207 protein-coding genes, 3 tRNA genes, 3 rRNA genes, 4 pseudogenes and 1 riboswitch (1 of these 218 running past the window's edge) are annotated in these 228551 nt (G+C 70.6%); of the genes and pseudogenes, 120 read left to right on the top strand and 97 right to left on the bottom strand.

Going from position 1 to position 228551, the window contains the following annotated elements; translation table 11 throughout:
- The 5 genes from OHB01_RS01075 to OHB01_RS01055 form a co-directional block, all read right to left on the bottom strand.
- Window positions 1-4251: the 5' portion of a HAMP domain-containing protein gene (locus tag OHB01_RS01075; protein WP_328854806.1), read on the bottom strand. 126 nt of this gene lie to the left of the window's left edge; the window shows 4251 of its 4377 coding nt (coding positions 1-4251); its start codon is at window positions 4249-4251; its stop codon lies off the left edge, out of view.
- Between the two features lie 604 nt (window positions 4252-4855).
- Window positions 4856-6244, bottom strand: coding sequence for a M1 family metallopeptidase (locus OHB01_RS01070; protein WP_142648610.1), 1389 nt, complete (start codon window positions 6242-6244; stop codon window positions 4856-4858).
- 96 nt (window positions 6245-6340) lie between these two features.
- Window positions 6341-7069 carry a BPL-N domain-containing protein gene (locus OHB01_RS01065; protein WP_328854805.1) on the bottom strand — a complete coding sequence of 243 codons (729 nt, stop codon included), beginning with the start codon at window positions 7067-7069 and terminating at the stop codon, window positions 6341-6343.
- A gap of 12 nt (window positions 7070-7081) precedes the next feature.
- Window positions 7082-11104 (bottom strand): Pls/PosA family non-ribosomal peptide synthetase, encoded by a 4023-nt coding sequence (locus tag OHB01_RS01060; protein ID WP_328854804.1) that lies wholly within the window; start codon window positions 11102-11104, stop codon window positions 7082-7084.
- A 235-nt stretch (window positions 11105-11339) separates the two neighbouring features.
- Entirely contained in the window at window positions 11340-11981 is a 642-nt protein-coding gene (locus OHB01_RS01055) for a helix-turn-helix domain-containing protein (RefSeq protein ID WP_147944316.1), read from the bottom strand.
- Window positions 11982-12093: 112 nt separating this feature from the next.
- On the opposite strand from OHB01_RS01055, the gene OHB01_RS01050 reads away from it, so the two are divergent.
- From OHB01_RS01050 to OHB01_RS01040, 3 genes are all read left to right on the top strand, one after another.
- On the top strand, window positions 12094-13332 hold the full coding sequence (locus OHB01_RS01050) for an acyl-CoA dehydrogenase family protein (protein ID WP_147944315.1): 1239 nt from the start codon (window positions 12094-12096) through the stop codon (window positions 13330-13332).
- The gene (locus OHB01_RS01045) at window positions 13329-14072 is read left to right on the top strand and encodes an SDR family oxidoreductase (RefSeq protein WP_185948992.1); all 744 of its coding nucleotides are present in this window, start codon (window positions 13329-13331) and stop codon (window positions 14070-14072) included. Before OHB01_RS01050 ends, OHB01_RS01045 begins: the two co-directional genes overlap by 4 nt.
- Before the next feature lie 194 nt (window positions 14073-14266).
- A complete protein-coding gene (locus tag OHB01_RS01040; RefSeq protein ID WP_142648616.1) occupies window positions 14267-15424 on the top strand; it encodes a lactate 2-monooxygenase in 1158 nt (385 codons plus the stop codon).
- Window positions 15425-15520: 96 nt separating this feature from the next.
- Here the strand turns inward: OHB01_RS01040 and OHB01_RS01035 are convergent, their stop codons facing one another.
- The 3 genes from OHB01_RS01035 to OHB01_RS01025 all read right to left on the bottom strand — a co-directional run bounded on the left by OHB01_RS01035 (window position 15521) and on the right by OHB01_RS01025 (window position 18415).
- Window positions 15521-16798 carry an MFS transporter gene (locus tag OHB01_RS01035; protein ID WP_147944313.1) on the bottom strand — a complete coding sequence of 426 codons (1278 nt, stop codon included), beginning with the start codon at window positions 16796-16798 and terminating at the stop codon, window positions 15521-15523.
- Window positions 16799-16837: 39 nt separating this feature from the next.
- Entirely contained in the window at window positions 16838-17302 is a 465-nt protein-coding gene (locus OHB01_RS01030; RefSeq protein ID WP_205830425.1) for a MarR family winged helix-turn-helix transcriptional regulator, read from the bottom strand.
- Between the two features lie 195 nt (window positions 17303-17497).
- Window positions 17498-18415, bottom strand: coding sequence for an AraC family transcriptional regulator (locus tag OHB01_RS01025; protein WP_142648618.1), 918 nt, complete (start codon window positions 18413-18415; stop codon window positions 17498-17500).
- A 143-nt stretch (window positions 18416-18558) separates the two neighbouring features.
- Here OHB01_RS01025 and OHB01_RS01020 point away from each other — a divergent pair, with 143 nt between their 5' ends.
- Complete coding sequence (locus OHB01_RS01020; RefSeq protein WP_328709410.1) at window positions 18559-19572, top strand: aldo/keto reductase; 1014 nt, start codon at window positions 18559-18561, stop codon at window positions 19570-19572.
- 15 nt (window positions 19573-19587) lie between these two features.
- On the opposite strand, the gene OHB01_RS01015 is transcribed toward OHB01_RS01020, so the two are convergent.
- Complete coding sequence (locus OHB01_RS01015; RefSeq protein ID WP_328709411.1) at window positions 19588-20613, bottom strand: LacI family DNA-binding transcriptional regulator; 1026 nt, start codon at window positions 20611-20613, stop codon at window positions 19588-19590.
- 398 nt (window positions 20614-21011) lie between these two features.
- On the opposite strand from OHB01_RS01015, the gene OHB01_RS01010 reads away from it, so the two are divergent.
- Both OHB01_RS01010 and OHB01_RS01005 read left to right on the top strand, forming a co-directional pair.
- On the top strand, window positions 21012-22469 hold the full coding sequence (locus OHB01_RS01010; RefSeq protein ID WP_222709625.1) for a GH1 family beta-glucosidase: 1458 nt from the start codon (window positions 21012-21014) through the stop codon (window positions 22467-22469).
- Window positions 22470-22594: 125 nt separating this feature from the next.
- The gene (locus OHB01_RS01005; protein WP_205830428.1) at window positions 22595-23410 is read left to right on the top strand and encodes an SAM-dependent methyltransferase; all 816 of its coding nucleotides are present in this window, start codon (window positions 22595-22597) and stop codon (window positions 23408-23410) included.
- A 110-nt stretch (window positions 23411-23520) separates the two neighbouring features.
- On the opposite strand, the gene OHB01_RS01000 is transcribed toward OHB01_RS01005, so the two are convergent.
- Together OHB01_RS01000 and OHB01_RS00995 are read right to left on the bottom strand one after the other, a co-directional pair.
- Window positions 23521-24705, bottom strand: a complete 1185-nt coding sequence (locus OHB01_RS01000) for a globin domain-containing protein (RefSeq protein WP_328854803.1) — start codon at window positions 24703-24705, stop codon at window positions 23521-23523.
- A 73-nt stretch (window positions 24706-24778) separates the two neighbouring features.
- Window positions 24779-25207 (bottom strand): RrF2 family transcriptional regulator, encoded by a 429-nt coding sequence (locus tag OHB01_RS00995; RefSeq protein ID WP_142648622.1) that lies wholly within the window; start codon window positions 25205-25207, stop codon window positions 24779-24781.
- Window positions 25208-25329: 122 nt separating this feature from the next.
- Here OHB01_RS00995 and OHB01_RS00990 point away from each other — a divergent pair, with 122 nt between their 5' ends.
- Together OHB01_RS00990 and OHB01_RS00985 are read left to right on the top strand one after the other, a co-directional pair.
- Complete coding sequence (locus OHB01_RS00990; protein WP_147944311.1) at window positions 25330-25890, top strand: cysteine hydrolase family protein; 561 nt, start codon at window positions 25330-25332, stop codon at window positions 25888-25890.
- Window positions 25891-26116: 226 nt separating this feature from the next.
- Entirely contained in the window at window positions 26117-26764 is a 648-nt protein-coding gene (locus tag OHB01_RS00985) for a protein-L-isoaspartate(D-aspartate) O-methyltransferase (RefSeq protein ID WP_328709412.1), read from the top strand.
- Here OHB01_RS00985 and OHB01_RS00980 read toward each other — a convergent pair.
- Entirely contained in the window at window positions 26752-28353 is a 1602-nt protein-coding gene (locus OHB01_RS00980; RefSeq protein ID WP_142648714.1) for a fatty acyl-CoA synthetase, read from the bottom strand. The two genes, OHB01_RS00985 and OHB01_RS00980, sit on opposite strands and share 13 nt — an antisense overlap.
- A gap of 321 nt (window positions 28354-28674) precedes the next feature.
- On the opposite strand from OHB01_RS00980, the gene OHB01_RS00975 reads away from it, so the two are divergent.
- The gene (locus tag OHB01_RS00975; RefSeq protein ID WP_328854802.1) at window positions 28675-29631 is read left to right on the top strand and encodes an inositol monophosphatase family protein; all 957 of its coding nucleotides are present in this window, start codon (window positions 28675-28677) and stop codon (window positions 29629-29631) included.
- A gap of 13 nt (window positions 29632-29644) precedes the next feature.
- On the opposite strand, the gene OHB01_RS00970 is transcribed toward OHB01_RS00975, so the two are convergent.
- Together OHB01_RS00970 and OHB01_RS00965 are read right to left on the bottom strand one after the other, a co-directional pair.
- Complete coding sequence (locus OHB01_RS00970; protein ID WP_168066047.1) at window positions 29645-29788, bottom strand: hypothetical protein; 144 nt, start codon at window positions 29786-29788, stop codon at window positions 29645-29647.
- Between the two features lie 106 nt (window positions 29789-29894).
- Window positions 29895-30767, bottom strand: a complete 873-nt coding sequence (locus OHB01_RS00965; protein WP_328854801.1) for a LysR family transcriptional regulator — start codon at window positions 30765-30767, stop codon at window positions 29895-29897.
- Between the two features lie 116 nt (window positions 30768-30883).
- On the opposite strand from OHB01_RS00965, the gene OHB01_RS00960 reads away from it, so the two are divergent.
- Entirely contained in the window at window positions 30884-31747 is an 864-nt protein-coding gene (locus tag OHB01_RS00960) for an aldo/keto reductase (protein ID WP_328854800.1), read from the top strand.
- Window positions 31748-31979: 232 nt separating this feature from the next.
- Here the strand turns inward: OHB01_RS00960 and OHB01_RS00955 are convergent, their stop codons facing one another.
- Window positions 31980-32822 (bottom strand): hypothetical protein, encoded by an 843-nt coding sequence (locus tag OHB01_RS00955; protein WP_168066049.1) that lies wholly within the window; start codon window positions 32820-32822, stop codon window positions 31980-31982.
- A 218-nt stretch (window positions 32823-33040) separates the two neighbouring features.
- Here OHB01_RS00955 and OHB01_RS00950 point away from each other — a divergent pair, with 218 nt between their 5' ends.
- Window positions 33041-33865, top strand: a complete 825-nt coding sequence (locus OHB01_RS00950) for an SAM-dependent methyltransferase (RefSeq protein WP_142648628.1) — start codon at window positions 33041-33043, stop codon at window positions 33863-33865.
- A gap of 389 nt (window positions 33866-34254) precedes the next feature.
- Here the strand turns inward: OHB01_RS00950 and OHB01_RS00945 are convergent, their stop codons facing one another.
- From OHB01_RS00945 to ligD, 7 genes are all read right to left on the bottom strand, one after another.
- On the bottom strand, window positions 34255-35058 hold the full coding sequence (locus OHB01_RS00945) for an ABC transporter permease (protein WP_142648629.1): 804 nt from the start codon (window positions 35056-35058) through the stop codon (window positions 34255-34257).
- Window positions 35055-36029 (bottom strand): ATP-binding cassette domain-containing protein, encoded by a 975-nt coding sequence (locus OHB01_RS00940; protein WP_328854799.1) that lies wholly within the window; start codon window positions 36027-36029, stop codon window positions 35055-35057. Before OHB01_RS00940 ends, OHB01_RS00945 begins: the two co-directional genes overlap by 4 nt.
- Before the next feature lie 29 nt (window positions 36030-36058).
- Window positions 36059-36904 carry a DUF4097 family beta strand repeat-containing protein gene (locus OHB01_RS00935; RefSeq protein ID WP_142648631.1) on the bottom strand — a complete coding sequence of 282 codons (846 nt, stop codon included), beginning with the start codon at window positions 36902-36904 and terminating at the stop codon, window positions 36059-36061.
- Between the two features lie 89 nt (window positions 36905-36993).
- Window positions 36994-37539, bottom strand: coding sequence for a toxin-antitoxin system HicB family antitoxin (locus tag OHB01_RS00930; RefSeq protein ID WP_147944308.1), 546 nt, complete (start codon window positions 37537-37539; stop codon window positions 36994-36996).
- A 349-nt stretch (window positions 37540-37888) separates the two neighbouring features.
- On the bottom strand, window positions 37889-38590 hold the full coding sequence (locus OHB01_RS00925) for a TetR/AcrR family transcriptional regulator (RefSeq protein ID WP_240971565.1): 702 nt from the start codon (window positions 38588-38590) through the stop codon (window positions 37889-37891).
- Between the two features lie 17 nt (window positions 38591-38607).
- Window positions 38608-40224 carry an MFS transporter gene (locus OHB01_RS00920; protein WP_142648633.1) on the bottom strand — a complete coding sequence of 539 codons (1617 nt, stop codon included), beginning with the start codon at window positions 40222-40224 and terminating at the stop codon, window positions 38608-38610.
- A 35-nt stretch (window positions 40225-40259) separates the two neighbouring features.
- The gene (gene ligD / locus OHB01_RS00915) at window positions 40260-41207 is read right to left on the bottom strand and encodes a non-homologous end-joining DNA ligase (RefSeq protein WP_142648634.1); all 948 of its coding nucleotides are present in this window, start codon (window positions 41205-41207) and stop codon (window positions 40260-40262) included.
- A 234-nt stretch (window positions 41208-41441) separates the two neighbouring features.
- On the opposite strand from ligD, the gene OHB01_RS00910 reads away from it, so the two are divergent.
- From OHB01_RS00910 to OHB01_RS00900, 3 genes are all read left to right on the top strand, one after another.
- Entirely contained in the window at window positions 41442-42254 is an 813-nt protein-coding gene (locus OHB01_RS00910; RefSeq protein WP_328709416.1) for a methyltransferase domain-containing protein, read from the top strand.
- Between the two features lie 142 nt (window positions 42255-42396).
- Window positions 42397-43521, top strand: a complete 1125-nt coding sequence (locus OHB01_RS00905) for a CapA family protein (protein ID WP_328854798.1) — start codon at window positions 42397-42399, stop codon at window positions 43519-43521.
- Between the two features lie 12 nt (window positions 43522-43533).
- Complete coding sequence (locus OHB01_RS00900; RefSeq protein ID WP_142648637.1) at window positions 43534-44139, top strand: CBS domain-containing protein; 606 nt, start codon at window positions 43534-43536, stop codon at window positions 44137-44139.
- Window positions 44140-44416: 277 nt separating this feature from the next.
- Here the strand turns inward: OHB01_RS00900 and OHB01_RS00895 are convergent, their stop codons facing one another.
- The gene (locus OHB01_RS00895) at window positions 44417-44869 is read right to left on the bottom strand and encodes a MarR family winged helix-turn-helix transcriptional regulator (protein ID WP_142648638.1); all 453 of its coding nucleotides are present in this window, start codon (window positions 44867-44869) and stop codon (window positions 44417-44419) included.
- A 97-nt stretch (window positions 44870-44966) separates the two neighbouring features.
- Here OHB01_RS00895 and OHB01_RS00890 point away from each other — a divergent pair, with 97 nt between their 5' ends.
- From OHB01_RS00890 to OHB01_RS00880, 3 genes are all read left to right on the top strand, one after another.
- Window positions 44967-45737 carry a pirin family protein gene (locus tag OHB01_RS00890; protein ID WP_142648639.1) on the top strand — a complete coding sequence of 257 codons (771 nt, stop codon included), beginning with the start codon at window positions 44967-44969 and terminating at the stop codon, window positions 45735-45737.
- 185 nt (window positions 45738-45922) lie between these two features.
- Complete coding sequence (locus OHB01_RS00885) at window positions 45923-46258, top strand: GNAT family N-acetyltransferase (protein WP_147944331.1); 336 nt, start codon at window positions 45923-45925, stop codon at window positions 46256-46258.
- Window positions 46255-47217: a pirin family protein gene (locus tag OHB01_RS00880; RefSeq protein WP_328854797.1), complete on the top strand. Its 963-nt coding sequence runs from the start codon at window positions 46255-46257 to the stop codon at window positions 47215-47217. The genes OHB01_RS00885 and OHB01_RS00880 overlap by 4 nt, the downstream gene beginning before the upstream one ends.
- On the opposite strand, the gene OHB01_RS00875 is transcribed toward OHB01_RS00880, so the two are convergent.
- Window positions 47210-48673 carry an MFS transporter gene (locus OHB01_RS00875; RefSeq protein ID WP_328854796.1) on the bottom strand — a complete coding sequence of 488 codons (1464 nt, stop codon included), beginning with the start codon at window positions 48671-48673 and terminating at the stop codon, window positions 47210-47212. The two genes, OHB01_RS00880 and OHB01_RS00875, sit on opposite strands and share 8 nt — an antisense overlap.
- 118 nt (window positions 48674-48791) lie before the next feature.
- On the opposite strand from OHB01_RS00875, the gene OHB01_RS00870 reads away from it, so the two are divergent.
- Window positions 48792-49715, top strand: coding sequence for an SDR family oxidoreductase (locus OHB01_RS00870; RefSeq protein ID WP_142648641.1), 924 nt, complete (start codon window positions 48792-48794; stop codon window positions 49713-49715).
- A gap of 1 nt (window position 49716) precedes the next feature.
- Window positions 49717-50556 (top strand): MaoC/PaaZ C-terminal domain-containing protein, encoded by an 840-nt coding sequence (locus OHB01_RS00865; protein WP_142648642.1) that lies wholly within the window; start codon window positions 49717-49719, stop codon window positions 50554-50556.
- 196 nt (window positions 50557-50752) lie between these two features.
- Here the strand turns inward: OHB01_RS00865 and OHB01_RS00860 are convergent, their stop codons facing one another.
- Entirely contained in the window at window positions 50753-51451 is a 699-nt protein-coding gene (locus OHB01_RS00860) for a helix-turn-helix domain-containing protein (protein WP_328854795.1), read from the bottom strand.
- Window positions 51452-51626: 175 nt separating this feature from the next.
- Between OHB01_RS00860 and OHB01_RS00855 the strand changes: the two genes are divergently transcribed.
- From OHB01_RS00855 to OHB01_RS00845, 3 genes are all read left to right on the top strand, one after another.
- On the top strand, window positions 51627-52796 hold the full coding sequence (locus tag OHB01_RS00855) for an acyl-CoA dehydrogenase family protein (RefSeq protein WP_142648644.1): 1170 nt from the start codon (window positions 51627-51629) through the stop codon (window positions 52794-52796).
- Entirely contained in the window at window positions 52793-54910 is a 2118-nt protein-coding gene (locus OHB01_RS00850; RefSeq protein WP_240971566.1) for an acetate--CoA ligase family protein, read from the top strand. Before OHB01_RS00855 ends, OHB01_RS00850 begins: the two co-directional genes overlap by 4 nt.
- Before the next feature lie 422 nt (window positions 54911-55332).
- Complete coding sequence (locus OHB01_RS00845) at window positions 55333-55716, top strand: cellulose binding domain-containing protein (RefSeq protein WP_328854794.1); 384 nt, start codon at window positions 55333-55335, stop codon at window positions 55714-55716.
- Between the two features lie 33 nt (window positions 55717-55749).
- On the opposite strand, the gene OHB01_RS00840 is transcribed toward OHB01_RS00845, so the two are convergent.
- Both OHB01_RS00840 and OHB01_RS00835 read right to left on the bottom strand, forming a co-directional pair.
- The gene (locus OHB01_RS00840; RefSeq protein WP_328854793.1) at window positions 55750-56676 is read right to left on the bottom strand and encodes a hypothetical protein; all 927 of its coding nucleotides are present in this window, start codon (window positions 56674-56676) and stop codon (window positions 55750-55752) included.
- Window positions 56677-57021: 345 nt separating this feature from the next.
- Entirely contained in the window at window positions 57022-57714 is a 693-nt protein-coding gene (locus tag OHB01_RS00835; protein ID WP_328709421.1) for an alpha/beta fold hydrolase, read from the bottom strand.
- A gap of 202 nt (window positions 57715-57916) precedes the next feature.
- Between OHB01_RS00835 and OHB01_RS00830 the strand changes: the two genes are divergently transcribed.
- Both OHB01_RS00830 and OHB01_RS00825 read left to right on the top strand, forming a co-directional pair.
- Window positions 57917-58687, top strand: coding sequence for a helix-turn-helix transcriptional regulator (locus tag OHB01_RS00830; protein WP_222709624.1), 771 nt, complete (start codon window positions 57917-57919; stop codon window positions 58685-58687).
- A 153-nt stretch (window positions 58688-58840) separates the two neighbouring features.
- Window positions 58841-59266 carry a cellulose binding domain-containing protein gene (locus tag OHB01_RS00825; protein WP_142648649.1) on the top strand — a complete coding sequence of 142 codons (426 nt, stop codon included), beginning with the start codon at window positions 58841-58843 and terminating at the stop codon, window positions 59264-59266.
- A gap of 36 nt (window positions 59267-59302) precedes the next feature.
- On the opposite strand, the gene OHB01_RS00820 is transcribed toward OHB01_RS00825, so the two are convergent.
- Window positions 59303-59752: a winged helix-turn-helix transcriptional regulator gene (locus OHB01_RS00820; RefSeq protein WP_142648650.1), complete on the bottom strand. Its 450-nt coding sequence runs from the start codon at window positions 59750-59752 to the stop codon at window positions 59303-59305.
- 86 nt (window positions 59753-59838) lie between these two features.
- On the opposite strand from OHB01_RS00820, the gene OHB01_RS00815 reads away from it, so the two are divergent.
- Window positions 59839-60282 (top strand): VOC family protein, encoded by a 444-nt coding sequence (locus OHB01_RS00815; RefSeq protein ID WP_142648651.1) that lies wholly within the window; start codon window positions 59839-59841, stop codon window positions 60280-60282.
- 9 nt (window positions 60283-60291) lie between these two features.
- Window positions 60292-60630: a hypothetical protein gene (locus OHB01_RS00810; protein WP_142648652.1), complete on the top strand. Its 339-nt coding sequence runs from the start codon at window positions 60292-60294 to the stop codon at window positions 60628-60630.
- A gap of 18 nt (window positions 60631-60648) precedes the next feature.
- Here the strand turns inward: OHB01_RS00810 and OHB01_RS00805 are convergent, their stop codons facing one another.
- Window positions 60649-61275, bottom strand: a complete 627-nt coding sequence (locus tag OHB01_RS00805; protein WP_328854792.1) for a Uma2 family endonuclease — start codon at window positions 61273-61275, stop codon at window positions 60649-60651.
- 78 nt (window positions 61276-61353) lie between these two features.
- Window positions 61354-61839, bottom strand: coding sequence for a hypothetical protein (locus OHB01_RS00800; RefSeq protein ID WP_328854791.1), 486 nt, complete (start codon window positions 61837-61839; stop codon window positions 61354-61356).
- A 171-nt stretch (window positions 61840-62010) separates the two neighbouring features.
- Between OHB01_RS00800 and OHB01_RS00795 the strand changes: the two are divergent.
- Window positions 62011-62841, top strand: a pseudogene (locus OHB01_RS00795) (IS256 family transposase); the annotation flags it as partial.
- Window positions 62842-62847: 6 nt separating this feature from the next.
- Here the strand turns inward: OHB01_RS00795 and OHB01_RS00790 are convergent.
- The gene (locus OHB01_RS00790; protein WP_142625397.1) at window positions 62848-64953 is read right to left on the bottom strand and encodes an ISAzo13 family transposase; all 2106 of its coding nucleotides are present in this window, start codon (window positions 64951-64953) and stop codon (window positions 62848-62850) included.
- 50 nt (window positions 64954-65003) lie between these two features.
- On the opposite strand from OHB01_RS00790, the pseudogene OHB01_RS00785 reads away from it, so the two are divergent.
- Window positions 65004-65546 (top strand): annotated as a pseudogene (locus OHB01_RS00785) (transposase); the annotation flags it as partial.
- Window positions 65547-65836: 290 nt separating this feature from the next.
- Here OHB01_RS00785 and OHB01_RS00780 read toward each other — a convergent pair.
- From OHB01_RS00780 to OHB01_RS00770, 3 genes are all read right to left on the bottom strand, one after another.
- Entirely contained in the window at window positions 65837-66964 is a 1128-nt protein-coding gene (locus OHB01_RS00780; protein WP_142648656.1) for a thiolase C-terminal domain-containing protein, read from the bottom strand.
- Window positions 66961-67419 (bottom strand): Zn-ribbon domain-containing OB-fold protein, encoded by a 459-nt coding sequence (locus OHB01_RS00775; RefSeq protein WP_142648657.1) that lies wholly within the window; start codon window positions 67417-67419, stop codon window positions 66961-66963. The genes OHB01_RS00780 and OHB01_RS00775 overlap by 4 nt, the downstream gene beginning before the upstream one ends.
- Before the next feature lie 75 nt (window positions 67420-67494).
- A complete protein-coding gene (locus tag OHB01_RS00770) occupies window positions 67495-68007 on the bottom strand; it encodes a VOC family protein (protein WP_168066053.1) in 513 nt (170 codons plus the stop codon).
- A 177-nt stretch (window positions 68008-68184) separates the two neighbouring features.
- Between OHB01_RS00770 and OHB01_RS00765 the strand changes: the two genes are divergently transcribed.
- Entirely contained in the window at window positions 68185-69504 is a 1320-nt protein-coding gene (locus OHB01_RS00765; RefSeq protein ID WP_142648659.1) for an MFS transporter, read from the top strand.
- 3 nt (window positions 69505-69507) lie between these two features.
- Here the strand turns inward: OHB01_RS00765 and OHB01_RS00760 are convergent, their stop codons facing one another.
- Window positions 69508-70143: a TetR/AcrR family transcriptional regulator gene (locus OHB01_RS00760; protein ID WP_142648661.1), complete on the bottom strand. Its 636-nt coding sequence runs from the start codon at window positions 70141-70143 to the stop codon at window positions 69508-69510.
- A 76-nt stretch (window positions 70144-70219) separates the two neighbouring features.
- Between OHB01_RS00760 and OHB01_RS00755 the strand changes: the two genes are divergently transcribed.
- The 6 genes from OHB01_RS00755 (at window position 70220) to OHB01_RS00730 (ending at window position 78585) form a co-directional block, all read left to right on the top strand.
- Complete coding sequence (locus OHB01_RS00755; protein ID WP_142648663.1) at window positions 70220-71206, top strand: ATP-binding cassette domain-containing protein; 987 nt, start codon at window positions 70220-70222, stop codon at window positions 71204-71206.
- Entirely contained in the window at window positions 71203-72057 is an 855-nt protein-coding gene (locus tag OHB01_RS00750; protein WP_142648664.1) for an ABC transporter permease, read from the top strand. The genes OHB01_RS00755 and OHB01_RS00750 overlap by 4 nt, the downstream gene beginning before the upstream one ends.
- A 210-nt stretch (window positions 72058-72267) precedes the next feature.
- Entirely contained in the window at window positions 72268-73380 is a 1113-nt protein-coding gene (locus OHB01_RS00745) for a polyprenyl synthetase family protein (protein ID WP_147945120.1), read from the top strand.
- A gap of 311 nt (window positions 73381-73691) precedes the next feature.
- Window positions 73692-75065 carry a family 2B encapsulin nanocompartment shell protein gene (locus tag OHB01_RS00740; RefSeq protein ID WP_142648719.1) on the top strand — a complete coding sequence of 458 codons (1374 nt, stop codon included), beginning with the start codon at window positions 73692-73694 and terminating at the stop codon, window positions 75063-75065.
- A complete protein-coding gene (locus OHB01_RS00735; RefSeq protein ID WP_142648666.1) occupies window positions 75065-77257 on the top strand; it encodes a terpene synthase family protein in 2193 nt (730 codons plus the stop codon). The genes OHB01_RS00740 and OHB01_RS00735 overlap by 1 nt, the downstream gene beginning before the upstream one ends.
- The gene (locus tag OHB01_RS00730) at window positions 77254-78585 is read left to right on the top strand and encodes a family 2B encapsulin nanocompartment shell protein (RefSeq protein WP_328854790.1); all 1332 of its coding nucleotides are present in this window, start codon (window positions 77254-77256) and stop codon (window positions 78583-78585) included. The genes OHB01_RS00735 and OHB01_RS00730 overlap by 4 nt, the downstream gene beginning before the upstream one ends.
- A gap of 81 nt (window positions 78586-78666) precedes the next feature.
- On the opposite strand, the gene OHB01_RS00725 is transcribed toward OHB01_RS00730, so the two are convergent.
- The gene (locus tag OHB01_RS00725; RefSeq protein ID WP_142648669.1) at window positions 78667-79431 is read right to left on the bottom strand and encodes an SDR family NAD(P)-dependent oxidoreductase; all 765 of its coding nucleotides are present in this window, start codon (window positions 79429-79431) and stop codon (window positions 78667-78669) included.
- Between the two features lie 53 nt (window positions 79432-79484).
- Here OHB01_RS00725 and OHB01_RS00720 point away from each other — a divergent pair, with 53 nt between their 5' ends.
- From OHB01_RS00720 to OHB01_RS00705, 4 genes are all read left to right on the top strand, one after another.
- Window positions 79485-79829 carry an ArsR/SmtB family transcription factor gene (locus OHB01_RS00720; protein ID WP_142648671.1) on the top strand — a complete coding sequence of 115 codons (345 nt, stop codon included), beginning with the start codon at window positions 79485-79487 and terminating at the stop codon, window positions 79827-79829.
- 82 nt (window positions 79830-79911) lie between these two features.
- A complete protein-coding gene (locus OHB01_RS00715; protein WP_168066055.1) occupies window positions 79912-80709 on the top strand; it encodes an IclR family transcriptional regulator in 798 nt (265 codons plus the stop codon).
- Window positions 80710-80919: 210 nt separating this feature from the next.
- Window positions 80920-81480, top strand: coding sequence for a hypothetical protein (locus OHB01_RS00710; protein WP_328854789.1), 561 nt, complete (start codon window positions 80920-80922; stop codon window positions 81478-81480).
- A 112-nt stretch (window positions 81481-81592) separates the two neighbouring features.
- A complete protein-coding gene (locus OHB01_RS00705; protein ID WP_328854788.1) occupies window positions 81593-82351 on the top strand; it encodes a sulfotransferase in 759 nt (252 codons plus the stop codon).
- 7 nt (window positions 82352-82358) lie between these two features.
- Here OHB01_RS00705 and OHB01_RS00700 read toward each other — a convergent pair whose 3' ends face one another.
- Window positions 82359-82556 carry a hypothetical protein gene (locus OHB01_RS00700; protein ID WP_328854787.1) on the bottom strand — a complete coding sequence of 66 codons (198 nt, stop codon included), beginning with the start codon at window positions 82554-82556 and terminating at the stop codon, window positions 82359-82361.
- An 80-nt stretch (window positions 82557-82636) separates the two neighbouring features.
- On the opposite strand from OHB01_RS00700, the gene OHB01_RS00695 reads away from it, so the two are divergent.
- Both OHB01_RS00695 and OHB01_RS00690 read left to right on the top strand, forming a co-directional pair.
- Entirely contained in the window at window positions 82637-83269 is a 633-nt protein-coding gene (locus OHB01_RS00695; protein WP_168066057.1) for a LysE family translocator, read from the top strand.
- Window positions 83270-83297: 28 nt separating this feature from the next.
- Window positions 83298-84359, top strand: a complete 1062-nt coding sequence (locus OHB01_RS00690) for a DUF6461 domain-containing protein (protein ID WP_328854786.1) — start codon at window positions 83298-83300, stop codon at window positions 84357-84359.
- On the opposite strand, the gene OHB01_RS00685 is transcribed toward OHB01_RS00690, so the two are convergent.
- Window positions 84356-85735 carry a condensation domain-containing protein gene (locus tag OHB01_RS00685; RefSeq protein WP_142648682.1) on the bottom strand — a complete coding sequence of 460 codons (1380 nt, stop codon included), beginning with the start codon at window positions 85733-85735 and terminating at the stop codon, window positions 84356-84358. The two genes, OHB01_RS00690 and OHB01_RS00685, sit on opposite strands and share 4 nt — an antisense overlap.
- Window positions 85736-86098: 363 nt before the next feature.
- Here OHB01_RS00685 and OHB01_RS00680 point away from each other — a divergent pair, with 363 nt between their 5' ends.
- From OHB01_RS00680 to OHB01_RS00660, 5 genes are all read left to right on the top strand, one after another.
- A complete protein-coding gene (locus OHB01_RS00680; RefSeq protein ID WP_328854785.1) occupies window positions 86099-87001 on the top strand; it encodes a hypothetical protein in 903 nt (300 codons plus the stop codon).
- Between the two features lie 107 nt (window positions 87002-87108).
- Window positions 87109-87600: a VOC family protein gene (locus OHB01_RS00675; protein WP_147945117.1), complete on the top strand. Its 492-nt coding sequence runs from the start codon at window positions 87109-87111 to the stop codon at window positions 87598-87600.
- A gap of 59 nt (window positions 87601-87659) precedes the next feature.
- Window positions 87660-88043, top strand: coding sequence for a MerR family transcriptional regulator (locus tag OHB01_RS00670; RefSeq protein WP_328709431.1), 384 nt, complete (start codon window positions 87660-87662; stop codon window positions 88041-88043).
- 201 nt (window positions 88044-88244) lie between these two features.
- The gene (locus OHB01_RS00665) at window positions 88245-88685 is read left to right on the top strand and encodes a cupin domain-containing protein (RefSeq protein ID WP_328854784.1); all 441 of its coding nucleotides are present in this window, start codon (window positions 88245-88247) and stop codon (window positions 88683-88685) included.
- Complete coding sequence (locus OHB01_RS00660; protein ID WP_147945115.1) at window positions 88682-89002, top strand: LuxR family transcriptional regulator; 321 nt, start codon at window positions 88682-88684, stop codon at window positions 89000-89002. The genes OHB01_RS00665 and OHB01_RS00660 overlap by 4 nt, the downstream gene beginning before the upstream one ends.
- A gap of 377 nt (window positions 89003-89379) precedes the next feature.
- Here the strand turns inward: OHB01_RS00660 and OHB01_RS00655 are convergent, their stop codons facing one another.
- On the bottom strand, window positions 89380-89799 hold the full coding sequence (locus OHB01_RS00655; protein WP_240971587.1) for a hypothetical protein: 420 nt from the start codon (window positions 89797-89799) through the stop codon (window positions 89380-89382).
- On the opposite strand from OHB01_RS00655, the pseudogene OHB01_RS00650 reads away from it, so the two are divergent.
- Both OHB01_RS00650 and OHB01_RS00645 read left to right on the top strand, forming a co-directional pair.
- Window positions 89707-89895 (top strand): annotated as a pseudogene (locus OHB01_RS00650) (cytochrome P450); the annotation flags it as partial. The gene OHB01_RS00655 and the pseudogene OHB01_RS00650 sit on opposite strands and share 93 nt — an antisense overlap.
- 202 nt (window positions 89896-90097) lie before the next feature.
- Complete coding sequence (locus OHB01_RS00645) at window positions 90098-90277, top strand: hypothetical protein (RefSeq protein WP_185948993.1); 180 nt, start codon at window positions 90098-90100, stop codon at window positions 90275-90277.
- 10 nt (window positions 90278-90287) lie between these two features.
- On the opposite strand, the gene OHB01_RS00640 is transcribed toward OHB01_RS00645, so the two are convergent.
- The 5 genes from OHB01_RS00640 to OHB01_RS00620 form a co-directional block, all read right to left on the bottom strand.
- Window positions 90288-90533, bottom strand: a complete 246-nt coding sequence (locus OHB01_RS00640) for a hypothetical protein (RefSeq protein WP_168066039.1) — start codon at window positions 90531-90533, stop codon at window positions 90288-90290.
- 188 nt (window positions 90534-90721) lie between these two features.
- On the bottom strand, window positions 90722-91477 hold the full coding sequence (locus OHB01_RS00635; protein WP_142648692.1) for an SDR family oxidoreductase: 756 nt from the start codon (window positions 91475-91477) through the stop codon (window positions 90722-90724).
- 94 nt (window positions 91478-91571) lie between these two features.
- Window positions 91572-92816 (bottom strand): low temperature requirement protein A, encoded by a 1245-nt coding sequence (locus tag OHB01_RS00630; RefSeq protein ID WP_328854783.1) that lies wholly within the window; start codon window positions 92814-92816, stop codon window positions 91572-91574.
- 82 nt (window positions 92817-92898) lie between these two features.
- Complete coding sequence (locus OHB01_RS00625; RefSeq protein WP_260617328.1) at window positions 92899-93660, bottom strand: SDR family oxidoreductase; 762 nt, start codon at window positions 93658-93660, stop codon at window positions 92899-92901.
- A 115-nt stretch (window positions 93661-93775) separates the two neighbouring features.
- Window positions 93776-94531, bottom strand: a complete 756-nt coding sequence (locus OHB01_RS00620) for an RDD family protein (RefSeq protein ID WP_328854782.1) — start codon at window positions 94529-94531, stop codon at window positions 93776-93778.
- 514 nt (window positions 94532-95045) lie between these two features.
- Between OHB01_RS00620 and OHB01_RS00615 the strand changes: the two genes are divergently transcribed.
- The 10 genes from OHB01_RS00615 (at window position 95046) to OHB01_RS00570 (ending at window position 103931) form a co-directional block, all read left to right on the top strand.
- The gene (locus OHB01_RS00615; protein WP_260617329.1) at window positions 95046-95972 is read left to right on the top strand and encodes an ABC transporter substrate-binding protein; all 927 of its coding nucleotides are present in this window, start codon (window positions 95046-95048) and stop codon (window positions 95970-95972) included.
- 6 nt (window positions 95973-95978) lie between these two features.
- Complete coding sequence (locus OHB01_RS00610) at window positions 95979-96863, top strand: ABC transporter permease (RefSeq protein WP_147945112.1); 885 nt, start codon at window positions 95979-95981, stop codon at window positions 96861-96863.
- 19 nt (window positions 96864-96882) lie between these two features.
- Window positions 96883-97623 (top strand): ABC transporter ATP-binding protein, encoded by a 741-nt coding sequence (locus OHB01_RS00605; RefSeq protein ID WP_142648699.1) that lies wholly within the window; start codon window positions 96883-96885, stop codon window positions 97621-97623.
- Window positions 97624-97695: 72 nt separating this feature from the next.
- A complete protein-coding gene (locus OHB01_RS00600; protein WP_142648700.1) occupies window positions 97696-98766 on the top strand; it encodes an ABC transporter substrate-binding protein in 1071 nt (356 codons plus the stop codon).
- Window positions 98763-99824: an LLM class flavin-dependent oxidoreductase gene (locus tag OHB01_RS00595; RefSeq protein WP_328854781.1), complete on the top strand. Its 1062-nt coding sequence runs from the start codon at window positions 98763-98765 to the stop codon at window positions 99822-99824. Before OHB01_RS00600 ends, OHB01_RS00595 begins: the two co-directional genes overlap by 4 nt.
- The gene (locus OHB01_RS00590) at window positions 99814-100992 is read left to right on the top strand and encodes an LLM class flavin-dependent oxidoreductase (RefSeq protein ID WP_142648702.1); all 1179 of its coding nucleotides are present in this window, start codon (window positions 99814-99816) and stop codon (window positions 100990-100992) included. The genes OHB01_RS00595 and OHB01_RS00590 overlap by 11 nt, the downstream gene beginning before the upstream one ends.
- Entirely contained in the window at window positions 100992-101909 is a 918-nt protein-coding gene (locus OHB01_RS00585) for an ABC transporter substrate-binding protein (RefSeq protein ID WP_328854780.1), read from the top strand. Before OHB01_RS00590 ends, OHB01_RS00585 begins: the two co-directional genes overlap by 1 nt.
- A 411-nt stretch (window positions 101910-102320) precedes the next feature.
- A complete protein-coding gene (locus tag OHB01_RS00580) occupies window positions 102321-102932 on the top strand; it encodes a helix-turn-helix domain-containing protein (protein ID WP_187280808.1) in 612 nt (203 codons plus the stop codon).
- A gap of 331 nt (window positions 102933-103263) precedes the next feature.
- A complete protein-coding gene (locus OHB01_RS00575) occupies window positions 103264-103509 on the top strand; it encodes a hypothetical protein (RefSeq protein WP_142652755.1) in 246 nt (81 codons plus the stop codon).
- Window positions 103506-103931, top strand: coding sequence for a type II toxin-antitoxin system VapC family toxin (locus OHB01_RS00570; RefSeq protein WP_142652756.1), 426 nt, complete (start codon window positions 103506-103508; stop codon window positions 103929-103931). The genes OHB01_RS00575 and OHB01_RS00570 overlap by 4 nt, the downstream gene beginning before the upstream one ends.
- On the opposite strand, the gene OHB01_RS39795 is transcribed toward OHB01_RS00570, so the two are convergent.
- The 3 genes from OHB01_RS39795 to OHB01_RS00560 all read right to left on the bottom strand — a co-directional run bounded on the left by OHB01_RS39795 (window position 103903) and on the right by OHB01_RS00560 (window position 105673).
- Entirely contained in the window at window positions 103903-104289 is a 387-nt protein-coding gene (locus tag OHB01_RS39795) for a CPCC family cysteine-rich protein (protein ID WP_419197581.1), read from the bottom strand. The two genes, OHB01_RS00570 and OHB01_RS39795, sit on opposite strands and share 29 nt — an antisense overlap.
- A 422-nt stretch (window positions 104290-104711) precedes the next feature.
- On the bottom strand, window positions 104712-105425 hold the full coding sequence (locus OHB01_RS00565) for a hypothetical protein (protein WP_328854779.1): 714 nt from the start codon (window positions 105423-105425) through the stop codon (window positions 104712-104714).
- 174 nt (window positions 105426-105599) lie between these two features.
- Window positions 105600-105673 (bottom strand) — tRNA-Arg (locus tag OHB01_RS00560).
- A 306-nt stretch (window positions 105674-105979) separates the two neighbouring features.
- Between OHB01_RS00560 and OHB01_RS00555 the strand changes: the two genes are divergently transcribed.
- The 8 genes from OHB01_RS00555 (at window position 105980) to OHB01_RS00520 (ending at window position 112352) form a co-directional block, all read left to right on the top strand.
- On the top strand, window positions 105980-106795 hold the full coding sequence (locus OHB01_RS00555; protein WP_328854778.1) for an aminoglycoside phosphotransferase family protein: 816 nt from the start codon (window positions 105980-105982) through the stop codon (window positions 106793-106795).
- A 29-nt stretch (window positions 106796-106824) separates the two neighbouring features.
- The gene (locus tag OHB01_RS00550) at window positions 106825-107874 is read left to right on the top strand and encodes a cobalamin biosynthesis protein (RefSeq protein ID WP_419197563.1); all 1050 of its coding nucleotides are present in this window, start codon (window positions 106825-106827) and stop codon (window positions 107872-107874) included.
- On the top strand, window positions 107871-108017 hold the full coding sequence (locus tag OHB01_RS00545; protein ID WP_187280663.1) for a hypothetical protein: 147 nt from the start codon (window positions 107871-107873) through the stop codon (window positions 108015-108017). Before OHB01_RS00550 ends, OHB01_RS00545 begins: the two co-directional genes overlap by 4 nt.
- Window positions 108018-108027: 10 nt before the next feature.
- Entirely contained in the window at window positions 108028-108411 is a 384-nt protein-coding gene (locus tag OHB01_RS00540) for a thiol-disulfide oxidoreductase DCC family protein (RefSeq protein WP_147943685.1), read from the top strand.
- A gap of 101 nt (window positions 108412-108512) precedes the next feature.
- The gene (locus OHB01_RS00535) at window positions 108513-109421 is read left to right on the top strand and encodes an ABC transporter ATP-binding protein (RefSeq protein ID WP_142650089.1); all 909 of its coding nucleotides are present in this window, start codon (window positions 108513-108515) and stop codon (window positions 109419-109421) included.
- Entirely contained in the window at window positions 109402-110202 is an 801-nt protein-coding gene (locus OHB01_RS00530; RefSeq protein WP_328854777.1) for an ABC transporter permease subunit, read from the top strand. The genes OHB01_RS00535 and OHB01_RS00530 overlap by 20 nt, the downstream gene beginning before the upstream one ends.
- Window positions 110202-111254, top strand: a complete 1053-nt coding sequence (locus tag OHB01_RS00525; protein WP_328854776.1) for a PucR family transcriptional regulator — start codon at window positions 110202-110204, stop codon at window positions 111252-111254. Before OHB01_RS00530 ends, OHB01_RS00525 begins: the two co-directional genes overlap by 1 nt.
- A gap of 531 nt (window positions 111255-111785) precedes the next feature.
- Window positions 111786-112352, top strand: a complete 567-nt coding sequence (locus tag OHB01_RS00520) for a glycosyltransferase (RefSeq protein WP_147943682.1) — start codon at window positions 111786-111788, stop codon at window positions 112350-112352.
- 18 nt (window positions 112353-112370) lie between these two features.
- Here OHB01_RS00520 and OHB01_RS00515 read toward each other — a convergent pair whose 3' ends face one another.
- The 8 genes from OHB01_RS00515 to OHB01_RS00480 all read right to left on the bottom strand — a co-directional run bounded on the left by OHB01_RS00515 (window position 112371) and on the right by OHB01_RS00480 (window position 119674).
- Window positions 112371-113333, bottom strand: a complete 963-nt coding sequence (locus tag OHB01_RS00515; protein ID WP_142650092.1) for a quinone oxidoreductase family protein — start codon at window positions 113331-113333, stop codon at window positions 112371-112373.
- 86 nt (window positions 113334-113419) lie between these two features.
- The gene (locus tag OHB01_RS00510; protein ID WP_142650093.1) at window positions 113420-114454 is read right to left on the bottom strand and encodes a zinc-binding alcohol dehydrogenase family protein; all 1035 of its coding nucleotides are present in this window, start codon (window positions 114452-114454) and stop codon (window positions 113420-113422) included.
- 253 nt (window positions 114455-114707) lie between these two features.
- A complete protein-coding gene (locus tag OHB01_RS00505; RefSeq protein WP_142650094.1) occupies window positions 114708-115067 on the bottom strand; it encodes a winged helix-turn-helix transcriptional regulator in 360 nt (119 codons plus the stop codon).
- A 56-nt stretch (window positions 115068-115123) separates the two neighbouring features.
- Entirely contained in the window at window positions 115124-115786 is a 663-nt protein-coding gene (locus tag OHB01_RS00500; RefSeq protein WP_142650095.1) for an HAD family hydrolase, read from the bottom strand.
- Complete coding sequence (locus OHB01_RS00495) at window positions 115776-116861, bottom strand: ABC transporter ATP-binding protein (protein ID WP_142650096.1); 1086 nt, start codon at window positions 116859-116861, stop codon at window positions 115776-115778. The genes OHB01_RS00500 and OHB01_RS00495 overlap by 11 nt, the downstream gene beginning before the upstream one ends.
- Window positions 116858-117745: an ABC transporter permease gene (locus OHB01_RS00490; protein ID WP_142650097.1), complete on the bottom strand. Its 888-nt coding sequence runs from the start codon at window positions 117743-117745 to the stop codon at window positions 116858-116860. Before OHB01_RS00490 ends, OHB01_RS00495 begins: the two co-directional genes overlap by 4 nt.
- Entirely contained in the window at window positions 117733-118569 is an 837-nt protein-coding gene (locus OHB01_RS00485) for an ABC transporter permease (RefSeq protein WP_260617405.1), read from the bottom strand. The genes OHB01_RS00490 and OHB01_RS00485 overlap by 13 nt, the downstream gene beginning before the upstream one ends.
- Before the next feature lie 4 nt (window positions 118570-118573).
- The gene (locus OHB01_RS00480) at window positions 118574-119674 is read right to left on the bottom strand and encodes an ABC transporter substrate-binding protein (RefSeq protein ID WP_328709438.1); all 1101 of its coding nucleotides are present in this window, start codon (window positions 119672-119674) and stop codon (window positions 118574-118576) included.
- A 163-nt stretch (window positions 119675-119837) separates the two neighbouring features.
- On the opposite strand from OHB01_RS00480, the gene OHB01_RS00475 reads away from it, so the two are divergent.
- A complete protein-coding gene (locus tag OHB01_RS00475) occupies window positions 119838-120575 on the top strand; it encodes a GntR family transcriptional regulator (RefSeq protein WP_328854775.1) in 738 nt (245 codons plus the stop codon).
- A gap of 66 nt (window positions 120576-120641) precedes the next feature.
- Here OHB01_RS00475 and OHB01_RS00470 read toward each other — a convergent pair whose 3' ends face one another.
- From OHB01_RS00470 to OHB01_RS00455, 4 genes are all read right to left on the bottom strand, one after another.
- Window positions 120642-121553: a biotin-dependent carboxyltransferase family protein gene (locus OHB01_RS00470; protein ID WP_328854774.1), complete on the bottom strand. Its 912-nt coding sequence runs from the start codon at window positions 121551-121553 to the stop codon at window positions 120642-120644.
- Between the two features lie 105 nt (window positions 121554-121658).
- Window positions 121659-122270, bottom strand: a complete 612-nt coding sequence (locus tag OHB01_RS00465; RefSeq protein WP_142650101.1) for a 5-oxoprolinase subunit B family protein — start codon at window positions 122268-122270, stop codon at window positions 121659-121661.
- Window positions 122267-123085: a LamB/YcsF family protein gene (locus OHB01_RS00460; protein WP_147943688.1), complete on the bottom strand. Its 819-nt coding sequence runs from the start codon at window positions 123083-123085 to the stop codon at window positions 122267-122269. The genes OHB01_RS00465 and OHB01_RS00460 overlap by 4 nt, the downstream gene beginning before the upstream one ends.
- Before the next feature lie 16 nt (window positions 123086-123101).
- Entirely contained in the window at window positions 123102-124343 is a 1242-nt protein-coding gene (locus tag OHB01_RS00455; RefSeq protein WP_142650102.1) for an NRAMP family divalent metal transporter, read from the bottom strand.
- 190 nt (window positions 124344-124533) lie between these two features.
- On the opposite strand from OHB01_RS00455, the gene OHB01_RS00450 reads away from it, so the two are divergent.
- A complete protein-coding gene (locus OHB01_RS00450; protein WP_142650103.1) occupies window positions 124534-125232 on the top strand; it encodes a GntR family transcriptional regulator in 699 nt (232 codons plus the stop codon).
- A 76-nt stretch (window positions 125233-125308) separates the two neighbouring features.
- Here the strand turns inward: OHB01_RS00450 and OHB01_RS00445 are convergent, their stop codons facing one another.
- The 3 genes from OHB01_RS00445 to OHB01_RS00435 all read right to left on the bottom strand — a co-directional run bounded on the left by OHB01_RS00445 (window position 125309) and on the right by OHB01_RS00435 (window position 128541).
- Complete coding sequence (locus tag OHB01_RS00445; protein WP_142650104.1) at window positions 125309-126430, bottom strand: glycosyltransferase family 4 protein; 1122 nt, start codon at window positions 126428-126430, stop codon at window positions 125309-125311.
- A gap of 247 nt (window positions 126431-126677) precedes the next feature.
- Window positions 126678-127241, bottom strand: coding sequence for a hypothetical protein (locus OHB01_RS00440; RefSeq protein WP_142650105.1), 564 nt, complete (start codon window positions 127239-127241; stop codon window positions 126678-126680).
- A gap of 106 nt (window positions 127242-127347) precedes the next feature.
- Window positions 127348-128541, bottom strand: coding sequence for an AAA family ATPase (locus tag OHB01_RS00435; RefSeq protein ID WP_142650106.1), 1194 nt, complete (start codon window positions 128539-128541; stop codon window positions 127348-127350).
- A 140-nt stretch (window positions 128542-128681) separates the two neighbouring features.
- On the opposite strand from OHB01_RS00435, the gene OHB01_RS00430 reads away from it, so the two are divergent.
- Entirely contained in the window at window positions 128682-129464 is a 783-nt protein-coding gene (locus tag OHB01_RS00430) for a transposase family protein (RefSeq protein WP_142652781.1), read from the top strand.
- A 101-nt stretch (window positions 129465-129565) separates the two neighbouring features.
- On the opposite strand, the gene OHB01_RS00425 is transcribed toward OHB01_RS00430, so the two are convergent.
- Window positions 129566-130810 (bottom strand): IS110 family transposase, encoded by a 1245-nt coding sequence (locus tag OHB01_RS00425; protein WP_328854139.1) that lies wholly within the window; start codon window positions 130808-130810, stop codon window positions 129566-129568.
- Window positions 130811-131356: 546 nt separating this feature from the next.
- Between OHB01_RS00425 and OHB01_RS00420 the strand changes: the two genes are divergently transcribed.
- Window positions 131357-131623, top strand: coding sequence for a DUF6504 family protein (locus OHB01_RS00420; protein ID WP_142650107.1), 267 nt, complete (start codon window positions 131357-131359; stop codon window positions 131621-131623).
- 73 nt (window positions 131624-131696) lie between these two features.
- A complete protein-coding gene (locus tag OHB01_RS00415) occupies window positions 131697-135305 on the top strand; it encodes a DNA polymerase III subunit alpha (protein ID WP_328854773.1) in 3609 nt (1202 codons plus the stop codon).
- Between the two features lie 926 nt (window positions 135306-136231).
- On the opposite strand, the gene OHB01_RS00410 is transcribed toward OHB01_RS00415, so the two are convergent.
- Window positions 136232-139081 carry a helix-turn-helix transcriptional regulator gene (locus OHB01_RS00410; RefSeq protein WP_328854772.1) on the bottom strand — a complete coding sequence of 950 codons (2850 nt, stop codon included), beginning with the start codon at window positions 139079-139081 and terminating at the stop codon, window positions 136232-136234.
- A 307-nt stretch (window positions 139082-139388) separates the two neighbouring features.
- On the opposite strand from OHB01_RS00410, the gene OHB01_RS00405 reads away from it, so the two are divergent.
- Both OHB01_RS00405 and OHB01_RS00400 read left to right on the top strand, forming a co-directional pair.
- Window positions 139389-139535 carry a hypothetical protein gene (locus OHB01_RS00405; protein WP_205830732.1) on the top strand — a complete coding sequence of 49 codons (147 nt, stop codon included), beginning with the start codon at window positions 139389-139391 and terminating at the stop codon, window positions 139533-139535.
- A gap of 13 nt (window positions 139536-139548) precedes the next feature.
- On the top strand, window positions 139549-139866 hold the full coding sequence (locus OHB01_RS00400) for a hypothetical protein (RefSeq protein ID WP_205830733.1): 318 nt from the start codon (window positions 139549-139551) through the stop codon (window positions 139864-139866).
- Here OHB01_RS00400 and OHB01_RS00395 read toward each other — a convergent pair.
- Window positions 139856-140698 carry a LysR family transcriptional regulator gene (locus OHB01_RS00395; RefSeq protein ID WP_147943672.1) on the bottom strand — a complete coding sequence of 281 codons (843 nt, stop codon included), beginning with the start codon at window positions 140696-140698 and terminating at the stop codon, window positions 139856-139858. The genes OHB01_RS00400 and OHB01_RS00395 overlap by 11 nt on opposite strands.
- 75 nt (window positions 140699-140773) lie before the next feature.
- Between OHB01_RS00395 and OHB01_RS00390 the strand changes: the two genes are divergently transcribed.
- Window positions 140774-141484: a glutamine amidotransferase-related protein gene (locus tag OHB01_RS00390; RefSeq protein WP_328854771.1), complete on the top strand. Its 711-nt coding sequence runs from the start codon at window positions 140774-140776 to the stop codon at window positions 141482-141484.
- Here OHB01_RS00390 and OHB01_RS00385 read toward each other — a convergent pair.
- The gene (locus OHB01_RS00385; RefSeq protein WP_142650113.1) at window positions 141453-142466 is read right to left on the bottom strand and encodes an LLM class F420-dependent oxidoreductase; all 1014 of its coding nucleotides are present in this window, start codon (window positions 142464-142466) and stop codon (window positions 141453-141455) included. The two genes, OHB01_RS00390 and OHB01_RS00385, sit on opposite strands and share 32 nt — an antisense overlap.
- A gap of 20 nt (window positions 142467-142486) precedes the next feature.
- Window positions 142487-143269, bottom strand: coding sequence for a FadR/GntR family transcriptional regulator (locus tag OHB01_RS00380; RefSeq protein WP_147943670.1), 783 nt, complete (start codon window positions 143267-143269; stop codon window positions 142487-142489).
- Between the two features lie 91 nt (window positions 143270-143360).
- On the opposite strand from OHB01_RS00380, the gene OHB01_RS00375 reads away from it, so the two are divergent.
- From OHB01_RS00375 to OHB01_RS00365, 3 genes are read left to right on the top strand one after another with little or no spacing between them, the layout of a single operon-like run.
- Window positions 143361-144098 carry a (Fe-S)-binding protein gene (locus OHB01_RS00375; RefSeq protein ID WP_328854770.1) on the top strand — a complete coding sequence of 246 codons (738 nt, stop codon included), beginning with the start codon at window positions 143361-143363 and terminating at the stop codon, window positions 144096-144098.
- Entirely contained in the window at window positions 144095-145510 is a 1416-nt protein-coding gene (locus OHB01_RS00370) for a lactate utilization protein B (RefSeq protein WP_328854769.1), read from the top strand. Before OHB01_RS00375 ends, OHB01_RS00370 begins: the two co-directional genes overlap by 4 nt.
- Window positions 145507-146118, top strand: a complete 612-nt coding sequence (locus OHB01_RS00365) for a LutC/YkgG family protein (RefSeq protein WP_328854768.1) — start codon at window positions 145507-145509, stop codon at window positions 146116-146118. The genes OHB01_RS00370 and OHB01_RS00365 overlap by 4 nt, the downstream gene beginning before the upstream one ends.
- Window positions 146119-146270: 152 nt before the next feature.
- Here OHB01_RS00365 and OHB01_RS00360 read toward each other — a convergent pair whose 3' ends face one another.
- On the bottom strand, window positions 146271-147344 hold the full coding sequence (locus OHB01_RS00360) for a Vms1/Ankzf1 family peptidyl-tRNA hydrolase (RefSeq protein ID WP_142650118.1): 1074 nt from the start codon (window positions 147342-147344) through the stop codon (window positions 146271-146273).
- 9 nt (window positions 147345-147353) lie between these two features.
- Window positions 147354-147773: a DUF2795 domain-containing protein gene (locus OHB01_RS00355; protein WP_142650119.1), complete on the bottom strand. Its 420-nt coding sequence runs from the start codon at window positions 147771-147773 to the stop codon at window positions 147354-147356.
- A gap of 134 nt (window positions 147774-147907) precedes the next feature.
- Between OHB01_RS00355 and OHB01_RS00350 the strand changes: the two genes are divergently transcribed.
- From OHB01_RS00350 to OHB01_RS00290, 13 genes are all read left to right on the top strand, one after another.
- Window positions 147908-148996 carry a GNAT family N-acetyltransferase gene (locus OHB01_RS00350; RefSeq protein ID WP_240971840.1) on the top strand — a complete coding sequence of 363 codons (1089 nt, stop codon included), beginning with the start codon at window positions 147908-147910 and terminating at the stop codon, window positions 148994-148996.
- A 217-nt stretch (window positions 148997-149213) separates the two neighbouring features.
- Window positions 149214-150359 (top strand): sirohydrochlorin chelatase, encoded by a 1146-nt coding sequence (locus OHB01_RS00345; RefSeq protein WP_205830735.1) that lies wholly within the window; start codon window positions 149214-149216, stop codon window positions 150357-150359.
- 64 nt (window positions 150360-150423) lie between these two features.
- The gene (gene cobT / locus OHB01_RS00340) at window positions 150424-151512 is read left to right on the top strand and encodes a nicotinate-nucleotide--dimethylbenzimidazole phosphoribosyltransferase (protein ID WP_142650121.1); all 1089 of its coding nucleotides are present in this window, start codon (window positions 150424-150426) and stop codon (window positions 151510-151512) included.
- A 161-nt stretch (window positions 151513-151673) separates the two neighbouring features.
- The gene (gene cobA / locus OHB01_RS00335; RefSeq protein ID WP_142650122.1) at window positions 151674-152906 is read left to right on the top strand and encodes a uroporphyrinogen-III C-methyltransferase; all 1233 of its coding nucleotides are present in this window, start codon (window positions 151674-151676) and stop codon (window positions 152904-152906) included.
- Window positions 152903-155029 carry a dynamin family protein gene (locus OHB01_RS00330; RefSeq protein WP_328854767.1) on the top strand — a complete coding sequence of 709 codons (2127 nt, stop codon included), beginning with the start codon at window positions 152903-152905 and terminating at the stop codon, window positions 155027-155029. The genes cobA and OHB01_RS00330 overlap by 4 nt, the downstream gene beginning before the upstream one ends.
- Before the next feature lie 61 nt (window positions 155030-155090).
- A complete protein-coding gene (locus tag OHB01_RS00325) occupies window positions 155091-156722 on the top strand; it encodes a GTPase (protein WP_142650123.1) in 1632 nt (543 codons plus the stop codon).
- 268 nt (window positions 156723-156990) lie between these two features.
- Window positions 156991-157797, top strand: a complete 807-nt coding sequence (locus tag OHB01_RS00320; RefSeq protein ID WP_328854766.1) for a single-stranded DNA-binding protein — start codon at window positions 156991-156993, stop codon at window positions 157795-157797.
- A gap of 514 nt (window positions 157798-158311) precedes the next feature.
- A complete protein-coding gene (locus OHB01_RS00315) occupies window positions 158312-159364 on the top strand; it encodes a maleylacetate reductase (RefSeq protein WP_328854765.1) in 1053 nt (350 codons plus the stop codon).
- A complete protein-coding gene (locus tag OHB01_RS00310) occupies window positions 159361-160299 on the top strand; it encodes a dioxygenase (RefSeq protein WP_328854764.1) in 939 nt (312 codons plus the stop codon). Before OHB01_RS00315 ends, OHB01_RS00310 begins: the two co-directional genes overlap by 4 nt.
- A gap of 78 nt (window positions 160300-160377) precedes the next feature.
- Entirely contained in the window at window positions 160378-160644 is a 267-nt protein-coding gene (locus tag OHB01_RS00305; protein ID WP_205830736.1) for a hypothetical protein, read from the top strand.
- A 198-nt stretch (window positions 160645-160842) separates the two neighbouring features.
- The gene (locus OHB01_RS00300) at window positions 160843-162144 is read left to right on the top strand and encodes a GGDEF domain-containing protein (protein WP_142650127.1); all 1302 of its coding nucleotides are present in this window, start codon (window positions 160843-160845) and stop codon (window positions 162142-162144) included.
- A gap of 10 nt (window positions 162145-162154) precedes the next feature.
- Window positions 162155-163819 (top strand): energy-dependent translational throttle protein EttA, encoded by a 1665-nt coding sequence (ettA, locus tag OHB01_RS00295; protein WP_142650128.1) that lies wholly within the window; start codon window positions 162155-162157, stop codon window positions 163817-163819.
- 75 nt (window positions 163820-163894) lie between these two features.
- Window positions 163895-164332 carry an acyl-CoA thioesterase gene (locus OHB01_RS00290; RefSeq protein ID WP_142650129.1) on the top strand — a complete coding sequence of 146 codons (438 nt, stop codon included), beginning with the start codon at window positions 163895-163897 and terminating at the stop codon, window positions 164330-164332.
- 61 nt (window positions 164333-164393) lie between these two features.
- Here the strand turns inward: OHB01_RS00290 and OHB01_RS00285 are convergent, their stop codons facing one another.
- The 4 genes and pseudogenes from OHB01_RS00285 to OHB01_RS00270 all read right to left on the bottom strand — a co-directional run bounded on the left by OHB01_RS00285 (window position 164394) and on the right by OHB01_RS00270 (window position 168138).
- Entirely contained in the window at window positions 164394-165944 is a 1551-nt protein-coding gene (locus OHB01_RS00285; protein ID WP_142650130.1) for an alpha-amylase family glycosyl hydrolase, read from the bottom strand.
- A gap of 36 nt (window positions 165945-165980) precedes the next feature.
- A pseudogene (locus OHB01_RS00280) lies at window positions 165981-166340 on the bottom strand (globin); the annotation flags it as partial.
- 52 nt (window positions 166341-166392) lie between these two features.
- On the bottom strand, window positions 166393-167388 hold the full coding sequence (locus OHB01_RS00275) for a mechanosensitive ion channel family protein (protein WP_328854763.1): 996 nt from the start codon (window positions 167386-167388) through the stop codon (window positions 166393-166395).
- 489 nt (window positions 167389-167877) lie between these two features.
- Window positions 167878-168138, bottom strand: a complete 261-nt coding sequence (locus tag OHB01_RS00270; protein WP_142650133.1) for a hypothetical protein — start codon at window positions 168136-168138, stop codon at window positions 167878-167880.
- Window positions 168139-168473: 335 nt separating this feature from the next.
- Between OHB01_RS00270 and OHB01_RS00265 the strand changes: the two genes are divergently transcribed.
- The 4 genes from OHB01_RS00265 to purU all read left to right on the top strand — a co-directional run bounded on the left by OHB01_RS00265 (window position 168474) and on the right by purU (window position 174028).
- Window positions 168474-170063: a tetratricopeptide repeat protein gene (locus tag OHB01_RS00265; protein WP_142650134.1), complete on the top strand. Its 1590-nt coding sequence runs from the start codon at window positions 168474-168476 to the stop codon at window positions 170061-170063.
- 21 nt (window positions 170064-170084) lie between these two features.
- Entirely contained in the window at window positions 170085-170651 is a 567-nt protein-coding gene (locus tag OHB01_RS00260; RefSeq protein WP_260617409.1) for a GNAT family N-acetyltransferase, read from the top strand.
- A gap of 205 nt (window positions 170652-170856) precedes the next feature.
- Window positions 170857-172848: a tetratricopeptide repeat protein gene (locus OHB01_RS00255; protein ID WP_328854762.1), complete on the top strand. Its 1992-nt coding sequence runs from the start codon at window positions 170857-170859 to the stop codon at window positions 172846-172848.
- A 331-nt stretch (window positions 172849-173179) separates the two neighbouring features.
- Window positions 173180-174028, top strand: coding sequence for a formyltetrahydrofolate deformylase (gene purU, locus OHB01_RS00250; RefSeq protein WP_147943659.1), 849 nt, complete (start codon window positions 173180-173182; stop codon window positions 174026-174028).
- A gap of 10 nt (window positions 174029-174038) precedes the next feature.
- Here the strand turns inward: purU and OHB01_RS00245 are convergent, their stop codons facing one another.
- A complete protein-coding gene (locus OHB01_RS00245) occupies window positions 174039-176102 on the bottom strand; it encodes a prolyl oligopeptidase family serine peptidase (RefSeq protein WP_147943658.1) in 2064 nt (687 codons plus the stop codon).
- Window positions 176103-176401: 299 nt separating this feature from the next.
- Here OHB01_RS00245 and OHB01_RS00240 point away from each other — a divergent pair, with 299 nt between their 5' ends.
- The 3 genes from OHB01_RS00240 (at window position 176402) to OHB01_RS00230 (ending at window position 178235) form a co-directional block, all read left to right on the top strand.
- On the top strand, window positions 176402-176911 hold the full coding sequence (locus OHB01_RS00240; RefSeq protein ID WP_142650137.1) for an HNH endonuclease: 510 nt from the start codon (window positions 176402-176404) through the stop codon (window positions 176909-176911).
- A gap of 25 nt (window positions 176912-176936) precedes the next feature.
- Window positions 176937-177752 carry a GNAT family N-acetyltransferase gene (locus OHB01_RS00235; protein ID WP_147943657.1) on the top strand — a complete coding sequence of 272 codons (816 nt, stop codon included), beginning with the start codon at window positions 176937-176939 and terminating at the stop codon, window positions 177750-177752.
- 258 nt (window positions 177753-178010) lie between these two features.
- The gene (locus OHB01_RS00230) at window positions 178011-178235 is read left to right on the top strand and encodes an FmdB family zinc ribbon protein (protein ID WP_030509608.1); all 225 of its coding nucleotides are present in this window, start codon (window positions 178011-178013) and stop codon (window positions 178233-178235) included.
- Window positions 178236-178373: 138 nt separating this feature from the next.
- Here the strand turns inward: OHB01_RS00230 and OHB01_RS00225 are convergent, their stop codons facing one another.
- Complete coding sequence (locus OHB01_RS00225) at window positions 178374-178868, bottom strand: helix-turn-helix transcriptional regulator (protein ID WP_142650139.1); 495 nt, start codon at window positions 178866-178868, stop codon at window positions 178374-178376.
- Between the two features lie 441 nt (window positions 178869-179309).
- On the opposite strand from OHB01_RS00225, the gene OHB01_RS00220 reads away from it, so the two are divergent.
- The 3 genes from OHB01_RS00220 (at window position 179310) to OHB01_RS00210 (ending at window position 181893) form a co-directional block, all read left to right on the top strand.
- Window positions 179310-180839, top strand: a complete 1530-nt coding sequence (locus OHB01_RS00220; protein WP_419197557.1) for an IS1634 family transposase — start codon at window positions 179310-179312, stop codon at window positions 180837-180839.
- A gap of 1 nt (window position 180840) precedes the next feature.
- Entirely contained in the window at window positions 180841-181134 is a 294-nt protein-coding gene (locus OHB01_RS00215) for a hypothetical protein (RefSeq protein WP_328854761.1), read from the top strand.
- A 306-nt stretch (window positions 181135-181440) separates the two neighbouring features.
- A complete protein-coding gene (locus OHB01_RS00210; RefSeq protein ID WP_142650140.1) occupies window positions 181441-181893 on the top strand; it encodes a hypothetical protein in 453 nt (150 codons plus the stop codon).
- A 55-nt stretch (window positions 181894-181948) separates the two neighbouring features.
- Here OHB01_RS00210 and ilvD read toward each other — a convergent pair whose 3' ends face one another.
- Together ilvD and OHB01_RS00200 are read right to left on the bottom strand one after the other, a co-directional pair.
- Complete coding sequence (gene ilvD / locus OHB01_RS00205; protein ID WP_142650141.1) at window positions 181949-183787, bottom strand: dihydroxy-acid dehydratase; 1839 nt, start codon at window positions 183785-183787, stop codon at window positions 181949-181951.
- 208 nt (window positions 183788-183995) lie between these two features.
- Window positions 183996-184775 (bottom strand): nuclease-related domain-containing protein, encoded by a 780-nt coding sequence (locus tag OHB01_RS00200; RefSeq protein ID WP_260617411.1) that lies wholly within the window; start codon window positions 184773-184775, stop codon window positions 183996-183998.
- Window positions 184776-184970: 195 nt separating this feature from the next.
- On the opposite strand from OHB01_RS00200, the gene OHB01_RS00195 reads away from it, so the two are divergent.
- The gene (locus tag OHB01_RS00195; protein WP_328854760.1) at window positions 184971-186398 is read left to right on the top strand and encodes an amidase; all 1428 of its coding nucleotides are present in this window, start codon (window positions 184971-184973) and stop codon (window positions 186396-186398) included.
- A 5-nt stretch (window positions 186399-186403) separates the two neighbouring features.
- Here the strand turns inward: OHB01_RS00195 and OHB01_RS00190 are convergent, their stop codons facing one another.
- From OHB01_RS00190 to pepN, 4 genes are all read right to left on the bottom strand, one after another.
- Window positions 186404-187375: a hypothetical protein gene (locus tag OHB01_RS00190; RefSeq protein ID WP_328854759.1), complete on the bottom strand. Its 972-nt coding sequence runs from the start codon at window positions 187373-187375 to the stop codon at window positions 186404-186406.
- Between the two features lie 9 nt (window positions 187376-187384).
- Window positions 187385-188854, bottom strand: coding sequence for a DUF2207 family protein (locus tag OHB01_RS00185; RefSeq protein ID WP_142650145.1), 1470 nt, complete (start codon window positions 188852-188854; stop codon window positions 187385-187387).
- 2 nt (window positions 188855-188856) lie between these two features.
- Window positions 188857-189408 carry a LemA family protein gene (locus OHB01_RS00180; RefSeq protein WP_142650146.1) on the bottom strand — a complete coding sequence of 184 codons (552 nt, stop codon included), beginning with the start codon at window positions 189406-189408 and terminating at the stop codon, window positions 188857-188859.
- A gap of 642 nt (window positions 189409-190050) precedes the next feature.
- Window positions 190051-192627 carry an aminopeptidase N gene (gene pepN / locus OHB01_RS00175; RefSeq protein ID WP_142650147.1) on the bottom strand — a complete coding sequence of 859 codons (2577 nt, stop codon included), beginning with the start codon at window positions 192625-192627 and terminating at the stop codon, window positions 190051-190053.
- Between the two features lie 182 nt (window positions 192628-192809).
- Here pepN and OHB01_RS00170 point away from each other — a divergent pair, with 182 nt between their 5' ends.
- Both OHB01_RS00170 and OHB01_RS00165 read left to right on the top strand, forming a co-directional pair.
- A complete protein-coding gene (locus tag OHB01_RS00170; protein WP_147943654.1) occupies window positions 192810-193418 on the top strand; it encodes a DsbA family protein in 609 nt (202 codons plus the stop codon).
- A gap of 95 nt (window positions 193419-193513) precedes the next feature.
- Window positions 193514-194920: an aldehyde dehydrogenase family protein gene (locus OHB01_RS00165; protein ID WP_328855824.1), complete on the top strand. Its 1407-nt coding sequence runs from the start codon at window positions 193514-193516 to the stop codon at window positions 194918-194920.
- A gap of 4 nt (window positions 194921-194924) precedes the next feature.
- Here the strand turns inward: OHB01_RS00165 and def are convergent, their stop codons facing one another.
- On the bottom strand, window positions 194925-195413 hold the full coding sequence (gene def / locus OHB01_RS00160; RefSeq protein ID WP_142650149.1) for a peptide deformylase: 489 nt from the start codon (window positions 195411-195413) through the stop codon (window positions 194925-194927).
- A gap of 108 nt (window positions 195414-195521) precedes the next feature.
- Here def and OHB01_RS00155 point away from each other — a divergent pair, with 108 nt between their 5' ends.
- On the top strand, window positions 195522-195992 hold the full coding sequence (locus tag OHB01_RS00155) for a ribose-5-phosphate isomerase (protein ID WP_142650150.1): 471 nt from the start codon (window positions 195522-195524) through the stop codon (window positions 195990-195992).
- Between the two features lie 20 nt (window positions 195993-196012).
- On the opposite strand, the gene OHB01_RS00150 is transcribed toward OHB01_RS00155, so the two are convergent.
- Both OHB01_RS00150 and OHB01_RS00145 read right to left on the bottom strand, forming a co-directional pair.
- Window positions 196013-196174: a hypothetical protein gene (locus OHB01_RS00150; RefSeq protein ID WP_168066293.1), complete on the bottom strand. Its 162-nt coding sequence runs from the start codon at window positions 196172-196174 to the stop codon at window positions 196013-196015.
- A gap of 38 nt (window positions 196175-196212) precedes the next feature.
- Window positions 196213-197442, bottom strand: a complete 1230-nt coding sequence (locus tag OHB01_RS00145; protein ID WP_142650151.1) for a GNAT family N-acetyltransferase — start codon at window positions 197440-197442, stop codon at window positions 196213-196215.
- Window positions 197443-197559: 117 nt separating this feature from the next.
- Here OHB01_RS00145 and OHB01_RS00140 point away from each other — a divergent pair, with 117 nt between their 5' ends.
- The gene (locus OHB01_RS00140) at window positions 197560-198672 is read left to right on the top strand and encodes a PP2C family protein-serine/threonine phosphatase (RefSeq protein WP_142650152.1); all 1113 of its coding nucleotides are present in this window, start codon (window positions 197560-197562) and stop codon (window positions 198670-198672) included.
- Window positions 198673-198677: 5 nt separating this feature from the next.
- Here the strand turns inward: OHB01_RS00140 and OHB01_RS00135 are convergent, their stop codons facing one another.
- Complete coding sequence (locus OHB01_RS00135) at window positions 198678-199283, bottom strand: response regulator transcription factor (RefSeq protein ID WP_142650153.1); 606 nt, start codon at window positions 199281-199283, stop codon at window positions 198678-198680.
- Between the two features lie 190 nt (window positions 199284-199473).
- Between OHB01_RS00135 and OHB01_RS00130 the strand changes: the two genes are divergently transcribed.
- The gene (locus tag OHB01_RS00130; RefSeq protein ID WP_142650154.1) at window positions 199474-200778 is read left to right on the top strand and encodes a M50 family metallopeptidase; all 1305 of its coding nucleotides are present in this window, start codon (window positions 199474-199476) and stop codon (window positions 200776-200778) included.
- A gap of 23 nt (window positions 200779-200801) precedes the next feature.
- Here OHB01_RS00130 and OHB01_RS00125 read toward each other — a convergent pair whose 3' ends face one another.
- Window positions 200802-201314 carry a DinB family protein gene (locus OHB01_RS00125; RefSeq protein ID WP_142650155.1) on the bottom strand — a complete coding sequence of 171 codons (513 nt, stop codon included), beginning with the start codon at window positions 201312-201314 and terminating at the stop codon, window positions 200802-200804.
- Window positions 201315-201601: 287 nt separating this feature from the next.
- Between OHB01_RS00125 and OHB01_RS00120 the strand changes: the two genes are divergently transcribed.
- Complete coding sequence (locus OHB01_RS00120) at window positions 201602-202033, top strand: hypothetical protein (protein WP_142650156.1); 432 nt, start codon at window positions 201602-201604, stop codon at window positions 202031-202033.
- 65 nt (window positions 202034-202098) lie between these two features.
- Here OHB01_RS00120 and OHB01_RS00115 read toward each other — a convergent pair whose 3' ends face one another.
- From OHB01_RS00115 to OHB01_RS00105, 3 genes are all read right to left on the bottom strand, one after another.
- Window positions 202099-203010: a coiled-coil domain-containing protein gene (locus tag OHB01_RS00115; protein WP_260617412.1), complete on the bottom strand. Its 912-nt coding sequence runs from the start codon at window positions 203008-203010 to the stop codon at window positions 202099-202101.
- A 34-nt stretch (window positions 203011-203044) separates the two neighbouring features.
- Window positions 203045-203183: riboswitch (cyclic di-AMP (ydaO/yuaA leader) on the bottom strand.
- A 70-nt stretch (window positions 203184-203253) separates the two neighbouring features.
- Entirely contained in the window at window positions 203254-204312 is a 1059-nt protein-coding gene (gene galT / locus OHB01_RS00110; RefSeq protein ID WP_147943653.1) for a galactose-1-phosphate uridylyltransferase, read from the bottom strand.
- A gap of 178 nt (window positions 204313-204490) precedes the next feature.
- On the bottom strand, window positions 204491-205294 hold the full coding sequence (locus tag OHB01_RS00105; RefSeq protein ID WP_142650159.1) for a DeoR/GlpR family DNA-binding transcription regulator: 804 nt from the start codon (window positions 205292-205294) through the stop codon (window positions 204491-204493).
- Between the two features lie 136 nt (window positions 205295-205430).
- Here OHB01_RS00105 and OHB01_RS39790 point away from each other — a divergent pair, with 136 nt between their 5' ends.
- Window positions 205431-205508 carry a 50S ribosomal protein bL37 gene (locus OHB01_RS39790; protein WP_396685207.1) on the top strand — a complete coding sequence of 26 codons (78 nt, stop codon included), beginning with the start codon at window positions 205431-205433 and terminating at the stop codon, window positions 205506-205508.
- Between the two features lie 7 nt (window positions 205509-205515).
- Here OHB01_RS39790 and OHB01_RS00100 read toward each other — a convergent pair whose 3' ends face one another.
- From OHB01_RS00100 to OHB01_RS00085, 4 genes are all read right to left on the bottom strand, one after another.
- On the bottom strand, window positions 205516-206082 hold the full coding sequence (locus tag OHB01_RS00100) for a TIGR03086 family metal-binding protein (RefSeq protein WP_142650160.1): 567 nt from the start codon (window positions 206080-206082) through the stop codon (window positions 205516-205518).
- A gap of 87 nt (window positions 206083-206169) precedes the next feature.
- Window positions 206170-207903 carry an ATP-binding SpoIIE family protein phosphatase gene (locus OHB01_RS00095; RefSeq protein ID WP_142650161.1) on the bottom strand — a complete coding sequence of 578 codons (1734 nt, stop codon included), beginning with the start codon at window positions 207901-207903 and terminating at the stop codon, window positions 206170-206172.
- A gap of 162 nt (window positions 207904-208065) precedes the next feature.
- Window positions 208066-209424, bottom strand: coding sequence for a TrpB-like pyridoxal phosphate-dependent enzyme (locus OHB01_RS00090; RefSeq protein ID WP_147943650.1), 1359 nt, complete (start codon window positions 209422-209424; stop codon window positions 208066-208068).
- Between the two features lie 117 nt (window positions 209425-209541).
- Window positions 209542-210039 carry a DUF2087 domain-containing protein gene (locus OHB01_RS00085; protein WP_328709455.1) on the bottom strand — a complete coding sequence of 166 codons (498 nt, stop codon included), beginning with the start codon at window positions 210037-210039 and terminating at the stop codon, window positions 209542-209544.
- A gap of 50 nt (window positions 210040-210089) precedes the next feature.
- Between OHB01_RS00085 and OHB01_RS00080 the strand changes: the two genes are divergently transcribed.
- On the top strand, window positions 210090-210482 hold the full coding sequence (locus OHB01_RS00080; protein ID WP_142650164.1) for a VOC family protein: 393 nt from the start codon (window positions 210090-210092) through the stop codon (window positions 210480-210482).
- 4 nt (window positions 210483-210486) lie between these two features.
- Here OHB01_RS00080 and OHB01_RS00075 read toward each other — a convergent pair whose 3' ends face one another.
- The 3 genes from OHB01_RS00075 to OHB01_RS00065 form a co-directional block, all read right to left on the bottom strand.
- Entirely contained in the window at window positions 210487-211248 is a 762-nt protein-coding gene (locus tag OHB01_RS00075; protein WP_142650165.1) for an enoyl-CoA hydratase, read from the bottom strand.
- Between the two features lie 181 nt (window positions 211249-211429).
- Window positions 211430-212332 (bottom strand): DUF3626 domain-containing protein, encoded by a 903-nt coding sequence (locus tag OHB01_RS00070; RefSeq protein ID WP_328854758.1) that lies wholly within the window; start codon window positions 212330-212332, stop codon window positions 211430-211432.
- 150 nt (window positions 212333-212482) lie between these two features.
- Window positions 212483-212559 (bottom strand) — tRNA-Pro (locus OHB01_RS00065).
- A 90-nt stretch (window positions 212560-212649) separates the two neighbouring features.
- On the opposite strand from OHB01_RS00065, the gene OHB01_RS00060 reads away from it, so the two are divergent.
- Together OHB01_RS00060 and OHB01_RS00055 are read left to right on the top strand one after the other, a co-directional pair.
- Window positions 212650-212720 (top strand) — tRNA-Gly (locus OHB01_RS00060).
- Between the two features lie 103 nt (window positions 212721-212823).
- The gene (locus OHB01_RS00055) at window positions 212824-213288 is read left to right on the top strand and encodes a hypothetical protein (RefSeq protein WP_328854757.1); all 465 of its coding nucleotides are present in this window, start codon (window positions 212824-212826) and stop codon (window positions 213286-213288) included.
- Between the two features lie 84 nt (window positions 213289-213372).
- Here OHB01_RS00055 and OHB01_RS00050 read toward each other — a convergent pair whose 3' ends face one another.
- The gene (locus tag OHB01_RS00050) at window positions 213373-213852 is read right to left on the bottom strand and encodes an ATP-binding protein (RefSeq protein ID WP_328709459.1); all 480 of its coding nucleotides are present in this window, start codon (window positions 213850-213852) and stop codon (window positions 213373-213375) included.
- Window positions 213853-214128: 276 nt separating this feature from the next.
- On the opposite strand from OHB01_RS00050, the gene OHB01_RS00045 reads away from it, so the two are divergent.
- The 9 genes from OHB01_RS00045 to rrf all read left to right on the top strand — a co-directional run bounded on the left by OHB01_RS00045 (window position 214129) and on the right by rrf (window position 228330).
- Window positions 214129-214995, top strand: a complete 867-nt coding sequence (locus OHB01_RS00045; RefSeq protein WP_142650168.1) for a helix-turn-helix domain-containing protein — start codon at window positions 214129-214131, stop codon at window positions 214993-214995.
- A gap of 201 nt (window positions 214996-215196) precedes the next feature.
- Window positions 215197-216591: a trigger factor gene (tig, locus tag OHB01_RS00040; protein WP_142650169.1), complete on the top strand. Its 1395-nt coding sequence runs from the start codon at window positions 215197-215199 to the stop codon at window positions 216589-216591.
- A gap of 358 nt (window positions 216592-216949) precedes the next feature.
- Complete coding sequence (locus OHB01_RS00035; protein WP_260617414.1) at window positions 216950-217594, top strand: ClpP family protease; 645 nt, start codon at window positions 216950-216952, stop codon at window positions 217592-217594.
- A gap of 14 nt (window positions 217595-217608) precedes the next feature.
- A complete protein-coding gene (locus OHB01_RS00030; protein ID WP_079317758.1) occupies window positions 217609-218256 on the top strand; it encodes an ATP-dependent Clp protease proteolytic subunit in 648 nt (215 codons plus the stop codon).
- 234 nt (window positions 218257-218490) lie between these two features.
- Complete coding sequence (clpX, locus tag OHB01_RS00025; protein ID WP_079317756.1) at window positions 218491-219774, top strand: ATP-dependent Clp protease ATP-binding subunit ClpX; 1284 nt, start codon at window positions 218491-218493, stop codon at window positions 219772-219774.
- A gap of 73 nt (window positions 219775-219847) precedes the next feature.
- The gene (locus OHB01_RS00020; protein ID WP_419197562.1) at window positions 219848-222436 is read left to right on the top strand and encodes a valine--tRNA ligase; all 2589 of its coding nucleotides are present in this window, start codon (window positions 219848-219850) and stop codon (window positions 222434-222436) included.
- Between the two features lie 633 nt (window positions 222437-223069).
- A 16S ribosomal RNA gene (locus tag OHB01_RS00015) occupies window positions 223070-224590 on the top strand.
- Between the two features lie 452 nt (window positions 224591-225042).
- A 23S ribosomal RNA gene (locus OHB01_RS00010) occupies window positions 225043-228149 on the top strand.
- A gap of 64 nt (window positions 228150-228213) precedes the next feature.
- Window positions 228214-228330, top strand: a 5S ribosomal RNA gene (gene rrf / locus OHB01_RS00005).
- The 16S, 23S and 5S rRNA genes sit together here, the layout of an rRNA operon.
- The last annotated feature ends 221 nt before the right edge of the window (window positions 228331-228551 follow it).

Here is a 228551-nt window from a genome sequence, read left to right as displayed (position 1 = left end):
CATGGCCTTGGCGGTGACCACGATGATCGGGAGCTGGGCGAAGCGCGGCATCGACCGGATGGCCGCGGTGGCGGCGTAGCCGTCCATCTCCGGCATCATGATGTCCATCAGCACCAGGTCGACGTCGTCGTTGCGCGTCAGCATCTCGATGCCCTTGCGGCCGTTCTCCGCGTACAGCACCTCCATGCCGTGCAGTTCGAGGATCGTGGTGAGCGCGAAGACGTTGCGCACGTCGTCGTCCACGACCAGCACCTTGCGGCCCACGAGCGCGGTGTCGAGTTTTCCGGGCTCCCGCGCCCCCTCCTCCGAGGGCGGCTGCACGAGCGGCAGGACGCTGCCGGGCTCATCGGCGGACAGGTGCAGGGTGATCCGTTCGCGCAGCTCGTCGAGGCTGGGGAGGCGCTCCAGCGGCTGGTTGCGGGAACGCACCTGCAGCAGGTCCTCCTGCCGGCGCGACAGCGTACGCGAGTGATGCGCGAGCACCGGCAGCGCGCGCAGCGCGGGATCGGCGTCGAGCCCCTTGAGGAGGTCGGCCGTGGTGTCGTGCGGCAGGCCGAGGTCGAGCACCACACAGTGGACGCTCTCCTGCCGCAGCATCGACAGCGCCGACCGGGCGTCGCCCGCGGTCGACACCCGCACCGGTCCGTGGATGTCGTGCAGGTCGGCCGCGACCCTCTGGGCCAGCATGGACAGCAGGCCTCCGGGCTTGGCCTCGACGACCAGCAGGTGGCGCCTCGCCCTGCCGTTCCTGCCGTCCCGTCCGCCCTTGCCGTTCGTGCCGTACGGGGTCCGGGCCGCCGCGGGCGCGTCGTGCGTGACGGCGGAACCTCCATCGGCGGAGTGCCCGGCGGCGGAGTGCCCGGCGGCGGAGTACGCGGCGCTGGAGTGTGCGGTGGTGGAGTGCGGGGCGAACAGCGGCACTCCCTCCGCCCGCGTGGCGGGTTGCTCCCTGCGCGCGCCGCCGAAGTGGGCCAGCGGAAGATAGAGCGTGAACGTGCTGCCCTCGTCCGGCGTGCTGGTCGCGCGGATCTCGCCGCCGAGCAGGGTCGCGATCTCCCGGCTGATCGACAGGCCGAGGCCGGTGCCGCCGTACTTGCGGCTGGTGGTGCCGTCGGCCTGCTGGAACGCGTCGAAGATCTGCGAGAGGTTCTCCGCGGCGATGCCGATGCCGGTGTCCATCACGTGGAAGGCCAGGATCTCCTGGCCGGCGACGCCCGGCAGGTCCACGCCTGCCGCCCGTTCGATGCGCAGCTCCACCGAGCCCGACTCGGTGAACTTGACCGCGTTCGACAGCAGGTTGCGCAGCACCTGCCGCAGCCGCTGCTCGTCGGTGAGCAGCCGGGCCGGCACGTCGGAGGCCACGGTCATCTCGAACCGCAGCCCCTTCTGGCTGGTCAGCGGGCGGAAGTTGGCGTCCACGTAGTCGAGGAGCTGACGCAGGCTGACCGGCTCGGGCGTGACGTCCATCTTGCCGGCCTCGATCTTGGACAGGTCGAGGATGTCGTTGATGAGCTGGAGCAGGTCGGTGCCGGCCGAGTGGATGACGTTGGCATATTCCACCTGCTTGGCCGTGAGGTTGCGGGTGGGGTTCTGGGAGAGGAGCTGCGCCAGGATGAGCAGCGAGTTGAGCGGGGTGCGCAGCTCGTGGCTCATGTTGGCGAGGAACTCGCTCTTGTATTTGGACGCGAGCGCGAGCTGCTGGGCCCGGTCCTCCAGCTCCTGGCGGGCCTGCTCGATCTCGCTGTTCTTGGTCTCGATGTCGCGGTTCTGCTGGGCCAGCAGTTCCGCCTTCTCCTCCAGCTCGGCGTTCGAACGCTGAAGCTCCTCCTGCCGCACCTGGAGCTCGGTGGCGAGACGCTGCGACTCGGCCAGCAGCGCGTCGGTGCGGGCGTTGGCCACGATCGTGTTGACGTTGACGCCGATCGTCTCGACGAGCTGTTCGAGGAAGGCCCGGTGGATGCCGGCGAAGCGCCCCAGGCTGGCCAGCTCGATCACGCCGAGCACCTGGTCTTCGACCACGATCGGCAGCACGATGAGGTTGACCGGCCCGGCCTGGCCGAGACTGGACGACACGGTCAGATAGCCCGGCGGGATGTCCTCCACCAGGATCGTCCGCCTGGCCTGCGCGGCCTGCCCGACCAGCGACTCGCCGAACGCGAAGCGGCGCGTGGTGTCGCGGTGGCCGTAGCAGCCGACCACCCGCAGCTCCGCGCCGGCCGTGGTCTCCTCGGCCAGCAGGAACGTGCCGTGCTGCGCGTTGACCAGCGGGGCCAGCTCGTTCATGACCAGCTCGGCGACCGCCGACAGGTCGCGGTGGCCCTGCATCAGCCCGGAGAGGCGGGCGAGGTTGGTCTTGAGCCAGTCCTGCTCCTGGTTGGCCCTGGTCGACTCGCGCAGCGACTCCACCATGGAGTTGACGTTGTCCTTGAGGTCGGCCAGCTCGCCCTCGGCGTCCACGGTGATCGACCGGGTCAGGTCGCCGGAGGTGACCGCGCTGGTCACCTCGGCGATGGCACGCACCTGGCGGGTGAGGTTGCCGGCCAGCTCGTTGACGTTCTCGGTCAGCCGCTTCCAGGTGCCCGACACGCCCTCGACCTCGGCCTGGCCGCCCAGCCTGCCCTCGCTGCCCACCTCGCGGGCCACGCGGGTGACCTCGGCGGCGAACGACGACAGCTGGTCGACCATCGTGTTGATGGTCGTCTTCAGCGCGAGGATCTCGCCGCGGGCGACGACGTCGATCTTCCTGGTGAGGTCGCCCTCTGCGACGGCCGTGGTCACCTGGGCGATGGAGCGCACCTGGTTGGTGAGGTTGTCGGCCATGGAGTTGACGTTGTCGGTGAGGTCTTTCCAGGTGCCGGCGACGTTGGGCACGCGGGCCTGGCCGCCGAGCTGGCCTTCGGTGCCGACTTCGCGGGCGACGCGGGTGACCTCGTCGGCGAACGCGCTGAGGGTGTCGACCATGGTGTTGATGGTCTGGGCGAGCGCGGCGACCTCGCCCTTGGCCTCGACGGTGATCTTCTGGGAGAGGTCGCCCTTGGCGACCGCCGTGGCGACCTGGGCGATCGAACGCACCTGGCTGGTGAGGTTGGACGCCATCACGTTGACGGAGTCGGTGAGGTCCTTCCAGGTGCCCGACACGCCGCGTACGGTGGCCTGGCCGCCCAGCCCTCCCTCGGTGCCGACTTCGCGGGCGACGCGGGTGACCTCGTCGGCGAAGGAGGAGAGCTGGTCGACCATCGTGTTGATGGTCTCCTTCAGCTCCAGGATCTCGCCCCGGGCGTCGACGCGGATCTTCTGCGACAGGTCGCCCTTGGCGACGGCCGTGGTCACCTGGGCGATGGAGCGCACCTGGTTGGTGAGGTTGTCGGCCATGGAGTTGACGTTGTCGGTGAGGTCTTTCCAGGTGCCGGCGACGTTGGGCACGCGGGCCTGGCCGCCGAGCTGGCCTTCGGTGCCGACTTCGCGGGCGACGCGGGTGACCTCGTCGGCGAAGGAGGAGAGCTGGTCGACCATGGTGTTGACGGTGTTCTTGAGTTCGAGGATCTCGCCGCGGGCGTCGACGGTGATCTTCTGGGAGAGGTCGCCGCGCGCCACGGCCGTGGTCACCTGGGCGATGGAACGCACCTGGCTGGTGAGGTTGCCCGCCATGAAGTTGACGGAGTCGGTGAGGTCGCGCCAGGTGCCGGAGACGCCTTTGACGTCGGCCTGGCCGCCCAGTTGTCCTTCGGTGCCGACTTCGCGGGCGACGCGGGTGACCTCGTCGGCGAAGGAGGAGAGCTGGTCGACCATGGTGTTGACGGTGTTCTTGAGTTCGAGGATCTCGCCCTGGGCGTCGACGGTGATCTTCTGGGAGAGGTCGCCCTTGGCGACGGCGGTGGTGACCTCGGCGATGGAACGCACCTGGCTGGTGAGGTTGCCCGCCATCGCGTTCACCGAGTCGGTCAGGTCCTTCCAGGTGCCGGACACCGCCGGCACCTCGGCCTGACCGCCGAGCTGTCCCTCGGTGCCCACCTCCCGCGCCACGCGCGTCACCTCGGAGGTGAACAGGGAGAGCTGGTCGACCATCCCGTTGAAGACGGTCGCGATCTCCGTCAGCAGGCCGTCGTCTCCGTCCTCGGGAAGCCGGGTGCCGAAGTCGCCGTCCCGTACGGCGGTGAGGCCGGCCAGGAGCTGCCGCAGATCCCGTTCGGAGTCACCGCCGGTCGCGCGCGCTGATCGCGTCCGCTTCGTGGTGCCTGTCCTCTCGACCATGGTCCACCCTCGCGATCACCGTCATAACAGGAGAAAAAGCATATTAAGCACTAAGAACGTATCGGCCACCGTGACCGCGGGCGTGGACGCGGCGGGTTCACCGCCCTGCAAGGCTACCGAGCAGGCGATCTCCGCGGAGCGCCCCCGCAGGCGACGTGTCGGTGTCGATCACGGCGTCGGGATACATCGGTGGCGTGCATGTTCTGCTCGGCCGGTGGAGTCACGGCCTGCGTCGAACATCTTGTCGTAGTGCTCGCGCGCCTGCTCGGCCATCGAGTCGTCGAGCCACGCGACCGGCTCGGCCCGGTCGACCGAGCGGCTCGTGGTCGGGGCCGCGGCCCATGCCGACGCTCGGCCTGCCGGCGTCGGCGTCGGGGTCCTTGGAGTAGCGCAGATGCAGACCGGGCCGGTGCTCCACGAGCTTGGTCGGCTCGTCCGGGCTCTTGATGGTCGGCAGCCCGCTCACCTCGCCCCTTCCCTGTCGCGCCCCTCGCGTCTTGTGGTCACGCGGGGTGCGTGGGCGCTGTCCTCCCTCCCCATTCACCACCAGGGCAAACCTCCCGTTTCGTGCGCCCGGGGCCCGGCAGCGAAGATCGCGCCGGGATCAGACGCGGGGCTTGGCGGCCTGGTAGAGCCATGCGTCGAAGAACGGGCGGAGGTTCTGCCCGCTGAGCTTCTCGGCGAGGGAGACGAAGTCGGCCGTGGTGGCCGTGCCGTGCCTGTTCTGCTGCGCCCAGGTCTTCAGCAGCGGGAAGAACACCTTGTCGCCGATCTTCGTACGCAGGGCCTGGACGGTCATGGCGCCCCGGAGGTACACCGCGTTCTCGTCGAACATGTGCGCCTGGCCGGGATCGCCGGTCTTGAGGTGCCAGAAGCCGCCGGTCTTCCGGTAGTGCTCGTCGAAGATCTCCTTGGCGGACGGCCCGCCGTGCTGCTCCTGGTAGAGCCATTCGGCGTACGTCGCGAAGCCCTCGTTGAGCCAGATGTCGCGCCAGCTCCGCACGCCGACGCTGTCGCCGAACCACTGGTGCGCCAGCTCGTGCACGATCTCCAGGTCGTCGGACGGGCCGCCGCTGTAGACGGGCCTGCCCTGCGTCTCCAGCGCGGTCACCGAGCCGTCGCCGTCGGCGATGCCGCCCGTGGAGGAGAACGGGTAGGGGCCGAACAGGCCGGTCTCCCACGCGACCGCCTTCGCCGTGAAGTCGTGCAGGTCCTTCGACTCGTCCGCGAGCGACGGGTCGTAGGCGGTCACGTTGGGCATGCCGCCGACCGTGCCCTCGTTCACCACGAAGTGCCCGATCGCGAGCGTGGCGAGATAGGGCGCCATCGGCTGCTTCATCTCCCAGTGCACGGTGCGGTAGCCGTCGTCGTCCGCGCTGTCCGTGCCCGTGTGCTCGCCGTTGGCCAGCACGGCGAGATCCTCGGGCGCGGAGATCCGGAAGGAGAAGGTGGCCTTGTCCGCCGGGCTGTCGTTGGCCGGGAACCAGCTGCGCGCGCCGTCCGGCTGGGACGCCACGTACACGCCGTCCTCGGTCCTGAGCCATCCCTGCTCGCCGGTCGCGTCCGAGACCGCCTTCGGGGCGCCGGCGTAGGAGACCGCGACCGTGAAGGTGCTCCCCGACAGCAGGCCGTTCGGCGGGGTGATGACCAGCTCCTGGCCGTCGCGGTGGTAGGACGCCTGGGCGCCGTTCACCAGCACGCCGCTGATCTGCGGCCCGGAGAAGTCGAGATTGAACCGCGACAGGTTCTGTACGGCGGTCGCGGTGATGGTCGTGGTGGCGTCCACCGAGTGGTCGTCAGGGTCGAACCGCAGGCGCAGGTCGTAGTGTCCGACGTCGTAGCCGCCGTTGCCCTGGAGGGGATAGTAGGGGTCGCCCATTCCCTCCGATCCGGGGAGGAAGGTGACCGGCCCCGCGGCGGCGGGAGCGTTGGGAGCGGCCGAAGCGGCGATCAGGGTGAGGCCCACGGCGAGGGCGGCCAAGCTACGCACCATTCCCCCATCATGGGGATTTTTAGGTAAAAGCGGTAATTCGTCCATATTTGTCACTTAAATGGCGAATATTCTCATTGGGTACATGCGTCACGGCAGTCACCCGGCCATGACCGCGTCCACGAGGTCGAGGCCGAGATCCTGCGCGTGCCGCACCGGCAGACCGGCGTCGGTGAACCAGTCGTCGGTGGCCTCCGGATGCGGGCCGACCACGGCGACCCGGCCCGCGCCGTACGGTGTGACGAGAGCGGCGACGGCGCCGTTGGGATAGGTGGCGAGGACGCTGGCCCGGCTGCCCGGTTCGAGCAGGAAGCAGGGGCCGTCCTGGAAGAACACGGTCCTGTCCCGGCCGCGCCACCGCACGTCGACGAGCGTGTCCTCCTCGTCATCCACGGTCGCGCCCGGCGTGGCGATGTACTGGTCGGTGTCGCCCGGCAGCAGGGCGAACCCCGGGGTGGCTCCGGCGAGATAGCCGCCGAGGCAGAAGCCGAGATAGCGGCCGCCCCGGGCGACGAAGTCGCGGAGCAGGTCGCGATGCCGCTTGAGATGCCGATAGCCGCGGTCGAGGTCGCCCCCGCCGGGCTGGGCGTACACGGCGGCCCCGGCCAGCGCCTCCGCCGAGAGCGGGATCTCCTCGCGCGGGCCCGTGTAACGGACGTCGAAGCCCCAGCGGCTCCCCTCCAGCAGCCCGGCGACCGCCTCCGAGCAGCCGGGAAGCGAGGCCGGGCCCCGATAGACGAGCGCGAGCGGCCGTTCGGAGCGCGGAGGAAGGGGCTTCTCCTTGCGGAAGAGGCGGCGCAGGGCCCCGCGTACGCCGGTGGATCCCATGGTGTTCCTCTCTCAGGCGGTGGCGGCCTGCGCCGGGATGCCCCGCCAGCTCGTGCCCGGCGTGAGCCGCTCGCCCTTCATCAGCAGCGACAGCGCGCCGAGCGAGACGTCCTCGCCCACCACGGAGTCGTAGAGCACGACGGCACGCGGGCCGATGCTCGCGCCGGACCGCACGGTCACGGCGGACATCTTCATGACCCGGTCTTCGAAGAGGTGGGTCTGCAGGGACACCCCCGATCCGATCGCGACGTCGTCGCCGATCTCCACCAGGTCGAACTCGGTCATGTAGGTCGTCGCGATGCAGGTGCGCCTGCCGATGCGGGCCCCGAACCAGCGCAGCACGGGCGGCAGGAACGGGGTGCCGGACAGCAGCGCGACCCCGGCCGGGACCGCGGCGGCCTCGTACAGCCCGGTGACGAACTCCGTACGCCGGACGAACGTGCTCCACAGCGGCTCCACCCTCGGCCGGTAGACGCCGATGAGCAGCCGCTTGAGCCCGGCGCAGCAGCCGATCACCGTCAGCCCCGCCGCGCAGGCGGCGAGCGGCGAGGCGGCCACGACCGCGGGCAGGGGCAGGACGCGGGCGAGCGCGTGCACGCCCAGCAGGTAAAGGTAGAAGGCGGTGCCGAACAGCGTCGCCGGGAGCGTGGCGCGGAAGAACTCGACGCCCAGGCGGTGCAGCACCAGCCGGCGGGGCGGCCGGAACGTCTGCTCCTCGGAGAACGAGCCGCTGTCCTGCCGTACGGGCAGGTGCATCGGGGGAGAGCCGAGCCACGAGGTGCCCTCGGGCACGCCGTCGCGCGGCGGGATCGTGCTCACGCCCACCAGCGACCCCGGCCCCATCCGGGTGCCCGCCGGGATGACCGCGGCGTTGCCGACGAACGCCCGCCTGCCCACCTCGGTCGGCAGGAAGGCGACCCGGCCCCGGGCGAAGCCCGCGGCCCCCACGCTCGCCATGTCGGCGACGAAGCTCTCCTCCCGCAGCGTGAGGAGATCGGGGTCGAGCTGCGCGGCCGTGGACACCTCCGCGCGGCGGCCGACCCGCGCGCCGAGCAGCCGCAGCCACGGGGCGGTGTAGAGCGTGCCGTAGAGCGAGTTGGTCGACCGCAGGCTGAACTCCAGGAGCTTGTCCGCCACCCACTTGCGTACGCCGAGCCAGGAGCGCGCCGGGTGGACGCCGGCCGGCGCCTTCCGCAGGACCAGGCGCTTGCCCGCGGCCACCGCCGCGCAGACGACGGCGACGTACAGCGGGCCCGCCACCAGGACGGCGGCCGGGCCGGCCGCGATGCCCCAGGTGGCCACGGCCGCCCAGACGAGCAGGACGCTCGGCACGATCGAGGCCACCGCGACCGCCTCAAGGCAGCAGAGGCCGGCCACCGCCGCGGCCACGTGACGCGCCTTCCAACCCGGCGGGGCGGGGGCGCCCAGCATCGTCTCCACCACGGGCCCGAGCGACTCCACGGGGCTCGGCGGCGACCCGGCCCACCGCGCTCCGTCCGGCACCGTCTCGCCCTGCGTCAGCGCGGACTGGTCGCCGAGCCCGGCGTGGACGCCGACCCGCGTGCCCGGCCCGAGCACTGCGCCGTTCCCCACGAACGCGTGCGGGCCGATCTCCACGGGGGCGACGACCACCCATCCGTCCACCACCACCCACGCGTGCAGGGAGGAGCGATATCCCACCGAGGCGCCCGCGCCGATCCGCAGCAGCGCCGGGAGGTTGACGTCGGCCGTCGCGACGGCGGCGCCGGGCCCGACCCGCGCGCCGAGCAGCCGCAGGTAGGGCCCCATCATCGGGGAGCCGCTCAGCAGCGGCAGCGGGGAGACCGACAGCAGCAGGTGCAGCGCCCACAACCGCACGTAGGTGACGCCCCACAGCGGATATCGGCCGGGCCGCACGCCGGCCGTGAGCGGCCGGGCGAGCAGCACCGGCAGCAGCCAGTGCACGCAGACGTACGCGGTCAGCGCGGCCATCGCCAGCGAGGAGAGCAGCTCGGCGCCCTGACCGGGCAGCAGCAGCCACCCCTCGTCCGTCATCGGGACGCCGGGGGCCGGGCGGGGGTTGGCCCACCCGTACAACGTGACGGACAGCGGCAGTGTGATCACGAGCAGCAGCGCGTAGACGACCGCGCCCTGCGCGGCCCCGGCCAGCGCGATCCGGCGTCCGGTGTGCCGCAGGGGAGCCGGGCGGGGCGGGGCGGCCGGCTCCGGCCCGCCCGTACGGGAGCCCAGATGCGCGGCGAGGCGGCGCACGGTGGGGTTGGCGTAGAGGTCGCGTACGGCGAGGCCCGCGCCGATCTCGCCGGCGCGCAGCAGCGACACCACACGTGCCGCCAGCAGGGAGTGACCGCCGAGGTCGGTGAAGAAGTCCGCCTCGACCGACAGCGTCTCGGGGGCGACGCCGAACGCCTCGGCCCACACCGCGCGCAGGCGCGTCTCCAGCTCGCCCTCGGCGGGCGTCACCGGCCCGGAGCCCACGAGGCGGCGGCCGGTCGGCGGGGGCAGCCTCCGGCGGTCCACCTTGCCGCTCGGCATGGCCGGCAGCGCGGTCATGACGTCGAGGAACGAGGGCACCATGTAGGCCGGAAGCCTGCGGCGCAGCCGGTCGTGGAGCCGCCCGGCGAGGGCCGGGTCGCCGTCGCTCGCCGCGGGCACGACGTAGGCGGCGAGCTCCTCGGCGGAGGCGCCGGGCACGGGCATGAGGGCGGCCACGGCCTCGGCGACACCGGGGTCCTCCAGCAGCACGTTCTCGATCTCGCCGAGGTCCACCCGATGTCCCCGGATCTTCACCTCGGCGTCGGCGCGGCCCAGATATTCGATGTCCCCGGTCGCGGTCACCCGGCCGAGGTCGCCGGTGCGGTACAGCCTGCCACCGGGGGAGGCCAGCGGATGCTCGATGAAGCGGTCGGCGGTCAGGTCGGGGCGGCCGACGTAGCCGCGGGCGACGCCGGGCCCGCCGATGCAGATCTCGCCGATCTCGCCGTCCGGCACCGGCTCGCGCCGCTCGTCCAGCAGCACCACGGAGTAGGTCGGCAGCGGCCTGCCGATGGTGACCGGCCGTCCCGGCAGCAGCTCGGCGCAGGTCGCGGTGACGGTCGCCTCGGTGGGCCCGTACGTGTTGAGGATCCGGCGGCCCGGCCGGCTCCACCGCTCCACCAGGCGGGGCGGGCAGGGCTCGCCCCCGACGAGCACCGTGCGCAGGCGCGGCAGGTCGCGGGGGATCGTCGCGAGCAGCGTCGGCACGCAGTAGAGCATCGTGATCTCGCTGTGGTCCAGGAAGTCCGCGAGCTCCGCGCCGAACTGGGGTAAGCCCGCCGGGCCCGCGACGAGCGTGGCCCCGGCCGACCACGTCGGCCAGATCTCCTCGATGGAGAAGTCGAAGGAGATCGTCATGCCCTGGTAGACGCGGTCGTCCGGGCGCACGCCGTACAGGCCGGGCACGACGTCGAGGAAGTTGGTGATGCTCGACTGCGCCACCTCGACGCCCTTCGGCCGGCCGCTCGACCCGGAGGTGTACATGACGTACGCGACCGGGTCGTCGCCGGGCGCGCCGTCGAGCGGGCGGGTGGCCGGCGCGGCGGCGGCGAGAGCGGCGGATGCGTCGAGGTCGAGCACGCGGCGCCCCGGCGCGACGGCGGCGGGCGACCGGCCGGCCGTGGTGAGCACGAGGTCGACGCCGGCGTCGTCGAGGATGTAGCCGACCCGGTCCGGCGGCGACTGCGGGTCGATCGGCACGAACGCCGCGCCCGCCTTGCCGACCGCGAGCAGCGCCACGTAGGTGTGCACCGACCTCGGCAGCAGGATCGCGACGCGGGATCCGCAGCCGATCCCCATGCCCCGCAGCAGGTGCGCCAGCCGGTTCGCCCGGGCGTCCAGCGCGGCGTAGGTCAGCCGCACCGGCCCGCACTCCAGCGCAGTCGCCCCCGGCGTCAGGTCGCACCGCGCCTCGAAGACGTGGTGCAGCCGTCCGTGCGACCGCCTTAACGAGATCCGCGAGCCGTTCTCGGTCCGTGCTGTTCGCGATGCGTGACTCGGCATGATCACCCTTTGGCCGATCGCGTATGGCGTGAGCGGGTGCGGTCGATGCGCACGGAGAGCGTCCGTGCGACCCGCGGAAGGGACGCGGAATCAGGTCCGCCGCGGGATTCCCTGATGCCCGATGACACCGCCGCGCGGCGGTCGTCCTACCGAGTGTGTGCCCCCGATGCCGCCGCGCTTCGGCAGCGAATTCCCCGGACAGGGCAAAAGTACGGCGACGACACCCGGGCCGGTCTCAGGAGCGCTGCTCGCGTTCGGCGAGGAGCCGGGCGGTCTCGCCGGAGACTTCGCTGGCGAGGACCGCCGCGACCACGTCGATCAGATGGCTGGTGAACAGCCGGTCGTCCCGGGCAGGGGGACCGCCCGCGCGCCGGGCCAGCTCGACGTACGTCATGCGGATCGCCATGAAGCGCTGGTGCAGGCGTACGGCGGCCTCGGGCAGCAGGGGGGCGACGAGCTCCCGCCAGCGGCCGATGCTGCCGCCGCCGTCCTCGGGGAGGCTGGGCGGCACGCGGTGCACGAGCTGCTCCATCACGCGCAGGTAGTCGCGCCCGCCGTCGGGGTCGGCCAGCTTGGCGGCGGCCGGGCGGACGAGCGCGGCGGCGAGCGTGCGCAGCGCCTCGCCCGGCGGCAGCGGGCCGCGTGCCTCGTACTCGTCCAGGAGCTGGTGGCGCCGCGCCTCGATCTCGGGCCGGTGCTTGGCGAGCACCGCCTTCAGCAGCCCGGCGCGGTCGCCGAAGTGATACTGCAGCGCGGTGGAGTTGCGCTGCCCGGCGGCGGCGTTGATCTCGCGCAGCGAGACCGCGTCGATGCCGCGCTCGGCGAACAGGCGCTCGGCGGCGTCCACGAGCCTCCGGACCGTGGTCTCCGCCGGCATCACGCCTCCCTTGTCGCTCGTGCCTTGTCGCTCCTACGGCTGAAGGATACGGTATTTCAGGCGATCGCATTATTTCGTGATCCAGCCGCATTATCGTGCCCGAGGGAGGGCCATGGCCATCGACTTCACGCTCGCCCCCGAGCACGAGGAGATACGCGCGCGGGTGCGGGCGTTCATCCAGGAGACGGTGATCCCGGCGGTCAAACCGTTCGAGGACTCCGAGGAGAAGGCGCTCACCCGGGACGAATACCTGCGCACGATCTTCGGCCTGCGCCGCCGGGCCAAGGAGGAGGGGCTCTGGCTGCCGCACATGCCCAAGGAGTGGGGCGGCATGGGCCTCGGCCACGTCGAGCTGGCCATGGTGCAGGCCGAGGCGGCCAAGACCAGGCTCGGACCATGGGTGCTCAACTGCGCGGCCCCCGACGAGGGCAACATGCACACGCTCCTCCACTGGGGCACCGACGAGCAGAAGGAGCGCTACCTGCGGCCGCTGCTCGACGGCGTGAAGATGTCGTGCTTCGCGATGACCGAGCCCGAGGTGGCCGGCTCCGATCCCACGCTCATCCGTACGAGCGCCGTGCAGGACGGCGACGAATGGGTGATCAGCGGGCACAAGTGGTTCATCTCCAACGCACGGAGGGCGAGCTTCGCCATCCTGATCGCCAAGACCGAGTTCGACCTGCCGGAGGGCGCGCGGGGCGCCAACACCGCCTTCCTCGTGGACCTGCCGGCCGACGGCTGGAACGACGTACGCGAGATCGAGACCATGCACGGCTCGACCGGCCACAGCGAGATCGTCATCACCGACCTGCGCGTGCCCGGCTCCGCCGTGCTCGGCGGGCGGGGCAACGGCCACCGGCTGGGCCAGTATCGTCTCGGCCCGGCCCGGCTGGCGCACTGCATGCGCTGGATATCACAGGCGGAGACGGCCCTTGACATGATGGTGGGCAGGGCGCTCGACAGGTTCAGCCACGGGTCGCTGCTCGCCGACAAGCAGGGCGTGCAGTGGATGATCGCCGACTCGGCCATGGAGCTCTACCAGTGCAAGCTCATGGTCCTGCACGCCGCCTCGAAGATCGACAAGGGCGAGGACTTCCGTACGGAGGTCTCGATGGCCAAGCACTTCGTGGCGAACAGCCTCAACCGGATCGTCGACCGGGCCGTCCAGGTCCACGGCGCGCTCGGCTACTCGACCGACACCCCGCTGGCGCACATGTTCCAGCACGCCCGATGGGCGCGGTTCGCGGACGGCGCCGACGAGATCCACCAGATGCGCATCGCCGAACGCACCATCGACGCCTATCGGGCCACCGGCACGACCAGGGCCGCCACGGGAGGACTTCCGCTGTGAACACCGACGACATCTCCGGCAAGGTCGCGCTCGTCACCGGGGGCGCGAGCGGCATCGGCGCGGGTGTGGCCCGCCGCCTCGCGGCGTACGGCGCGCACGTGGTGCTGGCGGACGTCGACGCCGAGGCCGGGGCGCGCACCGCCGAGGAGATCGGCGCCGCGTTCGTGCGGACCGACGTGTCGCGGCTTGAGGACAACCAGGCCGCGGTGGCGCTCGCGGTCGAGCGGCACGGCGGGCTCGACCTCGCCTTCCTCAACGCGGGCGTCGCCTCGGGCTGCGGGCTCGGCGAGGACTTCGATCTCGACCGCTACCGGCGCGTGATGGGGATCAACCTCGACGGCGTCGTCTTCGGCGTGCACGCCGCGCTGCCGGCGATGCGGGCCGGGGGCGTGATCGTGGCGACCGCCAGCATGGCGGGGATCGTGGGCATTCCGCAGGACCCCGTCTACGCGGCCAACAAGCACGCGGTCGTCGGGCTCGTCCGCTCGCTCGGCCCGCAGCTCGAACCCCTCGGCATCCGGGTGCAGGGGCTGTGCCCGTCGTTCGCGGACACCGGGATCCTGAGCGGCGACATCAAGGAGCTGCTCGACGAGCTGAAGTTCCCCATCCTCGACGTCGAGACGGTCGTCGACGCGTTCTTCTCGCTGCTGGCGAGCGAGGGCACCGGCGAGTGCTGGTTCGTCGTGCCGGGCCGGGAGAGCCGGCCCTTCCTCTTCCGCCGCGCCCCCGGCCCCCGCTGATCGCCGTCCCCGGCCAGGAGCCGAACCCGCCCGGCGGCGCTGCTCCCACTCAGCGGACACGCTTATCGGCGATCAGCGCTGGTGCGCTCTGACCCCCACCTGGTGCACGGGGCCCGCTGACCGGTTCCCGATAATGTGTTCGCCGGAAGCCGCCGGGGCGACGGCCGGACGGAAGCGGAGCGAGGGCGAACGCGATGAGCTGGGCGGACTTCCAGTACGAGATCTACCTCAACGGCATGACCGGCGCCGTGCCCCGGCTGCCGACCGACCTGACCCGGCTGGAGGAGATGGCCGAGCGGCGGCTCGGGCCCGGCCCGTTCGGCTACGTCGCCGGCAGCGCGGGCAGCGGGCGCACCGAGCGCGCCAACCGCGAGGCGCTCGACCGCTGGCGGATCGTGCCGCGGATGCTCCGCGACGTGCGTGAACGCGACCTGTCGGTGACAGTGCTGGGCAGGAGGCTGCCCGCGCCGCTGGCGCTCGCGCCGATCGGCGTGCTGTCGATCATGCATCCGGAGGCCGAGCGGGCCGCCGCCCGCGCGGCCGCCGCGACGGGCGTGCCCTTCGTCCTGTCGTCGGCCTCCAGCACGCCGATGGAGGACGTCGCGGCGGCCATGGGCGACGGCGAGCGGTGGTTCCAGCTCTATTGGGGCAAGGACCGCGAGGTCACCCTCAGCTTCCTCGCCCGGGCCAAGGCGGCGGGGTTCACCGTGCTGGTCGTCACCCTCGACACGCCGCTGCTGGCCTGGCGGCCCCGCGACCTCGACCAGGCCTACCTGCCGTTCCTGCGCGGCGTCGGCACCGCCAACTACTTCACCGACCCGGCGTTCCAGGCCGGGCTCGCCCGGCCGGTGCACGAGGACCCGAACGCCGCCGTCCTGCACTTCGTGGGGATGTTCGGCGACCCGGGCAAGACCTGGCCGGACCTCGCGCTGCTGCGCGAGCACTGGGACGGCCCGATCGTGCTGAAGGGTGTGCTGCACCCCGACGACGCCCGTCTGGCGGCCGACGCGGGCATGGACGGCGTCGTCGTCTCCAACCACGGGGGACGCCAGGTCAACGGCTCGATCGGGGCGGCCGACGCCCTGCCTGCCGTCGCCGACGCCGTGGCCGACCGACTCACCGTGCTGTTCGACGGCGGCATCCGCACCGGCGACGACGTCGTCAAGGCGCTCGCCCTCGGCGCGCGGACCGTGCTGCTCGGCCGCCCGTACGCGTACGGGCTGGGCCTGGACGGGCAGGCGGGAGTGGAGCACGTGATCCGTTGCGTGCTGGCGGAGACCGACCTCACGCTGGCGCTTTCCGGCTGCCCTGGGGCCGCCGCGCTCACTCCCGACCTGGTCACGCGGATCTGACCCGGCCCCCAGAACCCCGGAACGTGCCGCCGATTCCGGGGCGGCGAGCCGCAGGGCAGGGCCGGGGGCCGCCGCGCCCGGCCCCCGGCGTCTCGATCAGGTGGCCGAGCCGAGGTCCTCGGCCAGGGCCGCTTCCTCCAGTTCCTCCCGCCGCGCGGCGGCCGGTGCGGCGGCGGCCGCCTCGGCCGCCTGGGCGCGCTCGGCCTCGCCGAGCTGCCGGTGCGCGGTGGCGAGGACGACCACGCTGAGGAGCACGGCCGTCGCCCCCATGTAGAACGGCGCGTGCTGGCTGTCGAAATACTCGGCGAGCTTGCCCGCGACGAAGGGTGCGAGGCCGCCGCCGATGAAGCGGATGAACCCGTAGGCCGCGGAGGCGACGGGCCGCTCCACGGGCGAGATGGTCATGACCGCCTGGGTGGTGACCGTGTTGTTGACGCCGATGAAGATCCCGGCGACGATCACGCCGCAGATCACGACGACCCGGTTGCCGGTGAACACCGCCATCACCAGGATGTCGAGGCTGAACAGGATGAGGTTGGCGTACAGCGTGCGGGCGATGCCGAAGCGGGCCTGCAGCCGCGGGGCGGCGAAGACCGAGAAGACCGCGACGAGGATGCCCCAGCCGGTGAAGACGAGGCCGAGCTGGTGCTCGTTCAGCTCCATCGGATAGGGGGCGTAGCCCAGCAGGGTGAAGAAGCCCCAGTTGTAGAGGAGCGCGGTCAGGCCCAGGACGAGCAGGCCGCGGTGGCGCAGCGCCTTGATCGGGGCCGCGACGCTCGTCTTCTTCGCCGGCGTGGGCGTGGGTCGCACCAGGGTGACGGTGGCGATCAGCGCGATCCCCATCAGGACCGCGACGCCGTAGAACGGGCCGCGCCAGCTGATGCCGCCGAGCACGCCGCCCAGCAGGGGCCCGACCGCGATGCCGACGCCGAGCGCGGTCTCGTACAGGATGATCGCCCCGGCGAAGCCGCCGCTGCTCGACGCGACGATGACGGCGAGCGAGGTGGCGATGAACAGGGCGTTGCCGAGGCCCCAGCCGGCGCGGAAACCGACGATGCCGCCGATGCTGCCGGACGTCCCGGCGAGGGCGGCGAACACCACGATCAGGGCGAGGCCCACGATGAGGGTGCGCTTGGCGCCGATGCGGCTGGAGACCCATCCGGTGACCAGCATCGCCACGGCGGTGACGACCAGGTAGCTCGTGAACAGCAGCGACACCTGGGCGGGCGTGGCGTGCAGCTTCACGCTGAGTGCGGGCAGGATCGGGTCCACCAGCCCGATCCCCATGAAGGAGATCACGCAGGCGAAGGCGACGGCCCAGACCGCCTTCGGCTGCTTGAAGGGGTTGGAGACGGGGGCATGAGCAGAGCTCACCGGACCTCCTGGGAGATAGCGAGGGGAGCGCCCTGATCCCTACTCGTCGGCGGTGCTCTCAAGCAGGCGCCGGAGCAGGGGGAGGAACTCGCCGGCGACCCGCGTCAGCTCGCGCAGCTCGCCGGGGGACAGCGTGCCGAGCATCTCGGCGAGCCGCTCTCTGCGCCGGCGGCGCCGCTCGGCCAGCAGCGCCCGGCCGGCGTCGGTCACGCTGACCCGCACCGCGCGGCCGTCGAGGTCGTCGGCCGTCCTGCGCACCAGGCCCTCACGCTCAAGGCGCTGCACGAGCTGGGTCATCGACGGCTGGGTGACGGACTGGCGGGCGGCCAGGACGCTCAGCCGCTCCGGGCCGTAGCGGTCCAGGTGCGACAGGGTCATGGTCGCCGTGAGGCTGAGATCGCTCTGCGTGGACAGCCGCCGTATGGCGAGCACCGCGAGGTCGTCCAGGACGGCCGCGACCGCCTGATGGTCCTCAGGGGTGTCGGCGCTCGGGGTGTCGGACACAGGAGTTCCTCCGGACGGAAGCAAAATTACATAGGAAGCTTATACAACCATCGGGAGCGCGGCGCATCGCCCCCTTGTCCGGGCTTCGGTCGAGCAGCGGCGGGGGGAACCAGTCCCCGACGCTCTTCGGTTCCTCGCCGCTCGGCTCGTACGCGAGATACGCCCTTTGTGTCGTACGACGTACCGGTGGCCGGATCAGGCGGGCTCGTCCATCAGCTCCGGCAGCCTCGGGGCGTCCGGCGCCATGGCGCTCAGCCGCGCGGCGTCCCGGCCGGGGGAGGCCCCGAACACCTTGCGATAGTCCCTGCTGAACTGCGACGCGCTCTCGTAACCGACGAAATAGCCGATCTCCGCCACGTTTCCCGAGCGGGTCATGAGCAGGGTGCGGGCCGCCTGGAGACGGATCTGCTTCTGGAACTGGACCGGTGTCATCGACGTCGCCGCGCGGAAGTGCCGGTGAAAGGACGACGGGCTCATGCCGCACAGCGCCGCCAGGTCCGTGACGGAGAACTGCTCCCGGTAGTGCTCGCGGATCCAGCGGATTCCCCGGGAGATGTGCGCGAGATTGCCGTCGACGAGGCCGATCTGCCGCACGAGCGCGCCCTGGTCGCCGTTGATCAGCCACCAGAGGATCTCGCGGCGATATCCGGGCGCGAGCACGCGCAGGTCGCCGGGCCGGTCCGTGATGCGCAGCAGACGTACGACAGGGTCCAGCAGCTCCGGAGTGGCCTCGCTCACCGCCATGCCGGTGAACGCCGGGGGCCTGCCGGCCGCGCCCGTCTCCAGCAGGAGCGGCGCGATGTCCGAGGGGCGCAAGGACATGCTGAAGACGACGAACGGCCTGTCCGGGGCGGCCTCCAGGGCCTGGCCGATAACCGGGAGGTCGACCGACACGACGAGGTACTGCCCGGCGCGGTAGTCGTACGGGACCCCGTTGAGCACCGTGCGTTTGACGCCCTGCGCGACGATCGCGAGGGACGGCGAGGAGAACGTGGCGATCGGCGACGTGGGCCGGTCGAGGGACGCGATGGTCACGCCGTCCGCGATCCCCCGCTGCAGGCCACCGGGGGTGAGGCGCGTGATCAGCCGGCGCATCTCGTCAAGGAGGTCCATGCGCGCCAGTCAACCACCCGGGCCGAGCCGCGAGATTGACAGGATCGTGCAAGGCGGCGCCAGGATCGGGCTCACGCCACGGCGGGCCGGCTTGGTGGGATGAGCAGGTCAGCAGCCCTGCGAATCCGGAAGGCACACACGACATGAAGCGCAGAACTCTCGGCGCCACCGGGATGTCCGTCAGCGAGCTCTCCCTCGGCGCGATGATGTTCGGGGCCATGGGCAACCGCGACCACGACGACGCGGTCCGCGTCATCCACCGCGCGCTCGACGCCGGCGTCAACGTCATCGACACCGCCGACGTCTACTCCCAGGGCGAGTGCGAGGAGATCGTCGCCAAGGCGATCAAGGGCCGCCGCGACGACCTCGTCATCGCCACGAAGTTCGGGCTGCCGATGGGGGAGGACCCCAACCGGCGGGGCGGTTCCCGGCGGTGGATCTTCCGTGCGGTCGAGGACAGCCTGCGCCGCCTGGACGTCGATCACATCGACCTCTACCAGATGCACCGCCCCGACCACGAGACGGACGTCGCCGAGACGCTGTCGGCCCTGACCGACCTCGTCCGCGCCGGGAAGATCCGGGCGTTCGGCTCCTCCATGTTCCCGGCGGAGCTGGTCGTGGAGGCGCAGTGGGCGGCGCAGCGCACGGGGAGCCACCGGTTCCTGACCGAGCAGTCCATGTACTCGGTGTTCACCCGCAGGCCGGAGGGCGCGGTGTTCCCGACCGCCCAGCGCCACGGGCTCGGCGTCCTCACCTTCAGCCCTCTCAACGGCGGCTGGCTCTCCGGCCGGGCCGACCTCACGACCGGCCACCGGGCCTCGTCGCGGCCCTCGCACTACGACCCGACGACGCCGACCGGCAAGCTCAAGACCGCCGCGCTCGCCGAGCTCGCCGCTCTGGCCGACGAGGCCGGGCTGACGCTGCCGCAGCTCGCGATCGCCTTCGCCCGCTCGCACCCGGCCGTCACGTCCGTGCTGATCGGGCCGCGCACCGCCGACCAGCTCGACGGGCTCCTGCCCGGCGCCGACGTGGACCTGACCGACGACATCCTCGACCGCATCGACGCCATCGTGCCGCCGGGAGTGGACCTCAATCCCGAGGACAACTACGCCGCCACGCCGCCCGCGCTGCAGGACGCCCGGCTTCGCCGCCGGTGAGCTCTTGGGCCTCCGTCAGAGCGGGGGCGTGCTGGAGCCGCGGACGACGAGCGTCGTCGGCAGGATCCGGGGCGGCGGGGTCTCCGCGCCGTTGATCATGGAGACCACCGCCTCCGCGGCGGCCGTGCCGAACCCGGCCTTGTCCTGGGCGATCGTCGTCAGGCCCGGCGGCACGAGCGCGGCCACCTCGATGTCGTCGAACCCGACCAGGGCGATGTCCTCGGGCACCTTCAGGCCGGCCTCGCCGATCGCGCGCAGCGCGCCGACGGCCATCTCGTCGCCCGCGACGAACACGGCGTCGGGCCGCTCGTCCGCCTCAAGCAGGCGGCGCATCGCGGCGTGGCCGCCCGACAGGTAGAAGTCACCCTCCACGACGAAATCGGGCCGCTGCGGCAACCCCAGCCGGGACAGCTCCTCCTGGTAGCCCCGCAGCCGCTCGGCGCCCGGCCGCGTGTGCGCCGGGCCGGTGATCGTGGCGATGGCCCGCCGTCCCTGCTCGTGCAGGTGCCGTACGGCCAGGCGGGCGCCGCCCGCGTTGTCCGAGGTCACATAGGTGGCGCGGGACCCCTCGACGGGACGGTCGAGGCTGACGCAGGGGACGCCCGATTCGGACAGCCGCCGCAGGGAGGGATCCCAGGTGCCGCTGTCGATCATCACGACGCCGTCGAGGTTGTGCCTGCGCACGGCGCGCACGTAGGCGTCCTCCGTCCGCTCCCCGCCCATGTCGCCGCTGGTGGCGAGCATGAGAAGGTGATATCCGCGCCCGCTGAGCGCCGTCTTCAGGCCGATGAGGATTTCCTGGAAGAACGGATGCCGCCAGCCGGGCCGGCGGTGGTCGGTGTCCCACACCAGGCCCACCATGAAGGATTTCTTGGTGGCCAGGGTGCGGGCGGACTCGTTGGGTAGATAGCCGATTTGGCGGGCCGTCCGCAGCACCTGCTCCCTGGTCTTCGCGTTCACCACCTCGGGGTTGTTGAACACGCGGGAGACGGTCGCGGGAGACACGCCGCACAGGCGCGCAAGCTCTCTGATCGTTGCCACGGACCAAACGCTATCGCATCTCGCTGTAACCGGTTTCATGCAACCGGTTTCCCCAAAAATAGGCAACCGAGGTGAGCGCGTCAACCAGTAAGCGGAATTTCCGCTCGTCACGATTTCGTGACTTGACAACCTCCCGCCTTCTTATGTTCTGATGGCGGACATCGGCCGGCTTTTTCGTTGCCACGGGTCCGGCCGCTTTCGCGTCTCGCAGCCGCTTCCCTATCTCCTGTGAGGGAGTTCAGGTGTCCGCTGCGGAACTCCGTCTGCCCGCGTATGTGCCCGCCGTACGGCTTGGCGGGTCCCGCGGCCTTCGGGGGAACGGTCCATTCGCCCGCACGGCAGACCGCCGTGCCCGGGCTGTTCACCGAAGCGGGCACGGAACCTGGAGCGAACAGGGAATGACGGCGACCGACGCACGCCTCGCCATGCCGCGGACCTTTCCCGCCGGCTTCGTGTGGGGCACGGCCACCGCGGCGTACCAGATAGAGGGGGCCGTCGACACCGACGGCCGGGGGCCTTCGATCTGGGACACCTTCTGCCGGGTGCCCGGCGCGGTGGCACGGGGCGAGTCGGGTGAGTTCGCCTGCGACCACTATCACCGCTGGCAAGAGGATGTCGATCTCATGAAAGATCTGGGGGCGGGGGCCTACCGATTCTCCGTCGCCTGGCCGCGCGTCCTGCCCGACGGCCGGGGACCGGTGAACCGGCGAGGGCTCGACTTCTACCGGCGGCTCGTCGACGCCCTTCGCGAGGGCGAGATCGAGCCGTATGTGACCCTCTACCACTGGGACCTGCCGCAGGCGCTGGAAGACCGCGGGGGCTGGCGGGTCCGCGACACCGCCGAACGCTTCGCCGACTACGCCGAGGTGATGTACGACGCGCTCGGCGACTCGGTCTCGAACTGGATCACGCTCAACGAGCCCTACTGCTCGTCCATCGTCGGCTACGGCGAGGGCCGGCACGCGCCGGGCGCCAAGGAGGGGCACGGCGCGCTGGCCGCGGCCCACCACCTGCTGCTCGGCCACGGCCTGGCGGTCGCGCGCCTGCGGGAGATGGCCAGGCCCGGTCAGCAGATCGGGGTGACGCTCAACATGTCGCCGACCGTCCCGGCGACCTCCTCGCCGCAGGACGTGCAGGCCGCGCGGCGGATGGACCTGCTGGTCAACCGGCAGTTCACCGAGCCGCTGTTCGGCGGGGCCTACGCCGCCGACATGGCGGAGACGTTCGGCCGGATCACCGACTTCTCCTTCCGCCGGGACGGCGACCTGGACGTCATCGGCACGCCGGTGGACTTCCTCGGCGTGAACTACTACTACCGGCTGCACGTGGAGGCCGCGCCGTACGCGGAGGCCGACCCCGCCAAGCGCTCGGTGTTCGACCTGGGCGTGCGCACCGTCACGCCGGAGGACGCGCGCACCAGCGGGCTCGGCTGGGTGGTCGAGCCCGAGGGGCTGTACGAGACCCTCGTGGGGCTGACCTCCCGTTATCCGGACCTGCCGCCCGTCTACATCACCGAGAACGGGTACGGCGACGACGGCGTGATCGACGACAGCGGGCGCATCGACTACCTGCGCGACCACCTGACCGCGACCCGCGACGCGATGGAGGCCGGCGCCGACGTGCGGGGCTACTTCTGCTGGTCGCTGATGGACAACTTCGAGTGGGCCCGGGGCTACTCCGCCAGGTTCGGCCTGGTGCACGTGGACTACGACACCCAGGTGCGCACGCCCAAGGCCAGCTTCCACTGGATGCGCGACTTCATCGCCGACCCGGTCGTCACCGGTCCCGTCATGACCAGTCCGGTCGACATCCTGGTCGCCGGAACCCCTGGGGGTGAGCGCCCGGCGGGGGACTGAGGGGGCCCGCCGTGCTGTGGGGGTTGACCGGCCGCGTCCGGGCGTGCCGGTCAACTCCTCTTTTGGCGCGCCTAATTCCGACGTATCGGATACCTTTGATCAACGTACGCGCATCAGGGGCAGGGATGAACATGGAGCAGGGCCCGCCGGGCATCGACGTGACCGTCCCCAGTGTCGCCCGGATCTACGACTACCTCCTCGGCGGCAAGGACAACTTCGCCGTCGACCGGGCGGCGGCCGAGAAGCTCATCGAGCTGACCCCGAACGCGCGCGAAGGGGTGCGGACCAACAGGCGCTTCATCCGCCGGGCCGTGACCCTCATGGCGCGGGAGGGCATCCGCCAGTTCCTCGACATCGGCGCCGGGCTGCCGACGCAGGAGAACGTCCACCAGGTCGCGCTCCGCGAGGCCCCCGACGCGCGGGTGGTCTACGTCGACAACGACCCGATCGTGCTCGCCCACGGCCGGGCCCTGCTGGCCGACAACGACCAGACGATCGTCGTGGACGGCGACCTGCGCGAGCCCGAGGCCATCCTCGGCGACCCCCGGATCAACGAGCACATCGACTTCGGCCGGCCGGTGGGCCTGCTCATGGTGGCCGTGCTGCACTTCGTCCCGGACAACGACGACGCCGAGCGCATCGTCGCCACGCTCCGCGACCGGCTCGCCCCCGGCAGTGCGATGGCCATCAGCCACCTGTCGTACGGGGACCTCGACGAGGAGAAGATCCGCGAGGGACGCGAGCTGTACAAGAACACCTCCGCCGGTGCGGTCACCCCGCGCACCCACGCCGAACTGCTGCGGTTCTTCGACGGGTTCGACCTGGCGGAGCCGGGCCTGGTCCTGACCGAGGAGTGGCGGCCCGAGCCCGACGAGCCGAAGCTGCCGAGGATCCCGGGCGTGGACGGCTACGCCGGCGTCGGCCTGCTGCGCTCCCGATAGGGCCCGGTGCGAGGGCCCAGTGCGAAGGTACGGTGCGAAGGTCCGGTGCGAGGGCCTGGTGCGAGGGCCGGTGAGAGGGCCCGCCGCGGCCGGGCGGCGGGCCGCCGGGGTCACGCGGCCGCGATCCACAGGTCGGGGCCGAACACCTCGTAGTGGATGCGGGAGGCGGGCACGCCCCGCTCGACCAGCTGCGCGCGTACGGCCCGCATGAACGGCAGCGGCCCGCACAGGCAGGCGACGACGTCGCCGGGCAGCTCGACCGCCGAAAGGTCGGCCAGTCCCGCCGCGACCGCCGGGTCGCCCACGTGGCCGTCCGGCAGCTCCTCGTACCACCGGTGGAGGGTGGCGCCGGGCAGGGCCGCGACCAGCTCCGCGAGCTCCTCGCGGTGGACGTGCGCGTCCGGCGAGCGGTCGGCGTGCACGACCAGCACCCGCCGCTCCGACCCGGTGGCGGCCAGGTGGTCGAGCATCGCCAGGATGGGCGTGACCCCGATCCCGGCCGAGGCGAGCAGCAGCGGGCCGTCGCCCTCGGGCAGGGTCAGGTCGCCGAAGGGCGCGGAGACCGAGAGCACGTCACCGGCCCGGATGTGTTCGTGCAGCCAGGAGGAGACCTCGCCCTCGGGCGTGCCCTCGCCGCGCACCCGCTTGACCGTGATCCGCCAGTCGCCGCGCTCCGGGGCGCTCGACAGGCTGTACTGCCGGATCTGCCGCGCGCCGTCGGGCAGCGTCACCCGGACGCTGACGTACTGGCCCGGCCGGAAGGACATGGGCAGGTCGGGGCGCAGGACGAAGGAGGCCGCGTCGGCCGTCTCGTCGCGCCGCTCGACCACCGTGGCGCGGGTCCAGCCCCGGCCCGCCTCGCGGTAGAGACCGCGCTCCAGACCGATCAGCGTCTCGGCCATGAGCCAGTAGACCTCGTCCCAGGCCTGCGCGACCTCGGGCGTCACGGTGTCGCCCAGCACCCCGACGATCGCGCCGAACAGGTACTTGTGCACCACGGCGTACTGCTCCTCGGTGACGCCGAGGGAGGCGTGCTTGTTGGCGATCCTCGACAGCATCGTGCGGGGCGGCTCTCCGGGATGCTCCACCAGCGCGGACGCGAACGCGGCGATCGAGCCCGCCAGCGCGACGCGCTGCTCGCCGTTGGCCTGGTTGCCGCGGTTGAACAGGTCGCGCAGCAGCTCGGGGTTGTCGGCGAACATCGTGTCGTAGAAACGGGCGGTGATGTCCTGGATCGCGCCCGCGATCACGGGCAGGGTGGCGCGGACGGTCGCGGCCGACTCCGGGGAGAGCATGACATCCTCCAAATTGGTATGACAGATGCAAATTTAACGCCATGAATCTGCACGCTCTTTGCGTTGACGCAGGTCAGGAGAGACTGAGCAGCACCGGCCTCGACGTGGAGGAGGCCAGCTGATCCACCGTGATGGGATCGAGGGAGGCGTAGAAGGCCTGCTGCGCCGCACGCAGCGCCCCGCGCAGGCTACAGGCGGCCCGCAGCGGACAGGGGGTCTCCCCCTCGCAGGTGACGACCTCCTCCTCTCCCTCCAGTTCGCGGACCAGCCAGCCGATCGAGGCCGTGTGGCCGAACTCGGTCAGCTCCAGGCCGCCCCCGCGTCCCCGGCGGGCCTCCACGACGCCGAGGTGCTGCAGGCGGGCGATGGCCTTGGCGGTGTGGTTGTAGGGGATGCGCATCGCGTCTGCCACCTGGCGGGTGGTGAGCGATGCCCCCGGTTCCAGGACGGCCAGGCGCATGGTCACGCGCAGGGCCAGGTCCGTGAACTTCGTCAACCTCACGCCTTCGACGCTAGCAAATCGGTATGTAGCACTCCAATTTGGGGTGCTTTGTACGCGGGCGGAATGTCGGTGGCCGGTTCTAGGGTGGGAGGCACGAGGTCCGAGACGAGACGGGAACCCCCATGACGACTCTTGCCGATCGCCCGAACACCGCGCTGCTGGTCATCGACGTGCAGAACGGCGTGGTGGCGGGCGCCCCCAACCGCGACACGGTGATCGCCAACATCGACACCCTCGTGGGCAAGGCACGCGCCGAGGACGTGCCGGTGATCTGGGTGCAGCACTCCAACGACCACGATCTCCAGCAGGGCAGCGACAACTGGCAGTATGTGCCCGAGCTGGTCCGCCGCGACGAGGAGCCGCTCGTCCACAAGAGGTACGGCGACTCGTTCGAGGACACCGGCCTTGAGGCGCTGCTCGCCGAGCGCGGGGTGGGCCGTGTCGTCGTCACGGGCGCCCAGACCGACGCGTGCATCCGCTCGACCCTCCACGGGGCGTTCGTCCGGGGATACGACGTGACGCTGGTCGGCGACGCGCACACCACCGAGGACCTCACCGCCTACGGCGCGCCGTCCACCGAGCAGGTGATCGCGCACACGAACCTCTACTGGCAGTGGCAGAGCGCCCCCGGCCGCCGCGCCGGGACGGTCCCCACGGCGGAGGTGACCTTCACCGCCGGCTGAGCCCGGGAGACCGGATCGGCCGCACACGGCCCCGATGCCGTCGAGGCGCGGGCCGTGCCGGCCTGACGCGGCCCGGGAGGGCATGGCGTTGCCGGTCGCGTCCGGTTCGCGGTCGTCGGCGTCCGGGCGTGCTTGGTGCCCTCGGATTCCGGCGCGGCTGAGGGGGCATCACCGGGGATGAGCGGGCCGCGGAGGAGGGTGCGGCTCATCGCCGAACGTGAGCGTGGTGGACGTGACCGCAACCGCCTGTCCCGAAGACCTCGTCCGGGCCGTCCGGGCGGTGGGCGTGCGCGACGAGCGCCTGCTCCAGGCCGTGCGCTCGACCCCGAGAGCCGGTTTCGTCCCCCCGGCATACGCCGCCCACGCGTACGAGGACGTGCCGATCCCCATCGCGCACGGGCAGGTGACCACCCAGCCATCGCTGTCGGCCACGATGATCGAGGGGCTCGCGCTCACCGGCCGGGAGCACGTGCTGGAGGTCGGCACCGGTCTCGGCTACCAGACCGCGCTGCTGGCCCGCATGGCCGCCGACGTGGTCAGCGTCGAGTTGTGGCCCGACCTCGTGCGCGCGGCGCGCCGAAACCTCGCCCGGCAGGGCATACGCAACGCGCAGGTGCTCGTCGGCGACGGCAGCAGGGGGGTGCCCGAGCACGCCCCGTACGACGCCGTCATCGTCTCGGCCGCCTTTCCCACGGTCCCCACGCCGCTGGTGGAGCAGTTGCGGCTCGGCGGACGCCTGGTGCAGCCCATCGGTTCGGGCGGCCGGGAGGAGGTCGTGCTGTTCGAGCGCACGGTCATCGGCCTCGAACCGCTGCGGGTGCTCACGCTGGCCCGCTTCGTCCGCCTCCACGGCCGTCACGGCTACCCTTCCTGACCGCCCGGAAGCCGCAGGCCGGGGATGCGGTCGGCGAGGGCGGCGTGGCGCTCCCTGAGCTCACGCTTGAGGATCTTGCCGCTCGGGTTCTTCGGCAGCGCGTCCACGAACGCGACGGCCTTGGGCACCTTGAACGCGGCCAGCCGCGCCCGGACGTGGGCCCGCAGCTCCTCCTCGGTGACGGTCACGCCCGGCTTGGTCACCACGATCGCGACGACCGCCTCGATCCAGCTCGGGTGGCGGACCCCGACTACGGCCACCTCGGCGACCGCCGGGTGCTCGTAGACGACCTCCTCGACCTCGCGGCTGGCGACGTTCTCCCCGCCGGTCTTGATCATGTCCTTGATCCGGTCGACGACCGTGAGGTAGCCCTCCTCGTCCATCACCCCGAGGTCGCCCGAGTGGAACCAGCCGCCGCGGAACGCCTCGGCGGTCTTCTCGGGGTCGTCCAGGTAGCCGAGGATCGCGTGCGGGCTGCGGTGCACGATCTCCCCGATCTCCCCGGGAGGGACGTCGTTGCCGTCGGCGTCCACGACCCGCGTCTCGACGTTCAGCGCGGCCTGGCCGGCCGAGCCCGCCTTGCGGATCTGGTCCTCCGGCTGGAGCATCACCGCGACCGGCGCCATCTCGGTCTGGCCGTAGAAGTTCCACAGGCGCACGTCCGGCAGCCGCTCGCCGATCTCCCGCAGCACCTCGACCGGCATGATCGCCGCGCCGTAGTAGCCCTTGCGCAGGGAGGACAGGTCGCGCCGGTCGAAGTCCGGGTGGCGCAGCAGCGAGATCCACACCGTGGGCGGCGCGAAGAACTTGGTCACGCCGTGGCGCTCGATCGCCTCCAGCACGGCGGCCGGATCGGCCCCGGGAAGGATGTGGCTGGACGCGCCGAGCTGGATGTCCGGCACCAGGAAGCAGTGCTGCTGGGCGCAGTGGAACAGCGGCATCGCGTGCAGTTCGACGTCGTCGCGGGTCATGCCGCCGTCGATGACGCAGCTCGCATACTGGGCGATCAGCGCGGCGTGGGACAGCACGGCGCCCTTCGGGCGCGACTCCGTGCCCGAGGTGTAGAGGATCTGCGCGGGGTCGTCGGGCCCGATCGGCACGACCGGCTCGGCCACATCTTCGGCGAGCAGCGCGTCGAACGGCTCCCAGCCCTCGTCCGGCGTGCCGTAGACCATGCGCAGGCGCAGCCCGTCGGCCTGCTTGGCCGCGTCTCGCGCCACCGGCAGCAGTGCGTCCTGCGCGATCAGCGCGACCGCGCCGGAGTGGGACAGGACGTAGGCGATCTCGTCGGCTCCCAGCATGAAGTTGACCGGCACGAGAACGGCCCCGGCGCGGGCCACGCCGAAGATGGTCCGCACGTAGTCCACGCTGTTGCGCGACAGCACCGCCACGCGGTCCCCGGGACGTACGCCCCGGGCGGTCAACGCGCCCGCCACCCGCGTCACGTCCTCGTCGAGCTCCGCGTACGTGCGCGCCTGGGCGGCGTCCGCCACGGCCAGCCGGGCGGGATGCCGCCGGGCGGAGCGCCGGAGCAGGTCCGCGAGCGACTGACGGCGGGCGAGGGCGACATCCGGCGAGGCGGGGGACATGAGCGGCTCCAGCACCAGAACAGAGGAAACTTCTGGATCAGCCTAGTGAGAACCATTCGCCTTGGGGAGATCCCCGCCCAGTGAGGGCGCGTCTGACGAATGCCGCCCGTCGCGAGCCGAGATTCGGGTAGACGCGTCCCAAGGCCGAGAAGGAGCCCATAGGCGGAGCCATGGACGATGACGCCCAGCCTACGGTCGTGACTGGTGAGAGGCGGCCCTGCCGTGTGACGGCGCTGGTCGGCGGCGCCGAGTCCCAGAGGCGTGGTCGGTGAGACGCCGCCCGTGCCGCAGGCCGGTGCCGGGAGTGGTAGTCCTGTCCTCGTGCCGATCACAGACGAGGAGCTGGCCCTGGCGGCGGCGCGAGCCGGAGCCGCCGTCGTGCGCGCCATGTGGGGGACGTCGCTGACGCGCTTCGCGAAATCGGCGGACGACTTCGCCACGGTCGCCGACATCGAAGCGGAGAAGGCCATCCTCGGCGTCATCCGCGCGGCTCGCCCGGACGACGCCGTGACGGGCGAGGAGAGCGGCCGCACCGGGCGGGACGGCGCGGAGCGCGAGTGGCTGGTCGATCCCCTGTGCGGCACGTTGAACTACGCCGCGCGCACCATGCTCGTCGCGGTGAACGTCGCCCTGCGGACGGGCTCCGCCGTCACGGCGGCGGCCTGCGCCGACCCCTTCGCCGGCGAGGTGTTCTGGACGGACGGCGCGCACGCGTACGTCCGCCGCGACGCCGGAGACACCCGCGACGCCCAGGACCCGAGGGGCGCCCGGGGCGTCAAGGACGCCGACGGCGCTTGGGATGGCGGAGATGGCGAGGTCGCGAGGGGCGCCCGGGACGGTGGCGACGGCGCGGATACCGGAGGCGCTGGGGAGGTCAGGGAGGCTCAGGGCACCGGGGATGAGCGGCTCGTGCCGTCGGCCGAGTCGCGGCTGGTGGACGTCAACCTCGACCCGCCGTTCCCGAACGCGCCGGCCTTCCGGGCCGCCGCGCTCCTCGCCGACCCGGGGTTCGCCGAGCGCTTCCGCCCGCGGGTCGTCTCCACCACTCTGGCGGTGGCGTGGGTCGCCGCCGGCCGGCGCGCCGCGTACGTCACCGACGGCCACCTGCGCGACAGCGTGCACTTCGCGGGCGGGATCGCGCTGTGCCAGGCCGCCGGTTGCGTGGTGACCGGCATCCACGGCGAGCCGCTGCACACCGGTGCGGGCGGGCTCGTCGTGGCGGCCGACCGGGAGACGCACCGCGCGTTGCTGGAGATCATCGCCCGCGCCGGGCGGTGAGCATGGTCAGGGGTCAGATGTTCTCGGGCTCGCCCTCGTCGACCTGGAAGAAGGTCTCCCAGGAGGCGCCGCAGTGGCAGCTTGTCCGCTCCAGTAGCTGACCGTCCTCGGTGACTGCGTAACCGTCGTTGAGGCGGACGTGGACGTGCACGCTCATGGGAGTCGCCTTCGTGGTCGTCGGCCGTTCGGGAGGAGCCTTGGGGCCGAACCCCGAAGGCTTAAGAGGTGTTATATACCAATTTGGGTGATTTTTGACGCAAAAGTCAACGTGAGGCGTGGTAGATCTCCTCGAGCAATGCCGCCCCCGCGGCGCCGCCGGGCGCTCCGCTCACCGCCACGGTCTCCCACATCGGAACGGGATCGGCGAGTTCCAGGAAGCGCACGCGGGTGGTCTTGAGGGAGAACGACCGGGGGACCAGGGCGACGCCGAGGCCGTTGCCCACGAGATCCAGCAGGGAGTGGACGTCGGTGACCTCCAGGGCCACGTGGCGCTCGACGCCGGCGGAGGCGAGCGCCTCGTCGGCCCGCGTACGGGTGCCCCAGTCGGGCGGGAAGTCCACGAACCGCTCGCCCCGCAGCGCCTCCAGCCGCACCTTCCCGGACGCGGCCAGCAGGTGCCCCGGCGCGCAGGCCAGCACGAGCGGCTCGGACGAGAGAGGGGCCACCACGAGGTCGTCGGGCTCGTGCGCCGGGCGGGACACCAGGGCGAGGTCGAGGCGGCCCTCGCGCACCTGCTCGACCAGCTCGCCCGAGCCGCCGTGGCGCAGCCGGATGTCGAGACCGGGATGCGACTGCACGAACCCGGCGAGCACGGCCGGCAGGTCCACCGCGTGCAGGCACTGCAGCGAGCCGATGGACAGCGATCCGCGCAGCAGCCCCTGGACGGCGGCGACGGCCTCACGTGCCGCGTCGCTCGCGGCGAGCGCCCGCCTGGCCTCCACCAGCAGCGCCCTGCCCTCGGGCGTGAGCCGCACCTGCCGGGTGCTGCGGCGGAACAGGTCGGCGCCCAGCTCCCGTTCGAGCGCGCGGATGGAGGCCGACAGACCGGACTGCGCGATGCGCAGACGATCGGCCGCCCGTGTGAAGTGGCTCTCCTCGGCGACCGCCACGAAGTATCTGAGCTGCCGTAACTCCACCGCTTATCACCCACGCTGCTCAATGCGATCGGAATCTTCTGTTGGACGGCTTAATGCCGAATCCGCAGGATAGGACACAGAACTCTGATCTGTGCCATTCGAAGGGGGATCTTCTTATGCGGACTCGCCGCATCGGCGACGTGCAGGTCGGCGCGATCGGTCTCGGGGGCATGCCGATGTCCATCGAGGGGCGGCCCGACGAGCAGCGCTCCATCGCGACCATCCACGCGGCACTGGACGCCGGGGTGACGCTCATCGACACGGCCGACGCCTATCACCTGCACGCGAACGAGGTGGGCCACAACGAGACGTTGATCGCCAAGGCTCTGGCGAGCTACGGCGGCGACACCTCGGACGTGCTGGTCGCCACCAAGGGCGGGCATCTGCGCCCCGGCGACGGCACCTGGACGCAGAACGGCTCGCCCGACTACCTCAAGCAGGCGTGCGACGCCTCGCTCAAGCGGCTGGGCGTCGACGCGATCGGCCTCTACCAGTTCCACCGGCCCGACCCGCAGGTGCCGTACGAGGACTCGGTCGGGGCGATCCGCGACCTGCTGGACGCGGGCAAGATCCGCTACGCCGGCATCTCGAACGCCGACCCCGACCAGATCCGCCAGGCCAACGACATCCTCGGTGGCCGTCTGGTCAGCGTGCAGAACCAGTTCTCCCCGGCCTTCCGCTCCAGCGAGCCGGAGCTGGAGCTGTGCGCGGAGCTCGAAATCGCGTTCCTGCCGTGGAGCCCGTTCGGCGGCATCACCAAGGCGGGCGAGCTGGGCTCGCGCTTCGCGCCGTTCGCGGAGGTGGCGCGGGAACGCAACGTGAGCCCCTACCAGGTGTGCCTGGCCTGGATGCTGGCCAAGGCGCCGGTGGTCATCCCGATCCCCGGCTCCTCGCGGCCGGAGACGATCCTCGACTCGGTCAAGGCCGTGGACCTGGAGCTGTCGTCGGAGGAGCTCAGCCGCCTCGACGTGGCGGGCTGAGGACCGGCACACCCGTCCGGACCGAGCGGACGTGTCCGGGCCGGGCTCACTTCTCCGGAGTCGTCTCGTCCAGGGCCGGACCGAGTCGTCCGGGCCGAGCTCACTTCTCCGGGGGAGCCGACCCGTCCAGGGGCGACTCCGGGGCCGGGCCGACTCCGGGGCCGGGCCGACTCCGGGGCCGGGCCGACTCCGGGGCCGGGCCGACTCCGTGCGAGCCGACTCGTACGGGGACTCACTCGTCCGCCCACTGACGGTGCCGGGCGGCCGCGGCCAGCGCGGCGGCCCGCGCCGCCTCGGTCGGCGTGAACGGCAGGTCCGGCCGCCGCGCCACCAATACGCCCCCGGTGGGCACGGGAATGGTCATCACGGTCGGTTCCTCCGCGGGGACCGGCTCGCCGGGGCCGTGCATGCCGATGTCGGCCGTCCGCAGCAGTTCGGTCATGGCCGCGACCAGCTCGCCCGGGTCGTCGCGTACGCGGCGGCCCAGCAGCAGCGCCTGGATGCCGGGGTCGATGAGGTCCCTGACCTGGGCGGGGACGATCACGGCGTCCGCCCCGCCGGCCCGGTCGACCGCCTGCCACAAGTCGTGGGGCGTCAGCGAGGCGGGGGCCTCGACGATGAACTCGTCCAGGGCGTCGCAGCCTCCCGGCAGCATCGACGCGCTTCCGGCGGGCGCGATCTGCAGGGCGAGGATGTTGCAGTGCAGCCGGGCGAACGCCCCGGCGAGCGCGGCGAGGCGGCCGGGCCGTTCGGCGACCCTGGCGCGCACCCGCCACAGGCTCGTGGACTGCTCCGCTCCGGCCCGTGCGCGTAGCCGTACGCCTCCCGGGGCCGACAGCCGCCGGTGCACGGCCGAGCCGAGGATCAGCGCCAGGCCGAGGCCGACGAGGATCACCGGGCCGGGGTCGCGGTGGCCGAGCAGGGTGGTCAGCACGTGGGCGAGGCCGACGGCGAGGAAGAGCGCGGCCAGTTCCGCGATCTCCCGCCGCCAGGACCGCCGGTGCTGCGGGTGCTGGTGATGCGGGCCGGGAGACGCGTGACCGCCCCCGTCGGCGGCATTTCTCGGTTCGCTCATACTCCGAAGTCTGACCGGGCGTTGTTACATGGTCACCGTCCGTGGAATGTCGCCCGCATTAATCCGTTTTCACACGCCCGTCGTTCTCGCCGCCAGATCATCAGGGCGCCGGTCAGCCTCGTTCTGACCACCGCCCCCGTTGCCCGTGAGCCAATCTCGGGAGATGATCATCATCGTACGGAATCCGTGGGAGCGGTCCCACCAGCGAGGAGCGACGTATGGACGACTTCGGACAGGCGCTCGCGGGCATCGATCCCAACGTGCCCAGCGTCGCCCGGATGTACGACTACTACCTGGGCGGAAAGGACAACTTCCCGGCCGACCGGGAGGCCGCCGAGAAGATGCTCGCCATCGGCCGCCAGATGGGCAACGACGGGCGGGAGATCGCCCGGGAGAACCGCGGCTTCCTCGGCCGTGCCGTACGGCACCTGGCCGAGTCGGGGATCACCCAGTTCATCGACATCGGCGCCGGGCTGCCCACGCAGGAGAACGTCCACCAGGTCGCGCAGCGGCACGCCCCGGGATCGCGCGTCGTCTACGTGGACAACGACCCCGTCGTCCTCGTCCACGCGCGGGCGCTGCTGGCCGACAACCCGGACACGATGGTCATGAACGGCGACCTGCATGATCCCGGCGCCATCTTCGACGACCCGGCGGTGCGGGCCCACATCGACTTCACCCGCCCGTTCGCCGTCCTCCTGGTCTCGGTGTTGCACTTCGTGACCGAGGACGAGACCGCCGCCCGCATCGTGGCGGAGGTGCGCGAACGGCTGATCCCGGGCGGCCACCTCGTGCTGTCGCACATCTACAAGGGCGACATCGAGGAGGAGGTCGTGGAGGCGAGCAAGCAGGTCTACTCGGCCACGTCCTCCGGCGGGCTGGCGGGCCGGTCGCTCGGGCAGATCACGTCGTTCTTCGACGGGCTCAAGATCCTGGAGCCCGGCGTGGTCCCCGTGCAGGCGTGGCGTCCCGACGTCCCCTGGGAGGTGCCGACGGACCCGGGCAACTCCGGCATTCTCGGAGCCGTCGGCCGCAAGCCCTGACCCCGGCGCCCTGTGCTCTGCCCCGGCGCCCTGTGTCCTGCCCCGGCGCCTTGTGCTCTGCCCCGGCGCCCTGTGTCCTGCCCCGGCGCCTTGTGCTCTGCCCCGGCGCCCTGTGTCCTGCCCCGGCGCCCTGTGCTCTGCCCCGGTGCCCGGTTCTGGGCACCGCGCGCCGCGCAGCGGGCATCCCGCACCAGCATCGCGCACCGCGCGCACCGCATCCTGCGCCCCGCATCCTGCGCCGGGCACCCACGCACCGCGCGTCGCATAGCCGGCAGCGGGCATCCCGCATCGCGCTGCGGGGGCGGCCGGACGAGCAGGCCGTACGACGGGGCGGCTCGCGGAAGCCCGCCACTGGTTCCGGTGGCGGGCTGTCGCGGCGGCGTGCGTGGTCAGGCGCTGACCGCCTTCTTGTAGAGCCGGGTCGCCAGCGGGACGAACACGACCAGCATGACGGCGATCCACAGCAGCGACGCCGGGACGGCGTGCTGCAGGGGCCAGGCGTCCGCGGTCTTCATCGCGGCGCTGGTGTTGCCGAAGAGCTCGCGCGCGCCCTGCGTGATGGTCGAGACAGGGTTCCACTCGGCGACGACGCGGAGCGGCGTGGGCAGCGCGGAGCTGTCGAGGAAGGCGTTGGAGATGAACATCAGCGGAAAGGAGAGCGTGGTGGCGACGTTGTTGAAGCTCTCCGGGGTGCGCAGGGCCAGCGCGACGGTCGCGGTGAACCAGGAGAACGCGTAGGCGAACAGCAGCAGCAGCCCGAAGCCGAGAACGACCTCGTGCGGCGAGGAGTGCACCCGCCAGCCGACGATCAGTCCCATCACCGCCATGACGACCAGGCTGGCGAGGTTCATCAGCAGGTCGCTGACGGTCTGGCCGATCAGCACCCCGGACGGGGCCATGGGCAGCGAGCGGAACCGGTCGAAGATCCCCTTCTGCAGGTCCAGGGTCAGCGTGTAGCCCGTGACCTGCGCGCTCACGAGCACGGCCTGGACGAAGATGCCGGGGATCAGGAACTCTCGATAGGACATCCCCGGGACGTGGATGACGCTGCCGAAGACGTAGGCGAACATCAGCACGAACACGATCGGGAACATGATCGCGGAGCCGAGCAGGTCGGGCGATCGCCTGATCTTGAGGGTGTTGCGCCTGGCGATGGTCCAGCCGTCGGCGATGGGCATGGTGAGCGCGTTCATCGAGCGGCCTCCCGGGCCTCGGAGTCGGTGCCGGACGCCTGGTGCCCGGTCAGCGTGAGGTAGACGTCGTCGAGGGTGGGCCGCCGCAGTCCGGCGTCGCGCACCCGGACCCCGGCGTCGGCGAGCAGGTCGAGGACCCGGCGCAGCGACTCGACTCCGTCGGTGACCGATACGGTGACCTGGAGCGATTCCGGCACGGTCCGCACGTCGCCCGCGGCGAACCGGGCGAGGGTCTGCCGGGCGGTCTCCAGCTCGGCGGCGTCGGTCACGGTCAGCTCGATGCGGCTGCCGCCGACCTGGTCCTTGAGCTCGTCGGCGGTGCCGCGGGCGATGGCGCGGCCGTGGTCGACCACCATGATCTGGTCGGCCAGGCGGTCGGCCTCCTCCATGTACTGCGTGGTGAGCAGCAGCGTGCTGCCGCCCGCGACGAGTTCGGAGATGGTGTCCCACAGCGCGGCCCGGGCGCGGGGGTCCAGGCCCGTGGTGGGCTCGTCGAGGAACAGCACCGGCGGGTCGGCGACCAGGGCGCCCGCGAGGTCGATGCGGCGGCGCATGCCGCCCGAGTAGCCCTTCACCGGACGGTCCGCCGCCTCGGTGAGGTCGAAGCGTTCGAGCAGCTCACGGGCGCGGGCCTTGCTGTGCCGTGCGCCCAGGTGGTAGAGCCGTCCGATCATCTCCAGGTTCTCGGCGCCGGTGAGGTGTTCGTCGACGGCGGCGTACTGGCCGGACAGCCCGATGGACGAGCGCAGCCGCCGGGCGTCGCCGACGACATCGCATCCGGCGACGGTGGCGCGGCCGCCGTCGGGCCGCAGCAGCGTGGTCAGGACCCGCACCGTCGTGGTCTTGCCGGCGCCGTTCGGGCCGAGCAGGGCGAGGACCGTCCCCTGCGGGACGGCGAAGCTCAGCCCGTCGAGAGCGGTCACCTCGCCGTATCTCTTGACCAGTCCTTCGGCCGTGATCGCGTCGCTCATAGGGGGTCTCCTTGCTGGGTGTGCGGAGGTCAGGACCGGTGGATGTCGATGTCGCCCCAGTTGGTGTTCGCGTGCACCTCGGCGACCCTGTCGGTGGTCCCGGGGCCTTCGGCGGGGTCGAGGGTGTTGCGCACCACGCCGTTCTTGGAGTGCACGTCGAGCCACGCGGACGTGCCCTCGGCGATGCCGACGCCGATCTTGCCGTAGCCGGTCTCCAGGTGGATGGTGCCGCTCGCCACCGCGTGCACCCGGATGCCGCCGTGTGCGGTCTTGGCGGTGAGGTCGGCCACCGCGCGGTCGACGGCGATGTCGCCGTGGGCGGTCTTCAGCTGCAGCGCACCGGTCGCCTCGCCGATGGCGATGCCGCCGGTGGAGGTTCGCAGCGTGCCGGGGCCGTCGATGGTCTCGATCCGGATCGCCCCGGTGGACGTGGTCACCTCGGCGGGGCCGATCACCCGGTCGACCGAGACGTCGCCGTACGACGCCCTGATCTCCAGCGGGCCGGTCTCGTCCAGGCGCAGGTCGCCGTACGAGCTGTGCAGGACGGCCTGGCCGAGCGGGCCGGTGGCGACGAGCCCCATGGCGCCCTGGGTCTCGACGCGGGAGCCGGCCGGCAGCTCGATGGTCACATCGATGGAGCCGCGCCACGGCAGCAGATATCGCAGGGCCTTCGGCTTGGGGTCCTTGACCAGCAGCCGTCCGCCGGAGAACTCGACGATGATCCGCTCGGCGACCTGCACGCTCGCCTCGCTGGAGGGGTCGCTGGGGCGCACCTCCACCACGGTGTCGGCGCGGTCGCTCGCGTGGACGCGGACCTGGCCGAGGTAGATCTGGATGTCGGCGGTGATCGGCTCGGGGGTGTCGAAAGCGGGCATGGCGGAGCCCTCCTCATGGGTCCGGTGGAACATCCCGGCCTCGGGGCCGGGCGAAGAGTGGTGGCGGGGTGACGAGACCGGGGGCGCCGCTAGCGCACCCAGCCGGTGTAGCTGCGCCCGCTCCGGGGCTGCTGCGGGCGGCCGGCGGGAGCACTCCCGGCGCCCGGCTCGAACGCGGCGGAGACGGCGCGGACCAGCCAGGCGTTGACCGAGACGCCCTGCCGGGCGGCCGCCTCTTCGACCCGCACCTTGAGGTGCTCGGGCAGGCGCAGGGTCACCCGCGCGGTGCCGCCCTCCTCGCCGTACGGCTGCGCGGCGGGCGGGGTGGCCTCTGCCGCCGTCGGCGGCGCGGTCTCCGTCACGGCGTCAGCGTCCTCCGGCGACGGTTCCGAGTGCGGTGGCGTCACCACGAACGCCGGGTCGCCACCGCGGAGCCGCACGTCGACCGAACCCGGGGCGAGATCTCGGGTGATCTCGTCCGCCGCCGCCGACAACGCCTCCAGCAGGGTGAGCCTGGTCGCGGATTCGAGAGCGCTCGTGAGGCGTTCGGCGAGCTCGCGAGCATCGGGACCGCCCGCTTCGGCGGCCACGGTGAGCTGACGGCGGAGGTTCTCGACGTACGGCATCAGATCCATGACCCAACTATGACGCCATTATGACGTCACGTCAATCGTTAATGACGTCACGCGGCATCATAGTGATGTCATATGAGGACGGCCGTCCAGAAAACGGCAGTACAGAGCGGATGCTAGGTGATGTCATGAATGCGCCACACGGCGGCGGGGAACGGCGGGTGGGTGCGGCAGCAGGGAAACGGTGCAGGTTGACGCCACGAGCGGCCTGACGCCGCCTTCGCGCGTCGGCCGGCTCACGCACTGCTCGATTAGACGCCGCCCGCGCGCATCGACCATCTCGTGGGTCAACCGGCCCGCGCTCCGGCCGGCTCGTGAGCCGGCCGGTGTCGTGTCCGCCGGTCGGCGGGGGTCAGCGCAGGGCGCGGGTGAGCACGTCGAGGGTGATCTCGATGATGTCGTCCGGGCCCGCGTCCGCCGCCGTGGGCTCCTGCTCGTGAGCCGCGGACTCCAGGCTGTGAGCCGCCGGATCCGGGTCGTGCGCCGCAGCGAGCTGCGGGTCGTGGGCCGCCGGCTCCCGGTGGTGTGCCGCGTCGGGCATGAGGCGGCGGGCGCCCGCCCGCAGCACGCCCCACGCCAGCTCGGCCCGCAGCGCCGGGTGGTCGGTCCCGGCCTCGCGTAGCGCGTCGGCGAGGGGTGCGATCAGCTCGCCGTGCAGCTCGTCCACCCGCACCCGGCACTCGCCCGGCAGCCCGATCGCCTGCAACGCGGGGATCAGCGCGTAGTCGGGGCTGCCGACGAAGTCGAGCGCGGCCCTGCCGTACGCGCGGATCCTGGCGGGCAGGGAGGCGTCCGGACCGGTGGGGGCGATGGCGGCGCGCAGGCGGGCCGACCAGCGGGGAAAGGCGTCCTCTACGAGCTGGGCCAGGATGTCGGCGGTGGAGGAGAAGTAGCGGTAGACGCTGGAGCGGGCGAGGCCGATGCGGGCGCCGACGGCCGCCGGGGTGAGCGCGTGCACGCCCTCGGAGACCAGGATCTCCCGCGCCGCCTCCAGCAGGGCGGCGTGCTGGTTGGCCCGGTGATCCGCGACGGTCGCCGCGCTGATCCTCGGCATTACCCCCTCCAGGGTCGCTACATGTCCAGGTCGCGACCTCCAGTATCCGGCCCGCCCGCGGCGACCGGCTCCGGCGACTCGTCCTTCGCGACCGGCGTGCGGGGGAGCAGGAGGGTGACGCCGACCCCGGCGAGCAGCGCCAGCGCCGTGATGAACGTGACCCTGCGGGTCGACTCGGCGGCGGCGTCGACCGCCACCGCGTGGATCACCGGGTCGCGGAGCGCGGGAATGGCGGCGCCGGCGCTTTCCTCGACCGCGCGCGCCGCGCTCGTGCGCACCTGTTCGGGCCGGTCGGCGAGCCCGCGTTCGACGGCCGAGCCGAGCCCGGACACCAGCACCCCGCCGAGGATCGCGACGCCCAGCGCCGCGCCGAGCTGGCGGACCGTGCTCTGCAGCGCGGACGCGCCGCCGGACAGCCGCGCGGGCACGTCGGCCATGAGGACGCCGGTGAGCTGCGCGGTCGCGAAGCCGATGCCCGCGCCGTAGACGAGCAGCCACGGCACGGGCCGCCAGGCGCCCATGTCCGCCGAGAGGGACAGGCCGATCCCGGCCGCGCCGACGGCCTCCAGGGCGAGGCCGATCCGCACGATGGTCCGCGGCGACCACCTCTTCGACAGCGGGGGGACCATCCCGCCCGCCAGGAAGGTGCCGAGGGCCAGCGCGGCGATGACGAGGCCTGCCCGGAAGGCGGTGTAGCCGAGCGCGGACTGCAGGAAGAGCGGCAGCACGAGGATCATGCCGAACTCGCCGAGCGCCACGATCACCGCCGCCATCGCGCCGTAGCGGAAACTCGGCAGCTCGAACAGGGTCAGGTCGACGAGCACCGCCAGGCCGGCGCGCCCGCGCCGCCGTTCGCGCACCACCAGAGCGACCAGCGCGACGATGCCGACGCCGAAGGCGAACGGCACGGGGGAGACGCTCTCGAACCGCAGGCCGAACACGTCCGCGATCCGGCGCGGCTCCCACCAGCCGTACTTCTGGCCCTCGATCAGGGCGAAGACGACGCCGGTCGTGCCGAGCACGGCGAGGACGAGCCCGAGCAGGTCACCGCCCGTCGCGTGGCCGTCCCGCGACTCGGGCACCCGCAGCGAGCCGAGCAGGAGCAGCGCGGCGATGGGCAGATTGATCCAGAACGCGGCCCGCCAGCCGTATTCGGTGACGAGCCAGCCTCCCGCCAGCGGGCCGACGGCGGCCATGCCGCCGATGATGGAGCCCCAGACCGCGAAGGCGATCACCCGCTGACGGCCGACGTAGACGCGGTTGATGATCGCGAGGGTCATCGGCACGGCCATCGCCGCCCCCACGCCCTGCACGGCCCGTACGCCGATGAGCATGGGCCCGTTAACCGACATCGCCGCCAGCACGCTCGCCAGCAGGAAGACCGCGACCCCCAGGGCGAACAGGCGGCGCCTGCCATAGCGGTCGCCCGCCCGGCCGAAGGGGATGAGCAGCGCCGCGAACATCAGCGAGTAGATCGAGTTGACCCACTCCACGTCGGTGGCGCCGAGGCCCAGGTCGGAGATGATCGCGGGCACCGCGACGTTCACGATCGTGGCGTCGATGACGACCATCGACACGCCCGTGGCGAGCACGATGAGGGGTATCCAGCTCTGGCGCGATGTTTGCGACGACATGTCGCGAACTATAGCAACACGCTGTCGCCAATCGCTCACGAGCGCCGGGCGCGGGCGCGGCGCTTGCCCTCGTGCATGGCCTGCACGCGGGCGACCGGGATCGTGTGGCCCTCCTCGATCAGGTCGCGGGGCAGCCGCTGGGGCTCCGGCATGAGCGCGGCCCAGGGGTCGTCGTCCCGCAGCAGCCCGGCTGCCGTGTGGACGGTGAAGTCGCCGGGGGCGATCCGGTCCAGGTCGTCCCATGCCACCGGGAACGACACGGGGACGCCGGGCCGTACGCGCGGGCTGTAGGCCGCCACCACGGTCGCCCCGCCGGATCGGGTCGAGTCGATGAACACCTTGTCTCCACGGTCCTCGCGGATGAACGCCGTCGTGGCGAGGGCCGGGTCGAGACGCTCGGCGCGTACGCCGAGCGCGCGGGTGGCCGCGGCGACGTCCACGGTCGCGTGCGCCTCCAGCGGCACGAACACGTGCAGGCCCTTGGCGCCGCTGGTCTTGACCGCGCCCGACAGGCCGGCGTCGGCCAGCGCCCGGCCGACCAGGCGGGCGGCGGCGACGGCCTGCGGGAACGCCTCGGCCGACGGCGGGTCGATGTCGAGCACGAGATGGGTGGGACGGTCCCACTCGCCGGCCCGGACGAGGGCCGGGTGATACTCCACCGCTCTCTGGTTGGCGAGCCACAGCAGGGTGCGCCGGTCGTCGCACAGCGCGTACGACACCCGCCGCTGCGACGACTCGGCCCAGACGGTGACCGTACGCACGAAGTCCGGGGCGTAGGAGGGCACGTTCTTCTGCATGAACGGCGCCTGGCCCTGCCGCACCCGCACCACCGACAGCGGCCGGTCGCGCAGCACCGGGATGATGCGGTCGCGGACGGCGTCCAGGTAGTCGACAAGGTCGCGTTTGGTCGCGCCCGCGTCGTCGAAGAGCGGCTGGTCGAGGTTGGTCAGCGTGACTCCGTCGCGCACCTCATCGCTGGTCATCCGATCACCATGCCCGCGCTCGGGCCGGGGAATCAACCGTCGAGCGGGGCCGGATAGCCGCGCAGCACCTTCTTCGGCTCGCGCGCCTCGGCCTTCCGCGGTGTCCGCTTCGGCCTGCCCGCCGATCGGGTGCCGACGTCCTCGGCGCCATTGCGCCGCCTGCGCAGGCGGCTGTCTGTCTCTGAATATGAGATGTAATTGCTCAAATAGCGAGACATATGGAAGGGTGTCCACATGGCACACGAAACGGCCGTTTACACCCACGGCTTTCACGAGTCCGTCCTGCGCTCCCACCGCTGGCGTACGGCCGCCAACTCGGCGGCGTACCTGCTGGGCGTGCTGAAGCCCCACATGCGGATCCTGGACGTCGGCTGCGGCCCGGGCACGATCACCGCGGACCTGGCCGGGCTGGTGCCGGAGGGCGAGGTGATCGGCCTCGACACCGGGCCCGAGATCCTGGAGCAGGCCCGCCGCGAGGCGGAGGGCCGCGGGCTGGGCAACGTGAGCTTCACGACCGGCGACGTGCACGCGCTCGACTACCCCGACGCCTCCTTCTGCGTGGTGCACGCCCACCAGGTGCTCCAGCATGTCGGCGACCCGGTGGGCGCGCTGCGCGAGATGCGGCGGGTGACCAAGCCGGGCGGGATCGTCGCGGTGCGCGACTCCGACTTCGCCGGCTTCGTCTGGTATCCGCAGATCCCGGCCATGGACGACTGGCTGGACCTCTACCGCCGGGTGGCCCGCGCCAACGGCGGCGAGCCCGACGCCGGCCGCCGCCTGCACGTCTGGGCCAGGGAGGCCGGATTCACCGACATCACCTCGTCGTCGTCCACCTGGTGCTACGCCACCCCGCAGGAACGGGAGTGGTGGGGCGGGCTGTGGGCCGAGCGCACGGTCCAGTCGTCGTACGCCGACCGTGCGGTCGAGAGCGGCCACGCGACGCGGGACGAGCTGCGGCGGATCGCCGACGGCTGGCGGGAGTGGGCCGCGAGCGAGGACGCCTGGTTCAGCGTCCTGCACGGCGAGATCCTCTGCCGCGTGACCTGAGCGCCCCGCTCGCGGCCATGCCGCCCGGTGCCTCCCGGTGCCTCCTGGCGGTCAGGGGGAAGGATGGAAGTGCGACGTCCATCGACGCGCACGGCCACTGGGCTGCTCCGCCCCGTTGAGCCCGTGCCGGAGGAGGGGTGCCATGCGGTCGGCGGCGGGGGACCCGGTGACGCTGTTCCTGTGCGGTGACGTCATGCTGGGCCGCGGCATCGACCAGATCCTTCCGCACCCCGGCGATCCCGTGCTCCAAGAGCCGTACGTCCGGGACGCCCGGGTGTACGTCGGGCTGGCGGAGGCGGTCAACGGCCCGGTCCCGCGGGAGGGCGGCTACTCCTGGCCCTGGGGCGACGCCCTGGAGGTGCTCGACGAGGTCGCCCCCGACGTACGCGTGCTCAACCTGGAGACGAGCATCACCCGCAGCGGCGACTTCGCCCCGGGCAAGCAGATCCACTATCGGATGAACCCGGCCAACATCCCCGCCCTGGCCGTGGCCCGGCCCGACGTGTGCGTGCTGGCCAACAACCACGTGCTCGACTTCGGCGTACGCGGGCTCGTCGAGACGCTGGACGTGCTGGAGGAGGCGGGGCTCGACCAGGCGGGCGCGGGACGGGACGAGGACGAGGCCCGGCGGCCCGCGATCGTGCCGCTCCCGGGCGGCGGGCGGGTCCTGGTGTTCGCGGTCGCGATGCCGTCCAGCGGCGTCCCCGCCGGATGGGCGGCCGCCCCCGGCCGGCCCGGGGTGGCCTTCCTGCCCGGGGCGACCCGCGACGCCGCGGCGGATATGGTCGCTCGGGTCCGGGAGGTCAAGCGGCCGGGGGACATCGCGGTCGTCTCCATCCATTGGGGTTCCAACTGGGGCTACGAGGTCGAGGACGACCAGGTCGAGTTCGCGCACGCGCTGGTCGACGGCGGCGTCGATCTCGTCCACGGCCACTCCTCGCACCATCCCCGCCCGATCGAGGTGCATCGGGACCGGCTGATCATCTACGGCTGCGGGGACTTCATCAACGACTACGAGGGCATCTCCGGATATGAGGCATACCGCGACGACCTGCGGCTGATGTACTTCGCGACGGCCGAAGCGGCCTCGGGGCGGCTGCTGGAGCTGCGGATGGCGCCGATGCGGGCCGTGCGGCTGCGGCTGCGGCACGCGCGCGGCGACGACCGCGAGTGGCTGCGGGCGACACTCGACCACGCCTGCCGGGATTTCGGCACCCGGGTCGTCCCGGCGCCCGGCGGCACGCTCGCCCTCGCGCCGCCCGGGTAGGAGGGGGTCACGATGCTGGTCCACGAGATCATGACGACGCCGGTGGTGACGGTCCCGCGCACGTGGACGATCAAGCAGGCCGTCCGCCTGCTGTACGAGAAGGACATCACGGCCGCGCCGGTCGTGGACGAGAACGGGCGGATGGTCGGGATCGTCAGCGAGATGGACCTGCTGCGCGGCGAGTACGGGGCCAACCCGCGGGCCTTCCTGCGTCCCGAGGCGCCGCCCACCAGCAGGCCGCCCGCGCTCGTCGAGGAGGTCATGACGCCGCACGTCCGCACCGTGGCGGAGGACGCCGACACCATGGAGGTGGTCGAACTGATGATCACGACAGGGGTGAAGAGCGTCCCCGTCGTGCACGACGGCGAGCTCGTGGGGATCGTCAGCCGCCGCGACCTGATGGGCCTGCTGGCCCACGGAGACGAGCGGATCCGCGAGGACGTGCTCGCGGCGCTGCGCGACTGCGCCGAGACGGCGTCCTTCGGCGCGGCCGTACGGGACGGCGTCGTCGAGCTGTACGGCCCGGGTGACGAGCGGTCGGCCCGCATCGCCGAGCTGGTGGCCAGGACCGTCCCCGGAGTGGTCGACGTCGTCTTCCCCGAAGGCACCGTCAGCTAGACCGGATGCGGTGCCGGTGTCAGGCGTCACGCCGTTGAGCACGACGGGGCGGCGAGCGCGGTGACCGACCAGCACCTGGTCATCCACGAGCAGCACTGTGATCAACGTCCGGCGTCCTCTCCGGCGTGGTGAGGCGCAGCCGCCTGATCACTCGCCATCGTCGTGCGGCCCGCCCCGACCAGCACGTTGATCACGGCGATGTGGTGAGCGACCACCGCTACCAGGCGGCACGGCCGCTGGAATGTCCCGATCGTGACGTCCCCGAGGAGATCGTCCGTCAGCCGAGCCGGTCGAGCACGTCGGTGGCGAGGCGTTCGAGCGCGGTGACCTGCTCGCGGGTGAGGCCGTCGAAGAACACGCTGCGCACGGTCTCCACGTGCCCGGGGGCCGCGGCGGTGATGGCCCGGCGGCCCTCCTCGGTGATCACGACGTACGCGCCGCGGCCGTCGTCGGCGCACTCCTCCCGCCGGACGAGCCCGCGGCGCTGCATCCGGGTGAGCTGGTGCGACAGCCGGCTCTGCTCCCATTGCAGGTCGCGCTGCAGCTCGTACGGCCGCAGCCGTCCCTCCTCGTGGTCGGTGAGATGCACGAGGACGTCGTAGTCCGCCAGGGACAGGCCCGAGTCGGCCTGCAGCTGCCGGTTGAGCCGGGCGGTCAGGCGGCCCTGCATGCGCAGGTACGCCCGCCAGGCGCGCTGCTCGTCCGCGTCGAGCCACCGGGGGCTGTTCATGCTCTCCAGGCTATCCGGAATCAATGACACGTCATGTATGTTGTCAGGCACCAGTAGATGACACATCATCTACATGGCGACGAGGAAAGGGCACCCCATGACCACGACCAGGCTGACCCCTCGTGTGGACGTCCGCCGGGCGGCCGAGCGTTTCGCGACCCGCATCTCCTGGCTGGATTCCAAGCACTCGTTCTCGTTCGGCGGCCACTACGACCCCGACAACACCCACCACGGGCTGCTGCTGGTCAACAACGACGACGTCGTCCACCCGGGCACCGGCTTCGAGACCCACCCGCACCGCGACATGGAGATCGTCACCTGGGTGCTCCAGGGCTCCCTGGTCCACCAGGACTCCGAGGGCCACTCCGGCGTCATCTACCCGGGCCTGGCCCAGCGCATGAGCGCCGGCACCGGCATCCTCCACTCGGAGAAGAACGACTCCTGGAGGCTGACCGGCGGCGACACGCACGACAAGCCGGTGCACTTCGTCCAGATGTGGGTGGTCCCCGACGAGCCCGGCATCACGCCCGGCTACGAGCAGCTGGAGATCGAGAACGAGCTGCTGGCCGGCGGCCTGGTGCCGGTCGCGAGCGGCATGGACAAGCACGCAGGCGAGGCGGCCATCCGGATCAAGAACCGGTACGCCGCGCTGTACGCCGCCCGTCTCCAGCCGGGCCAGAGCGTGGAGCTGCCCGAGGCGCCGTTCCTGCACCTGTTCGTACCCCGGGGGACCGTCACCCTGGAGGGTGCGGGCACTCTGGAGACCGGCGACGCCGTACGGTTCACCGCCACCGGCGGCCAGAAGGTCACCGCGACGGAGCCCGCCGAGATCCTCGTGTGGGAGATGCACGCGACGATCGCCGCCTGACGACGAGCCGGAACAGACGAGCCCGGAAAGACGATTCCGGAACACACGAGCCCGGAACAGACGAGCCCGGAACAGACGAGCCCGGAAAGACGATCTCGGAACAGACGAGTCGGGAACAGACGAGCCCGGAAAGACGATCTCGGAACAGACGAGTCGGGAACAGACGCCCGGAAGAAGGAGAACCGATGCAGCAGTCAGAACCGAAGGTCGCCGACAACCCGGAGGCGAGCCGCTTCGAGATCACCGTGGACGGCGCCCTCGCCGGTTTCGCCGAGTATCGGCTCAACGGGCCGAGGATCTCCTTCACCCACACCGAGATCGACCCGGCCTTCGGGGGCCGGGGCCTCGGCTCGACGCTGGTCAAGGCGGCGCTCGACGCCGCCAGGGACGCCGGGCTGTCGGTCCTGCCGTTCTGCCCGTTCGTGCAGCGCTACATCGAGCGCCACCCGGACTACCTCGACCTGGTGCCCGCCGACCAGCGGGCCAGGTTCTCCCTCGACGGAGGGGAGGGATCGAAGTGAGCCCGGCGGAGCCGGCGGTGTACGGCTGCACGGTCGCCGACGGCGCGAACGCCGAGAGCGTGCTCCTGCCCGGCCACGACGTGCCGCTCGGCCGCTACACGACCGTGCGCAGGCTGCTCCCGCAGCGCCCGCGCCGGATGGTCGGCGCGTGGTGCTTCGTCGACCACTTCGGGCCCGACGACGTGAGCGGCCGGCCGGGCATGCAGGTGCCGCCGCATCCGCACACCGGCCTGCAGACGGTCACGTGGCTCGCGGAGGGCGAGATCCTGCACCGCGACAGCCTCGGCAACGTCCAGTCGATCGTGCCCGGTCAGCTCAACCTGATGACCGCCGCCCACGGCATCGCCCACTCGGAGCAGTCGCCGCCGGAGCACCCGCCGGGCATGCACGGCCTGCAGCTGTGGGTCGCGCTGCCGGAGGAGGCCCGGCACGGCGAGGCGCGGTTCGAGCACCACGCCGCCCTGCCCGTGCTGCGCGACGGCGACGTCACGGTGACCGTCGTGGTGGGCGAGGCCGGGCCGCTGCGCTCGCCCGCCCTCGTGCACACCCCGCTGCTCGGGGCCGAAGTGCTGTTCGCGGGGCCGGGAGAGCACCGGCTGCCGGTGGACCCGGCCTTCGAGACGGCGGTGCTGGCCATGTCGGGCACGGCCGACGTGACCGGGGTCGCGCTCAGCCCCGGCTCGCTGCTCTATCTCGGCCAGGGCCGTACGGAGATCCCGATCGAGGCGGCCGGTCCGGCCCGGCTGTTCGTGCTGGGCGGCACGCCGTTCGAGGAACCGCTGGTGATGTGGTGGAACTTCGTCGGCCGTTCACACGAGGAGATCGCGCGGGCGCGCGACGACTGGATGCGGGGCGCCCGCTTCGGCGTCGTCCCGGGAGGGCAGGAGCCGCTGCCCGCCCCCGAGATGCCCACCGTGCGGCTGAAGGCCCGCGACCGCCACGGCCGCGTCCTCAGCTGACCGGCGAGCCCGCCCGCCTTCTGGTGAAACAGGTCAGCACGGCCAGCGCGGAGACGGCGGTCATGCAGGCCAGCGCCCAGCGATAGCCGGTCACGAGCTGCCCGACCGCCGTGGACGAGACGTGGGACAGCGTTCCCGCGAAGACGGCGTCGTGCAGCCCGGCCGGCAGCGGCACCGTGATGATCGACAGGACCAGCGCGGTGCCGACCACCACCCCGGTGTTCTGCAGCATCAGGCGCATGGCGTTGACGATCCCCAGCCGGTGTGACGGCACTCCGTCGAGGATCGCGGTGGTGTTGGACGGCAGGAACATGCCCGAGCCGACGCCGATCAGCACGAGCGCGGCCATGAGCGCCCCGGACGAGACGCCGGGGGAGATCAGGCACAGCAGGACGGCCAGGCCCGCCGTCGTCAGCGAGGTCGCCGCGACGGCCACCGTACGCGGGCCGAGGCGGCGCAGCACGAAGCCCGCCCCGACCGACGCCGCCATCGCCGCGATCGAGAGCGGCAGCACCTTCAGCGCCGCGCGCACCGGGTCCTCCCCGCGTACGGCCTGGTAGAACAGCGACACCAGGAGCACCACCCCGACCCGGGCGGCCGAGTTGAGGAACGACGCCAGCGTCCCGAGGGCGAAGGTGACGTCGCGGAACATCCGGATGTCCACCACGGGATGCCGGGCCCGCAGCTCCCGAACGACGAACAGCGGCAGCGTCACGGCGAACACGGCGAGCCCGGACACGACCATCGGATGTCCCCAGCCGAGCCGGGTCACCTCCGACAGCGCGAGCAGCAGGCCGCCGAGACAGGCGAGCACGAGCGCGTTGCCCGGCAGGTCGAGCCCCCGGTCGCGGCCCTGCGGCGGTCCTGGACGCAGCGCTACCGCGCCCCAGACCAGGCACGCGACGCCGAGGGGCACGTTGTACCAGAACACCCAGCGCCAGCCGAGATGTTCGGTGAACAGGCCGCCGAGCGACGGGCCCGCGAGCTGGGCGATGGAGAACGACGCGGTGTAGACGCCCATCCCCTCGCCGAGCCGCGACTTGGGGAAGGCGTCGGTCACCAGGGCGGCGCTGTTGGTCAGCAGCATGGCCCCGCCCGCCGCCTGCGCCACCCGCAGCCCGACGATGACCCAGGCGCTCGGCGCGAGCCCGGCCAGCAGGCTGGCGACGGTGTAGGTGGCCAGGCCGCCGAGATACATCGCCCGCCGCCCGAACAGGTCGGCGAGCCGGCCGAACACGACCATGAGCACGGTCGTCGTGAGCTGGAAGGCGAGCAGGATCCAGCTCGCGGCGTCCGCACTCGCGTGCGTCTGCCGTACGACCTGGGGGAGCGCCACGTTGAGCGCGCTGCCGCCGAGCGCGGTCAGGACGCTGGCCATGCTCACGACCGACAGCGTCCGCCAGGCGCGGCGCAGCCGCTCCCGCTCGCCGGGGTCCGCCGCGATGGTCCGCGGCACGGCCGTCATCGTACGGCGAGCTGGATCATGACCGGCTCCTCCCTACCGAATTCTAGATTCCATTACTAGAATCACGTTCATTCGGGGACGGGTCAAGGTCGAGTCAAGGGAGCTGCGCATGGGCGGAATCGTGGAAGGCCGGGTCGTGATCGTCACCGGCGCCGCGCGGGGCATCGGGCGGGGACACGCGCTGGAGTTCGCGCGCCAGGGCGCCAAGGTCGTCGTCAACGACCTCGGCGCGGAGGTCGACGGCACCGGCTCGTCCACCGGCGCCGCGGGCGAGGTGGTCGAGGAGATCAGGGCCATGGGCGGCGAGGCCGTGGTCGACGGCGAGGACGTCTCCGACTTCGACGGCGCGCAGCGCCTGGTCAGAAGGGCCGTGGAGACCTTCGGCGACCTGCATGTCCTGGTCAACAACGCGGGCATCCTGCGCGACCGGATGCTCGTCAACATGACCGCCGACGAGTGGGACGCGGTCATCCGGGTGCACCTGCGCGGCACCTTCGCCCCGCTGCGGCACGCCGCCGCCTACTGGCGGTCCAGGGCCAAGGCAGGGGAGCGGGTGGACGCCCGGGTGATCAACACCACCTCGTCGTCCGGCATCTACGGCAACCCGGGCCAGGGCAACTACGGCGCGGCCAAGGCGGGCATCGCGTCGCTGACGATCATCGCGGCCAAGGAACTGGCGCGTTATGGCGTGACGGTCAACGCGGTCGCGCCCGCCGCGCTCACCCGGATGACCGAGAACCTCATCCCGGGCGGCAGGCGGCCCGCCGAGGGCGGATTCGACCCGGCGGCCCCGGACAACATCGCGCCGCTGGTGGTGTGGCTGGCGAGCGCGCAGTCGCGGGGGATCACGGGCCGGGTCTTCAACGTGCGCGGCGGGCACATCAGCGTGGCCGAGGGCTGGCACGCCGGGCCGGGGGTCGACAAGGACGCCCGCTGGGATCCGGCCGAGCTGGGCGAGGTGATCCCCGCCCTGGTCGAGAAGGCCGCGCCGAACGCCCTGACCAGCGGCCGCATCCCCAACGGGGAGGACTGACATGCCGCTCGACCACAGCCTGATCGGGGTGGAGAGCGCGCCGCACGAGCGGTCGTGGACGTCCGCCGACACCCTGCTGTACGCGCTGGGCGTCGGGGCGGGCACCGACGAGCTCGCCTTCACCACGGAGAACTCGGCGGGCATCCGGCAGCGTGTTTTGCCGACGTTCGCGGTCCTGGCCGCCCAGGCCCCCACGGGCCGGCGGCTCGGCGACTTCGACCCGGCCATGCTCGTGCACGCCGAGCAGGCGTTCGAGCTGCACCGCGAGCTGCCGCCCGCCGGTCGCGTACGGACCACCTCGACGGTGACCGGCATCTACGACAAGGGCTCGGGGGCGCTGGTGGTGATCGAATCCAGGGCGGCCGACGCCGAGAGCGGCGAGGCGCTGATCACGAGCCGCAGCTCGGTGTTCATCCGGGGCGAGGGCGGTTTCGGCGGCGACCGGGGGCCCCGCGACGAGTGGGCCGAGCCCGGCAGGCCGCCGGACCACACCGTGACCTACGAGACCCGCCGGGACCAGGCATTGCTCTACCGCCTGTCCGGAGACCGCAACCCGCTGCACTCCGATCCCGTCTTCGCCGCCCGCGCCGGTTTCCCCCGGCCGATCCTGCACGGGCTGTGCACGTACGGGATCACCGGGCGGGCGCTGCTCCACACGGTGGCGGGGTCGGACCCGGCGCGCTTCGCGGCCATGTCGGGACGGTTCAGCAGGCCCGTCTTCCCGGGCGAGACGCTGACCGTGTCGATCTGGGTGGACGGCCTGACCGCGTCGTTCCGTACGGCGAAGGAGGACGGCACGGTCGTCATCGACCATGGCAGGGCCGCCTTCCGTCCCGCCTGACGCGCTGACGCGCCGGGCGCCGCAGAGGCCCGCCGGGGTGGCGGACGGGCCGGCCGAGGTTGGTGAGGGCCGGCGCGTCAGGGCGTCATCGAGTCGGCCGGGGTCAGCCCGCCGAGGTTAGTGCACCAAGGTCAGCTGAGGTCAGCGCGCCGCGGCAGCCGCTGCGGTCTGCCGAAGCCTGCTGGGTCGGCAGGGGTCAGCTCAGCGCGGCCTCGGCGTCGTCCGCCGCGACCATGACACCGGTGGCCGCGTCGGTGGCGGCGTCGGTGGCGGCGTCGTGGGTGGCCAGGGGGTTGCCGAAGCGGCGGATGAGCGCGATCGCCGCCTCGACGACCTCCTGGGCCTCCTCCTCGGTCTCGCTCATGGCCACCTCGCGGCCGGCCTCGCCGATCACGCTGGTGAGCACCGAGACCGTGAGGCGGTCGGTCGGGGTGTTCGCCGCGCCGAGCAGGACGGCGTTCTGCCTGACCCACTCCCGGCCGCGGGTGCGCCGCATCAGCTCGAACCCCGGCGGGCCGTCGCCGTCCATGAACAGCCGGGCCAGGTCGCGCCGCTGCCACGACCCTTCGAGGAACGCCCTGGCCCCGGCGATGAACAGCTCGACGGGGTCCTTCACGCCCGCCTGCTTGGCCGCGGCGACGCTGGCGGCGGCGGCCTCCTCGTGGGCGGCCTGGTGCTCCTCGTACAGCGCGAGGAACAGCTCGGTCTTGCCCCCGAAGTGGTGATAGAGGCTGCCGACGCTGGAGCCCGCGCGCGCGACGACGTCCGCGACGTTGGCGTCGGCGAAGCCGTGCTCGGAGAAGACCTCACGGGCGGCCTGAAGCATGCTCTTTCGCGTCTGGGCGGTGCGGCTCCACTCCCATGAGCCGCTCTTGCCGCCGGGCTTGCGTGCCATCTGGGGCTCCTTGTTTCCGGGGACGGCCTGTCCACGGTCGGCGCGTTTTCCAGGGACGAGGACATCGTAACCGGTCTAATTCTAGAAACTGATTCCAGACCTCTTGACACCCCTCCGGCGGAGAACCAGTCTGGAACCGATTCCTAGAGAGCAATTCTAGAAAAGAGTCGCGTCGATGGACTTCTCCCTGAGCCCAGAGGAACTGCAGATCCGTGACACCATCCGCACGTTCGTGGAGCGGGAGATCATGCCGCTCGAACCCGAGGTGCTGCGCAACGAGCGCGCCGGCGGCCCCGGGCTCGATCCCTCGGTCCTGCGCGACCTGCGGCTCAAGGCGAAGAGGATGGGCTTCTGGGGCATCAACACCCCCGAGGAGTACGGCGGAGCCGCCCTGGGCCCGGTCATGTCCGCGATCATCACCATGGAGATGGGACGCACGTTCGTGCCGTTCAGCTTCGGCGGGTCGGCCGACAACATTCTCTACGCCGGCACCGAGGAGCAGAAGCGCCGCTACCTCATCCCGACCATCGAGGGCGAGCGTCGTTCCTGCTTCGCCATCACCGAGCCGGGCGCGGGCTCGGACGCCCGCAACATCCGTACGCGTGCCGTCAAGGACGGCGGCGACTGGGTCATCAACGGCGAGAAGACCTTCATCACCGGCGGCAACGAGGCCGATTTCGTGATGGTGTTCGCGGTGACCGACCCCGACAAGGGCGCGAACGGCGGCGTCACCTGCTTCCTGGCCGACCGCGACATGGGCTGGAAGTCCGAGCCGATCCCGACGATGGGGCAGTGGGGCCCGGCCTCCCTGGTGTTCGAGGACGTCAGGGTGCCGGAGGAGAACATCCTCGGCGAGCTGGGCAGGGGCTTCGAGCTGGCGATGCAGTGGATCGGCCAGGGCCGCTACATGATCCCCGCACGGGCGATCGGCTCGGCCGAGCGCATGCTCCAGATGGCGATCGACTACGCCAAGGTCCGGGTGTCGATGGGCAAGCCGATCGCCGAATACCAGGCGATCCAGTGGATGATCGCCGACTCGCAGGTGGAGATCGAGGCGGCCAAGTGGCTCACGCTGTACGCCGCCTGGCGCGTGCAGCAGGGCATGGACGCCCGGCACGCCTCCTCGATCGCCAAGCTCAACGGCGCCGTCATGGCCAACCAGGTCGTCGACCGCGTGCTGCAGATCCACGGGGGCATGGGTTACACCAAGGAGCTGCCCATCGAGCGGTGGTATCGCGAGCTGCGCCTGTTGCGGATCTTCGAGGGCACCGACGAGATCCAGCGCCGGACGATCGCCCGCAACCTGCTCAGGGGCCACGCCCGCCTCGGCACGATCGGGGAATGAGGATGCCGGTAGGAGAGCTGTTCAACCCCCGGTCGATCGCCCTGGTCGGGGCGACGGACAAGTCCGGCTGGTCGATCAGCACGCTGACCAACCTCCGTACGCACGGCTTCCGCGGGCCCGTCCACCTGGTCAACCCGCGCGGCGGCGTCGTGCACGGCGAGCAGGCCCACCGCAGCCTGTCCGGCATCCCAGGCCAGGTCGACCTCGCGTATGTGATGGTGCCGACCACGGCCGTGCTGCCCGTGCTGCGCGAGGGGGCCAAGCTCGGCATCCGCCACTACGTGATCCTCACGGCGGGCTTCGGCGAGACCGGCCCGGAGGGCGCCGCCCTGGAGGCGGAGATCGTCGACTTCGCCCGGGAGAACGACCTCACCGTGCTCGGGCCCAACGGCAACGGCTTCATCAACGCCGCCGCCGACGTCACGCCGTACGGGCTGCCGATCCCGTCGCCGCTGCTGCGCGGGTCGGTGGGGGTGGTGCTGCAGAGTGGCGCGCTGGCCAGCTCGGTGCTCGGCTTCGCCCAGGCCCGCAACGTCGGGATCAGCCTGCTCACCTCGATGGGCAACGAGTCGCTCGTCACCGTCACCGACGTGATCGACTATCTGGTCGACGACCCGGCGACCAAGGCCATCGCGCTGTTCCTCGAATCGGTCCGCGACCCGGCGGCGTTCTCCCGCGCGGCGCGCCGGGCGCTGCTCGCGGGCAAGCCGATCGTCGCGCTGAAGATCGGCCGCAGCCGGCTCGCCTCCCGTACCGCCCAGGCCCACACCGGCGCGCTCGTGGGCGACGACAACGTCATCGACGCGGCGTTCCGGCAGCTCGGGGTGGTGCGCGTGCGGTCGCTTGAGGACCTCATCATCACCGCCGGCCTGCTCGCCGAGGTGGGCCCGCTGCCGGGCCCGCGCATCGGCGTCGTCACGCCCTCGGGCGGCGCGTCGGAGATCATCGCCGACCGGGCCGAGGACGAGGGGCTGGAGCTGCCGGCGTTCGCCCCGGAGACCGTCGCCCGGCTGCGGGAGATCGTGCCCGTCTTCGGCACCGTGCAGAACCCCCTCGACGTCACCGGCTACGTGCTCATCGACCGCACGCTGCTCGGCCGCGCGCTGGAGGCCGTCACCGCCGATCCCGGCGTGGACGCGGTCATGCTGCTGTCGGATCTCCCGCGCGTCGCGCCGCCCGACGCCGCGCCCGTGTACGCCACCTACTCGGCCAGCGCCAAGCGCATCGCCGAGGCGCCGATGCCGGTCGTCGTCGTGAGCAACGTGCTGACCGACGTCACCGAGTTCGGCCGCGACGTCCAGCGGCAGGCCGGGTTCCCGTACGTCGCGGGCGGCATCGAGCACGGCATGCACGCCATCGGCGCGGCCGTCCGGTGGGGTCGGGCCTACCACGCCGCCGTGGCGGCCGGCGACGCCGCCCCGGCGCGGGCGGTAGTAGAAGCCCCGGCGGTCGAGCGCGGGACAGGGGTGTGGGCCGAGCACCGGGCCGCCGCCCTGCTGGCGTCCGCCGGGATCCCGGTCGTGCCCGGCGAGCTGGTGCACGACGAGGAGTCGGCGGTGGCGGCGGCGGTCGGGTTCGGCTACCCGGTCGTCCTCAAGGCCGCCGCCGAAGGGCTGGGGCACAAGAGCGACATCGGCGGTGTCCGGCTGGGCCTGTCCGGCGCGCGGGACGTCGAGCGGGCCTACCGCGAGGTCGTGGCCGCGGCCTCGGCGGTCCCCGGCGCAGGCCGGGTGGGCGCGCTCGTCCAGCCGCAGCGCGGCGGCGGCGTGGAACTGCTGGTCGGCGTCGTACGGGACCCGGCGTGGGGGCTCACCCTGGCCGTCGGCCTGGGTGGGATCTGGGTCGAGGCGCTGCGTGACACGGCGCTGCGCGTCCTGCCGGTGGACGCGGCCGAGGTGCGGCATGCGCTCGGCGAGCTGCGCGGCGCCGCGCTGCTGCGGGGCGCCCGTGGCGCCGAGCCCGCCGACCTCGACGCCGTCGCCGACGTCGTGGCCCGCGTCGCCGCCCTCGCCGAGAGCCTCGGCGACGACCTGGAGTCGCTGGAGATCAACCCCCTGCTCGTGCGCGGCTCCCACGTGGAGGCGCTCGACGCGCTCATCACCTGGCGAGGGTGAGATCCGTCCGTCCGCGCCCGGCGCACCGCCGCCCGGCGCGGACGCCCGGCGCGGACGGACGGCGCGGACGGACGGCGCGGACGGACGGCGCGGACGGACGGCGCGGACGGACGGCGCGGACGGCAAAAGCATCCGGCGAAATTCCGGCGCGTCTGAAAAGTGTTATTTGCGGTGCCGGACAGCGCGTTTATCGGGCCTCGGCGAAGTAACCGGCCCGTGGCCGACGGTGAAATCCCCAGCTCCCATCACTCGCATTGTACGGCGCTACCGAGAAACCGGGAAATATGCCCAGGAGATTGTTTGACAGCGCATGCCTGGCGGCTCACGATCACTGTGAAATCGGTTTCACGGAACGCCGCTCCGAAGGGGGATCCATGCGTCTTTCACGGGCTTCATCGCGGATCGGTATCACGGGGATTCTCTTGACGGCGCTGGTGACGGCTCCCACCCGGGCGGCCCGCGCGGACGTGCCGGCCGGTTACGCCTGCACGGTGACCTACAGCACCGTGGCATGGGCCACCGGCTTCTACGCGATCCTGAACATCGCCAACACCGGCACCCGGACGTTCAGCCCCTGGATCCTGCAGTTCATCTTCCCCGGCGACCAGATCCTCTCCGCCGGCTGGAGCGGGACGTGGTCCACGACTCCGCCGAGCGTCCAGGTCACCAATCCGGTTTGGCGCGCGAGTATCGATCCCGGCACGAGCTACGAGCTCGGTTTCAACGCCAACGGGGCCGACGAGCACCCCTCCGGCTTCACACTGAACGGCGTCCCCTGCACCGTGACCTTCGCGTCGGCGAAGTGACGAGCGGCGCGAGCGCATCCTTGTGCCCGCGATTCAGGATCTCGTCCAGATCCACGCCTGGCTGTCCTCGTCGTACGAGGGGTTGCCGCCGACCGCGAACACCTGGTCCTGCCCGGGACTCGTGGCCAGGCCGAACACCACCGGATCGTTGTGGACCCGCGGGGCTTTCTCGTACGTCCAGGACCGGCCGTCGAAGTGCAGCAGAATGCGATGGTTGTCGTAGGAGTAGTTGGAGGCGCCCAGCCATACGCCGCCGTGGCCGTCGGATGCGACGGCGGTGAACGCGATCGCGCCGGCCGGCAGGGCGGGGGCCGGGTTCCACCGGTCGCCGTCCCAGCGCATCAACAGCGCGGCCTGGCTGCCGCCGGGCGGCAGGATCGACCCCGCGACCCAGACCTCCCGGTCCGACACCGCCGCCAGATCGCTGAGGTCGACCTTGGCGCCTGCCGGCCACGCGGGTGCGGACACGACCGTCCAGCGGCGTCCATCCCAGCGCTCCAGGGCGGGCCCGGTGTCCCCGTCACCGGTCAGGGCCCACAGGCCCCCGGAGGCGCTGACTCCGAAGCGACGGGTGCCCGGCGACGACACGATGGACCAGCCGGAAGGGGACCAGCGGGCGAGCAGTGGCCGCCGGCGCGGATCTCCGGCGACGTCCTCGTCCTGACCTCCGGCGACCCACACCTCCCCGGGCCCGGTGACCACGGCGTCCTCCAGGAGGACCGGGAGCTTCCAGGGTGGTCGTCCCCGGGCCGACCACCGCCGGCCGTCCCACTGCCATGCGTTCGCGTCGCCGTCGAAGATCCAGACGTTGCCGGGGGACGTCCCCGACACCACTCGGGGATAGCGCAGGCCCGGCGGCAGTGCCACGGACCGCCAGGTGCGGCCGTCCCAGCGCAGAACCGGGCCGCTCTCGTTCTCGCCGGGGTCGCCCACGGCCCAGGCATCGTCGTGCCCGGTCACGGCGACGCTCCCCATCACCGCGCCGGATTCGGCCGTTATGGTCTCCGTCCAGGTTCCGCCGGACAGAGACGGGATCACCCCGGGCCGGGTGGCCGCCGCCGGTGTGCCCCGCGTGGAGGCGGGGGAGTCACGTGCATCCGAGCCGCCATCCGAGCATCCGAACGCCGCGGCGCTCAACGCACCGATCACGGTGAGCCGTACGATCGCACGGATATCCGGTCGCATCGCCCAATGATCGGGGCAATGCGGTCAGATGTCTCCAAAATCGAGGAAGCGGCCATGCTCGAACCTGTCCGTGCGGGGGTGCTCCCACGTGGAGGCGCGCGACGCGCTCGCAACCAGGGATTATCGGGGCGATGTGTCCGCGGTGCGTTCGCCGAGCAGCAGCGCGGCGACCGCCTCCGGAGCCTCGCGCATCGCGTTGTGACCGGTCGGGAGGTCGTGGACCTGCCACTCGGGATCGGCGTCGAGCCGGGTGCGGAGTCCGGCGAACGGCGTCCGGTCCTCCCAGCCCGAGCAGTAGACGAACTCCCGGCGGGGCACCCGGGCGAGCGCGCCCGTGAGCCGGATCGTCTGCAGGAACGACGCGAGGGGATGGGGACGGCGGCGGGGATCGCCGCCGTCCGGCGGCCGGACGGCGTAGCCCGTGCTCGCGGCTCCGGCGGCGAACGCCTCCCGGTAGCGCTCGGTCGTCGACGACCAGCACGACTCGCCGTCGCGCGGCACGTAGGCGTCGAGATGCACCAGCCGTGAGACCCGGCCGCCGGCGCGATCGGCGGCGGCGGCGATCACCATCCCGCCATAGCTGTGGCCGACCAGCGTCGCGCCGGTGATGTGGGCGCGGTCGAGGAGCCGCAGCACGTCACCGGCGTGCGTGTCGAGGTTGGCGGTCGCGACCGTCGCGGCGTCGTCGTCCGGCCGCAGACCGGTCAGGGTCAGGGCATGCACGGCATGACCGGCGCGCTCCAGCAGCGGAACCACCGCCTCATACGACCAGGCGCCGTGCCAGCCGCCGGGCACGAGGACGAACGTCGCCATGTGTCTCTCCTTCTCTCGCTTCGCGGCATCGAGGCGCGCCGCATCGCCTTGAGGAAGTGTCACGAGGTCACGGCATGGCCGACCACCGATACGCTGCCAACCGATGCCCGTTCGCCGCCAACCTCCCCGGACCACCGGTGCGACCTCGCATATCTGGCCGTCCGGTGGGCGTCACCTGTGGCCGTCCGGTGAGGCGAGCGCAGTGCGGTCGCACGCGCGCGGACACCTGGTGTACGCGGCGAGCGGCGTCCTGGCGGTCCACACCGAGCGCGGCACGTCGATCGTTCCCGCCGACCGGGTCGCCTGGACCCCGGCCGGGTTCACGCACTACCACCGCGCCCACGGCGACACCGACATGCGGATCGTCTTTCTCGCGCCGTCCCTCGCCCGGCTCATCCCGGAGCGTCCCGCCGTGTTCCTGGCCTCCGGCCTCGCCCGCGAGGTCCTGCTCGCGCTGACCGGCCCCCGCAACTACGGCGACACCGCGCCTGCCTACAGCCGCTCCGCGCGCCTTCGCCTCCAACGCGTCCTGGTCGACGAACTCCGCGAGGCGCCCGAACAGCCACTGCACCTGCCGGAGCCGCGGGACGACCGGCTGCGGGCCATCGCCCGGATGCTGCGGGACAATCCGGCGGACAACGCCTCGCTGGCCCGGCTCGGGAAGACGATCGGAGCGAGCACGCGCACCCTCAGCCGGCTGTTCCGCAACGAACTCGGCATGACCTTCTACGAGTGGCGCACGCAGCTACGCGTCCATCACGCGCTCGTGCTCCTCGCCGACGGCCACGACGTCACCCGGATCGCGTACGCCTGCGGATGGGCCAACCCCAGCGGCTTCATCGCGGCGTTCACCGACATCGTCGGAACGACTCCGGGGCGTTATCGAACCGCTCACCAGATCACTATTCCGGCGCGCGTGAAAAGCGTGATCAGCGACGTCGAGCAATGTCCTTCGTCACGAGGCCGGCCGTGAAACTTTCAGCGCGGCCGGCCGAAGCGGCGAACGTACGTATGGCAGGGCCAAGGTGTTGCGAATATGTCCCGGGAATTGTTTGACAGCGCATTTCGAGCGGCTCACGATCACATCGAAATGGGTTGTCACGGAACGCCGCCCTGAGGGGGATCGATGCGTTTTCTGCGGGCTTCGTCGGGGATCGGTATCGCCGGGCTTCTCCTGGCCACGGTGTTGACGGGGCCCGCCCAGGCGGCGCCCACGGACGTGCCGGCCGGGTACGACTGTGCGGTGACCTACGCCAGCCTTGGATGGATCACCGGGTTCACGACCAGTGTGACGATCACCAATACCGGGACCCGGGCGTTCAGCCCCTGGATCCTGCAGTTCGTCTTCCCTGGAAGCCAGACGCTCATTCAGGGGTGGAACGCGACTTTCTCCCAGACTCCACCGAGCGTTCAGGCCGCTTCGAGCTGGCAGCCGAGCATCGATCCCGGCACGAGCTTCTATATCGGTTTCAACGCCTACGGGGCCGACGAACACCCCAGCGGCTTCACGCTCAACGGCGTTCCCTGCGCGGTGACCTTCGAGCCCTACTGAGGCGGCGCCGTCCCCCACCCAAGCGACCTTCGGCCGTCAGGCCGCACCAGGGCCGGGGAGGAGGTCGACGTCGCCGGCGTGCATCGGCTCTCCGCAGTGACTGCAGCGGGGGTCGACGTGGGCGATCTGCCCGCAGGCATGGTGACGGTAGAGGACGGGCGGCCCCGCCTCGCCGGCGAGCCAGCGGTCACCCCACCGGGCCATCACCATGAGCATCTCGACGAGCTCGGCGCCCTTGGCGGTGAGGTGATACTCGTAGCGGGGGCGGGCGTCGTAGGGCTGCCGTTCGAGCACGCCCTGTTCGACCAGGTGGTTGAGCCGCTCGGTGAGCACCTTGCGAGAGATTCCCAGGTCCGCCTGGATGTGGTCGAAGCGGCGTATCCCGGCCCACACGTCGCGCAGGATCAGTGGTGACCAGGGTTCGCCGATCACGTCCAAGGTGCGCGCGATGGAACACGCCATGTCCCCGAACTGCGTTCGCTGCATGGCGGCAGTCTATCAACCGGGGTTCCCTCAAGGAACTTAAGGTGTTACCTTTGGGGTCTCTTCAAGAAACCCTGAAAGGGAATCCCATGACCTTCGTCAGGCGCTTCGACCACGTCGGCATCACCGTCGCCGACCTCGATGCCGTGACGGCGTTCTTCGTCGGCCTCGGCCTGGAGGCCGATCCGAAGGTGGCCGTCGAAGGCGAGTTCCTCGACACGGTGATCGGCATGACCGGCGCCCGCACCGAGATCGTCATGCTGCGCGCCCCCGGCGGAGGCACGACGCTGGAGCTGTCCAGCTTCACGCGGCCGGACCACCTCCAGGGTTCGCCCGCCGCGCCGGCCAACGAGCTGGGCCTGCGCAACGTCGCCTTCGAGGTGCACGACCTCCACGCCGCGGTCGAGCACGCCGCCGCCGCGGGATACGGCCTGGTGGGAGGCGTCGGCGAATACGAAGGCGTGTGGCGGATGGCCTACGTCCGCGGGCCCGAAGGAATCATCGTCTCGCTGGCCGAGCGCATCGAGAAGTAGGGAGACATCATGAGCACGACCGTGACCGACGAACAGATCCGGGCTCTGGCCGCGACCGCGAAGCCCTACAGCCTGGCACTCCTCCAGTGGGGGCCGGAACGGACCATGGACGGCGCGGACGCCATCGAACTCGAACACCAGCGGCGCATGGTGTCGCTGCGCGCCGAGGGGGTGATCGCGATCCTGTGCCCGGTCGCCTCCGACACGGTGGCGGGCGTCGCGATCATGACCGTGCCGGCCGGGGAAGCCGCGGAGATCATGGCCGGGGACCCCTGTGTCCAAGCGGGAATGATGCGCTGCGAGGTCCACCCCTGCCACGGCTTCCCCGGAGACGCCCTCCCCATATGAGCCTGCCGCCGAACGGGTTCAGAACTGAAGCTCGGCCCAGTCGAGGGTGATGGGGATCGGGTTGCTCACGACGGGAGCCTCCCCAGGCTCGTCCTTCATGAGGGTGCCGATGTGCTTGTAGAGCATCGCCGCCCGGTCCAGCCGATAGCGTTCGATCGCCGATATGCCGGTGCCGTCGATACGGACGATCCAGTAGTGCGGGATGCCGGCCTTGGCATACTCACCGAGCTTGTCCGTCGTGTCCTGGGTCTCCGATCCCGGAGACACGATCTCCACGACAAGCAGCGCGTGCTCGGCGCGCAGACGCTCGCCCCGCTCTCGGTCGAGGCACCGGTAGAGCGCGACATCGGGCCTGCGGTTGAGCAACGGCACGTCCCTCAGGCGCAGATCCACGTCGTTGTTGACAGTGAGGCACTCATGCCCCTTGCTCATGGCGGCACGGGCATGTCGCTCCAGCAGGTTCGCCAGTCGCCTGCCGGCGGTCTGGTGATCAGGTGTGGGAGCCGCGCAGTAGACCACGTAACCGTCGACGATCTCGATGGCCTTGGCGATCTCCTCGGGGAGCGCGTCGTACTCCTCCGCCGTGACACGGGCGGGTTGAGGGCGAATGCTGAGAAGCCAACTGTCATCCGGCAGAGCTGCCATCCAGCTTCTCCTCGTCACTGTCCACTCGACGGAGCCAAGCCTACGGTCTGACGTGCCGAAGCGCCGCCGACGGAGCGGTCAGAGGGTCGGAGACGGCTGCACTCCGAAGGGGCCGTGCCACTCGGCCTCGTTGTCCCAGCTGTCCAGGCCCCAGGCCGAGCGTGCTTCGCTCGTCAGTCTCCACGCCAGCTCCGTGTTCGTGCCGAGGGCCGAGCGAGCGGACACCAGTATGTCGAACAGGCACTGCCCGTGTGAGTCGTCGGCGGCGGATCTCACCCGGTCCTCGTCGAGGCGTTCGTTGAACACGTCTTCCAACGTCATCGACAGACAGAGGAAGGCGATCAACTCGCGGCGCAGGAGGTCGGCTTCCTCGCCGGGTTTCCCGTGCACTTCCGGCGATGTGGCCCGGACGTCATGGAGCAGGTCGGACAGCTCCTTCTCGGCGTAATATCCGACCTTGACCCTGTGGAGCACGTGAAGCAGCGCGGTGTCATTCCTGATGGCCTCGATCTGGCTCAATGCTCCCGTCTTCCGCCGGACGTCGTCTCTGACCAGACGTCTCACGATCGAATCGAACTCGTCGGGCTTCCCGTGCTCCGTGGCCGATCGGATGACGTGCCGAGCCGAACGAATAAGGTCACGGACGGTCGCGTCCGGGATGCGGTGTAAAAGTGAACGAGCGTAGGTTGCCGTGCTGAACCGTCCAAAGTTCGCACAACGCAAGGACCTACGCTCGTGGCAGGCACACTACCGCCCGTTCAGGCCATCCGCGCCGAGATCGACGCCCTGTTCGCCGAGGGCCGTGACCTGGTCGAGGTCATCGAAGACGTCGCCCGTCTCGGTGCCCGCCTGATCATCCAGACCGCCGTCGAAGCCGAGGTGGACGCCTTCCTCGGCCGCGCCCGATACCAACGGGCCGCCGCCGCCGACGACGGCCGGCAGATCGTACGGCCCGGTCACCGCAACGGGCACTGCCCGACCACGATCAAGACCACCACCGGGCTGGTCACCATCGCGCGCCCGAAGTTGCGGGGCACCACCGAAAAGTTCGCCTCCCGCCTGTTCGGCACCGGCGTGACCCGCACCAACGCGCTGGAGACACTGGTCATCGCCTCGTTCGTGCGCGGCTTATCGGTACGCGACGTCGAGGGCGCCCTGGCCGACGCCCTCGGCCCGGAGGCCGCACTGTCCAAGTCGACGGTCTCAGCCATCTGCCAGGCCATCGTCACCGAGTACGACGCCTGGTGTCACCGCGACCTGCACGGCGTCGAGCTGGACTATCTCTTCTGCGACGCCTCGCACTTCAAGATGCACGACGGCAGCCGGGCCGAACCCATCCTGGCCGCCTGGGGCATCACCACCGACGGCAAACCTGTCTTCATCGGCCTGGCCCCGGCCGCCGCAGAATCCACCGACGCCTGGCATGACTTCCTCACCGGCCTGGCCGCACGCGGCTTGCGCCCGCCACTGCTGGTCATCTCCGACGGCGCACCGGGCCTCATTACCGCCGCCGAGCAGGTCTTCCCGGCCTCGCTGCGTCAGCGCTGCGTGATCCACAGAAGCCGTAAAAGATCAACTTGTCGGTGTGTCGCGGTCGTTTGGCACTGCGGCGAGCAGATTTGCTGCAGTGCGGTATCGGATTGGCGCGTCGGGGGGAATGTGGCCTGCTTGCTGGAGCAGGGGACGGGTTTCGCGGATGACGTTGCCGATGGACGATCTGCTGACATCGCCTAGAACGTCGGCCAGGACATCCATCGTGCAGAGTTTCCGCTGGTAGAGAATCGTGAGCACGACCCGTTCGCTGTTGCTGATCTTCTGGGGGAAGACGCCGGATCGGGTCCCGGGCTGGCGGTGCCCGCCCCGCCGCTGGTAGCCGAGGCGCTCGCCTTGAGCGACCTGTGCTGCGGCGAGGCGCTGGATGAGGAGACGGAGTTCGTCGCGGCTGATCCCGGTCAGAACCGGATGGGATAGTTGATCGATGATCACGGCTCGTGCGGGGCGCTGGCCGGTGTCCAAGAAGCCGAGGAGAGCGGCGGGTTTGGCGAAGCGGACCTGAGCGGCTCCGGCGTGGTGGCCGTGGTCTTCCAAGACTCTGCGGGTCTCCTTCACCAGGTCGGCGATGCAGACGTCGGTGACCTCCAGAAGGTCGGCCAGGACCTTCATGGAACAGACCTGCCGCTGGTAGAGGAGCGTGAGCAGGAGGCGGGCGGCGGCGTCGAACAAGGGCTTGGCGCGGAGGTTGCCGGTGGCGCGCCGAGCTCGGCCGCCGCGTTGCCGGCTGTGCCGTTCCTGGGTGCGGGCGGCCTGTGCAGGCGCGAGCGCGGTGGCCAGCTGGCGTAGTTGAGGGGTGCTCATGCCGGTCAGCCGCGGATCGGCCAGACGCAGCAGCATGGCCTGGCGCCGCTGCGCGGGTCCGTCGCCCTCGCTCACCGGCTGGGACGTGGCCGGGTCGTCGGCCATTACTGGGCGCAGGGTGTAGTTCCAGGTGCCGTGGGTGGCGTGTCGTTCCAGGGGCAGGGCGGCGAAGCGCTCCTTGCTGATCGCGACACCGGTCGGGTAGTCGCCGGTGTCCAAAACCGCCTCCACCCGCAGTCCGGTACTGGTCTGGGTGGAAGCGATGGTGTTGACCACTACGTCATGACTGGTCAGGGGCCTGCCGCGCCAGTTGAGGGTGATGTGGGAGAACAGCCGGTGCTCGATCTTGTTCCATTTGGAGGTGCCGGGCGGGAAGTGACAGACCGTGATCACCAGCCCGGTCTCGGCGGCCAACGCGGCCAGTTCGCTCTTCCAGACCCGATAACGGTAACCGTTGGAGCCGCCCGCGTCCGCAGTGATCAGTAGCCGTGAGGCGGACGGGTAGTCGTGGCGGCCGCGCGCTTTCCACCAGCGGCGGATGGACTCCACCGCGAACACCGAGGTGTCATGGTCGACACCGACGTTCACCCAGCCGGTGTTGGCCGTGATGTCGTAGATCCCGTACGGGATCGCCTGCTCGACGTCCGGACCGGAGAAGAAGAAGTGGTGGTCTTCGACCTCGATCGGCTCGCCCCTGGGGCGCCACTCGCGTCCGGTCATCGGGAGCCGGCCCAGCTGTTCCCGCTTCTTGGTGTCCACGCTGATCACCGGCTCGCCGTCAGCCTGATGGGCTTTGACCTGCTCGTTGATATAGCGGAACTGGGCGTCACGGTCGGGGTGCTGGGCGCCTTCGAGGGTCTTGACGTTGGCTTGCAGGCTGAACCCGGCCGTCTTCAGCAATCGTCCTACCGTGGGCGCCGATACACCGTGTCCTTGCCGGGTCAGCTCGGCGGCCAGGTGGCGTAGCGACTTGGTCGTCCACCGCAGCGGGGACTGCGGGTCGCCGCGCTCATCCGGCTCCACCAGCCCCAGCAGCGCCGTCAGGACGGCCGGATCGTCGTCTTCAACACGCTTGCGACCACCCCCGGATCGTCGGACACGACCTGCCGGAAGCGGCTTCCGGCCTTCTTCCAGCTCGAAGATGCCGTTACGGACGGTCGTCTCGCTGACCCCAGCGGCCTGAGCGACAGCCCGCACCCCACCGTGTCCCAGCAGCCGCGCCTCGGTCGCCAGCACCAGCCGATGCTGTCGTTCGTTCAGATGCGGGCGTAATGCCTCGAATTTCCGCGCGAGTTGGCCGCGGACCTCGCTGGAGATCGCCATACCATCTCAACGAGCCGAAGATCACGAAGCAACGCCTTATTTCTTGACGGCTTCACAAATGCCGCAACGTCCTATCGAAGGTCAGTGCCGGCGATCAGGCCGAGGTCAAGGCCGCCTTCTGGGACATCTTCGACACCAGCGGGCTGCAACAGGGCGATCAGGAGATTGAGCCGGGCCAGGACCTGGTCGCCTGGGTGCAGCGGCGCATCGACGCCTTCGCCGATACCTGGGGGGCTCGCTACCCGGCGGCGGTCAAGAGCCTGCTGGCCGACCGCGCCTCGCTGACGACCTATCTGCGCTTCCCGCTTGAGCATCACAAGCGCATCCGGCACTCCAACTTCATCGAGCGGACCTTCGGTGAGACCCGCCGCCGTGTCAAGGTCATCGGCCGCTTCCCGGGCGAGACCTCCTGCGTCAGCCTGGTGTGGGCGGTTCTCGACCGGGCAGCCCGCGGCTGGCGCGGCTTCACAATGACCTCCAAGGGCCTGCGCATCCTGCAGGACCTGCGTCGAGTCCTGCTTACCCCGCCTAGCCGGCTCCGCCCGGCAACCACCCCAGCCACCGACTCGACACCCGAAACGGCAGCTGCCTAAGATCAACCCACGGCACCTACCTCGTTGAGCTTTTACACCGCTCCGAGGACGCGACCGGTCACGGGCCAACCCGCCGGAGAGCGCATGGCACAGCGCCACGTACGGCTCCGACAGACCGATCACCCGCCTGTAGAGCATGCGCCGCGACTCCCGATAGCTGAGCAGCTCCACTCGCAGAATCTCGTCGAAAGAGTGTCGGTTCTTCGGCATGTAGTCGTCGGGCGGGCGTCGGCCATTACAGCGGCGTACGCCGCCGTCGGCCCTCCGGCGGGTCGCCGGAGGGCCGTGACTCAGGGACGGCGGTTCGACAGGACGAGGGTGGCGGCGGAGGCGAACATGCCGCCGTTGCCGAGGACGACGCCGACCTCGACGTCCGGCACCTGGGCGGCGGCCTCGCCGCGCAGTTGCCGTACGGACTCCTGGATGGCGAACATCCCGTACATGCCGGTGTGGGTGTAGGAGAGGCCGCCGCCGTTGGTGTTGAGCGGCAGGCGGCCGCCGGGGGAGGTGTGGCCCTCGGCGATGAACGGCCCCGCCTCGCCGCGCTTGACGAAGCCGAGGTCTTCCAGGCCGTAGATGGGCACGTGCGCGAAGGCGTCGTAGATCATCAGGTGGTCCACGTCGTCATGCGAGATGCCCGCCTCGGCGAAGGCGGCCTCGCCGGAGCGCCGGAAGGCGGCCGAGGTGGTGAAGTCCTCCATCTGGGAGATGATCGGCGACTCGGCCGACTCGCCAGAGCCGAGCAGGTGGACCGGCGACCTGCGGGCGCGCTCCTCGGTCGTCACGATCAGCGCGCCGCCGCCGTCGGTGACGAGGCAGCATTCCAGCAAATGGAAGGGGTAGGCGACCATCCGGGAGGCGAGCACGTCCTCGACGGTGATCAGGTCCTGATACATGGCCCGGGGGTTGCGGTGCGCCCACCGGCGCTGCGCGACCGCGACCTCCGCGAGCTGCTCGTGCGTGAGCCCGGTCTCCTTCATGTAGCGCAGCGCCGTCAGCGTGAACATGGTGGGCGGGCCGAGCACGCCGTACGGCAGCTCGAACTGGCCGATCAGCGAGTCGGGGCCGAGGGCAGGCCGGGCCGCGCCGACCCGCGACCGCCCGGACTCGCCGTGCGTGATGAGCACGGTGGTGCACAGCCCGGCCCGGATGGCCGCCGCGGCGTGCCGTACGTGGAAAAGGAAGGACGAGCCGCCCACCCCGGTGCCGTCGAGCCAGGCCGGGGCGATCCCGAGCGCGTGGGCGATCTGGATCGGGCCGGGCACGCCGACGGTGGCGACGCCGTCGATGTCGTCCTTGGTCATCCCGGCGTCGGCGAGCGCGTTGCGCGCGGCCTGGAGGTGGAGCTGCGTGGTGGACATGTGGGGCAGCTTGCCGAGCTCGTCGGTCTCGGCCGCGCCCGCGATGACGATGTTCATCGGACGGAACCTCCAGCGGGCTCTCCAGCGGGTTCTCCGGCCGGCTCTCCGGCGGGCTCGAAGAGGGGCACGTGCACGTCGCCGCGCTGCTCGAACACCACGCGCAGCTCCATGTCGAGGGGCAGGTTCTCCGGCGTGATCTCGACGCCCACGATGTTCGTCATCATCCGCACGCCCTCCTCCAGCTCCACGACCGCGATCGCGTACGGCCCGTCCTGCTCGAAGCCGGGAGCCGGGCGGTGGCTGATCACGTACGAGTAGAGGGTGGCCCTGCCGCCGGCCGTCACCCAGGTGACGTCGTCGGAGCCGCAGTGCGGGCAGGCGGGCCGTGGATAGAAGTAGTGCCGCGAGCAGGCGCGGCAGCGCTGGATCCGCAGCTCTCCCTCCGCCGTGCCGTCCCAGAACGGCTGGGTGTCCGGTGTCGGCTTCGGGACGGGTTTGTGCGATGCGGTCATCGTTCTCCTACGAGGCGGAGGAAGTCTTAGAGTCGAATTCTAGAACTCCAATCTAGAGATGGCGAGGGTCCGTTGTCACGGGCTGGGGACGCCGTTGCCGCGCCGGCCGCGACCGGCCAGCACGTCGGTGAGGGACGGCGTCGGCTCGGGCTTGCGCGGCCCCGGCTGGGCGAGCTGGACCAGGACGCCGTGCGCCTCCTTCGGGTGGAGGAAGACCTCGCGCCAGCGGGGTTCGGCGAGGTTGAGGCCGAACAGCCGATAGCCGCGCTCGCGCAGCGCCGCCACGGCGGCCTCGATGTCGGTGACGTGGAAGTTGAGGTGGTGCACCCCGCCTCTGCCGCGCGTGAGGCCGAAGAAGCTGTCGAAGAAGGTGGACCCGGCCAGCGGCTCCATCAGCTCGATCTTGCTCCCGTTGGCGTACCTGAGCTGGAGCGTCCGATAGCCGTTCACCAGGTTGTCGCTGCCGTCGAGGTATTCGCCTCCCAGCAGGTCGCGGTAGATCGGCAGCAGGTCCCTGATGCGCGGCGCGGCGACGGCCGTGTGGTCGAAGGTCGCGTCAAGCCCGGCCAGCTCCTCGGCGATGTCCACCCGTCCTCCTTCGATCGAAATCCTAGAATCCGATTCTAATCATCCGGTGCCGAAGAAACAGGTGCTCACAGCCCCTTGACTCCTGACGTGAGGAGGCGGAGCATTCGTGGAAATGAATTCTAGAGCTAGCTTCTAGAACTCATCGCCGGGACGGGGGCTGACGAGAAAGGCGTGTCAATGGGCCTGTCCTACGTACGCGAGCTCGACGAGTACCCCACAGGTGCGCGTCGCATGAAGATCCTCACGATGGCCGTGCTGGCCGTCCTCATCGGCTCCTATGAGGCGCAGATCGCCCCCGTGGTCCCGCTGCTCCTCAAGGACCTCGACATGTCACTCGCGACGTACGGCGCGGTGTCCGGGGCGGCGGCGGTCGCGGGAGCCGTCGCGTCGGCGCTCGGCGGCAGGCTCACCGACCGGCTCGGCCGGGTGCGCCTGCTGGTCCCGCTGATGCTGCTGACCGCCGTGTGCTGCTTCGTCATGACGCTCGTCCACAGCCCACGTGACCTGCTGATCGCCAGGATCGTGCTGGCCTTCGTCGACGGTGTGGCGATGGCGAGCACGGCTCCGCTGGTCCGCGACTTCTCGCCGCGCCTCGGCAGGGCCCAGGCGTTCGGCTTCTGGACCTGGGGCCCGGTGGGGGCCAACTTCCTCGCCGCCGCCGTCGCGGGCTGGACGCTGCCGATCTTCGATGACTCCTGGCGGTCGCAGTTCGTCATCATGGGCTGCTTCTCGCTGGTCATCTCGATCGTCATCGCCTTCAACATCGCCGACCTGTCGCCCGAGCTGCGCGCGCAGATCCAGCACACCGAGCGCCAGGCCAGGAGCGTCGTCGACCTGACCCGGCCGGCCAAGGTCTCTTCGCTGTTCGTACGGCCCAACATCTGGGCCCACGTGGTCGGCATCTCGCTGTGGCTGGTGCTCTACATCACGCTCACGCTCTTCGGGCAGACCATGCTGGTCGGCGCCCTGGGCATCACGGCCGCCGAGGCGTCCACGATCATGGCGTGCTTCTGGAGCCTCAACCTGATCACGCTGATCGTCGCCGGCCGCGTCTCCGACCGCACCCAGCTCCGCAAGCCGATCACGCTCGCCGGCACCGTCGCGGCCGTGCTGGTCACCGCCTACCTGGCGTACATCCTCGGCGGCGAAGGCGTCTCCAGCGGCGCGCTCATGATCGTCGGTGCGCTGCTCGGCGGCTCGCTCGGCGTCGCGTACGCCCCCTGGATGGCCAACTACTCCGAGGACGCCGAGGACGTCGACCCCCGGCTGCAGGGCACGGCGTGGGGCCTGTTCGGCTTCCTCACCAAGGCGATCGCCGTGGTCGGCCTGCTGGTCATCCCGCACGTGGTCGAGGCCACGAGCTGGCAGACCTGGCTGGTGGTCTCGCTGGTGTGCCTGGCGCTGTTCGCGCCCGCCGTCTTCCTGTTCCACGGCCCCTGGCGGCGGGAGCGCGGGGCGATGGACGGCCAGGAGGCCAGGGTCGCGGTGGCCGACTAGAGGTCAGGTCTGCGGGTAGCCGCCGAGTCCCTTGCCGAGCAGATCGAAGACCCGTTCGACGTCCGCGCGGTGGGCGCGCCCGATCTCCTCGTCGGGCCCGCCCTCGCGCACCCGCTGCCGCAGCCGCCGGTAGAGCGCCCGCTGCGCGGAGACCAGCGTCGAGGCGACGACGCGGGGCAGCGGGTCGCCGGGCTCCGCGCCCGCCTCGGCCGCCAGCGCGCCGGCGAGCACCTCGATGATCCGCTCGTTGACCTCGTGCATCTTCCGCTCCAAGGAGGGGTTGCCGCTGACGAGGTCGTAGAAGCTGCGCGGATGGACGAGGTCGCGCCGCATGCCCGGGATGAACCGGGTCTGCGCCAGGCACATCGCGCGGAAGGAGTCGAGGATCGAGAACCCGGCCGGGCGGTCGGTCACCGCCGCAAGCGACATGGCCTCCCGGTCCTCGGCCCGGTAGAAGACCAGGTCCTCCTTGGTCGGGAAGTGGTTGAACACCGTCTTCTTCGACACCTGGGCGGCCGCCGCGATCTCGTCCACGGTGACCTCGTCGAAGCCCCGGGCCCGGAAGAGCGCGTTCGCGGTGTCGGCGATGAGCTGCCGGGTCTGGTTCTTCTTCAGCTCCCGTAGTCCGCCCGCTCTCATGGGCACAGCGTATCGGCCTTTCCTTGGTTACACCTGGTGTACTGTTGCACCAAGTGTAAGTGATGGGGGAGGCGGGATGACGCATCCGGCGGTGGAAACCACCGGCCTGACCAAGAACTACGGCGACGTCGAGGCCGTACGCGGCATCGACCTGACCGTGCACAGAGGGGAGATCTTCGGCTTCCTCGGCCCGAACGGCGCGGGGAAGTCCACGACGATCAGCATGCTCTGCACCCTGACCACGCCCACGGGCGGCATGGCGCGCGTGGCCGGCCACGACGTGGTGCGCGAACGTGACAGCGTGCGGCGCTCGATCGGGCTGGTGTTCCAGGACCCGACGCTCGACGGCTATCTCACGGCCGAGCGCAACCTGCGCTTCCACGCCGAGCTGTACGGCGTGCCCCGCGCGGACATCGGTCCGCGGCTCCAGGGGGTGCTCGACATGGTGGGGCTGTGGGACAGGCGCGCGGCCAAGGTCGCGACATTCTCGGGCGGCATGAGGCGGCGACTGGAGATCGCCCGCGGCCTGCTGCACTCGCCACGGGTGCTGTTCCTCGACGAGCCCACCGTGGGCCTGGACCCGCAGACCAGGAGCTCCATCTGGTCCTACATCCGGGAGCTGAAGGAGGCCGAGGACATCACGGTCTTCCTGACCACCCACTACATGGACGAGGCCGAGCACTGCGACCGCATCGCCATCATGGACGGCGGCCGGATCATCGCGCTCGACACCCCCGCCGCGCTGAAGGCCGGCGTCGGCAAGGACCGCATCCAGATCCAGACCGACGACGGCCCGGCGGCCGTCGCCGCCCTGGACGAACGGTTCGGCATCAAGGCCGTCGCGTCCCGCGACGTCGTCGTCTTCCAGGTGGAGGAGGGAGAGCGGTTCGTGCCGGAGCTGTTCAGCCGGTCGGGGCTGCCGATCCGGTCCGTCAGCGTGGCCAGGCCCAGCCTGGACGACGTCTTCATGTCCTACACCGGCCGGTCGATCCGCGACTCGGAGTCGGCCGGCGCCGCGCGCGGTGCGGCCGCGCTCGCGGCGGCGCGAGGAGGCCGGCGATGACGCTGCCCGTCACGGCGGTCCGGGTGCCGGGGCGCAGCGCGATGAGCGAGCTGCGCGCGGTCAAGGTGGTCTGGCAGCGCGAGATCATCCGGTTCTTCAACGGCCCGCTGCGCATCCTCACCTCGCTCGTGCAGCCCTTCCTGTTCCTGTTCGTCCTCGGCACGGGCCTGTCCCAGCTCACCTCGGGCGGCACCGGCGGGCTCGGCCTGCGGACCTTCCTCTATCCGGGCATTCTCGCCATGGCCGTCCTCTTCACCGCCATGTCGTCGGCCGCCTCGATCGTGTGGGACCGGGAGTTCGGCTTCCTGCGCGAGATGCTGGTCGCGCCGGTGTCCCGGGGGTCCATCGTCCTCGGCAAGTGCCTGGGCGGGGCCACCGTCGCGGCCTTCCAGGGCCTCGTCGTCATCTGCATCGCCGGTCCCGTGGGCGTGCCGTACGCGCCGGGGCTGATGCTCGGCGTGTTCGGCATCCAGGTGCTGCTGGCCTTCACCATCACGGCCTTCGGCGTCGCGATGTCGGTGCGGGTCAGGCAGATGCAGTCGTTCATGGCGCTCAACCAGCTGCTGATCATGCCGCTGTACTTCATGTCGGGCGCGATGTTCCCCGCGTCGAACCTGCCCACGTGGCTGACCGTGCTCAACCGGATCGACCCCCTCTCGTACGCCGTGGACCCCATCAGGCGGCTCGTCTTCTCGCACCTCGACCTGGCGCCCGCCGTACAGGCCCGGCTCGCGCCGGGGCTGACGTGGGGCGGGTGGCACGTGCCCATCGCCGTCGAGGTGGCCGTGCTCGCGGCCCTCGGGCTCGCCCTGCTCGTCACCGCGATCGCACAGTTCGGCAAAGCCGACTAAGGAGCACAGTTCGGCAAAGCCGACTGATTGGCGCTGCTCGGCGAGGCCGGCTGAGGAGCGCCGTATCCTGCGCTCCTCCCGTGGCTTCCCGCGCGCCGCTCGTCCGGCTCGGCGAGAAGTTCCGACTATCGGAACGACCGGTTCTACTTTGCGTATTCATTAAGTAACTTTCCGCAAGGGAGATCGGCTCGCCGAGCGAGGAGGCCGTGCATGACCGCGGACACCGTGGACACGTCCATCAAGGGGATCACCGGCGTCGGTGACACCGGCGGCGTCGCCGCCGTCACCAGCGCCGTCCGGGGACGGGTCGACGAGCTGCTCGCCGGTTTCCTCGACGCCCGGCGCCCCCCGGTCGGAGATCCGGACGTCGCCGAGGGCTACCGGCTGCTGCGCGAGTTCGTCGTCGACGGCGGCAAGCGCATCCGGCCGCTGCTGTGCTACTGGGGCTGGCGGGGCGCGGGCGGCGAGGAGGCGCACGACGACCGGGCCGTCGTCACCGGCGCGGCGCTGGAGCTCTACCACGCGGGCCTGCTGATCCACGACGACGTCATGGACGGCAGCGAGCTGCGCCGCGGGCGCCCGACCATCCATAGGGGGCTGGCCGGGACTCCGCGGTGGACGGGGGCGGAGGCGTTCGGCCGGTCCGCGGCCATCCTGCTCGGCGTGCTCGCGCAGGCGTGGGCGGACGAACTGCTCGCGGACGCCGCCGGCGGCGACGTGCGGGGGCGGGCGGCGCGCGAGCTGTTCAACCGGATGCGCACCGAGGTCGTCACCGGGCAGTACCTCGACATCCTGGCGCACGCCCGCGCCGACGCGGACGTCGAACGGGCCCTGACGGTCATCCGCTACAAGACGGCCCGATACACCGTGGAGCGTCCGCTGCAGATCGGCGCGGCGCTCGCCGGGGCCCCGCCCGCCCTGCTGGAGGCGTACTCGCGGTTCGGCCTGCCGCTCGGGGAGGCGTTCCAGCTGCGCGACGACGTCCTCGGCGTCTTCGGCGACCCCGCCGTCACCGGCAAGCCGGTCCTCGACGACCTGCGCGAGGGAAAACGCACCGTGCTCATGGCGTACGCGTACGCGCGGGCGCGCGGGCCCGAACGCGACCTGCTGCGGACCTGGCACGGCGCGTCCGGCCTGGACGAACACCGGGCGGCCGAGCTGCGCCGGATCATCGTGGACACCGGCGCCCTCGGCGAGGTCGAGGACCTCATCGCCGTGCGGGCCGGGCAGGCGCTCGACGCGCTGCGCGAGTGCGCGATCGCCCCGGAGGCGGCCCAGGCGCTCACGATGCTCACCGAGCGGCTCACCCGCCGCGTCCGGTGAGGCGCGCGACCGGTACGCCCGCCTCTCTTCTGATTCCTGCCTTCTGCCCGGCTGCTGCCTTTCCTGCGACTCCCGTCGCCGGGGAACCGCTCCGGCCGCCTCCGCACGCCGCCTCCGCACGCCGCCTTCGCACGCGGCAGTACGGGCGCGGCCGTACGGACGGCCGGCGATGCGGTGCGGCCCCGTGCGGGCCGGTAGGACCCTGACTTTCTCCCTCCCCCTCCGCCGCTCGGCGACGAGCGTGACCAGTCACCGAACAACCGGCCGCCGTGCCGACCACAGATGGGTGATGTGCCGTGACAGAAAACACCATGCCGACCGACAACCGGTTGAGCCTCAGCACCAGGGCCGCGCGCAACCTGGCCACCACGACCAAGACCCCGCCGCAGATGCAGGAGATCACCTCCCGTCATCTGCTGCGCGTGCTGCCCTGGGTCGAGGCGGTGGGCGGCGCCTACCGGGTCAACCGGCGGCTGACCTACCAGATGGCCGACGGGCGGGTGACGTTCGTCTCGACCGGGGCGGACGTACGGGTCATCTCGGCCGAGCTGTGCGAGCTGCCCGCCCTGCACGGCTTCGGCGACGCCGAGGTGCTCGCCGCCATGGCCGACCTGTTCACCCAGCGGGAGTACGAGGCCGACCAGGTCATCGCACGGGCCGGCACCCCGATGGACGAGGTCCTGCTCCTCGCCCACGGCAAGGTCGACAGGATCGGCGAGGGCGCGTACGGCAACGAGACGCGCCTCGGGGTGCTGGCCGACGGCGAGTACGTCGGCGAGCAGATGCTGGTGAACGCGGACGCGCGGTGGGAATGGACGGTCAAGACCGTGACGCCGTGCACCGTGCTCGCGCTCGGCAGGGAGGAGTTCGAGCGGCTGCTCACCCTGTCGGACAGCCTGCGTGAGCACGTGCAGGCATACCGGGAGAACCCGCACCGGCCGGTGAACCGGTACGGGGAGGCGGAGATCACGCTGGCGGCGGGGCATGAGGGTGAGGCGACGCTGCCGGGGACGTTCGTGGATTACGAGCTGGGGCCGCGTGAGTACGAGCTGAGTGTGGCGCAGACGATTCTGCGGGTGCACTCGCGGGTGGCGGATCTGTACAACGAGCCGATGAACCAGACCGAGCAGCAGTTGCGGCTGACGATCGAGGCGTTGCGGGAGCGTCAGGAGCACGAGCTGGTCAACAACCGCGACTTCGGCCTGCTGCACAACGCCGACCTCAAGCACCGCATCCACACCCGTTCGGGCCCGCCCACCCCGGACGACCTCGACGAGCTGCTCGCCACGGTCTGGAAGAACCCGCACGTCATGTTCGCCCACCCGAAGGCGATCGCGGCCTTCGCCCGCCAGTGCAACGCCCGGGGCATCTATCCCCAGACCGTGGAGTTCAACGGCCAGAAGGCGCCGGCCTGGCGCGGGGTGCCGATGCTGCCGTGCAACAAGATCCCGGTCAACGACAAGGGCATCAGCTCGATCATGGTCATGCGGCTGGGGGAGAAGGAGCAGGGCGTCGTCGGCCTGCGCCGCACCGGGCTGGTGGACGAGTACGAGCCCGGCCTGTCGGTGCGCTTCATGGGCATCGACGACAAGGCGATCATCTCCTACCTGGTCACCACCTACTACTCGGCGGCCGTCCTGGTCCCCGACGCCCTCGCCATCCTGGAGAGCGTCGAGGTCCTCTGATGTCGTCCTACCGGCTGCCGGACTTCTATCTCCCCTATCCGCCCCGGCTGAACCCGCATGTGGAGACCGCCCGGGCGCACACGCGGGGGTGGGCGGCGGACATGGGCATGCTCGACGACCCGGACATCTGGACCGTGGAGTCGCTCGACGCGATGGACTACGGCCTGATGTGCGCCTACACCCATCCCGACTGCTCCGCCCCCGAACTCGACCTGGTCACGGACTGGTACGTGTGGGTCTTCTTCTTCGACGACCACTTCCTGGAGACGTTCAAACGCAGCAGGGACCTGAACGGCGCCCAGGACTACCTGGACCGGCTCGACGCGTTCATGACGGACGACCCGCCCGAGCCGTCCAACCCCGTCGAGCGCGGCCTGGCCGACCTGTGGCCCCGGACCGTGCCCGCCATGTCGGACGCGTGGCGGCGCCGGTTCGTACGGGTGACCCGCGACCTGCTGCAGGAGTCGATGTGGGAGCTGTTCCACATCGAGCGCGAGGCCGTCTCCAACCCGATCGAGTACATCGAGGAACGCAGGAAGGTCGGCGGAGCTCCGTGGTCGGCCGCGCTCGTGGAGCACGCGGCCGGTGCCGAGCTGCCGGCCCGGCTGGCGGGCTCCCGGCCGATCCGGGTGCTGACGGAGTCGTTCGCCGACGCCGTCCACCTGCGCAACGACCTGTTCTCCTACGAGCGGGAGGTGCTGCTGGAGGGCGAACTGTCCAACTGCGTGTTGGTCTGCGAGCGTTTCTTCGGCTGCGACACCGCGCGGGCCGTGGAGATCACCAACGACCTGCTCACCTCACGGCTGCACCAGTTCGAGCACACCGCGCTGACCGAGCTTCCGGCGCTGTTCGCCGACGACGGGGTGCTGCCGCCCGAGCAGGCGCTGGTCCTGAGCTACGTCAAGGGACTGCAGGACTGGCAGGCGGGAGGCCACGCCTGGCACACCGCCTCCAGCCGCTACACCAAGCTCGGAAGTCATTCCGGGTCCCTGGGCCTGAACGTGTCGCGCGCCCACCTCACCGGTGCCGGCGGGCTGCGCAACCACACCCACCGGCCCTTCTCGGAGGCGGCGGTGCGGCTGCCGCAGCCGTACATGCCGTTCGAGGTGCGCGACAACCCGCACCTCGACGCGGCGCGCGCGGCGGACGTCGAATGGTGTGCCGCGATGGGCTTCTTCGACGGCGTCCCCGGCCTCCCGGCGACCGCCGTGTGGAACGAGCCGCAACTCGTCGGCTTCGACCTCGCGTTGTGCGCGTCCGGCATCGACCCGGACGCCACGGCCGACGAACTGATCCTGGCAGTCAACTGGCTGGCCTGGGGGACGTACGGCGACGACTACTATCCCCGGGTCTACGGCGCGGCGCGCGACCTGGTCGGCGCGAAGCTCGGCAACCGGCGGCTCAAGGAGTTCATGCCGGTGGACCTCGTCCCGCGCCTGGCCCCGATGACGGGGCTGGAACGCGGGCTGGCCGACCTGTGGGCGCGCACCGCCGGGCCGCTGCCCGAGGATGCTCGCAGGGCGTTCCGCGTCGCCGTCGAGGAGATGATCGACAGCTGGGTGTGGGAGCTGGCCAACCAGGCCCAGCACCGCGTGCCCGATCCGGTCGACTACATCGAGATGCGGCGCAGGACGTTCGGCTCGCAGATGACGATGAGCCTGGCCAGGCTGACGCCCGGCCGGGTCATCCCCGCCGAGATCCATCGCACCCGCGAGTTCCTCGGCATGACCGACGCCGCGCAGGATTACGCGTGCCTGCTGAACGACCTGTTCTCCTGCCAGAAGGAGATCCAGTTCGAGGGGGAGCTGCACAACGCCGTCGTGGTGCTGGGCACCTTCCTCGACTGCGCCCCCGACGAGGCGGTGGGTGTGGTGGACGCGCTGATGACCAGCCGGATGCGGCAGTTCGAGCACATCACCACCGTCGACCTGCCCATCCTGCTCGACCGCATCGAGGCGGACGAGGCCGTACGGGAGTCGGTCGAGGGATACGCGTCCGACCTGCGCAACTGGATGGCCTCGATCCTGCGCTGGCACCAGCGGTCCCGGCGCTACGTCGAGGAGGAGCTGCGCAGGGGCCCGGCCGTCCGGTGGTCCCAGGGCCCGACCGGCCTCGGCACGGCCACCGCGCGCATCCTCTCCCTGGCGCCGCCGGCGCACGGCTCGCCCGCGCTCACGGTGGGGGCGCCATGACCGCGTCGCGACTGACTCTGAGCACGGCCGCCGCACGCAACCTGGCGACCACCACCAAGACGCCGCCGCAGATGCGGGAGATCACCCCCAGGCACCTGCTGCGGGTGCTCCCCTGGATGGAGGTCCAGGGCGGCGTCTACCGGGTCAACCGCCGGCTCACCTGCACGGTGGGGGACGGGCGGGTGAGCTTCGTCTCCACCGGCGCGCGGGTGCGGGTCGTCCCGGCCGAGCTGTGCGAGCTGCCCTCCCTGCACGGCTACGGCGACCTCGACACGCTCGGCGCGCTGGCGGACCGGTTCGTCCAGCACGAGCTGGGCCCGGGCGATCCGGTGCCTCGGGGACAGGTCGTGCTCGTCGCCCACGGCAAGATCGCCCGCGTCGGCCCCGGCCCGTACGGCGGGGAGGCGCTGCTCCAGGTGCTGGCCGACGGAGACCACCTGGGAGACCTCACCGGAGCGGGGGCCGCGCCCGCCAAGGCCCTCACCTCGTGCATCGTTCTCGTCCTCGACAGGTCGGCGCTGGACAACCTGGCAGCGCTCGCGGGCGGCCTGCGCGACCATCTCGCCCGTCCTCCCGTGGCACGGCCGGTGAACCGGTATGGGGAGGCGGAGATCGCGCTGGCGGCGGGGCATGAGGGTGAGGCGACGCTGCCGGGGACGTTCGTGGATTACGAGCTGGGGCCGCGTGAGTACGAGCTGAGTGTGGCGCAGACGATTCTGCGGGTGCATTCGCGGGTGGCGGATCTGTACAACGAGCCGATGAACCAGACCGAGCAGCAGTTGCGGCTGACGATCGAGGCGTTGCGGGAGCGTCAGGAGCACGAGCTGGTCAACAACCGCGACTTCGGCCTGCTGCACAACGCCGACCTCAAGCACCGCATCCACACCCTCTCGGGTCCGCCCACCCCGGACGACCTCGACGAGCTGCTCGCCCGCCGGCGCAGCTCGCACTACTTCCTCGCCCATCCCCGGGCCATCGCCGCCTTCGGACGGCAGTGCACCCGGCGTCGGCTCTACCCGGACGTCACCGAGGTGAACGGGGCGATGGTCATGGCGTGGCGTGGGGTGCCGATCCTGCCCTGCGACAAGATCCCGATCACCGAGGGAGGGCTCAGCTCGATCATCGTCATGCGCACCGGGACGGAGAAACAGGGCGTCGTCGGCCTGCGCCGCACCGGGCTGGCCGACGAGTACGAGCCGGGCCTGTCGGTGCGCTTCATGGGCATCGACGACAAGGCGATCATCTCCTACCTGCTGACCACCTACTATTCGGCGGCCGTCCTGGTCCCCGACGCCCTCGGCGTACTGGAGAGCGTCGAGGTGAGCTGAGGCACCGAGGCACCGAGGCACTGAGGCACGCCCGCGGCCGGGGGTTCCCCGAGAGCTCCTGGCCGCGGGCGGTTTCCCGCGTCAGGTGAGCTCAAGGCCGCCGTCGAGGGTGAGGACCTGGCCGGTGAGCCACGTGGCGCCGGGATCGGCGAGACGGAGGATCCACTCGGCGACCTCTCCGGGTGCGCCACGCCTGCCGAGGGGGATGCTGCGTGCCTCGTCCTGCTTCACCTGCTCGACGGCGGCGTCGGACAGCCCCGCGGAGGCGAGCGCCTCGCTCTCGGTCGGCCCGGGCGCGAGAGCGTTGACCCGGACGCCGTCCCCGGCGAGCTCCAGCGCCCAGCTCCGGGTGAGCTGCTCGATCGCGGCCTTCGACGCGGCGTAGTGCGCCGCGCCGGGCAGCGGCCGGTGCCCGTACGTGCTGGAGACGTTGACGATCGACCCGTGCGCCTGGCGAAGGTGGGGCAGCACCTCCCGGGCGAGGAGGCTGGGCGCGGTGACGTTGAGGGCGAACAGGTCGGTGACGCGCTCCGCCGTCGTCTCGGCCAGCGGCATGATCATGGTCGCTCCGGCGTTGTTGACCAGCACGTCCAGCCGGCCCCAGCGGTCGACGGCCGTACGGACGACCGTCTCGGGCGAATCGGCGGCGCGCAGGTCGGCGACGAGCACGGCGATGTCCGGGTGCTGCCGGGCGGTCTCCTCAAGCGCGTGTGCGCGGCGGCCCACCCCGAGGACCCGCGCTCCCGCCCGGGCGAAGGCGAGGGCGGCGGCGCGTCCGATGCCCGAGCCCGCACCGGTGACGACGACGACCCGGCCGGTGAAGCGGTCATCAGCGTGTCCGGTCAACGTGACTCCAATGTTCGATGTTCGATGAACAGCGAACAAGCTATCATGTGCCCATGAAGCAGGCGCACCACCCCGAACTGGACGAGATCTCGCTCACCGTGGTCATGGCGGCGCTGAGCGATCCGATCCGGGTCGGCCTGGTCCGGCTGCTGGCCGACGGGCGGGAGCGCGGGTGGGGCGAGCTGCGGGCCCCCGTCGCCAAGTCGACGCTCAGCCATCACTTACGGGTCCTGCGCGACGCCGGGATCACGCGCACCCGTCAAGAGGGCACCCGCTGCTTCGTCGTGCTCCGCCGGGACGACCTGGAGACCCGCTTTCCCGGCCTGCTCGCGCCCGTGCTGGCCGCCGCAGAGTGCGACGGAGTCGGCCGCCAGGTCGAGCTGGCGGCCTCGGCCTAGCAACCGCGTTCTCCCTTCATGCGCGGCGCGGCGCGGCTAAGGTGACCGCTGGCCGATCAAGATGTGCGTCGAGCGTCGCGGGGTGGGATTGTTCGTACCGTTGGATCGTGCCCGCCGAGCGGAGGCGGCCTCCGCCCTGGGCAGCCTGGAACGCGGGATAGAGATCCTCCTGTGCCTGGCCGTCGGCATGCGGCCGATGAACCTGACCCAGGTGCACCGGTCGACCGGGTTCTCCAAGACCACCACGCATCGCCTGCTCGGGACGCTGCAGCGGCGGGGCCTGGTCACGCGTACGGGCGGCGACTACATGGTCGGCGGACGCCTCGCCGACCTCGTGGCACCGCGCGGCTGGGCGGTGCAGGGCCGGCGGCTCCCCGGCTCGCGCAGGGTGGTCCTGCCGCACCTGCTCCAGCTCTACGAGGCGACCCGGCAGACGGTCAACCTGGCCGTGCCGGACGGATCCGAGGTCGTGTACGTCGAGCGGTTGTACGGGCACAACCGGGTCAGGTCGCCGTCGGACGGCGTCGACCGGGCGCCGCTGCACTGCACGGCCACGGGCAAGGTGCTGCTCGCCCACGACGCAGGGCTGCGCGCCGCGTTCCTCGCCGCCCCGGCCCTGCGGAGGGTGACCGGCCGTACGGTGACCGCGCCGGTCGCGCTGGAACGCGAGCTCGCGGCCATCCGCTGCGAGGGCGTCGGGTACGCGCGGGAGGAGTTCGCCGAGGGGGTGTGCTGCGTGGCCGCGCCCGTCTTCGGCCCGGACGGCGGGGTGTATATGGCCGTCGGGGTCGCCGCTCCGGTGGGGGCGGCGGCGCTGCCCCGCCTGGGCGCGGCCGTACGCAGGACCGCCCACCAGATCACCGGCGCCCTCCTCCTGTGACCCCAGATCAGGGGATTGGAGTCGCCGGGCTCGGGGAAGGCCTGATCGAGTCGAGCGGCAGGGCCTGTGCGTGTGCCTGTGTTCGGGCTTGGCCTGTGCTGTGTGCCTGGGCTTGAACTTGGGCCCGTGCCTTGGCTTGTGCTTGGGCCTGAGCCGCTCGGGCCGCCGGTGCGTCGGACCGGCGCAGCCGTCGTGGTCTCGGGGAGAGTCATGCGTCGAGGACCGTACGCGTCCCGCTTGATCGGCCGGGCGGGCCTCGTCGCCGTACCGGTGGCCGTGCTGCTCGCGGCGTGCGGGTCGCCCCAGCCGGAGACGCAGCCGCAGACGCCGGCGGGGTCGGTGGCCACGGGCGGCCCGGCGTCCACCCTGAACCCCGTCGCCGATCCGGCGGCCACCGTCTTCGCATCGCCCTCGCCCAGCCCGTCTGTCGTCTCGGCCTTCGACCATCCGGACGCGTGCCGGAACGCCGACTGCGAGGTGGCGGTCCGCCAGGGAGACCGGCTGCGGCTCGACCCGAAGACCGGCCTCGACGAGATCACGATCGTGGGGCTCGACCAGGGCGAGGTACGGCTGCGCTTCGAAGCGGGCGCGGGCGCCTTCCACGTCGAGGGCATGAACACCGGCGTCAGCCAGAGCTGCTTCAACGGCCGCTGCCACACGGAGGGCGGGCTGACGCTGGCCATGGGACGGCCCGGCAGGATCGGCGACATCCGCCTGCGGCTCGCGAGCGTGGCGCCCGACCACGCGGTCCTGGTCCTGTCGCCGGCATGACCCCGCCCGGCGCCTCCCCGGCCCGCGCGTCCAACGCCTTCCCGGCCCCGGCCCGGGCGCGGGCGTGACCCCGGCCGGCGCATCCAACGCGTTCCCTGGCCCACGCGCAGGTGTGACCCGGCCGCGCCCGCCTGCCGATCCCGCCGCCGACCGCCTGCTGCGCGCACCCGTTTTCGTGCTCTCGCCCGTCAGGTCGGGCTCCACGCTCCTGCGCGTGCTGCTGAACAGCCACAGCAGGATCCACGCGCCGCACGAGCTGCACGTCCGGCGGATCGCCGTGACCCTCACGACCGATCCCGTACGGCAGGCCATGGAGGCGGCCGGTCACCGCACGAGCGACATCGAGCACATCCTGTGGGACCGCCTGCTGCACCGGGAACTCGTCCGGAGGGGCAAGGAGGTCCTCGTGGACAAGACGCCCAGCAACGTCTTCGCCCACCGCCGCATCACGACGTGCTGGCCGGACGCCCGGTTCGTCTTCCTCCTGCGCCACCCCGCGTCGATCGCGAGGTCGTGGCACGAGGCGGATCCGCGGGCGCGGCCGATGGACGAGGCCGTACGGCACACGCTGCAGTACATGCGCCACCTGGAGGAGGCCAGACGCCGCCACGAGGGCATCGACGTCCGCTACGAGCGGCTCGTCGACGACACCGAAGGCGAGCTGCGGCGGCTGTGCGCCTGGCTCGGTGTGGAGTACGAGCCCGCGATGGTCCGCTATGGCGACAAGGAGCACGGCGACTTCGTCAAGGGCATCGGCGACTGGCGCGACAAGATCCGGAGCGGGCGGGTGCAGCCGGGCCGCCCGCTGCCCGCCCCCGGCGAGGTGCCCGAGGCGCTGCGCGAGATCGCGGTCGCCTGGGGCTACCTGTGATTTCCGATCACCAGTGGAACCAGTGAACGCGCCGGCAACTGCTGCGCACGAAGCAGGTGGCGTCGCGGTTGGCCCAGTCGAGATTCATGAACGTCGTGCCCGTGGTCTGGAGTTTCCACCGGCGCGTCTCGAACAGCTCGTTCTCGCAGGTGTCGCATTTCAGGGTGCGGCCGTTGGGGAGCGCGACCGGCTGTGGCTCGTCCATGACTTCGATGCCAGGCCGGTTTGATCGGATGCGGTCGTTCCGGTGATCGACCGGGTCGAACGGCCGCTACGGTGACCGTTGTGGATGTCTATGGCGCCATCGCCTCATTCGCCGCCATCGTGCTGCTGCTCACGCTCACGCCCGGTCTGGACACGGCGCTGATCCTGCGTACGTCGCTGCTCGCCGGCCGGAGGCCGGCCTGGGCCGTGGTGCTCGGCATCCAGCTCGGCACCCTGCTGTGGGGCCTGCTCACCGCCGCCGGCCTGTCGGCTCTCCTCACCGCCTCCCAGGTGGCGTACGAGGTGGTGCGGTGGGCGGGCGTCGCCTACCTGATCTGGATGGGCGGCAGGATGCTCTGGCACAGCCGTACGGGCGGGGCGGACGACGCCGCGCCGCCCGACCCGGCGGACACCGGGTGGGGGCGGGCGTTCCGGCGGGGCCTGCTGACCAACCTGCTCAACCCCAAGGTAGGCGCCTTCTACGTCGCGGTGCTGCCCCAGTTCATGCCGCAGGGGGTGTCGCACGCGGTGATGGGGGTGCTGCTCGCGGGCGTCCACGTCTGCGAGGGGCTGGTGTGGAGCGCCGTGCTCATCGGGTTCACCGGGATCCTGCGCGGCTGGCTGCGCAGGCCGTCGGTCAAGCGCGCCCTCGACCGGCTCACCGGCGTCATCGTCATCGGCTTCGGCCTGCGCCTGGCCGTCCAGCAGTCCTGACAATCGACCGCGAATCGGAAGGAGGCCGATGGCGGCCGACGAGATGCGTGCGCACTACCTGCGGTTCCTCGAATCCCACCAGTGGCTCGCGAACGCGCTGACCTGGACCGTCGTGCACCCCTGGGCCGAAACGCCACCACCGGTCGACGTGGTCGCGTCGAGGCTGACCGGTGGTGGCAGCCCCGAGATCGCCGAGCTGTGGATACGAGAAACGGATCTCTATCCCATGGAGGTCGTCTTCGCCGGCGCTTCGGGGCCGTCGATGATGCTGCTCGAAGCGAACGGGGCGTACACGAGCGGCCCGGACGTCATACGCAGGCTCAGCGTGGACGCTCGCGTATGGTCGCTGTCCTGGCACGTCAACGGCGGAGAGCGGCTGACGTGCGCGGCCGGTGGCGAGATCCTCGCAGTGGTTCCCGGGCTGGATCCCGCGCTGGTGACCGGACCGCGTCCCGAGGCCGTCGCGGACGCGATCGTCCCCCTCCGGGACGCGGTCGCGAGCCGCCCGGTGACGACCCGGGCGGAGGCATGGGCGCTCAAAACGGCCGCGATGGCCGTCATGGAGTCGTCCACCGGTGCCCGCCTGACCGCCGAATGGGTCGGCGACATGCGGCAGGCGATCCTCATCGACCCTCCGCTCAGCGCGCCGCTCGAACGGCGGGGGTTCGGGCACGTGGAGCCGGACCTCGACGCCCGGTTGCGGCACGCCCCCGAGGCCGTACGGCGGGCGGCGCTGCTCCTGCCGGCCCGGGACCTCACCGGGCGGTTCGGACTGGACGAGCCGCCGATCGAGGACGCGATCGACGTGGTCGCGGGCGGGGGAGCGCTCGGGGAGGAACTGCGGTGGGGTCTGCTGGAGACGCAACTGCAGCTTCACGACGGCTGGGTGCCCGTCATCCCCGAAGGGGACGACCCTGACCGTGCCGAGAGGCTGCGCGCGGCGGCCGTGGTCGCGGTCAGGCTCGCGTTGCTCGAAGCCGCCGGGCGCGCGGAGAATTTCGAGGCCCTCACCTGTGCCCGATGGGTCCTCGGGGACGAATGGCCGTCCCTCCGGTCGGCTGTGGAGGACCTGCTGACGGACGTCGGCTAATCCGGGCGTCCGGTGTAGTGGCCGATCCCGCACACCTCGGGGACGGCGCTCATCGGGACGTCCTCGGTGAGGGCGCGCACCAGCAGGGCCTCGACGCCGCGCAGCATCGACTCGGCGATGCCCGACGGCAGATAGGCGGTGTCGACGATGAGGCTGAGCTTCCCGGTGTCGGGCGCCGAGACGACCGTGAAGAACGCCTTGAACCGGACACCCGGCCAGGCGTTCGTCACGTACGTCCGGGTCTTCTCGGTGAGGGGCGCCACGTCCTCGTCGCGGCCGACGGGAGGCAGGCCCGGCCAGGTGCCGGAGGTCCGCCTGTCGTTGAAGAACGCGTCGAGGTCGGGCTCCCGGCCGCGGCGGCGGCCGATCTCCTCGCGCATGGCCTGCATCTCGAACGGGTCGTAGTGCGCGTTGCGATACGCCCTGAGCGCCCCGCGCTGCGCGGCCCGGCAGGTGGCGGCGAAGTCCGTGCCGGGCAGGTCGAGCACGAACAGGCCGTCCTGTTCCACGGTGCCGACCATCGCACGGGTCCGCGCGTCGCGGCGGTTGCTGTGCACGAGCTGCATGACGGCGCGCGGGCGGCCGCTCACGACGGCCAGCACGGTGGCGCAGGCGGCGAGCAGCACGTTGGTCGTCCGCATCGTCCAGCGTTCCGCCAGCCGCTCCGCCGCGACGGCGAGCGCCACCGACTCCATGCCGACCTCGATGAACCGCGGGTCCTCCGCCTCATGCGGCGGATGGTCGAACACGTCCAGCGGTCCGTCCGCCAGCACGGAGTGCCAGTAGCGGACGGACTTGGCCGAGCGGGCGGGGTAGGGCTCCTCGCGCTCGGCGGCGGCCTGGTCCATCGGCTGCCACTCGGCGGGCGGCAGCTTCTCGCCGCGCAGCAGGGCCTTCCACTCCTCCGACAGCGTGTTCAACGCCTGGAAGTCAACGGCCAGATGGGAGAAGGCGAGCGCCAGCGCCGTCGGGCGGCCGTTCTTGAGAACGACGGAGCAGCGCAGCGGCAGGTCGCGGTCGTGGACGAAGGCCGTGCGGCCCAGCTCGGCCGAGACCCGCTCGGCGACCCGCAGTGCCCGTTCCTCTCCCGCCTCCACCAGGTCGACGGTCAGCTCGCCGCCGCGGCCGACCCGCTGCACCGGCCCCTCCGGAGTGAGGGCGAAGGTCGTACGCAGGCTCTCGTGGCGTTCGAGCAGCACGCGCAGCGCGTCCAGGACGCTGCCGAGGTCGCGTCTGCCGTACACCGGGAGCACCCACGGGCAGCTCAGGAACGTCTGGCTGTCGCCCATCAGGTGGACCGCACGCCACATGAGCCGCTGTCCCCAGGTCAGCGGCGCCTCGCCCTCCCGCGTGCCGCTGAACGCCACCGTCACCATGCGCGCGTCGTCCCTCGGAAGGCCGGCCCGTCACCGAGGCGGATCTCCCCACTGTCACCGAAAGGTTTCGACACGATGCTCGCTCCATGATCGGCACAGGAATGCCAGTTGGTCCGGTTTTGGTCACGCCGGAAGGCCGCCGTGCAACGGAAGAATAGGCAACGAGAGTCGAAGGGGGACAGTGAAAGTCGAAAGTCCCATGTCGAAACTTTTCGACGCGCTTCGGGTGAAGCGTCGGTCTCCTCGTGTCCGTGAAGTGTAGGCGGGTCGGCCGTCCGCGTGTGCTTCGAGTGCCTCTGTTGCCGATGGTCCGGTCCGGCGCGCGAAGATCGTTTGTCGGTCCGGGCTCGTACGATGAGGCCCATGACCAGCCACGGTTTCACCATCACAGCGGAAGGCCCGTACGACTTCGGCGCCACGTTGCGCTTCGTCGAGGACTGGCCGGTCACCGGCGGGCTGCCCTCCGACGGGCGGGCGCTGCGCTTCGCCTACTGCGCGGAGTCCGACTGGCTGCCGATCGGCGTGACCGTGACCGCCGCACCCGACGGGGTCGCCGTCGCCACGACGCGGGCCGCCGGGCCGCACATCCGGGCCGAGGTGGCGCGCATCCTGTCCCTCGACGTGGACGGCTCCGGCTTCGCCGCGGCAGGCGAGGCCGACCCGGTGCTCGGCGACCTGCAACGGAAGAGTCCCGGCCTGCGCCCGCTCTGCTTCTGGAGCCCCTGGGAGGCGGCGTGCTGGGCGGTGATCGTGCAGCGGTCGTCGATGCTCGTCGCCGCCCGGATCAAACAGCGCATCGCGGAGCGATACGGCGCGAAGGTCATCGTGGACGGGGAACCCTACGCCGCCTTCCCTCCGCCCATGACGCTGCTGCGGGCCGGTGGTCTCGGCCTGCCCGCGCAGAAGGAGGAGTGGCTGCGCGGGCTGGCCCAGGCGGCGCTCGACGGCGTGCTCACCACCGAACACCTGCGCGCGCTCGACCCCCAGGAGGCGTTGGCGGAGCTCAGGGCGCTGCCCGGCGTGGGGCCGTTCTCCGCCGGCCTGATCCTGATCCGCGGCGCGGGCGCGCCGGACGCGTTCCCGGGCGACGAGCCGCGCCTGTTCGCGATCCTCCGCGAGGCGTACGGCCTGCCGGAGGACGCCTCGCCCGCCGTCTACCGGAAGGTGGCCGAGGCGTGGCGGCCCTACCGCTCCTGGGCCTCCTTCCTCTTCCGCGCCACCGGCTACGGAGCCGCCGACGAGGCCCGGACGGCGCGAGGCCGCTGAGCCCGCTGCGACGGGGGTAGCGCGCTGATCGGGCCGTCTCCGTGCCATGCCTGTCCGCGTCCGCACAGGCTTGACCCTCACGTTGCGGGAGGCTCGACGATCGGGGCATGAGCGAGTACATCAGTCCCGTTCCCATGCCCGCGCTCGACGCGACCGCCCCGGAGATCTACCGGGACTACTACGGCATGCCGATGTTCGTCACCATCCCCACCCGGGATCTCGCGGCGTCGACGGACTTCTGGACCCGCGGGCTCGGCTTCGTCGACCTGTTCACCGTGCCGGACCGCCTGGTCCATCTTCGCCGCTGGGCCTTCCAGGACGTCCTGCTCGTGCCCGCGGAACAGGTGAGCGAGGTCCCGGCGATGAGCGTCAGCTTCGCCTGCGTCCTCAGCCAGATCGACAAGATCGCCGCGGGGTGTGAGGAACTCGTGCCGGGATGCACCACCGGCCCGCGAGAGATGCCGTGGAACTCCATCGAGCTGACGGTGGTCACGCCCGAGAACGCCCGGGTCGTGATGACGGCCGCCCAGCCGCTCGACCCGCACAGTGCGCGGGCGGCCGGCCTGCGAGAGATCGGGATCGAGATCCCCGCCGAGTGACGACGCCGTACGCCGGTCTCAGACCGTGGGCCTCCGGCCCGATCGGCGATACTGGGCCGGTGACGAGCGCCCCCGAACGCGAACCGGCCGCCGCAGGGCCGGACGGCGCCGACGGCCTCACGGTCGGCCGGGCCGCCGCGCTCGTCGGCGTCAGCGTGAAGACGCTGCATCACTGGGACGCGATCGGCCTCGTGTGCCCGAGTGAGCGCACCTGGGCCGGATATCGGGTGTATTCGGGCGACGACGTCGCCCGGATCCACCGCGTCCTCGTCTACCGGGAGCTCGGGTTCCCGCTCGCCGAGATCGGCCGGATCCTCGACGACCCCCGGTTCGCCGCCCACTACGACGCGATGGAGCCGGGCCTGGCCGGCTGGCTGCGCGACACGATCTGGGCGAACGCCGAGGCGCACGGCGTCGACCCGGAGTCCGCCACCTGGCGGTAGCCCCTCGGGGCCGCTCCTCGCCGTCGCCGCGCGGGCGCCGCCGAGGGGCGCGAGGAGCGCCGTCGTGACGGCTGACCTGCGACGAAGATGAGGGTTCCGGAGGCCGCATCGTGTGCGGCGCTGTCACGCATCGGGACGCTGTCTTGTCTGAGCTGGTGTACGGCCGGATCGAGCCGGTCACCGTCTCGCGGAGGAAACCCGATGACCACCGATCACGCTCACATCCACTACCTGGAGAACCCCGTCAAGAGCGGCCCGCCACCGAAGATCGACGTCGTCGGGACCGTGCCGGAGGCCCCGCCCGCACCGGAGGGGGCCGAGGCGATGACGATCCTCGTCACGTTGCCGCCGAACAGCCCCGGCTCGCCTCCGCACCGGCACTCCGGACCCGCGTACGGGTACGTGATCAAAGGGGCCATCGACTTCGAGCTCGAAGGCGAGCCCGCGCGGGTCGTCCGGGCCGGTGAGACGTTCTGGGAGCCCGGCGGGGACGTGATCCACTACCAGGACGGCAACCACCTCGCCGACGAGGAGTCGGCGTTCGTCGTGACGATGTTCTGCGCACCCGGGCAGCCGATGCTGACCGTGGTCGGCCAGGAGGAACTGGAAGCCCGGAGAGACCGCCGGGCGCCGCGGTCATGACCAGGGTCTCGCTCGCCGCGCTCGCCCGTGATCTGCTCGCGCTCGCCCGTGCGGCGGACACCGGCCGCATCGCCACCACCGTGCACGGCGGCTACGACCGTTCGCTGCGGCAGACCCTCATGGCCCTGCGACAGGGCGAGCACGTCCACGAGCATCCCGGCGAGGTCACCGTCCACGTGCTGTACGGGCGGGTGCGGCTCGTCTCCGGGCGCGACTCGTGGGAAGGACGGCCCGGCGACCTGCTGGTCATGCCGGAACGCCGCCACCGCATGGAGGCCGTACAGGACTGCGCGTTCCTGTTCACCACGGCCCGGTGAGAGCGGGGGAGGGCGAGCCCAGGGAAAGGACGAGAGCGAAGAACGGCGAGAGCGAAGAAGGCGGGAACCGGCTCCGGTCCCCGCCTTCGGCCTGACCCGTTGACGGACCGTGTCACATTTCGTACGTTCCGCATAGTCCGCGCCCCGGGCGACCCGGACCGGAAGGGGTTGCAGTGACCGCCGAGCTGGATCCGAACGGGACCGAGCCGACCCCCGAGCCCGTCATAGGGCCGGATATCGTGCCGGGACCGCTGGGTACGCCATCACCGGAGTTCGCCCGCAGACGCGAATGCGGGCCGCTGGATCCGGCGACCATGCCCAGTGGCGACCAGGTCCCGATGGCCGCCCGATATGAGGACGTGCGGGTCCTGCTCGCCTCACCCACGTCCAGCCGCAATCTGCGCCTGCCCGGACTGCCGCGCTTCGTGAGCGGCGTCGGCATCGACGACGACCCGGACGCGCTGATCAATCAGGATCCGCCGGAGCACACGCGCTATCGACGGATCATGCAGGGCACCTTCACACCGCGCCAGACCGAGCGGTGGCGTCCGCGCATCGCGGCGATCGCCGCCGAACTCCTCGACGGCCTGGGTGACCGCTTCGAGCTGGTCGAGGAGTACGCGCTGCGCCTGCCGGCCCATGTCATCTGCGAGATGCTCGGTGTGCCGGTGGACGACTACGAGCGGTTCGTCCAGTGGACGGACATGTTCCTGACCACCTCGACGGCCACCGAGCAGGCGCGTCATGAGGGCTACAGCGACTTCATGGCCTACGCCGCCGAGCTGGTCGCCCAGCATCGCCGCTCGCCCGGCGACGACCTCATCGACCTGCTCATCCAGGCCAGGGACGCCGACGACCGGCTGTCGGAGGGTGAGCTGGTCAACACGGTCTTCTCGCTGATCACGGCCGGTTATGAGACGACCGCCTCGATGATCGCCCGTGGCGTGTTCCGGCTGTGTCCTCCGGCCGGTCGCCCTGCACGTCACCTCGGCGGCGGGCGACTGACCCAGCCGGGCCCGTACGCGCCGTTCATGGCGGCCCGGGCCAGGCTGCGCCTTCGATTATCTCTATCGCCGGATCTCCGAGATTCTCCACGTGGGCGAAGACCACGCGCGGCAACTCGTGCGACGCGCCCGCGACCACCTCGCCGCCGGCCGCCGCAACCCGGTGAGCACCACCGGGCACCGGCGCCTCGTACGGACGTTCCTCTCCGCCGCGCAGACCGGCGACCTCGCCGAGCTGGAAGAACGGCCGGCCGCCGGGGTCGCCCGATAGCCGGGGCCCGCTACGCGGCGGGGTCGCCGGGCGGGAGGTCGTCTTCCATCGGGAGGTCGTCCTCCAGCACCTCGACCGCGGCGAGCAGACCCCGCAGGCCGATCTCCTCGCGTTCGGCGTCCGCAGGGTCGAACAGCCACTCGGCGACCGGCAGGTCGGCGGCGTCCTCGGGACGGCTGAGCTCGACCTGGACCACCTCCGCCTCGACCTCGAGTTCGAGCTCGTGCAGGAATCCGTCGTCGCTCGGAGCTGTCATCGTTCCTCTTTCCGTGTCGTGAGGGGCGGCCCGGCCGGGGCGGGACGCGATGGCCGCGCCGACCCGCACGCCGCGGGCCCGTGGCGGGGGCCCGCGGTGGGAGCCCGCGGCGGGGCACTGCGCGGCGGTGCGAGGGGGGTGACGGTGGTCATCGCGTACGCGCCCGGGGAATGAACGGCCTCGCCTGCCTACTTGCCGGTGGCGGCGTCGCCGAGCCAGTCGAGGTAGTGAATGGTGCCGAGGGAGGCGTCGCCGATCGGAACGAGGGAGTGCTCGCTCAGCTCGCTGCCGAAGTAACGCGCGTGCGGGTCGACGACGACCTCGCGCGGGTCGCCCCACGCGGTCAGCGCCTTCTGGAAGAACTCGTCCATCCGGAACCGCTCGGGCCCGGCGATCTCGACCCGGCCGTTCAGCGGCGACCCCATCGCGGCCCGGCCGACCGCCTCGGCGACGTCCTCACCCGCGATGGGCTGGAAGAGCACGGGCGCCATGTGCACCTTGCCGTCCACCGTGGCGTCGTCCGCGATGCCGCGGGCGAACTCGAAAAACTGGGTCGAGTGCACGAGCGAGAACGGGATGCCCGACTTCTCGATGAGCTGCTCCTGGGCGATCTTCGCCGCGAAGTAGCCGTTCTCCGGCATCCGCTCGGTGCCCACGATCGACACCGCGACGTGGTGACCCACGCCCGCGTCGGCCTCGGCCGCGAGCAGGTTGCCCGTGGAGGTCTCGAAGAACTTCAGCACCGCGGTCCGCTCGAACGACGGCGAGTTCGACACGTCGACCACCACGTGCGCACCCTTCAGCACCTCGGCCAGGCCCTCGCCGGTCAGGGTGTTGACGCCGGTGTTCGGTGAGGCCGCCACCGCCTCGTGGCCGTGCTCGCCCAGCTTCTTCACCAGCTTCGACCCGATCAGGCCGGTGCCGCCGATAACGACGATCTTCATCGTGCTCTCTTTCTGTCCGCCGGGCGGTCTCGTCGCCGCCCGGTCGCCAGCTAAGACCGGACAGCCTCCGGGGTTGTGACGGCGGAGGCGAAGTTCACATCGGCTCGTCACCGGCGAGGTGACTCATGTCACGCGAGCGGGACCTGACGGCCGCCGTCCAGATCGTGACCGCGACCAGCAGAACGCAGACCGTCGCGATCGCCGCGACCGTGCCGGCCACACCGATCCAGGGCGTCGCGAGCGGCAGTGACAGGACGACGAGGACGCACGCCACGACCGCGGCGGGGGACATGACGGGCCTTCGGACGACGAGCACGTGCACCGCCCACAGCAGGGCGAGACAGACCCCAACCGGGACGGCGACCGCGTAACCGAGCGCCGATGACGACACGTCGTGCCCGTTCCGCTCCACCGCCACCTCAAGCCCGGCGCCGAGGGCCGCCAGGGCCGCGAATATCCCATAGTGGCCATATCCCCACAGGTAGGACCTATGGCGGCGGTCGGTGAGACCGTCCCCGGCAGGCCCGAGGAAGTACAGCCACCACAGAGCGAAGAGCAGGATGAGACCGGCGATGGAGATCACGACGAAGGAGCCGCCGACGGCGTCCGCCTCCAGAGCCCGTCCGACCCCTCTGCTCGCGGCCAGCACGCTCTCCCCGAGCAGGATGATCGTGAACAGGCCGTACCGCTCGGCGATGTGGTGCGGATGCCAGTTGGTGGCCCCGGCCCGCTCCGCCCACCACGGCACGGCGAGCTCCAGGACGGCGAGGCAGACGAAGTACGGCAGGCCGGAGGACGAGGGCAGCACTTCCGTCTCCACAAGAACGAGCCGCGACAGCCAGCCCAGCTGCAGGACGGCGATGCCGGCGGCGTAGCGGAACGCCGTACGCCGCCTCGCCGGGTCTTCGAAACCGGCCCGCAGCCACTGGGCGACGAGCCCGATCCTCATCACGAGGTAGCCCAGGGTGATGACTCCGTACTCGGAGCGGCTCGCCGCGGCGGGCACCCCGGCGGCGAGGACCAGCACGCCGGCCATCTGCACCATGGTGAGCACCCGGTAGGCGACGTCGTCGGTGTCGTAGGACGAGGCGAACCACGTGAAGTTCATCCACGCCCACCAGATCGCGAAGAACACCTGGAGGAACGGCACCAGCCCGGCCAGGCCGCGGCCCTCGGCGATGTCGTGCGCGAACTGCGCGGTGACGGCCGCGACCGCGACCACGAAGGTGAGGTCGAACAGCAGCTCCAACTGACTTGAGACGCGATGCGGCTCGTCGATGGCACGGGCGCTCATCCGGACCCGGATCCGGATCCGGATCGTGGTGCCTGCTGGTGGCAAGGTCCTGCTCCTGTCGCTGGGCAACGTACGGTCGCCTCGAAGACAGGGCAGGGCGTTCGATCTGTGACAGAGACGGCGGGCGTCAGCGTGCGAGCCACTCCCGATAGGTGGTTTCGGCGATGACGGCGCCGTCCTTGGCGACGAGGGCGCGGCCCGGCGCGGCGGCGTACATGCCCGCGCCGTCGTCGGTGACGACCGTACGGCGGTCGCCACGGGCGGCGAGGGTGATCCTGCCCAGCTCGTCGAGCGCGAAGACCTCAGGGCCCGCGATGTCGCGGGTGCCGCGCAGCGGGACGCCCACGCTGATGTCGGCCACGGCCCGGGCGACGTCGTCGGCCGCCATGGGCTGCATGAGAGTGGCGGGCAGGCGGACGGTGTGCTCGTCGGAGGTCCAGGACAGCACCGTGTCGATGAACTCGAAGAACTGCGTGGAACGCACGATCGAGTAGGGCACCGGGCCCGCCTTGAGCAGGTCCTCCTGCAGCACCTTGGCCTGGTAGTAGACCAGGCTCGGCACCAGGTCGGCGCCCACGATCGACAGGATGACCGCATGCCCGACGCCGGCCGCCGCCGCCTCGGTCAGCAGGTGGTTCATCGTCGTCCGGAAGAAGGCGGGCGAGGCGTCGTCGAAGCGCTGCGGTTTCGTCAGGTTGACGACCACGTCGGCGCCGGCCAGCGCCTCGGGCAGGCCGCGGCCGGTGAGCAGGTCCACACCGGTGGACCTCGAATGGGGCACCGCCTCGTGCCCGCGCGCGTTCAGAATCCTGACCAACCGGGATCCGATGAGGCCGGTCCCCCCGATGACGGCGATCTTCATGCCCTGGCCTTCCTGCTCCTCGGACACGACGGCCTTCCTGCTCCTCGGACACGACGATATGCACCGGCGACCGTACGCCCGCCACCCGGGACCGGAAAGCGCCCTGGCCCCCGATCCCGGTGTCACGGCTGTTCGGTGAGTCCTACGCCGCCAGCAGCGTGGTGATCAGTGCGAACGCGGCGGACGCGGCGAGGACGACCACGAGCCCGGTCAGGAACCCGGACGCCCCCGATGCCTTCGTGCCGGGGGCGGACACGTCCACGACGACGGTCCCGGCGACGATGTCGTGCAGGCAGCGCCGCCGGGGATCACCGAAGATCCACAGGGCGTCGACGAGGTAGAGAACCGATCCGAGATATGGAACCGCCGAGCCGAGGAGAGGGTGGACCAGCGTCCGGATCCCGATCTGGCGGCGGGCGGGCATCGCTCCCGTCGCGGCTGACACCACCTTCAGGCGATACAGCCGCTTACCGAGCGTCTGGCCCCACAGTGCGTGTTGCACCCAGAAGTAGGCGGCGCCCACGACGGTTATCGCGACCTGCAGCGGCCAGTCGGTGTCCGCGTACGGGTTGAGCAGCGTCGTGAGATAACCCGGCTCGTCGGTCCGGGGCTGGGCGGGCGGCTTCAGCATCAGCCCGATCAGAGCGTTGGCCACGAGAAGGATCAGGTTGTCGACCAGGAAAGCGGCGAAACGGTGGCGCCGTGCGGCGGTGGTCCATGTCGCCGCCTGGGGGGTGGTTGTCATGCCCGCAAGTGTGGCCCCCGCGGTCCGGTTGTGAGGAATGCCGGATTTGATGCCCTTGTGGAAGGCGAGCTGCCGCGCCTGCCCCACGGACTCCTGCTTCGCCGACTCGGCCTGCACCTGCGCGACGACGCCGTCGTCCACGTGGTCGAGCATGTCCCGCGCCGCCGCCCAGGGCCTGCGTGTGCGCGGCCTGACGAAACTCCAGCGCCCGTGTCGACGGACTACTCGTGCATCTCGCATCATGAGATGCCTTTGACCTATTTATTCCCTACCTGAAATAAAGGGTAATATGTCCAGTGTTGCCCTAACGTCCCGGCGCGCGATCGACTTCATGTACGTGGACGCCAGCCTCTGTAGGTGAACGCGGACCGCCTCGCGGGCGGTTGCGCCGGAGGCGTTCTCCGATCCTTCGCCCTTGATCAAGGGGTTCTCTGTCCCGTCCCGGTGGCCGCATGTGGTCGGCCTCGTCTAGTCGCTTTTCTCCCACTGTTAGGGGCTTGTCATCGCCATGTGGAAATCTCGATTGCACCGGTCCGATCGGCGATCTCGGCGGAGCGCGCACGTCGCGGTCCTCGCTGCGGTTGTGTCGCTCGCGGTCCTCACCGCCGCCTGCGGTTCGTCATCCTCGACCGCCGGCGGATCCCCGTCCTCGGGCGGGACCGGTGCGGTGCTCAAGCTGCAGGACCCCGGCAACGCCGGCCCGCTCGCCTACGCCAAACGCGAGGGCATCCTGGAAAAGCGGCTCAAGGCCGTCGGCGCCTCGGTGGAGTGGGGCGGTTCCTACGCCTCCTTCACCGCGACCATCGATGCGGTGCATTCGGGATCGGTGAACGTTATCCAGGGTGCCATCTCGCCCGCGGTCGGCTATCTCGCGAACAGTCCCGACATCAAGATCTTCTCCGTTACCGACCCGGTCACTGACCCGGCCGCGCCGGACACCGACGGGCTGGTCGTACGGCCCGACAGCCCGATCAAGTCGGTCAAGGACCTGGTCGGCAAGCAGGTGGCGGTGAACAAGGGCGGCAAGGGGGAGTACCTGCTCCTGCTCGCCCTGGAGAAGGCCGGAGTCCCGGTCGACCAGGTCAAGCGCGTATACCTCAACCCCGACCAGGGCGCCGCGGCCTTCGCGACCGGCAAGGTGGACGCCTGGTGGGCGATCGTCAAGGCCTACCCGGAGGCGGTGAACAAGGGCGCCCGGGTGATCGTGCATGGCCGGGAGCTCGATGACAAGGACCTGACCATCCTCGCCGCGCGCAACGAACTGCTCGAACAGCATCCCGAGGCGGTCCGCGTCTATCTCGAGGTGGTGCAGGAGCTGACAGAGGAGGCCAAGAAGACACCGGAGAAGTTCGAGAACGTGTTTCTCACGCAGGGCCCGACGGCTGTGAGCGGCGCGCGGCTGGCGCTGGACATCGAAACGGCCAAGCACGCCAACATCCCTCGCTACGTCACCCAGGACGACGGCGCCAACATCCAGCAGGTGGCCGATCTGTTCCGGAAGTACGGAGTGGTGCCCGGGCCTGTCGATCCGGCGAACGTGCTCTTCGATCTGAAGGCGGCAACCGGAGCTTCGTCGCCCGCCTCGGCCGGGTGACCTGCCATGACCGTGGAGAGAGTGCACACATCAAGTGACGTGGGCGTGCGGTCGGGCCCCGGCGTCCTGCCTGCCGCCGAGGTCTCCGATCTGGAGGCTCCGCAGTATCTCGGTGTCAGACGTCGCCCACCGGCGTTGTCGGGCGGCCTGCGGATCGGCGTACCGCTGCTGCTGCTCGTCTGCTGGTGGTACGGGTCGAGCAGCGGACGCATCCCGCCGGACGTGCTGGCCGCGCCGTCTTCCGTCTTCGACGCCCTACGCGAGCTGATCGCGACCGGCCAACTCGTCGACTATCTGCTCGCCTCGGCGCAGAGGGCAGGGCTCGGCGTGCTCGTCGGCGGCGGGATCGGGCTGGTGCTCGGAGTCGCCGCCGGCATCTCGGCACTGGGTGAGGAGCTGGTCGACCCGACCATGCAGATGATGCGGGCGGTGCCTTTCCTCGCACTGGTCCCGCTGTTCATCTCGTGGTTCGGTGTCGGCGAGACGTTCAAGATCGTGCTGATTGCGGTGTCGGCGGCGGTCCCTATGTACGCCTACACCTACCTCGGGGTCAGGAACGTCGACCGCAAGGTGGTCGAGGCGGCGCGCGGTTTCGGCCTGGGCGGTCACAGGCTGGCCATCGAAGTCATCATCCCGAGCGCGCTGCCCAACATCCTGATGGCGCTGCGCATCTGCCTGTCGGTCTCGCTCACCGGCCTGATCGCCGCCGAACAGATTGGTGCCATCGAGGGCATCGGTTATCTGGTCACTCTCGCCCAGCAGTACTTCCGTCCCGACTACATGGTGCTCTGCATCCTCATTTACGCCGTCCTCGGACTGGTCTTCGACGGCGTGATCCGGTTGCTCGAGCGCCTGGCCATGCCCTGGCGCCGGCACCTGGTCGCCCGATGAGCGCACGCGGGAGGACTCGATGACCGAGACGACGATCGGCGAAGAAGACGCCGCCACCGACGGCCTGGCCGTACGGATCAGCGGGCTACGCAAGGCATTCGGAGCCAAAACCGTACTGTCCGGAATCGATCTGGAGATTCGCAGGGGTGAGTTCTTCGCCCTCCTCGGCCCGAGCGGTACCGGGAAGACCACCCTGCTGCGCATCCTGGCGGGCCTGGAGCTCCCCGACGCCGGTACCGTGCTGGCGGCGCGCCGCCGTACGACCGTCTATCAGGAGCCGCGGCTGATCCCGGCCAGGCGGGTGCTGGCCAACGTCATCCTCGGTCTCCCGGCCGCCGCGCGGGAGGCGGGGCGCCGAGCATTGGCCGAGGTCGGGCTGGAGGGATACGGGCGGGCGTGGCCCGCGACCCTCTCCGGAGGAGAGGCGCAGCGGGTGGCCCTCGCCAGGGCCCTCGTGCGCGATCCCGAGGTGTTGCTGCTCGATGAGCCGTTCGCCGCGCTGGACGCGCTGACCCGCCTCCAGATGCAGGAACTGGTCGCGGAGCTCTGCGCGCGGCACCGTCCGGCGGTCGTCCTCGTCACGCACGACGTGGACGAGGCCGTACGGCTGGCGGACCGGGTCGTGGTGCTGCGAGAAGGGACGCTGGCCGTCGACCAGAGGATCGACCTGCCCCATCCCCGGGACCGCAACAGCGCCCCGTTCGCCGACTACCGACGGCTCTTCCTGAGCCACCTGGGTGTGGTTCCGGCCTCGCATTAGCTCACCCGCCCACCACCCGTCTGGGTGCGTCGGCCCCAATACGAGGCGGACGCAGACACACGTAGGAGTCACATGTCTTCCCTTGACAAGATCTGGTACACCCGGTGCCCCGTTCCCACCGCCAGCGGCCTCGCCCACAACCAGGGCTGGTTGAAAGAGGAGTTCCAGGTGGCGGGCCTGGACATCGGCATCCTTCAGGATGCGGGGCCTGAACTGGCCAAGCATCATTTCGATCATCAGCTTCTCGGGCTGTTCAGGGAGGGCGGCAACGTCCCCGCGCTGGCCGCCCGCTCGGCGGGTGCCCCGACCCGGCTGATCGGCCTGACCTGGATCGAGGAGTGGCAGTCCATCCTCGTCAGGGCCGACTCGGGCATCACCGGCGCCGCGGACCTGGCCGGTGCCCGGGTCGCCCTGCCCGCATGGGCTGAGACCCGGGCGAAGAGCTTCCCCCGGGCCATGGCTCTGCATGGAATCAAGGGCGCGTTGTCCCAGGGCGGACTGACCCTCGACGACGTCATCTTCGTCGAGGTGGCCGCCCAGTCCAGCCCGTCGGTCGGTCGGGACGCCGGTGACCGGGCGTTCTCCTGGCCGGGTATCGCCGAGTTGGCGCGAGGCGAGGTGGACGCGGTGTACGCCAAGGGGGCGCGGGCCGCCGAGCAGGCCAAGGAGATCGGTGCCGTGGTCGCCGTCGACCTCGACGCGCATCCCGACCGCCGTACCAGGGTCAACAACGGCACCCCGAGGCCGATCACGGTGCACGAGCGGCTCCTGGACGAGCATCCCGATCTGGTCGTCGGATTCCTCGCCCAGACGCTGCGCGCCGCCGACTGGGCGCCGGGCAATCTGAGCCGGGTGCGCGAGATCCTGGCGGGCGAGACGCGGTCTGGAGCGGATGCCGTGACCACCGCCTACCGAGGCGACTTCCACCACTCGCTCCACCCGGACCTCTCGCCCGAGCGGTTGGAACTCCTGCGGATTCAGAAGGACTTCCTGCTGATCCACGGATTCCTCGACGCCGACGTGGACATCGACGCGTGGGCGGCAACTGAGCCGCTCGAACTCGCCCGCAAGCGGCTCGACGCGCAGGCCGGGCGGAACGGCCTGCCGGGCGTGACGCAGACCGCCGAGGTGGTGGCGCGATGACGGACAGTCCGGACTTCCTGATCACAGTGCCGACCCGGGGAGACGGGCGTGACCCGCTGCGACGGGACCGGGGGGACTGGCAACCCGCCGCGCGGCGCCCGCTGCCCGCGTTCGTCACCGATCTACGGCCGGGCGCCTTCGGGCCGTTCGAACACCTCGCTCAGATTGGCAGGGCAGCGGAGATAGCCGGCCTCGGCGGGGCACTCGTGCCCTTCGACCCCGCCGGCGAGGAGTCCCTGGTCGTGGCCGCCGGCCTGCTGAGACAGAGCCGGCACCTTCGGGTCGTGGCCGGTTTTCATCCAGGGATCGCCACGCCCGTCTACGCGGCCAAGGTCTCAGCGTCCCTCCAGCGGTTCACCGACAACCGGCTCGGCTGGCAGATCGACATCGATCTCGACCCGGCCGTCGCCCGGTCGCAGGGGGACTTCCTGCAGGGGGCGGACCGGTACGCCCGGGCAGAGGAGTTTCTCACCGTGGCCAGAGGCGTGTGGAACGGGGAGGGCTACACCTACGAAGGCCGTTTCTACCAGGTGCTCGCAGGCGGATTCCAGCCGCCCAACTCGGGCCTGCCGTTCCCCCGCGTATACCTGACCGGCACCTCATCAGACGCGCTCGCAGTCTCGGCGCGGCATGCCGACGTGCACCTGTTCACCGGAGATCAGGACGTGGCGGCAGGCATCGCCGAGCTGGGTGCGCGGTCGGCGGAGGCAGGCCGCAAGCTCGAGTACGGTCTGCGGCTCCCCGTCCTGGCACGAGACGACGACGATGAGGCGTGGGACGAGGCACGGCGGCTGTGGAACATCATCGGCGGCGCAGAGGACGGCCTACCGGATCCCGACCCGCGGACCGGTCTGTGGCATGGATTCGCCCGCATCGCCGATTCCGCCACGCCCGGCCTGGTCGGGTCATACGAGACCGTCGCAGCCGGCATCCGCGGCTACCTCGACCAGAGGGTGACCACGTTCGTCCTGGAGGCACGGCCCCACATCGAGGAGACCTACCGGCTGGGCGAGCGGTTGCTGCCGCTGTTCGCTAAGGAGATCGAGCATGCCCATTGACATCTACTGGCGGATCGGGACTCACGGTGATCAGCCGTCGCTGCGGCGCCGGGTGTCCAGCCGGGGGGAGTGGGCGCCGGTGGTACCCGGCAGCCTGACCCCAGGGATCCGGGACGGCCGCCGCGACGGTTACTCGTACGTCGATCACATGGCCGACGTCGCCAGAGCCTCGGAGAGCTCTGGGTTCGTCGGCGGCCTGTTGCCGTCGTTCCCGTTTACTGACGACCCGTGGGCCACGGCCGCGGCACTGGCCCGCGAGACCACGACGTACCGTTTCATGATCGCCTATCAGCCGGGTTTCCTCCACCCGGTGCAGGCGGCCCGGATGTCGGCGAGCCTGCAGCGGGCGACCGGCGGACGAGTCGTCTACAACATCATCTCTGGTGGTGGCGGCCCTGCCCAGCTCTGGTGGGGGGACCGGGTCGACCACGACGATCGGTATGCCCGGACGTCGGAGTTCCTCGATGTGCTCAAGGGCGTGTGGAACGGTGGTCCGTTCGACTACGAGGGCCGGTTCTACCGGGTCGAGGGGGCGGGGCTGCCCGAGCCGCTCGCTCGGCAACCCTTCCCGGAGATCTACTTCTCCGGCTCGTCCAAGGCCGCCATCGAGGCGGCGGGCCGCCACGCCGACTACTACCTGTCGTGGCTGGAACCCTTCCCCGAGTTGGCGGCCAAGTTCGCCCAGGTCCGCGAGCACAGCGCCGCGCTCGGACGGGCTCCCAAGTTCGCCGTCCGCATCGACGTGCTCGCCCGTGAGACAGAGGAGGCGGCATGGGACGAGATCAGGCGCGGCTGGGCGCATGTCGACCCGGCGGCGCTACGCAGCGCGGACGGTGACTCCGTCGGCTGGCTGCGCAGCCAGTCGTTCATCTCCTGGCCGGTTCGCGATTACCGGGAGCTGGAGGTGTCGCCGAACGTCTGGGGCGGCTTCCACCTGCTCCGCGGCGGTCCCGCCTTCGGGCTCGTGGGGAGCTATGAACAGGTCGCCGAACGGCTCGACGAGCTGATCGGAATCGGCGTCGACGCCTTCATCCTCGCCGGCGTCCCCCACCTGGAGGAGGCCTACCGCGTCGGCGAGGAAGTACTTCCTCTGCTGCGTGGCCACGACATCCGCCAGACCTCCCCGCTGCACCCGCACACCCTGTCTATCGCGAAAGGAACCATCTGATGAGCGTCCGTGTCGGCTACTTCCCCAACAACAACTCACTGTGGGTACTGCGCCACCAGGGCATCCTGGAGCGCTCCCTGCCTGATGTCGAATGGGTGGATTTGCGCAGCCTCCCGCAGGGCGAGCGCCCCGATGCCACCAAGGCACTCCCCACTGTGCACGGCGACCACCTCTTCGACGGTGGGTACGACTTCATCGGCACCGGTTCCACGCCGCCGGTCACCGCGCAGGGCAAGGGACACGACATCGTGTACGTGGCGATCTCCGGGCCCCGTCACGAGAACGGCCGGCTGGTCGTGCACGAGGATTCGCCGATCAAATCCCTGGAGGACCTGAAGGGCAAGCGGGTCGCGCTCGGCCACGGCTCGTGGCAGACCACACTTCTGCTGTTCGCACTCGACCGGGCCGGGCTGACGTGGAAGGACATCGAGCCGGTCGACGCCTACACCGACGCCGCCCAGCTGTTCCTGGACCGTGAGGTGGACGCGTGGGTCGGCTCGTACCCTGCCCTCACCCGCGTCGAGCAGGAGGCCGCCATCCGAGAACTCGTCGCTACCGACGGATTGTTCAGCCACCGATCGCTCTGGTTCACCCGGCGCGACTTCGCCGAAGGGCACCGCGAGGAGCTCGCCGCCATCGTCGGCGCGCTTCAGGAGTCCGACGCGTGGATCCAGCAGAACTATCGTGCCGCGGCCGAACTGTTCGCCGCCGACGACCGTGGGAGCGTCGACGCCTGGGAGCACGCCCTGCGCACCCGCCCGTTCGGGCTGCAGCCCGTCACCGACGACTTCGTCGCGGAACAGCAGCGCGCGGCGGACCTCTTCCACGCCAGCGGCCTGATCGATCGGAAGATCACTGTGGCGGAGGCCGTACTGCCCGATATCGCACGGCTCGTGGAGGCCTCCCAGGCCCGGTAACGAGACCAGAAGTGCCGCAGGGCCGGACCCGGCCTCCGGGTTCGGCCCTGTGCCGTGTGATCAATGACGATCACCAGGGGACCCTCGGGGCTGATCACGCGCGGCTGCCAGACGGTGATCTTCCACGTCATGCATCGGCGCCGGCACCGCAGCATGACCTTCGCAACCGCGTACCTCCCGTGACTGGCGACAAGCGGCGGCTCTCGGCGGCGTTCGGCTGCGCGCGCCAGCATGGCACGATCAAGCCCAGAACAGAAGGCATCTGGGCTGGATGGGAGAGCGCGCCCTGAGGTGTTGTGGTTCAGGACATAAGAAACGGGTGTCTCAAGACATAGGAAACCCGGTAGGCGCATGTCTCCGGAGATAGGAAACACAGGCGGTTAGAGCCTGCGGGCGGTCGAGAGTCAGCCCGTGTCGAAGGCCAGACTCATCATCACGGCGGTCGTCGTCGAGGGCCGCTCACAGGCGGACGTCGCCCGCTCCTACGGCGTCTCCAAAGGCTGGGTGTCCAAGCTGGTCGCCCGCTACCGGGAGCAGGGCGAGACGGCGTTCGAGCCCCGATCCCGACGACCCACGACCTCACCGACCGCGATCGACGCCGAGATCGTCGATCTCATCATCCGCCTGCGTAAACAGCTGTCCGGCCAGGGCCTGGACGCCGGGCCGGACACCATCGCCTGGCACCTGCAGCAGCATCACCAGGTCATCGTGTCCCGGGCCACGATCAGCCGCTATCTGAACCGCGCCGGGCTGGTCACCCCCGAGCCGGGCAAACGACCACGATTCTCCTACATCCGTTTCCAAGCCGAGCAGCCGAACGAGACCTGGCAGGCCGACTTCACCCACTACCGCCTCGCCGACGGCACCGACGCCGAGATTCTCACCTGGCTGGACGACCACTCCCTACGCCCTGTCGGTGACCGCCCACCCTCGCGTCACCGGCCCGATCGTGCGCGACACCTTCCGCCTTGCCTGTGCCGCTCACGGCGTGCCCGCCTCCACCCTGACCGACATTCAAAGTAGGTGGTGCCCTTCCGGTGCTCGCCTCGTCCGGCCGGCGGCCGCAACGCCTTCGAAAGCGAACTACGCCGCCTGCACGTCACCCAGAAGAACTCCACCCCCAACCACCCCACCACCTGCGGAAAAGTCGAACGCTTCCAGCAGACCATGAAAAAATGGCTGCGCGCCCAGCCCGATCAGCCCACCACGATCACCGGCTTACAAACCCTCATCGACCGCGGTGGGGTCACCATGAGTCCCCGCGGCTCCCCGCTGCGTGCCAACCGAACGGGCACACATCGGGCACGCCAGCGTGTGCCTGCCGCTGGTGAGATCGCCAGCGTAGACTCAGAGCATGAGCGCCGGGCATGCGCATGAGGAGCTTCATCACCTGGTTGACCGGCTGTCGCCAGACCAGGCGGGTCGGCTGCTGCGGCTGGTCAAGACGGACCCGGAACTCGCTGAGGCCGCGAGCGAAGGTCCATCGGAACCGGTACGGCGTCGCCGCCTGTCGATCGCGGGGATCGGCGCATCCGGAGAGGGCGATCTGTCAGAACGGGTCGAAGATTTGCTGGCAGAGCGATTCAATCGGTCGGTGTGACCGCTACGCTCCTGGACACAGGTCCGCTGATCGCCGTTGTCGATCGCGATGACATGCACCATGCCTCGTGCGTGCGTCTCCTTGAGCAGTTGGAAGGGCCGTTGCTCCTTCCTTCGACCATCCTGATCGAGGCTGGTTGGACGATCAACAGGCATATGGGATCGGCCGTACATGCGAAGTTCCTTGATCTCGTCACGGAGGAGTTCGAGCTGGTCGAACTGCTCGCCGCTGACGTACGGCGTATGGCCGAACTTGTCCGGCTTTACAGAGACGCTCGTCTCGACCCTGCGGATGTGTCCGTGGTGGCGATCGCCGAGCGTCTGGGGATCACCCAGATCGCGACGATCGACCGGCGCGACTTCGGTCTGATCCGGCCGCAGCATGTGGCGGCGTTCAAGCTGCTGCCGGAGGTGCTCGCTTAGATTCCGGAGGGGCGACGGGAGTTGGACCTGCGCAAGACGATCGCGTGTCCGACCTGCGCGGGTCGCGGATAGGCGGCCCTGGCCCTGTGTCGGTGGGGAACTCCTCGCGTCTTGGAGGGCGTACTTTGTGGACGTATCGCTCCATGTAGGCACGGAACTGCCGGAAGTTGAGGCGGGCCTGGGTGAGGCTGAGTCCATAGTTGGGGCTGCCGCGCCGGATGTCGTCGGCATCGTGGTCGTCCTGCCCGTCGTCCTCCCAGAAGCAGACGGGGCAGATCTGGTACCAGCCGCGCGAGTCGAGAGTCAGATATCCGCAGCAGGGACAGGCGTGAGGGCCGCTTCCTTCCGGAGCGTGCATCGAGCGGTTGGTGGTGATTTCGACGTACTCCTTGAACACCTCGATCCCCCCGCTGGACTTCTTCGGGCGTCGGTTCACGTTGTCCACGAGCGGAGATGGCGCCTCCTGAGATTCTGATGCGAGCTGCAACCCTGGATGGGAGGCCACGTGGTCAAGATTGTTCCGGATATTTTCCGGGAGTGGCCGCCTGGGGCTGCATCTGGGGCGTCCGGCTGCACATAGCCCATGGCCCTGAGCTTGCCGGCCGGCCGGTCGTGAGTCACCGTGATTGCCCTCTCGTCACCCTGTCCAGTTGTACGGAATCAGCCGGCGACCTGGGGTTTCTAGCGCGATGCGCATACCTTTCCGTCCTGATCACCTCCGGCTCGTAGCTGGGTTTCTAGATGGGACGAATCCTTCCGGGGTTGGTAGCCGCTGCGACGTCAGAGCCGCTCGCGTTCCCAGGACGGCCCCGCAATGCTCGGCGGCGTAGTCACCCAGCCCTTGACGGAATGCCAAGTGGCTGGCCACTCCCGAGGAGGACGCGCCAGGATCTCGCAGACCTCGCGCGCCAGTTCGGCCGGGCTGCGGCCCTGCCAGGGAGCGGCGACGAAGACCTGGTAGCCATCCTCGACCCCCAAGCCAGACCTCGAACAGATCAGGATCTCGGGGACGGCTCTCTTGGCGCTGAGGCCGTAAGTCAGCAGTCGGGCATGGTCGATGCTCGTCAGGACCAGCCGCCCCGCGGTGCGCATCGGGGTCTCCCACGAATGATCCGCGGCGACCCGCGAGACCTCCAGCTCGTACTGAGTGGCCGCGAAGCAGGCGCTGCGGTCCATGGGCACCTCTCTCGACCATTCCCAGCGCACTAGGTCCCCATCACGGGTGATGATGACGTCCGTGCCCCCGCAGTCGTAGACGCCGCGTGCGCCGCAACGAGCGATCGCGACAGTGCGCGGCTGGGAATCGGCCAGCAGTCGATTAGCTGGGAGCAGGACGTTGTACGGATCCATCCCCAGCCCCGCCCCGGCGGAGGTCATCTCCGCTCCGTTGACGTAGACCTGCAGCTGGAATGCTTCGCTGCCTGGCCTGCAGGACGAGGGGGCGATCGCCAAACGGAGAAGGTCGACGCCCGATTCTCCGTCGTTCCCGTTCATGTCACCGATGATCCACGATCACGACGGCCCGACCGTCCGCTTTCCAACATCATCCCGCGTATATCCCGTGACTGGCGACAAGCGGCGGCTCTCGGTGGCGTACGGCTGCACGCGCGATCACGGCACGATCAAGTAGAAGCCCAGGTCAGGGGCCAAAGAGGCTGAGGAGAGGAGCGCGCCCTGAGGGATTCGAACCCCCGACCGTCGGATTAGAAGTCCGATGCTCTATCCAGCTGAGCTAAGGGCGCTCGTGCCTAATTCTGCATGATCCGGGGACCGGGTACACACCCGGTTTCCCGGACATGGGCCGGCGCATGCCTCGTGTGGGCCTGTGAGCCCGGTCACCGGGGCCGCTCGGCCTGCGTCGATGCCGCTCAGGCACGTGCTCGGGCCTCCTGCAGGGAAGGTCGATCCAGCACTGCTCACGCGCAGGAGGGTCACGATGCCGCCCGGCTTCTCGCCAGGTGGACATTCGTCCGCGTGGCGAGACGTTTTCCTGTTCTTCGTGCTTTCCGGCGGAAATGTGATCGCCTGCGGGGCTAAACTCCAGCGCCATGTCCGTACGCGAGATCCCGCTCCTCGGAGACGTCTCCGAAGGGGTCGTACGGGTGGGGGCGACGGTACGGCGGCCGATGCGTGCCACGTCGCCGTCGGTCCACGCGCTGCTGCGGCACCTGGAGGACGCCGGGTTCGACCGGGCGCCGCGGGTTCTCGGCACAGACGAGCGGGGCAGGGCCATCCTCACGTACGTCGAGGGCATGGTGCCGACGCATCCCCTGCCGGCGTACGCGGTGAGCGACGAGGCGCTGACCGCCCTTGCCCGGCTGCTGCGGCGCTTCCACGACGCGGCGGCCTCGTTCGTCCCGCCTCCCGGCGCCGTCTGGGAGAACGGCTCGGCGCCGGAGGGCCCCGCCGAGCTCGTGGGCCACTGCGACGTCACTCCGGCCAATGTCGTCTTCCGGAAGACAGGGCGGGATCTCCTGCCGTACGCGCTGATCGACTTCGACATGGCCAGGCCGACGACGCGGCTGTTCGATGTGGTCACCACGTTGCGGCACTGGGCCCCGCTGGCCGATCCCCTTGACCGCGACCCTGCGCAGCGCTCACTGGACGCGGCGGCCCGCGTGCGGGCGTTCTGCGACGCGTACGGCCTGCCGCTGCGTGACCGGCTCCGGCTGGTGGAGACGGCCAGGACGCGGTTCGGCCGCTCCTACGCGCTGATGCGCGACCGGGCCAGGACGCTCGGCGGCGGCTGGGCGCGCATGTGGGACGACGGCGCGGGCGGACGGATCAGGCGCGCCGCAGTCTGGCTCGACGCCAACGAGGACGCGATCCACAGTCGCCTCATCGGCTACGAGCCCATCTCATGACAAAGGGGCACGTACGGCAGAATGCCTGCGTGACCCGGATCCTGGACGGTGCCACGGCGGCGGGGCTGCTCGCCGGGGCCGTGATCGACGCGGCGGTGGGAGATCCCAGACGCGGCCATCCCGTCGCGGTGTTCGGCAGCCGGGCCGCCGCCCTCGAAAAGCGCATATATCGCGATTCGCGGTTAGCGGGCGTGGCCTACACCACCATCTGCGTCGGCGCGGCGACGGCGGCGGGGCTGCTCGCCGAGCGGGTGACCCGGTCGAGCCCGATCGCCCGCGCCGCGGTCACCGCCGCCGCCACATGGGCGGTGCTCGGCGGCACGACGCTGGGCAGGGAGGGCATGCTGATGGCCCGTTCGCTGGAGGAGGGCGATCTGGCCGCCGCCCGCGCCCGCCTGCCGCACCTGTGCGGACGCGACCCGTCCGGGCTGGACGCCGCGGAGCTGGCGCGGGGCACGGTCGAGTCCATCGCGGAGAACACCTCGGACGCCGTCGTGGCCCCGCTCGTGTGGGGCGCGATCTTCGGCGTGCCCGGCCTGCTCGGCTATCGCGCGGTGAACACGCTCGACGCGATGGTGGGCCACCGGTCGCCGCGCTACGCGAGGTTCGGCTGGGCCTCGGCCCGGCTGGACGACGTGGCCAACTATGTGCCGGCCCGGCTGACGGCCCTGCTCACGGCGGGCCTGGCCGGTCTGGCGGGCGGCTCTCCCCGCCGCGCGGCCGCCGTGTGGATCAGGGACGGGCACCGCCACCCCAGCCCCAACTCCGGACGCTGCGAGGCGGCCTTCGCCGGCGCCCTCGGCGTACGGCTCGGCGGGGCCAACGACTACGGCGGCAGGGTCGAGCACCGCCCGGAGCTGGGCGACGGCCCTCGCCCGGCCGTCGCCGACATCCCCAGGTCCGTACGGCTCGCGCGTGCGGTGTCGTACGCCTCGGTGGGCCTGGCCGTCGCCACACGCCTGGCGGTCGCCGCACGCCTGGCCCGTGGTCCAGCACTCCTGCTCCAAGGACGGGCGCGCCTGGCCCGGGGGTCGGCACGCCTGCTCCAAAGACGGGCACGCTGGACGGATCGGCGATGAGCGCGCTCATCCTGTTGCTGGTGGTCGCGGTCGTCTTCAGTTTCGCGGTCGCCGTGATCCTGGTCGTCGTCCTGGCCGCGCGCGCGTCACGGCGGCCCGCGCCACCACCACGCGACCGGAGTGATCCGTCCCAGGATCGGTAGGTTCGGCAGCATGGGCCAAGAAAACGCAGAGAACCGGGTCCTGCTGGTCTTCGACGGTGACTGCGCCTTCTGCCAGGCGTGTGTGGACGCCGGGCACCGGTTCCTGCCGTACATGCCCTTGGTGCGGGCGTGGCAGGGCCTCGACCTCCAGGCGGCGGGCCTGTCGCGCGACGAGGCCGAGACGTCCGTGCGGCTCCTCGGGCCGGGCGGGCTGCGCGCCCACGGCGCGCGTGCCGTGGCGCTGCTCCTCGCCCTGCAGCCGCACGCGGCCTGGCGCGCGGCCGGCCGGGTGCTGCTGACGCCGCCGGTGAGCTGGCTGGCGGAGGCGGGCTACCGGCTGGTGTCGCGCTACCGCCACCTGCTGCCCGGCTCCGCCGACTGCGGCACGCCGTGATGTGTCTTGATCGCGCTTTGCCGAAGGTGCGAACGAACACGATCGGCAAGTGTCCGGAAGCGGGCATACCCCGCGCCTGACGGGAGCGCCACCATTGCGGCATGACAGCAGTGGTGGAGACCGAAGGGCTGACGAAGTTCTACGGTGCGAGACGAGGTCTCGAAGACCTCACCCTCGAAATCCGGCCGGGCGAGGTCTTCGGCTATCTGGGCCCCAACGGCGCGGGCAAGACGACGACGATCCGGCTGCTTCTCGACGTGATCCGGCCGACGTCCGGCCGGGCGACCGTCTTCGGCGCGGACACGCGTGATCCGCGCGTACGCGCCCGGATCGGCTACCTCCCGGGCGAGCTGGCCCTGGAGGGCAGGGAGCGGGCCCGCGACTACCTGCAGTTCCTCGCCGACGTGCGCGGAGGGGTGAGCCGCGGCAGGATCGACGACCTGGCCGAGCGGCTCGACGCCGACCTGTCCGCCAGGATGGGGGAGCTGTCGAAGGGCAACAAGCAGAAGGTCGGGCTCATCCAGGCGTTCATGCACGAGCCCGACCTGCTCATCCTGGACGAGCCGACGGGCGGGCTCGACCCGCTGGTGCAGCAGGAGTTCCTGGCCATGGTCAGGGAGGCGCGCACGGCCGGTCGCACGATCCTCATGTCGTCGCATGTGCTCGCCGAGGTGGAGCACGTGGCCGACCGGGTGGGCATCGTGCGGGCGGGCCGCCTCGTCGCGGTGGAGGACATCGCCGCGCTGCGCGAGCGGGCCGTACGCCACGTGGAGCTCCACTTCGACGCGCCGGTCCCGGCAGAGTCGTTCCAGGGCCTCCCGGGCGTACGCGACGTGGTCGTGCAGGGGGCGAGCCTGCGCTGCACGATCGACGGCAGGCCCGACGCGCTGATCAAGGCGGCGGCCCGCTACACCGTGGTCCACATGGTCAGCGCGGAGCCGGACCTGGAGGAGATCTTCCTGACCTACTACAGCGAGGAGGAGGGCCGTCATGCCCACGCTGGTGCGTAAGAGCCTGGGGGAGTATCGCCGTGCCCTCATCGGGTGGACGGTCGGGCTGTGCGCGTTCCTCACGATGTACATCTCGATCTACGCGGGCTTCATGGACGACCCCGAGGCGTTCAGCGCGCAGGCCGTCGCCAAATATCCGGGCGCGTTCCGAGACCTGATGGGCGGCATGTCCGACATCGCGACCGGGCGCGGCTATCTGCAGGCGGTCGCCTACCAGCTCCTCGGCCCACTGCTGTTCACCATGTGCGCCGCGATCCTCGGCAACCGGGCCATCGCCGGCCCCGAGGAGAACAAGACGCTGGAGCTCACGCTGACGCTGCCGATCGACCGCAGGCGGCTGCTCCTGGAGCGCTGGGCCGCGCTGGCGCTCGGCCTGCTCATCGTGGCGCTCGTGACGCTGGCCGTCGCCACCGTGGCCGCGTCCGCCGCCGACATGAACGTGCCGTTCGGCAAGATCCTCGCCGCCCACACCGGGCTGTTCCTGCTCGTGCTGTTCTTCGGGACGCTGACGCTGTGCGTGGGCGCGGCGTCCGGGCGCAGGCAGGTGGCGCTCGCCGTGACCGGCGTGTGGGGCGTCGCCGGATACATCGTGGAGACGATGGGCCGGAACGTCGACGCGATCTCCTGGCTGCGCTGGATCTCGCCCAGCCACTATTACCTCGACGGCAGGCCGCTCTATGAGGGCTGGCCGTACGGTGACTACCTTGTGCTGCTGGGTGCGACGGCCGTGCTCCTCATGACGGCGCTGCTCGCCTTCGAACGGCGTGACGTAGGAGTCTGATGGACAGCGTTCTCGCTCGCGTGAGCGAGGCGACCGGAGTGCCCGCCGACTTACTCGGCGGGTTCCTGTCGGTTCTGGCCGCGTCGGCCGCCACCGGCAGGCTGCCCGCCCGCGCCGACATGGACGCCCTGCGCGAGTGCGGCGCCCTCGCCGCCGAACGCGGCATCCCGCTGCGGGTGCTCGCCGACGCCTGCCTGCACGCCGCCGAGATCACCGCCGGCGGGGCCTTCGGCGCCGTACGCCGCGGGATGGCCGCCTACATCGAGGGATACGAGGAGGCCCAGCGCGCCGCGCTCCGGCAGGAGGAGGAGGCCCGCCGCCTGTTCGTCGACGATCTGCTGCAGGGCAGAGCGGACGCCGAACGGGCCGAGCACTTCGGCCTGCGGCTCGCCGGGGCGTACGTCGTGACCGTGGCCAGGCCCGGCACCCCGATGGCGGCGGGCGACCCGCTGGCCGGGAGGATCGAGCAGGCGCTGGTGGCGAGGTTCGGCTCGCACAACATCCTGGTCGCCGTCCGCGACGGCCTGCTGGTGTGCGTGGCCCCGGGCGCGCTGACCGCCGCGAGCGGCGAGTTCACCCACCACGTACGCTCCGCGCTCACGGACTGGCGGGTGGGGGTGGGCCGCCCCCACAAGGGTCCCGGCGGGATCGTCACGTCCTATCGGGAAGCGGTCAACGCGATCGACCTCGGCGGGCGGCTCGGCCTGCGGGCCCAGGTGCTCAAGGCCGCAGACCTGCTGGTCTTCCCGGTGCTGCTGCGGGACAGGGACGCGATCGTGGACCTCGTCTCGACGGTGCTCGGGCCGCTGACCTCCGCCCGCGGCGGCCCCGAGCCGCTGCTGGAGACGCTGGAGGCGATCTTCGCCTCGCAGGGCAACCACACGGCGGCGGCGCGCAGGCTCGGCGTCAGCACCCGGGCGATCACCTACCGGCTGGAGCGGATCAGGAGGCTGACCGGCTTCTCGCCGAGCGATCCCACCCAGCGGTTCACGCTGGAGACGGCCGTGCTCGGGGCCCGCCTCCTGGAGTGGCCGGCCCACCCGCTCACCTGATCCGTACGGGGACCCCGCCACTTTCACCGTACAGGCGGCAGGGGGGCTTGCGGCAAGACCCCGGTCACGGCGGACAATCGGGGGCCGTGAGCCGGGCAGGCCCGCGACCCGCCACGCCACGCTGCGAGCCGGGCAGGCCCGCGACCCGCCACGCTGCGAGCCGGGCAGTTCACCGACCCGCCACACCGCGACCCGCCACACAGTGAGCCACACCATGACCAGGGGGTACATATGCGCGTGCTGCTGTCCACGATCGGGACGCGGGGCGACGTCCAGCCGATGGCGGCGCTGGCCGTGGCGCTGCGGGAGCTCGGGCTGGGGGCGGGCGCCGGTGGACGAGGCGGCCGGCAACCGCGCGCTGTGGGCCGAGGACGCGCGGCGCTGGAACGAGACGGTCGGCGCCGCGCTCAACGCCCACCGGGCCGCGGCCGGCCTGGCCCCCGTGGCGGACACCCGAGGGCACATGTTCACCGACCGGCCCTGGCCGGCCGCCGATCCCGCGCTGGGGCCCTGGCCCGGGCCCGACGCGTCGTGCAGACGGGTGCCTGGATCCTGCCGGACCCGCGTCCGCTGCCGCCGGACCTGGAGAAGTTCCTCGACGACGGCGAGCCGCCCGTCTGCGTCGGATTCGGCAGCGTCCGCGCTCCCCGGGACGTCGCGCGGGCGACGATCGGCGCGGCCCGCGCGCTCGGCCGCCGGGTGATCGTGCTGCGCGGCTGGGCCGGGCTGTCCCCGGCGGACGACGGCCCCGACTGCCTGATGATCGACGAGGCCGATCAGCGGGCACTGTTTCCCCGGGTCGCCGCCGTCGTCCACCACGGCGGCGCGGGCACCACGACCGCCGCGGCGCTGGCCGGGACGCCCCAGGTCGTCGTGCCGCAGCTCTACGACCAGCACTACTGGGCGCGGCGGGCCGCCGATCTCGGGATCTGGATCGCCCACCCGCCCGCCGCGCCGACCGCCGGGTCGCTGGCCGAGGCCCTCGGCCAGGCTCTCCACCCCGGCGTGGCGGCCCGCGCCGCGTCCCTCGCGGGCGAGATGCGCACCGACGGCGCCGTGGTGGCCGCGCAGCGCCTGATCGACCACATGGCCGCCTGAGGACGGCTCACCGGCAGGTCAGGGGATGAGCAGCAGCTTGCCGGTCGTCCGCCTGCCTTCCAGGTCGTCGTGGGCGCGCCGGGCCTCGGCGAGCGGGTAACGCTGCGAGATGTGCACCTTCACGGCGCCGGAGGCGACCCAGCCGAGCACGTCGTTCGCCCGCGACAGCAGCTCCTCGCGGGTGGCCGTGTAATGCGCCAGCGTGGGCCGGGTGAGGAACAGCGAGCCGCCCGCGTTGAGCCGCTGCGGGTCGAACGGCGGGACGGGACCGCTGGCCGCGCCGTACAGCGCCATCATGCCGCGCGGCCGCAGCGACGCGAGCGACCCGTCGAACGTGGCGGCGCCGACCCCGTCATAGACGACGTGCACCCCGGCGCCGTCGGTGATCTCCTTGACGGCCTCGGAGAAGCCCTCGTAGCCGACGACCTCGTCGGCCCCCGCCTGCCGGGCCAGCTTCTCCTTCTCGGCGCTGGAGACCGTGCCGATCACGCGGGCGCCGCGGAGCTTGGCCATCTGGACGAGCAGCAGGCCCATGCCCCCGGCCGCCGCGTGCACGAGCACGTCGTCGCCCGACCTGATCGCGTACGTGGAGTGGGTCAGGTAGTGGGCGGTCAGCCCCTGGAGCAGCACCGCCGCCGCCAGATCGGGCGACAGCCCGTCGGGCAGCCGGACCACCTTCTCCGCCGGGATGATCGCCTTGCTCGCGTACGCGCCGACCGCGGCGGCGGAGCCGACCCGGTCGCCGGGCACGATGTCGGTCACGCCGGGCCCGACGGCCGTGACGGTCCCGGCCGTCTCCGAGCCCGGGATCAGCGGAAGCGGCAGCGGATAGCGGCCCTCGCGGTGATAGACGTCGATGAAGTTGACGCCCGTCGCCGCGACGTCGACCAGCACCTCCCCGGGACCGGGAACGGGGTCGGGCCGTTCGGCGTACTCCAGCACGGAGGAATCACCGTAAGCGGGGACGACGATGGCATGCATGCGCGACTCCTGGTGTTCTTGGGCTCGGTTCCTCTCGTCCCCAACCGGCCGCGCCGCATCCGTTGTTCCCGGCGGAGAAGGGTTGTTCAGAAGCCCGTGAGGGTGATCTTGCCGATCGCGGTGCCCGATTCGACGATCCGGTGGGCCTCACGCAGGTTGGCGGCGTTGACCGGGCCGAGGTCGCGGGTGGCGGTGGTGGTGAGGACACCGGAGTCCACGAGCCGGGCGACCCGGTCGAGGATGCGGTGCTGGTTCACCTGATGCGGCGTCTTGAACAGCGAGTGGGTGAACATGAGCTCCCAGTGGAACGCGATGCTCTTCGGCTTGAGCACACCGATCTCGAGGGAGTCGTGGTCGTCGATCGCGACGATCGCGCCGAAGGGCACGAGCGCCTCGGCGTAGGCCGTGAGGTTGCGGTCGGTGCCGATCGTGCTGAAGACGTAGTCCACGCCGCCGGGCGCGACCTCGGCGAGCTGCTTCGCCAGCGGTGCCCGGTGGTCCACGATGTGGTGGGCGCCCATCCGGCGGGCGAACTCCACGGTCTCGGGCCGGGAGGCCGTGCCGATCACGGTGAGCCCGGTCAGGGCGCGGGCGAGCTGGACGGCGATGGAACCGACGCCGCCCGCGGCCGCGGTGATCAGCAGCGTTCCGGTCTGGTCGAGCGCGTCGCCGCGCAGGCCCAGCCGCTCGAACAGGCCCTCCCACGCCGTGAGCGAGGTCAGCGGCAGCGCGGCGGCCTCGGTGAAGGACAACGTGGCGGGCTTGCGGCCGACGATGCGCTCGTCCACCGCGTGGAAGCGGGAGTTCGCGCCGGGCCGGTCGAGCGCGCCGGCGTAGTAGACCTCGTCGCCGACCTCGAACAGCTCCACCTCGTCGCCCACGGCGACCACGGTGCCCGCGGCGTCCCAGCCGAGCACCCTGGGCTCGCCGCCCGGGTCGCTGTTGCGCCTGACCTTGTAGTCCACCGGGTTCACAGCGACGGCCTCCACCCGCACCAGCAGGTCGCGCGGCCCGGGTCGCGGCACCGGCAGCTCCACGTCGAGGAGGCTTTCCGGGTCGTCGATGGGCAGGCTGCGCCGGTAGGCGACGGCGGGCATGGTCCCGTTCAGGTTCTCGGTCATGTCTGTCCCTTGCGCGTTCGTCACGGGTCACGCGCCGAAGCCGGTCGTACGGCTCGGCGGCACGACCTGCACGGTAGCCACCGGTGCGTGGTTACCCGCAAGGGACACGAGTATCCATCGGGAACCATCCAGGTAAGGGGGATACTCGGGGCCGGTTACGCGGGGCCGGCTACGCGGGGCCGGTTACTCCCGGCCGACTGCTCCGGGCCGGCTGCTCCGGGCCGGCTACTCGGGGCCGGTTACCCAGGGTCGGTTACGCGGGGCCGGGGAAGCGGTCGATGTTGCGCTCCACCCACGTCCGCAGGTGGGCGAGCGGGACGTTGGCGTCGCGGCCGAGCGGCGTGAGGCTGTATTCCACGCGCAGCGGCACCTCGGGATACACGTCGCGGTGGACGAGGCCGTGGTCCTCCAGGCGGCGCAGGGTCTGGGTGAGCACCTTGGGGCTGACGCCCTGGAGCCGGGCACGCAGCGCGCCGAAACGCTGCGGCCCGTCCTCCAGCGCGCCCAGGGCCAGCGCGCTCCACTTGTTGGCCAGCAGGTCGAGCATGTTGCGGCACGGGCAGGCCGCCGAGTAGACGTCCTTGGGATCGTCGCAGGTGTTCATGACGTGCATGTTGCGACGATACCCAAAGGGAACTTAGGTCCGCGAAGTTACCAGGCTCACGGCGTTCACTGGCGGGAGACCAGCCGTCGCAGCAGCGGCAGGTCGATGCTCTCCAGTGTCGGCACCGCCGTCACCCCGTCCGCCCCGCTCAGGCCGCTCGTCGTACCGGGCGGGCCGACCACGATGACGGCGCAGCCGGCGGACCGGGCCGAGGCGACGCCGGTCGGGCTGTCCTCGACCGCCACGCACGCGGCCGGGTCGAAGCCGAGCCGCGCGGCGGCGGCCAGGTAGGGATCGGGCGCGGGCTTGTTCCTGGGGCTGTCCCCTGCGGCCACCGACAGCCGGAAGTGGTGACCGCCGACGGTTTCGAGCACCAGGTCCACGACCGGCCGGGGAGACGCGCTGACCAGCCCCGCCGGGATCCCCGCCGCGCGCAGGGTCTCCAGCAGCGCGACCGCGCCGGGAAGCGTGGTCACGCCGTTCTTCAGCCGGCCGGTGAACGCGTCCGTCAGCATGGTCTCCACGGCCGCCGCCCCCGGACCTCCGGTGATGTGCACGGCGGCGTCCTCGACCGACAGGCCGAACAACGCCTCACGGTCGGCCTCCCCGAGAGGGGAGTCCAGGCCGTCCGCCACCTCCACGCAGGCGTCCCACCACAGGTCCTCGGTGTCCACCAGCGTGCCGTCCATGTCGAACAGGACCGCCGCAGGGCACGCCCTAGACGACATCGGGTTCGGGGACCGCCGCCGCGGCTCCTCCGGTCTCCGAACGGGCCGACACGAGCACGGGCCGCTCGACCAGCCCGATCCGTACGGCGGTGCCGGGCGCGAAGCGCGCCGAGTCGTGGCCGGGGACATCGGCCAGCACCTCGGTGCCGTCGCCCAGGCGGATCCGCAGGCGGGCGGTGGAGCCGCGGAACGACGACACCATGACGATCCCGTCGCCCTCGGCGTCCGGAGTGACCAGCACGGCCTCGGGCCGCACCAGCACGTCCGCCTGCGCCGCGTCCGGAGCCTGGCCCTCCACGGGCAGCGTCTGCCCGAGCACGGTGACCCGGTCGCCCGACACCAGGCCGGGCAGGTGGTTCATCGCGCCGACGAACTCGGCGACGAACGCGGTCGCCGGCCGGTCGTACAGGGTGGCGGGGTCGGCGACCTGCTCCAGGCGGCCGTCGCGCAGCACGGCGACCCGGTCGGCCATCGACAGCGCCTCCTCCTGGTCGTGCGTCACGAAGATCGTCGTGATGCCGAGGGAGAGCTGCAGGCGGCGGATCTCCTCGCGCAGCGTGACGCGCACCTTGGCGTCGAGCGCCGACAGCGGCTCGTCCAGCAGCAGCACCCTGGGCTCCAGGGCGAGCGCGCGGGCCAGCGCCACGCGCTGCTGCTGACCGCCGGACAACTGGTGGGGATAGCGGTCGCCGACGGACGGCAGGCCGACCAGTTCGAGCAGCTCCTGCGCGCGGGCGTGCCGCTTGGCGGCGGGCACCTTGCGCACCCGCATGCCGAAGCTCACGTTGTCGCGGGCGTTGAGGTTGGGGAAAAGGCTGTAGGACTGGAAGACCATGCCGGCGTCGCGCCGGTTGGCCGGCACGCGCGTGATGTCGGCGCCGTCCACCAGCACCTCGCCCTCGTCGGGCTGCTCGAAGCCGGCGAGGCAGCGCAGCGCGGTGGTCTTGCCGCACCCCGACGGGCCGAGCAGCGCGATCAGCTCGCCGGGCTCCACCGTGAGATCGAGCCCGTCCAGCGCGACCGTGCTGCCGAACCGCCGCCGCAGGCCGCGGAACTCGACCCGGGCGCCGTTCATGATCCACTCCTTTGCCTCGCACCGGCGGACGACAGGGCGAGCAGCAGCAGCCAGGTGATCAGCAGGCTGAACACCGAGACGGCCACCGACACCTGCGCCTGAGAGCCGGAGATCCGGTAGATCCAGTTGGGGAAGGTCTCGAAGCTGAGCAGCCGGGCGATCGTGAACTCGCCGAGCACCAGCGCCAGCGTGAGGAACGACGCGCTCGCCATCGCCGACCGCATGTTGGGGATGATCACCCGCAGCAGCACGTGGGGCCACGACGCCCCGAGGTTCCTGGCCGCCTCCGACAGCGTGCGCACGTCGATCGCGCCCAGGCCCGCGTCGAGCGAGCGGTAGGCGAACGGCAGCGCCAGCACGACGTAGGCGAGCACCAGCACCACCGGGAAATCGGGGTTCTGCACCGCGATGATCGTCTGATAGAGGGGCGTGGTCGCCAGATAGTCGGGCCCCCACCGCAGCACGGTGCTGATCCCGGCCACGAACGTGATCGGGGGCACCACCAGCGGCAGCGTGCAGACCACTTCGAGCACCGGGCGCAGCCGCGGCGCGCCGAGCCGTACGGCCACCGCGGCGGGCAGCGTCAGCAGCAGCACGAGCACGATCGTGGCGACCCCGAGCCCGAGCGACAGCAGGAGGCTGCCGCCGAAGCCCTCGGCCGAGAAGATCTGGCCGTACGCGTCGAGCGAGAAGCCCTGGTCGGGCTCCTTCACCGTGAAGACGAACGACGCGATCAGCGGGACGAGGAAATAGACGGCGGCGAGCACGAGGACCACCCCGCGCCACACCCGCGGACGCCGCGGCCGGCCGCCGCGCGCGGGCGCCGTTCCGGCGGCGGCCTGCGTGGTCACCTGAGGGGTCACCTGCGGAGTCAGCGAAGCCATCGGGCGCTCCTTCGCTGCAGCGGGAGATAGACGGCCATGACCAGGCCCGCGACCACGATCATGTCGAGGCTGAGGGCCAGCGCGACGTTCTCGTGGCCGATCAGCACGTTGCCGGTGAGCGCGTCGGCGATCTTCAGCGTGACCAGCGGGACGGTGGACCCGACCATGGCCTGCGCCGTGGCGTAGGCCGAGAACGCGCCGCCGAACAGCAGCACGACCCCGCCGAGCAGCGAGGGGGTCAGCACCGGAATCCCGACGTACCGCCAGAACTGCCAGGTGCTCGCGCCGTTGTTCTGCGCGGCCTCACGCCACTGCGGGCGCAGCCCGTCGAGCGCGGGCACGACCGTGAGGACCTGCAGGGGGATGGAGAAGTACAGGTAGACCAGGGCGAGACCCCAGAAGTTGTACAGGCTCCATCCGTGCTCGCCGAGGCCGAGCGTGGTGGTGACGACGCCCGAGTTGCCGAGCGTGGCGATCCAGGCGAAGGCCAGCGGCACGCCGCCGAAGTTGGCCAGCACGCCGGAGGCGGTCAGCACCGCCTCGCGCAGCGCGCGGAACCTGGAGGTCACCACGGCCTGGGCGAGGAAGGTGCCGAGCACCCCGCCCAGCACCGCCACCAGCGCCGAGAGCTTGACGCTGCCGAACAGGGCGGTCAGATACGCGCCCTGGAGCGACTCGGTGAGGTTGGCGGTGCTGAACGTGCCCTCCTTGGTGAACGTGCCACCAAGGAGGACCAGCATCGGCACGCCGAAGACGATGACGACGAAGACCAGCAGCGGCGCGGCCGCCCACCGGCTCTTCGATCTCGTACGGCTGTCGCGCACGATCTCAGCCCGAGACCGCCGCGCCCCACCCGCTCGCCAGGACTTCCTTGGCCTTGTTGACCTGGTCCGGAGTGGGGAAGGAGGGGGTGCCCTCGACCTTGGGGAGCTGGTCGACCATGGCGGCGTCCGCGCTGCCGTCCTGCTGCATGGAGGGCAGCAGCACCGGGCGGGCGTAGCCCTTCAGCCACAGGTTCTGGCCCTCGGTGCTGTAGAGGAACTCCTGCCAGAGGCGGGCGGCGGCGGGGTGCGGCGCCCACTTGTTGATCGCCTGGGCGTAGAAGTTGGCGTACTGGCCGTCGCTGGGGATGGCGATCTGCCAGTCGACGCCCTTGGAGGAGAACTCCTTGGCGTAGCTGGCCTGCAGGTAGTCCCAGTCGAGGGTGATCGGGGTCTCGCCCTTCTCCACCGTGGCGGGGGTGGCCTCGACCGGGTTGAAGTTGCCGTTCTCCTTGAGCTTCTTGAAGAAGTCGATGCCCGGCTGGATGTCGTCGAACGAGCCCTGGTTGGCGAGCGAGGCGGCGTAGACGCCGGCGAAGGCGGCGCCGGCCTTGGTCGGGTCGCCGTTCAGCGCGACCATGCCCTTGTATTCGGGCTTGAGCAGGTCGGCGAAGGTCTGGGGGCAGGTCTTGACCCGCTTGGCGTCGCAGCCGATGGAGATGTAGCCGCCGTAGTCGTAGTACCAGGCGCCGCTCGCGTCCTTCTGGCCGTCGGGGATCTTGTCCCAGCTCTGCACCTTGTAGGGGGCGAACAGGCCCTCCTGGGCGCCGCTGAGCGCGAAGGCGCTGCCGAGGTCGAGCACGTCGGGGGCGCGGTCCTGGCCCTTCAGGGTCTTGACCGCGTTGATCTCGTCCTGGCTGGAGCCGTCGGGGTTGTCATTGGTGATCTTGATGCCGTACTTGGCCTCGAACGCCTTGATGACCTCGCCGTAGTTGGCCCAGTCGGGCGGCAGCGCGATGGTGTTGAGCTTGCCTTCCTTCTTGGCGGCCTCCACCAGCTTGTCCATCCCGCCGAAGTCCTGGACGGAGGTCGCGGAGGCGGCCTTGGAATCACCCGACCCCGAGCCGCCGCCGGCGGTCGTGGGGGCGGCGCCGCATGCCGCGATCACTGAGGTGGTTATCGTGAGCGCGGCAACAAGGCCGACGGTACGTGTGGACAACGGTCCCTCCCACTGTGGTGCGTGGATCGAACTTAGGCGAACTTGTACAAACAAGCCAGACCTAGTAAGTCGCATATCGATGTCAGTCGCGTGAACGGAAGGGCTCATCACGATGGCGCGCTATGAACAGATCGCAGGTGACCTGCGGGACGCCATCGTCAGAGGGGACTACGCGATAGGTGCCCAGCTTCCCTCCGAGGCTGAGCTGGCCATACGTTACTCGGCGGCGCGCGGCACCGTCCGCCAGGCCGTCGCCCTGCTGGCCGCCGAGGGGCTGGTGGGGTCGCGGCAGGGCGCGCGGCGCATCGTGCTCGGCAGCGAGCGCAGCCAGAGCTTCGCCGAGCTGCACAGTTTCGCCCAGTGGGCCCGGTCGATGGGCTACCGCGCCAGCGGCAGCGTGCTGTCCGCCCGCCGCCGTCCGTGCTCGCCCTCCGAGGCCGTACGGCTGTCGCTGGAGCTGGGGGAGGAGGTGCTCGACGTGCTGCGGCTGCGGCGGCTCGACGGCGAGCCGGTGCTGGTCGAGCGCACCGTCTACGCCGGCTGGATCGCTCCCGCCGTCGAGCGGCTCGACCCCGAGTGCGAGTCGGTGACCCAGGAGCTCTACGAGTCGGTCGGCCTCGTCTTCGCGTACGGCGAGCACCTGATCGACGCGGTGGCGGCCGGCAGCGAGGACGCCCGGCTGCTCGAGGTGCGGCGGGGCAGCCCCCTGCTGCGCCAGCGCCGCGTCACCACCACCCAGGAGGGCAGGCCGGTCGAGTGCTCCGACGACCGCTACCGCGCCGGCAGCGTGACCTTCAGCATTCGCAACTCGACCGCCGCCAACCCCCTCGTCCGCCGCGCCGGCGACTGATCCCGGCCGTCCTCGGAGCAGGCGCCGGTCGCCGCCGTGCGGCGTCGAGTTCAGGGCCTCCTCTGCTCAACGGGTGGCGCCGGCCACCCGGAAACGGACGTGCTGCCCGGGACGGGCCTGCGCCGCCCGGTCGACGTGGTGATCGCGGACCACCGCGATGACCGGATAGCCGCCGGTCACGGGGTGATCCGCGAGGAAGAGCGTCGGCTGTCCCGACGGCGGCACCTGCAGCGCGCCGGGCACCATGCCCTCGCTCGGCAGCTCGCCGTCGCGCGCGCGTTCGAGGCGCGGCCCGCGCAGCCGCATGCCCACCCGGTCGCTGTGCGGGGTCACCTCGTACGGCTCGGCGCACAGGGCCGCCAGCGCTCCGGGGGTGAACCAGTCGTGGCGTGGCCCCGGGATCACGTCGAGCACGAGGACGCCCGCCTCCGGCTCGGGCACCGGGGCGAAGTCGGTCACGGGGAACGCCGCGGGCGCCGGCCCGACGGGGAGCACCGATCCGGGCGCCGGGCGTTCCGGGCCGAGCCCGGAGAGCAGGTCGGTGGACCGCGACCCCAGCACCTCGGGCACGTCTATCCCGCCGCGGACCGCCAGGTAGGTCCGCAGCCCCCGGGGCGGCACGCCGAGCCGCAGCGTGGCCCCGTCGGGCAGGCGCTCGACCGACGCGTGCCCGGCGCCGCGCGTGCGTCCGTCGGGCAGGGTGACGGTGGCGGGGCACGGGGCGCCGGTGAGCGTCACGAGCAGGTCGCCGACGGCGCGGACCTTCAGCCCGCCCAGGGTGATCTCCAGGCAGGCGGCGTTCTCGGGATTGGCCAGCAGGCGGTTGGCCAGCCGCAGCGCGCTCCGGTCGGCCGCGCCGGAGCGCCCGACGCCGAGATGGCTGTGCCGGCGCCGCCCGAGGTCCTGCACCGTGGTGAGGGGACCGGGGGCCAGCACCACCAGCGCCCGCCGAGGCCCGCTCACCGCCTGCTCGCTCATGACCCTCCGCTCATCGCCGACCCGCTCACGGCCGTACCGCTCACCGCCGACCCGCCCGCCGTTTTCCCGCTCACCTCCGGCGTGCTCATGACGCCTCGCTCACGGCTACGCCTCCGCGAACCGCACCCGGACCCCCGGGCGCAGCAGGGCGGGCGGGTCGGCGGCGATGTCCCACACCACGGTCTCGGTGCGCCCGATGAGCTGCCAGCCGCCCGGCGACTCGCGCGGGTAGACCCCGCTGAACTCCCCGGCGAGCGCTACGGCGCCGGTCGGCACGCGTACGCGCGACTCCGGCCGCCGGGGCACGGCCAGCCGGGGATCGCCGCCGATCAGATAGCCGAAGCCGGGGGCGAAACCGCAGAAGGCGACCGTCCACGCCGTCCCGGTGTGCGCCGCCACGACCTCGCGTTCGGTGAGCCCGGTCAGCCGGGCCACGTCCGCGAGGTCGTCGCCGTCGTACACCACCGGGATCACCACCTCCTCGGTCGTCGCCAGGCGGCCCGCGGCCGGCCGTACGGACAGGACGGCGGACTCCACCTCGGAGTGACGTGCCGGCGGCTCGAACCGGACGAGCAGCGTACGCGCCGCGGGGACGAGGTCGACTATCCCCCGAGGAGGGTCGGCCGCGAGGGCATCGTAGAGGGCGACGACCTCCTCAAGGCGGTCGAGCTCGACCAGGACCGCGTGCTCGCCACAGCGGTGCAGCCGTGCGTTCACGCCCGCTCCTCCGCGAACGACGCCTTCGTGTCCATGAGCGGCTGCTCTTCCAACGGCTGCCCCGCGAACGGCACCAGGCCGATGCCGTTCGCCTTGAGCGCGTCACGAACCTCGATCGCCATGGCGACGGCGCCGGGGCTGTCGCCGTGCACGCAGATCGAGTCGGCCGTGATGGTGAGCGGCGTCCCGTCGACGGCCTCGATCGGCTCGCCCCTGGCCATGCGTACGCTGCGCGCGGCGACCTGGGCGGGGTCGTGCAGGACGGCGCCGGGCACGCCGCGCGGCACCAGCCTGCCCTCGCGGGTGTAGGCGCGGTCGGCGAAGCATTCGGCGACCGTGGTGAGGCCTGCCCTGGACGCCTGGCGCAGCCACGCCGAGCCGGGCAGGCCGAGCACCGGCAGGCCGGGGTCGTAGGCCCGCACGGCCGCGACGACCGCGGCGGCCTGCGCCTCGTGGTGCACGATCGCGTTGTAGAGCGCGCCGTGCGGCTTGACGTACCTGACCCTGGTGCCCGCCACCCGCGCGAAGGCGTCCAGCGCGCCGATCTGGTAGATGACGTCGTCGGCGAGCTCGACGGGCGGCACGTCGATGAAGCGCCGCCCGAAGCCCGCCAGGTCGCGATAGCCGACCTGGGCACCGATCACCACGCCGCGCGCGGCCGCGGTCTCGCAGGTGCGCCGCATGATGACCGGGTCTCCCGCGTGGAACCCGCAGGCGACGTTGGCGCTCGTGACGATCGACAACAGCGCGTCGTCGTCGCCGAGGGTCCACCGGCCGAAGCCCTCGCCCAGATCGGAGTTGAGGTCGATGCGCATGGTCGGGTATGACACGTCAGCTCCAGAGCGCGCTGATCCCGCTGAGGGAGTTCCAGCCGAGATAGATGGTCAGCGCCCAGGCGAGCACACCGATCCCGAGCAGCCAGACAGGGTAGCGGTATCCGCCCATGAGATCACGACGGCGTGCGGCGACCCAGAGGATCACGGCCAGGCCGACGGGCAGGATGAGGCCGTTGAGCGCTCCGGCGAGGATCAGCAGGTTGGCCGGAGCCTTGCCGAGGAGCAGGAAGACCGCCGTCGAGACCACGATGAAGGCCACCGTGATCCACGAGCGGTAGCGGTCCGTACGGGGCGAGAAGCTGGCGAGGAACGACACCGACGTGTACGAGGCGCCGATGACCGAGGTGATGGCCGCGGCCCACAGGACGACGCCGAACAGCCGCAGGCCCACCTCGCCCGCCGCGCTCGCGAAGATGTCGGCGGCCGGGTTGGTGGAGCCGGCGGCGAGCTTGAAGCCTCCGGCCACCACGCCGAGCGAGGCGAGGAAGAGGATCACGCGCATGACACCGGTGACGAGGATGCCGGTGATCGAGCCGCGGGAGATCTGACCGGCGTTGCGCGGTCCGGTCACGCCCGCGTCGATCAGCCGGTGCGCCCCCGCGTAGGTGATGTAGCCCCCGACCGTGCCGCCGATCAGCGTCGTGACGGCGAGGAAGTCGACCTTGTCCGGCAGCACCGTCTGCCGCAGGGCCTCGCCCACCGGCGGGTCCGAGACGACCGCCACGTACAGCGTCAGCGCCACCATCACGACGCCGAGGACGACGACGATCCGGTCGACGGCCACGCCGGCCTTCTTGCTGAGGAAGATGGCGACGGCGATCAGGGCGGACACCGTGCCGCCGATCTTGACGTCGATCCCCGCGAGGGCGTTCAGGCCGAGCGCCGCGCCGCCGACGTTGCCGATGTTGAACACCAGGCCGCCGAACGCCACGAGGGCGGCCAGGAAGTATCCCGAACCGGGCAGCACCCGGTTGCCTAGCGTCTGGGCGCGCATGCCGGAGACGCCGATCACCCGCCACACGTTCAGCTGGACGGCGATGTCGACGAGGATCGACGCGACGATAACGAACGCGAACGCCGCCCCGAGCTGCGCCGTGAACGTCGTCGTCTGGGTGATGAAGCCGGGGCCGATGGCGCTCGTGGCCATGAGGAACATCGCGCCGAGCAGCGCCGAGCGCCGTCCTCCGCTCGTGGTGCCCGCGGGCGAGGTCGTCTGGGTGCCGGGGGGTGGGTTCATACGGAAACTCCTTTGCTTCACCTCCCCTGGAAATTAGAGGATTGTTCAACGATTCATCAAGACTCTTGTAGGTTACTTCTGTGCCACAACTCCGTGTGATCATGCGAAATCCATTGGTGATCACCGAATCCGGCGGGCCTGCCGCGGCCTAAGCTGGGACTGATCCGGCGGTCGAAAAGGGGTTGCGGTGATGACGGCTATGGCGGACTGGGCGGCACGGTTGAGCGCGGCTCGGCCGGTGCTCGATAGGGCCAGTGCCGCGGAGCTGGTCGCCGACGTCCTGCGGGAGAACGTCATCGACGGCTCCCTGCCGCCGGGCACCCGCCTGTCGGAGGAGACGATCGGCAACCTCCTCGGCGTCTCCCGCAACACGCTCAGAGAGGCGTTCCGGCTGCTGTCGCACGAGAACCTGCTGGTGCACGAGCTGCACCGCGGGGTCTTCGTCCGCAAGCTCGCCGCGGCCGACGTGGCCGACATCTACGCCATGCGCCGCATCCTCGAAACGGCGGGCGTACGGGCGTCCGTCACGGCCCCGCGAGAGGCCGTGGAGGAGGTGCGGCGCCACGTCGAGAAGGGGCAGGCGGCGGCGGAGGTCGGCGACTGGGCGGCCGTCGGCACCGCCAACATGCGGTTCCACCGCGCGATCACCGCGCTGCTGGCCAGTCCCCGCGTGGACGAGACCATGGCGCGCCTGCTCGCCGAGCTTCGGCTGGCCTTCCACGTGATGGGCGAGCTCAGGACCTTCCACGAGCCCTACCTGGGAGACAACGCGCGAATCGCCACGCTGCTGATCGAGGGCGATCCAGAACGGGCCGAACGGGAGCTGCTCGCGTACTTCGACACCGCGGAGGCCCAGCTCCTGGCCGCGTACGCGGATCACGCGGGCTGAGCCACGGAGCCGGTCCGGCCCGCCCGCGGCGTCCCCGGCGGGGCGTGGCAAGGGCGCGGGCGGGCCGGCCGGCCGGTCAGCCGGCGAGAGCGGGGGCGGAAGCGGGGACGGCGGTGCGGTCGCGCAGCGCGGCCCCGGCGATCACCTGCCGATAGAGGCGCTCATATCCCTCTGCCATCACCGAGACGTCGAAGTGCCGCTCGACGTGGGCGCGGCAGGCGCGGGGATCCAGGTCGCCGGCCCGCTCGACCGCGTCCGGCAGCTCGTCCGGCGAGGTGCGCACGAAACCGGTGACGCCGTCCACCACGACCTCGGGGGCAGCGCCGCGGCGCAGGGTGACCACCGGCGTGCCGCACGCCATCGCCTCGATCATCACCAGCCCGAACGGCTCCTCCCACTGGATGGGGAACAGCAGGCAGCGGGCCCGCGACAGCAGGTCGCGCTTGCGGGCGGCGTCGGCCTCGCCCACGTATTCGGCGTCCGCGCCCAGACGGGGACGGACGAACCTGGAGAAGTAGTCGTGCTCGGACGGCTCGGTCAGCTTGCCCGCGAGGAGGATCCTGCGCCCGGCCGCGCGGGCGGCGTCGATGGCCAGGTGGGCGCCCTTGTCCGGGCTGAACCTGCCCAGCCACAGGAGCCAGTCTTCCTTGTCCGCCCGGTAGGGGAAGCTCGCGGCGTCAACGGCGTTGTGCACCACACCGGCCCAGTTCAGGTCGGAGGCCGACCCGCGCTGGGAGCCGGAGATGGCGGCCAGCGAGACCGTGCCGCCCAGCCTGCGGTAGAACTCGCCCAGGTCGTCGTCGATCGCGCCGTGCACGGTCACCAGCGTCGGGGCCGTACGGGAGGCCGCGGTGAGCGGGCCGGCCAGGGAGTGGTCGTGGACGATGTCGACGTCGAGGGAGGCCAGCGTGGCCGCGGCGGCCGCCGCGTGCACCACCTCGGGCAGCGGCTCTCCGATGCGCGACGAGGGGGCCTCGGGATAGGTGGCGACGTAGTCCGCCGGGGTGTCGGCGCGTCCCGCGCCGATGAGCGTCACCGTGTGACCACGGCGCACGAGGGCGGTGGTCAGATCGGACACCATGGCCTCGATGCCGCCGTACGCCCGGGGCGGCAGTTCGTACCAGGGCGGGGCGACCATCGCGATCCGCAGGCCACCGGAGCGGGACCGGGCGGGGTGAAGATCGCTCACTGAACGCATGACGAGTACACCTCCGATACGCATCCACGGTCTTCGGCGTAGGAATCACCGCCGCCGCGTACGCGTCGTAGTGCTCGGTCCCAGCGCCCGCGCCGGCGACGTCACTACTGTTAGCACTCTCCTGACCTGAGTGCCAAACAGGCCCTTCCTGTCCCGGGCGGAGACCGGTGGCGGGTTCGACTGAGTCGGTGAGGGTGAAATTCCCCAGGAGTGACGCGGTGCTGCCCGACAGCGGGAAGCAGCGGAACTATCGGTTCCCGAGGTGTTCCCCGCAGCAGCGCTCCACGCTGGCGCAGAGATCGCTCCATGATCGGTTCGAACCGGACAACTCTCTCAGGGAACCCAGGGAGACCGCCTTTTCCAGCACCCCGGGTGCATCCGACTCCCGGTAGCGGCGGGACGGGGTTCCGATCTCGTTCATGAGGACCTTCTTCGGGTCATGTATTTTCCCCGTGTCTCGTCCCAGGTATTTGCTCGGCACCTCCCAGGAGGACACGAACGCCTTCAACGCTTTCGGGAACAGGAACATCCACGCTTCCGTCTCCCACGCGGCCAGCCCGTAATGAGCCGAATTCATCTCCCTGTCGAGGGCGTCCTGCACCCGGTCGCGGATCCGGACGTACTCTTCGCCGTCGACGGCGTCGAGATCCTCATGGACGAAAAAGCAGGCGAGTTCGGCCTTCTCCCTGGCGGCCCGCGCGCGGCCAGTCTGGCGAGTTTGTTCACTCGATCGGTGAGTCTCTGACCGGTGGCCTGCCGTAAACGGACAGGCTCGTTGATCTCCACGAGCCTCCCTTTCATCTGCGGGCACAGGGCTTCCAACACGATGCGGAGGCAGCGCCGGTCGTTGCTGTCCTCGCCGGCGAGAACCACGACGGGCTTCTTCGTGGCACGCACACGAGTGCCGCCTCGCGGGGTCACAGATCGCCTCCCAGGGCGCCCGAGAACCACAGTTCGCCGAGAGGAAGCCCTTCGCTTCGCGTGACGATGTCACGGATCTGCTTATGGGAGATAGCGGGTATCGCGGAAGATCCGTCGTCTCGGCGTTCGCAGACGACCAGCTCGTCCGGGTGCAGCCTGTCGGCAAGGGCAGGGGAGTGCGTGGCGATGAGGAACTGCGTCCGTAGGCTGGCTTCGCGGAGCCGCTCCACGAGAAGTTCCAGAGCTTGGGGATGCAAGCCGTGATCGATCTCCTCGATGCACGTCAGGGCCGGGGGGCTGGGGTCGTAAAGCAGGGAAAGGAGACCGAGGAGGCGGATCGTTCCGTACGATGCGTCGGCGAGCTGCGTCCGTCTGCGAAGTCCTCGCTCGTGGAGGATGACGATGACCTCGCGCGCGGGACCAGAGGGAAATTCGAAATCAATTCCGGTGAGCTGTGGAAGCACCTCGATCGCGTCGGCCTCCAGCCTCTGGAACGCCTCCTCGTCACGGCTTCGCAGCGTCAGAAGAAACGCGGCCATGTTGGCGGCGTCGTCCTCCAAAGCATCCATCCCGTGTGGAAAGCGACTCGGCATGCGGGCGGATCCGACGTTCACATCGAAGACCCGGAAGGACGCGAGCCGCTGCGCCACCGTCGCCACCTCGGTCCCTCCCTCGTCATCTGTGAGCCGTGGAAGCGTGGAGAGGCCGCTGCTCAGCCGCTGGATTCCGATGGAGTGCGCAGGGGACTCGGCCCGGTCTTTACCGATTTGAACGACATTGACCTTCTGGCCGGAGATCGTGATTCGGCGGCCGCGTCCCTGCGTCCGTTTGAATTGGAATGTCTCCCGCCGGGAGAGGGATCTGCCGCTGCGCTGCTCGATCCGTAGTGAGTACTCGTCGGGTGCGTTCGGGCTGCTGTGAGTCGTCCAGTTCGCCTTCAGTTTGATCTGGATGGAGGTCGGTGGCTTGTCCCCACCCCAGAAGGCGACCTCGTCGAACCCGCCGCGAAGGTCGAGTGCCGGCTGCAGGTCGGTCCGGATCACGTCCGCGAGAAATCGGAACACTTCGAGGATATTGGTTTTTCCTGCGCCGTTCGCGCCGACGAGCACATTGAGCGGCCCCAGGGGAAGCGCCACTTTTCGCAGGCTGCGGAAGTTCTCCACCTCGAGCTCGATCAGCCGCTTCTCCATCAAGGAACGTTTTTCATCCGCCGGGCGGCTAAGCCGGTCACAGCATGATCGCGATGCTCGGGTTTTCCTCATGATGTGGCGAAGCTCCTGGTAGACGGGTTGATCACCACAACCATCACCGTCATCGCCAGGAGCTTCGGGTGCTGTTCTATCGTGCTGCCGTCGATTTGTCGCGTTCAACGCTGAACTACGTGGCCGGACTGATCCGCAGGCGGCGCAAGGCCATCGGATCGACGTGGCGGCGGCTCAACCCCGGGCAGCAGGCGCTCCTGGTGCTGGTCTATCTGCGCAAGGGCGAGACATTCGCCGAGGTCGGAGCGGGTTTCGGAGTGTCGGCGGCCACCGCGTGGCGGTATGTGGAGGAAACCGTCGCCCTGCTGTCGGCTCGATCACCGAAACTGGCGACGGCGCTGCGGAAGGCCACGAAGGACGGCCTGCACTACCTGGTCTTGGACGGCACGCTCATCCGCACCGACCGAGTGAAGGCCGACCGGCCCTACTACTCGGGCAAGCATCGCGTGCATGGGATGAACGTGCAGGTCATCGCGGGACCGGACGGGACCATCGTGTGGACCTCCGGTGCGCTGCCAGGCAAGACCCACGACCTGACCGCCGCCCGGATCTGGGGCATCCTGCGCGCGCTCGACCAAGCCGGGATCATCACCCTGGCCGACAAGGCCTATCAGGGCGCCGGGGCCGAGGTGCTGATCACGCCGTACAAGGGCAGGAACAAGCCCGAGTCTCAAAAGCAGGCCAACCGGTCACACGCCAAGCTCCGCGGGCCTGGTGAGCGCGCGAACGCCCAGCTCAAGAGTTGGCGCATCCTGCGCAAGCTGCGATGTAGCCCGAGCAAGACCGGCCACCTGGTCAAAGCCATCGCGGTCCTTCAGAACCATCGGGTAGCACACGCCTCCCGAGGATGAAATTGGCTCAAGCCACACTTTCCATGCCGGTCTGCGTTCCAATGGTCACTGTGCGGACCAGTGCGAGTCCCCGCCAGAGTACTGCTGTGATACTCCCTGTGTCAACCTCCCGCCGTGTTCGGGGTGAGGAGGGCTGCTGCAGCGCCGTGTTTGGCGGGGTCGTAGGCGATGCCGTCGTTCCAGCATCGCCAGATCACCCGGATCCAGGCGCGGGCCAGGATGCGGACGGCGTGCGGGTGGTCTTTGCCTTCGGCGCGGGCGCGTTCGTAGATGGAGGCGGCCCAGGGGCTGGCGCGGCGGCTGTTGTCGGCGAAGGTCGTGATGGCGCGGCGCAAGCGCTTGTTGCAGGCCCATCGGAAGTGCACGGCGCGGTGCTTGCCGGACTGTTTGGTGACCGGTGTGCAGCCGGCCAGGGCCGCGACGGAGTCGGGTCCGGCGTAGGCTGCTCGGCAGTCGCCCCACTCGGCGAGCATCTGGGCGGCGTTGATCTGACCCGACCTTGGCAGCGACGTGAAGATCGCTCCGTCCGGATGCTCCCCGAGGTGGGCGGCGATCGAGCGATCCAGATCCTTGATCGCCCCAATCAGGGCTTTGAGCACGCCGACCAGGGCGATGACCGCGTCCCGCAACGCTTCGGTGAGCGCCTCGGCCGCGATCCCGGCCGGGGCGTGACGCAGCCGGGCCAGCAGCTCGGCGGGAGAGCGGCGGCCGCTGTAGCCGTGCTTGACCAAGAACGCGGCCATGCGCTTTTCGCCCAGGTGCGCGGCCGAGGCGGGGGTCGGGTAACGGGTGAGGAAGTCCAGCGCGATCGGCGAGGCCAGGTCGGCGAAGACGGCCTTGGCGCCCGGCCAGGAGGCATCCAGCAGCGCGGCGAGCTGGTTAGTGGCCGCCACCCGGGCCTCAACCAGGTCATCGCGCGTGCGCACCAGGGTGCGTACCGCCTTTGTCTGGTCGCTGAAGGGGGCGGCGACCTGGAGCTTGTGAAGGCGCAGGCGCAGGTATTCGGCGATCACCGCGGCGTCGCCGGCATCGGACTTGGCGCCCGACAGCACCTCACCGTCGCGCCAGGTCTTGATCGCGTTCGGTTTGACCGGGACGACGGGGTATCCGGCCTCCAGCAGCAGGTCGACCAGCCTGCCGTTGGGACGTTCGATCGCGATCGGGACAGCGGCCGGATCACCGAGCTTGGCCAGCCGGCCGATCAGCGAGGCGATGCCATTGGTGCTGTGCGCGATGACGAATTCAGCGGTGATCTTCCCGCTGTCGTCCATCACGCACACCGCGTGACTTTCCATGGCCCAGTCGATCCCGACGAACCACCGCGCCGGGGGCAGCGCAAGCGACACCTGAACTCCTTTGCCTGGCAGCGACGACCCGGCGAGGAGGCTGGCTACCGGGCGATCACTAACCGGCGCTCTGCGGCGCTACTCCCTGTTGCCGGTCTACAGCCTCGGGGAAGCCGGGGGCGGCGGCATCACAGTGGCCCTTCACGGGCGATCAACACAGGCCGTCACCCCGGCTCCCGCCGAGTCCCCTTCACGAGCAGCTTGCCACTGCCCGCAAGAAAGAGGGTGCCCTAGTGATCACAGATGGAGACGGTCTCCTCTGAAGATCGCGTCTCGGGTGCGGGGCGAGGCTCAACGTCGTAGGAGCGACATCGTGGTCACGACTCACCTCGCAGCGGCGAAGCGTCCGCCCGGCGACCTTATGCGGTCGCCGGTGCCTGACGGCTCCGCCCGCGGGCGTGCTTCCTGGGATTTCGCACCCGGGAACGGGCCGTGCCGACTTGCGTTCACCGCCCTGGGAACGTATGTTCGAAGTAGCGGCGATTCTGCCCGAATCATCCGCCCGTCTTCCCCCGGGTGGCCACGAAGCCACAGGGAGAAGGAGTCTTGAGCAGACTTTACGGCGATCCGATCGAGGTGTGGGTCCGGGACGGGCGCCCTGCTCAGTTCGTCTGGCGTGACCGGCTCTACACCGTCCGCGAGGTCCAGGACCACTGGGTGGTCGCCAGAGAGTGGTGGAAGACCTCGGACGCCGATCCCGGCGAGCGGCGCTTCTGGCGAGTGGGTGCCGCGGCCGGCAAGGAGGTCGGGACCTATGAACTGCGCTTCGACACCGCCAGCGGCGGCTGGCTCCTGCTGAGGGCCTGGGACTGATGGGAACGCTCCAGCCACCCAACCGGGGGACGGGCCGCTGGAGGACGGACCGGGGACGGACGGGGGTGTGCCCGTGACGCGCGCCTTCGCCCACCTGCACGTGGCGTCCGCCTTCTCGCTGCGGTACGGCACCGCGTTCCCGGCCGCCCTCGTCCGGCGGGCCGCCGAGCACGGCATGGACACGCTCGCGCTGACCGACCGCGACGGCCTCTATGGCGCGATCAAGCACGTCATCGCGTGCCACGAGCAGGGCGTCCGCCCGGTCGTCGGGGTCGATCTCGCCCTCGACGGCGTCTCTTCCCTGCCCGGCTCTTCGGTGCCCGGTTCTTCCGTGCCGGACGACCTGTTCGAGGGCGGCCTGCCGTCCGGCCGCCGCACCGGTCACAGCCGCGGGCATGGGCACGGGCATGGGCACGGGCATGGCCGGGGGGCGGCGGCCGAGCCGGCGCGGGTCGTCGTGCTCGCGCGCACCGACGGCTGGGCCGCGCTATGCCGCCTGGTCACGGCCGCCCACCACGCGGGGGAGCGCGGCGCGCCGTACGTCACGCCGGGGATGGTGGCCGAGCACGCGACCGGCCCGGACGGGGAGCCCCGGCTGACCGTGCTGCTCGGGCCCCGCTCCGGCGTCGGCCGCGCGGTGACCGAGCGGCGCGACGACCAGGCCAGGACCCTGCTGGCCGCCTGGCGCGCGGTGGTCCCCGACCTGGTCGTCGAGGTGTCCGATCTGTACGGCTATCGCGACGCGAGCACCGCCGCCCGCATGATCGGGCTGGCCGACTCGATGGGCGTGCCGGTCGTGCTGACGAACGCGGTCCGCTATCTGGACGCCGCCGATCACCAGGTCGGCAACGTGCTCGACGCGGCGCGCAAGCTGGTGCCCCTCGACGGGCGGCACCTCGACGACCCCACGGCCCACGCGTCCCTGAAGGACGGCGCCGAGATGGCTCGGGTGGCCGCGCGGATCTGCGGCGGCGACACCGGCCGGGCCGCGCGGCTGCTGGCCGAGACGCGCCGCGTGGCCGACCTGTGCGTGCTCGACCCTGTCGAGATCGTGCCCCTGCTCGACCCCGAGCGGCCCCGGCTCCACCTGCCTGAGGTCGGCGAGGACCCGGTGCCCCTGCTGCGGCGGCGCTGCGAGGAAGGGCTGGCCCGGCGGGGCCTGGAGCGCTCGGCCGAGGCGCGCGACCGGCTCGCCGCCGAGCTCCACGTGATCGAGAAGAAGCGGCTGTCGGGCTACTTCACGTCCGTCGCCGGCATCACGGACATGATCCGGGCGATGGGCGTGCGCTGCGCGATCCGCGGCTCGGGGGCGAGCAGCCTGGTCAACTACCTGATCGGCATCGGCGAGGTGAACCCGCTCGAACACGGCCTGTTGATGGAGCGCTTCCTGTCGGAGGGCCGCAAGGGCCTGCCCGACATCGACATCGACGTGGAGTCGGCCCGCCGCCTCGACTGCTACCGCGCGATCCTCGACCGGTACGGCGAGGATCGGGTGGCCTGCGTGTCGATGATGGAGACCTACCGCGCCCGCAGCGCGATCAGGGACGTCGGCGCCGCCATGGGCCTGCCGCCGCACGAGATCGACGTCATCGCCAAGGCGTTCCCGCAGGTGCGGGCCAGGCAGATCAGGGCCGCGCTGTCCGACCTGCCGGAGCTGCGCGACAGCGGGCTGAACGACCGGTCGCTGGAGACGGTGTTCCGCCTGGCGGAGCGGCTCGACGGGCTGCCCCGGCACATCGCGCTGCACCCCTGCGGCGTTTTGATCGGCAACTCCACGTTGCGCGACCGCACCCCGGTCGAGCGCAGCATGCTGGACTTCCCGATGTCGCAGTTCGACAAGGACGACGTCGAGGAGGCGGGCCTGCTCAAGCTCGACGTGCTCGGCGTACGCATGCAGTCGGCGCTCGCCTACGCCCTCCAGGAGGTCGAACGGGTCGAGAACCGGAAGATCGACCTCGACGCCGTCCCGCGCGACGACCGGGAGACCTACGACATGATCCGCCTCAGCCGCACGATCGGCTGCTTCCAGATCGAGTCTCCGGGGCAGCGCGAACTCGTCGCCAAGCTGGAGCCGCGCACGATGCACGACCTGATCGTGGACATCTCGCTGTTCCGCCCGGGACCGGTCAACTCCGACATGGTCACCCCCTACCTGGAGACCCGGCACGGCTTCCGCGAGGCGCGCTACCCGCACGAGTCGCTGCGCGATGCGCTCAGGGAGACCAACGGGGTGGTCGTCTTCCACGAGCAGGTCATGAAGGTCATCGACGTCATGACCGGGGCGGGGCTGTCGGAGGCCGACCGGGCCCGCCGCGCGCTCGGCACGCCGGAGGGCCGCGAGGCCGTACGCGCCTGGTTCGTGCCGCTCGCCAAGGAGAACGGCTACGCCGACGACGTCGTCGAGCAGGCGTGGAAGGTGCTCGACGCGTTCGGCGGGTTCGGGTTCTGCAAGGCGCACGCGGCGGCGTTCGCGCTGCCCACCTATCAGTCGGCCTGGCTGAAACGGCACCACACGGCGGCGTTCCTCGCGGGCGTGCTCACCCACGACCCCGGCATGTATCCGAGCCGGGTCATCCTCGACGAGGCCCGCCAGTGCGGCGTGGACGTCCTGCCCCTCGACGTCAACCGGTCGGGGAAGACCTGGCTGGTCGAGCGTACGAGCCCGGCCGAGGGCGGGCCGGTGGAGGGCGGGCCGGTGGAGTTCGGCCGTGGATACGGCCTGCGGGTGCCGTTCTCGGCCGTACGGGGGGTGAGCGAGGCCGAGGTGGAGCGCATGGTCGCGGGCCGGCCCTACACCTCGCTGGCCGACTTCTGGGAGCGGGCCCGGCCCTCACGGCCGGTGGCCGAGCGGATCGTGGAGGTCGGCGGGTTCGACGCCCTGCACGGCCTGCGGCCGGGGGAGCCGCGCTGGCGGCCGGGCCGGCTGACCAGGCGCGACCTGATCGCCCAGGTCGGCGCGCTCGACCGCGGCTCTCCCGCGGGCGCGGAGGGGCAGCTCCCGATGGGATTCACCGAACACGTCATGCCCGGAGAACTGCCGGAGATGACCGAGGCCGAGGCCGTCGAGGCCGAGCTGGAGATCCTCGGCATGGACGTGAGCCACCACGTCATGGACTTCTACCGCGACCTGCTCGACGCGATCGGCGTGACGCGGGCCAGGGATCTGCTCCGGCAGCGCAACGGCGCGGAGATCCTGGTCGCGGGGGTGAAGGTCGCCACCCAGACGCCCGCCGTGCGGTCGGGGCAGCGGGTCATCTTCACCACCCTGGACGACTCCACAGGACCGATCGACCTGACGTTCTTCGAGTCGGTGCAGGCGCACACGGCCGCGACCGTGTTCGGGTCGTGGCTGCTGGCCGCCAGGGGAGTGGTGCGGCGCACCGGGGGCCGGGCGGTCTCGCTTCGCGCCGTCCACTGCTGGAACCTCGCCGACCTCGACCGCGTGTGGCGCACCGAGGGGCTCGACGCCGTACGCGCCCTGATCAGCGAGGTGCCCGTGCCCGGCGCGGGGGTGGGCGGACGGCCCATCGAGTATGGCAACGGCTTCCGGGTGTCGCCCTACTCCGACAACGGCGCCCCGCCCTCCGCACGCGAGGGGCGGTTCCTCGGCCATCCGTCCGCGCCCCAGCGGCGGCTCTGGCACGCCAGCTCCGGCAGCTCGGGACCGCCGCCCGGCCGGTGATCCTCCTCGCCGCCGTTTCCCGCGCGGCCGGAGGCCGTGGGGCCGGGCTCGGAGCGCGGGACATCCGATCCGCTCCCTTCCGGGCGGCCTCCCGCGGGTGCCGCCGGCCTGCCGGACGGCCGTTCGGCCTGGTCGAGCGTGCTGCCGAGGCGGACCTGCGGCCGGACGGCGGGCCGTGCCGTCCGCTTCCGGCCGGCGCCCGCGTGCCGGAGGGTGACCTCGCGGACGGCCGAGGCGCACAGGAGCGCCGCTACGGCGATCGCGGCGGCCTGGGCCGTGCCGAGGCCGGTCAGACCGTCCCGGGCCGGGCCGGCGAACACCAGGCCGAGCGCGGCCAGCCAGCTCATCCACCAGCAGGCGAGGACGACCAGCCACCGCGTCCGGTCTCCGGCGCCGTACGGCTCGCCCCGCGCGGGATCGCCGCTTCGCATGATGCCGCCGTTTCGCCGGGGTCGCCCCGCCGGGCCCTCGCGCCAGGCCAGGTCGGCGAGGAACGGCGGGACCACGAGGTTGACGCCGGGCACGAGGCACGCCGCCGCGAGCGCGACGGGCGGAGTGCCCGGGCGCACCAGCCGCAGCCAGCCCAGATAGGCGGCGGCGCACGCCACGGTGGCGCCGATCGCCAGCAGGACCAGCACGGCGAACGCCGTGGCCGCGCCGCTGACGGTCCGGGCGGCGGGAGAGGCGGGATCGCCGCCGAAGGCCGCGATCTGCGCGGCCAGACGCCTGCCTCTGGTCTCCTCGAACACGGCGAGCGCGGTCACAGACACGACCTGGGCGGCGAGGGCCGCGTACACGCCAGCGGCCGCCCGGTTCAGCGCTGACGATCTGGACCGCATCTGTTCTCCCCCGCGCCGGGTGTGTGACCTGCCTCACTCTTATCCCGTCCGCGATGGCGTTAATCCGGTCGGGGACCACCTCGCCGCCTAATCACTCTCGATGAGCTCAGGGCACTTTTCTGCGACGATGCGGGCCAGCTCGGTGCGAGATGCGATGTCGAGCTTGCCGAACATCCGGCGGAGGTGGGTGGACACCGTGTGCGGGGAGAGGAACATCCGCTGGGCGATCTGGCGATTGGTCATCCCCTTGGCGATCAGGCCGGCGACCGCCCGTTCAGTGTCGGTGAGGCTGTCCCAGCCAACGGTCGGCCGCTGTGATCGGCCCCAGTGGCGGCGCCGCACTCCGAGCGCCCGCAGCCGCGCTCGCAGGCGGGCCACGTCCCAGAGCGCACCGATGCGCTCGTAGCCGTCGAGCGCCTTGTCCAAGGCGTCGACGGCCTTCGCGGTGGTGCCGGGGCCGGACGCGGTGGCCAGCAGGACGCCGAGGTCTTCGGTGACCAAGGCGCGTGCCCACGGTTCGGGCTGGTCGACGGCGGCCGCCAGCGCGTCGGGGTCCTGGTGGAAAAGTCCCCAGGAGTGAACGAACGTGGTGGTGAAGATCGGGAAATCCGGGTTGTTCCGGGCCAGATACTCGGCCGTGTCAAGGACGGCCCGCGCGTACGGGCGGTTCCCCGCCGCCAGCGCCGCCCGGGTCATCCAGGCGGCCATGAGAGGCGTCGTGAGGAGTGCCCAGCGCCGTTTCTCCTCGTCGGTGTAGATGGCGTCGAGAATGTCGACCGCGCGCCCGGGATCACCTTGGGCTTCGGCCACCGCCGCCATCACCCACTTCTCCCACACCGATCCGAACAACATCTCGGGCGCGGCGGGGATGGACTGGAAGCGTTCGATGTGCCGGACCGCGGCGTCGATGTCGCCCTGCCGCAGGGCGATGACAGCGAGTATGGACAGCCCGACGCGGATGAACCCGTGGGTGCCGAGTTCTTCGGCGGTCATGCTCCCGGCCTGGGCCTCGGCGGCGGCGTCGTCGAGTCGGCCGGCGCCCAGATGCAGAACGGAGCGGAACAGCGCGGGTTCTGCGGCGAGCACGGTCAGCCCGAGGTCGTTGATCTCCTCCTCGGCGGCCCGGATGGCGATCTCGGCCGCGTCGAACTCGCGCATGGCCCTGTAGTAGAGGCTCAGTATCAGGCGCGTATACGGGCGCTGAATGGCTTCGGCGGCGCCGCGTTCGGTGATGCGCAAGGCTTCGCAAAGGTGCGCGTACGAGTCGGCGATCCGCCCGTCCACCATGGCGAACCGAGCGAGCAGCAGAAGTGCCCCGACGACGGCGGCATCGGTGTGCCGCTCGCGGCCGGCGAGAACGGTTTCCGCCCGGTGCCGTCCTTTGCGGAAGTCGTTCAGACAGGTAAGCCCCCAGAACATCGTCCATTCGGCGATGCCGCGAAGGTCATCGGGCAGGTCTTTGCGGGCGAGCAGGTTTTCGGTCTCGGACACCGCATCCGCCGGCCGGCCGCTCAGCAGCAGGATGTGCGCCAGCGCGCAGCGCAGGCGAGGCGCATGAAGAGGCGGGGCCCTGCCAAGCGCGGAACGGGCGAGATCCGCGGCCTCGGACAGCCGTCCGATGACCGTCAGCGCGTCGACGGCTGTGGCGGCGCGGCCGAACCAGGCAGGGTCGGCGGCGTCGCTGAGTTCCAGCGCCCGCATGGCGAGGTCCACGGCGGTCTGCGGTGAGGACCGCAGCACCTCCTGCGCCGCTCGGTCCAGCGCGAGCAGCGCGGAGGTATCACCGCGACCGGCACTGTGGATAAGGTGCGCGGCGGCGGGAACCGCCGATCCGCTTCGCTTGAGCAGCATCTTTCCCGCATCGTGGTGCATGGCCCGGCGTACGGAGTCGGGGATGGTCCCGATCACCGCCTGCCACAGCAGGTCGTGCCGGAAGGACAGTTCATCTCCGGCGGGTTCGATGATGCCCGCCGACATCGCCTCTTCCAGCATCGGCAACAGACCATTGGTCGATTCGCCGAGCATCTCGGCCAGATCCTTCACCGAGAACGACCGGCCGAGGATTCCGGCGCACTGAAGCAGATATCTGGTCGGCGCGGACAGCCCTTCCAGGCGTTCCTGCATGATCGCCTGAGTGCGCGGCGGGGACGCCGCCATCCGCGCGCGACCGTCGGCGATCTGGAAGACGCCCTCCCTTTTGGACTTCTCCAGCAGATCGACGAGCAGGAAGGGGTTGCCGTCCACGATGCCGGCCAGGGCCAGCACGTCCGGGTCGGGCTTCGCCCCGAGGACGTCGGCGACGACGTCCGCCACCGCTTCCTGGTCCAGCGCCTTCAGGGTGATCCGGGTCGCGCCGTCACGTTCCAGCAGGTCGAACAGGCAGTTGAGGCGGGGACAGTCGCCGCCGCCGGTCGTACGGCTCAGCACCCAGACGAGCGGATAGGAGGCGAGATCCCTGGTCATCGACCGCAGCGCCAGCAGAGTTATCGGATCAGCCCAGTGCAGGTCGTCCAACGCCAGGAGCGTCGGTTCCCGGGCCACCCGCTGCTCCAGCTGTCCCTGCAGGTGTTCCACCAGCAGCAGCCGCTGATCGGCGTGACTGTAGACGCTCATCTGAGCGGCCACGGGAAGCGCATAGCTCGATTCCCCGAGCGCCGAGGTGAGCGGGGCGAGGGGAATCAGCTGGGTCAGTTCGTCCGCCGCGCCCTGAGCGACTCCCAGCCCCGCCTCCGGCGCCGCGGCGGTCGTGATGCCGAGCAGGCGACTCTTCCCGACACCTGACCGGCCCTCGACCAGTAGGACCGCACCCCGGCCTACCCTGGCCTCCTGCAGCAATCCGGCGACAATGGTCCACTCGCGGGCGCGACCGCGCCAACCGGGCCACGATGATCGGCAGAAATCGGACCAATCATCAGTTCCGCGATCGGCATCGGTCAAATGCCCCATAAATCCATAAATCACCCATATGTCGGTCGTGTCAAGCGCGAGGCCGGAGGGGCCTGCGACGCCTCCGTCTTCGTGATATCCCCTTTGCCGGCACGCCGTCACCCACTCGCGAATGTAATGCCTCTACCTGGATTTATCCTCTTTGGTTCCGGACCAGCTGGGCCGGAAGCTGGGCGATCGCCTCGGATGGCTCGGTCGTCTATTTCCGGAAAACGGTCGGCAGGACCTTTCGGCGGGCGTCGAAACGACGCGGCCCTAGCCTGCACGGGCACATGCCCTCGCACCTTGGAGGCCGTTCATGACCGACGCCCCGCCGACCGACGACCGCGAGCCCGCGCGGGTCGTGGCCGAGATGATCGACCACGTGCTCCCGCCTGGCGGCGACCTGGACCGCCTGGGACGGCCTGCCGGTGCCCTCGGAAGATCGGATCTACACCCCGCATAAGGCGATCCGCCGGGTGGCCGACCATCTCGTGGACCATCTGGCGGAGATCGAGGACCGGCTGGCCGGCCGCGTGCCCCTGCCCGACCACTGGCATGCGTCGATGATCACCACTGCGGCCGACCTCGCTCCGTTCACCGAGCAGGATCTCGACGAGGCCCGCAGCAGGCTCACCCGGCTCGCCCGGATCTGGACGGCCCGTCTGGAGGTGCTGAGCCCGGAGCAGCTCGACCACTCGCCCGGGGCGGGCTGGACACTCCGCCAGGTCGCCTTCCACCTCGGCGGGTCGGTCTACTACGCCGACGCGGTGGGTGACCTGTCGCTCAGGAGGTGAGCGCGCGGACGACCTCGGCGGCGGGGCCTGGCGGAAGGGTCGCGTGCACCAGCTCGACCCGGTGGACGATCCTCGGCGCGGCCAGCGGCACCCGGACCCCGCACGGCGCGGCGGACGCGGGCAGCAGGGTCAGTCCGTGCCCGGCCGCGGCCAGGCGCGCTGCGACGGCCGGGTCGTGACCCTCATAACGGATGCCGGGCCGCAGCCCGTCCAGCCGTGCCACCGCGCGCAGGCGGTCGAGCGGCATCACCTCGGGGGCGTCCACCCACAGGGCATCGGCCAGGTCGTCCAGCCGCAGGCCGGACCGGCCCGCCAGCGGATGTCCTTCCGGCAGCACGACCACCAGCTCCTCCTCCCGTACGCCGACGGTGGTGAGCGGCCCCGCGTCGGGGAGGTTCAGCGGGTCGGAGGGCGCGGCCGGGCCGTCGGCCAGCGCGAGGTCGGCCTCGCCCGAGGCCACCAGCGCCACGGCCGCCGCCGCGCCCGCGATGCGCAGCGTCGTCACCCCGGCCAGCGCCGCCGCCGTGTCCGCCGTAAGGGCGAGGGGCCCGGCGGCGACGGTGAGGGTCCGCGGCTGGGCGGACAGCCGCGCCACGTCCGCCCGCGCGGCCCGCAGCCGCAGCAGCAGCGGACCCGCGTGCTCCAGCAGGCGCTCGCCCGCCCGGGTCGGCCGTACGGGGCGGCGGGTCAGCAGCGGCACCCCGAGGTCGGCCTCCAGCGCGGCGATCTGCTGGGACACCGCGGGCTGGGTGTAGCCGAGCCGGTCGGCCGCGGCCGAGAACGACCCCTCGGCGACCACGGTCACGAAGGTGCTCAGCAGATGAGGGTCCACGACATCAGCATCCCTTATACGAACACCGGAAATCATCATTTGTCATTAAGTTCGCACGTCGCCAGCATGGAGGTCATGAGACCCCGCATCGCGCTGGTGGGCGACCGGTCACCCACCGTCCGTTCCCACACCCGCATCCCGCTCATCCTCGACGCGCTACGCGAGCGTGAAGGGCTGGACCTCGACGCCTACTGGATCAGGACCGACGAGGTCGCGGATCTCGGCGGGTTCGACGGCGTCTGGATCCTGCCCGGCAGCCCCTACCGCAGCGAGCAGGGCGCGATCACGGCCGCGCGGACCGCCAGGGAGAACGCGATCCCGCTGCTCGGCACCTGCGCCGGTTTCCAGCACGCGCTGCTGGAGTATGCCCGCCACGTGTGCGGGCTGAGCGTGAGCCACGCGGAGAACGACCCGGCCGCCCCCGACCCGCTGATCAGGCAGCTCGCCTGCTCCCTCGCCGGTCACGAGGCGGCGGTCCGGCTCGTCCCCGGCTCGCTCGCCGAGCGGATCGTCGGCGCCGACCGGACCGTGGAGCGCTACTTCTGCTCCTACGGGCCCGATCCCGCCCATCTGGCGACGCTGGAGGCGCACGGCCTGCGCTTCACCGGGCACGACGACGAGGGCGAGGTGCGGGTCGCGGAGCTGCCCGGCCACCCTTTCTATCTCGTCACGCTGTTCCAGCCCGAGCTGGCCGAACGGCAGCCGCACCCGCTGGTGCGGGCCTTCGCCGCCGCTGCCGCCGCCCGGGCCGCGCTCACCCGAACACCAGATCCCGTACGGCTCTGAGCGTGGGCTCGTCACGGGGGCCCATGACGAGCAGCGTGGTGACCGGGCTGCGACGCCACAGTTCCAGCCGCTCCCGGATGCGGCCGAGCGGCCCGAGGAGCGCGATGCCGTCGGCCAGTTCGTCGGGGATGGCCGCGAACGCCTCGTCACGGCGGCCGGCCAGGTACAGCTCCTGGATGCGGCGGGCCTGCTCCGCGTAGCCCATGCGGCCGATGATGTCGGCGTGGAAGTTGCGGGTCTTGGCCCCCATGCCGCCGATGTAGAGCGTCAGCATCATCTTCACGCCGTCGAGCGCGGCCCTCAGGTCGCCGGTGACGACCACCATGACCATGGCGGCGATGTCGAACCCCGGTTTCGCGCCGGACAGGGCGTCGCCGTACATCGCCTCGATCTTCTCGGGGAAGGCGAACAGCGGCAGCCAGCCCTGCCCGATCTCGGCGGCGAGCGCGACGTTCTTCGGGCCCTCCGCGCCCAGGTAGACGGGGATCTCGGGCCGCAGCGGGTGGGTGATCAGCTTGAGCGGCTTGCCGAGGCCGCCGGGCAGCGGCAGCGGATAGTGCGGGCCCGGGCTGGTCACCGGCTCCTCCCGCCGCCAGACCTTCCGCATGATCTCGACGTACTCGCGGGTGCGGGCGAGCGGCGCGGCGAACGGCTGCCCATACCAGCCCTCCACGACCTGCGGGCCCGAGGCGCCGACGCCGAGCACCAGCCGGCCGCCGGTGAGGTGGTCGAGCGTCATCGCGGTCATCGCGGTCGTCACCGGGGGCCGGGCGGACAACTGGGCGACGCTCGTGCCGAGCTTGATGCGGCTGGTCCGCGCGCCATACCAGGCCAGCGGGGTGAACGCGTCGCTGCCGTACGCCTCGGCGGTCCACACCGACTCGTAGCCCAGCCGTTCGGCGGTCAGCACCACCTCGGTCGCGTCGTCGGCGTTCCGCTGCCAATACCCGAGGTTCAGCCCGAGTCTCAGATCATCGGCCACACGCGTGATTAGAACACGTTCTATGAATCCCGGCCAGACTCCGGATAGGCGCGGGCGAGGTGCTCGGCGACGGCGGCCGCGGCGGCCCCGGCGTCGCCGTCCTCGATCGCCCGATGGATGCGCCGGTGGTCGTCCTGCAGGCCGCCGGTGTCGCCGAGCCGTACGACCGCGTCCACGGCGTAGCGGCGCAGGGCGTCGCGCAGCGCGCGCATGACCGCCATGATCAGCCGGTTGCCCGCCGCCTCCGCGAGGGCGAGGTGGAACGCGATGTCGTGCTCCACGAACTCGGCGGGGTCGCGGGCGGCGTCCATGGCCGCGATCGCCTCCGCCATCCGTCCGGTCGCCGCCTGAGCAGAAGCCGCCTGCGCGGAAGCCGTCTGCACGGAAGCCGTCTGTGCGGGAGCCGTCTGTGCCGAAGCCGCGCGGGCCGAAGCCGCGCGGGCCGCGGCCCACTGCTCGATCATCAGCCGGGTGTCGATCACCTCGCGCATCGAGAGCGTGGCGAGGCCGAGATGCAGCCGGAGCAGGTCGGTGAGCGCCTCTCCCGGGCGGGAGGTGAGCACCGCCCCGGCGTCCGGGCCCCGGCCGGCCTGCGACGCGACCACCCCGAGGGTCTCCAGCACGCGCAGCGCCTCCCTGACCGACGACCGGCCCACGCCGAGCTGCTCGGCGAGCTGCCGTTCGCCCGGCAGCCGGTCGCCCACGGTCAGGCCGTCGGCCGCGATCCGCTCCTCGATGCGCGCGAGCACCTCCTCGAAGGCGCGCGGGCGGGCGTCCGTACGCCGGCGATCTCCGGGGGTCACCACTGCTCCTCCGATGCCTGGTGTCGCCGCATGCGCACCAGGATGTATGGTCTGACCATATTTGGTCTGACCATACACGTCAGGAGGGCATGTGCGGGTAGCCCTGTTCGTCACCTGCGTCAACGACACGCTCTTCCCGGACACCGGGCGTGCGGTCGTGCGCCTGCTGCGCCGCCTCGGCGTCGAGGTGGACTTCCCCCGCGCCCAGACCTGCTGCGGCCAGATGCACGCCAACACCGGCTATCGGGACGAGGCCGTACGGCTGGCCCGGCGCAGCGTGGCGGCGCTGCGCGGCTACGACGCGGTCGTCGTCCCCTCGGGTTCGTGCGCGGCCATGATCCGCGAGCAGTACCCCAAACTGGCCGGGTCGTCCGGGCCCTTCGCCGACGCGGTGGCGCAGGTCGTGCCGAAGACCTACGAGCTGACCGAGTTCCTGATCGACGTGCTGGGGACGACCGACGTGGGGGCCTACTTCCCCCACCGGGTCACCTACCACCCGACGTGCCACTCCCTGCGCGGCATCCACCTGGGCGACCGCCCGCTGACGCTGTTGCGCCAGGTCAAGGGGCTCGAACTGGTGCCGCTGCCGGGCGCGGAGGAGTGCTGCGGCTTCGGCGGCACCTTCGCGCTGAAGAACGCCGACGCGTCGGCGGCGATGTGCGCCGACAAGGTGCGCGCCGTCCTCGACACCGGCGCCGAGGTGCTGTGCGCGGCCGACAACTCCTGCCTCATGCACATCGGCGGCATGCTCGGCCGCCAGAAGTCCGGCGTGCGGGTGACGCACCTGGCCGAGATCCTCTGCTCGACCGAGACGGCGGGGGTGCGATGAGCGTCACCTTCCTCGGCATGCCGGCGGACCGTCCCTTCCCCCGCAACGCCGCGAGAGCCGTACGGGACTCGCAGCTGCGGTTCAACCTGCGCAAGGCGACCCGGACGATCAGGGCACGGCGGGCGAGCGTCGTCGCGGAGGCGCCCGACTGGGCCGAGCTGCGCGAGGCCGGCCGTGCGATCAAGGAGCACACGCTCCGCAACCTGGACGAATACCTGGTGCGGCTGGAGGAGTCCGTCACGGCGGCCGGGGGCCACGTGCACTGGGCCGCCGACGCCACCGAGGCCAACCGGATCGTCGCCGGCCTGGTGAAGGCCACGGGCGAGACCGAGGTCGTCAAGGTCAAGTCGATGGTCACCCAGGAGATCGGCCTCAACGAGGCGCTGCTCGAGCAGGGCATCACGGCGTACGAGACCGACCTGGCCGAGCTCATCGTGCAACTGGGCGACGACCGGCCCTCGCACATCCTCGTCCCGGCGATCCACCGCAACCGCGCGGAGATCCGCGAGATCTTCGCCGAGCACATGTCCGGCTGGGGGCGGCCCGCCCCCGAGGACCTGACCGACGAGCCCGCCGCGCTGGCCGAGGCGGCCCGGCTCCACCTGCGCGAGCGCTTCCTCAAGACCAAGGTCGCGATCTCCGGGGCCAACTTCGCGATCGCCGAGACCGGCACGCTGGTCGTGCTGGAGTCCGAGGGCAACGGCCGCATGTGCCTCACGCTGCCGCGCACCCTGATCAGCGTGGTCGGCATAGAGAAGGTGCTGCCGACCTGGCGCGACCTGGAGGTCTTCCTGCAACTGCTGCCCCGCAGCTCGACCGGGGAGCGGATGAACCCCTATACCTCCATGTGGACCGGCGCGGCCGAGGGCCAGGAGTTCCACCTCGTGCTGCTCGACAACGGCCGCACCGGCGTGCTCGCCGACGAGGTGGGGCGGCAGGCGCTGCGCTGCATCCGCTGCTCGGCCTGCCTCAACGTCTGCCCGGTGTACGAGCGGGTGGGCGGCCACTCGTACGGGTCGGTCTATCCCGGGCCGATCGGGGCGATCCTGACGCCGCAGCTTCGCGGCATGGGCTCCGAGCTGGACCGCTCGCTGCCGTACGCCTCCTCGCTGTGCGGCGCGTGCTACGAGGTCTGCCCGGTGGCCATCGACATCCCGTCCGTACTCGTGGACCTGCGTTCCCGGGCCCGCCACCCCTGGCCGGAGCGCGCCGGGATGGCGGCGGCCGGATGGGTGTTGGAGCGGTCGGGACGGCTCGCGCGCCTGCAGCGGGCCGGGGCACGGCTGCGTCGGCTCGTGCCCCGCAGGCTCCCCGGGCCGCTCGGCGGCTGGACCGACACCAGAGACCTCCCCGAGGTGCCGAAGGAGTCGTTCCGCGACTGGTGGGACCGCACGGACGGAGGACGCCGATGAGCTCCCGCGACCTGATCCTCGGCCGGGTCCGCCGCGCCCTGGCGGGCGTGCCCGACGTCGAGATCACCCGCGCCTACCGCGGGCCGTCGGACGAGCCGGGTGACATCCGCCTGTTCGAGGAGCGCGTCCGCGACTACCGCGCCGTGGTCCACCTCGTGGACGAGCCGGGCGTGGCGGAACGCGTCGCGCGGTCTCTCGCCGATCGCGGGGCGCGGCGGGTGGTCGTGCCCGCCGGGTTCCCCGCGCCGTGGCTCGCCGCCGCGGACGCGGAGGCGGTCGCCGACGACCCGCCGCTGAGCGCCGCCGAGCTCGACGCCGTGGACGGCGTGCTCACCACCTGCGCGGTCGCGATCGCGGAGACCGGCACGATCGTCCTCGACGCCGGGCCGGGCCAGGGCCGGCGGGCGCTCACGCTGGTGCCCGACTATCACCTGTGCGTGGTGCGGGCCGCAGAGATCGTCGCCAACGTGCCGGACGCCGTCGCCCGGCTCACCCCCACTCGGCCCCTGACCTGGATCAGCGGCCCCTCGGCGACCAGCGACATCGAGCTGAACCGGGTCGAGGGCGTGCACGGCCCCCGCACGCTCGAAGTGCTGATCGTGACCTGACCCCGGCGCGAGCACCCGGGCGCGAAGACCTGGGCGCGACAGCCCGGGCGTGCTGACCCGGGCGCGAAAGCCCCGGATCGCAAGCCGGCGGTCGCACGCCCTGGGTCGCACGCCTACACGTCACTAGCCGTTCCGGGTCATGAACCCGGGGGTCAGAAGCGCAGCAGCGCGCCGATCCCGTCGGGAGACTCCAGCCTCGGGACGAACCAGAGCTCGGCGTCGGTCGCGGCCACCGCCCGTGCGAGGGCGGCGTCCGCGCGTTCCCGCATGGGCTCCTCGACCCCCCAGGCGGCCAGCTCCGCAGGGTCGGTCGACAGATGCGTGGGCTCTGGGCCGATCCACATCATGGCCGTGGAGGACGGGTCGTCGTGCATCAGCAGCACGGCCACCCGCCGGTCGCGCAGCGCGCGTGCCGTCTCCGCCAGGCCCGCCACGGCGTTGCCCGACGCGTACGTGTTCAGCAGCTCCTCGCAGCGCCGCTCGATCCAGGCCCGGCAGGCCTCTTCGACCTCCCGCCGGAAGTGGTCCAGGTCGGCGCCCGGGGCCCGGCTGCCGTGCTCGGCCACCGTCAGCCGCCGTACGACGTCCTTGCCGAGGTGGTCGGTCACGAGCCCGCGGGCCTTGGGATCGCCGGCGAGCACCACGACCTCCGCGCCGATGCGGTGCGCCTCCTTCTCCACCACCTCGGCGAGGGCCACGGCGTTGCGGCGCCAGCCCTCCTCGACCTCCCGGTCGAAGTTGGCCTGCGACCAGCCGCCCTGGCCGGTCTTCTGGAGCGGCCGGGTCGGGTCGGCCACCTCCACCGTCAGCTCGCGCCGCCGCCCGTCGGCCACCACCGCGACGTCGCCTCCGGCCCGGTCGGCCAGCACCTCGATGTGCGGCACGTGCTCGCCGCGCTGCGCGAGCAGCGGCACCACGTGAGGCAGCGGCGACCAGCGTGCGGTCTGCCGGCGCGGACGGTGCCGGAGCGCCTCGGTGAACACGACCTCGCCCTCCACGGCGAAGACCGCGCGCCCGGGCGCGGCCCACGCCGGATCGGACATCAGCTCGCCGATGGGGTCGAGCGCGGAGGCGGGCGCTCCCTCCTCGGCGAGCCGTTCCCTGAGCTGCGCCCACCGGCGCTGGACGACGTTGGCCGTGCCCTCGGAGGACCGGTCGGTGTCGACGTATACCGAGGCGTACGGGCCACTGCGCTCGTACAGCCCGCGGATGAAGTCCAGTCTCACGGGCCCTCCCTACCAGCGCTGGCGTTCGACTCCGAGTCCAAGGGCCTTCGCGACCTCCGCGATGTTGTGGAACGTCATTTCGGGCAGCCGCCGTACGGCCTCGATCACGGCGTCGGGAGCGTTCTTGCGCCGGGCGTGGGCGATCAGCCTGGCCGGGTCGGCGGGGAACCCGGCGTCGCTGAGCCAGGTGGCGAGGTGACTGCGGCGTTCCACGTCGGCTGGGGTGATGCCGAGCGGCGTCCCGGGCTCGTGCCCGGGCGGGTGCCGGCGGGGCGGCGACATGTCGTCCTCGGGCTGCTGCGTCGGCTCGGGCTCGCGCCACTCCTCGACGCGGGTGGGTCCGGCGCCCTGCACGAGGCCTTGCGTCTCGTGCTTCTGCTCCTCGTCGAGCCGGCGGCCGTGTTTGTCGCTGCCGCGCTGGATACTCATGACCTCACCTCCCGATTAGGGTCACTGACGTGCCTCGTACCCGGACCGCCTGCCCCAAACATCGGGAGCGGTGCGGCCGTGTCCCACATAACCCCCGACGGGTGAAAAATCCTCTTCTGGGATGGAGCGACGTATTGTTCGACGAGCGGCTGACGATCAACACGGAACGGCTGATCCTGCGGCCGTTCGGTCCCGGGGACGCGGGCCAGGTGCGGGCCATCATCGAGGACGGCGCGCACACCACCGCGCTGCCCCCGGGCGCACCCGGGCACGCGTCCGGCATCGCGCAGTGGCTGTCGTACGGCGTGCACGAGCTGTGGCGCTCGGGCCAGGGCATCCACCTCGCGATGCACGCGCGGCACGGCGTGGTCGGGTCGATCACGGTCTTCAAGGCCCAGTGGGGCATGGGCACCGCCGAGGTGGGATACGGCGTGCATCCCGGCTACCGCCGCCGGGGATACGCGACCGAGGCGCTCCGCGGTCTCGTCGGCCGCCTGCTCGGGGAGGGTCCGCTGCGGCGGATCGAACTGCGGGCCAACGCCGACAACCTCGCGTCGATCAGGGTCGCGGAGAAGGCCGGCTTCATCCGTGAGGGACTGCTCCGCGGCGCGGGATTCGAGGACGACGGCCCGCACGACCTGGTGGTCTTCGGCAGGCTGCGCGGCGACGAGCGGTCGGTCCCGCGCCGCAGGATCGAGAGCGAGCGGCTGGTCCTGCGGCCGTTCGCCCGGCAGGACGCCTTCGACGTGGTCGACGCGGTCAAGGGCGACCCCGAGATCGCCCGATGGATGCCGTGGGCCGAGGGTTACACGCTGGAGCGGGCGCTGGAGTGGTGCACCCGGCTCGCGCACGCGAACGGCCCCGGCTATGGTGGCAACTTCGCGATCCAGCCGAAGGACGGGGAACGGCTCGCCGGAGCCATCGGCGTGCAACGTGAGGACCATGAACGCGGGGACGCCGAGCTCGGCTACTGGATCGCGCCGTGGGCCCGCCGCAGGGGGTACGCGGTGGAGGCCACGCGACTGGCGACGGCCTACCTGTTCGATCTCGGCTTCCATCGGGTCCACCTGCTGGTCGCGACGGGCAACCGCGCGAGCCAGGGGGTCGCGAGGAAGGCCGGGTTCATCGAGGAGGGCATCATGCGCCGGGCGCTGCCGGTCCCCGGGGGCTGGGCCGACGCCGTCCTGTTCGGCATGCTCAACGGGGAAATTTCATGGCAATAGGTAAAGAATCCCCCTAGCCCCTGTGCCCATCGGTCAAGTGGCCACCATGATTGGGGGCCGGAAGGCTATCCTCGCCAGCCGTGAGCCTCCCGCCGGCCGGTGAGCGCGCATCCAGATGCGGGAGATCCGTCCCGGCACGCGAACGGGGTGGCGCCGGCCCGGGCGGGGCGGGGGATTGTGAACGACACGCAGGTCAACTGCAGGGGAGATCAGCTAGATGAAACCGCCGCTGCTGCTCATCGGCCACGGCACCCATGATGAGACCGGCGTCGCCGAGTTCGGCAGGTTCGTTCACCGCCTCCGCTGCCGCCTTGACGGGCTTCCCGCCGAGGTGAGCGGCGGCTTCATCACGAACGCCCGCCCCCCGCTCGGCGACTCCATCGCCTCTCTCGTGGCCCGCGGACACCACCACCTGATCGCGGTGCCGCTCAGCCTCACCGGCGACCGGCGCGCGCTCGGGGACATCCCGGGCACCATGGCACTGGAGCAGGAGCGGCATCCCACGCTCGAATACGACCTCGGCCGCCCCCTCGGGCCCGACCCGCGCGTGCTCAGGCTCCTCGCGGAGCGGCTCGCGGACGCCCGCGCGGAGATGCCGCGGTTCGTGACCGACGAGCCGCCCGCCGAGATCGCCCCCAGCGAGACCGCGGTCGTCCTGGTCGGGCACGGCTCCACCGACCCCGCCGTCAACGCCGAGGTCCACCGGGTCTCGCGGCTGTTCTGGGAGACCCACGCCGCCGACCTGCTGACCGTGGAGACGGCGTACGTGTCGCACACCCGCCCCGGCGTGCCGGGCGGCCTGGAGCGCTGCCGCAGGCTCGGCGCCAAGCGCGTGATCGTCCTGCCGTACGTCCTGTTCGCCGGCGGAGTCCTCGAACGCATCTGGGCCCAGGCCCTGGCGTACGGCGCCAACCACGAGGGCCTCGACATCCGCTGCGCCGAGGTGATCGGCGACTGCGAGGGCCTCGCCGACGTGGTGATCGACAGGTATGAGGAGGCGCTCGCCGGAGGCGGTCAGTCCTCGGCGCCCGCCGCCCGCCGCCCGTCCCCCGGGCTGCCGGTGACCCGGCCGCCGTTCCCCCCGCGGCGTACGCCGGAGGCGGGCCCGGGCGCCGCGAAGGACGCTGGCCTCGTGACCGCCATCGCCCCGCGGCTGACCACGGCCGGGGAGACCGGCGGCGAGCCGCTCGACGCGGACGCCTTCCAGGGAGTCGACGGCGAGAGGCCGGAACCGGAAACGGCAGGCGCTGACGGGGCCGATAGCATGATCGGCGTGGCCGGCCGCGGCGACGCGGGGGAGGAGCCCCGCGGAGACGCCCCGGACGGGCCGCTCCCCCAGCCCGGAATCGCCAGCGTGGTGTAACCGGCCTGCCGTAGCCGACGCGCTACGTCAGGCGCCGTGTGGCCGCCGCGCAGAAGGAGAGAGCATGACGTCCCCCCTCGGCGAGACGATCGGCGCGATCCGCCCGGTCGAGCCCGGCCCCATGGCGGAGGCCAGGGCCCACCAGGACAGGCTCACCAAGCCGAGCGGCTCGCTCGGGGTGCTCGAAGACGTCGCGGTGCGGCTCGCCGGCATCGCAGGGACGTGCCCGCCGCCGCTCCCGGCCCCGGCCGCCCTCGCGATCTTCGCCGCCGACCACGGCGTGCACGCGCAGGGGGTCAGCCCCTGGCCGCAGGAGGTCACCGCGCAGATGGTGGCCAACTTCACGGCGGGAGGCGCGGTCGCCAACGCCTTCGCCGCCGAGGTGGGCGCGTCGGTGACCGTGGTCGACGTCGGCGTCGCGGCCGACCTGCCGCCCGCGCCCCGGCTGCTCGCCCGCAAGGTCGCGTACGGCACGGCCGACCTGTCGCAGGGGCCCGCCATGACGGAGGAGCAGGCCACGGCCGCCCTCACGGCCGGGATCGAGGTCGCCCGCGACCTGGTGGAGGCGGGCGCCCGTTGCCTGGTCACCGGAGACATGGGCATCGCGAACACCACCGCGTCGGCCGCCCTGATCTGCGCCTTCACCGGCAGGCCCGCCGCCGAGGTCACCGGCCGGGGGACCGGCGTCGACGACGCCACCTACGAGCGCAAGATCGAGATCGTACGGCGCGGCCTGCGGGTCAACGGCATCGCCGAGGCGGGAGCCGGACCCGAGGGGCCCGGCGAGGCGCTGCGCGTGCTCGCGGCGGTCGGCGGCCTGGAGCACGCGGCCATCGCCGGATTCGTGCTCGGCGCCGCGGCGGCCCGGGTGCCGGTCATCCTCGACGGCGTGATCGCCGGAGCCGCGGCCCTGGCGGCCGGCGGGCTCGCGCCCGACGCCATCGGCTACTGCCTGGCCGGGCACCGCTCGGCCGAGCCCGGCCACGCGGTGGCGCTGGCCCATCTCGGTCTCGACCCGCTCGTCGACCTGCGGCTGCGGCTGGGGGAGGGCACCGGCGGACTGCTCGCCCACCCTCTGGTCAGCGCGGCGGCGCGGGTCATGCACGAGGTCGCCACCTTCGACTCCGCGGGCGTGGCCGACAAGGCGGAGTGAGGCGGCGCGGCCCGCAGGCGGCAAGGGCGAGTGGAGGCGGCGCGGCCCGCGGCCGATCGCTCTGTGGACTCACAAGTCTCATCCTGTGAATGTCGCCCGAGCCCAGCGGGTAGGTTTGCCTCCTAACAATGCACACTTGACGCTCTAGGGAGACAGGGGTCATGGCGCCCTACCTGCTCGGCCTCCGCCTTGACGGGCGGCGGGTGCTCGTGGTCGGCGGGGGACGCGTCGCTCAGCGACGGGTTCCCGCACTGCTCGACGCCGGAGCCTCCGTCACCCTGGTTTCGCCCAGTGTCACCCCGGCGCTGGACGACCTCATCGCCACGGGCCGGGTGATCTGGGAGCGGCGGCCCTACCAGGTCGGCGACTGCGACGGCGCCTGGCTGGTGCACGCCTGCACCGACCACCGCGACGTCAACACCGCGGTCGCCGCCGAGGCCGAGGCCAAGCGCATCTGGTGCGTGCGCGCCGACGACAAGGACGCCTCCGCGGCTTGGACCCCCGCCAGCGGGCGGGTCGACGAGGTCGGCGTGGCGGTCACCGCGGGCGGCGATCCCCGCCGCGCGGCCGGCATCCGCGACGCGATCGTGGGCGCGCTGCGCGACGGCACCGTCGACGCCCGGCGGCACCGCACCAAGCCCGTCGGCGTCGCGCTGGTGGGCGGCGGTCCCGGCGACCCCGGCCTGATCACCGTGCGCGGACGCCAGCTCCTGGCCCAGGCCGACGTGGTCGTGGCCGACCGCCTCGCGCCGCGCGCGCTCCTGGACGAGCTGTCGCCCGACGTCGAGCTGATCGACGCGGCGAAGGTGCCGTACGGCCGGTCGCTGTCCCAGGAGAAGATCAACGAACTGCTCGTCGAGCACGCCCGCGCGGGCAGGTTCGTCGTGCGGCTGAAGGGCGGCGATCCCTTCGTCTTCGGCCGCGGCGGCGAGGAGATGATCGCCTGCGCCCGGGCGGGCATCCCGGTGACCGTGGTGCCCGGGATCACCAGCGCGGTCGCGGTCCCCGGAGCAGCCGGGGTTCCGGTCACCCATCGCGGGGTGAGCCAGGAGTTCCACGTCATCTCCGTGCACGTCCCGCCCGGCGACTCCAGGTCCACCGTCGACTGGCCCGGATTGGCGAGATCGAACGGAACTCTGATACTGCTCATGGCCGTCGAACGGATCAAGGAGATCGCCGAAACACTCGTTCGAGACGGACGTTCACCGGAAACTCCCGTGATGGTGGTACAGGACGGTACTCTTCCGACGCAACGAGCCGTTACCGCGACGCTGTCGACGGTGGCGGAACGGGTGACCGCGGCCGGGGTGCGGCCTCCGGCGATCGTCATCGTCGGCGAGGTCGTCAAGGTCGGCCAGGAGATCGAAATGGTGCGAGCGGAGCGGATCCCGTGAGATCGGCAGCCAGGAACACGCCCGACCACGGGACCGGTGCGGGTTCCGGTGACGCCGTGACCGAGGAGCGGGACGTCGCGGAGCGGGACGCCGGGGAGCGGGACAGCGGGGCGCACCCGGAGTCGCCGGGGGAGCGGACCGTCGCGTTCCGCGCCATCCGCGACGACGAGACAGCGGACCGCCCCGCCGCGCAGAGCGCCTCGCCTCCCTCGGGCCCCGGATCCGAGGGCGAGCCGGTGGTGGAGGCAGAGGACGCGCCGCAGAGCCGTGCGGACGACGCGGAGGGCGCCGAAGACGCGGAGCATGCCGAGGACACCGCCGATCATGCCGAGGTCGCCGAGGATGCCGCCGATGAGCCCGGCGAGACCCGGGAGCCCGGCGAGACCGAGGAGACAGAAGAGACCGACGAGTCCAATGACTCCGACGGCGATCGGGTCCGTTCGTTCCCGATGCCGGAGCCGGTCTCGGCGGCGCTGACCGAGGCGCTCAACCAGCTCCGTACGGCCGTGAAGGGCCTGCACTTCGGTCTCGACGTGCCGGGCTCCGAGGAGGCGCGCAAGGCGCAGGCCGCGGTCCTGGCGCAGCTCGACGACTACGTCATCCCGCGAGTGCACATGAGCACCGCGCCCGCGCTGATCGCCATCGCCGGTTCGACGGGAGCGGGCAAGTCCACCATCGTCAACTCGCTCGCCGGAGGGAAGGTCTCGGCCACGGGAGTGCGCCGCCCCACCACGGCGACGCCCGTGATCGTCTGTCACCCCGACGACCACGAGTGGTACGCGCAGGGCGACCTTCTGGGCGGCCTGCAGAGGCTTGAGGAGCCCACGCGGGACGCCCCGGCCGGCAGCGTGGTGCTGACGTCGAGCCCGTCCCTGTCCCGGGGAATCGCCCTGCTCGACACGCCCGACATCGACTCGGTCGTGGAGGAACACCACGAGATCGCGCACCGCATGCTGGACGCCGCCGACGTGTGGGTGTTCGTCACCACGGCGTCCCGGTACGCCGACGCGCCGTCCTGGGGCCTGCTGCGCCGGGCCAAGGAACGCGGGGCGCGCCTGGTCATCGTGCTGTCCCGGGTGCCGCCGAGATCCCGTGAGGTCGTCGTCAAGCACTTCGGCCGGATGCTGAACGAGTACGGCCTCGGCGAGGTCGAGTGCTTCGTCATCAACGAGACGTCCGTACAGGACGGGCGGCTGCCCGAGATCGAGATCGCGGATCTGCGCATCTGGTTGTCCGGGCTGTCGGCCGACGACGAGCGGCGCGAGGCGGCGGTCAAGACGACGCTGAACGGCGTGCTGAACAGCTTCCGCACCCGGCTGCCCGCGCTCGCCCGGCACCTCGAAACCCAGGTCGCCCTGCGCGCCGATCTGCGCTCCGACGTCGACGCGGCCTACATGGGCGCCCTGACGCGGATCGACGAGGCGACCAGGGACGGCTCGCTGCTGCGCGGGGAGGTGCTCGCGCGGTGGCAGGACTTCGCCGGCACGGGCGACCTCATGCGCACCCTTCACCTGCGCCGCGGCGGCGCCAAGAGCCACCAGCAGGGCCCGGAGCGGGTGCGCGGGCTGAAGACCGCCCTGCGGTCGGGCCTCGAAGCGCTGATCAACTCGGCCGTCCAGCAGGCCGCGGAGGAGGTCGTGACGCGCTGGCGGCAGCGGGCGGGCGCGGGCGACCGCCTGGCCGCGACGCCTGGGCTCGGCCGCCCGTCGGAGGAGATCGCGCGCAGGACCACCAGGACCGTCACGGCCTGGCAGGACCACGTCACCGAGCTGATCCGCACCGAGGGCGTGACCAAGCGCTCGGTGGCCAAGCTGATCTCCTTCGACGTGGAGTCGCTCTCGCTGATCTTCATGATCGGGCTGCTCGGCTACGGCGCCACGGACGCCCCGGCGGGTGCGGGCGCCGGCACGCTGCCCCAGCGGATGCTGCGCGGCCTGCTCGGTGCCGAGTCGCTGCGCAACATCACCGCCAAGGCCCGCAGCGATCTGCGCGCCCGCGTCGGCCTGCTCTTCGACGAGGAGACCCTCCGATACGTCGACGCGCTCGACAGCGCCGGAATCCCGGACGAGGCCGCGGCGACGCGGCTCTACCAGGCAACGTACAACCTCGAGGTCGCACGATGACGACGGAGCCGATCCGGCAGATCACGCGCGGGTACGTCTCCGGCACCACGGTGAGGAATCCATGACGGCTCTCAGCACCGCCGAAACCCGGCACGGGCTCGGCTCCAGGCTCGCCGCCCTGGCCAAGATCGTCGAGCTGGGACAGGGCCGGCTCGACCCGGCGCTGGTCACCGAGGCCGCCCAGCTCCTGCTGCGCGCCGGCGACCGGCTCAAACTGTCGTCCGACCACACGGTCGTCGCGCTCGCCGGTGGCACCGGCAGCGGCAAGTCGTCCTTGTTCAACGCCGTTTCCGGGCTGGAGCTTTCGCCCATCGGCGTACGCAGGCCGACCACGGCGCGCACCCACGCCTGCGTCTGGGGCATCGACGGCGCGGGCCCGCTGCTCGACTGGCTGCAGATCCAGTGGCGGCACCGGTTCGCCCGCGCCAGCGCCCTCGACAAGGGCGAGAGCCAGTTGCACGGGCTCATCCTGCTCGACCTGCCCGACCACGACTCGATCCGCGCGCTCACCGACCACGAGGCCCACCGCCTGATCCAGGTGGCCGATCTCATCGTGTGGGTGCTCGACCCGCAGAAGTACGCCGACGCCTCGGTGCACCGGCGCTACGTGACCGAGCTGAACCGGCACGACGCGGTGACGGTCTTCGTGCTGAACCAGTCCGACCGGCTCACCCCGGAGGAGCAGGCGGAGTGCGTGGCCGACCTGGAGGAGCTTCTCCGGCGTGAGGGCGTCACCCATCCCCGGGTGGTCGCGACGTCCGCCACCACCGGCAAGGGCGTCGACAGCCTGAAGGCCGTCCTGGCCGAGTCCGTTGCCGTCCGGCGCGCGGCCTACCAGCGCCTGGAGGCCGACCTCGACCGGCTGGTGCAGCGACTGGTCAAGCACGTGCCCGAGCTGCTGCGGGTGGAGCCCACGGTGGACGGCGCCCGGCGCGCCGGGCTGGTCGAGGCGCTGTGCGACGCGATCGGCGTCTCCGCTCTCGGCGAGGCCATGGAGAACGTGTACGCCGTCCGGTCGGACGACTGGGTCGGCTGGCCGTACGCGCGATGGGTGGCCCGGATGCGGCCCGACCCGCTCAAGAGCCTGCGCCTGGGGGCAGTGAAGGACGACATCCGCGGCCTCGTCGCGAGCTCGGTCACCGCGCAGCCCGCCGAGGTGGACAACGCGGTGCAGGCGCTCGCCGACGGTCTGACGGCCGGCATGCCGGAGGTGTGGCGCGACGGCGTGCGCGAGGCGGCCCGCTCGCGGGTGGACGATCTTCCCGAGGCGCTGTCGGGCGAGCTGTCGGAGGTGGCCCCGCCGCTCGACCGCGTGCCCGTCTGGTGGTGGCTGCTGAAGATCTGGCAGTACCTCCTGGTGCTCATGTTCGTCGCGAGCCTCGCCTGGGCGGGCGCGATCTTCGCGTACGGGGTCTTCAAGGTGGGCCGTCCGCCGTCCGAGGTCCTCGGCGACGTGGCCGTGCTGCCCTGGGTGGGGCTGATGATCCTCAGCGTCCTCGGGCTCGGCCTGTTCTCGGCCATGGCGAGCAGAAACTTCGTGGTCCTCGCCGCCGGCAAGGAACGCGACCGGCTAGAGCGCGACATGAGACGCCGGGTCGGCGCCCTGGCGCAGGAAATGGTCGTCCAGCCGCTCGAACGCGAGCTGCAGCGCTACAACGAGTTCTTTGGCGCGATGGCGGCCACCCGCCGCTGAACGGAACAGCCGCGCCCCGGGGATCCCCCCGCGCGGCGTTCTTGCTCCGTACGACGCCGTCGGACACACCGCCACTGGACCTCCCGCCCGAGACGTACCGCCACCAGGCCTGGACCTCCGGCCGCCCACCCGTCGGCAGGCCGGCCGGGAGAGCTGTCCACAGGCGTGGCTTCGTCCACAGAACGCGGTTCTGGCCTGTGAGGCGGTGCGACGCGCGGCCAGTGTGTCCCCCGAGCCCGGCGAGTGACCGGGCCGGGGAGGCACTCCGATGAACGACATCTACGTCACGCTGAGCGGGAACGTCACCGACGACCCCCGGCAGTACCAGTTCCGCGACGGCTCGCGTGTCACCTCGATGCGGATGGCCGTCAACAGGCGCGTCCTCGACCAGCAGACCAACACCTGGCAGACCAGGGACACCACCTACTACACCGTGCGCTGCTACCGCGGGCTGGCCGACAACGTGCAGCAGTCGATCCGCAGGGGACACCCTGTCGTGGTGTACGGCAAGCTGCGGATCAAGCAGTTCGAGCGCGACGGTGAGCAGCGGTTCTGGGCGGAGATCGAGGCGAGCTCGGTGGGCCATGACCTGAAGTGGGGCATCGCCACGTTCGAGAAGCCGATCCGGGCCTACGCGGCGGGCGCGCCGAGCGACGACGAGCGCCACGCGATGGAAGACGCGACGCGGGAATGGGAGCTGACCAGCCGCAGCGGCCCCAGCGGGTTCAGCGGCCTCGGCGGGCCCGGCGCGGCGTCCATCGCCGACGGAGACGACGACGAGGCGTTCGACGCCCTCGTCGGCGCGCGGGGCCAACACGACGCGGCGCCCCGAAGCAGCGGCAGCGGAGAGATCGGCACAGGGGGAATCGGCACGAGACTCGGCACGGCGGAGATCAGCGGAGAAAACGGTACGACGGACGCCGCGACGAACGGCACGATGGAAAGCGCGGCGGACGCATCGGACGAGACGACCGACAGGGCGACAGGCGATGTGACGGACGAGGTGACGGAGCCGGAGCGCGGCCTGGGCGACGGCGGCGAGGCCGCCTGGCTCCCGCCCGCGCTGGCGGCCTAAGGGCCTGTCGCGAAGCCTGGTGAGTCAGTCGTCTGGCGCGGTTATGTGGCGACGGCTTGGTAGCAGTGCCTTGTCAGGTGCTCAGATGGGCGCTGCGAGCAGGCCGGCGAGCGGCGGCCCAGGAGGTGGCGAGAAGCATCTGGAGTGCGGTGAGCGTTGGTGCGGCGTGCCGGAATTGACACCGGCCAGGGCCTGTCCGATGCGTGCCCGCGACGGTGATCGCCCAGCGGGCCGGCCGGCAGCGCGGGTAGTGATCGCGTCGACGGCGGCCGCGGCTGGGATGCCGCTGGAGACGGTGGCCGTGGGTCCTGGTCATGAGGTCGCCGATCTGTACTATGACCGGGCTAACTTCGCAAGACAGAGGAGTCCGGCATGCCGCTGGCCCGCCCCGGCACGCACATCGCCCGGCGTGCGACGAGCCTGCCCGACGTCCCGCCCGGCGCACTGCGGGCCCCGGCGCTGAAGCCGCGGAGGCGGGCGTGAGGTTCGTCCACGCGATGCTTCGGAGGCGGGCATGAGGTTCGTCCACGCGACGCTGCCGCAGCGTGTCGTCTTCGCCTCCGGCGGCTCGCCGGAGGCGGTTGCCGAGGAGGTCTCCCTCCTCGGCGCCCAGCGGGTCATGCTGATCGCCTCCGAGCGCGCGGCCGCCGTCGCCGACCCGATCGCGGCACGGCTGCCGGTCGTGCGGCGGCATGAGGAGGTCGTCATGCACGTCCCGGTCGAGGTGGCCGGGCGGGCACGGACGGCCGCCGCGGCGGCCGAGGCCGAGGTCGTGGTCACCGTGGGCGGCGGGTCCGCCACCGGGCTGGGCAAGGCCGTCGCCTTGACGACAGGCCTGCCGGTCGTCGCCGTCCCGACCACCTACGCGGGCTCCGAGGCGACCAACGTCTGGGGCCTGACCGAGAGCGGGACCAAGACCACCGGCGTCGACGACAAGGTGCTGCCGCGCTCGATCGTCTACGACGCCGAGCTGCTCACCTCGCTGCCCGCCGACATGAGCGTGGCGTCGGGGCTCAACGCGCTGGCCCACTGCGTCGACTCGATGTGGGGACCGCGGGCGGACCCGATCGATCAGGCGCTGGCGGGCGAGGGCATCCGCGCCCTGGCCGCCGGGCTGCCCGTCGTCGCCGCGGACGGCGGCGCGATCGAGGGCATCGAGCAGACCCTGTACGGCGCCTACCTCGCCGCGGCCGCGTTCGCGTCGGCCGGCTCGGGGCTGCACCACAAGATCTGCCACGTGCTCGGCGGCATGTTCGACCTGCCCCACGCGCAGACCCACGCCGTCGTGCTCCCGCACGTGCTGGCTTTCAACGCTCCGAGCGCGCCCGAGGCCGAGCGGCGCATCGCGGCGGCCTTCGGCACCGCCACCGCCGTCGAGGGGCTGGCCGCGCTGCGGGCGGAGGTCGGCGCGCCGCGTGCGCTGAAGGACTACGGGATGCCCGAAGAAGGCATCACCAAGGCGGTCGCGCCGATCATGGCCGCCCTGCCGGCCGGCAACCCGGCCCCCGTGACCGAAGAGAACCTCACCGCGCTGCTGCGTGCCGCGTGGGAAGGAGAGCGCCGATGAGCAACCAGGGCAACCCGGGATCGGCCCAGGCCGGCACCCAGGGGCGCGTCCATCGGGAGGTCGATCCCGCGCAGCAGGCCGTCGAGGCCAAGCTGGTCGAGAACGTCGTCGCCTCCTTCGCCGGCTGCCCGGACCCGCGGCTGAAGGAAGTGATGGTCGCCCTGGTCGAGCACCTGCACGCCTTCATCCGAGAGGTGCGGCTGACCGAGCAGGAGTGGCGCGCCGCGATCGACTTCCTCACCAACGCCGGTCACATCACCGACGACGTGCGTCAGGAGTTCATCCTGCTGTCGGACACCCTCGGCGCCTCGATGCAGACCATCAACGTCAACAACGCGGCCTACAAGGACGCCACCGAGGCGACGGTCTTCGGCCCGTTCTTCGTCGAGGACTCGCCTCGCGTCGAGCTCGGCGGCGACGTGGCCTTCGGCGCCCCGGGTGAGCCGTGCTGGGTCGAGGGCACGGTGACCGACACCGATGGCAACCCGCTCGCGGGCGCGCGCATCGAGGTCTGGGAGGCCGACGAGACCGGCCTCTACGACGTGCAGTACGACGGAGCCAAGCGTTCCGCCCGCGGTCACCTGTTCTCGGCGGAGGACGGCGGCTATCGGTTCTGGGCGCTGACCCCGACGCCCTACCCGATCCCGGACGACGGCCCGGTCGGGCGGATGCTGGCCGCGGTCGGCCGGTCGCCGCTGCGGGCATCGCACCTGCACTTCATGGTCGGCCACGAGAACGGGCGCACGCTGGTGACGCACATCTTCCCCGAGGGCGACCCGATCGGCTGGAACGACTCCGTCTTCGGAGTCAAGGAGTCGCTGATCAAGAGGTTCGAGCGGCAGCCGCCCGGCAGCCCGACCCCTGACGGGCGGGTGATCGAAGGCACCTGGAGCAAGGTGCGCTTCGACATCGTGCTCGCCCCGCCAGGCGCCTGACCACCACCCCTCGTCGCGAGATCCCCGCGCGGGTGGGGCGAGCCGGTTTTCCGCGACGATCCACGCTGGGCCGGGCTGATGCGCCACTTCCCGGCTATCGACCCGAGCCGGCACGGCCTGCGGGCGATCATCGTCGTGACCGCCGAGAAGATCCGTGACACGTGCGGCTACGCCGTCCCGTTCATGACCTACGAAGGGGACCGCCCGCTGCACGGGTCGCGGTTCGAACGCGAGACCGACGAGTCGCTCGGCGCGTACTTCCACAAGAAGGAGCACGTCGCGACCAGTATCGACGGCCTGCCGGGACTTCCTCTGCCGCTGCCGCCGCTTCCCCGCACCACGTAGCATGCGGTGGGCGGAGCCGGTCTGTCCGCCGCCCAGGAGGACACGAAGCGTACGTCGCGCAAACCGCCGCAGATGCCTTTTCAGCCCCTCAGATGCAGATGGCCATCGTGCCAAGGTAGTGGTTCCCGTCGCGCATCGCACACTCCGCAACTATTGTGTTACTCATCGTGAGATGGGCTTCGGCTACTGGGGGGCGGGATGACGGCAACCGGTCAGACCTCGGCCAGACCGCGAAGCGCGATCTGCTCGCGAAATCGATGGCCGCTGCTGGCCCAGCCGCCCGCGCTCGTGTCCTATGTGTGCGCGATCGTGGCGTTCGACGCGGTCCTGATCGCGGTGCTGGCGAAGTCGACCGCGTTCCACACCCCTCACCTCGTCATGTTCGGCGCGCTCACCGTGTGCGGCGCGGTGTGCATCGAGGCCACCCGCCGCCTCGGCATGCCCGCGGGTGTCTCCCGTGACCTGCTGTCCGCCTGGTGGTTGCCGGTGGCGTTCCTGCTTCCGCCGGTCTACGCCCTGCTCGCGCCCATTCCGATGCAGATCCTGCTCCAGCTCAGGGTCCGGGCGACCGTGCTGTATCGCCGCGTGTTCAGCGCGGCGGCGATCGGGATCGCGGCGGGCTCCGCCTCGGCCGTCTTCCACCGATGGGTCCCCTCCGCCGCGGACCTGTCGGCGGGGAAGGGCGGGCCGATCGCGGTCGCGGCGGCCTGCGCGGTGCTGTTCACGGTGCTCAACACCGCGCTGATCGCGGTCGCGGCGCACGCGTCCGACCCGGAGGGCCGCTGGGGCGAGGTGCTGTGGGACCGTGAGCGCGTCCTGCTCGACGCGGTCGAGCTCTGCCTCGGCGTGCTCGTCGCCGTCGTCTGCGGCCTCAACCTGGCGCTGCTGCTGCTCGTGCTGCCGCCCGTCGTGCTGCTGCAGCGGAGCCTGCTGCACGCCCAGCTCCAGGCCGCGGCCCGTACGGACCCGAAGACGGGCCTTCTCAACGCGGCCGCCTGGCAGCGGGAGGCGGACACGGAGATCGTCAGGGCCCAGCGGACCGGAGACGCCCTCGCGCTGGTCCTGGTGGACATCGACCACTTCAAGAAGGTCAACGACACCTACGGCCACCTGGTGGGCGACCAGGTCCTCGCCCAGGTGGCGGCCACCCTCCGCACCCAGCTGCGTGAGTACGACGTGGTGGGGCGGTTCGGCGGCGAGGAGTTCGTCGTGCTGCTGCCCGGCGCCGACGTGCACGAGGCGAGGCGGGTGGCCGAACGGCTGCGCACCAGGGTGGGCCGGATGGTCGTCCCCGCCGAGCAGGCGACGGTCACGGTCACGGTCTCCGCCGGGGTGGCGATCATGAACGTCCACGGTGAGGACCTGATCGAGCTGCTGGCCGCCGCCGATCTCGCCCTCTATCGCGCGAAGGAGCTCGGCAGGGACAGGGTCTGTCTCCCTGCCGCCCCAGTGGCCCCACCTCCGCGCAGCGCGGACGGCGCTGCCGGTGCGATCCCCTAGGCTTGAAGGTATGCCGGAGTACATCTATACGTTGCAGCGCGTGCGCAAGGCGCACGGTGACAAGGTGGTTCTCGACGACGTCACCCTGTCGTTCCTGCCGGGGGCCAAGATCGGTGTCCTGGGCCCGAACGGCACGGGCAAGTCGACGCTGCTCAAGATGATGGCGGGGCTGGAGCAGCCGTCCAACGGCGAGGCCCGGCTGATGCCCGGCTTCACGGTCGGCATCCTGATGCAGGAGCCGGCGCTCAACGAGTCGAAGACCGTGCTCGGAAACGTCGAGGAGGGCGTCGCCGAGACCAAGGCCATGCTCGACCGGTTCAACGAGATCGCCGAGCAGATGGCCACCGACTACAGCGACGAGCTGCTGGAGGAGATGGGCCGTCTGCAGGACGCGCTCGACCACCGCAACGCGTGGGACCTCGACAGCCAGCTCGAACAGGCCATGGACGCGTTGCGCTGCCCGCCGCCCGACGCCGAGGTGACCAAGCTCAGCGGTGGTGAGCGGCGCCGGGTCGCGCTGTGCAAGCTGCTGCTGGAGCAGCCCGACCTGCTGCTGCTCGACGAGCCCACCAACCACCTCGACGCCGAGAGCGTCCAGTGGCTGGAGCAGCACCTGGAAAAGTACCCCGGCACCGTCCTGGCCGTCACCCACGACCGCTACTTCCTCGACAACGTCGCCAACTGGATCCTGGAGCTCGACCGGGGCCGGTGCTACCCCTACGAGGGCAACTACTCCACCTACCTTGAGGCCAAGGCCGCGCGTCTGAAGGTCGAGGGCCAGAAGGACGCCAAGCGCAAGAAGCGCCTGGAGGAGGAGCTGCAGTGGGTGCGCTCCAACGCGCGCGCCCGCCAGACCAAGAGCCGCGCCCGTCTCCAGCGCTACGAGGAGATGGCCGCCGAGGCCGACAAGTATCGCAAGCTCGACTTCGAGGAGATCCAGATCCCGCCGGGCCCGCGCCTGGGCACGACGGTCATCCGGGCCGAGAAGCTGAGCAAGGGCTTCGGCGACCGGCTGCTCATGGACGAGCTGTCCTTCGACCTGCCGCGCAACGGCATCGTCGGCGTCATCGGCCCGAACGGCGTCGGCAAGACCACGCTCTTCCGGATGATCACCGGGTCCGAGACCCCGGACACCGGGTCCATCACCGTCGGCGAGACCGTCAAGATCTCGTACGTCGACCAGAGCAGGGCCGGCATCGACCCCGCCAAGAACGTCTGGCAGGTCGTCTCCGACGGGCTCGACCACATCAAGGTCGGCAACGTCGAGATGCCCTCGCGAGCGTACGTCGCGGCGTTCGGCTTCAAGGGCCCCGACCAGCAGAAGCTCGCGGGCGTGCTGTCCGGTGGCGAGCGCAACCGGCTCAACCTCGCGCTCACCCTCAAGCAGGGCGGCAACGTGCTGCTCCTGGACGAGCCCACCAACGACCTCGACACCGAGACGCTGTCCAGCCTGGAGAACGCGCTGCTCGACTTCCCGGGCTGCGCCGTGATCACCTCGCACGACCGGTGGTTCCTCGACCGCATCGCCACCCACATCCTGGCGTGGGAAGAGGGCTCGAACTGGTTCTGGTTCGAGGGCAACTACGCCGACTACGAGAAGAACAAGATCGAGCGGCTGGGCGCGGACGCCGCCCGCCCGCACCGCGTCACCTACCGCAAGCTCACCCGCGACTGAGCCGCGTTCCTTCCGCCTCACACGGCCCCCGTCCCCGCCTCCGTGCCGGGAACGGGGGCCCGTTAGGTTTGACCGGTGACCGAGCTACGCAATCCTCCAGAGCAGTCGACCCGTTTCGTCTTCGAGCGCAAGGTGCGCTTCGCCGACATCGACAGCTTCGGCCACGTCAACAACGTCCGCTTCCTCGACTACCTTGAGGACGCGCGGGTGTCCATGCTGTGGGAGCGGCCCCGTGAAGCCGGCGGCCGCCGGCAGGACCTCGTGGTCGCCCGGCACGAGATCGACTATCGGCGGCCTCTGACCTTCCGCACCGATCCCGTACGCGTCGAGATGTGGGTCACCGAGATCTCCCGGGTGCGTTTCACCCTCGCGTACGAGATCCGCGACGACGAGACGCTCTACGCCGAGGCGCGCACGGTCCTGGTCGCCTACGACGCCGCGGAGGCCCGCCCCCGCAGGCTCGACGACGACGAGCTGGCATATCTCAGGCGGTTTCTCGCCGACGCCCCGTGACCGGCCGCGGTGGCCGGAGCAGGCGCCGAGGCCGGCGGCCGGTGCGGGGGCGAGGGCGGGATCACTCGGTGAGTAGCCAGGCCGCCGTGTCGGCGGGAAGCGCGGTGCCGTCGAGCGGGCCGCTGCTGATCAGCACCCGGTCGTGGGGCGGTAGCGCGACCGCGCCCTCACCGCAGTTGATCACACAGATCAGGCGGCCCCGCTGGAAGAACAGCGTCTCCTCCGGCGACTCCAGCCAGGTGATCGCGTCGGGCAGCGTGCCGCGCAGCTCCCGCCGCGTCTGCAGCACCCGGCGGTAGAACCAGAGCGTCGAGGACGGGTCGGCCGCCTGCCGTTCGGCCGTGAGGTCCGCCCAATCGGCCGGCTGCGGCAGCCACGACCCGCCCGATCCGAAGCCGTACGGCGGCTCGGTGCCCGACCAGGGCAGCGGCACCCGGCAGCCGTCGCGGCCCGGCACCTCGCCGTTCGACCGCGCGAAGATCGGGTCCTGGCGCGCCTCCGGAGGAAGGTCGGTGACCTCGGGCAGCCCCAGCTCCTCACCCTGGTAGAGGTAGGCCGACCCCGGCAGGGCGAGCATGGCGAGCAGCGCCGCACGGGCCCGGGCCAGGCCGGCCCCCGGGTCGAGCGACCCCTGGCCATAGCGGGTCACATGCCGTACGACGTCATGGTTGGACAGCACCCAGGTCGGCGAGGCGACGGCCTTGAGGGTGTCGTCGATGACCTTCCTGAAGGCCGTGGCCGACCAGGGGGCCTCAAGCCAGGCGAAGTTGAAGCTCTGGTGCAGCTCGTCGGGCCGCACATACAACGCGAGGTCCTCGGCCGAGTCGGTCCAGACCTCGCCGATGGCGACGCGCGTGCCGGGATAGGAGTCGAGCACCCGCCGCCAGTCGCGATAGACGTCGTGCACCTCGGGCCGGCTCCAGATCGGCGACCGCGAGCTGAAGCCCGGATCGGTGTCCGGCAGCCCTTCCGCCTTGATCAGGCCCATCGCGACGTCGATCCGGAAGCCGTCCACCCCCCGGTCGAGCCAGAACCGCAGGACGTCGAGGAACTCCTCCCGCACCTCGGGGTTGCGCCAGTTGAAGTCGGGCTGCTCGGGTGCGAACAGATGGAGGTACCACTGCCCGTCGGGCACCTGGGTCCACGCCGGGCCCCCGAACGTGGAGAGCCAGTTGTTCGGCTCTCCGTGGCCGCTTCCGCCGCCTTCCGGGCCGCCGTCCCTGAACATGTACCGCTCGCGCTCCTGGGAGCCCCTGGGGGACGCCAGGGCCTTCTGGAACCACGGGTGGGCCGACGAGCTGTGGTTCGGCACGATGTCCACCATCAGCCGCAGGCCGTGCGCGTGCGCGTCGGCGACCAGGTCGTCGAAGTCGGCAAGTGATCCGAACAGCGGATCGACGTCGCGGTAGTCCGCCACGTCGTAGCCGCCGTCGGCCATGGGGGAGGGATAGAAGGGGGTCAGCCAGATCGCGTCGACGCCGAGCTCGGCGAGGTAGGGCAGGCGGTCGCGGATTCCCGCCAGGTCGCCCACGCCGTCGCCGGAGGCGTCGGCGAAGCTGCGGACGTAGATCTCATAGACGACGGCATCACGCCACCAGGGGGTTGTTTCCATGAGTCTTGGGCTGCCCGCTGCTTCCGTCGCTTATGCGTTGACCATGCTGTGGGCGGCGTAGACGAGGTAGTCCCACAGCTCCTTCTCGCGCTCGGCCGGCAGGCCGAGGGAGCGCACGGCGTCTCCCATGTGCCTGAGCCAGGCGTCCCGCGCCGCCTCGTCGATGACGAACGGCACGTGCCGCATCCGCAGCCGGGGATGGCCGCGCTGCTCGCTGTAGGTCCGCGGGCCGCCCCAGTATTGGATGAGGAACAGGCGCAGCCGCTCCTCCGCGCCGCTGAGGTCCTCCTCGGGGTACATCGGGCGCAACAGGGGGTCTTCCGCGACGCCCTCGTAGAACCGGCGGACGAGGCGCTCGAAGACCTCCTCGCCGCCGACCGCCTCGTAGAAGGACAGGGTCTGCTCGCTGGTCACGGATTCAGCCTAAGACAGGTACCGATCGGTAAGGTCAGGCGGCGAACGTGAGGCTCTTCTCGTCGAAGGCCCGCTTCACCCGCAGGCGCAGCTCACGGGCGACCTCCAGGTGCCGCGCCGGCACGGTCTTCACGCTGACCCGGAAGATGACGGACGAGCCCGAGATCGACTCCAGGCCGAAGACCTGCGGCTCCTCGACGATGACCGTGTCGCGGTAGTCCGGGTCCTCCCACATGTCGCGGGCCAGGTCGTTCAGCAGCTCGCGGACCGTGGCCACGTCGCTGTCGTACGGCACCGGCACGTCCACGACGGCCCTCGACCAGCCCTGCGACTCGTTGCCGATCCGGGTGATCGTGCCGTTGCGCACGTACCAGACCTTGCCGTCGGAGTCGCGCAGGCGGGTGATGCGGAGCGTGACGGCCTCCACCGTGCCGACGGCCACCCCGGTGTCGATCACATCGCCCACGCCGTACTGGTCCTCCAGCAGCATGAACATGCCGGCGATGAAGTCCTTGACCAGCTCCTGCGCGCCGAAGCCGACCGCCACACCGATGATGCCGACGCTCGTGAGCAGCGGCGCCAGCTCGACCCCGAGCTTCGCGAAGACCATCAAGGCCGCGGTGCCCAGGATCACGACGGACGCGAGGCTCCGCAGCACCGAGCCCATCGTCTCGGCGCGCGCCCTGCGACGCTCCGTCATGATCGCCGCTGCGGCCTCCGTGCTCGTCAGCACGCTCTTGCCGCGCAGCCGTTCCGGCAGCACGCCCACACTGGCCCGCATGGTGAGCCGGGTGATCAGCCGGTGAACGACGTTACGGATGACCAGCGCCCCGGCCAGAATCAGGGCGATGAGGATCAGCACGTCGACGACGCCCGCCACGAGCTGCACCCAGGCGGGGAAGTCACGCTCGGGGAAGGCGCTGTTCAGGACGGTGCAGAAGATGCCGTCGTTGTTCTGGCACGCCTGCGACATCTTCTCCCCGAGCACGTCCAGGTCCGGCACGACGGTCGGCTCAGGAGTCGGCGTCACGGGCGACAGCGGTAACACGAGGTGGATCCCCCCCGGATCGGATCAGCGGCAGTTCTCGGACGAAGCCAATACTGCCGACTGATCCGGCCTCCGTCACATCGCCGGGGAAGACGGAAGCGCGTCCCGTCCGGGGCCGCGGAGGGCGGACCGGACACGCTCCAGTGACGGTGTGGCAGGACGCGGGCGCGCACCCGGAAGCGCGCCCGGCGCCGTTCTCCAAGTGGGGATCCCCCCCATCACCGTCCGGCCCCACCTGCTCGACAGGGCCGGACGGCCGTTCGTGGCGACCGGCGAACCGGTCGGCCCGCCCGCGGGGCGCGGGCGGGGTCGGGGCGGGCGGGACGCCGCAGCGTCGCCGTCGCACCGGGGCGGCGCGACGACCACGCTCCGCACCGGGCGTCCTGCCCACCCCTTCAAAGCCGCGGTGGATGCGGCGGCCCACGGCGCCTGCGCTCTCGCCGGTTCTCACCTCGGGGCCGCCGCCTTCCCCTACTCGCTCACCGCGGCAAGCACGCGGGCCACCTTCGTGGCCGCTCCGGCGGGGTCGTCCGCCCGGTGCATCCGCTCACCCCAGGACCACCAGTAGTCGGCCGCCTGGCAGACGACGTTCTCCGTGAGGCTCGTCGCGTCGGGGTTGATCACGCGTACGTAGGCGCGGCCCGACGGGGTGCGCACGACTCGCGCGAGCAGACCCCGCGCATCGAGTTCGGCCACCAGATATTCCAGGCGCCGGAAATCGTCCTCCCCCACCGTAGGTCCTCCTTCACTTCCGTTCGCGGACGGAATGTGTACTTTGCGTTCCCGTCTGTTCACTCTGGTGCGCCCAAGATGGCTCACGGAACTGCTCGGGTCAACGATGGCCAGGAGGCGCTGAGGTGGAGGAAAACCCATGTTGGTTGAAAGAAAACCCCTATCGGTAGACGATCCTTAGTCGGCACGTTCATGTTGGGGGCTTGGCCGCGCCAACTATGGTCCATCATTATGGTGTCGGCGGAGTGCGACGAGTAAGTCACTCTCCGTCACGAAGCGAGGACCGCTCGAGACCACGGGCTGCGAGTGCGGCCGGCCACGAGAGAGGGGCCGGAATGTCCGGCAGGCAACACAGGGAGACGGAGATCGCGCGCCGGATCCGGGCGCGGGGCCTGGCCGCCGGGCGTAGCCTGGCCCAGATCGCCGAGGAAATCCACAAAGACTGCGGACCACAGTTCGGCACGACTCGGATCAAGGCACATCGCCTCTCGCATGGTGTGGCGCTCGCCGACGTGATCGAGCAGGTGCGCGCTCTCTTCGAGAAGGACGGAAAAGCCGTCCCAGGCATCGGCGAGACGCTACTGTCCGCGTACGAGTCGGGCATGAAGCGGCCCGGCCCGGAGTACCTCCACTATCTGTGCTCGGTCTACCGGGTGGAGCCCCTGGCCCTCGGGTTCGAAAGCCCGTGCATCTGCGGCCACGGACATCCGGGCGAATCGGGTGGCGGGGAGTCGGAGCAGGACAGACATATCACTTCACCCGCCCCGTGGGGTGCGCCCGCCCCGTCAGGCGGCGGCACCCATCCGGTGGACGGGGGCGAGGAGGACGAGAACGTGCTACGGAGGACGCTGTTGAAGCTCCTCGCCGGCGGCGCCGTCGGGTCGGTCGGGCTCAAGGAGCTCAACGAAGAGGTGCTCGGCGCGGTGGAGAACCTCCGCCGGCGGATGGACGAGACGATGGTCATGGCCACGGTCTCGCCGGCGATGCTCGACCAGTGGGAGCAGGCCACGTTCGGCTTCGGGCGGCAGTACATGAACACCCCGCCCGTACGGCTGCTCTGCGACGTCATGCTGGAGTTCACCGCCGTGCGCAAGGCGTTGGACCACCGGCAGCCCATCGACGTGCAGGAACGGCTGTGCCGGATGGCCGCCCAGCTCGCCGGGCTCACGGGAATGATCATGATCGACCTCGGGGACCAGCGGATGGCGCGTTCGTTCTTCCGCACCGGCCGGATGGCGGCGGACGAGACCGGCGACCGGGCGCTGCGGGCCTGGGTCACCGCCCGTGAGGCGCTGGTGCCGCTCTACTACGGCGACCCGCGTGAGGCGCTCACCCTGGCGAAGAAGAGCCGCGACCTGGCCGGCCACACCCCCTGTGCCGCGCGGACCATGGCGCCCGTCGTCGAGGCGAGGGCGCTGGCGAAGATCGCCGGCGTCAACGGCTCGCGCCACGAGGTGGTCGAGCAGGCCAAGCGGGCCCTGCACCGCGCCAGGGCGGCCTTCCAGCAGATGACCGACAGCGATCGGGAGGACCCGGCGTTCGGCTACACCGAGCGGCAGCTCTACTTCTACCAGGGCGACGTCCTGGTGAAGCTGGGGCAGACGGTCGAGGCCGACGTGATCCTGCAGCAGGCGCTCGACAAGTACACGGACGAGGACCTGCTCGACCAGACCCTGATCCGGTTCGACCGGGCGATGTGCCGGCTCATCGACGGCGACGTCGACGCCGCGCTCAAGCTGGGCGAGGAGGCCATCGAGCTGGTCGACAAGGACTACCGGACCGACCTGCTGCTCAGACCGGCGTACGACCTGGTGAAGGAGATCAGGGCCAAACACGGCGACTCGCCCAGGCTCCAGGCCTTCTGCGAGATGCTCAAGGAGAGCCGGGTCGAGGTGCCGCCGGAGCTGCTCCAGGATGCCGGGTGACGTGGGTACCGAGGAGGACGTGTGGCAGGAGACGCGCTGGCGGGAGATCTCGAGCCGGGAGATCCCGTGAGGGGCGGGGAGAACGGGCCCGCGCCGCTGAGGATCCGGCGATACCGCTGGTCCGACCTCGACGCGGTGTGGTCCCTCCATCAGATGGGCCTGGCCCAGGTGGGTGTCGTGCCGGGTGACGGCGTCTACTACGACGACGACTTCCCCCGGATCACCGAGGTCTACTTGAGGGCCGGGGGCGACTTCCTGGTGGGGGAGGTGCCCGGTGCGGGGCTCGTCGCGATGGGAGGCCTGCGGCGCATCGACGCCGACACGGCCGAGATGTGCCGGCTCCGGGTCCACCCCGATCACCAGCGGCGCGGCTACGGCGCACGGATCACTCAGGAGCTTGAGGATCGGGCGCGCCGGCTCGGCTACAGCACCTTGCGCGGCGACACCACCATGCGTCAGGTGGCCGCGCTGGAGCTCTACCGCAAATCCGGGTGGCGGGAGCTGCGACGCGAGGTACGTGGCGACAACGTGGTGATTTATATCGAGAAGCAGCTAAATGCCGTTGTCTCGCCACTTTTCTCCCGATAGATAATGCTTCCATCCCTTGGCGGATAGCTGATCTGTGCGAATACTTGTGCCTTGTCCGCAAGAGTGGGGAAAGAGGCATGATGAAGAAGATCATTATCCGTAAGCCGGGGACGACCAAGCTCAGCGGCACCTCAAGCGTGATCCACAAGGGGTGAGGGTCCACCCGAGCCACATCTGGGTCCGGGGAGACCTCTCCCGGGACCGCGTGGCAGCCCTCCGCGCGCTCGTCATGGAGGCGCCGCCTTCCGTCGCGCCCGTCGTCAACGGGCACCGGCGGCTACGCGGTCCGTACACGATCGGTGGCGCGATCCTGCGCGCCCTCGTCCCGGTCGCATTGGAGCGTTCCCCGGGCCTGGTGGCGGAACACGACATCGAGATCCGCGCCGTCGCCCCGAGCCTGCGCCCTCTGGTGCCGGCGCGACGGCAGACCATCGAGGCCCGTCTGACCGAGGACGAGCGGATCCTCGTGCCCGCGCCGCGCCGTACGCTCCGGATCGCCAACGGCATCGCCGAGTTCGTCCGCGACTGCCTCGAAGGGCCGCGGACGCTGCTGGTGGACAACCTGCACGAGGCGGACCCGGCCGACCGCGAGCTGCTGCGCGTCCTGGTGCGTCGGGTGCCGGATCTGACGCTGGCCCTCGGCTCCCCGGAACCCCCGTGGAACGACGCGTGGGAGGACACGTGGGAGGACACGTGGGAGGGGGCGCGCGTGGTGGAGGCGCGGGCCCAAGGCGGCCCGCCCGACGACTACGTCACCTCTGACGGCACCTCCGACGACCCCCGGGCCTACCGCGCCTACCTGTCACTGCCGCCGGAGGAACGGGCGCTCCGGCACGACCGGCGCGCCGCCGAGCTGATGGCCGACCCCGCGGCGGCGGAGCACGCCCTGGGCGCGGTGCCGTACCACCTGGAGCACGGCGGCGACGTCGACGCGGCGGCGCGGGCACTGTGGGCCGCGGTGGACCACTGCGTCACCGAGGGGTTCCTGCACGCGGTCGTGGAGCTGGGCTCGCGCGGCCTGCGGCTGGTGGAGCCGGGGTCCGACCTGTGGTGGCGCTTCACCCACCGCACCGCGACGGCCCTGGCGGGGCTGGGCCGTCGGGCGCACGCGCAGGAGCTGTACGACCAGGCGCGCAGGGTCAGCGTCGATCCGGCCGTGCATGCCGCCGCCGCATACGGCACGGCGATGCTCGACGCGCGCGACCGCGATCCGGCGCGGCGCGACCTGGTCAGGGCCAGGGCCTGGATCAACGAGGCGATAGCGATCTCCACGCTGCTGCCCGACCGGCGGACCCGAGCATTCAAGCTCGGGTTCGACCAGAACGGCCGCGCGCTGATCGAGCTGCGGGAAGGGCGGACCGACGAAGCACTCGGCCTGGTGCAGTCGGCCATCGACCTGGCCGAGCGCGATCTTCCACCGGACGCCCACCCCGTGCACCGGATGGTGCTGTTCGGCAACCGCGCGCAGCTTCTCGCACGCCTCGGCCGCACGGAGGAGGCGCTGGCCGACTTCGACCGCGCCGTCGCGATCGACCCGGGCTTCCCCGACAACTATCTCGACCGGGGCAACCTGCTGTTCGAGATAGGACGTACGGAGGAGGCGCTGGCCGATTACGAGACGGCGATGCGGGTGAGCCCGCCGCTGCCCGAGGCGTACTACAACCGGGCGGAGCTGCGCCTGGCCGCCGGGGACCTGTACGGCGCCCGGGCCGATCTCGACCACGTGATCGAGCTCGACCCCGGTTACCTCGACGCGTACGTCAACCGGGCCGGCGTGCTGGAGATGCTCGGCGAGCACGAGGCCGCAAGGCGCGACGTCGAGGCGGGGCTCGCCCTCGACCCCGGCAACGCGCACCTGCACGGCGTGCTGGGGCAGCTGGAGACCGAGGCGGGCCGCTACGCGGAGGCCGCCCTGGCCTTCGACGCGGCGCTGGCCGCCGACGCCCGCCTGGCCTCGGCCTGGGCGAACCGCGCGACCCTGCGGTTCGAGACCGGCGACGCGCGGGGCGCCGTAGACGACCTCACCCGGGCGATCGAGCTGGGCGAGGACGCGGCGCTGTACTTCAACCGGGCCACCGCGCTCGACGCGCTCGGGCGGGGCCGGGAGGCGATGCTCGACCTGCGCCGGGCGCTGGCCCTGGCCCCGGACGACCCCGACGTACGGGCGGCGCTGGAGCGGCACGAGAAGGCGGGCTAGGTCCCCTCACGGCGGGGGAGCGCTCACGGCGGACGGCCACCCCCGGTCGTCCGCCGTCCCCGCAGCCACAGACCCAGCTTGGCCTCCACCGGTCTACCCTGCTCGGCCCCGCTTCCACCGGCCTGCCTGCCCGCCCGGCCTCCACCGGTCAACCTGCCCGGCCCGGCCTTCACCGATCCGGCCCGCCGCTACGGGGTCCGCTCCCGGCGTCCTCGCCTGCTCCGCCGGCGCAGCCCGCGTGTCCCGGGTTGCGCTCGCCGCCAGGCCCGCGTTCGGCGACCGGGTGGCCCTACCCTTGTAGCCGACACCGTCACCCCTCGAGGATCTGAGCATGAGCGCTGAATATGTGCTGACCCTGTCCTGCCCGGACCGGCCGGGAGTGGTCGCGGCCGTCTCCGGGCTGCTGGCCGGGAAGGGCTGCAACATCATCGAGAGCCAGCAGTTCGGCGACCCCGTCGAGGAGCGGTTCTTCATGCGCGTGCAGTTCTCCAGCGGGCACGCCGTCGACGAGCTGCAGGCCGCGTTCGCCGCGCTCGCGTCGGAGTTCGCCATGGAGTTCCAGCTCTTCGACCTCGCGGTGCGGACGCGGGCGCTGGTGCTCGTCAGCAGATTCGACCACTGCCTCAACGACCTCCTCTATCGGGTGCGCTCGGGCCTGCTGCCGATCGAGATCGTGGGCGTCGCGTCCAACCATCCCGACCTGCGCCCGCTCACCCAGTCGTACGGCGTGGACTACCACCACCTGCCGGTCACCCCGGACACCAAGCCGCGGCAGGAGGCGGAGATCCTCACGCTGGTCGACCACTATCAGGCCGATCTGGTCGTGCTCGCCCGCTACATGCAGGTGCTCTCGCAGGAGATGTGCGCCAAGCTCGCCGGGCGGATGATCAACATCCACCACTCGTTCCTGCCGTCGTTCAAGGGCGCCAAGCCGTACCACCAGGCGTACTCGCGGGGCGTGAAGCTGATCGGCGCCACGGCGCACTACGTGACGCCCGACCTCGACGAGGGGCCGATCATCGAGCAGGAGGTCGCGCGGGTGAACCACACCCACTCGCCCGAGGACCTCGCCGCGATCGGCCGTGACCTCGAATGCCAGGCGCTGGCCCGGGCCGTCCGCTGGCACGCGGAGCACCGCGTGCTGCTGGACGGCCACAAGACCGTCATCTTCCCGCGCTGACCTCCGCGCCTCAGCCGACCTTCAGGCCGGTGTGCCGGGCCAGGAACGCGAGCTGGTCGGCCGAGAGCTCGACCGACCGGCTCACGGCCCGGGCGCCGTGCCCCACCTCGGTCTCGTTGCGCAGCAGGATCGGCCGGTCGCCCGCCTGCGCGTGCTGCAGGGCCGCCGCCATCTTCCACGCGTGCAGGGGATGGACACGGGTGTCGGACGCGAACACGGTGAACAGCGTGGCCGGGTAGGACACCCCCTCACGCACGTGGTGGTACGGCGAGTAGCTCCACAGCCAGGCGAACTCCTCCGGCACGTCGGCCGAGCCGTACTCGACGTTCCAGGTCGCCCCGAGACCGAACTTCTCATACCTGATCATGTCGAGCAGCGGCGCCGAGCACACGACCGCCGCGTACAGGTCGGGGCGCTGGGTGAGCGCCGCGCCGACGAGCAGCCCGCCGTTGGACCCGCCCGAGATGGCGAGCTGGTCCCGGGTGGTGACGCCGGTGGCGATGAGGTGCTCGGCCGCCGCGTGCAGGTCGTCGAAGACGTTCTGCTTGTTGCCGAGCATGCCGTCACGGTGCCACTGCTCGCCCTCCTCGCCGCCGCCGCGAAGCTGGGCGACCGCGTAGACGCCGCCCGCCTCGACCCACGCCAGCGTCGTGGCGGAGAACCCGGGGGTCAGCGGGACGCCGAAGCCGCCGTAGCCGTACAGGATCGTGGGACGGGGCCCGGAGCCGGGGCGCGAGGTGACCAGCATGCGCACCTCGGTGCCGTCCTTCGACCGGTAGACCACCTGCTCGGTGGTCGCCTCGGGCACCTCCACCGCGCCAGGCGGCGCCTCCCAGAGGGAGGTCTCGCCGGTCAGCGCGTCGTAGTGGTACACGGCGGTCGGGGTGATGCCGTCGGTGTAGCTGAACCAGGCCTCGTGCCCGCCCTCCGGGCGCTCGAAGATCCCTCCGATGGAGCCGAGCCCCGGCAGCGGGACCTCACCGATCCGCTCGCCGCTCTCCAGGGCATGGACGGAGATCTCGCCGATCGCGTGGCGGGTCCAGCCGACGAGCAGGACCGGCTCGGCCATGCCGTCGAGGATCGCGAAGTCGGACAGCACCGCCTCGGCGTCCTCGGGGATCAGGTCGCGCCAGTGCTCACGGCCGGGCGTCTCCGGCGAGGTGACGCAGACCCGCCCACGCGGGGCGTCGAGATCGGTGAAGACGTAGAGCCGCCCGTCGCGGCCGAAGTGGAGCCCGGTCTGGGCGTCGACGTCCTGCTGCACGGTGACCAGCTCCGGCGCCTCCGGCGACGAGGCGGCCAGGTCGGCCACCCACAGGTCGTTGCGCGGGGCGGTGCCCCGCGAGGCGGAGACCGACAGCCATCTGCCGTCGAGGGAGACCGAGACCCCGTAGTAGTTGGTCTTCTCCAGGCCCTCGCCGAAGATCAGCACGTCGTCGTCGGGAGAGGTGCCGACGCGGTGCAGGTAGACGCGGCGGTGATACTGCTCCTCGCCGGCCGGGACCAGCGAGGGCGCCAGCCGGCGCACGTAGTAGAACGCCTCCCCGCCGGGCAGCCAGGCCACGGGGGAGTAGCGGCAGCGGTCGATCGGCCCCTCGATGATCTCTCCGGTCGCCACGTCGACGACGTACAGGCGCGACTCCTCGTCACCGCCGACCGAGATCTGGTACGCCAGCCGGTTGCCTTCCTTGTCCGGCTGGTAGGAGTCGAGCGTGGTCAGGCCCGAGGGGTCGAGGGCGGTGGGGTCGAGCAGCACCCGCTCGCCGCCGCCGTCCGCGACGTACAGGACCGGGTGCTCCTGGTCGGGGGCCCGCCGGGTGAAGAAGCGGCGCTCGCCGCGCCAGGACGGCGTGCCCACCGACCCGGAACGCAGGAGTTCGGCGATGCGCTCGCGGAAGTGGTCGCGCCCTTCGAGCTCGGCGGACCTGAAGAGGGTCTCCTGCGCGTCCAGCCACTCCTTCGTCGCCGGATCGTCCGGATCCTCCAGCCACCGGTACGGGTCGGGGACGGGCGTTCCGTGGAGATCGTCGACGATGTCGTCACGGCGGGCTGGCGGGTACGGCACTCGGCTCATGCAGGCACTTTAAAACAGCCGGACGCCTGCGGCGGTACATCGTCCGTACCCGGCCAAGACGGGAATAAAGGGGTGAACACCTGGGCATAGAAGCAGCAGGCGTCCCAGTCGTTCACCTCACAGACCCTTTATGGGGTGGCGCGGGGGCCGCCGACAAGGCCACACTTTGGTGAAGGGCGGTGCCGTGGTGACGATCCGCTGGGCCGTCCGGCGGAGGTCCCTGTGACGGAAGCATCCGGGTCCCAACCGACGGGACCACAACCCAGGCGCACAGCCGAGACCGCTGTGGAGGCCGGCTGATGCGCCAAGTCCTGCTCCTGAACGCCACATACGAACCGCTGACCACGCTCTCCCTGCACCGGGCCGTAATTCTGGTGCTGAGAGAGAAGGCGGACGTCGTCCACCGCGACGGCCGGGGCGCGGTCCTGCGCTCGGCCACGCGCACGCTCGACGTCCCATCGGTGATCCGGCTCCGGCGTTATGTCCGCATCCCCTACCGGACGCGCATCCCGCTCACCCGGGCCGCGCTGATGCGCCGGGACAACTTCCGCTGTGCCTACTGCGGCCAGCGGGCCGAGACCATCGATCACGTCATCCCGCGATCCCGGGGTGGCCCTCACACGTGGGAGAACTGCGTCGCCTCGTGCACGCCGTGCAACCACCGCAAGGCCGACAAGCTGCTGGAGGAGCTCGGCTGGGCGCTGCGGGTGGCCCCCGTGGTGCCGCACGGCGCGCACTGGCGGCTCATCGGCGCGCAACTCGACGGTGATCCGCAGTGGGCGCCCTACCTGTCGGAGACGGCGGCCTGACGGGCGACGTCATGAGGTGGACGTCATGAGGTGGACGATCACCGCCGACGTGGAGGAGTACGCCGCGGCGGCGGAGCCCTGGCTGCTGCGCGATCCCGTCCGCAGCACGGTCATGCTGACCGTGCTGCGCGGGATCCGCAGCGGTCAGTTCACGGTCGATCCCCTGCTGGCCTGGCTGGAGGACGGCGACACCGTGGCAGGGGCGGCCTGCCAGACGCCGCCCTATCCGCTCGCGCTGGGCGACGTTCCGCTCGCGGCGCTTCCCCTGCTGGCACGCGACCTGATCGAGCTGGACCACGACGTGCCCGCGGTCGGTGGTCCGATCGCCGTCGCCGAGGCGTTCGCGGCCGCGTGGTGGCGGCCGGAAACCCGCCGCCGGGCCGAGCGGCTCTATCGCCTCGGCGCGCTGCGGACTCCCTCCGCGCCGGGGAAGCCCCGCGTCGCGGGCCCCGGCGACCTGCCGACGGCCGTGAGTTTCATCCGGGAGTTCCAGCACGAGGCGCATGCCGAGCGCACGGCCGACCCCACTCCGGTCGTCGCCGCCCGGGTCAACCGGGAGGAACTGATCATGTGGGAGGACGACGGCCGGTCCGTCTCCATCGCCGGTGTCTCCGCGCCGATCGCCGGCATGTCGCGGATCGGGCCCGTCTACACCCCGCCCGAGCTGCGCGGACGCGGGTACGGCAGCGCCGTCGCCCACGCGGCCAGCAGGAAGGCGCTCGACGACGGCGCCACCGAGGTGCTGCTGTTCACCGATCTGGACAACCCCACGTCCAACTCCGTCTATCAGCGGCTCGGCTTCCGGCCCATCGCCGACTACGCGACCATCCACTTCGCCTGAGCCGCCTCCCCGGGACGCCCGCCTACGCAGGGTCGTCATCCCTCCTGGCAGCGGCTTGGTGCCCGGTCCATGGCCGGCTGCGTGACCACCTACTTCGGCTGCGCCGCCTCCCCGGGGACGCCCGCTTACGCCGGGTCGTCGTCCTTCCTGCAGGCGGCTCGGTCGCCGGTCTATGGCCGGCTATGTGACCACCTACTTCGGCTGCGCCGCCTCCCCGGGGACGCCCGCTTACGCCGGGCCGGGCTCTAATCTGGACGCATGCCTCGCTATGACTACCGTTGCCGCGCGTGCGGGTCGACGTTCGAACTCAACCGTCCCATGGCTGAGGCCGGTGACCGGGCGGTCTGCCCCTCCGGCCACGACGACACCGTGAAGCTGCTGTCCACCGTGGCCGTCACGGGCAGGGCGTCCGGGGCTCCCGCCGCCCGTCCGTCGGGTGGCGCGGGCGGCGGTTGCTGCGGTGGTGGCTGCTGCGGCGGCTGAGCCGCGTCCGTCCCCGTGCTCTCACCGGGCAGCTCCGGGGCTTTCTCCAGGCTGCCTTGGGGCTCCTTGGGCTGCTCCGGGCTGATTCGGGCGGCGTAGCCGGGCCGCCGGTTCAGGGACCGGAGCCGGGCTGTCGAGTCAGGCCGCGGACGGGCGGCGGGCCCGCGAGCGGCGTTGGAACGGCAGGTAGCGCTGCGGCAGGTGAGCACGCGCAGGCAGGTCGGTCGGCTCCACCGCCAGGATGCGGTCGAAGCGGAACGCCCTGATCGAGCGGCGCATGCGGCACCAGCCCACCAGATACCAGAACTCGCCGTGGACCAGGCAGGTCACCGGCTCGACGTCGCGGACCGTCATCCGGCCCGCCGCGTCGTGATACTGGATGCGGATCACCAGGCGGGCGGTGATCGCGTTGGCCACCGCCCGCGCCCGGCGGGCGACGTCGGTGGGCAGCGGAGTGGTCAGGGTGGTCAGGGTCGTGGCGATGACGTCGTCGTCCAGATCGAGGTGCTCGAAAGCGTGGCGCAGACCGCGCCGGGCGGTGACCGACTGCGGGCCGGCACCGAGGTGAGCGAGCGACAGGGCGAGGGCGGCGAGTTCCTCGGCGGTCAGCGAGTGCCGAATGACGTTGGCCATAGTTCGACAATAGCGACGAGCACTGACATTTTCCGAACGCGTGCTCGGTAACGGCGCTAGGTTGGCCTGTCCTTCCGGCCACCGTTTTCTGTCCGGGACGCCCGACCGCCTGCGGAGGAAACCGGTCGTCCCCGCCCGCTGTCGTCACCGCGCCGTGCATCCGCCCGCTGTCGTCACCGCGCCGTGCATCCGCCCGCCCGTGGCCTACGACCACGGCCGCATCCTGGCGTGCAATCCCCTTGCCGTGCCATACGACTCGTCACATCGCGGCGCGCATCCGCCCGGCGAGCCCCACGGCCACGGCCACGGCCACCCTCCCGGCGTCCTGACTTGGCTCACGTTTCAAGATTGTCGCTGAGCGCGAGGCGTTGACCTCGTGGTTCCCCGTCGGGAACGGCGAAAAGTGCGCACTAAATCGATCATGTCTCTACCCTGGTGGCCGTGTCTCCGTACGTGCGGACGGTGAAGACGGCCTCAGGCGCCCGGGCGGTGCAGATCGTCTACTCCTCCCGCCGCGGATCGCGGGAGATCGAGCACATCGGGTCGGCGCACGACGACGCCGAGTTGGAGACGCTCAGGGCGGTGGCGCGTCAGCGGCTGGCCGCCGGCCAGCAGGAACTGGACCTGGGGCTGGACGATGGGCCGATGGCGGGCGGGCCGCTGGAGATCGTCAGCTCGCGGATGGAACACCTGTGGGACGCGCTGTCCCGCGCCTACGACACGCTGGGGTTTGCTGCCGCGGCCGGGGGCGATGAGGTGTTCCGGCAGCTGGTGCTCGCGCGGGTGATCGAACCGACGAGCAAGCACGACAGCCTGCGCGTGCTCGGCGAGGCCGGGATCGATGCGGTGTCGTATGCCACGGTGAAGCGCCGCCTGCCGGACTACGCCGCACCGCAGTGGCGCCAGGCCCTGGCCGGTGCATGCGCGGCCCACACCCGCCTCGGGCCGGCCAGCCTGGTCCTCTACGACGTGTCAACCTTGTACTTCGAGACCGACGCCGGGGATGGGTTCCGCGAGCCGGGCTTTTCCAAGGAACGCCGCCTGGACCCGCAGATCACGATCGGGCTGCTCACCGACTCCTCCGGGTTCCCGCTCATGGTGACCGCCTTCGAGGGCAACAAGGCCGAGACCCACACCATGCTCCCGGTGATCGAAGGGTTCATGGCGGCCCACCACCTGCCGGACGTCACGATCGTGGCCGACGCCGGGATGATCTCCGAGGCGAACAAGCAGGCCATCGAAGCCGCTGGGCTGTCGTTCATCCTCGGCATGAAGATCCCCGAGGTGCCGTATGTGGTCAAGCAGTGGCGGCGCGAGCACCCCGGCACCCCGATCCCCGACGGGCACATCTTCATCCAGCCCTGGCCGTCGGGATCGAGCCGGCCCCGCCGCGACCAGATGATCTACTACCAGTACCGGGCAGAGCGGGCCCGGCGCACCCTGCGCGGCATCGACGAGCAGGTCGCCAAGGCCCAGCGCGCCGTCGACGGGCAGGCGCCGGTCAAGCGCAACCGGTTCATCAGGCTGTCCGGCGCTACCAAGAGCGTCAACACCGAGCTGGTGGACAAGGCCAAGGCCCTGGCCGGGCTCAAGGGCTACATCACCAATCTCGCCGCCTGCCCGGACGGGACGCCCATCACCGCCGAGTTCGTCATCAGCTCCTACCATCGGCTGTTCGAGATCGAAAAGTCCTTCCGGATGAGCAAGCACGACCTCAAAGCACGGCCGATCTACCACCACAAACGCGAGTCCATCGACGCGCACCTGACGATCGTGTTCGCCGCCCTGGCGGTCGGCCGGTGGATCGAGGCACGGACCGGATGGTCGATCAAGAAGTTCGTCCGCACCGCCCGCCGCTATCGCACCGTCCGAATCCAAGCCGGCAACCACGTCCTGACCGCCGCCGACCCTCTGCCCACCGACCTACGCAACGCCCTCAAGCGGATCCGCAGCCCCGAAGGTGCGCACTAAATTGAGCCAACTCAGGTACGACCACGGCCGCATCCTGGCGTGCAATCCCCTTGCCGTGCCATACGACTCGTCACATCGCGGCGCGCATCCGCCCGGCGAGCCCCACGGCCACGGCCACGGCCACCCTCCCGGCGTGCATCCCCTCGCCGGGCCGTACGGTCCTGGTGACGTGAAGGCCGACGACGGCGAAGACCGGCGTGATGGCGGCCTGTTCGCCGCCTGCGCCCGGTCCGGCACGGCTTCCACACGGCCCCGCATCACCTGTGGGCGGCCCGGCAACGGCGGTGAACCATGAGCGCCGGACGGCTTCGCGGTGGTCGTGGGCGGACGACGCTCTGAAACTTTCAGAGACCGGGCTCCACCCGGAAATCACCATGAGCGGGGCATTCGAAACATTTCGCCGAATCGTGCCTGAAATCTCTGCGATCATCCGCTGCATATCGGATTTCGGTTATCCGGGCGGGCCGGCGGTGCGTTTCGGGCCCCCGGCTCGGCGCATTTTCAGCCGGCCCGACATTCCGGACTTCCGAAAACTCCGGAGATTGACCGTTCCTGGGGGAGATGGTGCATTCGTTGTTGAAATGAGGGAGAAGGGACACCAATGTTCGCTGCGAATCCAGCCCGGAGAGTGCTCGCGCTCGGTGCGGCGCTCGTGACCACCGGCGTGCTGAGCCTCGCGCTCGCGCCCAGCCCCGCCATGGCCGACACCGTCACGCTGAACGCCACAGTGGACTGCCTCAACTACAACAGCTTCGGGGACACCAGGGACTGGTACCCCATCTCCGTCGTAGGGGTGCCCTACAGCAGCCTGGTCGCGGTCCCGGCCACGCACGCGTGGCAGTTCACGAAGACGCTGCCCAGCGGGACGACGTCCGTCAGCGTCTCCGCCATATGCAGTGAGGGCCATTCGTACGACTTCGCCGGCACCGCCGGCAGCGTCAGCATCCCCGCGGGAACCACCACCGTGACCGCCACCTGGGGCTGCACGACGGCCCCGGTCTATCCCGGTCCGTGGATGACCAACTGCAGCGTGCAGACGGTTTCCTACAGCTGACGGCAGGAGAACGTGGGGCCGCCTCCTCGGAGGCGGCCCCACGCGTTTCCCGGGTCTAGCGGGAGAGCTGGGACAGGTCGCGGGACGCGCCGGTCGAGGCCGACGTGGTCAGCGCGGCGTACGCCTGGAGGGCGGCCGACACCGGACGCTGCCGGTCGCGCGGCCGGTAGCCGCCGAGGTCGGCCAGCAGCCGCTCGCGGCGGGCGGCCAGCACGTCCTCGGCCACCCTGAGCTCGATCGAACGGCCCGGGATGTCGATGTCGATGATGTCGCCGTCCTCGATCAGGGCCATCGCGCCGCCCTCGGCGGCCTCGGGGGAGGCGTGGCCGATCGACAGGCCCGACGTGCCGCCGGAGAAGCGGCCGTCGGTGATCAGCGCGCACGCCTTGCCCAGGCCCTTGCCCTTGAGGAAGCTCGTCGGGTAGAGCATCTCCTGCATCCCGGGGCCGCCCTTGGGGCCCTCGTAGCGGATGACGACCACGTCGCCGGCCTTGACCTTGCCGCCGAGGATGCCCTCGGAGGCCGCCTCCTGCGACTCGAACACGACCGCCGGGCCCGAGAAGCGCCAGATCGACTCGTCCACGCCGGCCGTCTTGACCACGCAGCCGTCCTGGGCGATGTTCCCGTACAGGACGGCGAGGCCGCCGTCCTTTGTGTACGCGTGGTCGAGGTCGCGGATGCAGCCCTCGGCGCGGTCGAGGTCGAGCGACTCCCAGCGGGCGTCCTGCGAGTACGCCTTGACGGTGCGCACGTTGCCGGGGGCGGCGTGCCACAGCTCCAAAGCCTCGTCGGTGACCTCGGGGGACTTCGGGTCCCACTTGGCGATGTACTCCGCGATGGAGGCGGAGTGGACGGTCGGCAGGTCGCGGTGGAGCAGGCCGGCCCGGTCGAGCTCACCGAGGATGCCGGGGATGCCGCCCGCCCGGTGCACGTCCTCGACGTGGTACTTCATCGTGGCCGGGGCGACCTTGCACAGGCACGGCACGCGCAGCGAGATCTCGTTGATCTCCTTGAGCCCGAAGTCGACGCCCGCCTCGCGGGCGGCGGCCAGGATGTGGAGGATCGTGTTGGTCGATCCGCCCATGGCGACGTCGAGCGCCATCGCGTTCTCGAACGCCTCGCGGGTGGCGATGCTCCTCGGCAGGACCGCCTCGTCGTCCTCCTCGTAGTAACGCCGGGTGATGTCGACGATCTGCCGTCCGGCGTCCTCGAAAAGGGCCTTGCGGGCCTTGTGGGTCGCCAGCGTGGTGCCGTTGCCGGGCAGGGCCAGGCCGATCGCCTCGGCGAGGCAGTTCATGGAGTTGGCGGTGAACATGCCGCTGCAGGACCCGCAGGTCGGGCAGGCGTTCTCCTCCATCGCCAGGAGGTCGGCGTCCGACACGCTCTCGTCGGCCGAAGCGATCATCGGGTCGATCAGGTCGAGCTTGCGGCCGGGGATCTTGCCGGCCTCCATCGGGCCGCCGGACACGAAGATCGTGGGGATGTTGAGCCGGAAGGCGGCGAGCAGCATCCCGGGCGTGATCTTGTCGCAGTTGGAGACGCAGACCAGCGCGTCGGCGCAGTGGGCGTTGACCATGTATTCGACGGCGTCGGCGATCAGCTCGCGGGACGGCAGCGAGTAGAGCATGCCGCCGTGGCCCATCGCGATGCCGTCGTCGACGGCGATCGTGTTGAACTCGCGCGGGACGGCCCCCGCCTCGCGGACCGCGCCGGCCACCACGTCGGCGACCTCGCGCAGGTGCACGTGGCCGGGCACGAACTGGGTGAAGCTGTTGGCGATCGCGACGATCGGCTTGCCGAGGTCGCTGCCCGCTACGCCCGTGGCCCGAAGCAGCGCACGGGCGCCGGCCATGTTCCTGCCGTGAGTGACAGTGCGGGACCTGAGAGCGGGCATCGAGGGACCCCCATCCGGAGACTACTGAGTCTTCAAATGGTACGACCACTGCCCGGCTGCCGAGACCCGCTGTCCACGAGTCGGGACGTGTCCCCCCGGAAACCGGCTCGCTCCGGGGTGCCACGCTCTCGCCGCGCTTCGCTCGCGACGCGCTCTACCTGGGATGCCGCGCTTCGCTCGCGACGCGCTCTACCTGGGGTGCCGCGCTTTACTCGGGGTAGCGCGCGGGCAGCACGCGTTCGGCGGCCCGGTAGATCGCGTCGATCTCCGATGTGGTTAGCGACCTCTCCCGCTTGGTGATCCACTTGCGGACCAGCCCGCCGGAGAAAACGTCCACCTCGCGGATGTTGAGGATGCGCCACGGGATCGGCGGACCGTAGATGGCCAGGGACGGCACCACGGTGATCTCCCGGCCGAGCGCCTTGCTGATCAGGTCGCTGGCCTGCGCCGCCTCCCACCGGGCCTCGTCGAGCCGCGGCTTCTGGTTGAACGGGCCGTGGAAGAGCTTGCGGTGCGACTGGACCCGTACGGGCAGCCGTTTGTCCCACTTCTCCGAGTCCACCGCGTACACGCCGGTGGGCCCGACCACGAGGTGGTCGATCTGCGCCTCGCTGCCGGGGATGGCCCGGGCGTGCAGCGTTTTATATCCGTTGCGCTCCAGCTTCTTGAGCTGGGCCTCCGTCTGCCGCTCGGCCGCGGAGGCGCGCCGCCACGCGGGGATGGTGGAGACGGTCCTCGCCCGATAGACGGCGTCGGCGACGCACGCGAGGATGGCCGCGGTGAGCCCGAGCCGCCAGCTGCCGAAGAGCACGCCGAACACCACGCCCGCCGCGACGGCGATCACGGCCCGCCTGCGCAGGTGGCGATATCGCGTGTCCTGCCACAGGCTGATCAGCGACGTTCGCTCGACCGGAGCGTACGTCGGAGTCGCCGGCGCCTCAGGGGGCGCCGAAGGGCGTTCCGCCTGCTCTGACGATTGGTCACCCACCCATATAGGTGACGTATCGTGACCGTCTTCTGGCGCTAGACCGGTATCCACATCACTCACGGTAGTTGAGCCGTCAGCGGCTTGCCTAGTGTTGGATGGTTCATACTTTTGTGGCCTGCTTGAGCTGATTCGTTGCTCGGAAGTGCGGGTATCTTCTCTAGATATCCGCGGCCCAGAGGCCTACCGTTCGGTAGCGTGGCGCACATTCACGATCTTACCGCTCTTGAGCAGGCGGCAGCCGTACGTACGGGTGAACTTTCTCCTGTTCAGATCACCGAGCACTACCTGGAGCGCATCGAGCGGCTCGACCCCGGCCTGGGGGCGTTCGTCACGGTGACGGCCGACCGGGCCCTCGCCCAGGCACGCGAGCAGGAGGCCCGGCTGGCCGCCGGTGACACCGGGGACCTGCCCCCGCTGCTGGGCGTGCCCATCCCGATCAAGGACCTCAACTTCGTCAAGGACGTGCCGCTGCACTTCGGTTCGGCCACGTACGAGGGGTTCGTCGCACCCGCGGACGACAGCGTGGTCGAGCGCCTGCGAGACGCCGGCACGGTCATGCTGGGCAAGACCAGCACCCCCGAGTTCGGCATGCCCTGCTACACCGAGACCTACCTGCACGAGCCGGCCCGTACGCCGTGGGACATCACGCGGTCGGCCGGAGGGTCGAGTGGGGGAGCGGCGGCCGCCGTCGCGGCCGGTCTCGCGCCCGCCGCGCAGGGCAGCGACGGCGCGGGCTCGATCCGCATCCCCGCCTCCGTCTGCGGCCTGTTCGGCATCAAGCCGAGCCGGGGCCGCATCTCCGCGGGCCCGATCATCCCCGACCTCGCGGGGCTGTCGACCAACGGGCCGCTGGCCAGGAACGTCGCCGACGCCGCCGCGCTGCTGGACGTCATGGCCCACAACAACCCCGGGGACCTCTACCACGCGCCGGCGCCCGAGCTCGGGTCGTTCTCGGCCTACGTCGGGCGCGAGCCGGGGCGGCTGCGGATCGCCAGGTTCGCCACCCCCGCCGTGCCCGGCGCGGAGGTCCACCCCGACGTGCTGGCGGCGTACAAGAGCGCTTCGGCGGTGCTGGAGTCGCTCGGGCACGAGGTGGAGGAGATCGCGCCGCCGTTCGGCCCGGACGTGGTGCCCGAGTTCGTCAAGATGTGGTTCAGCTTCTCGTGCATGCACCCCGTGGCGGAGGAGCTGGAGCCGAAGCTGCGCCCGCTCACCGCGTGGCTGCGCGAGCGTGGCCGCGCCGTCTCGGCCCCGGAGTTCCTCCAGGCGCAGGGGACGCTCCAGCTCGCCACCCGCTTCGCGCTGCTCGTCACCGACGCGTACGACGCGGTGCTGTCGCCGACCGTGACCCAGCCGCCCGTGCCGGTGGGCTGGTTCGAGGACGTCGAGTCGCCCGAGGAGACGTTCGAGCGGATGATGCGCTTCGCACCCTTCGCGGCCATCTACAACGTGAGCGGTCAGCCCGCGGTGAACCTCCCGCTCTACTGGACGCCCGACGGCCTGCCCATCGGCGTCATGCTGGCGGGCAGGTTCGGCGAGGAGGGGACGCTCATCTCGCTGTCGTCCCAGGTGGAGGCGTCCGTCGGTGGATTCTGGGGCGACCGCAGGCCGCCGATGTGGTGACGCGGTCAGTCCTTAAGAAGGTTCACGATGTGGGCGGCGACGTCGGCGAGCAGTGTGGCCGGCCGCACCGGCGCCGCCGCCACGGCGGAGAACAGCGAGGGTAACCCCGGCAGCGGGAAGCCGTCGTCGGCGGTGACGGCGGCGGCCGCCTCGTGCTTGGCCAGCGCGGCGCGGCTGCGCTCCCACGCCTCCAGCACCTCCTCCGGCGACGGCACGCCGAAGCCGTGGCCGACCGGGGCCGCGTGGCGCAGCCGTACGAGCGGGGTGTCGGCGAACGTCAGCGCGATCCGGCAGCGGGCGGACAGGTCGTCGAGGTCCGGCACCCAGTCGAGGGCGGAGCAGGGGGTGCGGCACCGGCCCGCGCAGGTGGCGAGCGCCCCCGCCACCTGGCTGTGCTGCCGGTCGAAGTAGGCCCGCCAGCCGGGTGGCGGCTCCACGGCCACCCGCAGGGTCCGCTCGGCCGCCGACCGCTCCGCCCTGGTGTGATCGCACTCCCGGTCGGGCATGGCCCCGAACCGGCTGCCGGGAGCGCGCAGGCCCTCCGGCCACCGGGCCGGGTCGCCCGCGTGTCCGAGCGCGGGCTCGAAGGCGAGCAGCGGAAGATACTCGCTGCAGATGTGCACGGCCGCGATCATCGAGCTGAGCTCGCGCCGCCTCCAGCGGGCCTCGACGACCTCCAGGAGCAGTGCGTACGCCGGCCGCAGCGAGTCGAGCGCGCCGCGCGGCTGCTCCCGGGGCGTCTGCGGCATGTGGCACGCGCGGGCGCGCCTGCGCAGGTCGGCGGGCACCGTCTGGGCGTCGATCACGGTGTGGAAGTCCTCCGCGTCGAGCGTGAGCAACCGCTGGCCGAACTCGCAGACCGACGCGACCAGGGCCGCCTGGTCCCCATCTCCGAGCACGGCCGGCGCGAGCGCGCCGACGTCACCGAACGAGTACCTCCCGGCCAGGGCGATCAACAGGTCGTGGGCTGAGTGCACCCGACGACCTTACTCAGGGCGCCGGGGGGCATCGGCCCCGCCGTCCTCGGCCCGGAAGGCGCGCGCGGGGCGGTCGGGCAGGATGCGCACCTCGCCGAGGTTCTCCGGCGCGTCCACCAGGTGCTCACCGGTGTCGTCGTAGGAGGCCCGCAGCCGGGAGTCCTCGATCACGTCGATCCGCCTGATCCAGCCGAGCCTGCGCCCCGCCACGGCCCGCACCGTGTCGCCCTCCCGCAGACGGCGCCACAGGTCCTCGCTCAGGCACATCGCCCTGACGTCGCGGGAGCCTCCCTCGTCGATGGCGCACCAGTAGGTCCACTTGGCGGTGTCGTCCCCCTTGCTGCCGTCGCGGAATCGGCGCAGCCGTACGATCCGGCCCTCGACGGTCGCCGCGCCGCCGAGGTCGCCGATCGCGTAGACGACCGGCAGGCCCGCTACCACCAGGCCCACGGCGAGGGCGGCGGGCAGGACCAGACCGTCCGGCCACACGCCGAACGCGGCGGCGGCCACCAGGAGGATCCAGGTGAAGAACCCGGCGAACCAGCCGGCCGCGAGACCCCGTACGATCGTCGTCCCCGGCGGCCGGCCCCACAGCAGGCGCGAGGGATAGCGGACGTTCACGACGTGCCACATCCCGCCATAGTCGGACCAGGCCCGGTTGTCGTCGGCGGGGGTGCTGACCGGGAGGTTCCCGACGGCACGCGGCGCGAGCCCGAGCGCGGCGGCGTACGCGAGGTGGCGGCCCCAGATCGTGACCGAGGCGGCGGGCTGCTCGGCGAACCGTCCCGTCGCCCGCAGGTGCTCGCGGACGCCCAGCCAGTGCGCGGCGGCCGCGGCCCCCTCGGCCGTGCCGCGCTCCCCGTTCAGCCTGCCCATCAACATCACGAGCAGGGCGAAGGACACGATCGCCGCTCCGGGCCCGCCGTTGTGGTCCGCACCGGCGTCGCCGGCACCGGCCGCGATGCCGATCGCCGCGGCGGGGACCACCGCCGCCGCGCCGAGGAGCAGCGCGTGGCCCCGGCTCCAGCGCGGCCGTGACAGGCCCTGCTCCCGCGCCTCGACGATCACCTTCCTGCGGAAGCTCTTCCACCACCGGCGCAGGTCGCGCGAGCCCTCGGCCAGCGCCCCCGTCGCCACCACGCCGTCCACGGCCAGCGCGCGCACGTGGTCGTAGACGAGCCGCTCGTACGGCCGCAGGCCGCCGGGGTCCTTGCGCAGCCGTACGAGGGACAGCTCGGGGCCGATCTCCTCGACGGCCACGACGCCCCTGGCGGCCAGGTCGAGCAGGGTGGCGGAGGCCGCCTCGTCGCACAGCCGCCAGCCGCCGGTGATCAGGTCGACCACCGCGGGGGAGTGCTCCGCGAGCACTCCGGTGGCCGGGCCCGGCTCGACGTCCGGGTTTCTCGTCGCCGCGGCGAGCGCGAGCAGGAGCAGCAGCCACAGCCCGGTCGCCGCCGCCGCGGCCGCCCAGAAGGCCATGGTCAGAACCCGACCTGGACGGGGCCGCGCTCCTCGCCGGGCGCCTGGAAATACTCGCGGGGCGTGAAGCCGGTCATGCCCGCCACGAGGTTGGCGGGCACCGTCTGGATGGCGTTGTTGTAGGTCAGGACGGCGTCGTTGTAGTACTGCCGCGAGTAGGCGATCCGGTTCTCCGTGGTGGCCAGCTCCTCCTGGAGCTCGGCGAAGCCGGCGCTCGCCTTGAGGTCGGGATAGGCCTCGGCCACCGCGAAGAGGCTCTTCAGCGCGCCGGACAGCAGGTTTTCGGCCGCGGCCCGCTCCTCGGGGCCCTGTGCGCCGATGGCCTGCGAGCGCGCCGCGACGACGGCCTCCAGGGTCGCCCGCTCGTGGGCGGCGTAGCCCTTGACGGTCTCCACGAGGTTGGGGATCAGGTCGTAGCGCCGCCTGAGCTGCACGTCGATCTGCGCCCAGGCGTTGTCGACGTTGTTGCGGGCGCGTACGAGGCGGTTGTAGGCGGAGACGACCGTCGCGACGAGGACGGCCACGACGGCGAGGGCGACGAGCATAGGGATCATGGCGTTCACGGGCCTCCTGGACGGACGGTAGCCCGGCCCGTCCGCCCGGTGAAGGGCCCAAAGCGAAGGTTCCGTCGAAGATCCTGTGAACGGCCCTTTCAGCGGCCCGGTGAGGGGCCCGGTGAGGGGCCCGGTGAGGGGCACGGTGAAGGGTCGTGAACGGTCCTGTGGACGCCGCGGCGAACGGTCCTGGCATCCCCATCGCACTCCCGGTGCCTTGCATCCGGCTTGCGGCCCGCTTTCACGCGCCCGCCACAGCCTCGCCGGCGCGCCCGCCACAGGCCCGCTTTCGCTCGCCGGCCACAGCCCAGCCGGCGCCCCCGCGCCACCCGGCCCGCGCCTCGCCTATGTGCGTCCGCGCCACAAGCGCGAGGCTTTTATGCGTCCGCGGCGACACGCCCACGTCATCCGCCCGCGCCTCGCCTCTGCGCTGGCCGCGCCACACGCCCGAGGCCCCTACGCGTCCGCGGCGACACGCCCGCCGCACGGGACCCCTGCTGCGCCCGCATGTCCTCTGATGCGCCCGAGGGCCCCGGCGGTAGTGCCGGGGCCCTCGGGGTCGTGATCGTGCGGCCCGACGCCGGTCCGGTCAGGATCAGACCGGCATCAGGCCAGGATCAGCCAGCGGATCGGACAGGCGGATCAGGCGGCGGATCCGGCGGCGGCGTCCCGCTCCCGGGCGCGCAGCGCCCGGCTGACGCCGTCGGCGCCCTCCAGCAGCAGGCGCCGCAGCGCGTGCGGCGGCTGCGTGGTGCTGATGTACTCCTGCGTGCGGGCCACGGTCTCCGGCCTGATCAGCAGCGCGGGGTAGCAGCCGATGGCGAAGTTCTGCGCCATGTCGGAGGTCCACTCGCTCCAGATCCGCCCGACCTCCTCGAAGTAGCGGTCGGCGTACGGCTCCAGCAGCTCGGGGTGCTGCGGGTCCATGAAGCCGAGGATCGTGGCGCGCAGCAGCGCGCCGCTCAGCTTCCCGCCCACGATCGTCGCCCAGGTCTCGGCCTTGGCCTCCGGGGTCGGGATCGAGGCCCGGCTGGTGGCGGCCGAGCGCTCGCCGGTCGCCGTGGCGTCCCTGGCCAGCTCGGCGTCGATCTCCGCGGCGCCGAGGACGCCGCCGGACACGAGCGACTGGATGAGCGTCCAGCGCAGGTCGGCGTCGACGGCCAGGCCCTCGGGCACCGCGGTGCCGTCGAAGATGCCCTTGAGGAACGCCAGGTCCTCGGGTGAGACGGCGGTCGCCGCGAGGGCGTTGACGTAGGCGAGCTGGTGGTCCGAGCCCGGCTCGGCCGACGCGACGAGCCGGCGCAGCGCGCCGGCCAGCTCGTTCAGGCCGGTGGCCCGCCACGCCGGGTCGGCGTACTGCTGCACGGCCTGGCGGGCCTGGCGCAGCACGGTCTGCAGGACGGTGAGGTCGCGCACCGAGTCGATGCCGGAGACGACCAGCTTGACGTAGTCGCGGGTGGCCATCTCGGCGTCGCGCGTCATGTCCCAGGCGGCCGACCAGCACAGCGCGCGGGGCAGCGACTCGGCGAACGCGCTGATCCCGCCGTTCACGAGGGTCTGCAGCGACCGGTCGTCGAGGCGGATCTTCGCGTACGTGAGGTCGTCGTCGTTCACCAGCACGAGGTCGGGCTGGACCTCGCCGATCAGCTCGGGCACGGACGTCCGCGCGCCGACGATGTCGAGCTCGACCCGCTTGGTCCGGGTCAGCACGCCGTCGCGCAGGGAGTACAGGCCGATGGCGACGCGGTGCGAGCGCAGCGTCGGGTGCTCCTGCGTGGCCTCCTGCAGCACGTCGAAGCTCAGGAACCGGCCCTCGTCGTCGGTGGTGAACGACGAGCGCAGCGTGTTGACGCCCGAGGTCTCCAGCCACTCCTTCGACCAGGACGACAGGTCACGCCCGGAGGTGCGCTCCAGTGCCGACAGCAGGTCCTGCAGGGTGGTGTTCTTCCAGGCGTGCTCGTTGAAGTAGTCGCGCACCCCGGCGAGGAAGTTGTCGAGCCCCACGTACGCGACGAGCTGCTTGAGCACCGAGGCGCCCTTGGCGTACGTGATGCCGTCGAAGTTGACCTCGACGGCCTGCATGTCCGGGATGTCGGCGGCGATGGGGTGGGTGGAGGGCAGCTGGTCCTGCCGGTAGGCCCAGGCCTTCTCGACGTTGGCGAACGTCGTCCACGCGCCCTGACCCCACCGCGTGGCCTCGGCCTGGCACAGCACGGACATGTAGGTGGCGAACGACTCGTTCAGCCACAGGTCGTCCCACCAGCGCATGGTGACGAGGTCGCCGAACCACATGTGCGCCATCTCGTGCAGGATCGTCTCCGCGCGGCGCTCGATCAGCGCGTCGGTCACGCGCGAGCGGAAGACGTAGTCCTCCAGGAAGGTCACCGCGCCCGCATTCTCCATGGCGCCCGCGTTGAACTCCGGCACGAACAGCTGGTCGTACTTGCCGAAGGGGTAGCGCAGCCCGAAGACGCGGTGGAAGAAGTCGAAGCCCTGCTTGGTGACCTCGAAGATGTTCTCGGGGTCGAGATACTGCGCGAGCGAGCGGCGCACGTAGATCCCGAGCGGGATCCCGTCGTGCTCGTCGCGCACGACCGCGTACGGCCCGGCGATGAGGGCCGTGATGTACGTCGACATGACGGGAGTCGGCGGGAAGTGCCAGCGCTTGGCCGCCTGCAGTGTGCCGTGCCGCCCCTGGTGCTCCTCCAGCGCCTCGACCGCGTCGGGGGCGGCGTTGGACACGACCTCCCAGTCGGCGGGGGCGAGGACGGTCAGCTCGAAGGTCGCCTTGAGGTCCGGCTGGTCGAAGCAGGCGTACATGCGGTGCGCGTCGGCCGTCTCGAACTGGCTGTGCAGGTAGACCTGCTGGTCGACAGGGTCGACGAAGCGGTGCAGGCCCTCGCCGGTGCGCATGTAGGAGCAGTCGGCGTCCACGCGCAGCTCGTTCTGCGCGGCGAGCCCCGGCAGCGGGATGCGGCCCTTCTCGGCGTCGTAGGTGCCGGCGTCCAGCTCCCGGCCGTTGAGCACGACCTTCCGCACGTGCGCGCCGTGGAGGTCGATGAACGTGTCCGCCCCCTCACGGTCCGACGTGAAGCGGACCGTCGTGATGCTCTCGAACCGCTCCTCGCCCTCGGTCAGGTCGAGCTCGACCTGGTAGGACTGGACGGTGAGCAACCGAGCACGCTCCCGAGCCTCGTCCCGTGTCAGATTCCCTGCCACACCCGCTCCTCATCGCATGATCAACGCCCCCGGCCCCCGCCGCCCCGTCGCGGCAGGGATTGCATGAATCCTGCCACGCCGCGGCGACAAGGCGGATTCGAGATCGCTCCTACCTGGAATAGGAGATTTCCTGCCCGGGTTGACGACCGAGGGAACCATAGTCCGTACGAGAGGGTGTCACAGTGTCCGACCGAAAGCTTGTCGATTTCTGGTTCGACCCCGCCTGCCCCTGGGCGTGGATCACTTCGCGCTGGATCCACGAGGTCACCGCGCTCCGTCCCATCGACGTGCGCTGGCACATCATGAGCCTGGCCGTGCTGAACGAGGACAAGGACATCCCCGCCGACTACGCCGAGCGGGTCAAGCAGACGCTCGGCGCGGTGCGAGTGCTGGCCGCCGCCAAGGACAAGTACGGCGAGGAGGTGCTCGGCACCCTCTACACCGAGCTCGGCAGGCGCTTCCACGACGAGGGACGCGACCGCGGCCTGGACACGATCGCCGAGGCTCTCACCGCCGCCGGGCTCGACCCCGCGCTGGCGGCCGCGCACGACTCGGACGAGTACGACGAGGAGATCCGGCGCTCGCACGGTGAGGGCATCGACCTGGTCGGCCAGGAGGTCGGCACCCCCGTCATCGCCGTCGAGGGCACGGCGTTCTTCGGCCCCGTCGTCTCGCCCATCCCGAGGGGCGAGGCCGCCGCGCGCCTGTGGGACGGCGTTCTGCTCGTCGCCGGCACCGACGGCTTCTTCGAGCTGAAGAGGTCGAGGACACGCGACCCGATCTTCACCTGAGACTTCACAGGCTCCTTCACCCTCGCGATAATCCGCTGGAAAGGTTTCGGCCGGAAGACTCGCCATCTGACAGCCGAGGCGCAAGGATGAGTGACATGCGTCACCTCTACATGAATGGAGCCTGGGTCCCGTCCGCCTCGCGCGAGGCCGTCGACGTCGTCAATCCCGCGACCGAGGAGGTCGTGGACCGGGTGCCCGCCGGGGCACCCGCCGACGTCGAGTCCGCCGTCGCCGCCGCCCGTGCCGCCTTCCCGTCGTGGTCGGCCCTGGAACCGGCCGAACGCGCCGCGTTCCTCGGGGCGGCGGCCGGGCTGCTGCAGGAACGCGCGCAGGAGATCGCGGCCACGATCGCCACCGACATGGGCGCCCCGCTAACGCTCGCGCTGAAGGTGCAGACGCTGATGCCGGCCGAGGTGCTGGCCTCCTACGCCGACCTCGCCAAACGGTACGAGTTCGACGCCGGCCGCGTGGGCAACTCGCTCGTCGTGCGGGAGCCCGTCGGCGTGGTCGGCGCGATCACGCCGTGGAACTACCCGCTCCACCAGGTGGTGTGCAAGGTGGCTCCGGCCCTCGCGGCCGGGTGCACCGTCGTGCTCAAGCCGAGCGAGGTCGCGCCTCTCGCGGCGTACGCGCTGGCCGGCATCTTCCACGAGATCGGGCTGCCGCCCGGCGTGTTCAACATGGTCAGCGGCCACGGTCCGGTGGTCGGCGAGGCCATCGCCGCCCACCCTGACGTCGACATGGTCTCGTTCACCGGGTCGACCAGGGCGGGCCGCCGGGTCGCGGCCCTCGCGGCCGAGACGGTCAAGCGGGTGGCGCTGGAGCTGGGCGGCAAGTCGGCGAACATCATCCTGCCCGACGCCGACCTGGAGAAGGCGGTCAAGAGCGGCGTCGCGGGGGCCTACCTCAACTCGGGCCAGACCTGTTCCGCGCTGACCCGGATGCTCGTCCACTGGGACCAGTACGACGACGCCGTGGGGCTGGCCGTGCAGGCGGCCGGCGCCTACGTCCCCGGCGACCCGTTCGCCGAGGGCACACGGCTGGGGCCCCTGGTGTCCGCCGCCCAGCGCGACCGGGTCGTCAAGTACATCAACCGCGGCCAGGAGGAGGGCGCCCGCCTCGTGCTCGGCGGCACCGACAACCCCATGGAGCGCGGCTACTACGTCGAGCCCGCGATCTTCGCGGGCGTCTCGCCGGGCATGGCCATCGAGCAGGAGGAGATCTTCGGCCCGGTGCTGTCGATCATCCCGTTCTCCTCGGAGGACGAGGCGGTCGAGATCGCCAACGGCACGCCGTACGGGCTGTCGGGGGCGGTCTGGGCGGGCACCGAGGGCAGGGCGCTCGCGGTCGCCCGCCGCCTGCGCACCGGGCAGGTGTCGGTCAACGGCGGCCGGTTCAACACGATGGCGCCGTTCGGCGGCTACAAGCACTCCGGGATCGGCCGCGAGCTGGGCGAGTTCGGCCTCGAGGAGTTCCTGGAGATCAAGGCCATCCTGATGTAGGACGTCAGGGCGTCTGCAGCAGGATCTTGCGGCGCTCGTCCTTGCCCAGCCGGTCGACGTACAGCATGCCTTCGAGGTGGTCGAACTCGTGCTGGAAGCACCGGGCGAGCATGCCGCGGGCCTTCAGGGAGACGGGCCGGCCGAGCTTGTCGACCCCGCGCAGGGTGACCCCGGCGGCGCGGGGGGTCGGGGCGTACAGCGGCCTGCCGGTCTCCTTGCCGGGCACCGACAGGCAGCCCTCCTCCTCGATGACCGGCTCGGAGTCGTCGATCGTCAGCTCCGGGTTGATCACGTGTCCCTTGCGGTTGCTGATGTCGTAGACGAACAGCCGCAGGCCCACGCCGATCTGCGGCCCCGCGAGCCCGACACCGTCGGACTGGTACATGACGGCGAACATCTCGTCGATCAGCCGGCGCAGCTCGCGGTCGAAGTCCGTCACGGGTTCGGCGGGGGTACGCAGGACCGGGTCGCCGACATACCGAAGCTCGTGCATGACACTCCTGTCAGGCCGGAGGGTGTAAGGGACGCAGGCCCATATCGGCTATTACTCTAGTGGAGCCCGGGGTCGTCCCCGCCAGAGCCTTTCTGGGAAACTTGTGCCGTGCGTGTCTACATCGGTGCCGACCATGCCGGCTACGAGCTCAAGAATCATCTGGTCGCCTGGCTCAAGGAGCAGGGCCACGAGGTGGAGGACTGTGGTCCCCACGTCTACGACGCGGAGGACGACTATCCGCCGTTCGTGCTGCGCGCCGCGCAGGGCGTGGCCGGCGACCCTGGCAGCCTCGGGGTGGTGATCGGCGGCTCGGGGAACGGCGAGCAGATCGCCGCCAACAAGGTGCGGGGGGTGCGCGCGGCCCTCGCCTGGAACGAGGAAACGGCGAAGCTCGCCCGCGAGCACAACGACGCCAACGTGATCAGCCTGGGCGCCCGGCAGCACACGCCGGAGGAGGCCACCAGGTTCGTCGCGATCTTCCTGGCCACGCCGTTCTCCGGGGCCGAGCGACACGCCCGGCGGATCCGGCAGCTGGCCGAATACGAGGCCACCGGCGAACTGCCGCCGCTGCCCGCCTGAGCGCCTCCAGCGCCGTACGTCTAGCGAGCGTCCCTGTCCCGGCCCCGGCGGGGTTCCCGCCGGGGTGTCTCGTCGCGCAGCGGCCGCTGGTCGGCGGCCTCCTGCTGCTCGGGCGTCGGCCGGGACACGTCACGGGCCCGCATGGCCGTGATCGCGGTGATCTGCAAACTCTGCAGCGCCATGCCTCGAAGCCTACGCGGTCGCGGCGGCCCTGCGGAGATCAGAACACCCGGCAGCCCCAGGGAGCCGGGTCCCACATCATGGCGGCCGACAGCTCGCGCAGCGCTCCCGGCCGGTGCTCGCGCACCAGCCCGGCGTCCGCCGCCGCCCGCAGGGGCCGCCCGCCGAGGTAGGCCGCGCCCAGCACGTCGACCGGCAGCGTGAGGTCGGCGGGCGCGTCCGTCGGTTCGCACGATCCCTTGTCGGTGACGAGGCGCAGGCGGCCGGCGTTCCACGGGCAGATCTCGTCCACGACCTCCAGGACCAGGTCGGCGGGGGCCGCGTACGCGCGGGCGGCCAGGGCCCGGTCGACGTCGACCAGGCGGATCCACAGGTCGTCGAACCAGATCGCGTTGAGCCGGCGGGGATCGGCCAGCAGGTGCATGATCGGGTCGTCCACCGGCCGCCGCCCGGCGTGGACGACCGCGCACAGGTCGCGGTCGAGGACGCCGCGCCAGACCAGCGCGTACGCCGCGGGATCGGTGGCCATCAGCTCCAGGAGCCGGACCTCTCCTTCCGGCACGGAGTGCTCGCTCCACCTGCCCCTCGCCCGGAACAGCGCGTAGCCGCGCGCTCCCGTCGCGTCCTCGGCGACGAGGCAGCGCAGCGGGCCCATCCCGCCCCGGTCGTGCTCGGTGTCCGGGAGGATCTCATTGCGCCAGAACCCGCCGGACCTCCCGTACAGGCCGGGACGGCCCGGCCGTACGGCGTCGTAGACCCGCTGAAGGGCGGGCAGCGCGTCCGCAGGCGGGACCAGGCGCAGACGCAGCGCCGGATCGGTGGGAGCCGAGCGCGTGAAGGCCGAGTCGTGGGTGGGGATGCGGAAGGACAAGGTGTCTGCGGCCCTGCCATACCCGAAGCGTCCGTAGATGCCGGCTTCGCTGGCGTAGAGCGCGGCGACGGCCTCACGCCCGTTCTCGTGCAGGTCGTGCAACTGCCGGGTCATGAGGGCGGTCAGCACGCCGCGGCGGCGATGCGAGGGGAGCACGCCCACCGACGTGACGCCGGCCACGGGGATCGGCCCGCCCGGCACGGTCATGGAGAAGGACAGGATCTGCGCGCCGCCGACCGCGAGGTCACCGTCGAAGGCCGCGATCGTGCGGTCGATCTCCGCGAGCTCCCGCCAGCGCTCGCGGATCTCAGAAGGATAGGAGGAGTTGAACGCCTCGAACAGGACGTCCGAGTAGGCCGGCCATTCGGAATCCGTGATGGCGCGCACGGTGAGGCTCATCGTCTCACCGTAGAAGCCGGCCGACGCGCGAGGCGAGCCAATATCCGTGCCGGATGATCTAGACGTTGGTCAAGCAGGTATCGCTACCTGGGATGTCCGGATACAGTCGAGGCCATCATGAATTCCCGTCCGGCGCCGCTGATCCCTCCTCGGCTGCGCGCGCTCCTGGCGCGTGTGCCACTCCTGGTGCCGTTGGTCCGCTTCGTCAGGAAGGTGTGGTCGAAGGACCGCTACCTTCTCATCGCTCTCGTCACGCTCACCGTCGTGGTCGGCGTGCTCGACGCGGACGTGTCGGCGTACTGGTTCTCGCCCTCGCTGCTGATCCTCTTCACGCTGATCGGCGGCCTCCAGCTCCGGCTGCGCAGTCTCGCGCTCCTGCTGTGCGTGGTCGTCGCGGCCCTGACGTACATGGGCCCGGTCAGGGGGGTGCTCAGCGTCGGCCCCGGCCTGCTCATCACGATGGCCTTCACGGCAGCGCTCGCCTGGACGATGGCGCGGACGCGGGGCAAGCTCGGCGTCCAGGGCCTGCGCGGCGACGCGATGCTGCTGGAGCTGCGCGACCGGCTCAAGCGGCAGAGCGAGCTGCCGCCGCTGCCCAAGGACTGGGGCGGCAAGGTGGTGCTGAAGCAGGCCGGGGGATCGTCGTTCGGCGGCGACTTCGTCGTCTCGATGCGTGAGGGCGACCGGGTTCAGCTGGCGGTCGTCGATGTTTCCGGCAAGGGCGTGGACGCGGGAACCCGCGCGCTCATGCTGTCGGGCACCTTCGGCGGCCTGCTCGGCTCGGTGGACGACTTCCTCGCGGCGTGCAACTCCTACCTGCACCGCCAGCTCGGCGACGAGGGGTTCGTCACGGCCGTGCACCTGGAGCTCGACCTGTCCACGGGGGAGTACACGATCACCTCGGCGGGGCACCCGCCCGTGGTCCGGTTCGACTCCGGGTCGGGCACGTGGCGGGTCTCCACGGCGAAGGGCGTCGTGCTCGGCGTGGTGCCCGATCTCGCCTGCGAGACCGACAGCGGCGTGCTGCGCAAGGGCGACGCGCTCATGCTGTTCACCGACGGGCTGATCGAGCAGCCGGGCAGGGACATCGACGCCGGGCTCGACCGGTTGCTCGGCGAGGCCGAGCGGCTGCTGCCGTCGGGATTCCGCGACAAGGCCCGGCAGCTCGTGCAGGCGATGTCCTCCGGCCACAACGACGACTGCGCGCTCGTCCTGATCTGGCGCCCCTGAGCCGCCTACAGCCAGCCGGAGTCGGTGGCGATCCGTATGGCGTCGACGCGGTTGCGCGCTCCGGTCTTGACGAGGATGCGCGACAGGTGGTTGCGCACGGTGCCGACGGACAGGCCCAGCTCGGCCGCGATGTCCTTCGAGCGCCCGCCGCCCGCCGCGAGCCGCAGCACCTCGTGCTCCCTCGGCGTCAGCGGGCAGTCGGCGGCCTCCAGCGCGGCGACGGCGAGCTCGGAGTCGACGACCCGGCGTCCGGCGACCATCCGGCGGATGCCGTCGGCCAGATGCTCGGGGGCCACCTCGATGCCCAGGTAGCCGAGGACGCCCGCCGCGAAGGCCCGCTTGATGTGCCCCGGGCTGGGCTGCGCCGACAGCAGCATCACGCGGCAGCGCGGGGCCTTCTCTCCCAGCCGCGCGGCGGCCGTGAGCCCGTCCACCCCGGGGAGGTCGGCGTCGACCACGGCGGCGTCCGGCCGTACGTCGAGTGCCGCGGGCACGATGTCCTCGCCCGACCCGACGTCCGCGACCACCCGCAGGTCGTCCTCCCCATCGAGGGACGCGACCAGGCCGCGCCGTACCAACGGAAGGTGTTCGGCCACCAGGATCCGGATCAAGATGCTCCCCTCTTGACGTCTTTCACAGGGTGATCGCCCAACTGCGTACTGTCAACGAAGTGTCCCCAACCGGTCACACACGGGCAAGCCGAACCGGCGCCGGAAAAGTCTTCGCCCTCGTGCGGGTGGGCTACGCTCGAAGGGTGCTTCGTCTGCCAGAGCACCTTCTCCGATTCGGGGGTACGCGCTGATGAGCTGGCTCTTCGCGGCCGGATTCGTGATCCTCTTCGTCGGTCTGCTGGTCTCGATCGCCCTTCACGAGATCGGGCACCTCGTGCCCGCCAAGCTCTTCGGCGTACGCGTGACCCAGTACATGGTCGGCTTCGGGCCCACCATGTGGTCGCGCAAGCGGGGCGAGACCGAATACGGCGTGAAGTGGGTGCCGCTCGGCGGCTACATCCGCATGATCGGCATGCTGCCGCCGCGTGCGTCCGACGAGCCCGGCAAGCTGCGCAGCGTCTCCACCGGTCCCTGGCAGGGCCTGATCGAGAACGCGCGGGCGGTCGCGTCCGAGGAGATCCGGCCGGGCGACGAGGGCCGGGTTTTTTATCGCAAGCCCTGGTGGCAGAAGGTCATCATCATGACCGGCGGCCCGGCGATGAACTTCGTGCTCGCGTTCGTGCTGTTCGCGGTCGTGATGATGGGCTTCGGCGTCCGTGAGCTGACGCCCGTCGTGGCCTCGGTGTCCAAGTGCGCCATCCCGGCGGCCGAGGCGGACCACCGGGACTGCCGCGACAGCGACCCGCTGACGCCCGCCGCCAAGGCCGGTCTGCGGCCCGGAGACCACATCGTCGCCATCGGCGGCACGCCGGTCACCGACTGGGAGGCCGCGCAGCGCCTGATCCGGGAGCACGGCGCGGGGGTGACCACGCTCGGCATCGAGCGGGGCGGGCAGCGGACCGACCTCCAGGTCGACCTGATCGCGCAGGACATGCCCTCGCTCACCGACCCGGACAAGATCGAGAAGAACGTCGGCTTCCTGGGAGTGAGCCCGACCACCGTCGTGGTGAAGAAGGGCCCCGGTTATGTCGTCGGGCAGATGTGGGAGCTGACCGAGCGCACCGCCGTCGCTATGGTCAACATCCCCAAGAAGATGGTCGGCGTGTGGAACGCCGCGTTCTCGGGGGAGAAGCGCGACCCGAACGGGCCGATCGGCATCGTCGGGGCGGGCCGCATCGGCGGTGAGATCGCCGCCTCCGACCTCTCGGTCGAGAACAAGATCGAAATCTTCATCAACCTGCTCGCCGGGCTGAACCTCGCCGTGGGCATGTTCAACCTGATCCCGCTGCTGCCGCTGGACGGCGGCCATATCGCCGGCGGGCTCTGGGAGGGCGTCAAGCGGGCGTTCGCGCGGGTGCGCCGCAGGCCCGTCCCCGGTTATGTGGATGTGGCCAAGGCGCTCCCGCTGACGTACGTCATGGCGGCCCTGCTGGTCGTCATGGGCGGCCTGCTCATCTACGCCGACCTCGTCAACCCGGTCCGCCTGTCCGGCTGAGGGAGGCCACTCGCCGTCGGGGGCTACTCGCCCGTCACGCCGTCGACGCGCTCGCGCAGCAGATCGGCGTGGCCGTTGTGGCGGGCGTACTCCTCGATCATGTGGCACATGATCCACCGCAGCGAGTAGTGGACGCCGTCACGAGTGGACGCCTTCGTCATGGCGTCCAGGTCGGCGCAGGCCTCCTCGGCCGCCCGCGCCTGCTCGATCTCCGCCTGCCAGGTCGCGAAGGCCTCCTCGGCCGACGCGGTGTCCACATTGTCGAACTCGCCGTCCGGGTCGTCGGCACTGAAGTAGATGCCGCCAAGATCCTCGCCGTTCAGCCGCCTCCGGAACCAGGCCCGCTCGACGTCGGCCATGTGCCGTACGAGGCCGAGCAGCGACATGCTGGAGGGCGGCACCGAGCGCAGCCGCAACTGCTCCTCGGTGAGGCCCCGGCACTTCACGGCGAGGGTGTCACGGTGCCAGTCCAGCCAGGCGCGCAGCATCTCGCGCTCTCCCGCGACGACGGGGGGATCGATACGTGTGTCGGTCATCCCGGCATCCTCCCCCGGACTCGGCGCGTAGTCACCCCGATTAGCGGGCGGAGGCACCCGGCGGTTCTGCCCGTCCCGGCACCCCCCTCCTGAGCGCGGTTCATGACGTAGCCGAAGGCCGGGCCGCACGCCGGGCCTGCGCCCGACGGGAGGCCGAACCCGGCCGTCTTGACTCGGATTCGGACAGGTAATTGATCAGACTTGTGTAATTGTGGCGAATGTGATCAAAATCAGTTCAGCCTTCAACTACTTGGTTGAAGCGTCACACCGTACGGATGAGGAGAGGCATGAAGCGCACCATCTCCGTTCTCACCGTCGCCGCCGGCGTTCTCGGCGTCACGCTCACCGGCGCCGGCCCCGCGCTCGCGGACACCTCCGCAGTGGACTGCTCCACGGGCGGGTACACCTACGTCGTCAACAAATACGTCCCCACCAACGTCGAGTCGCCGGCGGTGGACAATCGCCTCTACAACATCGCCGGTCCGACGGCGTACACGCACGAGGTCTGCCTCGACATCCCCGACAACGAGACGTTCACGATCGAGGTCCGGATCGGGCCCACGGGGTCACAGCAGGTCATCGTGGACGACCGGCCCGGGGACAAGATCTTCCGCTTCTCGCCCGGCACCAACACCTTCTGGCAGGTCTACGGCACGCTGACCGGGCCCGGCAGCACCTACCTCTACTACACCTGGCACGAGAAGCAGATCCCGGCCTGACCCGGAGCGGGCCGGCCGCCTCGCTCGCCGAGGTGGCCGGCCCACCCCGCGAGTGCCCTGGCAGGTCAGTACATCGAGATGTGTACGTGGTCGTAGTGGTTGGCGGTGATTCCGCCGCGGTCGGACATGAGCCGCCAGCCGGGACGGCCGAGGTTGTAGATGCGCTGCTGCCAGATCACGTACATGACGCCGAGCTTGGGGCCGTTCTTGATGGCCCAGTCGGCCAGGCTGTCGCCGAGCGCCTTCATCTCGGGGGAGGGCATGGCGCCGCCCGAGCTCATCATGAAGTCGCAGGCGCGCCCGAGAGGATGCTCGCCGCTGTTCTCCGCCCGGTAGCAGCCCACCGGGAACCGCAGGCTGAAGTGGTTTTCGACCTCGGTGCGCATGAACCTCATCCGGGGCGTGATGTTGTCGGCACCGCTGGGCAGCTCCGGTGCCCACGACCCACCCGGGAGCTTTCCCGGCGCGATCGGGATCAGCGCGTCGAGCTTGTCCTTGATCTCGTCGATGAGGTCCTCGGCGTCCTTGCGCTGTACGGCGACCGCCTCGGCCTGCGCCTTCAGTTGCGCGGTCAGCGTCTTGGCGGCGTCCGCGGCCTGCTGCCGGGCGTCGCGCACCCGGTCGAAGTGCGCGAGCCGGGCGGCCTGTTCCTCTTTGAGCTGGTAGTTGAGCGCGGCGGTGTTCATGTCGGGCAGCGCCATCGCGCTTTCGGTCTGGTAGCGCAGCCCGGCCATCTGCCGTACGGCGTCGCTGGCGGCCTGGTAGTCGGCCTGGGCCCTGGCCAGCCGGTCGCGAGCCGCCTTCTCCTCCTCACGGGCCTTGGCGAGGGCGACACGCTTGGCGTTGTAGTCGGCGATCAGCCGGTTGACCTTCTGCCGCAGGTCCGACAGCTCCTTCTTGAGCTGTTTCTCCGTCGGTTTGGGCTCGGCGACGCCCGGCGCCGCCGTACCGAACACGAGGACGGCGGAGGCGAGCACGCCGACAGCCAGGGGGAATGCGCGGGGCAGAGCCCACTCCTCTCCATCTGCCGACCGGGTTAGCTGACGGGTTCGGGCTGGAGGAGCCCGGGCAGGCGACTGCCTTGACCCCAGGTGCGTGATTGGGTCCCCGGTTCCCGGGCGGGGCGCCCGGGATTAGGCGTACCGGTTGTGACGGCCGGTGTCAGGGATACTAGTGGTAAAGAAACCGTCGCTGCCACCAAAGCCGCAATCAATCGGAGATCAGGCCGTTATCGCCTCGCGAAGCATCCGGGCGGCCTCCTCGGGCAGCACGTCGTTGACGAACGCGCCCATGGCCGACTCCGATCCGGCCAGATACTTGAGCTTGTTGGGCGCCCGCCGGATCGTGAAAAGCTGCAGGTGAAGGTAGGCGAGGTCGCGCCGGTAGGTGACAGGAGCCTGGTGCCAGGCCGCGACGTACGGCATGACGACGCCGAACAGCCCGTCCAGGCGGCGCAGCACCTCGATGTAGAGCGGCGCGAACGCGGCTCGCTCCTCCGGCGACAGCGCCGGGATGTCGGGCACCTGGCGGTGCGGGTAGACGTGCACCTCGAACGGGTAGCGCGCGGCGGCGGGCACGAAGGCCGTCCAGTGCTCGTTGGCGGCCACCACCCGGGGGCCCTTCCGCTCGGCGGCCAGGACATCCGCGAACAGGTTGCCGCCCTGATGACGGGCGGCGGCGTTCAGCATCTGCCGGGTGCGCGGCGTGACGTACGGATAGGCGTAGATCTGCCCGTGCGGGTGCGGCAGCGTGATGCCGATCTCGGCGCCGCGGTTCTCGAAGCAGAAGACCTGCTCCACGCCGGGCAGCGAGGACAGCTCGGCCGTACGGTCGGCCCACGCCTCGACGACCAGCTCGGCCTGCTCGTCGCTCAGCGAGCTGAACGACGCGTTGTGGTCGGAGGTGAAGCAGACGACCTCGCAGCGCCCGATCCCCGGACGCACCTCGCTCAGCCCGCCCACCTGCTCGTACGAGCCCGTGTTGAAGCTGAACGACGGGAAGCGGTTCTCGAACACCGCCACCTCGTACGGCGAGGGGATCTCCGAGCCGGGATGACCCGGGCAGAGCGGGCACTCCTCCGCCGACGGCAGGTGTGTGCGTGTCTGGCGATGCCGGGCGACGGCCACCCACTCGTCCATCAGGGGGTCGTAGCGCAGCTCGGAGGCGAGCGGGCGCGGCGGCAGGTCCCTGGTGTCGATGGCGCTGTGGTCGGCGTCGTCGCGCCGGTCGAAGTAGATCAGCTCACGGCCGTCGGCGAGATGGGTGATGGTGCGCTTCACAGAGCGGTCTCCAGCTTCACGGTGCGATCTCCGGCTTTCACGGTGCGGTGTCCCGGGTCGGAGCGGGCTTACAAGGGGGTCGGTGCGGGTTTGCGAAAGGGGGACACGGCGGGCGCGCGGAGGCCGGGGGATGCACCGGGTTTACTACAGGCGTCGGAGGACGTGCGGCGGGCCGGCGTCACAGCGCGGTCTCCAGCTCGGTCTCCCCGGACGGATCGACGAGGAGGAGCTCGCCGGCGTGCTCCGACAGCGCGTCGCGTGCCTCCTCCGGCAGGCCGACGTCGCTCACGACCACGCCGGCCTCGTCGAGGGCGGCGATCGTGCTGAAGCCGATCGTCCCCCACTTGGTGTGGTCGGCCAGGACCACGAGCTGCTGGGCGGCCGCGATGAGGGCGCGGTCGGTCTCCGCCTCCAGCAGGTTGGGCGTGGTGTAACCGGCCCGGACGCTCATGCCGTGCACGCCCAGCATGAGCGTGTCGACGTTCAGGGAGCGGACGGCCGCCACGGCCACCGGGCCGACCAGCGCGTCGGAGGGCGTGCGCACGCCTCCCACCAGCACCACGGTCTGGTCGGGCCGTCCCGCGCGGTGGAAGACGTCGGCCACCTGCACCGAGTTGGTGATCACGGTCAGCTCGGGCACGTCCACCAGATGGTGGGCCAGTGTCCAGGTCGTGGTGCCGGCCGAGAGCGCTACGGAGCTGCCCGGCCGCACGAGCAGGGCGGCCCTGCGGGCGATGGCCTCCTTCTCGGCCTGCTGCCGCACCGACTTGGCCGCGAAGCCCGGCTCCTCCGTCGAGCCCGTGCCGGTGGCGGTCGCCCCGCCGTGCACCTTGACGATCAGGCCGCGTTCCGCGAGGACCTCCAGGTCGCGGCGGATCGTCATGTCCGAGACCCCGAGGTCGCGTACGAGCTGCGCGACGCGCACCCCGCCGGTCCTGCGTACCCTCTCAAGGATCGCCTGCTGCCGTTGCTGGGCCAGCATCCACCACTCCTCTACAGATTCAAACAAATTATGCCTCACGAACGTGGAGACATGTTGAGTTGGGGTACGCCTCTTGCCGCCCGTGGTCCCAGGGAGGACAGTGGGCGAAAGCCGTACTCGACGGAAGGCGGTCGTCATGGGCAGACGCGCACGCAAGTCGAAGGCACGCAAGAAGAAGAAGGCCAACCACGGCAAGCGGCCCACCGGCCGATAGGCACTCTTTAGGGGTTCCTGCCCCAGGCGGCGAGCAGGTGGGTCTGCTGGTCGGCGTCGGCCGGGACGCCCTGCTCGTCCCCGAACACTCCCGCCTCGCGGTAGTCCTCCCGTGCTTTCTCGAACCACTCCGAGCATGAGGCGACGAGCTCGGGGTCGAGCCGTTCCGGCCCGCCGATGGCACGTGCCAGATCCCAGGTGTGGATCAGCGCGTCCGCGAACAGCTCGGTGATGTACTCCTCGCCCAGCACGTCGCCGAAGGACAGGTGGGCTACGCTGGTCAGGGCGCCCTCGGCGTACACCGCCTGGACCGCTCCCTGCGCGGACGCCTCGAACGCCTTGACCGGGTCGTCGCCGAGCACGTCGCCCTCGAAGGCGTCCCCCACCTCGGCGACCGTACGGCCGGACAGCAACTCGGGGGCCCACAGGTTCTCGGCCACGACGTGGTTGACGAGCCCCCGGACGTCCCAGTCGACACAGGGGGTCGGCAGCTCCCACTGCCCGCGGCGGACGAGATGGAGACGGGCCCCGAAGCCATCCAGCGCCCTGCGGTACGCGTCACGGATGTCGATCATGTCCCCTCCTCGCCACGAACTCCCGATTCGAACGTAACTCTTCTCAACGATCAGTCATACACGCTCGACAGGGAGGGAACGCCCGGGTCAAGGGAGGTGCTGCTCCACCCAGACGATCTTTCCGTACGGAGTGGGCCGGGTGCCCCACCGGTACGCGAACCGCTTGATGAGCTGCAGACCGCGGCCGGTGTCCTCGTCGGGGGTGGCCGTGCGCGGGGCGGGAGCGGCGGGGGAGCCGTCGACGACCTCGACCACCAGCGTGCGGCCGCGCAGCAGACGCAGCTCGATCGGCGGCCAGCCGTGTTTGAGCGCGTTGGTGACCAGCTCGCTCACGATGAGCTGGGTGCTGTCCACCAGGCCGCTCAGCCCCCACCTCTGCAGGGTGCTGCGGACGAAGCGGCGGGCGTGCGACACGAACCGCGGGTCGGACGGCAGCGGGCAGGTCGCCACCTCGTCCGGGTCGAGGTCGCGCACCCGGGCCACCATCAGGGCGATGTCGTCACGTTCATGCCCCGACCGCTGGCTGCTGATGATCACGTCGCACATGTCCTCCAGGTCCTCGACCGGACCGGCGAGCAGACGGCGCAGCCCCATGATCCCGGCGTCGAGGTCCCGCTCCCGGCTCTCCACGAGGCCGTCGGTGTAGAGGGCGAGCACGCTCCCGGGCGGCAGGACCATCTCGCGCGACTCCAGCGGGTCGCTGCCGATGCCGAGAGGCAGGCCCGCGGGCAGGTCGATGATCTCGGTCGACCGGTCGGGGTGCAGGAGGATCGGCGGCACATGGCCGGCCCGGGCGAGCGCGCAGTTGCGTGTCACCGGGTCATAGACGGCGTAGATGCACGTCGCGATCTGGCTGGGGTCGAGGTCCTGGCTCATCAGGTTGAGCCGGAACAGCACCTCGTCGGGCGGCAGGTCGAGGCTCGCGAGCGTACGCGCGGCCGTGCGCAGCTGGCCCATCGTCGCCGCGGCCCTGGTGCCGTGGCCCATGACGTCGCCCACCACCAGGGCCGTACGGCACCCGGGCAGGGCGATGACGTCATACCAGTCACCCCCGACGCCCATCAGGTCGCTGGCCGGCAGATAACGGGTGGCGATGTCCATGCCGAGCGCCTGCGGCAGTTCGACGGGCAGCAGGCTGCTCTGCAGGGTCAGCGCGGTCCTGCGCTCCCTGGTGTAGAGCCGGGCGTTGTCGATGCACACGGCGGTGCGGGCGGCCAGGTCCTCGGCCACCACCACGTCCTGCTCCTCGAACGACCGCGTTCCCGGATGCCTGGTGAAGATCACGCAGCCGAGCACCCGCCCCCGCGCCCGCAGCGGCACCGCGAGGAACGACGAGTCGGTCAGGAGCGAGGCGACCGCCTCCTCCCGGTCCATGCTGGCGCCGATCAGCCGGGCGCTCTCCTTGTCGAGCGCCGGATACATGAGCGGTTTGCCGACGGCCATGCACTGGGCCTGCGGAAGGATCGCCGGATAGACCATCGACTCGCCCACGGGGAAGGTCTTCACCCAGGAGTCCGGATCCGCGCCCGCCACGGCCAGGGCGACCCTGCGTACGAGCGTGGTGCCGTCCACCGGCCGGGACGACAGCTCGCCGTCCGCCACGAGGCGGTCCTGCACCATCACCGCCGCCGCGTCGGCGAAGCGGGGGACGGCCATGTCGACGAGCTCCCGGCTCGTCTCGGACAGGTCGAGCGTGCTGCCGATCCGCCGGCTCGCCTCGTTCAGGAAGGCCAGCCGCTCGTGCGCGGACGCGGCGCTGCTGCGGCGCCACTGCGCCCGGTTGCCCGGGGCGGGGTCCTTGATGACGCAGTTCCGGTTCAACGAATTCTCCGGAGAGAGCGGATGGTGTCCCAGAATCGTATGGAGCTGATACCGCGCATTTCAGCCGTTTGACATGAGAGCTCCGGTCGGTATGACGGAGCGATGGCGCAGCCGTACCCGCCGGTCAAGGGACGAAACGGATATCAGTGAGCATGCGTCACATCAGACGGCGGGCAGGTGCGCGAGGGCCGCGTCGATCCGCTCCTGCGGGAGCGTGAAATCCTCCAGTCGCCCGGCGAGACGGCTCTCGTAGGCGGGCAGGTCGAAGTGGCCGTGCCCGCACAGGGACATCACGATGACCTTCTCCTCGCCCGACTCCGCGCACCGCAGCGCCTCCGCGATCGTCGCGGCCACCGCGTGGGAGGGCTCGGGCGCCGGCACGATCCCCTCGGCCCTGGCGAAGCGGATCCCCGCGTCGAAGCAGTCGGTCTGCGTGACGGCCACGGCCTCCACCAGGCCCAGCTCGTAAACGTGCGAGAGCAGCGGCGACATGCCGTGATAGCGCAGCCCGCCGGCGTGGATCGGGTCGGGCACGAACGTGTGCCCCAGCGTGTGCATCTTCATCAGCGGCGTGAACCCCGCCGTGTCCCCGAAGTCGTACGCGTAGGAGCCCCGGGTCAGGGACGGGCAGGCGGCGGGCTCGACGCCGCGCAGCACGGGGTTCATGCGCCCGGCGAGCTTCTCGCGCAGGAACGGGAAGGCCAGCCCGGCGAAGTTGGAGCCGCCGCCGGTGCAGCCGATCACCACGTCCGGGGTCTCGCCGAGGACGGCGAGCTGCTCCAGCGCCTCCTCGCCGATGACGGTCTGGTGCAGCAGGACGTGGTTGAGCACCGAGCCCAGGGCGTATCGCGTGTCGTCATGCTGACCGGCGACCTCGACCGCCTCGCTGATGGCGATGCCCAGCGACCCCGTGCAGTGGGGGTCCTCCGCCAGGATCCTGCTGCCCGCCGTGGTCACCGCCGACGGGCTGGCGTGCAGGGTCGCGCCGTAGATCTTCATCAGCGTGCGCCGGTAGGGCTTCTGGTCGTACGACGCCCGGACCATCCAGACCTCGCAGTCGAGGCCGTACTGGGCGCAGGCGAACGCCAGGGCGGAGCCCCACTGGCCCGCGCCGGTCTCGGTGGTCAGCCTCCGCACGCCCTCCCGCGCGTTGTAGTACGCCTGGGGGACCGCGGTGTTGGGCTTGTGCGAGCCCGACGGGCTGCCGCCCTCGTACTTGTAGTAGATCCGCGCCGGTGTGCCGAGGGCACGCTCAAGGCGCCGGGCGCGGATGAGCGGTGTCGGCCGCCAGAGGCGATAGACGTCGAGGACGCCGTCGGGGACGGGGACGAACCGCTCACCCGACACCTCCTGCTCGATCAGCGCCGAGGGGAAGAGCGGGGCGAGATCGTCGGGGCCGACCGGCTGCAGCGTCGCGGGGTGCAGCACCGGCGGGGGCGGCGTCGGCAGGTCGGGGACGACGTTGTACCAGTTCCGCGGAATCCGCGACTCGTCGAGAAGGACCCTGGTCGGCTCGCCCATGACTCCCAGTCTCCGCGCCGCGGGCCCATCGGGAAAGGGCGTCTGCCGATGTGGCCGGACCCGGTCAAACGACCGCGTCAAACGACCGCGTCAGACTGGCCGCGTCAGACGGCCGCGTCAGACGGTTCCCCCCGAGCGCCAGTAGACGTTGGCCTCCCGGGTGAGGAACCCCTCGTCCACCAGATAACGGCGCAGCGCGGCGTAGTCGTCATGGAACGCGCGCAGCGCCACGTCGACCTCCTTCTCCGGATAGCGCACGCCGATCTCGAACACCTGGGCGATGTAGTCGAGCACCATCAGGCGTTTGGCTCTCTTCGATGGGATCGAGACGAGCCGCCCGTCCACCAGGAACGCATCCATCGGGTCCGCCGGCGCGGAGGGGATCGTGCGCAGCAGGTCGCGGAAGGTCTCGGGCCGTGCCCGCCAGCCGTCCTCGTCCCGTACGGCGAGGCCGCCCCGCTCCAGCCGGTCCAGGGCCTTGCCCACCACGTCGGGGTCGAGCCCGGTGACCTTGTCGAGCGGCTCACCGGGACGCAGGACCAGCCCGGCCAGGACACGCAGTGTGTCGTCCTGCCCGAGGAGTCCGAGCACGCGGGAGATGTGCTTGTCGATCACCCGTCCACGGTATTGCCTTGATGAAGGCAGGAGGAAACCTGGAGGGCGACGTGACCGCTCAACTGGACCACACGATCGTGCACAGCAGCGACCGCTTCGCGTCCGCCCGGTTCCTGACCGGGCTGCTCGGCGAGCCCGAGCCCGGCGCGTACGGGCCGTTCGCCACGGTCCCGCTCGGCAACGGCGTGACGATCGACTACGCCGACTCGATCGTCGACCGGGACAGGATCGTCATGCAGCACCTGGCGTTCCTCGTCTCCGAGGACGAGTTCGACGACATCTTCTCCCGCATCGCCGAGCGGGGCCTGCCCTACTGGGGAGGCCCCGAGCACCAGGAGCCGCAGCAGATCAACCACCGGCACCACGGCCGCGGGGTGTACGTGGACGACCCCGACGGCCACTCCATCGAGTTCCTCACCCACCCGTACGTCAAGGAGGAGTGACCCCTCAGCGGGCCTGTGTCCGGCCCCGGTCGAAGACGGCCCGCCTGCGGGCGGCGAAGTCCTCGGGGCTGGTGATGGCGAGCCCGTCCCGGCCGGTCTCCAGCTCGGCCCGCAGGCCGTCGGCGCCGGTGCCGTCGCGCAGGAGGTCGTAGATCTCCCGGATCCTGCGCAGCGTCTCCGGCGTCGTCGTCGCGATGCTCTGCGCGAGCTCGACCGCCCGGGGCAGCAGCCGGTCGTGCGCGACGACCTCGTTCACCAGGCCGATGCGCAGTGCCAGGGGAGCGTCCACGAAGTCCCCCGTGAACGTCATCTGCCGCGCCCAGGACTGCCCGACGGCCTGGCTGAGCCTGGCCGTCATGCCCCAGGAGGGCACGATGCCGACGCGGGTGTGGGTGTCGGCGAACCGCGCCCGTTCGCTGGCGATCCTGAAGTCGCAGGCGAGCGCGAACTCCAGGCCGCCGGTCACCGCCACGCCGTTGATCGCGCCGATGACTGGCACCGGGAAGTTCCGCAGCGGGAGGATGGAGTCGGGGTGGCCGATCTTCACCCCCGCTTCCAGCTCCCCGAGGTCCAGTCCCGCGCAGAAGGCGGGGTCGGCCCCGGTGAGGACCATCGCGCGCAGGCAGGGCTCCTGCGCGAGCCGCCCGAGCGTGTCCTGGAACTCGTCGAGCAGCGCCTTGGAGATCGCGTTGTACTTGCGCGGACGGTTAAGCGTCACGACCGCGACGGCCTCGGATGGCCGGTCGACGAGGACGAGGTCGCCCATGGTGCTCCTCAATGTTCCGGGGGTACGGCGAGAACAGGTTATAGAAACGTGTGCGGCCCCCGGCCCGCCCCGGATGCCCAGGCTCTGGTTTCAGGACGTGGAGACGGCGACACGAGCGGTCGCCGCTCTCGGATTCGTCCCGGAGATCCACTCAGGATCGGCGAGGGGGTGAAGGTCCCGTTCAGCCGCCTTCCGGTCCGTACGGACAGCAGGCGGCGACCGGGGCAGGAGTTTCGCCGGCCGGGGGCAGAGGCGCGCCGAAGCGCGCCACGCAATACCAGACCTTCTTCAGCGCCTGCGCGTCGTAGCGCCCGCTGCGGGCGGCGTCTCCGATGATCCGCGGATCGAGCACGCCGCCGACCGCGATCTCCGCGCCGAGCGCCACGTACTCCTGGCCCCGGTAGTCAGGGTGGCGCCGCAGATGCTCGACGGTGAGGCGGAACCCGCGATGCCATTCCACCGGGCACGGCAACCGGCGGGCAGCGGCCTCCACAGAGGTCCCGCGATAGCTGGGATCGAGGACCAGGGCCTCCACGTCCCGGTCGAGCCTGACCGGCCCGTGCACCTGAGCTTCGATGTAGTCGTCCAGGAGGTCCGCGTCGCCGGCCTCGGCCGGCTCGATCAGCGCCATGCGGGACGCGACACCGAAAGCCGAGGGTTCGAAGAAGCTGTCCGGATAACAGAAGGTCGTGCGGCGAAGAGTCTCGGCCGTCAGCCGGAAGTGAGCGGATCCGAACCGCGGCGCGGCGCCGACGGACCTGCGCCGGAAGTTCAGCGCGCCATAGACGGGGCGCTCCCGCGCGGGCGCGTTGTCGTAGGCGCCACCGAAGATCCTGCTCTCCCAGCGCCACCGGTCACCACCCGGATGAGCGGTGAGTCCCCCGTTGCTCGTTCCGGTGACGAACTGCGACACGTAGACGCCCTCGTCCGCCAGCCCGAGCAGGATCTCCCGGCCGCTGGCCGAGCGGTCGGGGTGGAAGTTGAGGGTCACACGCAACCGGATATCGAGCGGGTCTCCCGACGACATGGCCTCGACATGGCGGAGGGCGCGCTCCTGTGGCGATATGGACGTGTCCGCGCTCACCCGCGCAGTTTGCCGGAACGCGATCCGCCGTCGCATCTCGAATAGCTGTCCGGCTCGGTGCCGGTTCCGGCCGTCCGGTCACCGAGCCCGGGCGGAATCGGTGTTCAAGGCGGCCCGTCGCCGGATGCGGCCTTCGACGTGTTCGAGCGATGGTCGGGGCGACAGGATTTGAACCTGCGACTTCTTGCTCCCAAAGCAAGCGCGCTACCAAGCTGCGCCACGCCCCGTCTCGTCGGGTACGCGTGCGGTCCGAGACTCCGGTACGCTTACGCCCTGACGACCGGATGAAGTCTAGACCAGATGGACACCGGGCGCGCGCGGACGTAGCTCAATGGTAGAGCCCCAGTCTTCCAAACTGGCTACGCGGGTTCGATTCCCGTCGTCCGCTCTCATCAAGAAAGGCCAGGTCACTCCGTACGGGGTGCCTGGCCTTCGACGTTTCCTTCCGTGCCTCACATGTCACTTCACCGCGCGCGTGGGAAAGTGACCTCGTGGTCGATCACCCCTCCGAATCCGTCAATCACTGGCTCGGGGTGTGGGAGGTGAACAGCCTCCACGCTTGTCGGGCCGAGCTCGGCGAAGGACGGCGAGCGTGGGCGGAGACGGCCATGTACGCGCTCGCCAGAGCCGAGGCCGCAGGACTGGACGCCATCGCCGCCAATGTGAGGCGCTTCAACCTGCGTGCATATCTGATCGACAGCCTCGGCTCCACGCGTTCACCCCTGCTGAACCCCGATGCCCTCGCCATCGACATCCTCGCGGCCCTCCCCGTTGAACTGGAGAACGCCGCGGAGTGGGCAGCCGACTGGCGACAGCGGCCTCACAAGCAGCTCTTGGCCCTCCGTCAATGCAAGAACCTCCTGGCGCCGGCCGAGATCATCCGTAGTCACCTGTCGGAGACGCCGACGGCAAGAACGCTCGACCAGTGGCTCGCGCTCCGCGCACAACTTCCCTAGCTGCCCGGCCAGGAGAAACTGATGAGGACGTGGAACAGCCTCCAGGTGACGCCCCGGAAGCTGAAGATCACCCGGTGGTGCGGGTCAGTCGCCGGTGCGGAAGAGGGCCCAGACTGCCTTGCCGCCCTCGTCGAGTGCGTCCCAGCCCCATGCCTGGCTGTAGGTCTCGACGATGTAGAGGCCGCGTCCGTGCTCGGAGACGAAGTCGGGTTGCGTGGGCGACGGCGCCTGGTCGCTGGGATCCGAGACGGCGAGCAACACGTGCGGGGCGATGCGCAGGAGCGTCAGTGTTATAGGGCAGGCGATGGCTCGGTGCGCCGGATACAGCGCGTAACGGACCGCGTTCGTCACCAGTTCGCTCACGACCAGTGCCGCGTCGTCACTCAGTTCCGACAGGCCCCACTGGCGCAGGGTCGTACGTGTGACATCACGCGCGGTCTTGACCGAGTCTGCCTGTGGTGCCAGGGGGCACATCGCCGTATCGGACGCCCCTGCCGCCCTCCGGAACCAGCCGAATCCCACGTCACGGGTCAGCTGGCCGCCGGGTTTGGGCTCGTCCGACATGGTTGCCCGTACCTCCCGCTGGCCTAGGTCGAGGACTGGTGCACATTTTGGCCCAATATGCACCTAGACATGATGGATCAGTGCGTCCCGTCGCTGCAAGACCCAAATGCACGTGCAATTGTCATGTGCAGACGCACAAGCTGTCCGTGCTAACCGTCAGGGACACGTAGATCAGACCTTGTCATCGGAGCCCGAAGTGGTGACACTGTGTGGGCTGGGGGTGTCGTGCGGGTCGTCCCTTGGCGGCACACAGAGCCGAGGTGAGAGGGAGGCGCCGTGATACAGATCCAGGCTGGATCGGGTCCGACGGCCCTGCGCATCCTTCTCGGGTCCCAGCTCCGCAAGCTCCGTGAGAGCAAGGGCATCAGCCGCGACCAGGCCGGCCAGTGCATCAGGGCCTCCGAGTCGAAGATCAGCCGGATGGAGCTGGGCCGGGTCGGATTCAAGGAACGCGACGTTGCCGACCTTCTCGCCCTTTACGGGGTGGAGGACGAGGAGACGCGCGATGTCGTGATGAACCTGGTCGAGCGGGCCAACGAGCCCGGCTGGTGGCACCGGTTCAACGACCTGCTGCCGTCGTGGTTCCAGGCGTACGTCGGCCTGGAGGAGGCCGCCGAGCGCATCCGCACCTACGAGGTGCAGTTCGTTCCCGGTCTGCTGCAGACAAAGGAGTACGCGCGGGCCGTCATCATGGCCGGCGCGGTCGGAGCGGCGCCGGAGGAGATCGCCAGGCGGGTCGACCTGCGGCTGGAACGCCAGCGCATCCTCGACGGTGAGAACAGTCCCAAGTTCTGGGCCGTGATCGACGAGGCGGCGCTGCGCCGGCCGATCGGCGGTGTCGACGTGATGCGGGGTCAGATCCAGCACCTCATCGACCTGATGAACCAGCCGAACGTGACGATCCAGGTCATTCCGTTCAGCTATGGCGGACACGCCGCAGAGGGCGGTGCCTTCAGCATCCTCCGGTTCGCGGATCCCGACTTGCCCGACATCGTGTATGTCGAGCAGCTCGCCAGTGCGCTCTACCTGGACAAACGGGAAGAGGTCGACCGCTACAGCGAGGTCATGGAACGCCTCTGCGCGGTCAGCACCACCCCTACGGAGACGGTGGACCTGTTGCGGCAGATCATGGCAGACCTCTGATCAGTCGCTACCGGGGCTCATCTGCTCTAGACTGCCCTTGGCGTTGGACACCCGCCACAGTCGAGCATGCCCGGACAGGTCGCGTGCAGGCGAGACGGTGATCCTGCGCCTCTCACGTGGGCGCGGCGCGCGTTACTGTGCCGCGGTTGCCGTGCACGACGTGCCCGCGATCACCAGATGCTGGATCAAGGAGACCACCCCGTGAAGACCGCTGTCGAGGAGCTCAGCCCTACCCGGGTCAAGCTCACCGTCGAGGTGCCGTTCAAGGAGCTCGAGCCGAGCCTGCAGGCCGCGTACAAGAAGGTCGCGCAGCAGGTGCGCGTGCCCGGCTTCCGTCCTGGCAAGGTGCCGGCCCGGATCATCGAGCAGCGCTTCGGCCGCGCGGTGGTTCTCGAGGAGACCCTGAACGACGCCCTGCCCAAGCTGTACGGCCAGGCCGTTGACGAGACCGAGGTCTTCCCGGTCAGCCAGCCCGAGATCGAGGTCACCAAGATCGAGGACGGCGAGCAGGTCGAGTTCACCGCCGAGGTGGACATCCGCCCCGCCTTCGATGTCCCGGACTACCAGGGCACCGAGGTCGTGGTCGACCCCGCCGAGGTGACCGACGAGGACATCACCACCCAGCTCGAGGCCCTGCGCCAGCGCTTCGCGACGCTGACCGGCGTCGAGCGCCCGGCCCAGAACGGCGACTACGTCGTCATGGACCTGCGTGCCGAGATCGACGGCCGCAACCTCGACGAGCAGCAGGCCGCCGACGTGTCGTACGAGGTCGGCGCGGGCTCGGTCCTGGAGGGCCTGGACGACGCCCTGCAGGGCATGGCCGCCGGCGACGAGAAGACCTTCCGCACCACGCTCGTCGGTGGTGAGAACGCCGGCGAGGAGGCCGACGTGATCATCAACGTCAAGTCGGTCAAGGAGAAGGTCCTGCCCGAGCTGGACGACGAGTTCGCGCAGCTCGCCAGCGAGTTCGACACGCTCGACGAGCTCAAGGACAGCATCCGCCAGCAGGTTCGCCGCAACAAGCTGGTGGAGCAGGTCGTGCAGAGCCGCGAGAAGGCGCTCGACGCGCTGCTCGAGAAGATCGACATCCCGCTGCCCGAGAGCGCGCTCCAGGCGGAGATCGACGCGCGCAAGCACAACCTCGAGCACCAGGTCGCCGAGAGCGGTCTGAGCCGCGAGGCGTACCTGCGCCTCCAGCAGACCACCGAGGAGGAGCTGTTCGCCGAGTACGAGGCGACCTCGGCCAAGGCGCTGAAGTCCGGCTTCGTCCTCGACAAGATCGTCAAGGCCGAGGAGATCGGCGTCAGCGAGCAGGAGCTGACCGACTTCGTGGTGCGTCGCGCCATGCAGATGGGCGTCGCGCCGAACACGCTGGCCCAGCACCTCGCCGACAACAACCAGCTCCCGCTGGCGATGATGGAGATCGTGCGCGAGAAGGCCAAGACCCTCATCGGCGACGCGGCCAAGGTGACCGACACGGCCGGCAACGAGGTGGACATCAAGGCCATCTACGCCGAGCTCAACCCTGAGCAGGAGGCCGTGGGCGTCGAGGAGGCGGGCGCCGGGGAGCCCTCCGACGAGGCCAAGGAAAGCTGATTCACCCAGGCTCTCGCCTGACTTCTGCCACCGATCGGCCGGGAGGCCGATCGGTGTCGCGGTAACGGTGAAACCCCTGGCGCACTCGGGTGCGCCGGGGGTTTCCGGTTATATTCGGGCAAATCCCTGCAAATATGTTTCTTACCGCGTGTCGGGGAGCAAATCGTACGGCCGGGATCTGTATGCCCCGGCCCGTGCCGTTAGGGCGGGGAACACGGGCGATGTGGCGCGGGGGCCTCGTCCCGGGCGGGACATGCGCCGTCAGCGAACAGTACGGCGCACGGGCATGACCTGTCTGCGTCGCGCGTTAAGGTCACAAGCAAAGCCAATCGATTACGACGCATCGGAAGGTGACGCTGTGACCAGCCCGCCGACCTTCTTCCCGACCGGTGGTTCCGGCTTCGAGGCCCGGAGCCCGGAGGGTGGCCCCTCCCGCCTCGAGGACCAGCTCTACCAGCGCCTGCTGCGCGAGCGGATCGTGGTGCTCGGCACCCAGGTCAACGACGAGGTGGCCAACCGGCTGGCCGCTGAGCTCCTGCTCCTCGCCGCCGATGACCCCGAGCGCGACATCTGGATGTACATCAACTCCCCCGGTGGCTCGGTGACCGCCGGCATGGCGATTTACGACATGATGGAGTACGTGCCGAACGACGTGTGCACGGTCGCCATGGGACTGGCCGCCTCCATGGGGCAGTTCCTGCTGTGCGCCGGCGCCCGTGGCAAGCGATACGCGCTTCCGCACGCCCGGATCATGATGCACCAGCCGTCGGGCGGCATCGGCGGCACCGCGGCCGACATCGCGATCCAGGCCGAGCAGATGCTCTACGTGAAGAAGACTCTCGCGGAGCGGATCGCCTTCCACACCGGCCAGCCGCTCGAGCAGATCGAGCGCGACTCCGACCGGGACCGCTGGTTCACGGCCGAGGAGGCCAAGGACTACGGCTTCATCGACCACGTGGTGCGCAGCGCCCGCCAGGTGCCCTCCGAGGGCGCCGTCTCGTGACTGGAGCTTCCCAGATGAGTGAGCTGATCCGGCCGGGTGACATCAACGGCCGCTACGTCCTTCCCTCCTTCGTCGAGCGCACGTCGTACGGCGTCAAGGAGATGAACCCCTACAACAAGCTGTTCGAGGACCGCATCATCTTCCTCGGCGTCCAGATCGACGACGCTTCGGCGAACGACGTGATGGCGCAGCTGCTGACGCTGGAGTCGCTCGACCCGGATCGCGACATCAGCATGTACATCAACTCGCCGGGTGGCTCGTTCACCGCGATGACCGCGATCTACGACACCATGCAGTTCGTCCGGCCCGAGATCCAGACGGTCTGCCTTGGGCAGGCGGCCTCGGCCGCCGCGGTCCTGCTGGCCGGCGGCACCCCGGGCAAGCGGTTCGCCCTGCCCAACGCCCGCGTTCTGATCCACCAGCCCTACACCGAGGGCGGCGGCCAGGGCAGCGACATCGAGATCCAGGCTCGTGAGATCCTGCGGATGCGGTCGCTGCTCGAGGAGATCGTGGCCAAGCACTCGGGCAAGTCGGCCGACGAGGTCCGCAAGGACATCGAGCGTGACAAGATCCTCAGCGCCGAGGAGGCGAAGGCGTACGGGCTGGTGGACGACATCATCCCGTCGCGGAAGAAGCGCGCGGCGGCGGTCGCCGCTTCCTGAGGGAGTTGCCGCACCGGAACGGTGCCCATTTGGGCACGTTCCGGTGCGACTCACCGCTAGGGGGCTCACTGAGGGCCCGAGAGACGGTAACGTCGAAACCTGAGCGGGATGACGTTTTCGCACCGGATCGCGATCGTCGGATCATGACTCAGAACCATGAGCCGGATCGCGAGCAGGGTGCGGACGGAAGCGACCGCGGCGGCAGGGGCGGTCCCACGCAAAGGAGTATCTGGGGTGGCACGCATCGGCGACGGGGGAGACCTGCTGAAGTGCTCGTTCTGCGGCAAGAGCCAGAAGCAGGTCAAGAAGCTCATCGCCGGACCAGGCGTCTACATCTGCGATGAGTGCATCGATCTCTGCAACGAGATCATCGAGGAGGAGCTCTCCGAATCCTCCGAGCTCAAGTGGGACAACCTGCCCAAGCCGCGCGAGATCTACGAGTTCCTCGACGCGTACGTCATCGGGCAGGACAAGGCGAAGAAGGCGCTGTCGGTAGCGGTCTACAACCACTACAAGCGCGTCCAGTCCGGGGAGCGCGGCCGAGACGACGGCCTGGAGCTGGCCAAGTCCAACATCCTGCTGCTCGGCCCCACCGGGTCGGGAAAGACCCTGCTCGCGCAGACCCTCGCCAAGATGCTCAACGTGCCGTTCGCCATCGCGGACGCCACTGCCTTGACCGAGGCCGGCTACGTCGGCGAGGACGTGGAGAACATCCTCCTCAAGCTGATCCAGGCCGCCGACTACGACGTCAAGAAGGCCGAGACCGGCATCATCTACATCGACGAGGTCGACAAGATCGCCCGTAAGAGCGAGAACCCGTCGATCACGCGGGACGTGTCGGGCGAGGGCGTGCAGCAGGCCCTGCTGAAGATCCTGGAGGGGACCACGGCGAGCGTGCCCCCGCAGGGCGGGCGCAAGCACCCCCACCAGGAGTTCATCCAGATCGACACCACGAACGTGCTGTTCATCTGCGGCGGCGCCTTCGCCGGCCTCGAGAAGATCATCGAGTCGAGGGTCGGCAGGAAGGGCATCGGCTTCAACGCGATCATCCACTCGAAGGAGGAGATGGACTCCTCCGACATCTTCTCGGACGTCATGCCGGAAGATCTCCTGAAGTTCGGCATGATCCCCGAGTTCGTCGGCCGTCTCCCTGTGATCACGTCGGTGCACAACCTCGACAGGGACGCGCTGATCCAGATCCTCACGGAGCCGCGCAACGCGCTCGTCAAGCAGTATCGCCGCCTGCTCGAACTCGACAACGTCGAGCTGGAGTTCTCCGACGACGCCCTTGAGGCCATCGCCGACCAGGCCATTCTGCGCGGCACCGGCGCCCGCGGGCTGCGCGCCATCATGGAGGAAGTCCTCCAGTCCGTGATGTACGAGGTGCCCTCCCGCCAGGACGTGGCCCGCGTCGTCATCACCCGCGAGGCCGTGCTGGAGCACGTGAATCCGACCCTGGTGCCCCGCGACCAGCTGCAGGCCAAGCAGCAGCGGACCCCCAGGGAGAAGTCCGCCTGAAACGGGCCTTCGCCGCGGCGTTGTCCACAGGGCGTGCGGCGACGGCTCGGACGGCTTCCGGACATCCCTAGAATTGGGCAGCGTGACTACGTCTGAGCTGCCCACCCAGTACGCGCCCGTCGATGTCGAGACCCGGAGCTACGAGCGCTGGGTATCGGCGGGCTACTTCACAGCGGACCCGGGCAGCGGGCGCGAGCCGTACAGCATCGTGCTTCCCCCGCCCAACGTGACCGGGTCGCTCCACGTGGGCCACGCCCTCGACCACTCGATCCAGGACGCGCTCACCCGGCGAGCCCGCATGCGGGGCATGGAAACGCTGTGGCTCCCCGGAATGGACCACGCCGGCATCGCCACGCAGAACGTCGTGGAGCGCGAGATCGCCAAGGACGGCCTGTCGCGCCACGACTTCGGCCGCGGGGCGTTCGTCGAGCGCGTCTGGCAGTGGAAGGAGGAGTCGGGCGGCCGGATCCTCGGTCAGATGAAGAAGCTCGGCGACGGCGTTGACTGGTCGCGTGAGCGCTTCACGATGGACGAGGGGCTCTCCCGGGCCGTCCAGACGATCTTCAAGAAGCTGTTCGACGACGGGCTCATCTATCGCGCCGAGCGGATCATCAACTGGTGCCCCCGCTGCCTGACGGCCCTGTCCGACATCGAGGTCGAGCACAGCGACGACGACGGCGAGCTCGTCTCCATCCGCTACGGCTCGGGTGACGAGGAGATCGTCGTCGCCACGACCCGCGCCGAGACCATGCTGGGCGACACCGCTGTCGCCGTCCACCCCGCCGACGAGCGCTACGCGCACCTTGTCGGCAAGTACGTCGAGGTCCCGCTCACCGGCCGGCGCATCCCGATCGTCGCGGACGCGCACGTGGACCCGTCCTTCGGCACCGGCGCGGTCAAGGTCACCCCCGCGCACGACCCGAACGACTTCGAGATCGGGCGCCGCCACTCGCTGGAGTCGCTCGTCATCATGGACGAGCGCGGAATCATCACCGCCCACGGGCCCTTCGAGGGGCTCGACCGGTTCGAGGCGCGGCCCGCCGTGGTCGCCGCGCTGCGCGAGCAGGGCCGCATCGTCGCCGAGAAGCGGCCCTACGTGCACTCCGTCGGACACTGCTCCCGCTGCAAGACCGTGGTGGAGCCGCGGCTGTCGCTGCAGTGGTTCGTCAACGTCACCCCGCTGGCGAAGGCCGCGGGCGACGCGGTGCGTGACGGCCGCACCCGCATCCACCCGCCGGAGCTGGCCAAGCGCTACTTCGACTGGGTCGACGACATGCACGACTGGTGCATCTCGCGCCAGCTGTGGTGGGGACACAGGATCCCCGTCTGGTACGGCCCGGACGGCGACATGGTCTGCGTGGGGCCGGACGAGGAGCCGCCGGCCGGTTACGAGCAGGACCAGGACGTCCTCGACACCTGGTTCTCCTCCGGTCTGTGGCCGTTCTCCACGCTGGGCTGGCCCGACGCCACACCCGATCTGGCCCGCTTCTATCCGACGACCGTGCTCGTCACCGGCTACGACATCCTGTTCTTCTGGGTCGCCCGGATGATGATGTTCGGGTTGTACGCGATGGACGGCCAGCCGCCGTTCCGCACCGTGGCCCTGCACGGCATGGTGCGCGACCAGTTCGGCAAGAAGATGTCGAAGTCGTTCGGCAACGTCGTCGACCCGCTCGACTGGATCGAGCGGTACGGCGCGGACGCCACGCGCTTCACGCTCCTGCGCGGTGCCAACCCCGGCTCAGACGTGGCGATCAGCGAGGACTGGGCGGCCGGATCCCGCAACTTCTGCAACAAGATCTGGAACGCCACCCGCTTCGCGCTGATGAACGGCGCCGTCTCCGACGGTCTGCCCGAAGAGCTCACCTCGGCCGACCGGTGGATCCTGTCGCGCCTGCAGGAGGTCGTCACCAGCGTCGACGCGGCCTTCGAGGAGTTCGAGTTCGCCAAGGCGTCCGACGCGCTCTACCACTTCGCCTGGGACGAGGTCTTCGACTGGTATGTCGAGCTGGCCAAGGTCCAGTTCGCCGAGGGCGGCGTGGTGGCCGAGAACACCAAGCGGGTTCTGGGGCATGTCCTCGACGCGCTGCTACGGCTGCTCCACCCGCTCGTGCCGTTCGTCACGGAGGAGTTGTGGCGGGCTCTGACCGGTGGGGAGTCGATCGTGGTCGCTCCCTGGCCTACGGCGTCGCCCGAGCTGATCGACCCCGCGGCCGAGCAGGAGATCTCCTCGCTGCAGAATCTCGTGACGGAGGTGCGCAGGTTCCGTTCGGACCAGGGCCTCAAGCCCGGCCAGCGGGTCGCCGCGCGGCTGTCCCTGTCCGGTACGGCTCTCGCCGCCCATGAGGGGGCGATCCGCGTCCTGCTGCGTCTGGACGAGCCGACGGACACCTTCAGCCCGACAGCCCGGCTCACGGTCGGCACGGTGCTCGTGGAGATCGACACGGCCGGAGCCATCGACGTCGCCGCCGAGCGGAAACGGCTGGAGAAGGACCTGGCCGCGGCACGCAAGGAGCAGGCCCAGGTGACGGCGAAGCTCGGCAACGAGCAGTTCATGGCCAAGGCGCCGGAGGACGTCGTGGCGAAGGTGCGCCGGCGGGCCGAGCAGGCCGCCGAGGACATCTCCCGTCTCGAAGCCCAGCTCGCCGCCCTGCCGGCTTAGGCCGTCTTCCTGTGCGCCCTCGTCGTGGACGAGGGCGCACAGGCGTCTCAAGCTTTGTGACGACTGAGGTTTGAAGACCCTGGAGACAGGGCAGGACCACGAAGTTGCCCAAGTTGTGCACAGCACCTCCGCGTGGGTGCTAGTCTTTCTGCACGCGCTGAGGACCGGCGAGCCTGAATCCCCCTCGGGGGATCGGCTGTTAGGATCTCAGCGACTCCCTCTTATCGAACCCGATCTCGGGATGATTCGTCGCGATTCGACGGACATTCGGGGATCAGGTAAGTTAGAGGGGTTGCCCCGGAAACGGGGGGTCGGAATTCCTGTCGGTCGGCGGGTTTCGGGTCAAATGAAGTCCCGGTGGGGCGGATTTGACACGAAAGAGCCGGTCGGGAAGAATTAAGACCAGCAAGACAAAAGAAAAACAAACGGTGAAACGCCCCGGAGCGTGGGACCTTTCAGGGTTTCGGGTGATGGTGGTCGCGTCCGTTTCTTGAGAACTCAACAGTGTGCTAAAAGCCAGTGCATGAATCATGCATGACCCCGTCTACCGGTGGTTTTCATCGGTGGCGGATTCCTTTGACGGCACCTTTCCTTAGCCGGGGGTGCCGGCCAGAGTGATCTCTTTTCAAGCATTGTTTGGAGAGTTTGATCCTGGCTCAGGACGAACGCTGGCGGCGTGCTTAACACATGCAAGTCGAGCGGAAAGGCCCTTCGGGGTACTCGAGCGGCGAACGGGTGAGTAACACGTGAGTAACCTGCCCCTGACTCTGGGATAAGCCTGGGAAACCGGGTCTAATACCGGATACGACACTCCTCCGCATGGTGTGGGTGTGGAAAGTTTTTTCGGTTGGGGATGGGCTCGCGGCCTATCAGCTTGTTGGTGGGGTGATGGCCTACCAAGGCGACGACGGGTAGCCGGCCTGAGAGGGCGACCGGCCACACTGGGACTGAGACACGGCCCAGACTCCTACGGGAGGCAGCAGTGGGGAATATTGCGCAATGGGCGGAAGCCTGACGCAGCGACGCCGCGTGGGGGATGACGGCCTTCGGGTTGTAAACCTCTTTCAGCAGGGACGAAGTTGACGTGTACCTGTAGAAGAAGCGCCGGCTAACTACGTGCCAGCAGCCGCGGTAATACGTAGGGCGCGAGCGTTGTCCGGAATTATTGGGCGTAAAGAGCTCGTAGGTGGCTTGTTGCGTCTGCCGTGAAAGCCCGTGGCTTAACTACGGGTCTGCGGTGGATACGGGCAGGCTAGAGGCTGGTAGGGGCAAGCGGAATTCCTGGTGTAGCGGTGAAATGCGCAGATATCAGGAGGAACACCGGTGGCGAAGGCGGCTTGCTGGGCCAGTTCTGACGCTGAGGAGCGAAAGCGTGGGGAGCGAACAGGATTAGATACCCTGGTAGTCCACGCTGTAAACGTTGGGCGCTAGGTGTGGGGGTCTTCCACGATTCCTGTGCCGTAGCTAACGCATTAAGCGCCCCGCCTGGGGAGTACGGCCGCAAGGCTAAAACTCAAAGGAATTGACGGGGGCCCGCACAAGCGGCGGAGCATGTTGCTTAATTCGACGCAACGCGAAGAACCTTACCAAGGTTTGACATACACCGGAAACACTCAGAGATGGGTGCCTCCTTTGGACTGGTGTACAGGTGGTGCATGGCTGTCGTCAGCTCGTGTCGTGAGATGTTGGGTTAAGTCCCGCAACGAGCGCAACCCTTGTTCCATGTTGCCAGCACGCCCTTTGGGGTGGTGGGGACTCATGGGAGACTGCCGGGGTCAACTCGGAGGAAGGTGGGGATGACGTCAAGTCATCATGCCCCTTATGTCTTGGGCTGCAAACATGCTACAATGGTCGGTACAGAGGGTTGCGATACCGTGAGGTGGAGCGAATCCCTAAAAGCCGGTCTCAGTTCGGATTGGGGTCTGCAACTCGACCCCATGAAGTCGGAGTCGCTAGTAATCGCAGATCAGCAACGCTGCGGTGAATACGTTCCCGGGCCTTGTACACACCGCCCGTCACGTCACGAAAGTCGGCAACACCCGAAGCCCGTGGCCCAACCACTTGTGGGGGGAGCGGTCGAAGGTGGGGCTGGCGATTGGGACGAAGTCGTAACAAGGTAGCCGTACCGGAAGGTGCGGCTGGATCACCTCCTTTCTAAGGAGCACTCGGCCGGCCCTGTTGGCTCACTGCTGTTTGGTGGTGGGTGTGGGGTCTGGTCCATCGTCACGGTCATCAGCGAGTGTCTGGTGCGTGGCGTGCTCATTAGTGGAGCACTGGTTATTCAGCCGGTCGTGGTTGCCGGGTCTGCTAGTACCGCCGTGAGTGATCACGGAGTGGGAGCGTGGGCTTTGGGGGTTGTGACTGGTTGGGCACACTGTTGGGTCCTGAGGAAACGGGCCCGTTCGCCTGGCCGCTGCTGGTTGTGGTGGTCGTGGTGGGGTTGGTTTTCTTCAGGGCTGGTCTCCTGCCATACCGGCCGGGGTCCTTGCTTGTGGGTTCGCCTGTTGTGGGTGGGCTTGCGGTGGGGGTTCGGGTGTTTGGTGGTGGGGTGGGCTGGTTGTCTGGTTGTTGTTTGTGAATTGCATAGTGGACGCGAGCATCTTTGTGGCCAAGTTAGTTAGGGCACACGGTGGATGCCTTGGCATCAGGAGCCGATGAAGGACGTGGGAGGCTGCGTTAAGCCTCGGGGAGTCGCCAACCAGACGTTGATCCGGGGATGTCCGAATGGGGAAACCTAGCACCAGTCATGTGGTGTTGCCGCCGTCTGAATGTATAGGGCGGTTGGTGGTAACGCGGGGAAGTGAAACATCTCAGTACCCGTAGGAGAAGAAAACAATAGTGATTCCGTGAGTAGTGGTGAGCGAAAGCGGAGGAGGCTAAACCGTGCGCGTGTGATAGCCGGCGGGCGTTGCGTGTGCGGGGTTGTGGGACCTTCCGGAGGAGACCGCCGTCTCTTCAGGCAGTGAGAAATCGGTGGGGTAGTCGAACGCTCTGGGAAGGGCGGCCGTAGACCGTGATAGCCGGGTAGGCGAAATCTTGCCGACTGCTGGGGGTGTTCCCGAGTAGCACGGGGCTCGAGGAATCCTGTGTGAATCTGCCAGGACCACCTGGTAAGCCTAAATACTTCCTGGTGACCGATAGTGGACGAGTACCGTGAGGGAAAGGTGAAAAGCGCCCCGGTGAGGGGTTGTGAAATAGTACCTGAAACCGTGTGCCTACAAGCCGTAGGAGCGTAAACAAGCTTGCTTGTTTGTGATGTGACTGCGTGCCTTTTGAAGAATGAGCCTGCGAGTTATGGTGTGTGGCGAGGTTAACCCGTGTGGGGGAGCCGTAGCGAAAGCGAGTCTGAATAGGGCGTTTGAGTCGCATGCTGTAGACCCGAAGCGGGGTGATCTACGCATGGGCAGGTTGAAGCGTGGGTAAGACTGCGTGGAGGACCGAACCCACCAGGGTTGAAAACCTGGGGGATGACCTGTGTGTAGGGGTGAAAGGCCAATCAAACTCCGTGATAGCTGGTTCTCCCCGAAATGCATTTAGGTGCAGCGTTGCGTGTGCTTGCCGGAGGTAGGGCTCTGGATGGCTGATGGGCCCGACAAGGTTACTGACGTCAGCCAAACTTCGAATGCCGGTAAGTTGAGCGTGGCAGTGAGACTGCGGGGGATAAGCTCCGTGGTCGAGAGGGAAACAGCCCAGATCACCGACTAAGGCCCCTAAGCGTGTGCTAAGTGGGAAAGGATGTGGAGTCGCAGTGACAACCAGGAGGTTGGCTTAGAAGCAGCCATCCTTGAAAGAGTGCGTAATAGCTCACTGGTCAAGTGATTCTGCGCCGACAATGTAGCGGGGCTCAAGTACACCGCCGAAGTCGTGGCACCGCTGGCACTTGTGCTGGTGGTGGGTAGGGGAGCGTCGTGCGAGCCGGTGAAGCTGCCGAGTGATCGTGTGGTGGAGGTCGTGCGAGTGAGAATGCAGGCATGAGTAGCGAGTCAGAAGTGAGAATCTTCTGCGCCGGATGACCAAGGGTTCCTGGGGCAGGTTCGTCCGCCCAGGGTAAGTCGGGACCTAAGGCGAGGCCGACAGGCGTAGTCGATGGACAACGGGTTGATATTCCCGTACCCGCTGTGATGCGCCCATATCGAATCCAGTGATACTAAGGGTCCTTAGCCCGGTTGGCTCTTCGGAGCCGGCGTCAGGGTGAACGCCTGGCCTGATCTGGTAGTAGGTAAGCGATGGGGTGACGCAGGAAGGTAGCCCAGCCCGGGCGGTGGTTGTCCCGGGGTAAGCATGTAGGGCGAGAGATAGGCAAATCCGTCTCTCATTAGCCTGAGGTGTGATGCCGAGCCGATTGTGGCGAAGTGGGTGATCCTATGCTGCCGAGAAAAGCCTCTAGTGAGTGTCGCGGCGGCCCGTACCCTAAACCGACTCAGGTGGTCAGGTAGAGAATACCAAGGCGGTCGGGTGAACTGTGGTTAAGGAACTCGGCAAATTGCCCCCGTAACTTCGGGAGAAGGGGGACCTCTGCTGGTGTAGGACTTTGCGTTCGAAGCTGGTGGGGGTCGCAGTGGCCAGGGGGAAGCGACTGTTTACTAAAAACACAGGTCCGTGCGAAGTCGTAAGACGATGTATACGGACTGACGCCTGCCCGGTGCCGGAACGTTAAGGGGACCGCTTAGCCAGCACTTGTGTTGGCGAAGGTGAGAACTTAAGCGCCGGTAAACGGCGGTGGTAACTATAACCATCCTAAGGTAGCGAAATTCCTTGTCGGGTAAGTTCCGACCTGCACGAATGGCGTAACGACTTCCCCGCTGTCTCAACCACAGGCCCGGTGAAATTGCAGTACGAGTAAAGATGCTCGTTTCGCGCAGCAGGACGGAAAGACCCCGGGACCTTCACTACAGCTTGACATTGGCGTTTGGAGCGTCTTGTGTAGGATAGGTGGGAGACTGGGAAGCGGTGACGCTAGTCATCGTGGAGTCATTGGTGAAATACCACTCTGGTCGTTTTGGACGTCTAACCCGCGCCCGTGGATCCGGGTGGGGGACAGTGTCTGGTGGGTAGTTTAACTGGGGCGGTTGCCTCCTAAAGGGTAACGGAGGCGCCCAAAGGTTCCCTCAGCCTGGTTGGCAATCAGGTGTCGAGTGTAAGTGCACAAGGGAGCTTGACTGTGAGACTGACGGGTCGAGCAGGAGCGAAAGCTGGGACTAGTGATCCGGCATCGGCGTGTGGAAGCGGTGTCGCTCAACGGCTAAAAGGTACCCCGGGGATAACAGGCTGATCTTCCCCAAGAGTCCATATCGACGGGATGGTTTGGCACCTCGATGTCGGCTCGTCGCATCCTGGGGCTGGAGTAGGTCCCAAGGGTTGGGCTGTTCGCCCATTAAAGCGGTACGCGAGCTGGGTTTAGAACGTCGCGAGACAGTTCGGTCCCTATCCGCTGCGCGCGCAGGAGACTTGCGAGGGGCTGTCCCTAGTACGAGAGGACCGGGACGGACGAACCTCTGGTGTGCCAGTTGTTCCGCCAGGAGCACGGCTGGTTGGCTACGTTCGGTAGGGATAACCGCTGAAAGCATCTAAGCGGGAAGCTCGCCTCAAGATGAGGTCTCCCACCACCGTGTGTGGGTAAGGCCCCCTAGAGATGATGGGGTTGATAGGCCGGAAGTGGAAGCGCAGTAATGTGTGGAGCTGACCGGTACTAATAGGCCGAGGACTTGACCATAGATGTTCGCGTTCACTATGTGATCTCAGAGACAGCAACCACTAGGTTGTGTGTTTCGTGGGGTTACGGCGGTCATAGCGGCAGGGAAACACCCGGTTACATTCCGAACCCGGAAGTTAAGCCTGTCAGCGCCGATGGTACTGCACCGGGGACGGTGTGGGAGAGTAGGACGCCGCCGGACAATCTTTGATATGTGGTTGGGCCATCCCTTGTGGGGTGGCCCTTCCGCATTTTCGGGCACCTTTCTTTTCGCGGGTTTGTTTCCGGGGTTGTTCCTGGGGTGTGTTCCCCGGCGGGTTGCTGGGTGTTGGTTCCCGCTGCTTGTTCCTGCGTGTGTGTGGGCGGTGGGTGTGGGTGTGGTGGGTGGTGGCCCCGGCCGGGGTGTGGCCGGGGCTTTCGCAT

This window comes from Microbispora hainanensis, from assembly GCF_036186745.1.
Classification (GTDB): Bacteria; Actinomycetota; Actinomycetes; order Streptosporangiales; family Streptosporangiaceae; genus Microbispora.
Note: the sequence above shows the minus strand (reverse complement) of the source record. Positions and strands in the feature narration are given on the sequence as shown.

Excerpts from the sequence above, each read along its gene's own strand:
- OHB01_RS00905 (WP_328854798.1), top strand. The coding sequence starts at position 42,397 with ATGCGGTCGGCGGCGGGGGACCCGGTGACGCTGTTCCTGTGCGGTGAC.
- OHB01_RS01000 (WP_328854803.1), bottom strand. The coding sequence starts at position 24,705 with ATGCTCTCCCCGGAGTCGGCCGCGACCGTCCGCGCCACCCTGCCCGTG.
- def (WP_142650149.1), bottom strand. The coding sequence starts at position 195,413 with ATGCACGAGCTTCGGTATGTCGGCGACCCGGTCCTGCGTACCCCCGCC.
- ettA (WP_142650128.1), top strand. The coding sequence starts at position 162,155 with ATGCCGGAGTACATCTATACGTTGCAGCGCGTGCGCAAGGCGCACGGT.
- OHB01_RS00595 (WP_328854781.1), top strand. The coding sequence starts at position 98,763 with ATGACGGACAGTCCGGACTTCCTGATCACAGTGCCGACCCGGGGAGAC.
- OHB01_RS00265 (WP_142650134.1), top strand. The coding sequence starts at position 168,474 with ATGTCCGGCAGGCAACACAGGGAGACGGAGATCGCGCGCCGGATCCGG.
- OHB01_RS00305 (WP_205830736.1), top strand. The coding sequence starts at position 160,378 with ATGCGCCACTTCCCGGCTATCGACCCGAGCCGGCACGGCCTGCGGGCG.
- OHB01_RS00050 (WP_328709459.1), bottom strand. The coding sequence starts at position 213,852 with ATGTCGGACGAGCCCAAACCCGGCGGCCAGCTGACCCGTGACGTGGGA.
- OHB01_RS00735 (WP_142648666.1), top strand. The coding sequence starts at position 75,065 with ATGTCGTCCTACCGGCTGCCGGACTTCTATCTCCCCTATCCGCCCCGG.
- OHB01_RS00230 (WP_030509608.1), top strand. The coding sequence starts at position 178,011 with ATGCCTCGCTATGACTACCGTTGCCGCGCGTGCGGGTCGACGTTCGAA.
- OHB01_RS00455 (WP_142650102.1), bottom strand. The coding sequence starts at position 124,343 with ATGAACCCACCCCCCGGCACCCAGACGACCTCGCCCGCGGGCACCACG.
- OHB01_RS01040 (WP_142648616.1), top strand. The coding sequence starts at position 14,267 with ATGAGCTGGGCGGACTTCCAGTACGAGATCTACCTCAACGGCATGACC.
- OHB01_RS00555 (WP_328854778.1), top strand. The coding sequence starts at position 105,980 with ATGTCCGTACGCGAGATCCCGCTCCTCGGAGACGTCTCCGAAGGGGTC.
- OHB01_RS00790 (WP_142625397.1), bottom strand. The coding sequence starts at position 64,953 with ATGGCGATCTCCAGCGAGGTCCGCGGCCAACTCGCGCGGAAATTCGAG.
- OHB01_RS00225 (WP_142650139.1), bottom strand. The coding sequence starts at position 178,868 with ATGGCCAACGTCATTCGGCACTCGCTGACCGCCGAGGAACTCGCCGCC.
- OHB01_RS00950 (WP_142648628.1), top strand. The coding sequence starts at position 33,041 with ATGGACGACTTCGGACAGGCGCTCGCGGGCATCGATCCCAACGTGCCC.
- OHB01_RS00165 (WP_328855824.1), top strand. The coding sequence starts at position 193,514 with ATGCGTCACCTCTACATGAATGGAGCCTGGGTCCCGTCCGCCTCGCGC.
- OHB01_RS00680 (WP_328854785.1), top strand. The coding sequence starts at position 86,099 with ATGACCAGCCACGGTTTCACCATCACAGCGGAAGGCCCGTACGACTTC.
- OHB01_RS00105 (WP_142650159.1), bottom strand. The coding sequence starts at position 205,294 with ATGCTGGCCCAGCAACGGCAGCAGGCGATCCTTGAGAGGGTACGCAGG.
- OHB01_RS00710 (WP_328854789.1), top strand. The coding sequence starts at position 80,920 with ATGCGTCGAGGACCGTACGCGTCCCGCTTGATCGGCCGGGCGGGCCTC.
- OHB01_RS00370 (WP_328854769.1), top strand. The coding sequence starts at position 144,095 with ATGAGCGTCACCTTCCTCGGCATGCCGGCGGACCGTCCCTTCCCCCGC.
- ilvD (WP_142650141.1), bottom strand. The coding sequence starts at position 183,787 with ATGCCCGCTCTCAGGTCCCGCACTGTCACTCACGGCAGGAACATGGCC.
- OHB01_RS00640 (WP_168066039.1), bottom strand. The coding sequence starts at position 90,533 with ATGACAGCTCCGAGCGACGACGGATTCCTGCACGAGCTCGAACTCGAG.
- OHB01_RS00185 (WP_142650145.1), bottom strand. The coding sequence starts at position 188,854 with ATGGCCTTCTGGGCGGCCGCGGCGGCGGCGACCGGGCTGTGGCTGCTG.
- OHB01_RS01050 (WP_147944315.1), top strand. The coding sequence starts at position 12,094 with ATGGCCATCGACTTCACGCTCGCCCCCGAGCACGAGGAGATACGCGCG.
- OHB01_RS00805 (WP_328854792.1), bottom strand. The coding sequence starts at position 61,275 with ATGGCAGCTCTGCCGGATGACAGTTGGCTTCTCAGCATTCGCCCTCAA.
- OHB01_RS01070 (WP_142648610.1), bottom strand. The coding sequence starts at position 6,244 with ATGGTGCGTAGCTTGGCCGCCCTCGCCGTGGGCCTCACCCTGATCGCC.
- OHB01_RS00150 (WP_168066293.1), bottom strand. The coding sequence starts at position 196,174 with ATGGCGCTGCAGAGTTTGCAGATCACCGCGATCACGGCCATGCGGGCC.
- OHB01_RS00145 (WP_142650151.1), bottom strand. The coding sequence starts at position 197,442 with ATGAGCCTCACCGTGCGCGCCATCACGGATTCCGAATGGCCGGCCTAC.
- OHB01_RS00860 (WP_328854795.1), bottom strand. The coding sequence starts at position 51,451 with ATGGCACGCAAGCCCGGCGGCAAGAGCGGCTCATGGGAGTGGAGCCGC.
- OHB01_RS00935 (WP_142648631.1), bottom strand. The coding sequence starts at position 36,904 with ATGCCCGCTTTCGACACCCCCGAGCCGATCACCGCCGACATCCAGATC.
- OHB01_RS00325 (WP_142650123.1), top strand. The coding sequence starts at position 155,091 with ATGACGGCTCTCAGCACCGCCGAAACCCGGCACGGGCTCGGCTCCAGG.
- OHB01_RS00945 (WP_142648629.1), bottom strand. The coding sequence starts at position 35,058 with ATGAACGCGCTCACCATGCCCATCGCCGACGGCTGGACCATCGCCAGG.
- OHB01_RS00235 (WP_147943657.1), top strand. The coding sequence starts at position 176,937 with ATGAGGTGGACGATCACCGCCGACGTGGAGGAGTACGCCGCGGCGGCG.
- OHB01_RS00590 (WP_142648702.1), top strand. The coding sequence starts at position 99,814 with ATGCCCATTGACATCTACTGGCGGATCGGGACTCACGGTGATCAGCCG.
- OHB01_RS00605 (WP_142648699.1), top strand. The coding sequence starts at position 96,883 with ATGACCGAGACGACGATCGGCGAAGAAGACGCCGCCACCGACGGCCTG.
- ligD (WP_142648634.1), bottom strand. The coding sequence starts at position 41,207 with ATGACCAGCGATGAGGTGCGCGACGGAGTCACGCTGACCAACCTCGAC.
- OHB01_RS00390 (WP_328854771.1), top strand. The coding sequence starts at position 140,774 with ATGAGACCCCGCATCGCGCTGGTGGGCGACCGGTCACCCACCGTCCGT.
- OHB01_RS00850 (WP_240971566.1), top strand. The coding sequence starts at position 52,793 with ATGAGGATGCCGGTAGGAGAGCTGTTCAACCCCCGGTCGATCGCCCTG.
- OHB01_RS01055 (WP_147944316.1), bottom strand. The coding sequence starts at position 11,981 with ATGCCGGCGGAGACCACGGTCCGGAGGCTCGTGGACGCCGCCGAGCGC.
- OHB01_RS00545 (WP_187280663.1), top strand. The coding sequence starts at position 107,871 with ATGAGCGCGCTCATCCTGTTGCTGGTGGTCGCGGTCGTCTTCAGTTTC.
- OHB01_RS00825 (WP_142648649.1), top strand. The coding sequence starts at position 58,841 with ATGCGTTTTCTGCGGGCTTCGTCGGGGATCGGTATCGCCGGGCTTCTC.
- OHB01_RS00515 (WP_142650092.1), bottom strand. The coding sequence starts at position 113,333 with ATGCATGCCATCGTCGTCCCCGCTTACGGTGATTCCTCCGTGCTGGAG.
- OHB01_RS00565 (WP_328854779.1), bottom strand. The coding sequence starts at position 105,425 with ATGAACGGGAACGACGGAGAATCGGGCGTCGACCTTCTCCGTTTGGCG.
- OHB01_RS00980 (WP_142648714.1), bottom strand. The coding sequence starts at position 28,353 with ATGTCCCCCGCCTCGCCGGATGTCGCCCTCGCCCGCCGTCAGTCGCTC.
- OHB01_RS00870 (WP_142648641.1), top strand. The coding sequence starts at position 48,792 with ATGGGCGGAATCGTGGAAGGCCGGGTCGTGATCGTCACCGGCGCCGCG.
- OHB01_RS00885 (WP_147944331.1), top strand. The coding sequence starts at position 45,923 with ATGCAGCAGTCAGAACCGAAGGTCGCCGACAACCCGGAGGCGAGCCGC.
- OHB01_RS00310 (WP_328854764.1), top strand. The coding sequence starts at position 159,361 with ATGAGCAACCAGGGCAACCCGGGATCGGCCCAGGCCGGCACCCAGGGG.
- OHB01_RS00525 (WP_328854776.1), top strand. The coding sequence starts at position 110,202 with ATGGACAGCGTTCTCGCTCGCGTGAGCGAGGCGACCGGAGTGCCCGCC.
- OHB01_RS00210 (WP_142650140.1), top strand. The coding sequence starts at position 181,441 with ATGTTCGCTGCGAATCCAGCCCGGAGAGTGCTCGCGCTCGGTGCGGCG.
- OHB01_RS00585 (WP_328854780.1), top strand. The coding sequence starts at position 100,992 with ATGAGCGTCCGTGTCGGCTACTTCCCCAACAACAACTCACTGTGGGTA.
- OHB01_RS00535 (WP_142650089.1), top strand. The coding sequence starts at position 108,513 with ATGACAGCAGTGGTGGAGACCGAAGGGCTGACGAAGTTCTACGGTGCG.
- OHB01_RS00125 (WP_142650155.1), bottom strand. The coding sequence starts at position 201,314 with ATGACCGACACACGTATCGATCCCCCCGTCGTCGCGGGAGAGCGCGAG.
- OHB01_RS00745 (WP_147945120.1), top strand. The coding sequence starts at position 72,268 with ATGACCGCGGACACCGTGGACACGTCCATCAAGGGGATCACCGGCGTC.
- OHB01_RS00780 (WP_142648656.1), bottom strand. The coding sequence starts at position 66,964 with ATGAACATCGTCATCGCGGGCGCGGCCGAGACCGACGAGCTCGGCAAG.
- OHB01_RS00765 (WP_142648659.1), top strand. The coding sequence starts at position 68,185 with ATGGGCCTGTCCTACGTACGCGAGCTCGACGAGTACCCCACAGGTGCG.
- OHB01_RS01025 (WP_142648618.1), bottom strand. The coding sequence starts at position 18,415 with ATGGACCTCCTTGACGAGATGCGCCGGCTGATCACGCGCCTCACCCCC.
- OHB01_RS00890 (WP_142648639.1), top strand. The coding sequence starts at position 44,967 with ATGACCACGACCAGGCTGACCCCTCGTGTGGACGTCCGCCGGGCGGCC.
- OHB01_RS00690 (WP_328854786.1), top strand. The coding sequence starts at position 83,298 with ATGGCGGCCGACGAGATGCGTGCGCACTACCTGCGGTTCCTCGAATCC.
- OHB01_RS00900 (WP_142648637.1), top strand. The coding sequence starts at position 43,534 with ATGCTGGTCCACGAGATCATGACGACGCCGGTGGTGACGGTCCCGCGC.
- OHB01_RS00130 (WP_142650154.1), top strand. The coding sequence starts at position 199,474 with ATGAGCTGGCTCTTCGCGGCCGGATTCGTGATCCTCTTCGTCGGTCTG.
- OHB01_RS00500 (WP_142650095.1), bottom strand. The coding sequence starts at position 115,786 with ATGTCGTCTAGGGCGTGCCCTGCGGCGGTCCTGTTCGACATGGACGGC.
- OHB01_RS00180 (WP_142650146.1), bottom strand. The coding sequence starts at position 189,408 with ATGATCCCTATGCTCGTCGCCCTCGCCGTCGTGGCCGTCCTCGTCGCG.
- OHB01_RS00750 (WP_142648664.1), top strand. The coding sequence starts at position 71,203 with ATGACGCTGCCCGTCACGGCGGTCCGGGTGCCGGGGCGCAGCGCGATG.
- OHB01_RS00655 (WP_240971587.1), bottom strand. The coding sequence starts at position 89,799 with ATGCTGGGCGACCAGCTCGGCGGCGTAGGCCATGAAGTCGCTGTAGCC.
- OHB01_RS00855 (WP_142648644.1), top strand. The coding sequence starts at position 51,627 with ATGGACTTCTCCCTGAGCCCAGAGGAACTGCAGATCCGTGACACCATC.
- OHB01_RS00285 (WP_142650130.1), bottom strand. The coding sequence starts at position 165,944 with ATGGAAACAACCCCCTGGTGGCGTGATGCCGTCGTCTATGAGATCTAC.
- cobA (WP_142650122.1), top strand. The coding sequence starts at position 151,674 with ATGGCGCCCTACCTGCTCGGCCTCCGCCTTGACGGGCGGCGGGTGCTC.
- OHB01_RS00660 (WP_147945115.1), top strand. The coding sequence starts at position 88,682 with ATGACCAGGGTCTCGCTCGCCGCGCTCGCCCGTGATCTGCTCGCGCTC.
- OHB01_RS00300 (WP_142650127.1), top strand. The coding sequence starts at position 160,843 with ATGACGGCAACCGGTCAGACCTCGGCCAGACCGCGAAGCGCGATCTGC.
- OHB01_RS00720 (WP_142648671.1), top strand. The coding sequence starts at position 79,485 with ATGAAGCAGGCGCACCACCCCGAACTGGACGAGATCTCGCTCACCGTG.
- OHB01_RS00470 (WP_328854774.1), bottom strand. The coding sequence starts at position 121,553 with ATGAGCGAGCAGGCGGTGAGCGGGCCTCGGCGGGCGCTGGTGGTGCTG.
- OHB01_RS00755 (WP_142648663.1), top strand. The coding sequence starts at position 70,220 with ATGACGCATCCGGCGGTGGAAACCACCGGCCTGACCAAGAACTACGGC.
- cobT (WP_142650121.1), top strand. The coding sequence starts at position 150,424 with ATGACGTCCCCCCTCGGCGAGACGATCGGCGCGATCCGCCCGGTCGAG.
- OHB01_RS00835 (WP_328709421.1), bottom strand. The coding sequence starts at position 57,714 with ATGGCGACGTTCGTCCTCGTGCCCGGCGGCTGGCACGGCGCCTGGTCG.
- OHB01_RS00505 (WP_142650094.1), bottom strand. The coding sequence starts at position 115,067 with ATGCACGTCATGAACACCTGCGACGATCCCAAGGACGTCTACTCGGCG.
- OHB01_RS00575 (WP_142652755.1), top strand. The coding sequence starts at position 103,264 with ATGAGCGCCGGGCATGCGCATGAGGAGCTTCATCACCTGGTTGACCGG.
- OHB01_RS00940 (WP_328854799.1), bottom strand. The coding sequence starts at position 36,029 with ATGAGCGACGCGATCACGGCCGAAGGACTGGTCAAGAGATACGGCGAG.
- OHB01_RS00760 (WP_142648661.1), bottom strand. The coding sequence starts at position 70,143 with ATGAGAGCGGGCGGACTACGGGAGCTGAAGAAGAACCAGACCCGGCAG.
- OHB01_RS00600 (WP_142648700.1), top strand. The coding sequence starts at position 97,696 with ATGTCTTCCCTTGACAAGATCTGGTACACCCGGTGCCCCGTTCCCACC.
- OHB01_RS00775 (WP_142648657.1), bottom strand. The coding sequence starts at position 67,419 with ATGACCGCATCGCACAAACCCGTCCCGAAGCCGACACCGGACACCCAG.
- OHB01_RS00120 (WP_142650156.1), top strand. The coding sequence starts at position 201,602 with ATGAAGCGCACCATCTCCGTTCTCACCGTCGCCGCCGGCGTTCTCGGC.
- OHB01_RS00240 (WP_142650137.1), top strand. The coding sequence starts at position 176,402 with ATGCGCCAAGTCCTGCTCCTGAACGCCACATACGAACCGCTGACCACG.
- OHB01_RS00930 (WP_147944308.1), bottom strand. The coding sequence starts at position 37,539 with ATGGATCTGATGCCGTACGTCGAGAACCTCCGCCGTCAGCTCACCGTG.
- purU (WP_147943659.1), top strand. The coding sequence starts at position 173,180 with ATGAGCGCTGAATATGTGCTGACCCTGTCCTGCCCGGACCGGCCGGGA.
- OHB01_RS00925 (WP_240971565.1), bottom strand. The coding sequence starts at position 38,590 with ATGCCGAGGATCAGCGCGGCGACCGTCGCGGATCACCGGGCCAACCAG.
- OHB01_RS00540 (WP_147943685.1), top strand. The coding sequence starts at position 108,028 with ATGGGCCAAGAAAACGCAGAGAACCGGGTCCTGCTGGTCTTCGACGGT.
- OHB01_RS00510 (WP_142650093.1), bottom strand. The coding sequence starts at position 114,454 with ATGACCGAGAACCTGAACGGGACCATGCCCGCCGTCGCCTACCGGCGC.
- OHB01_RS00970 (WP_168066047.1), bottom strand. The coding sequence starts at position 29,788 with ATGAGCGTGCACGTCCACGTCCGCCTCAACGACGGTTACGCAGTCACC.
- OHB01_RS01060 (WP_328854804.1), bottom strand. The coding sequence starts at position 11,104 with ATGCCGAGTCACGCATCGCGAACAGCACGGACCGAGAACGGCTCGCGG.
- OHB01_RS00245 (WP_147943658.1), bottom strand. The coding sequence starts at position 176,102 with ATGAGCCGAGTGCCGTACCCGCCAGCCCGCCGTGACGACATCGTCGAC.
- OHB01_RS00865 (WP_142648642.1), top strand. The coding sequence starts at position 49,717 with ATGCCGCTCGACCACAGCCTGATCGGGGTGGAGAGCGCGCCGCACGAG.
- OHB01_RS00895 (WP_142648638.1), bottom strand. The coding sequence starts at position 44,869 with ATGAACAGCCCCCGGTGGCTCGACGCGGACGAGCAGCGCGCCTGGCGG.
- OHB01_RS00810 (WP_142648652.1), top strand. The coding sequence starts at position 60,292 with ATGAGCACGACCGTGACCGACGAACAGATCCGGGCTCTGGCCGCGACC.
- OHB01_RS00450 (WP_142650103.1), top strand. The coding sequence starts at position 124,534 with ATGACGGCTATGGCGGACTGGGCGGCACGGTTGAGCGCGGCTCGGCCG.
- OHB01_RS00675 (WP_147945117.1), top strand. The coding sequence starts at position 87,109 with ATGAGCGAGTACATCAGTCCCGTTCCCATGCCCGCGCTCGACGCGACC.
- OHB01_RS00740 (WP_142648719.1), top strand. The coding sequence starts at position 73,692 with ATGCCGACCGACAACCGGTTGAGCCTCAGCACCAGGGCCGCGCGCAAC.
- OHB01_RS00620 (WP_328854782.1), bottom strand. The coding sequence starts at position 94,531 with ATGCTCGACCACGTGGACGACGGCGTCGTCGCGCAGGTGCAGGCCGAG.
- OHB01_RS39795 (WP_419197581.1), bottom strand. The coding sequence starts at position 104,289 with ATGCACGCTCCGGAAGGAAGCGGCCCTCACGCCTGTCCCTGCTGCGGA.
- OHB01_RS00910 (WP_328709416.1), top strand. The coding sequence starts at position 41,442 with ATGGCACACGAAACGGCCGTTTACACCCACGGCTTTCACGAGTCCGTC.
- OHB01_RS00475 (WP_328854775.1), top strand. The coding sequence starts at position 119,838 with ATGGCGCGCTATGAACAGATCGCAGGTGACCTGCGGGACGCCATCGTC.
- OHB01_RS00815 (WP_142648651.1), top strand. The coding sequence starts at position 59,839 with ATGACCTTCGTCAGGCGCTTCGACCACGTCGGCATCACCGTCGCCGAC.
- OHB01_RS01005 (WP_205830428.1), top strand. The coding sequence starts at position 22,595 with ATGAACATGGAGCAGGGCCCGCCGGGCATCGACGTGACCGTCCCCAGT.
- OHB01_RS00435 (WP_142650106.1), bottom strand. The coding sequence starts at position 128,541 with ATGGAGAAGCGGCTGATCGAGCTCGAGGTGGAGAACTTCCGCAGCCTG.
- OHB01_RS00610 (WP_147945112.1), top strand. The coding sequence starts at position 95,979 with ATGACCGTGGAGAGAGTGCACACATCAAGTGACGTGGGCGTGCGGTCG.
- OHB01_RS00495 (WP_142650096.1), bottom strand. The coding sequence starts at position 116,861 with ATGAACGGCGCCCGGGTCGAGTTCCGCGGCCTGCGGCGGCGGTTCGGC.
- OHB01_RS00315 (WP_328854765.1), top strand. The coding sequence starts at position 158,312 with ATGAGGTTCGTCCACGCGACGCTGCCGCAGCGTGTCGTCTTCGCCTCC.
- OHB01_RS39790 (WP_396685207.1), top strand. The coding sequence starts at position 205,431 with ATGGGCAGACGCGCACGCAAGTCGAAGGCACGCAAGAAGAAGAAGGCC.
- OHB01_RS01020 (WP_328709410.1), top strand. The coding sequence starts at position 18,559 with ATGAAGCGCAGAACTCTCGGCGCCACCGGGATGTCCGTCAGCGAGCTC.
- OHB01_RS00460 (WP_147943688.1), bottom strand. The coding sequence starts at position 123,085 with ATGCGCATCGACCTCAACTCCGATCTGGGCGAGGGCTTCGGCCGGTGG.
- OHB01_RS01010 (WP_222709625.1), top strand. The coding sequence starts at position 21,012 with ATGACGGCGACCGACGCACGCCTCGCCATGCCGCGGACCTTTCCCGCC.
- OHB01_RS00365 (WP_328854768.1), top strand. The coding sequence starts at position 145,507 with ATGAGCTCCCGCGACCTGATCCTCGGCCGGGTCCGCCGCGCCCTGGCG.
- OHB01_RS00355 (WP_142650119.1), bottom strand. The coding sequence starts at position 147,773 with ATGAGTATCCAGCGCGGCAGCGACAAACACGGCCGCCGGCTCGACGAG.
- OHB01_RS00685 (WP_142648682.1), bottom strand. The coding sequence starts at position 85,735 with ATGGTGACGGTGGCGTTCAGCGGCACGCGGGAGGGCGAGGCGCCGCTG.
- OHB01_RS00920 (WP_142648633.1), bottom strand. The coding sequence starts at position 40,224 with ATGTCGTCGCAAACATCGCGCCAGAGCTGGATACCCCTCATCGTGCTC.
- OHB01_RS00960 (WP_328854800.1), top strand. The coding sequence starts at position 30,884 with ATGCGGACTCGCCGCATCGGCGACGTGCAGGTCGGCGCGATCGGTCTC.
- OHB01_RS00730 (WP_328854790.1), top strand. The coding sequence starts at position 77,254 with ATGACCGCGTCGCGACTGACTCTGAGCACGGCCGCCGCACGCAACCTG.
- OHB01_RS00030 (WP_079317758.1), top strand. The coding sequence starts at position 217,609 with ATGAGTGAGCTGATCCGGCCGGGTGACATCAACGGCCGCTACGTCCTT.
- OHB01_RS00530 (WP_328854777.1), top strand. The coding sequence starts at position 109,402 with ATGCCCACGCTGGTGCGTAAGAGCCTGGGGGAGTATCGCCGTGCCCTC.
- OHB01_RS00405 (WP_205830732.1), top strand. The coding sequence starts at position 139,389 with ATGACCGACGCCCCGCCGACCGACGACCGCGAGCCCGCGCGGGTCGTG.
- OHB01_RS00320 (WP_328854766.1), top strand. The coding sequence starts at position 156,991 with ATGAACGACATCTACGTCACGCTGAGCGGGAACGTCACCGACGACCCC.
- OHB01_RS00700 (WP_328854787.1), bottom strand. The coding sequence starts at position 82,556 with ATGGACGAGCCACAGCCGGTCGCGCTCCCCAACGGCCGCACCCTGAAA.
- OHB01_RS00955 (WP_168066049.1), bottom strand. The coding sequence starts at position 32,822 with ATGAGCGAACCGAGAAATGCCGCCGACGGGGGCGGTCACGCGTCTCCC.
- OHB01_RS00100 (WP_142650160.1), bottom strand. The coding sequence starts at position 206,082 with ATGATCGACATCCGTGACGCGTACCGCAGGGCGCTGGATGGCTTCGGG.
- OHB01_RS00075 (WP_142650165.1), bottom strand. The coding sequence starts at position 211,248 with ATGGGCGACCTCGTCCTCGTCGACCGGCCATCCGAGGCCGTCGCGGTC.
- OHB01_RS00990 (WP_147944311.1), top strand. The coding sequence starts at position 25,330 with ATGACGACTCTTGCCGATCGCCCGAACACCGCGCTGCTGGTCATCGAC.
- OHB01_RS00345 (WP_205830735.1), top strand. The coding sequence starts at position 149,214 with ATGAAACCGCCGCTGCTGCTCATCGGCCACGGCACCCATGATGAGACC.
- OHB01_RS00490 (WP_142650097.1), bottom strand. The coding sequence starts at position 117,745 with ATGGCTTCGCTGACTCCGCAGGTGACCCCTCAGGTGACCACGCAGGCC.
- OHB01_RS00635 (WP_142648692.1), bottom strand. The coding sequence starts at position 91,477 with ATGAAGATCGTCGTTATCGGCGGCACCGGCCTGATCGGGTCGAAGCTG.
- OHB01_RS01065 (WP_328854805.1), bottom strand. The coding sequence starts at position 7,069 with ATGGGATCCACCGGCGTACGCGGGGCCCTGCGCCGCCTCTTCCGCAAG.
- OHB01_RS00820 (WP_142648650.1), bottom strand. The coding sequence starts at position 59,752 with ATGCAGCGAACGCAGTTCGGGGACATGGCGTGTTCCATCGCGCGCACC.
- OHB01_RS00140 (WP_142650152.1), top strand. The coding sequence starts at position 197,560 with ATGAATTCCCGTCCGGCGCCGCTGATCCCTCCTCGGCTGCGCGCGCTC.
- OHB01_RS00090 (WP_147943650.1), bottom strand. The coding sequence starts at position 209,424 with ATGGGCGAGCCGACCAGGGTCCTTCTCGACGAGTCGCGGATTCCGCGG.
- OHB01_RS00665 (WP_328854784.1), top strand. The coding sequence starts at position 88,245 with ATGACCACCGATCACGCTCACATCCACTACCTGGAGAACCCCGTCAAG.
- OHB01_RS00445 (WP_142650104.1), bottom strand. The coding sequence starts at position 126,430 with ATGCGTTCAGTGAGCGATCTTCACCCCGCCCGGTCCCGCTCCGGTGGC.